The 193,660-nt window shown below is 62.8% G+C and carries 166 protein-coding genes and 9 tRNA genes; 94 read left to right on the forward strand and 81 right to left on the reverse strand.

Annotated elements, in window-relative coordinates; translation table 11 throughout:
* The first annotated feature begins 221 nt into the window (after positions 1–221).
* Genes ABD847_RS11245 through ABD847_RS11280 form a run of 8 tightly spaced genes read left to right on the forward strand, consistent with a single transcriptional unit; the run spans position 222 to position 8,121 of the window.
* Entirely contained in the window at positions 222–2,123 is a 1,902-nt protein-coding gene (locus ABD847_RS11245) for an FTR1 family iron permease (RefSeq protein WP_345013031.1), read from the forward strand.
* Between the two features lie 35 nt (positions 2,124–2,158).
* Positions 2,159–2,677, forward strand: coding sequence for an iron transporter (locus ABD847_RS11250; RefSeq protein WP_345013033.1), 519 nt, complete (start codon positions 2,159–2,161; stop codon positions 2,675–2,677).
* Between the two features lie 25 nt (positions 2,678–2,702).
* Complete coding sequence (locus tag ABD847_RS11255; RefSeq protein ID WP_345013035.1) at positions 2,703–4,082, forward strand: Fe-S-containing protein; 1,380 nt, start codon at positions 2,703–2,705, stop codon at positions 4,080–4,082.
* Positions 4,082–5,359, forward strand: a complete 1,278-nt coding sequence (locus ABD847_RS11260) for an ABC transporter permease (protein WP_345013037.1) — start codon at positions 4,082–4,084, stop codon at positions 5,357–5,359. Before ABD847_RS11255 ends, ABD847_RS11260 begins: the two co-directional genes overlap by 1 nt.
* A complete protein-coding gene (locus tag ABD847_RS11265; RefSeq protein WP_345013039.1) occupies positions 5,349–6,479 on the forward strand; it encodes an ABC transporter permease in 1,131 nt (376 codons plus the stop codon). The genes ABD847_RS11260 and ABD847_RS11265 overlap by 11 nt, the downstream gene beginning before the upstream one ends.
* A 1-nt stretch (position 6,480) precedes the next feature.
* On the forward strand, positions 6,481–7,161 hold the full coding sequence (locus tag ABD847_RS11270) for an ABC transporter ATP-binding protein (RefSeq protein ID WP_345013041.1): 681 nt from the start codon (positions 6,481–6,483) through the stop codon (positions 7,159–7,161).
* Entirely contained in the window at positions 7,142–7,651 is a 510-nt protein-coding gene (locus ABD847_RS11275; RefSeq protein WP_345013043.1) for a TlpA family protein disulfide reductase, read from the forward strand. The genes ABD847_RS11270 and ABD847_RS11275 overlap by 20 nt, the downstream gene beginning before the upstream one ends.
* Complete coding sequence (locus ABD847_RS11280; protein WP_345013045.1) at positions 7,648–8,121, forward strand: DUF3465 domain-containing protein; 474 nt, start codon at positions 7,648–7,650, stop codon at positions 8,119–8,121. The genes ABD847_RS11275 and ABD847_RS11280 overlap by 4 nt, the downstream gene beginning before the upstream one ends.
* Before the next feature lie 55 nt (positions 8,122–8,176).
* On the opposite strand, the gene ABD847_RS11285 is transcribed toward ABD847_RS11280, so the two are convergent.
* A complete protein-coding gene (locus tag ABD847_RS11285; protein WP_345013047.1) occupies positions 8,177–8,653 on the reverse strand; it encodes a MarR family winged helix-turn-helix transcriptional regulator in 477 nt (158 codons plus the stop codon).
* Positions 8,654–8,754: 101 nt separating this feature from the next.
* On the opposite strand from ABD847_RS11285, the gene ABD847_RS11290 reads away from it, so the two are divergent.
* Positions 8,755–9,615 carry a DMT family transporter gene (locus ABD847_RS11290; protein WP_345013049.1) on the forward strand — a complete coding sequence of 287 codons (861 nt, stop codon included), beginning with the start codon at positions 8,755–8,757 and terminating at the stop codon, positions 9,613–9,615.
* 24 nt (positions 9,616–9,639) lie between these two features.
* Here ABD847_RS11290 and ABD847_RS11295 read toward each other — a convergent pair whose 3' ends face one another.
* Positions 9,640–10,599 carry a potassium channel family protein gene (locus tag ABD847_RS11295; RefSeq protein WP_345013051.1) on the reverse strand — a complete coding sequence of 320 codons (960 nt, stop codon included), beginning with the start codon at positions 10,597–10,599 and terminating at the stop codon, positions 9,640–9,642.
* A 212-nt stretch (positions 10,600–10,811) separates the two neighbouring features.
* Here ABD847_RS11295 and ABD847_RS11300 point away from each other — a divergent pair.
* From ABD847_RS11300 to ABD847_RS11340, 9 genes are all read left to right on the forward strand, one after another.
* A tRNA-Met gene (locus tag ABD847_RS11300) sits at positions 10,812–10,888 on the forward strand.
* Between the two features lie 5 nt (positions 10,889–10,893).
* Positions 10,894–10,968, forward strand: a tRNA-Gln gene (locus ABD847_RS11305).
* A gap of 40 nt (positions 10,969–11,008) precedes the next feature.
* Positions 11,009–11,083 (forward strand) — tRNA-Gln (locus tag ABD847_RS11310).
* A gap of 19 nt (positions 11,084–11,102) precedes the next feature.
* Positions 11,103–11,177: transfer RNA gene (locus tag ABD847_RS11315), tRNA-Gln, on the forward strand.
* 41 nt (positions 11,178–11,218) lie between these two features.
* Positions 11,219–11,295 (forward strand) — tRNA-Met (locus ABD847_RS11320).
* A 5-nt stretch (positions 11,296–11,300) separates the two neighbouring features.
* Positions 11,301–11,375: transfer RNA gene (locus ABD847_RS11325), tRNA-Gln, on the forward strand.
* 56 nt (positions 11,376–11,431) lie between these two features.
* Positions 11,432–11,508: transfer RNA gene (locus ABD847_RS11330), tRNA-Met, on the forward strand.
* Positions 11,509–11,514: 6 nt separating this feature from the next.
* Positions 11,515–11,598: transfer RNA gene (locus ABD847_RS11335), tRNA-Leu, on the forward strand.
* 143 nt (positions 11,599–11,741) lie between these two features.
* Positions 11,742–12,398 carry a lytic transglycosylase domain-containing protein gene (locus ABD847_RS11340; RefSeq protein WP_345013053.1) on the forward strand — a complete coding sequence of 219 codons (657 nt, stop codon included), beginning with the start codon at positions 11,742–11,744 and terminating at the stop codon, positions 12,396–12,398.
* A gap of 15 nt (positions 12,399–12,413) precedes the next feature.
* Here the strand turns inward: ABD847_RS11340 and ABD847_RS11345 are convergent, their stop codons facing one another.
* The gene (locus tag ABD847_RS11345) at positions 12,414–13,583 is read right to left on the reverse strand and encodes an FAD-dependent monooxygenase (protein WP_345013055.1); all 1,170 of its coding nucleotides are present in this window, start codon (positions 13,581–13,583) and stop codon (positions 12,414–12,416) included.
* A 213-nt stretch (positions 13,584–13,796) separates the two neighbouring features.
* Here ABD847_RS11345 and miaB point away from each other — a divergent pair, with 213 nt between their 5' ends.
* The 5 genes from miaB to lnt are packed head-to-tail and all read left to right on the forward strand — an operon-like array spanning position 13,797 to position 19,231.
* On the forward strand, positions 13,797–15,227 hold the full coding sequence (miaB, locus tag ABD847_RS11350) for a tRNA (N6-isopentenyl adenosine(37)-C2)-methylthiotransferase MiaB (protein WP_345013057.1): 1,431 nt from the start codon (positions 13,797–13,799) through the stop codon (positions 15,225–15,227).
* A gap of 50 nt (positions 15,228–15,277) precedes the next feature.
* Entirely contained in the window at positions 15,278–16,327 is a 1,050-nt protein-coding gene (locus tag ABD847_RS11355; RefSeq protein ID WP_345013059.1) for a PhoH family protein, read from the forward strand.
* Positions 16,324–16,788, forward strand: a complete 465-nt coding sequence (gene ybeY, locus ABD847_RS11360) for an rRNA maturation RNase YbeY (RefSeq protein WP_345013061.1) — start codon at positions 16,324–16,326, stop codon at positions 16,786–16,788. Before ABD847_RS11355 ends, ybeY begins: the two co-directional genes overlap by 4 nt.
* A 15-nt stretch (positions 16,789–16,803) precedes the next feature.
* Positions 16,804–17,688, forward strand: coding sequence for a CNNM family magnesium/cobalt transport protein CorC (gene corC, locus ABD847_RS11365; RefSeq protein ID WP_345013063.1), 885 nt, complete (start codon positions 16,804–16,806; stop codon positions 17,686–17,688).
* A complete protein-coding gene (gene lnt / locus ABD847_RS11370; protein WP_345013065.1) occupies positions 17,681–19,231 on the forward strand; it encodes an apolipoprotein N-acyltransferase in 1,551 nt (516 codons plus the stop codon). Before corC ends, lnt begins: the two co-directional genes overlap by 8 nt.
* Before the next feature lie 43 nt (positions 19,232–19,274).
* Here the strand turns inward: lnt and ABD847_RS11375 are convergent, their stop codons facing one another.
* Positions 19,275–19,757, reverse strand: a complete 483-nt coding sequence (locus tag ABD847_RS11375) for a zinc ribbon-containing protein (protein ID WP_345013067.1) — start codon at positions 19,755–19,757, stop codon at positions 19,275–19,277.
* Positions 19,758–19,907: 150 nt separating this feature from the next.
* Here ABD847_RS11375 and leuS point away from each other — a divergent pair, with 150 nt between their 5' ends.
* The 15 genes from leuS (at position 19,908) to ABD847_RS11450 (ending at position 36,319) form a co-directional block, all read left to right on the forward strand.
* Positions 19,908–22,487 (forward strand): leucine--tRNA ligase, encoded by a 2,580-nt coding sequence (leuS, locus tag ABD847_RS11380; RefSeq protein WP_345013350.1) that lies wholly within the window; start codon positions 19,908–19,910, stop codon positions 22,485–22,487.
* Positions 22,487–22,972, forward strand: a complete 486-nt coding sequence (locus ABD847_RS11385) for an LPS-assembly lipoprotein LptE (protein WP_345013069.1) — start codon at positions 22,487–22,489, stop codon at positions 22,970–22,972. The genes leuS and ABD847_RS11385 overlap by 1 nt, the downstream gene beginning before the upstream one ends.
* Positions 22,972–24,015: a DNA polymerase III subunit delta gene (gene holA, locus ABD847_RS11390; protein WP_345013071.1), complete on the forward strand. Its 1,044-nt coding sequence runs from the start codon at positions 22,972–22,974 to the stop codon at positions 24,013–24,015. The genes ABD847_RS11385 and holA overlap by 1 nt, the downstream gene beginning before the upstream one ends.
* An 86-nt stretch (positions 24,016–24,101) precedes the next feature.
* Complete coding sequence (gene rsfS, locus ABD847_RS11395; RefSeq protein WP_345013073.1) at positions 24,102–24,440, forward strand: ribosome silencing factor; 339 nt, start codon at positions 24,102–24,104, stop codon at positions 24,438–24,440.
* A gap of 2 nt (positions 24,441–24,442) precedes the next feature.
* Positions 24,443–24,913, forward strand: coding sequence for a 23S rRNA (pseudouridine(1915)-N(3))-methyltransferase RlmH (gene rlmH, locus ABD847_RS11400; protein WP_345013352.1), 471 nt, complete (start codon positions 24,443–24,445; stop codon positions 24,911–24,913).
* Positions 24,914–24,916: 3 nt separating this feature from the next.
* Entirely contained in the window at positions 24,917–26,809 is a 1,893-nt protein-coding gene (gene mrdA, locus ABD847_RS11405) for a penicillin-binding protein 2 (protein WP_345013075.1), read from the forward strand.
* Positions 26,806–27,909 (forward strand): rod shape-determining protein RodA, encoded by a 1,104-nt coding sequence (rodA, locus tag ABD847_RS11410; RefSeq protein WP_345013077.1) that lies wholly within the window; start codon positions 26,806–26,808, stop codon positions 27,907–27,909. Before mrdA ends, rodA begins: the two co-directional genes overlap by 4 nt.
* Positions 27,910–27,942: 33 nt before the next feature.
* The gene (gene mltB / locus ABD847_RS11415; RefSeq protein WP_345013079.1) at positions 27,943–28,926 is read left to right on the forward strand and encodes a lytic murein transglycosylase B; all 984 of its coding nucleotides are present in this window, start codon (positions 27,943–27,945) and stop codon (positions 28,924–28,926) included.
* Entirely contained in the window at positions 28,916–29,686 is a 771-nt protein-coding gene (locus tag ABD847_RS11420) for a septal ring lytic transglycosylase RlpA family protein (protein WP_345013081.1), read from the forward strand. Before mltB ends, ABD847_RS11420 begins: the two co-directional genes overlap by 11 nt.
* Positions 29,687–29,792: 106 nt before the next feature.
* Positions 29,793–31,022 (forward strand): serine hydrolase, encoded by a 1,230-nt coding sequence (locus ABD847_RS11425; protein ID WP_345013083.1) that lies wholly within the window; start codon positions 29,793–29,795, stop codon positions 31,020–31,022.
* 59 nt (positions 31,023–31,081) lie between these two features.
* A complete protein-coding gene (ybeD, locus tag ABD847_RS11430; protein ID WP_345013354.1) occupies positions 31,082–31,345 on the forward strand; it encodes a DUF493 family protein YbeD in 264 nt (87 codons plus the stop codon).
* 72 nt (positions 31,346–31,417) lie between these two features.
* Entirely contained in the window at positions 31,418–32,065 is a 648-nt protein-coding gene (gene lipB, locus ABD847_RS11435) for a lipoyl(octanoyl) transferase LipB (RefSeq protein ID WP_345013086.1), read from the forward strand.
* Complete coding sequence (gene lipA / locus ABD847_RS11440) at positions 32,062–33,027, forward strand: lipoyl synthase (RefSeq protein ID WP_345013088.1); 966 nt, start codon at positions 32,062–32,064, stop codon at positions 33,025–33,027. The genes lipB and lipA overlap by 4 nt, the downstream gene beginning before the upstream one ends.
* Before the next feature lie 150 nt (positions 33,028–33,177).
* The gene (locus ABD847_RS11445; protein ID WP_345013090.1) at positions 33,178–35,502 is read left to right on the forward strand and encodes a putative bifunctional diguanylate cyclase/phosphodiesterase; all 2,325 of its coding nucleotides are present in this window, start codon (positions 33,178–33,180) and stop codon (positions 35,500–35,502) included.
* Positions 35,503–35,572: 70 nt separating this feature from the next.
* Positions 35,573–36,319 (forward strand): SanA/YdcF family protein, encoded by a 747-nt coding sequence (locus tag ABD847_RS11450; RefSeq protein WP_425568458.1) that lies wholly within the window; start codon positions 35,573–35,575, stop codon positions 36,317–36,319.
* On the opposite strand, the gene ABD847_RS11455 is transcribed toward ABD847_RS11450, so the two are convergent.
* Together ABD847_RS11455 and ABD847_RS11460 are read right to left on the reverse strand one after the other, a co-directional pair.
* The gene (locus tag ABD847_RS11455; protein WP_345013092.1) at positions 36,304–37,440 is read right to left on the reverse strand and encodes a hypothetical protein; all 1,137 of its coding nucleotides are present in this window, start codon (positions 37,438–37,440) and stop codon (positions 36,304–36,306) included. The two genes, ABD847_RS11450 and ABD847_RS11455, sit on opposite strands and share 16 nt — an antisense overlap.
* Before the next feature lie 49 nt (positions 37,441–37,489).
* The gene (locus tag ABD847_RS11460; RefSeq protein ID WP_345013094.1) at positions 37,490–41,329 is read right to left on the reverse strand and encodes a response regulator; all 3,840 of its coding nucleotides are present in this window, start codon (positions 41,327–41,329) and stop codon (positions 37,490–37,492) included.
* 238 nt (positions 41,330–41,567) lie between these two features.
* Between ABD847_RS11460 and norR the strand changes: the two genes are divergently transcribed.
* The gene (gene norR / locus ABD847_RS11465; protein ID WP_345013096.1) at positions 41,568–43,112 is read left to right on the forward strand and encodes a nitric oxide reductase transcriptional regulator NorR; all 1,545 of its coding nucleotides are present in this window, start codon (positions 41,568–41,570) and stop codon (positions 43,110–43,112) included.
* Positions 43,113–43,199: 87 nt separating this feature from the next.
* Here norR and ABD847_RS11470 read toward each other — a convergent pair whose 3' ends face one another.
* Positions 43,200–44,165, reverse strand: coding sequence for a GGDEF domain-containing protein (locus tag ABD847_RS11470; protein WP_345013098.1), 966 nt, complete (start codon positions 44,163–44,165; stop codon positions 43,200–43,202).
* 226 nt (positions 44,166–44,391) lie between these two features.
* On the opposite strand from ABD847_RS11470, the gene ABD847_RS11475 reads away from it, so the two are divergent.
* The 7 genes from ABD847_RS11475 (at position 44,392) to ABD847_RS11505 (ending at position 52,552) form a co-directional block, all read left to right on the forward strand.
* Positions 44,392–45,153: a substrate-binding periplasmic protein gene (locus tag ABD847_RS11475; RefSeq protein ID WP_345013100.1), complete on the forward strand. Its 762-nt coding sequence runs from the start codon at positions 44,392–44,394 to the stop codon at positions 45,151–45,153.
* Between the two features lie 173 nt (positions 45,154–45,326).
* The gene (gene hcp / locus ABD847_RS11480) at positions 45,327–46,988 is read left to right on the forward strand and encodes a hydroxylamine reductase (RefSeq protein ID WP_345013102.1); all 1,662 of its coding nucleotides are present in this window, start codon (positions 45,327–45,329) and stop codon (positions 46,986–46,988) included.
* Between the two features lie 74 nt (positions 46,989–47,062).
* On the forward strand, positions 47,063–48,127 hold the full coding sequence (locus tag ABD847_RS11485; protein WP_345013103.1) for a flavin reductase family protein: 1,065 nt from the start codon (positions 47,063–47,065) through the stop codon (positions 48,125–48,127).
* A gap of 68 nt (positions 48,128–48,195) precedes the next feature.
* Positions 48,196–50,766 carry a nitrite reductase large subunit NirB gene (nirB, locus tag ABD847_RS11490; protein ID WP_345013104.1) on the forward strand — a complete coding sequence of 857 codons (2,571 nt, stop codon included), beginning with the start codon at positions 48,196–48,198 and terminating at the stop codon, positions 50,764–50,766.
* Entirely contained in the window at positions 50,766–51,104 is a 339-nt protein-coding gene (nirD, locus tag ABD847_RS11495) for a nitrite reductase small subunit NirD (RefSeq protein WP_345013106.1), read from the forward strand. Before nirB ends, nirD begins: the two co-directional genes overlap by 1 nt.
* 63 nt (positions 51,105–51,167) lie before the next feature.
* A complete protein-coding gene (gene nirC, locus ABD847_RS11500; RefSeq protein ID WP_345013108.1) occupies positions 51,168–51,995 on the forward strand; it encodes a nitrite transporter NirC in 828 nt (275 codons plus the stop codon).
* Between the two features lie 182 nt (positions 51,996–52,177).
* Positions 52,178–52,552 carry a hypothetical protein gene (locus ABD847_RS11505; RefSeq protein WP_345013110.1) on the forward strand — a complete coding sequence of 125 codons (375 nt, stop codon included), beginning with the start codon at positions 52,178–52,180 and terminating at the stop codon, positions 52,550–52,552.
* A gap of 12 nt (positions 52,553–52,564) precedes the next feature.
* Here the strand turns inward: ABD847_RS11505 and ABD847_RS11510 are convergent, their stop codons facing one another.
* Positions 52,565–52,927, reverse strand: a complete 363-nt coding sequence (locus ABD847_RS11510) for a DnaJ family domain-containing protein (RefSeq protein WP_345013112.1) — start codon at positions 52,925–52,927, stop codon at positions 52,565–52,567.
* Between the two features lie 119 nt (positions 52,928–53,046).
* On the opposite strand from ABD847_RS11510, the gene arfB reads away from it, so the two are divergent.
* Positions 53,047–53,457 (forward strand): alternative ribosome rescue aminoacyl-tRNA hydrolase ArfB, encoded by a 411-nt coding sequence (gene arfB / locus ABD847_RS11515; RefSeq protein WP_345013114.1) that lies wholly within the window; start codon positions 53,047–53,049, stop codon positions 53,455–53,457.
* Between the two features lie 171 nt (positions 53,458–53,628).
* Positions 53,629–55,569: a putative bifunctional diguanylate cyclase/phosphodiesterase gene (locus ABD847_RS11520; protein WP_345013116.1), complete on the forward strand. Its 1,941-nt coding sequence runs from the start codon at positions 53,629–53,631 to the stop codon at positions 55,567–55,569.
* A gap of 25 nt (positions 55,570–55,594) precedes the next feature.
* Here the strand turns inward: ABD847_RS11520 and ABD847_RS11525 are convergent, their stop codons facing one another.
* Positions 55,595–57,595 carry a methyl-accepting chemotaxis protein gene (locus ABD847_RS11525; RefSeq protein WP_345013118.1) on the reverse strand — a complete coding sequence of 667 codons (2,001 nt, stop codon included), beginning with the start codon at positions 57,593–57,595 and terminating at the stop codon, positions 55,595–55,597.
* Positions 57,596–57,968: 373 nt separating this feature from the next.
* On the opposite strand from ABD847_RS11525, the gene ABD847_RS11530 reads away from it, so the two are divergent.
* From ABD847_RS11530 to ABD847_RS11545, 4 genes are all read left to right on the forward strand, one after another.
* Positions 57,969–59,243 carry an NRAMP family divalent metal transporter gene (locus ABD847_RS11530; RefSeq protein WP_345013120.1) on the forward strand — a complete coding sequence of 425 codons (1,275 nt, stop codon included), beginning with the start codon at positions 57,969–57,971 and terminating at the stop codon, positions 59,241–59,243.
* A 136-nt stretch (positions 59,244–59,379) separates the two neighbouring features.
* Positions 59,380–60,288, forward strand: coding sequence for a hypothetical protein (locus ABD847_RS11535; protein ID WP_345013122.1), 909 nt, complete (start codon positions 59,380–59,382; stop codon positions 60,286–60,288).
* Positions 60,289–60,438: 150 nt separating this feature from the next.
* Positions 60,439–61,803 (forward strand): nucleobase:cation symporter-2 family protein, encoded by a 1,365-nt coding sequence (locus tag ABD847_RS11540; protein ID WP_345013124.1) that lies wholly within the window; start codon positions 60,439–60,441, stop codon positions 61,801–61,803.
* Between the two features lie 232 nt (positions 61,804–62,035).
* The gene (locus ABD847_RS11545; RefSeq protein ID WP_345013126.1) at positions 62,036–63,559 is read left to right on the forward strand and encodes a methyl-accepting chemotaxis protein; all 1,524 of its coding nucleotides are present in this window, start codon (positions 62,036–62,038) and stop codon (positions 63,557–63,559) included.
* Positions 63,560–63,566: 7 nt separating this feature from the next.
* Here the strand turns inward: ABD847_RS11545 and ABD847_RS11550 are convergent, their stop codons facing one another.
* Complete coding sequence (locus tag ABD847_RS11550) at positions 63,567–65,636, reverse strand: glycogen debranching protein (protein ID WP_345013128.1); 2,070 nt, start codon at positions 65,634–65,636, stop codon at positions 63,567–63,569.
* 230 nt (positions 65,637–65,866) lie between these two features.
* Between ABD847_RS11550 and cysG the strand changes: the two genes are divergently transcribed.
* Positions 65,867–67,225 carry a siroheme synthase CysG gene (gene cysG, locus ABD847_RS11555; protein ID WP_345013130.1) on the forward strand — a complete coding sequence of 453 codons (1,359 nt, stop codon included), beginning with the start codon at positions 65,867–65,869 and terminating at the stop codon, positions 67,223–67,225.
* Positions 67,226–67,243: 18 nt separating this feature from the next.
* Here the strand turns inward: cysG and ABD847_RS11560 are convergent, their stop codons facing one another.
* Positions 67,244–67,711, reverse strand: a complete 468-nt coding sequence (locus ABD847_RS11560) for a hypothetical protein (RefSeq protein ID WP_345013132.1) — start codon at positions 67,709–67,711, stop codon at positions 67,244–67,246.
* Positions 67,712–67,881: 170 nt separating this feature from the next.
* Between ABD847_RS11560 and paeA the strand changes: the two genes are divergently transcribed.
* A complete protein-coding gene (gene paeA / locus ABD847_RS11565; protein WP_345013134.1) occupies positions 67,882–69,192 on the forward strand; it encodes a polyamine export protein PaeA in 1,311 nt (436 codons plus the stop codon).
* Here paeA and ABD847_RS11570 read toward each other — a convergent pair.
* Positions 69,179–70,414 carry an HD domain-containing phosphohydrolase gene (locus ABD847_RS11570; RefSeq protein WP_345013136.1) on the reverse strand — a complete coding sequence of 412 codons (1,236 nt, stop codon included), beginning with the start codon at positions 70,412–70,414 and terminating at the stop codon, positions 69,179–69,181. The two genes, paeA and ABD847_RS11570, sit on opposite strands and share 14 nt — an antisense overlap.
* A gap of 235 nt (positions 70,415–70,649) precedes the next feature.
* Between ABD847_RS11570 and ABD847_RS11575 the strand changes: the two genes are divergently transcribed.
* Positions 70,650–71,054 (forward strand): hypothetical protein, encoded by a 405-nt coding sequence (locus ABD847_RS11575; RefSeq protein WP_345013138.1) that lies wholly within the window; start codon positions 70,650–70,652, stop codon positions 71,052–71,054.
* Positions 71,055–71,057: 3 nt separating this feature from the next.
* Complete coding sequence (locus tag ABD847_RS11580) at positions 71,058–71,900, forward strand: DUF2145 domain-containing protein (protein WP_345013140.1); 843 nt, start codon at positions 71,058–71,060, stop codon at positions 71,898–71,900.
* A 54-nt stretch (positions 71,901–71,954) separates the two neighbouring features.
* On the opposite strand, the gene ABD847_RS11585 is transcribed toward ABD847_RS11580, so the two are convergent.
* Both ABD847_RS11585 and ABD847_RS11590 read right to left on the reverse strand, forming a co-directional pair.
* Positions 71,955–72,440, reverse strand: a complete 486-nt coding sequence (locus tag ABD847_RS11585) for a GNAT family N-acetyltransferase (RefSeq protein ID WP_345013141.1) — start codon at positions 72,438–72,440, stop codon at positions 71,955–71,957.
* Positions 72,441–72,500: 60 nt separating this feature from the next.
* Positions 72,501–73,352 carry a YiiX/YebB-like N1pC/P60 family cysteine hydrolase gene (locus ABD847_RS11590; RefSeq protein ID WP_345013142.1) on the reverse strand — a complete coding sequence of 284 codons (852 nt, stop codon included), beginning with the start codon at positions 73,350–73,352 and terminating at the stop codon, positions 72,501–72,503.
* Positions 73,353–73,527: 175 nt separating this feature from the next.
* On the opposite strand from ABD847_RS11590, the gene ABD847_RS11595 reads away from it, so the two are divergent.
* Both ABD847_RS11595 and ABD847_RS11600 read left to right on the forward strand, forming a co-directional pair.
* Positions 73,528–75,252: an ABC transporter ATP-binding protein/permease gene (locus ABD847_RS11595; RefSeq protein WP_345013144.1), complete on the forward strand. Its 1,725-nt coding sequence runs from the start codon at positions 73,528–73,530 to the stop codon at positions 75,250–75,252.
* Between the two features lie 232 nt (positions 75,253–75,484).
* A complete protein-coding gene (locus ABD847_RS11600) occupies positions 75,485–78,676 on the forward strand; it encodes an alpha-amylase family glycosyl hydrolase (RefSeq protein WP_345013146.1) in 3,192 nt (1,063 codons plus the stop codon).
* 56 nt (positions 78,677–78,732) lie between these two features.
* On the opposite strand, the gene ABD847_RS11605 is transcribed toward ABD847_RS11600, so the two are convergent.
* From ABD847_RS11605 to ABD847_RS11640, 8 genes are all read right to left on the reverse strand, one after another.
* Positions 78,733–79,620, reverse strand: coding sequence for a type 2 periplasmic-binding domain-containing protein (locus tag ABD847_RS11605; protein WP_345013148.1), 888 nt, complete (start codon positions 79,618–79,620; stop codon positions 78,733–78,735).
* 71 nt (positions 79,621–79,691) lie between these two features.
* On the reverse strand, positions 79,692–80,120 hold the full coding sequence (locus tag ABD847_RS11610) for a hypothetical protein (protein ID WP_345013150.1): 429 nt from the start codon (positions 80,118–80,120) through the stop codon (positions 79,692–79,694).
* A 50-nt stretch (positions 80,121–80,170) separates the two neighbouring features.
* The gene (locus ABD847_RS11615; protein ID WP_345013152.1) at positions 80,171–81,430 is read right to left on the reverse strand and encodes a glutamate-5-semialdehyde dehydrogenase; all 1,260 of its coding nucleotides are present in this window, start codon (positions 81,428–81,430) and stop codon (positions 80,171–80,173) included.
* Between the two features lie 10 nt (positions 81,431–81,440).
* Positions 81,441–82,544 carry a glutamate 5-kinase gene (proB, locus tag ABD847_RS11620; RefSeq protein ID WP_345013154.1) on the reverse strand — a complete coding sequence of 368 codons (1,104 nt, stop codon included), beginning with the start codon at positions 82,542–82,544 and terminating at the stop codon, positions 81,441–81,443.
* 105 nt (positions 82,545–82,649) lie between these two features.
* Positions 82,650–83,060, reverse strand: a complete 411-nt coding sequence (crl, locus tag ABD847_RS11625; RefSeq protein ID WP_345013156.1) for a sigma factor-binding protein Crl — start codon at positions 83,058–83,060, stop codon at positions 82,650–82,652.
* 48 nt (positions 83,061–83,108) lie between these two features.
* Complete coding sequence (gene frsA, locus ABD847_RS11630) at positions 83,109–84,377, reverse strand: esterase FrsA (protein ID WP_345013158.1); 1,269 nt, start codon at positions 84,375–84,377, stop codon at positions 83,109–83,111.
* 87 nt (positions 84,378–84,464) lie between these two features.
* Positions 84,465–84,935 (reverse strand): xanthine phosphoribosyltransferase, encoded by a 471-nt coding sequence (gpt, locus tag ABD847_RS11635; RefSeq protein WP_345013160.1) that lies wholly within the window; start codon positions 84,933–84,935, stop codon positions 84,465–84,467.
* A 389-nt stretch (positions 84,936–85,324) separates the two neighbouring features.
* A complete protein-coding gene (locus tag ABD847_RS11640; RefSeq protein ID WP_345013162.1) occupies positions 85,325–86,623 on the reverse strand; it encodes an NCS2 family permease in 1,299 nt (432 codons plus the stop codon).
* Positions 86,624–87,227: 604 nt separating this feature from the next.
* On the opposite strand from ABD847_RS11640, the gene ABD847_RS11645 reads away from it, so the two are divergent.
* Positions 87,228–88,685 (forward strand): aminoacyl-histidine dipeptidase, encoded by a 1,458-nt coding sequence (locus tag ABD847_RS11645; RefSeq protein WP_345013164.1) that lies wholly within the window; start codon positions 87,228–87,230, stop codon positions 88,683–88,685.
* Between the two features lie 15 nt (positions 88,686–88,700).
* Here the strand turns inward: ABD847_RS11645 and dinB are convergent, their stop codons facing one another.
* The 20 genes from dinB to ABD847_RS11745 form a co-directional block, all read right to left on the reverse strand.
* Positions 88,701–89,753: a DNA polymerase IV gene (dinB, locus tag ABD847_RS11650; protein WP_345013166.1), complete on the reverse strand. Its 1,053-nt coding sequence runs from the start codon at positions 89,751–89,753 to the stop codon at positions 88,701–88,703.
* Between the two features lie 59 nt (positions 89,754–89,812).
* Entirely contained in the window at positions 89,813–90,901 is a 1,089-nt protein-coding gene (locus ABD847_RS11655) for a protein-glutamate methylesterase/protein-glutamine glutaminase (RefSeq protein WP_345013168.1), read from the reverse strand.
* Complete coding sequence (locus ABD847_RS11660) at positions 90,898–91,386, reverse strand: chemotaxis protein CheD (RefSeq protein ID WP_345013170.1); 489 nt, start codon at positions 91,384–91,386, stop codon at positions 90,898–90,900. Before ABD847_RS11660 ends, ABD847_RS11655 begins: the two co-directional genes overlap by 4 nt.
* Positions 91,383–92,189, reverse strand: a complete 807-nt coding sequence (locus ABD847_RS11665; RefSeq protein WP_345013172.1) for a CheR family methyltransferase — start codon at positions 92,187–92,189, stop codon at positions 91,383–91,385. The genes ABD847_RS11660 and ABD847_RS11665 overlap by 4 nt, the downstream gene beginning before the upstream one ends.
* A gap of 3 nt (positions 92,190–92,192) precedes the next feature.
* Positions 92,193–92,723, reverse strand: coding sequence for a chemotaxis protein CheW (locus ABD847_RS11670; RefSeq protein ID WP_345013174.1), 531 nt, complete (start codon positions 92,721–92,723; stop codon positions 92,193–92,195).
* 8 nt (positions 92,724–92,731) lie between these two features.
* A complete protein-coding gene (locus tag ABD847_RS11675) occupies positions 92,732–94,369 on the reverse strand; it encodes a methyl-accepting chemotaxis protein (RefSeq protein WP_345013176.1) in 1,638 nt (545 codons plus the stop codon).
* A 21-nt stretch (positions 94,370–94,390) separates the two neighbouring features.
* Positions 94,391–96,553 (reverse strand): chemotaxis protein CheA, encoded by a 2,163-nt coding sequence (locus ABD847_RS11680; protein ID WP_345013178.1) that lies wholly within the window; start codon positions 96,551–96,553, stop codon positions 94,391–94,393.
* 10 nt (positions 96,554–96,563) lie between these two features.
* Entirely contained in the window at positions 96,564–96,869 is a 306-nt protein-coding gene (locus ABD847_RS11685) for an STAS domain-containing protein (protein ID WP_345013180.1), read from the reverse strand.
* An 8-nt stretch (positions 96,870–96,877) separates the two neighbouring features.
* Complete coding sequence (locus ABD847_RS11690) at positions 96,878–97,243, reverse strand: response regulator (protein ID WP_345013182.1); 366 nt, start codon at positions 97,241–97,243, stop codon at positions 96,878–96,880.
* A gap of 12 nt (positions 97,244–97,255) precedes the next feature.
* Positions 97,256–98,365, reverse strand: coding sequence for a methyl-accepting chemotaxis protein (locus ABD847_RS11695; RefSeq protein WP_345013184.1), 1,110 nt, complete (start codon positions 98,363–98,365; stop codon positions 97,256–97,258).
* A gap of 224 nt (positions 98,366–98,589) precedes the next feature.
* Positions 98,590–98,802, reverse strand: a complete 213-nt coding sequence (gene nqrM, locus ABD847_RS11700; RefSeq protein WP_345013186.1) for a (Na+)-NQR maturation NqrM — start codon at positions 98,800–98,802, stop codon at positions 98,590–98,592.
* A gap of 2 nt (positions 98,803–98,804) precedes the next feature.
* A complete protein-coding gene (locus ABD847_RS11705) occupies positions 98,805–99,842 on the reverse strand; it encodes an FAD:protein FMN transferase (RefSeq protein ID WP_345013188.1) in 1,038 nt (345 codons plus the stop codon).
* 4 nt (positions 99,843–99,846) lie between these two features.
* A complete protein-coding gene (gene nqrF, locus ABD847_RS11710; RefSeq protein ID WP_345013190.1) occupies positions 99,847–101,073 on the reverse strand; it encodes an NADH:ubiquinone reductase (Na(+)-transporting) subunit F in 1,227 nt (408 codons plus the stop codon).
* A 23-nt stretch (positions 101,074–101,096) separates the two neighbouring features.
* On the reverse strand, positions 101,097–101,693 hold the full coding sequence (nqrE, locus tag ABD847_RS11715; protein ID WP_345013191.1) for an NADH:ubiquinone reductase (Na(+)-transporting) subunit E: 597 nt from the start codon (positions 101,691–101,693) through the stop codon (positions 101,097–101,099).
* Positions 101,694–101,696: 3 nt separating this feature from the next.
* A complete protein-coding gene (locus ABD847_RS11720) occupies positions 101,697–102,329 on the reverse strand; it encodes an NADH:ubiquinone reductase (Na(+)-transporting) subunit D (protein ID WP_345013193.1) in 633 nt (210 codons plus the stop codon).
* Entirely contained in the window at positions 102,322–103,098 is a 777-nt protein-coding gene (locus tag ABD847_RS11725) for a Na(+)-translocating NADH-quinone reductase subunit C (protein WP_345013195.1), read from the reverse strand. Before ABD847_RS11725 ends, ABD847_RS11720 begins: the two co-directional genes overlap by 8 nt.
* Positions 103,085–104,329 (reverse strand): NADH:ubiquinone reductase (Na(+)-transporting) subunit B, encoded by a 1,245-nt coding sequence (locus tag ABD847_RS11730; RefSeq protein ID WP_345013197.1) that lies wholly within the window; start codon positions 104,327–104,329, stop codon positions 103,085–103,087. The genes ABD847_RS11725 and ABD847_RS11730 overlap by 14 nt, the downstream gene beginning before the upstream one ends.
* A 2-nt stretch (positions 104,330–104,331) precedes the next feature.
* Positions 104,332–105,675, reverse strand: a complete 1,344-nt coding sequence (locus ABD847_RS11735; RefSeq protein WP_345013199.1) for a Na(+)-translocating NADH-quinone reductase subunit A — start codon at positions 105,673–105,675, stop codon at positions 104,332–104,334.
* A 437-nt stretch (positions 105,676–106,112) separates the two neighbouring features.
* Entirely contained in the window at positions 106,113–106,427 is a 315-nt protein-coding gene (locus ABD847_RS11740) for a BolA family protein (RefSeq protein WP_345013201.1), read from the reverse strand.
* Positions 106,428–106,437: 10 nt separating this feature from the next.
* Positions 106,438–107,028, reverse strand: coding sequence for an alpha-ketoglutarate-dependent dioxygenase AlkB family protein (locus ABD847_RS11745; protein WP_345013203.1), 591 nt, complete (start codon positions 107,026–107,028; stop codon positions 106,438–106,440).
* A gap of 67 nt (positions 107,029–107,095) precedes the next feature.
* Here ABD847_RS11745 and ABD847_RS11750 point away from each other — a divergent pair, with 67 nt between their 5' ends.
* The 3 genes from ABD847_RS11750 to ABD847_RS11760 are packed head-to-tail and all read left to right on the forward strand — an operon-like array spanning position 107,096 to position 109,351.
* Positions 107,096–108,223 (forward strand): methyltransferase, encoded by a 1,128-nt coding sequence (locus tag ABD847_RS11750; protein WP_425568459.1) that lies wholly within the window; start codon positions 107,096–107,098, stop codon positions 108,221–108,223.
* Positions 108,224–108,233: 10 nt separating this feature from the next.
* A complete protein-coding gene (locus tag ABD847_RS11755) occupies positions 108,234–108,797 on the forward strand; it encodes a YajG family lipoprotein (RefSeq protein ID WP_345013205.1) in 564 nt (187 codons plus the stop codon).
* Between the two features lie 2 nt (positions 108,798–108,799).
* The gene (locus ABD847_RS11760) at positions 108,800–109,351 is read left to right on the forward strand and encodes a peptidylprolyl isomerase (RefSeq protein WP_345013207.1); all 552 of its coding nucleotides are present in this window, start codon (positions 108,800–108,802) and stop codon (positions 109,349–109,351) included.
* Positions 109,352–109,399: 48 nt separating this feature from the next.
* Here ABD847_RS11760 and ABD847_RS11765 read toward each other — a convergent pair whose 3' ends face one another.
* On the reverse strand, positions 109,400–110,683 hold the full coding sequence (locus ABD847_RS11765; RefSeq protein ID WP_345013209.1) for an AmpG family muropeptide MFS transporter: 1,284 nt from the start codon (positions 110,681–110,683) through the stop codon (positions 109,400–109,402).
* A 276-nt stretch (positions 110,684–110,959) separates the two neighbouring features.
* Between ABD847_RS11765 and ABD847_RS11770 the strand changes: the two genes are divergently transcribed.
* Positions 110,960–111,766, forward strand: coding sequence for a nucleoside-specific channel-forming Tsx family protein (locus tag ABD847_RS11770; protein WP_345013211.1), 807 nt, complete (start codon positions 110,960–110,962; stop codon positions 111,764–111,766).
* A 63-nt stretch (positions 111,767–111,829) separates the two neighbouring features.
* Here ABD847_RS11770 and ABD847_RS11775 read toward each other — a convergent pair whose 3' ends face one another.
* A complete protein-coding gene (locus ABD847_RS11775) occupies positions 111,830–112,312 on the reverse strand; it encodes a YajQ family cyclic di-GMP-binding protein (protein WP_345013213.1) in 483 nt (160 codons plus the stop codon).
* Between the two features lie 159 nt (positions 112,313–112,471).
* Here ABD847_RS11775 and ABD847_RS11780 point away from each other — a divergent pair, with 159 nt between their 5' ends.
* Both ABD847_RS11780 and ABD847_RS11785 read left to right on the forward strand, forming a co-directional pair.
* On the forward strand, positions 112,472–113,383 hold the full coding sequence (locus ABD847_RS11780) for a ketopantoate reductase family protein (protein ID WP_345013215.1): 912 nt from the start codon (positions 112,472–112,474) through the stop codon (positions 113,381–113,383).
* On the forward strand, positions 113,376–113,945 hold the full coding sequence (locus ABD847_RS11785; RefSeq protein ID WP_345013217.1) for a DJ-1 family glyoxalase III: 570 nt from the start codon (positions 113,376–113,378) through the stop codon (positions 113,943–113,945). The genes ABD847_RS11780 and ABD847_RS11785 overlap by 8 nt, the downstream gene beginning before the upstream one ends.
* A gap of 81 nt (positions 113,946–114,026) precedes the next feature.
* On the opposite strand, the gene ABD847_RS11790 is transcribed toward ABD847_RS11785, so the two are convergent.
* From ABD847_RS11790 to thiI, 4 genes are all read right to left on the reverse strand, one after another.
* The gene (locus tag ABD847_RS11790; protein WP_345013219.1) at positions 114,027–114,551 is read right to left on the reverse strand and encodes an MltR family transcriptional regulator; all 525 of its coding nucleotides are present in this window, start codon (positions 114,549–114,551) and stop codon (positions 114,027–114,029) included.
* 59 nt (positions 114,552–114,610) lie between these two features.
* Entirely contained in the window at positions 114,611–115,774 is a 1,164-nt protein-coding gene (locus ABD847_RS11795; protein WP_345013221.1) for a mannitol-1-phosphate 5-dehydrogenase, read from the reverse strand.
* Between the two features lie 57 nt (positions 115,775–115,831).
* Positions 115,832–117,766 (reverse strand): PTS mannitol transporter subunit IICBA, encoded by a 1,935-nt coding sequence (locus ABD847_RS11800; RefSeq protein ID WP_345013223.1) that lies wholly within the window; start codon positions 117,764–117,766, stop codon positions 115,832–115,834.
* Positions 117,767–118,266: 500 nt separating this feature from the next.
* Positions 118,267–119,724 (reverse strand): tRNA uracil 4-sulfurtransferase ThiI, encoded by a 1,458-nt coding sequence (gene thiI / locus ABD847_RS11805; protein WP_345013228.1) that lies wholly within the window; start codon positions 119,722–119,724, stop codon positions 118,267–118,269.
* 226 nt (positions 119,725–119,950) lie between these two features.
* On the opposite strand from thiI, the gene ABD847_RS11810 reads away from it, so the two are divergent.
* Both ABD847_RS11810 and ABD847_RS11815 read left to right on the forward strand, forming a co-directional pair.
* Positions 119,951–121,477, forward strand: coding sequence for a helix-turn-helix transcriptional regulator (locus ABD847_RS11810; protein WP_345013230.1), 1,527 nt, complete (start codon positions 119,951–119,953; stop codon positions 121,475–121,477).
* A 215-nt stretch (positions 121,478–121,692) separates the two neighbouring features.
* Complete coding sequence (locus ABD847_RS11815) at positions 121,693–124,254, forward strand: alpha-amylase family glycosyl hydrolase (protein WP_345013232.1); 2,562 nt, start codon at positions 121,693–121,695, stop codon at positions 124,252–124,254.
* A 285-nt stretch (positions 124,255–124,539) separates the two neighbouring features.
* Here ABD847_RS11815 and ABD847_RS11820 read toward each other — a convergent pair whose 3' ends face one another.
* On the reverse strand, positions 124,540–125,472 hold the full coding sequence (locus tag ABD847_RS11820; RefSeq protein ID WP_345013234.1) for a flagellar motor protein MotB: 933 nt from the start codon (positions 125,470–125,472) through the stop codon (positions 124,540–124,542).
* 9 nt (positions 125,473–125,481) lie between these two features.
* Positions 125,482–126,240: a flagellar motor protein PomA gene (gene pomA, locus ABD847_RS11825; RefSeq protein WP_345013236.1), complete on the reverse strand. Its 759-nt coding sequence runs from the start codon at positions 126,238–126,240 to the stop codon at positions 125,482–125,484.
* Between the two features lie 247 nt (positions 126,241–126,487).
* On the opposite strand from pomA, the gene ABD847_RS11830 reads away from it, so the two are divergent.
* Genes ABD847_RS11830 through dxs form a run of 3 tightly spaced genes read left to right on the forward strand, consistent with a single transcriptional unit; the run spans position 126,488 to position 129,513 of the window.
* A complete protein-coding gene (locus ABD847_RS11830; protein WP_345013238.1) occupies positions 126,488–126,727 on the forward strand; it encodes an exodeoxyribonuclease VII small subunit in 240 nt (79 codons plus the stop codon).
* Positions 126,728–127,618: a (2E,6E)-farnesyl diphosphate synthase gene (ispA, locus tag ABD847_RS11835; RefSeq protein WP_345013240.1), complete on the forward strand. Its 891-nt coding sequence runs from the start codon at positions 126,728–126,730 to the stop codon at positions 127,616–127,618.
* Positions 127,619–127,635: 17 nt separating this feature from the next.
* A complete protein-coding gene (gene dxs, locus ABD847_RS11840) occupies positions 127,636–129,513 on the forward strand; it encodes a 1-deoxy-D-xylulose-5-phosphate synthase (protein ID WP_345013242.1) in 1,878 nt (625 codons plus the stop codon).
* Positions 129,514–129,584: 71 nt separating this feature from the next.
* On the opposite strand, the gene ABD847_RS11845 is transcribed toward dxs, so the two are convergent.
* Positions 129,585–129,833 carry a hypothetical protein gene (locus tag ABD847_RS11845; protein WP_345013244.1) on the reverse strand — a complete coding sequence of 83 codons (249 nt, stop codon included), beginning with the start codon at positions 129,831–129,833 and terminating at the stop codon, positions 129,585–129,587.
* A 537-nt stretch (positions 129,834–130,370) separates the two neighbouring features.
* Between ABD847_RS11845 and ABD847_RS11850 the strand changes: the two genes are divergently transcribed.
* Positions 130,371–131,915: a histidine kinase N-terminal 7TM domain-containing diguanylate cyclase gene (locus ABD847_RS11850; RefSeq protein WP_345013246.1), complete on the forward strand. Its 1,545-nt coding sequence runs from the start codon at positions 130,371–130,373 to the stop codon at positions 131,913–131,915.
* On the opposite strand, the gene ABD847_RS11855 is transcribed toward ABD847_RS11850, so the two are convergent.
* From ABD847_RS11855 to glyA, 13 genes are all read right to left on the reverse strand, one after another.
* Complete coding sequence (locus ABD847_RS11855) at positions 131,912–132,847, reverse strand: ABC transporter permease (RefSeq protein ID WP_345013248.1); 936 nt, start codon at positions 132,845–132,847, stop codon at positions 131,912–131,914. The two genes, ABD847_RS11850 and ABD847_RS11855, sit on opposite strands and share 4 nt — an antisense overlap.
* Positions 132,848–132,849: 2 nt before the next feature.
* Positions 132,850–133,827 (reverse strand): ABC transporter permease, encoded by a 978-nt coding sequence (locus tag ABD847_RS11860; protein ID WP_345013250.1) that lies wholly within the window; start codon positions 133,825–133,827, stop codon positions 132,850–132,852.
* A gap of 124 nt (positions 133,828–133,951) precedes the next feature.
* Positions 133,952–135,505 (reverse strand): ABC transporter substrate-binding protein, encoded by a 1,554-nt coding sequence (locus ABD847_RS11865; RefSeq protein WP_345013252.1) that lies wholly within the window; start codon positions 135,503–135,505, stop codon positions 133,952–133,954.
* Between the two features lie 41 nt (positions 135,506–135,546).
* Positions 135,547–137,268, reverse strand: a complete 1,722-nt coding sequence (locus tag ABD847_RS11870) for a dipeptide ABC transporter ATP-binding protein (protein WP_345013254.1) — start codon at positions 137,266–137,268, stop codon at positions 135,547–135,549.
* Positions 137,269–137,693: 425 nt separating this feature from the next.
* A complete protein-coding gene (locus ABD847_RS11875; RefSeq protein WP_345013255.1) occupies positions 137,694–138,176 on the reverse strand; it encodes a phosphatidylglycerophosphatase A family protein in 483 nt (160 codons plus the stop codon).
* Entirely contained in the window at positions 138,173–139,138 is a 966-nt protein-coding gene (thiL, locus tag ABD847_RS11880; protein ID WP_345013256.1) for a thiamine-phosphate kinase, read from the reverse strand. Before thiL ends, ABD847_RS11875 begins: the two co-directional genes overlap by 4 nt.
* 73 nt (positions 139,139–139,211) lie before the next feature.
* Positions 139,212–139,625: a transcription antitermination factor NusB gene (nusB, locus tag ABD847_RS11885; RefSeq protein ID WP_345013258.1), complete on the reverse strand. Its 414-nt coding sequence runs from the start codon at positions 139,623–139,625 to the stop codon at positions 139,212–139,214.
* Between the two features lie 15 nt (positions 139,626–139,640).
* The gene (gene ribH / locus ABD847_RS11890; RefSeq protein ID WP_345013260.1) at positions 139,641–140,111 is read right to left on the reverse strand and encodes a 6,7-dimethyl-8-ribityllumazine synthase; all 471 of its coding nucleotides are present in this window, start codon (positions 140,109–140,111) and stop codon (positions 139,641–139,643) included.
* A gap of 89 nt (positions 140,112–140,200) precedes the next feature.
* A complete protein-coding gene (gene ribBA / locus ABD847_RS11895; RefSeq protein WP_345013262.1) occupies positions 140,201–141,313 on the reverse strand; it encodes a bifunctional 3,4-dihydroxy-2-butanone-4-phosphate synthase/GTP cyclohydrolase II in 1,113 nt (370 codons plus the stop codon).
* A gap of 44 nt (positions 141,314–141,357) precedes the next feature.
* On the reverse strand, positions 141,358–142,017 hold the full coding sequence (locus ABD847_RS11900; protein WP_345013264.1) for a riboflavin synthase: 660 nt from the start codon (positions 142,015–142,017) through the stop codon (positions 141,358–141,360).
* 9 nt (positions 142,018–142,026) lie between these two features.
* Positions 142,027–143,139, reverse strand: a complete 1,113-nt coding sequence (gene ribD, locus ABD847_RS11905; RefSeq protein ID WP_345013266.1) for a bifunctional diaminohydroxyphosphoribosylaminopyrimidine deaminase/5-amino-6-(5-phosphoribosylamino)uracil reductase RibD — start codon at positions 143,137–143,139, stop codon at positions 142,027–142,029.
* Between the two features lies 1 nt (position 143,140).
* The gene (gene nrdR, locus ABD847_RS11910; protein ID WP_345013268.1) at positions 143,141–143,590 is read right to left on the reverse strand and encodes a transcriptional regulator NrdR; all 450 of its coding nucleotides are present in this window, start codon (positions 143,588–143,590) and stop codon (positions 143,141–143,143) included.
* Between the two features lie 128 nt (positions 143,591–143,718).
* Positions 143,719–144,972: a serine hydroxymethyltransferase gene (glyA, locus tag ABD847_RS11915; protein ID WP_345013270.1), complete on the reverse strand. Its 1,254-nt coding sequence runs from the start codon at positions 144,970–144,972 to the stop codon at positions 143,719–143,721.
* 305 nt (positions 144,973–145,277) lie between these two features.
* On the opposite strand from glyA, the gene aroQ reads away from it, so the two are divergent.
* The 5 genes from aroQ to prmA all read left to right on the forward strand — a co-directional run bounded on the left by aroQ (position 145,278) and on the right by prmA (position 150,000).
* The gene (gene aroQ / locus ABD847_RS11920) at positions 145,278–145,736 is read left to right on the forward strand and encodes a type II 3-dehydroquinate dehydratase (RefSeq protein WP_345013272.1); all 459 of its coding nucleotides are present in this window, start codon (positions 145,278–145,280) and stop codon (positions 145,734–145,736) included.
* A 26-nt stretch (positions 145,737–145,762) separates the two neighbouring features.
* Entirely contained in the window at positions 145,763–146,218 is a 456-nt protein-coding gene (accB, locus tag ABD847_RS11925; protein WP_345013274.1) for an acetyl-CoA carboxylase biotin carboxyl carrier protein, read from the forward strand.
* Between the two features lie 10 nt (positions 146,219–146,228).
* Positions 146,229–147,569: an acetyl-CoA carboxylase biotin carboxylase subunit gene (gene accC / locus ABD847_RS11930; RefSeq protein ID WP_345013276.1), complete on the forward strand. Its 1,341-nt coding sequence runs from the start codon at positions 146,229–146,231 to the stop codon at positions 147,567–147,569.
* A gap of 124 nt (positions 147,570–147,693) precedes the next feature.
* Entirely contained in the window at positions 147,694–149,055 is a 1,362-nt protein-coding gene (locus tag ABD847_RS11935) for a hypothetical protein (RefSeq protein ID WP_345013278.1), read from the forward strand.
* Positions 149,056–149,124: 69 nt separating this feature from the next.
* Positions 149,125–150,000, forward strand: a complete 876-nt coding sequence (prmA, locus tag ABD847_RS11940; protein WP_345013280.1) for a 50S ribosomal protein L11 methyltransferase — start codon at positions 149,125–149,127, stop codon at positions 149,998–150,000.
* Positions 150,001–150,058: 58 nt separating this feature from the next.
* On the opposite strand, the gene ABD847_RS11945 is transcribed toward prmA, so the two are convergent.
* From ABD847_RS11945 to rstA, 4 genes are all read right to left on the reverse strand, one after another.
* Positions 150,059–150,706 (reverse strand): bifunctional 4-hydroxy-2-oxoglutarate aldolase/2-dehydro-3-deoxy-phosphogluconate aldolase, encoded by a 648-nt coding sequence (locus ABD847_RS11945; protein ID WP_345013282.1) that lies wholly within the window; start codon positions 150,704–150,706, stop codon positions 150,059–150,061.
* A 137-nt stretch (positions 150,707–150,843) separates the two neighbouring features.
* Positions 150,844–151,323, reverse strand: a complete 480-nt coding sequence (locus ABD847_RS11950; protein ID WP_345013284.1) for a hypothetical protein — start codon at positions 151,321–151,323, stop codon at positions 150,844–150,846.
* A 49-nt stretch (positions 151,324–151,372) separates the two neighbouring features.
* Entirely contained in the window at positions 151,373–152,698 is a 1,326-nt protein-coding gene (rstB, locus tag ABD847_RS11955; RefSeq protein ID WP_345013286.1) for a two-component system sensor histidine kinase RstB, read from the reverse strand.
* A 3-nt stretch (positions 152,699–152,701) separates the two neighbouring features.
* Positions 152,702–153,409 (reverse strand): two-component system response regulator RstA, encoded by a 708-nt coding sequence (gene rstA / locus ABD847_RS11960; protein ID WP_345013288.1) that lies wholly within the window; start codon positions 153,407–153,409, stop codon positions 152,702–152,704.
* Positions 153,410–153,708: 299 nt separating this feature from the next.
* Here rstA and dusB point away from each other — a divergent pair, with 299 nt between their 5' ends.
* From dusB to ABD847_RS11985, 5 genes are all read left to right on the forward strand, one after another.
* On the forward strand, positions 153,709–154,674 hold the full coding sequence (gene dusB / locus ABD847_RS11965) for a tRNA dihydrouridine synthase DusB (RefSeq protein ID WP_345013290.1): 966 nt from the start codon (positions 153,709–153,711) through the stop codon (positions 154,672–154,674).
* A gap of 16 nt (positions 154,675–154,690) precedes the next feature.
* Positions 154,691–154,990: a DNA-binding transcriptional regulator Fis gene (gene fis / locus ABD847_RS11970; RefSeq protein WP_345013292.1), complete on the forward strand. Its 300-nt coding sequence runs from the start codon at positions 154,691–154,693 to the stop codon at positions 154,988–154,990.
* Positions 154,991–155,206: 216 nt separating this feature from the next.
* On the forward strand, positions 155,207–158,083 hold the full coding sequence (locus ABD847_RS11975) for an HD domain-containing phosphohydrolase (protein ID WP_345013294.1): 2,877 nt from the start codon (positions 155,207–155,209) through the stop codon (positions 158,081–158,083).
* A 66-nt stretch (positions 158,084–158,149) separates the two neighbouring features.
* Positions 158,150–162,532 carry a response regulator gene (locus ABD847_RS11980; protein ID WP_345013295.1) on the forward strand — a complete coding sequence of 1,461 codons (4,383 nt, stop codon included), beginning with the start codon at positions 158,150–158,152 and terminating at the stop codon, positions 162,530–162,532.
* A gap of 2 nt (positions 162,533–162,534) precedes the next feature.
* Positions 162,535–163,656, forward strand: coding sequence for a response regulator (locus ABD847_RS11985; RefSeq protein ID WP_345013297.1), 1,122 nt, complete (start codon positions 162,535–162,537; stop codon positions 163,654–163,656).
* Here ABD847_RS11985 and ABD847_RS11990 read toward each other — a convergent pair.
* Together ABD847_RS11990 and ABD847_RS11995 are read right to left on the reverse strand one after the other, a co-directional pair.
* Complete coding sequence (locus tag ABD847_RS11990) at positions 163,653–164,675, reverse strand: GGDEF domain-containing protein (protein ID WP_345013299.1); 1,023 nt, start codon at positions 164,673–164,675, stop codon at positions 163,653–163,655. The two genes, ABD847_RS11985 and ABD847_RS11990, sit on opposite strands and share 4 nt — an antisense overlap.
* A 58-nt stretch (positions 164,676–164,733) precedes the next feature.
* Positions 164,734–165,207 carry a DoxX family protein gene (locus ABD847_RS11995; RefSeq protein ID WP_345013301.1) on the reverse strand — a complete coding sequence of 158 codons (474 nt, stop codon included), beginning with the start codon at positions 165,205–165,207 and terminating at the stop codon, positions 164,734–164,736.
* Positions 165,208–165,551: 344 nt separating this feature from the next.
* On the opposite strand from ABD847_RS11995, the gene ABD847_RS12000 reads away from it, so the two are divergent.
* On the forward strand, positions 165,552–167,948 hold the full coding sequence (locus ABD847_RS12000; RefSeq protein ID WP_345013304.1) for a putative bifunctional diguanylate cyclase/phosphodiesterase: 2,397 nt from the start codon (positions 165,552–165,554) through the stop codon (positions 167,946–167,948).
* Here ABD847_RS12000 and ABD847_RS12005 read toward each other — a convergent pair.
* From ABD847_RS12005 to prfC, 3 genes are all read right to left on the reverse strand, one after another.
* Positions 167,945–168,181, reverse strand: a complete 237-nt coding sequence (locus ABD847_RS12005; protein WP_345013306.1) for an HP1242/YdcH family protein — start codon at positions 168,179–168,181, stop codon at positions 167,945–167,947. The two genes, ABD847_RS12000 and ABD847_RS12005, sit on opposite strands and share 4 nt — an antisense overlap.
* A 53-nt stretch (positions 168,182–168,234) precedes the next feature.
* Positions 168,235–169,287 carry a tRNA dihydrouridine(20/20a) synthase DusA gene (gene dusA, locus ABD847_RS12010; RefSeq protein ID WP_345013308.1) on the reverse strand — a complete coding sequence of 351 codons (1,053 nt, stop codon included), beginning with the start codon at positions 169,285–169,287 and terminating at the stop codon, positions 168,235–168,237.
* A gap of 822 nt (positions 169,288–170,109) precedes the next feature.
* Positions 170,110–171,693, reverse strand: coding sequence for a peptide chain release factor 3 (prfC, locus tag ABD847_RS12015; RefSeq protein WP_345013310.1), 1,584 nt, complete (start codon positions 171,691–171,693; stop codon positions 170,110–170,112).
* Between the two features lie 167 nt (positions 171,694–171,860).
* Here prfC and ABD847_RS12020 point away from each other — a divergent pair, with 167 nt between their 5' ends.
* From ABD847_RS12020 to ABD847_RS12040, 5 genes are all read left to right on the forward strand, one after another.
* Positions 171,861–172,655: an SDR family NAD(P)-dependent oxidoreductase gene (locus ABD847_RS12020; RefSeq protein ID WP_345013312.1), complete on the forward strand. Its 795-nt coding sequence runs from the start codon at positions 171,861–171,863 to the stop codon at positions 172,653–172,655.
* Positions 172,656–172,758: 103 nt separating this feature from the next.
* The gene (locus ABD847_RS12025; protein ID WP_345013314.1) at positions 172,759–174,174 is read left to right on the forward strand and encodes a TolC family protein; all 1,416 of its coding nucleotides are present in this window, start codon (positions 172,759–172,761) and stop codon (positions 174,172–174,174) included.
* Positions 174,171–175,154 carry an HlyD family secretion protein gene (locus tag ABD847_RS12030; RefSeq protein WP_345013316.1) on the forward strand — a complete coding sequence of 328 codons (984 nt, stop codon included), beginning with the start codon at positions 174,171–174,173 and terminating at the stop codon, positions 175,152–175,154. The genes ABD847_RS12025 and ABD847_RS12030 overlap by 4 nt, the downstream gene beginning before the upstream one ends.
* A complete protein-coding gene (locus ABD847_RS12035) occupies positions 175,144–176,253 on the forward strand; it encodes an ABC transporter permease (RefSeq protein WP_345013318.1) in 1,110 nt (369 codons plus the stop codon). Before ABD847_RS12030 ends, ABD847_RS12035 begins: the two co-directional genes overlap by 11 nt.
* Positions 176,246–177,397 (forward strand): ABC transporter permease, encoded by a 1,152-nt coding sequence (locus tag ABD847_RS12040; protein WP_345013320.1) that lies wholly within the window; start codon positions 176,246–176,248, stop codon positions 177,395–177,397. Before ABD847_RS12035 ends, ABD847_RS12040 begins: the two co-directional genes overlap by 8 nt.
* 49 nt (positions 177,398–177,446) lie before the next feature.
* Here the strand turns inward: ABD847_RS12040 and ABD847_RS12045 are convergent, their stop codons facing one another.
* The 4 genes from ABD847_RS12045 to ABD847_RS12060 all read right to left on the reverse strand — a co-directional run bounded on the left by ABD847_RS12045 (position 177,447) and on the right by ABD847_RS12060 (position 184,812).
* Complete coding sequence (locus ABD847_RS12045; RefSeq protein WP_345013322.1) at positions 177,447–179,309, reverse strand: methyl-accepting chemotaxis protein; 1,863 nt, start codon at positions 179,307–179,309, stop codon at positions 177,447–177,449.
* A gap of 172 nt (positions 179,310–179,481) precedes the next feature.
* Positions 179,482–180,972, reverse strand: a complete 1,491-nt coding sequence (pntB, locus tag ABD847_RS12050; RefSeq protein ID WP_345013324.1) for a Re/Si-specific NAD(P)(+) transhydrogenase subunit beta — start codon at positions 180,970–180,972, stop codon at positions 179,482–179,484.
* 12 nt (positions 180,973–180,984) lie between these two features.
* On the reverse strand, positions 180,985–182,514 hold the full coding sequence (pntA, locus tag ABD847_RS12055) for a Re/Si-specific NAD(P)(+) transhydrogenase subunit alpha (RefSeq protein ID WP_345013326.1): 1,530 nt from the start codon (positions 182,512–182,514) through the stop codon (positions 180,985–180,987).
* Between the two features lie 507 nt (positions 182,515–183,021).
* Positions 183,022–184,812, reverse strand: coding sequence for an AMP-dependent synthetase/ligase (locus ABD847_RS12060; protein WP_345013328.1), 1,791 nt, complete (start codon positions 184,810–184,812; stop codon positions 183,022–183,024).
* Between the two features lie 240 nt (positions 184,813–185,052).
* Between ABD847_RS12060 and ABD847_RS12065 the strand changes: the two genes are divergently transcribed.
* Positions 185,053–185,595, forward strand: a complete 543-nt coding sequence (locus ABD847_RS12065) for a thioredoxin family protein (RefSeq protein ID WP_345013330.1) — start codon at positions 185,053–185,055, stop codon at positions 185,593–185,595.
* Here the strand turns inward: ABD847_RS12065 and ABD847_RS12070 are convergent.
* Genes ABD847_RS12070 through ABD847_RS12080 form a run of 3 tightly spaced genes read right to left on the reverse strand, consistent with a single transcriptional unit; the run spans position 185,571 to position 187,226 of the window.
* The gene (locus ABD847_RS12070; RefSeq protein ID WP_345013332.1) at positions 185,571–186,434 is read right to left on the reverse strand and encodes a peptidoglycan DD-metalloendopeptidase family protein; all 864 of its coding nucleotides are present in this window, start codon (positions 186,432–186,434) and stop codon (positions 185,571–185,573) included. The two genes, ABD847_RS12065 and ABD847_RS12070, sit on opposite strands and share 25 nt — an antisense overlap.
* On the reverse strand, positions 186,431–186,883 hold the full coding sequence (rimI, locus tag ABD847_RS12075) for a ribosomal protein S18-alanine N-acetyltransferase (RefSeq protein ID WP_345013334.1): 453 nt from the start codon (positions 186,881–186,883) through the stop codon (positions 186,431–186,433). Before rimI ends, ABD847_RS12070 begins: the two co-directional genes overlap by 4 nt.
* Entirely contained in the window at positions 186,876–187,226 is a 351-nt protein-coding gene (locus ABD847_RS12080) for a hypothetical protein (protein WP_345013336.1), read from the reverse strand. The genes rimI and ABD847_RS12080 overlap by 8 nt, the downstream gene beginning before the upstream one ends.
* A 201-nt stretch (positions 187,227–187,427) precedes the next feature.
* Here ABD847_RS12080 and ABD847_RS12085 point away from each other — a divergent pair, with 201 nt between their 5' ends.
* Positions 187,428–189,047: an ATPase RavA domain-containing protein gene (locus tag ABD847_RS12085; protein ID WP_345013338.1), complete on the forward strand. Its 1,620-nt coding sequence runs from the start codon at positions 187,428–187,430 to the stop codon at positions 189,045–189,047.
* On the forward strand, positions 189,040–190,482 hold the full coding sequence (viaA, locus tag ABD847_RS12090; RefSeq protein ID WP_345013340.1) for an ATPase RavA stimulator ViaA: 1,443 nt from the start codon (positions 189,040–189,042) through the stop codon (positions 190,480–190,482). The genes ABD847_RS12085 and viaA overlap by 8 nt, the downstream gene beginning before the upstream one ends.
* A 77-nt stretch (positions 190,483–190,559) precedes the next feature.
* Here viaA and ABD847_RS12095 read toward each other — a convergent pair.
* Positions 190,560–190,636 (reverse strand) — tRNA-Trp (locus ABD847_RS12095).
* A gap of 350 nt (positions 190,637–190,986) precedes the next feature.
* On the opposite strand from ABD847_RS12095, the gene pyrB reads away from it, so the two are divergent.
* The 4 genes from pyrB to ABD847_RS12115 all read left to right on the forward strand — a co-directional run bounded on the left by pyrB (position 190,987) and on the right by ABD847_RS12115 (position 193,527).
* Complete coding sequence (gene pyrB, locus ABD847_RS12100) at positions 190,987–191,910, forward strand: aspartate carbamoyltransferase (protein ID WP_345013342.1); 924 nt, start codon at positions 190,987–190,989, stop codon at positions 191,908–191,910.
* Between the two features lie 10 nt (positions 191,911–191,920).
* Entirely contained in the window at positions 191,921–192,385 is a 465-nt protein-coding gene (gene pyrI / locus ABD847_RS12105; RefSeq protein ID WP_345013344.1) for an aspartate carbamoyltransferase regulatory subunit, read from the forward strand.
* A 115-nt stretch (positions 192,386–192,500) separates the two neighbouring features.
* Positions 192,501–193,139 (forward strand): nucleotide-binding protein, encoded by a 639-nt coding sequence (locus tag ABD847_RS12110; protein WP_345013346.1) that lies wholly within the window; start codon positions 192,501–192,503, stop codon positions 193,137–193,139.
* Between the two features lie 13 nt (positions 193,140–193,152).
* Positions 193,153–193,527, forward strand: a complete 375-nt coding sequence (locus ABD847_RS12115) for a CopG family transcriptional regulator (RefSeq protein WP_345013348.1) — start codon at positions 193,153–193,155, stop codon at positions 193,525–193,527.
* Positions 193,528–193,660 lie beyond the last annotated feature (133 nt).

Raw genomic sequence — 193,660 nt, forward strand, 5'->3', positions numbered from 1 at the left:
ATGCCGCACCATTCCCTGGCTGCGGACATGGGCTTATGCAACTGGAGCGGCATTAGGATCAGCTATTTAGGCCGTCCCCCACCAAGTTCGAAAAACAACCAGACGCGAACACCTCATCAGCCGAAGCCAGATAGCGTTTTTTCCGATATCAGATCTTGTGACAGCCATCATGCAGGGTTAACATTGATTTATTGATAACCATTTGCATTAGTATTCTGATTATGAGCCGTCGTCCTCTGCTTCTGTTGTTGTCCCTGCTGGCGTTGTGGCTGGCCTTGCCGCTGCGGGCGGCGGACACCCACTATCAGGCCTGGGTACAGGATATCAAGCAACGGCTGGACCAGGCGCTGGCCAGCTACGCCCAAGGGGATAGCCAGACGGCCCGCAAGACGGTGCAGCTGGCTTACTTCGAGGTGTTCGAGAACCTGGAAGGCCCCATCCGCATCAATCTCTCCGCCCAGCGCAGCTACGAGATGGAATCCCAGTTCACCGCCCTGCGCCAGCTGATGGGCAGCGATACGCCGCTGCCCCAGGTGCAGCAACAGGTTGCCGCCTTCAAGCAGGAGCTGACCGATGTGCTGCCGCAGCTGGAAGGGGGCCATACCCTGACGGCGCAGCAGTCCCACGACGGCTACGATGCCAAGGTCGCCCCCTACTGGCAGCAGCAGTTCCAGATCACCGATGACACCCTGGCCCAGGCGCTGCAGCTCTATCAACAAGGGGACTTTGCCCTGGCCAGTGCCACTGTGCAGCAGGCCCAGTACCGCGGTTTCAAGAACAGCGAGCTGGAGACCCAGCTGCGCCTGAGTGTCTCGGCCAAGGCCGCCGCCGACATCAACGCCCAGTTCAGCCGCCTCATCAGCCTGGCCGGTCAACCGGATCAGCTCAATGAGCTGGCCTATCAGGTGACGACCCTGCTGCAGGATCTGGGGGATCAGCTGCCCAACCTGCCGCTGCCGGCAGATCAGCAAGCGCCAGCCGAACAACAGGCCAGTGCCGCTGCGCCCCAGCAGGACTGGGCCCAGGTGCGCCAGCAGATTGACCAGGCCGTGACCGCCGCCTTGGTGCAATACCAAGACGGCCAACCTGACGAAGCCATGCTGGCGGTGCAGGACGCCTATTTCGATCTGTTCGAGGCCAGCGGCATGGAGAATCGCCTGGGGGCCGCAGACAGCGCCTTCAAGGCCCAGGTGGAAGGCCATTTCACCCGCTTGGTCAGCCAGATGAAGGCAGGTCAGCCTCAGTCCGCCCTGCAGCAAACCCATGCGACCTTGCTGGCGGATCTGCAACTGGGGGTGGATCGCCTGCAACAGGGCAGCAGCAGTCACTGGGGCCTGTTCATCACCAGCCTGCTGATCCTGCTGCGAGAAGGGCTGGAGGCACTGCTCATCGTCGCCGCCATCATCGCCTACCTCATCAAGAACGATCAGGCCGATAAGCTGCCGGTGATCCGCCAGTCGGTCTGGATGGCACTGCTGGCCAGCCTGGTGACCGCCGCCCTGTTCCAGTGGCTGTTTGCCGGATCCGGCGCCAGCCGGGAGCTGCTGGAAGGCATCACCATGCTGATCGCTGTCGTCATGCTGTTTGGCATGAGCTACTGGCTGCTCTCCAAGGTGGAGGCCGCCCACTGGAAGGCCTACCTGCAGGGGCGCATCAACCACTCCCTGAACAAGGGCTCCCTGTGGGGGCTCTGGCTCACCAGCTTCCTCGCCGTCTACCGGGAAGGCGCCGAGACCGTGCTCTTCTATTACGCCCTGCTGGCGGAGGCCAAGGAGCCCGTGGCGGTGTCAGCCGTGCTGGTGGGCATGCTGGTGGGCGCCCTGGCCCTGGCGATTATCTACCTGCTGATGCGCTACAGCGTGGTACGTCTGCCCTTGAAGCCCTTCTTCATCTTCACCGGCAGCTTCATGTACCTGATGGCGTTCGTGTTCGCCGGGAAAGGGGTGCTGGAGCTCATCGAAGGCAAGCTGTTCCAGCCCAGCCTGTTGCCCGGGGTGCCGGAGCTGAGCTGGCTGGGCATCTATCCCTACGCCGAGACCCTGCTGCCCCAGGCCATCCTGCTGCTGGCCGCTCTGTTCGCCCTCTGGCGCCTCAAGCAGACCAGGGCCCTGGTGGCCGCCTGATTTTTGACTTACTCACTGACATAAGGAAATTGCCCATGAAAAACCGCGCCCTCCTCGCCCTGCTGTGCACCGGCATCCTGACCGCCCCGGCGGCCATGGCCTTCGAAGAACATCCGGCCGGTGAGCCGGTCACCCTGAACAGCATGGAGCTGGCCGCCGTCTACCTGCAGCCCATCGACATGGAACCCCGCGGCATGGGGCTGCCTGCCGCCCAGGCCGACATTCACCTGGAAGCCGATATCCATGCGGTGGAAGGTAACCCCAACGGCTTCGGCGCCGGTGAGTGGATCCCCTATCTGACCATCAGCTACACCCTGACCAACAAGGACACCGGCAAGACCCAGACCGGCACCTTCATGCCCATGGTGGCCGGTGATGGCCCCCACTATGGCGCCAACATCAAGATGATGGGGGTGGGTAACTATCAGGTGACCTACCGCATCGAGCCGCCGTCAAAGGCCGGTCTGCACCGCCATACCGACGCCGAGACCGGTGTCGGCCGCTGGTGGAAGCCGTTTGAAGTCAGCTACGACTTCAAGTACGCCGGCCTGTAAGACCGAGATAGGCTGACCAGCACCCATGAGCTACTTCTTCTTTGCTGTCTTGTTGGTCGGCCTGTACCCGGCCCTCTGGTTGGCCCTGACGCCAGCCCCACGTCTGCCGGCCCGCCTTGGGCCGGCCTGGTTGCTGGGCCTGCTGGCCGGGGCTCTGCTGGGTAGCCAGTTTCCGGCCGGACAATGGCCGCTGCTGGCCCTGCACCTGACGGGGCTCATGCTGCCCCTGCTCTATCTGTTGCTGCAGTGGCGCGCCCCCGGGCGCGGCCTGCTGCCCTTTGCCCTGCTGCTGGCCGCCCTGGCCGGCCTGTGGTTTGTGCGGGATCCCCGCATCCAGAATTTCACCGCCACCGCCGTGGTCAACTCCAGTTTGCTGCTGAACCTGGGCGCCCTGCTGGGCGGCCTGCTCATCACAGGCCTGCTGGCCTGGTGTGCCCGCGCCCTGGTGACGGCCCTGCCGGGCCTGCGCTGGCCGCTGCTGGGACTGCTGCTGGCCGGCTACCTGCTGCCCCTCTCCGGTGCCTTGCTGCTTAGCCTCATCAAGCTGCAGATCCTGCCCATGCAGGGCAGCCTGCTGAGCTACATCGCCAAGAGCATGGATCTGAGCGAACGACTGCCCTACTGGGCCTTGTTGCTGCTGGCCGCCCTGGCCCTGGCCGCCCTGCGCCTGTGGTGGTGGCCCCGTCGTCAGGCCCTCGGCCTCAGTGCCCCGGGCAACGACAGACGCAAGGCCCTGGCCGCCAGCCGTCAGGCCCGCCGCTGGTGTGTCGGCCTGCTGGCCCTGCTGCCCCTGGCTCTGCTGCCCGCCCTCTACTGGCACCTGGTGGCCTCCCAGCCGCCGGGTCTCTCCGCCGCCCAGCCGGTAGCGCTGAATGCCCAGGATGAGGTCCGCATCCCGGTGAGCCAGGTGCGCGATGGCAACCTGCACCGCTTCGCCTGGGTCAACGACGAAGGCAAGGTGATCCGTTTCTTCGTCATCAACCGTTATCCGGATCAACTCAAGCTGGGGGTGGTGTTCGACGCCTGCCTGTTGTGCGGCGATCAGGGCTATGTGCAGGAAGGCAACCAGGTGATCTGTGTCGCCTGCGGCGTGCATATCTTCATTCCCTCCATCGGCAAGGCCGGTGGCTGTAACCCCGTGCCCATCGAGGGCTGGCGCCTGGAGGGAGAAGGCGCCGCCGAGGCCCTGGTGCTGCCGGCCAGCGCACTGCAGCCGGGCGCCACCCTGTTCAGTGCCGTGGTGGCCCGCCAGGTGACGGATCCCGTCAGCGGCGAGACCCTCTCCAACCTGGACGCGCCCCACCGCACCACTGTGGGGGATCACACCTACTTCTTCACCCAGCAGGCGCACCTGGATGCCTTCGAGGCAGATCCGGCCGCCTACCTCAAGCAGGAGGCACCCTGATGCTCGGTCGTCTGATCCTGCAATCCTGGCGCCGGCAACACAGACGGCGCCTGCTGGCGGTCATCACCATCTTTCTGGCGGCCACCCTGGTCTCGGCCCTGCTGGCGGTGTCATTGGATATCGGCGACAAGATGGCCCGGGAGCTCAAGAGCTACGGCGCCAACATACTGATCGAGCCGGCCAGCCGCAGCCTGCTGCCCCAGCTGCTGGGGGAGTCGGTTACCGTCAGCCTGGCCAACCAGGACGCCCTGGATGAACGGGAGCTGCCCAACATCAAGGACATCTTCTGGCGCAACAACATCATGGGCTTCGCCCCCGAGCTGGACGGCGAGCTGATCTGGCAAGGCCAGCGGCTGCCGGTGCTGGGCACCTTCTTCGACCAGCCCATCGCCGTGCCGGACGAGCCGGACTACCACACGGGTCAGCGCAGCATCAGCCCCTATTGGCAGGTGCAGGGCGCCTGGCCGCAGGATGCCCAGCCCCAGCTGCTGGCGGGCCAGGCCCTGGCCAGCCGGCTGCACTGGCAGGTCGGCGAACAGCTGACCCTGGCCGGCCCCGCCGGCAGTCACGCCTTCACCCTGGTGGGCCTGCTGCACAGCGGCGGCAAGGAGGATGAACAGCTGCTGCTGCCCCTGGCCTTCGCCCAGCAGCTGCTGGGCCGCCCCCAACAGGTGGATCGGGTGCGAGTCTCCGCCCTGACGGTGCCGGAGAACAGCCTGTCCCGCAAGGCACGGGAGGACATGGACGCCCTGAGTGCCGAAGAGTATGACCTCTGGTACTGCACCGCCTACGTCTCCTCCATCGCCCATCAGCTGGAAGACGCCCTGTCCGGCAGCGCCGTGCGGCCCATCTGGCAGGTGGCCGCCTCCGAAGGCGTGGTGATCCAGAAGATCCAGCTGCTGCTGGCGGTGGTGACCCTGGTGGCCCTGCTGGCCGCCGCCATGGGCATCGCCTCCCTGATGACCAGCAACCTGCTGGAGCGGGCCAAGGAGATCGGCCTGATGAAGGCCCTGGGCGCCGAGCTGTGGCAGATCGGCCTGCTGTTTTATGCCGAGGCGGCCCTGTGCGGCCTGTTGGGCGGCCTGCTGGGCTGTCTGGCGGGCAGCGGCTGCGCCTGGCTCATAGGCCAGAGCCTGTTCGGCACCCCCCTCGCCTTCAACCTCATCGTCGTGCCCGTGGTGGTGCTGCTCTCCATGGTCATCGCCCTGCTGGGCACCTGGTTCCCGGCGCGGCAGATCGCCCGCCTCTATCCGGTGGAGGTGCTGCATGGCCGCTAGCCATCCCCTGTTCTGGCGCCTGGTCAGCCGCGCCCTCTGGACCCGGCGCTCCCGCATGTTGGTGATGTTCCTGGCCCTCTGGGTGGGGGCCGTGATCATCTGTGCCCTGGGGGCCATCTACCTGGATATCGACGCCAAGATGAGTCGGGAGCTGCGTACCTTCGGCGCCAACCTCTACGTGGGTCCCCAGGCCGGTCGGGTACTGGATGAACCCAGCTGGCAGGCCCTGGATCAGGCACTGCCCCCCGCCAGCCGGCTGGCGGCCGGCGGCTTTGTCTACGGCATGGCCCGGCTGCAGCAGGAGTCCGTGATGCTGATGGGCGCCAACCTGGAGTCCATGGCGGATCTGGCCCCCTACTGGCAGATCCAGGGGGAACGGCTGGCGGTGAGTTTCGACGAGCGCCACGCCATGCTGGGCAAGAAGCTGGCCCAGCGGCTGGAGCTCAAGCCCGGGGATACCGTCACCCTGGTGAAGGGCAGCCAGCGCCAGGATCTGGTGATCAAGGGCATCGTCGAGTCCGGCGACAGCACCGACTACTACCTGATCGTCAACCTGGCCTTGGCCCAGCGCTGGCTGGACAGCCCCCATCGCCTGAGCCACGGCCTGCTGAGCCTGGATAACCAGCAAGGCCAAGTGGAATCCATCGCCGCCCGGTTGCAACAACAGTTCCCGGCACTGGAGGTGCGGCCCATCCGCAAGGTGTCCGCCAACGAGGGGGCCGTGCTGTTCAAGATCCAGGGGCTGATGGGCCTCATCTGCGTGGTGATACTGCTGCTCTCCACCCTGTGCGTGAACACCACCCTGATGGCCCTCATCGGCGAACGGGCCCGGGAGTTCGCCCTGCAAAAGGCCCTGGGAGCCAGCCGTCAGGCGATACTGCGCCAGATCCTGGCCGAGACCCTGCTGGTGGCCGCGGTGGCGGCCCTGGCCGGCCTGCTGGGCGGCGCCCTGCTGGCGCAGCTGCTGGGCCAGACGGTGTTTTCATCCAGCATTGGCCTGCGCTGGCCCGTGCTGCCCCTGACCCTGGGCATCAGCCTGCTGGTGGCCGCCCTGGCCACCGTCATGCCGGTGCGGCGCGCCCTGGCCCTGGAACCCGCCCGGGTCCTCAAAGGAGAATAACGTGAGCCTGGTAATCGAAACCCGCCAACTGAGCAAACACTTCGGCAAGGTGACGGCTCTGGACGGCATCAATCTGCAGATCCGGCAGGGGGAGTTTGTCGCCATCATGGGGGCCTCCGGCTCCGGCAAGTCCACCCTGATGAACCTGCTCACCTGCATGGACACCCTGAGCGACGGCCAGTTGCTGCTGGGGGGCGTGGACGCCAGCTCCTTCGACGAGGATCAGCGCCGCCGCTTTCGCGCCGACCGCATGGGCCTGGTGTTCCAGCAGTTTCACCTCATCCCCTACCTGAGCGCCTTGGAGAACGTCATGCTGGCCCAGCACTACCACAGCGTGGTGGACGAGGCCGCGGCACGGGCCGTGCTGGCCCAGGTGGGGCTGGAGCACCGCATGGATCACCTGCCGCGGCAGCTCTCCGGCGGCGAGCAGCAGCGGGTGTGCATCGCCCGTGCCCTGGTGAACGCCCCCGAGATACTGTTTGCCGACGAACCCACCGGCAACCTGGACGAGCAGAACGAGCAGCTGGTGCTGGGGCTGTTGCAGCAATTGCACCGTGCCGGCCACACCATCGTCATGGTGACCCACAATCCCGAGCTGGGGGCCATGGCCGATCGGGTCATCCGGTTGCAGCACGGTCATCTGGTACAGGAGGAGGTGGCCTATGCGCCCGTGGTGGCTTAAATTAGCCGGTCTCTGCCTGCTGCTGCTCCTCAGCGCCTGTGGCGAGGCCCCCAGGCTGCAAGAGGGCGAAACCGCCCCGCCGCTGGGCGCCCTGACCCTGGACGATCAGCCGGTGGATCTGGCCCAATGGCGCGGCAAGTATGTCTATCTGGTGTTCTGGTCCGACAGCTGTGGCGGCTGCCTGCAGGAGCTGCCCGGTCTGGATGCCCTCTATCGCCAACACGGCGATCGCCTGGTGGTGGTGGGGGTGAACACGGATGCCGATGTGGCACGCATTCGCCAACTGCAGGCGCAGCTGGAGCTGCACTTCCCGCTGGTGCGGGATCAGCTGGGCATCAGCAGCGAACGCTATGAGCTGCAGGGTACCCCCTCGGCCTACCTGCTGGACCCGGAAGGACGTCTGCTGCGTCGTCAGGTGGGCGCCCAGGGCCATCACAGCCTGGCGACCCTGTTGCAACCCTATCTCAGCTTACCGGAGGGAACCGGATGAAAATCAAGAAGCGCCACCTGGCGGGCCTCGTCGGCCTGACGCTGCTGGGCCTGCTGGCCCTGGGAACCAACTGGCTGAACCAGGCCCCAGCCCAGACCCATGATGTGCTGGTGGATGCCATGACCTCTGCCACCCACCCCAGCAAGCTGAGCGAGCTGGAGCGGGCCATGCGGGACAAGGGGCAGGATCTGCCGTTTGTGGTGGTGGGCTGGATCACCGAGCTGGCCCCCGACAGCCAGGAAGAGGGCGACCCGGTACAACACTTCCGGGTCAAGCTGCTCAACCACCAGCACCTGACCATTGCCCACCGCATCCAGGCCGGCAAGCCGACACCCAAGCTGGCCAAGGGCCAGGAGCTGCTGATCCGCGGGCGCTATTTCTGGACGCCCGAGGGCGGTGAACTGAGCCAGACCCACACGGGGGGCGGGGCCGACGGCTGGCTGCGCCAGGGGCACACCAACTATTTCTAGGGCAGACGGTCACCCCAGCCAGGCGAGGCCCCAAAAGCCTCCGACCGGCCATGCGTTACTCGTGGGCCTGGAGCCAGCGGCGCAGCAAACCGGCCAACTGCTGTTGTTCCTCCGGGCTCAGAGGAGCCAGCAGCTGCTGCTCGTTGGCCACATGGCGCGTCACCGCCTCGTCGGCCAGCCGCCGTCCCTCCACCGTGAGGGAGACCACCAGGCTGCGCCTGTCCTGGCTGGAGGGCGAACGCTGCACCCAGCCCTGGGCCTCCAGCTTGTCCAGCCGGGCCGTCATGGCCCCTGAGCTCAACATGGCCGACTGATATAGCTCGGTGGGGGTCAGGGGGCGGCCGGCGCGGCGCAGGGTGGCCAGCACATCAAAATCGGTGCGGGACAAGCCCAGCGCCTTGAACGGCTGCTCGATGGCCCGCTCGGCCAGGGCCGCCATGCGGGACAGGCGCCCCCAGACGGCCATGGGGCTGCAATCCAGATCCGGTCGCTCTCGGGCCCATTGGGCCAGGATCTGATCCACATGATCCATGTCAGTCTCTCCCTAAAATTATCTTGATGAAAAGATACTTGATCTGAAATGACTTCCACAACAATATATCTTCACATAAAGATACTTCAACCGGAGATAACATGCCGTTCCTGCTGGCCGCTCTGGCCCCCATGCTGTGGGGCAGCACCTACGCCGTGGTCCATCTCAGCCTGACGGACCTGCCGCCGCTCTGGGTGGCCGTCTGGCGCGCCCTGCCGGCCGGCCTGCTGTTGTTGCTGCTGGCCCGACGCCGTCCCCCCTTGCCCTGGGGCCGGCTCATCGGCTTGTCCTTTTGCAACATCACCGCCTTCTTCTGCCTGCTCTTTCTGGCGGCCTATCGGCTGCCCGGTGCCGTGGCCGGCACCCTGGGAGCCACCCTGCCCCTGACCCTGATGGCCCTCAACTGGCTGCGCTACGGCCAGAGACCCAGCGGCTACTGGCTGGCGCTGGCCCTGCTGGGGCTGGCAGGGGTCATGCTGCTGGTGCAACCCGGTACCGGGCTCGACCCCATCGGCGTCGCCTGTGCCCTGAGCGCCACCCTGCTGGTGGCGCAGTCCACCCTCTGGATGCAGCGTTGGGCGGTGCAGGATCTGCTGGGGCTGACCGCCTGGCAACTGACCCTGGGCGGCCTGATGCTGCTGCCGGTGGCCTGGCTGGGGGCCGGCCCCAGCCCGTTGCCGTCCGGCCCGGCCTGGCCGGGACTGGCCTGGCTCATCCTGGCCAACACGGCGCTGGCCTACTGGATCTGGGTCTGGGCCATCGACAAGCTGGGCGCTCAGCGACTGGGCATGCTTTCCCTTACCAATCCCCTGGTGGCCGTCGGCCTGGGGACCCTCTGGGTGGGGGAACGGCTGGGGCCGGGGCAATGGCTGGGCATAGGCCTGATACTGGCGAGCCTGCTGCTGATGAAGCGTCCCCAGCGCACGCCCCGGCGGGATCCAGGCCAGGCCCAGGACGCCTAACCCCGTCACCCGCCAATCAGCACCTCAGCCATGGTCATGCGGGGGGAGCGACTCCCCGCAGTGGGGACAATAGGCCCAGGGGGTGCCCGGCTGCTGCGCCGTCTCTGGCTCGGCATCCGGCTCGCGGGTGGCCGCCGGGGCCGTCAGGCTTGCCAGCAGCTCCTCCGGCGGCACATGAAGATGACGACTGAGCACCAGCAGGCTGCGGCGTACCCGCCAGGGCAGTTGGCCCTGTTGCAGGGCCCGTGCCGCCCGGTTGCGGCGAGCCTCCCGCTCGTGGGCCAGCTCCTCACTGAAGGCCGCGGCCAATAGACCGGCCGGCAGGGCAACTGTCCCCACCCCCAGCAGCATGATGGCCCCCGCCAGCACCCGTCCGCCCAGGGTCACCGGGTACATGTCGCCATAGCCCACGGTCGTCATGGTCACCAGGGCCCACCACATGGCATCCGGCAGGCTGGCAAACATCTCGGGCTGTGCCTCCTGCTCCAACGAGAGAATGCCGATGCCCGCCATCAGAATGAGCACCAGCACTGTGGCTATCATCAGCAGCAGGGTGAGGGCCTCCTTGCGCAGCACCCGCAGGAAGATGTCCAGGGTGCGCATGCGCAGCAGCACCTTGAACAGCACCAGGATGCGCACCAGACGCAAGAAGTGCAGGTTCAGCGGCAACAACAAGGAGATGAAGCCCGGCAAAAAGGAGAGCAGATCCAGCAGCCCCAGGGGGCTCAGGGCGTAGCGCCAGCGCAGCCGGCCCGGTGACGCCGAGGCGTCCCGCTCCACACAGCTCCACAGGCGCAGGGCGTAATCCAGGGCAAACAGGCCGAAGATGGCCAGGGTCAACTCCCCCATGCCGCGGCCACGCCAGAAGCTGCCACCGATGCACAACAGCACCAGCAACCCCATCACGCCGTTATATAAAGGAAAGAAGCGGCTGGGCTCCGCTCCGCCGAACAGGACTCGGTAACAGGACTGACGCCGTGTCATGGCGGCCTCCAGGGTTAAATGGGTTATCGGATGATTGAAATATGCGCTTTTTCAGCAGCTTGGGCCTAAGTTTCATACCATAGCGCAAATCCCCGGCCAAATCTTCGGCAGGCGGCATGAGCGCCGGGAAAAAGGGGTTGACGCCCGGGGGGCAGATCCGCATAATTCGCCCGCACAGTTGGACGGGCTACCGTCCTGCGGTAAACAGTGTCGGCTATGTAGCTCAGTTGGTTAGAGCATCGCACTCATAATGCGGGGGTCACAGGTTCGAATCCCGTCATAGCCACCATCTTCTGGGGTATCGCCAAGCGGTAAGGCAGCGGGTTTTGATCCCGCCATTCCTAGGTTCGAATCCTAGTACCCCAGCCATTCACTGTTTATCCTCAAAGCTGTGGTCGAAAGACACGGATGGGGTATCGCCAAGCGGTAAGGCAGCGGGTTTTGATCCCGCCATTCCTAGGTTCGAATCCTAGTACCCCAGCCATCTTTTGACACCCTGCGGATGGGGTATCGCCAAGCGGTAAGGCAGCGGGTTTTGATCCCGCCATTCCTAGGTTCGAATCCTAGTACCCCAGCCATCTGCTCCTGTGGGAGTGGTTGGTTCGCAAACCCTTTTGTTGGCTATGTAGCTCAGTTGGTTAGAGCATCGCACTCATAATGCGGGGGTCACAGGTTCGAATCCCGTCATAGCCACCATCTTCTGGGGTATCGCCAAGCGGTAAGGCAGCGGGTTTTGATCCCGCCATTCCTAGGTTCGAATCCTAGTACCCCAGCCATATTGCTCTTGGGGCCTGGCCCCAACAGGCCGTCGCAAGGCGGTTTTTTTGTTTTTGGCTATGTAGCTCAGTTGGTTAGAGCATCGCACTCATAATGCGGGGGTCACAGGTTCGAATCCCGTCATAGCCACCACTTCTCGCGGGAGTGGCGAAATTGGTAGACGCACCAGATTTAGGTTCTGGCGCCCTAGGCGTGAGAGTTCAAGTCTCTCCTCCCGCACCATCTCTTCTCGTAACAGCCCTTGCCTTCAAGTCCTGGCCGTCCCGGCCGATACGCTATCAGGATCACAGAGTCGCCTACCCGGTTTTTCTCCGCCGGGCCTATGTTTTACCCTAGCGGCTCCCGTTTTTATGGAGAACTTGACGGTGCGTTTTCTTCCCCTGCTGCTGCTCCCCCTAAGCCTGGGCCTGAGCCTGACCACTGCCCTGTGGGCGGCCCAGCCTGAGCCGGGCACCCGGCAGCAGATCCAGGTGTACAAATCGGTGCAGGACGACGGCGTGGTGCTCTACTCCGACACCATGCCCATGGACAGCAGCTTTGAGACCCTGGTGTTTGATGTCTGCTACGCCTGCGATGTGAACTCCAAGGTAGACTGGCAGCACACCGGCCTGTTTGTCAGCGAGTTTCACGAGACCATACAAGCGGCGGCCAAGACCTATCGGGTGGAGCCGGCGCTCATTCGCGCCCTGATCCACGCCGAGTCCGCCTTCAATCCCTGGGCCGTCTCCCGCAAGGGGGCCAAGGGGCTGACCCAACTGATGCCGGGTACCGCCCGAGAGCTGGGGGTGACGGACCCCCTGAACGTGCAGCAGAACATCTTCGGCGGCACCGAGTACCTCTCCCGCCTGCTGGAGCAGTTCAACGGCGACATCACCCTGGCCACCGCCGCCTACAATGCCGGCCCCACGGCGGTCACCCGCCACAAGGGCGTGCCGCCCTATGCCGAGACCCGCACCTATGTGCAACGGGTCCAACTGCTGTATCAACGCTACAAGCAGGTGCTCACCGCCCTGCAGGGCTGAACCGCAAAAGACGGCTCAGAGCCCCAGGGCGTAACGCAGGGCTCGTCGCTTGGCCGGCCCGCCATGCTGGGCCGCCAGCAGTCCCAGATTGCGTAACAGCTTGAGGGGCGCCAGCTCGTTGGAAAAGCCCAGATAGAAGAGATCCATGGCCGATTGCATCAGGGTCACATCCCGCCGCCGGGCGGCCTGATAGCGCGCCAGCAGCGTGTCCTCCCCGTCCGGCCCCAGCTGCTGCACCAGCTGACACAGGCAGGCCACATCCTTGAATCCCAGGTTCACTCCCTGCCCCGCCAGCGGGTGTATGGTGTGGGCCGCATCCCCCAACAGCAGCACCCGGCCCGCCCCATACTGCAGCGCGTGCCGTCGGCTCAAGGGGAACTGCCCCCAGCGCTGCAGGGTGAAGGCCGGTAACCGGTCCGGGAAATGGGCGCGGATCTGCGCCGCCAGCCCATCGACCGACAAGGCCGCCAGCTCGGCGATGCGCTCCGGCGTGTCGTACCAGACCAAGGAGGCGTGATCCTCCGGCAGGGGCAGCAGGGCGCGGGGGCCCGCCGGCGTGAATTGCTGCCAGGTGACCGGTTCCACCGCCTCATGCAGCTTGACGGTGGCCAGCAGACAGGCCTGGCGATAGTCAAATTGGCTGATGCCAATCTGGGCCAGCCGGCGTACCTGGGAGTGGGCGCCGTCGGCCCCCAGCAGCCAGCGGGCCTGTAGCTGCTGACCATCCGCCAGGCTCAGGGTCACGCCCTCTTCGCTCTGCGCCAGCGCCGCCAGCTGTGCCGGGCAGAAGCGGGTCACCGACGGCATCTGGTCCAGGCTCTGCCATAGCCCCAGCTGCACCAGGCGATTCTCCACGAAGTAGCCAAGCTCGCTGAGCCCCAGCTCGGCGGCATCAAACCGCACCCCCAGGCCAGGCCACTCCCAGGTCTCCAGACCCGTGTAGGGCAAGGCTCGCATGGCCAGGATCCGCCCCCAGGCCCCGGCCTGCTCCAGCAGGCGCACCGAGGCGACGCTCAGGGCCGAGACTCGCACGTCCAGCGGCTGCGCCGGCGCAAACGCCATGGGTTCGGCCTGTTCCAGCAGGGCTACCCTGTGCCCGTCCGAGGCCAGCAAGGCGGCGGCACAGGCCCCCACCATGCCACCGCCGACGATGGCAAAATCAAACTGGGGTGCGGACTGGCCCATGGCGGCTCCTTGCGTGGGATGAGTTGACAGTAAAACAGGCAGGCCATTCTAGCCCAAAGCCGTCACCACCCCCAGTCCGGGCCGTTAATCCCACACAAAATGCGGGCTGGTTGTTAACTGGTCAGCCCCCCGCAGAGGGAGTAGAATACCCGGTCCTATACGCCGGCCCTGGCCGGGCCGACCTTGACACCGTCCGCGAGCAACAAGAGTAAGATGAGCAAAAAAGTCCACATCAAGACCTGGGGCTGTCAGATGAACGAGTACGACTCGTCCAAGATGGCCGATCTGTTAGGCAGCGCCCATGGCTATACCGCCACCGAGGAAGCCGAAGAGGCTGACGTGCTGGTGCTCAACACCTGTTCCATCCGCGAAAAGGCCCAGGAGAAGCTGTTCCATCAGCTCGGACGCTGGAAAGAGTTGAAGAAGGCCAAGCCCCATCTGGTGATCGCCGTGGGGGGCTGTGTCGCCTCCCAGGAAGGGGACGCCATCCGTACCCGCGCCCCCATCGTCGATGTGGTGTTTGGTCCCCAGACCCTGCACCGCCTGCCGGAGATGATCAAGAAGGTGCATGAGGGCAATGGCGCCCAGGTGGACGTCTCCTTCCCCGAGATCGAGAAGTTCGACCGCCTGCCCGAGCCGCGGGCCGAAGGCCCCACCGCCTTCGTTTCCATCATGGAAGGCTGTTCCAAGTACTGCAGCTACTGCGTGGTGCCCTACACCCGCGGCGAAGAGGTGAGCCGGCCGCTGGATGACGTGCTGTTCGAGATAGCGCAACTGGCCGAGCAGGGGGTCCGGGAGGTCAACCTGCTGGGACAGAATGTCAACGCCTATCGCGGCGCCACCCATGACGGCAACATCTGCAGCTTCGCCCAGCTGCTGCGTCTGGTGGCGGCCATCGACGGCATCGACCGCATCCGCTACACCACCAGCCATCCCATCGAATTCACCGATGACATCATAGAGGTGTACAAGGACACCCCCGAGCTGGTCAGCTTCCTGCACCTGCCGGTGCAAAGTGGCTCGGATCGCATCCTCACCATGATGAAGCGGCCCCATACCGCCCTGGAATACAAGTCCAAGATCCGCAAGCTGCGGGCCGCCCGGCCGGACATCACCATCAGTTCGGACTTCATCGTCGGCTTCCCCAACGAGACCGACGAGGACTTCGACAAGACCATGAGGCTCATCGAAGAGATCCAGTTCGATGTCAGCTTCAGCTTCATCTTCAGCCCGCGCCCCGGTACCCCGGCGGCCGACATGCCGGACGATGTGCCCATGGAGGTGAAGAAGGAGCGTCTGTACCGCTTGCAGCAGCTCAACAACACCCATGCCCAGCAGATCAGCCGGCAGATGCACGGCACAGAGCAGCGCATCCTGGTGGAGGGCCCCTCCAAGCAGGATCCCATGCAGCTGCGTGGCCGCACCGAGAACAACCGGGTGGTGAACTTTGACGGTACGCCGGATCTCATCGGCCAGTTTGTGGACGTGACCATCACAGAGGTGCTGCCCCACTCCCTGCGCGGCACCCTGCTGCGCACCGAGGCCCAGATGAACTTGCGCCAGAGCGTGCGCCCGGCCCAGATCCTGGCCCGCCGCCCCGATGGCGTAGCCGATGATCTGGGTGTGGCCACCTTCCGTCCCTGATGCCCGTGGGCGACCCGGCCGGGTCGCCCCTCAAGCCCGCGAGGTATGCTTTGACCCGACACATCACCACCCTCGACCTGCACCTGGAGCCGGCGGACAGCCAGCGTCTGGCCTGCCTGTGCGGCCCGTTCGACGATAACCTCAAGCAGATAGAGCGCCGCCTGGGCGTGGAGCTCAACTACCGCAATAACCACTTCCAGGTGGTGGGCCGTGAGGCCCAGGCCGAGGCGGTGCGGGATCTGCTCAAAAGCCTGTACGTGGAGACGGCCCCGGTGCGTGGCGGCAAGGCCGAGGATCTGACCCCCGAGCAGGTGCACCTGGCCATCCAGGGCTGCCATGCCCTGGAACAGGATGAAGAGGCCGCGCCCCAGGCCGGCAGCATCCCCTACGGCAAGGAAGTGAACATCAAGACCAAGCGCGGCATGGTCAAGCCCAGATCCCCCAATCAGGCCCAGTACATCGCCAACATAGTCACCCACGACATCACCTTCGGCATAGGCCCGGCCGGCACCGGCAAAACCTATCTGGCAGTGGCCGCGGCGGTGGACGCCCTGGAGCGCCAGGAGATCCGCCGCATCCTGCTGACCCGTCCGGCGGTGGAGGCCGGCGAGAAGCTGGGCTTTCTGCCCGGCGATCTCTCCCAGAAGGTAGACCCTTACCTGCGCCCCCTGTACGACGCCCTGTTCGAGATGCTAGGCTTCGAGCGGGTGGAGAAGCTAATTGAGCGCCAGGTGATCGAAATCGCCCCCCTGGCCTACATGCGTGGTCGCACCCTGAACGACGCCTTCATCATCCTGGATGAAGGCCAGAACACGACCGTGGAGCAGATGAAGATGTTCCTCACCCGCATCGGCTTCAACTCCAAGGCGGTGGTCACCGGCGACATCACCCAGATGGATCTGCCGCGCAACGTCCGCTCTGGCCTGCGCCACGCCATCGAGGTGCTCTCCGGCGTCGAGGGGCTCTCCTTCAACTTCTTCCAGGCCGGTGACGTGGTGCGTCACCCCGTGGTGGCCCGCATCGTCCAGGCCTACGAGGCCCATGACGAGGCGCACCGCCGCGAACAGGCCCAACAACCCAAACCGGAGACACCGGCATGAGCGTGATCCTGGACTTGCAACTGGCCTGCGCCGATGAGGCCGGCCTGCCGAGCGAAGCCGACTTCCAGCGCTGGCTGGACGCCGCCGTCCTACCCTTTCAGGCCGAGGCCGAGGTGACCATCCGCCTGGTGGACGAGGCAGAGAGCCATGAGCTCAACCTCACCTACCGCGGCAAGGACAAGCCCACCAATGTGCTCTCCTTCCCCTTCGAGTGCCCGCCCGGCGTCGAGCTGCCCCTGCTGGGGGATCTCATCATCTGCCGCCAGGTGGTGGAGCGGGAGGCCCAGGAGCAGGGCAAGGCCCTGGCGGCCCACTGGGCTCATATGGTTGTGCATGGCAGCTTGCATTTGCTAGGGTATGACCATATTGAAGAGGCAGAAGCCGACGAGATGGAGGCCCTGGAGAAAGAATTCATGGCCGACCTCGGTTTCCCCGATCCCTACCAAGACGACGAGTGTTAAGGACACCCAAGCCGCATGAGCGACGAACAACCCTATCCTAGTACCGGCTCGTCCAGGAAGACCTGGCTGGAGCGATTGAGTCATCTGTTCCAGGGCGAGCCAAAAGATCTTGATGAATTAGTGGGCGTCATCCAGGACGCTGAAGAGCGGGATGTCATCGACGGTGACACCAAGGAGATGATAGAAGGGGTGCTGGAAGTGGCCGAGCTGCGGGTGCGGGACATCATGATCCCCCGCTCCCAGATGGTCACCATACGCCGGGATCAGCCGGTGAGCAGCTTCCTGCCCATCATCATCGAATCCGCCCACTCCCGCTTCCCGGTGATCAACGAAGACAAGGATCACGTGGAAGGCATACTGCTGGCCAAGGACTTGCTGCAGTTCGGCTTTGCTCACACCGACGAGGAATTCAGCTTCGAGCGTATCCTGCGTCCGGCGGTGGTGGTGCCCGAGAGCAAGCGGGTGGATCGCCTGCTCAAGGAGTTCCAGCAGCAGCGCTACCACATGGCCATAGTAGTGGACGAGTTCGGCGGCGTGTCCGGTCTCGTCACCATAGAGGACATCCTGGAGCTGATTGTCGGCGAGATCGAGGATGAGTACGACGAGCAGCAGGAGCAGCTGGAGCAGATCCGCCGCATCAGCAAGAGCGTCTACGCCGTCCATGCCCTGACCCCCATCGAAGACTTCAACGACCACTTCGGCGCCGAGTTCAGCGACGAAGAGGTGGATACGGTCGGCGGTCTGGTGATGCATGCCTTCGGCCACCTGCCCAAGAAGGGCGAGTCCATCCCGATCCAGGGCTATCACTTCAAGGTGGTCCATGCCGACCGCCGCCGCCTGCTGCAGCTGCAGGTGAAGATCCCCCACCCCCTTGATGAGAACGAGAACGGCGATGTTTGACCGCCTGGGCCCGCGCTGGGCCAGCTTCCGTAGTTCCGTGTGGCGCGCCCGTCTGGGCGCGTTCCTTTGTGGCGCCCTGGCGGTGCCCGCCTTCGCCCCCTTCGGGATCTGGCCCCTGGCCCTGCTCTCCCTGCTGAGCCTGCTGGCCCTGCTGCAGGGGCAACGCCCCCGCCGCGCCCTGTGGTTGGGCCTGGCCTGGGGGCTGGGCCTCAACCTGCCGGGGCTGTGGTGGATCCATGTCAGCATGACCCAGTTCGGCGGCATCAACCTGCCCATGGCGGTGGTGCTGGTGGGTCTGTTGTGCCTCTATCTGTCGCTGTTTCCGGCCCTGGCCTGCGGCCTGCTGGCCCGCTTCTGGCCCACCTCGGACTGGCGCCGCTACCTGGTGGGCCTGCCATTGCTGTGGCTGCTGGCGGACTGGGGGCTGGGGCACCTGCTCACCGGCTTCCCCTGGCTGTGGCTGGGTTACAGCCAGATCGACAGCCCCTTGGCCGGGTTTGCCCCCCTGCTGGGGGTCCAGGGGGTCACCTTGGCCGGGATGCTGAGCGTTGCCGGGATGCTGCTGGCCGCCCGGCAACGCCGCTGGCCCTGGCTGCTGCTGCCCCTGGGACTGTTTGGCCTCGGCGCCCTGCTCAAACCCATAGCCTGGACCCAGGAGGGCAAGCCCCTCAAGTTCGCCCTGATGCAGGGCAACATTCCCCAGGCCATGAAGTGGGATCCGGCCATGGTGCGCCCCACCCTGCTGCGCTACATGGACATGAGTCGCCTGAACCAGGATGCCGATGTCATCATCTGGCCCGAGTCCGCCGTGCCGGCCCTGGAGAACGAGGTGCCCGAGTTTTTGGTGAACGTGGACAAGGCGATGCGCTTCAACAACACCGGCTTCATCACCGGCATCCAGGTGATGGAACCGGACACGGAGCGCTTCTACAACGCCCTGCTGGGGCTGGGGCAGATGGATCAGGACGAGCTGGAGGAGTACCACTTCGGCCACGCCAACCGCTACTACAAGCACCACCTGCTGCCCATCGGCGAGTTCGTGCCCTTCGGCGATCTGCTGCGGCCCCTGGCGCCCTTCTTCAACCTGCCCATGTCGTCGTTTTCCCGCGGTGAGGCGGTGCAGCCCAACCTGCTGGTGCAGGGTCACCACTTCGCCCCGGCCATCTGCTACGAGATCGCCTTCTCCGACGAGCTGCGCCGCAACGTCAACGCCGACACCCACTACATAGTGACCGTCTCCAACGACACCTGGTTCGGCACCAGCATAGGTCCCTGGCAGCACATGAGTATCGCCCGCATGCGGGCCCTGGAGCTGGGCAAGCCGGTGCTGCGCGCCACCAACAGCGGGGTGACCGTGGTGATCAACGCCAAGGGTCAGGTGATGAAGACACTGCCGCAATTTGAGGAAGGGGTGCTGCGGGCCTCGGTGGCACCGGCCCAAGGGCAAACGCCCTACAACCGCCTGGGCTCGGCGCCCCTGCTGTTGCTGTTGGCCCTGGGCTGGCTGCTGGGCCGCTGGCGGCGGCCGCAGGACCAGGCCTGATCCGGAGCGGGCGCCTGACGGGCGCCCGTTTCATTGCCGCGGGTCAGGGCGCCAGCGGCTCACGGCGAAATTCCGTGCCCTCGCACTGGAGGCAGCTGGCCAGCCGCTCCGGGTGCAGCACCAGGCGGCGATAACCGCAGCCCTCGCACACCAGGACGCCCAGCCCCACCCTATCCCCCGCCCGGTAGTGGCCCTGGTGCTGGATGTCTTGCAACATCTCCACCCACTGCAGCTGACTGCGATCCGACAGATCCAGCAGCCAGCCCCAGATGGACTCTTTGAGTGACTGATAGAAGGCGCTGTCGGCATAGCCGCCCGGCGTCTGCTCGAACTGCCGCAGATCCTCCCGCACATACTCGGCCACCAGGGCCCACTCGTCCTGGGTCAGCTCGCCGGCGGCTTCCAGATACGCCTGGGTCTGTTCGATCAGCTCATCCAGCCGCTGGGACTGGACGGTTTCGGTGTCGTGGATCTCCTGCTTGAGGCGCAGGATGAAGGTCTCGTAGGCGTGCTGCAGTTTGGACATAGGGCCTCCGGGTCATGGATGGCCGCACCGGGCAAAGGTTGCCCCGGCACCGCCGGTATTGTTGCTCCCTGCCATTACAAGTATTCTATGGCGATTTTCCAGCGGGATTGCCAATCCAATTCACACATATCGGATAGCCAGATGTCAGCCATGCAAGAACAGTATCAACCCCAGATCCTCGAGCAGGACGTTCAGCGTCACTGGGAACAGCGCCAGACCTTCAAAGCCGTAGAGAAAGTGGACAAGGAGAAGTTCTACTGCCTCTCCATGTTCCCCTACCCGTCTGGTCGCCTGCACATGGGGCACGTTCGTAACTACACCATCGGCGACGTCATCTCCCGCTATCAGCGTCTGAACGGCAAGAACGTGCTGCAGCCCATCGGCTGGGACGCCTTCGGCCTGCCGGCGGAAAACGCCGCCATCAAGAACAACACGGCGCCGGCCAAGTGGACCTACGAGAACATCGAATACATGAAGGGCCAGCTGAAGATGCTGGGCCTGGGCTACGACTGGGATCGCGAGCTGGCCACCTGCACCCCGGATTACTACCGCTGGGAGCAGTGGTTCTTCACCGAGCTGTACAAGAAGGGGCTGGTCTACAAGAAGACCTCCTCCGTCAACTGGTGTCCCAATGACCAGACGGTGCTGGCCAACGAGCAGGTGCAGGACGGCTGCTGCTGGCGCTGCGATACCCCGGTGGAGCAAAAAGAGATCCCCCAGTGGTTCATCAAGATCACCGCCTACGCCGAAGAGCTGCTCACCGATCTGGACAAGCTGGATGGCTGGCCCGAGATGGTCAAGACCATGCAGCGCAACTGGATCGGCCGCTCCGAAGGCCTGACCATGACCTTCGCGGTGGACGGCAGCGACCAGCACTTTGACATCTACACCACCCGCCCGGACACCCTGATGGGCGTCACCTACGTGGCGGTGGCCGCCGGTCACCCCCTGGCCCGTCAGGCCGCCGAAGGCAACCCGGCCCTGGCCGACTTCCTGGACGAGTGCAAGAACACCAAGGTGGCCGAAGCCGAGCTGGCCACCATGGAGAAGAAGGGCATGGCCACCGGCCTGTACGCCCTGCACCCCATAGATGGCCGTCGCGTGCCCATCATGGTGGCCAACTTCGTGCTGATGGATTACGGCACCGGCGCCGTGATGGCGGTACCGGCCCACGATCAGCGGGACTTTGAATTCGCCCAGAAATACGGTCTGGAGATCCGCCCGGTGATCCTGGCTGCCGACGGCAACGAGCCGGATGTGAGCGCCGCCGCCCACACCGACAAGGGCCTGCTGTTCAACTCCGGCGACTTTGACGGCCTGGACTTCCAGGGCGCCTTCGACGCCATCTGCGCCCGCCTGGAAGCTGCCGGCAAGGGCAAGCGCACCGTCAACTACCGCCTGCGCGACTGGGGTGTCTCCCGTCAGCGCTACTGGGGTGCCCCCATCCCCATGCTCACCACCGAAGACGGTACCGTGGTGCCGGCCCCGGCCGAGCAGTTGCCGGTGATACTGCCCGAAGACGTGGTGATGGACGGCGTACAGAGCCCCATCAAGGCCGATCCGGCGTGGGCCAAGACTCAGATCGACGGTCAGCCGGCCCTGCGGGAAACCGACACCTTCGACACCTTCATGGAGTCCTCCTGGTACTTCGCCCGCTACTGCTGCCCGGACTATCAGGAAGGCATGCTGGATCCGGTGCGCGCCAACCACTGGCTGCCGGTGGATCAGTACATCGGCGGTATCGAACACGCCTGTATGCACCTGCTGTACGCCCGCTTCTTCCACAAGCTGCTGCGTGACGCCGGCATGGTGAACAGCGACGAGCCCTTCACCCGCCTGCTGTGCCAGGGCATGGTGCTGGCCGACGCCTTCTACTACACCGACAACGGCGCCCGCGTCTGGGTCAGCCCGGTGGACGTCAAGGTAGAACGGGATGCCAAGGGCGCCATCATCAAGGCGGTGGACAACGAGGGCCATGAGCTGGTGCACGCCGGCATGACCAAGATGTCCAAGTCCAAGAACAACGGCATTGACCCCCAGCTGATGGTGGAGCGCTATGGCGCCGATACGGTGCGACTGTTCATGATGTTCGCCTCCCCCGCCGACATGACCCTGGAATGGCAGGAGTCCGGCGTGGAAGGGGCCCAGCGCTTCCTGCGCCGGCTGTGGAAGGCAGTGGCCGACCACGTGGCCCGAGGCCCGGTGGCGCCGCTGGATGTCGCCAGCCTGTCCAACGAACAGAAGGCCCTGCGTCGCGAGCTGCACAAGACCATTGCCAAGGTGTCTGACGACATCGGTCGCCGCCAGACCTTCAACACCGCCATCGCCGCCATCATGGAGCTGATGAACCGCCTGGCCAAGGCACCGCAGGAGTCCGACTCCGACCGCGCCCTGACCCAGGAGGTGCTGAGCCAGGTGGTACTGATGCTCTACCCCATCACCCCCCACACCGCCTTTGCCCTGTGGCAGGCCCTGGGTGGCGAAGGTGACGTGGACGAGGCCCAATGGCCCACCGCCGATGCCGCCGCCATGGTGGAAGACGAGAAGCTCATCGTGGTGCAGGTGAACGGCAAGGTGCGAGGCAAGATCACCGTGGCCGCCGACGCCAGCGAAGAAGCGGTCAAGACACTGGCCTTCGCCGACGCCAGCGTGGCCAAGTTCACCGACGGCAAGGAAGTGCGCAAGGCCATCTATGTGCCGGGCAAGCTGCTGAACCTGGTGGTGGCCTGATGCGTGGCCTGGGGCTCGTCCTCACTTGCCTGCTGGGCCTGCTGCTGGGCGGCTGCGGCTATCACCTGCGGGGCGGCAGCCAGCTGCTGCCCCCGGAGCTCTCCCGCCTCCAGCTCATCGGCGATGAGCGCAGCGACCTCTACCGCGCCGTGGCCCTGCGCCTGCGCCGGGCCAACGTCCAGCTGGTGACCGCCGACGAGTCGGCGGCCGTGCTGACCCTGGGTGACATCAGTGTGCGCAACGAGGCGGCCTCGGTAGACAGCCGCAGTCAGGTGGTGGAATACCTGATGCTGTTCAACACCCACTGCACCCTGACGGTGCCCAATCACGAGCCGCAACAGTTCAACGCCAGCTTCAACCGCAGCTTCCTGAACAAGGCCAACCAGGCCCTGGCTTCCAGCCGGGAACAGGAGCAGCTCAAGGATGAAATGCTGGAGCAGACCGCGGATCAGATCCTCATCCAGCTCAGCCGCCTCAAGTTCTGATGCGCCTGTACCCGGAACAAGTCGCCGATCACCTGAAGAAGGGGCTCGCCCCCTGTTATCTGGTGTTCGGCGATGACCCCCTGATCAAACTCGAGACCCTGGATCGGCTGCGCCACACCGCCGCCGAACAGGGCTTCACCGAACGCCACTGCTTTGCCACCGACGACGGCCTGGACTGGTCCCTGCTGCTGGAGACCTGCCAGGCGCTGAGCCTGTTTGCCAGCCGCCAGATCATCGAGCTGGAGCTGGGCGCCAAGCCGCCCAAGGAGTGGGCCGAGCGTATCCGCGAGCTGCAGGAGCGCCTGCACCCGGATCTGCTGCTGTTGCTACACGGCCCCCGGCTGTCCGCCGCCCAGAGCAAGAGCAAGTGGTTTGAGGCCTTAAGCCGGCTCGGCGTCTATGTGCCGGTGGCGACGCCGGAGGCCAAGCAGTTCCCCCGCTGGATGCAGCAACGGGCTCAGCAAAGCGGCCTGCAGCTGCAACCCGAAGCCCTGCAGCTGATGTGCCACGCCTTCGAGGGCAACCTGCTGGCCGCCGCCCAGGAGCTGGAGAAGCTCGCCCTGCTGGGCCTGCCCCAGCCCATCAGCCTGGCGGTGCTGCAGGAGAACATCACCCAGCACAATCATTTCACCCCGTTTCAGCTCATCGATGCCCTGCTGGCCGGCAAGGTCAACCGGGGCAGCCGCATCCTGCAGCAGTTGCGCGAAGAAGGGGTAGAAGCGGGCCTGCTGGCCTGGACCCTGGCCCGGGAAATCGAGCAACTGCTGGGGTTGCAGCTGGCCGCCCGTCAGGGCCAGTCCCTGGCCCAGCTGTTTGCCCAGGCCCGCATCTGGCAGAGCCGTCAGGCCCTCTACCAGCAGGCCCTGCAGCGGCTGCCACTGCCCAAGCTGCGCCAGCTGCTACACGGTGCCAGTGAGCTCAATCGCCTGCTGGGGCGCTTCGAGCAGGAGTCGGCCTGGCTCTTGTTGCAGGCCCTCTGTCTGGGCTTCAAGGACGCCAATGCATTGCCCCCTTGCCTGCTGAGTGCACCTGAGGCACCCTAGCAAGCCCCCGGGGCCGGCGTGCTATACTGCCGGGCGTTTTTTATTCAATCTCACTACTTATTCCAGTTACCAAAGGAGGCCGCCTCTTGCAGGGTCAAGCACTTCAAGCATTCATCATCGACAAGATTGACGATCTCAAGGGCCGCGACATCATCACCCTGGATGTGCGTGGCAAGTCCAGCATGACCGATTGCATGATCATCTGCAGCGGCAACTCCAGCCGGCATGTCATCTCCATCGCCGAGCACGTGGAGGAGGAGGTCCGCCACACCGGCCTGCTGCCTCTGGGCATCGAGGGTCGGGATACCGGTGAATGGGTGCTGCTGGATCTGGGTGAGGTGGTGGTCCACGTGATGCAGGACGAGACCCGCAACCTATATCAGCTGGAGAAGCTGTGGAGCGGCAGCCTGGGCGCCGCGGCCTGAGCATGAAGATCCAGCTGATTGCGGTGGGCACCAAGATGCCTGACTGGGTGGAGACCGCCTTCACCGAATACCAGCGGCGCTTTCCCAAGGACCTGCCGTTGGAGCTCATCGAGATCCCGGCCGGCAAACGGGGCAAGAACGCCGACATTCCCCGCATCCTGCAAAAGGAGGGGGAGCTGACCCTGGCCGCCCTGGCCAAGGGGGCAAGGGTGGTCACCCTGGATATCCCCGGCAAAACCTGGACCACGCCCCAGTTGGCCCAGCAGCTGGAGAGCTGGAAGCAGGATGGTCGGGATGTGGCCCTGCTCATCGGTGGCCCCGAAGGGCTGGCCCCCGAGTGCAAGGCCGCCGCCGAGCAAAGCTGGTCCCTATCGCCCCTGACCCTGCCCCATCCCCTAGTGCGGGTGGTGGTGGCCGAGAGCCTCTACCGGGCCTGGAGCATCACCGCCAACCACCCCTACCATAGGGAATAAGTCATGCTCAAGCAGCGCATCTCCATCAAGGACAACGGCGCCGAGGCCGCCCTCTTCTATCGCCGCGCCCTGGTGGCCGGCATCGGCATGGCCCTGCTCTCCTGTCTGCTGCTGGCCAACCTCTACTGGCTGCAGGTAGTCAATCACGACACCTACCAGACCCGCTCCAACGATAACCGCATCAAGGTGGTGCCGGTGGCGCCACCCCGCGGCCTGATCTTCGACCGCAACGGCGTGCTGCTGGCGGAAAACCGCCCCGTGTTCAGCCTGGAAATCGTGCCGGATCAGACCCAGGATCTGCACGGCATGGTCAAACAGCTGATCCAGCTGCTGGACCTGGATCCCAGCACCGAAGAGCAGTTCTACCGGGAAGTGAAACGCACCCGGCGCTTCAATCCCGTGCCCCTGGTGGAGCAGCTGACCGACGAGCAGGTGGCGCGCTTCTCGGTGAACCAGCACCGCTTCCCCGGCGCGGACATTGAAGCCTATCTCAAGCGCTTCTATCCCTACGGCGAGACCCTGACCCATGCCCTGGGCTACGTGGCCCGCATCAACGTCAAGGATCTGCAACGGCTGGATGAGGCCGGCAAGCTGGCCAACTATGCCGCCACCCGGGACATCGGCAAGCTGGGGGTGGAAAAGTATTACGAGGATCAACTGCATGGGCAGGCCGGCTACCAGGAGGTGGAGGTCAACAACCGGGGCCGGGTGATCCGCACCCTCAAGTACCAGCCGCCGGTGGCCGGCCAGGACATCTATCTGAACGTGGATATCCGCCTGCAGCAGAAGGCCCAGCAGCTGCTGGCTGGCCGGCGCGGCGGTATCGTGCTGATGGATCCCCGGGACGGCAGCGTGCTGGCCCTGGAGTCCTCCCCCAGCTACGACCCCAACCTGTTCGTGCGCGGCATCAGCAGCCGGGACTACTCGGCCCTGCTCAACGATCCGGCCCGCCCGCTCATCAACCGCACCAGTCAGGGGGGCTATGCCCCGGCCTCCACCGTCAAACCCCTGCTCTCCATCATGGGGCTCAACGAAGGGCTCATCACCCCCCAGACCCGCTTCTTCGGCGGCCCCACCTTCCAGATCCCCGGGGTGGCGCGCAAGTGGCGGGACTGGAAACGCTGGGGCCACGGTTGGATGGACATGCACAGGGCCATCGAGGTGTCGGCGGATACCTTCTTCTACGATCTGGCCTTCCGCGCCGGAATCGACACCCTGCACGACTACATGAGCCGCTTCGGTTTCGGCAACTATTCCGGCCTCGACATCTATGAAGAGTCCACCGGTATCATGCCCTCCCGCCAATGGAAGCAGAGCCGCTGGCGCCAGCCCTGGTATCAGGGCGACACCATCTCGGTGGGCATAGGCCAGGGCTACTGGACCGCCACCCCCATCCAGCTGGCCCGCGCCCACAGCATACTCACCCAGCATGGCCGCAACATAGTGCCCCACCTGCTGCGCTCGGTGGGTGCCCCGGATGGGGAACAGACTCCCTACCGGGTGACCCAGGAGCCTGCCCTGACGGTGAAGAACGATGGTTTCTGGCAGGAGGCCATGGAGGGCATGTACCTGGTGCTGAACGGGCCTGAGGGCACGGCGCGCCGCGCCTTCGCCGGCACCCCCTACAAGGCCGCCGGCAAGTCCGGTACCGCCCAGGTGGTGAACATGAAGGAAAACGAGAAGTACGACGCCAGCCGCCTCAAGGAGGAGCACAGAGACAACGCTCTGTTCGTAGCCTTCGCTCCCTACGAGGAGCCCACCGCCGTGGTGGCCATGATCCTGGAGAACGCCGGCGGCGGCAGTGCCAACGCCGCCCCGGTGGCCCGCGCCCTGTTGGATGCCTACCTGCTGGGCAAGTATGACGATGAGCCCGCTCCGGAGGAGAAGAAACCATGATGAGTCACGGCCGCCCCACCAGCCTCTGGCAACGGCTGCATATCGATCTGCCGCTGCTGCTGGGTCTGCTCTCCTTGCTGGGGGTCAGTCTGGTGGTGCTCTACTCCGCCTCCGGCATGCATCCCGAGATGCTGGTGCGTCAGATCATCCGCACCAGCCTGGCCTTTGCGGTCATGATAGGTCTGGCCCAACTGCCGCCCAGCTTCTATTCCCGCTGGGCACCGCCGGTGTTTGCGCTGGGGGTGGTGCTGCTCATCTGCGTGCTGGCCTTCGGTCATATCGGCAAGGGGGCCCAGCGCTGGCTGGATCTGGGGGTGATCAAGTTCCAGCCCTCGGAGATCCTCAAATTGGTGATGCCCATGACCATCGCCGCCTACCTCTCCAGCCATCCGCTGCCGCCGCGCTTCAAGCACCTGGTGATCGCCCTGGTGATGGTGCTGGTGCCCACCCTGCTCATCGCCAAGCAGCCGGATCTGGGCACCGCCATCCTGGTGGCCGTGTCCGGCATCTTCGCCATCTTCCTGGGGGGCATCAGCTGGGCCCTGATTTTGGCGGCCGGCGCCCTGGTGGCCGCCTTCTTGCCGGTGCTCTGGTTCTTCCTGATGCATGACTACCAGCGTCAGCGGGTGCTGACCTTCCTCAACCCGGAATCCGATCCCTTGGGCAGCGGCTATCACATCATACAGTCCAAGATCGCCATCGGTTCCGGTGGTCTGTTCGGCAAGGGCTGGCTCAACGGCACCCAGTCGCAGCTGGAGTTTCTGCCGGAGCGGCACACCGACTTCATCTTCGCCGTGTTCAGCGAGGAGTTCGGCCTCATCGGCTTCTGCCTGCTGCTGGCCCTCTACCTGTACGTCATCGCCCGCTGCATGATCATCAGCGTCAACGCCCAGGGCAGCTTCGAACGGTTGCTGGGCGGCGCCCTGACCCTGACCTTCTTCGTCTATGTGTTCGTCAACATCGGCATGGTGAGCGGCCTGCTGCCGGTGGTGGGGGTGCCGCTCCCATTAGTGAGTTATGGCGGGACCTCCATGGTGACACTGGCGGCCGGTTTTGGCATCCTGATGTCCATTCAAACCCACAGACGGCTGCTGGCCTGATTTGCCGCAGTCTACAGACGAGTATTTCGAACCATGGGACTGTTTCGCCCCCTTAGCCTGCTGAGTCTCGGCCTCGCACTGAGCCTCAGCGTCACCGCGGCCCCCATCCGGCCGGAGGATTTTTCCCGGCTGCAGGCCCTGAGCCAGGAGCTCAAGATACCGGTCAGCCAGCTGCAGCTGGGCCTGGTGAAGGCCCAGTTTCGCCAGCCGGTGCTGGATGCCATCCAGCGTCCCTGGGAGGCCAAGCCCTGGTCCCAATATCGCCCCATCTTCCTGACCCCGGAGCGCATCAGCGCCGGCGCCGTCTTCTGGCAGCAGCATGCGGAGCTGCTGGCCCGCGCCGAGGCCCAGCTGCAGGTGCCGGCCCAGGTGATCGTGGCCATCCTGGGGGTGGAGACCTATTTCGGCACCCGCATGGGGGATCATCCTGTGCTGGATGCCCTCTACACCCTGGGCTTCCACTATCCGCCCCGCGGCGCCTTCTTCAGCAAGGAGTTTGCCCAGTACGTGCGGCTGGCGGCCGAACAGGGCTGGGAGATGAGCGAGCCCAAGGGCTCCTACGCCGGCGCAATGGGCATGGGCCAATTCATCCCGTCCAGCTATCTGCACTACGCCATCGACTTTGATGGCGACGGTCACCGGGATCTGTTCCACAACCCGGCCGATGCCATCGGCAGCGTGGCCAACTATTTCCATGAGCACAACTGGCAACTGGGCACCCCCGTGGCCCACCCGGTCAAGGTGGCGGATGAGAGCCGGGTGCAGGCGCTACTGAGCGACAAGCTGGAGATTACAACCGATTGGCAGCAGCTGCAGGCCGCCGGTGTCACCAGTGACGCGCCGCTGGCTGCCGAGACGCCGGTGAAGCTCATTCGCCTGGAGGGGGCCGAGGGCACCGAATACTGGGCGGTGGAGCATAACTTCTATGTCATCACCCGCTATAACCGCAGCCCGCTGTACGCCATGGCGGTATACCAGCTGAGTCAGGCCATTGCCCAGGAGTATCATGCCCGCTAAGCGCCTGTTCCTGCTGGGGCTGTCCCTTCTGAGCCTGCTGCTCGCCGCCTGTAGCCAGAAGCCGACGCCGACCGCCAGACCGGCCCAGTCGAGCCAGCCCAGCTATCAGGGGGTGGACGGCATGGTGCCACGCTTCGAGCCCTACAGCCGCATCGGCAACAAGGACTACGAGGTGCTGGGCCGCCACTACAAGGTCTGGAACGGCATCGACAGCTACACCGAGGAGGGCATCGCCTCCTGGTACGGGCCGGGCTTTCATGGCCTCAATACCTCCAACGGCGAGCGTTACGATCAGGCCAGCCTCTCCGCCGCCCACAAGAACCTGCCCCTGCCCTCCTATGTCAAGGTTACCAACCTAGATAACGGCAAGTCATTGATAGTGCGGGTCAACGATCGCGGCCCCTTCCACGACAACCGCATCCTGGATCTCTCCTTTGGCGCCGCCACCAAGCTGGGGGTGGTGGCACCGGGTACCGCTCGGGTACGCCTGGATCTTATCAAGGTGCCGGCACCGGCCAATGCCGCCGAAATCCTGGCCCGCCACGAGGCCCGCACCATCCAACTGATGGCCACCGCCTCATCGGACAAGGCCAACGCCACCGCCGCCCAGCTGCAGCGCCAGTACGGCATGCCGTTCAAGGTGGTCAGCGCCGAGCCCGTCTACCGCTTACAGCTGGGCCCGCTGGAGCGAGCCCAGGCGGAGAAGATGCTCAGCACACTGCGGCAGGATGGTTACCGGCAGGCCTTCTTTATTAACTAGCCATAACTTGATCCCGCTCACAGGGGCTGCCAGGGGGGCCCCTGTTTGTTATAGTATCGGCCCGTCGCCCCGACCCGGGCTCTCATTCACCACACAGATAAGGATGATGAAGTTGAAACTGGCGAAAACCCTTCTGCTGAGCGTCGCCGTGGCCGTTAGCGGCGCCGTGCTGGCCGAATCTACCACCGCGCCGACCCCGGATCCGAGTCCGCTGCCGGATCCGACACCTTCCATCCCGGTGGCCATTCCGGCACCGCCCCAACTGGCCGCCAAGGCCTACCTGCTGATGGACTACCACACAGGCCAGGTGCTGTTTGGCGCTAACGAACACGAGCGACTGCCGCCGGCCAGCCTGACCAAGATGATGACCTCCTACATCATCGGCCAGGAGCTGAAGGCCGGTAACATCAAGCCCACTGACATGGTGACCATCAGCCAGAACGCCTGGTCGAAGAACTATTCCGACTCCTCCAAGATGTTCATCGAGGTGGGCAAGCAGGTCAGCGTGGATAACCTCAACAAGGGCATCATCATCCAGTCCGGCAATGACGCCTGTATCGCCATGGCCGAGCACATTGCCGGTTCCGAAGACTCCTTCGCCAGCCTGATGAACCAGTGGGCCGCCAAGCTGGGCATGAAGGAGAGCCACTTCGTCAACGCCCATGGCCTGTATGACGACAACCACTACTCCAGCGCCTACGACATGGCCCTGCTGGGCCGGGCCCTGATCCGGGATCTGCCGGACGAGTACGCCATCTACTCCCAGAAGGAGTTCACCTTCAACGGCATCCGTCAGCACAACCGCAACAAGCTGCTGTGGGACAAGAGCCTGCCGGTGGACGGCATCAAGACCGGCCACGTCAGCGAGGTAGGCTACAACCTGGTGGCCTCCGCCCCCGGCCCGGATAACATGCGTCTGATCTCCGTGGTGCTGGGTGCCAACTCCGAACGGGAACGGGCCGAAGACAGCAAGAAGCTGCTGACCTATGGCTTCCGCTTCTATCAGAACCTCACCCCCTACAAGGCGGGTGCCGAGCTGACCAGCCAGCGGATCTGGATGGGTGACAAGAGCGAGATCAAGCTGGGTACCGCCCAGGAGATCAGCGTGATCGTCCCCCGTGGTCAGGCCAGCAAGATGAAGGCGGAGTTCCAGTTGAATGGCCAGCTCAACGCCCCCATCAAGCAGGGCGACGTGGTGGGCACCATCTACCTCAAGAGCGACGACAAGGAGCTGGCCAGCTATCCGCTGGTGGCCCTGGAAAGCGTGGAGGAAGGCAGCCTGTTCAGCCGGCTGTGGGATTACCTGCTGCTGCTCTTCCAGCGTCTGTTCAGTTAACATCCAGGCGCTCCCGGCTCAGGCCGGGAGCGCTGCGTACACCGAGAAACACTATGTCCCTGAATACCAAATTTGACGAGCTGCTCGAGTTCCCCTGCCAGTTTCCCTTCAAGGTGCTGGGGATCGCCGATCCCGCCCTGGTGGAGCAGGTGATCGCCGTGCTGCAGCAACATGCCCCCGGCGACTACAGCCCCACCATCAAGCCCAGTGCCAAGGGCAACTATCATTCGGTCAGCGTCACCGTCACCGCCACCAGCAAAATCCAGCTGGAAACCCTCTACACCGAATTGGGCAAGCTGGAGCTGGTACGCTACGTACTGTGATCCCCTTCACGCTGGCAAAAACAACGCCGGTGGCTATAATGGCCGCTCAGCGTTAACACAGAGGCAACATTCTTGCAGCAGGATCTCATCGTGCGTTTCCTGGGCCGGCGTCCCTATCTGGACACCTGGCAGGCGATGCAGCGTTTCACCAATGAGCGCGACAGCGATACCCCTGACGAGATCTGGCTGCTGGAACATGACCCCGTCTACACTCAGGGCCAGGCCGGCAAGGCCGAACACCTGCTGCAGCGCACCCAGATCCCCGTGGTCCAGAGCGACCGCGGTGGCCAGATCACCTATCACGGCCCGGGGCAACTCATCGCCTACCTGCTGCTGGATGTCCGCCGCCAGGAGTACGGTGTACGCCATCTGGTGACCTGCATGGAGCAGGCGGTGATAGCGCTGCTGGCCGAAGACGGCATCCAGGCCGCCGCCAAACCCGACGCCCCCGGCGTCTACGTGAACGGCGCCAAGATCGCCTCCCTGGGGCTGCGTATCCGGCGCGGCTGCTCGTTCCATGGTCTGGCGCTCAACGTCAACATGGACCTGCGCCCCTTCCTGGACATCAACCCCTGTGGCTACGCCGGCCTGGCCATGACCCAATGCGCCGATCTGGGCGGGCCACAGAGTGTGAGCGAAGCCGCCCCACGGCTGCTCAAGGCCCTGAGCCAACAGCTGGCCCGGCCCCGTTGGACTGAACTGCACGAGGAAACCCCATGAGCAAACCCACCCGCATGGAGCCCGGCGTCAAGCTGCGCGATGCCGACAAGATGGCCCTGATCCCGGTCAAGTTCATGCCCGATGCCGACGAGCCCGTGCTGCCGAAGCCGGACTGGATGCGCATCCGCCTGCCCGCCAGCAGCGACAAGATCCAGAACGTCAAGAACATCATGCGCAAGAACAAGCTGCACTCGGTCTGCGAGGAAGCCTCTTGCCCCAACCTGGCGGAGTGCTTCAACCACGGCACCGCCACCTTCATGATTTTGGGCGCCATCTGCACCCGTCGCTGCCCCTTCTGCGACGTGGCCCACGGCCGCCCATTGGCACCGGATGCCGAAGAGCCGGAGAAGCTGGCCAAGACCATCGCCGAGATGGCCTTGAAGTACGTGGTGATCACCTCGGTGGACCGGGACGATCTGCGGGACGGCGGTGCCCAGCACTTTGCCGACTGCATCAGCGCCATCCGCCGCGAGTCCCCCAACACCCGCATCGAGACCCTGACCCCGGATTTTCGCGGTCGCATGGACACGGCGCTGGAGATCCTCAAGGATAATCCGCCGGATGTGTTCAACCACAACCTGGAAACCGCCCCGCGGCTGTACCGCATCGCCAGGCCCGGCGCCGACTACCAGTGGTCGCTGGACCTGCTCAAGCGCATGGGCGAGCTGCATCCCGACATGCCGACCAAGTCCGGCCTGATGATGGGCCTGGGGGAGACCAACGAGGAGATAGTCCAGGTGCTCAAGGATCTGCGGGCCCACGGTGTCACCATGCTGACCCTGGGGCAGTATCTGCAGCCGAGCCGCCACCACCTGCCGGTGAAGCGCTACGTGCCGCCCCACGAGTTCGACGAACTCAAGCAGATCGCCCTGGATCTGGGCTTCACCCACGCCGCCTGCGGCCCCTTCGTCCGCTCCTCCTACCATGCGGATATGCAGGCCCAGGGCAAGGAAGTGAAGTAAGCGCTGTCCCGCCGTGATACCCAAAGCGCAAGGCATTCCACCTTGCGCTTTTTGTTTGTCTTTCCATCCCCTTTGGCAGCCCGGCGTCCGCCTGCCTATGCTCAAATTACTCCTTGGAACGGGCCTGGCCCGAATGGCACGGAGCAGCCCATGAGCCTGGCCCCCGACAGTCTGAGAAGCAGAAGTCTGCTCTACCTGCTACTGCTGGTGGCGATGGCGGCGGCGTTGAGCTACTGGAGCAGCAGCCATCTGCTGCAGCAAAGTGCCCAGCAATACGAGCGCCACAACATTGAGTCCGATCTGGAACGGGCGGCACTGCTGCTGGAGACCGAACAGCGCAACCTGTTGAGCCATGTGGTGGACTACGCAGTGTGGGACGACACCTGGGACTATATGGCCTCAGCCGCTCCCGGTTATCTGGAAGCCAACTATCAGCCGGACTACCTGGCTAATCTGTCGGTGGACTATGTGCTGTTTATCGATGCCAAGCAGCAGCTGATGCAGAGTCTTGACTATCAAGGCGAGGAAGAACAACTCCATCCGCTGCAGGCAAACAGTGCGCTCTGGCAACAGACGCAGGCGCTGTTAACCCGCTACTTTGAACTTAGCCCCCGGCAAGGCGGCCTGCTCACCGGCTGGGAGGGAGCACACCCAATACTGTTTGCCATCCACCCCATTCTCGACAGTCAGAGCCAACAAGCCCCCCGAGGCTGGCTGGTGATGGGGCAGCGCCTGACACCGGGACGCCAGGACAACCTGCGACAACTGCTCAAGCTACCCATCCAGTTCACACCGGCCAATCAGCCGGTCCAGATCCCAGACGATTGGCTGTTCAGCCACCAGGTGCTGCCCGATCGCTACAACCCTGAACAGATTGACCTGCGGCTGGAGCAACCCCCTCAACTGTCGGATCAGCTGAGCCTCTGGCAACAACTGCTGATCGGCAACTCCATCCTCTTGTCCCTGGTGGCTTGCGGCATGTCTGCCGTGCTGTTTGATCGGCTGGTGATGCGCCGCCTGAGTCAATTCTCTCATCTGGCCCGCCGACGGACCGACGAGCAGAGGGCCTCGCTGCCTCGCTGGCCGGTCCAGGGCAACGATGAGTTGGACCACCTGGCCATCTCGTTGAATAACATGGTCAGCCAGATCCACCACGCCCATCGGGATCTCTACGATGAGGCTCGGCACGACCCGCTGACGGGCCTGGGCAACCGCAAATACTTTACCGAGGTGCTGCAACGCTATGCCGGCTTGATGCAACGCCATCCTGAGCTGCAGGTAGCCCTGATGATGCTGGATCTGGATGGTTTCAAACTGATCAACGACAGCCTGGGCCATCACCAGGGGGATGCCCTGCTCATCACGGTCGCCCAGCGACTGCGCGCTGTGGCCCGCACCTCGGATGTGCTGGTGCGTCTGGGCGGTGACGAATTTGCCTTCTTGTGTCTGCTGCCCGAGGGTGGGGGGCGTGCCGAGCAACTGGCTGAGCGGCTGCTGCAACAGATCGCCTTGCCCATCAACCTGGGCGCCGCCCCTCTGCGCATCAGCGGCTCCATCGGCATCGCCTACCAGCAAACAGAGCTGCGCGCCGAGGAGCTGATCCGCAATGCGGATCTGGCCATGTATCAGGCCAAGCGTCAGCGCAAGGGCAGCAGCCATACCTTCGATCCCTGCCTGCATCAGGCCATCAGCCATCGGCTGCGCATCGAACAGGCCCTGCGTCAGGCCATTAAAGATGAGGAGTTGGAGGTCTGGTACCAACCGATTGTGGATGCCCAAACCGGCCAGCCGCTGATGGTGGAGGCCTTGGCCCGCTGGCCCAGGGCTGAGGGCTATTGCCCGCCGACAGAATTTATTCCGATTGCCGAGGAGGCGGGCCTGATTGGCGAGCTGGGCATGTGGATCGCCGGGCAAGCCATCGCCAGTCTGCCGGCCCTGCGGCGTCAGTTGCCGAACCTGACCCTCAACATCAACCTGTCGGTGCTGCAATTACTGCAGGAGGATCTGGTGGAGGTACTGAGCCAGCAGGCAGATGACGCCGCCCTCCCCCGTGAAGCCATTCACATGGAGCTGACCGAGAGCCTGTTTGCCAACGATCATGACAAGGTCAAGCGACAGCTTGAGCGTCTGGTGGCAGCGGGCTTTGCCATCCACCTGGATGACTTTGGCACCGGCTACTCCTCCTTGGCGCGGCTACAGGAGATGCCGGTGACGACCCTGAAGATGGATCGCTGCTTCCTGGCACGCCTGGAGCAGGGCGATGAACGCATAGTGCGCGCCATCCTATCCCTGGGGCAGACCCTGCAGATGGCGGTGATCATCGAAGGGGTGGAAACCCAGGCTCAGCGTCAACGGCTGCTGGAGCTGGGAGGCACACTGATGCAAGGCTACCTCTTCTCGCCCCCCTTGCCCCTGCCCCGCCTGCAGGCCTGGTTGGCCGGCAAAATCATGGAGACAAGCGAGTCCAAGCTGTGATTTCAACCCTTGGCCCATGGCACCGGCATGCTACACTGGCACTCCGTCTGTCGCCCAAGTGTTCACGCCCTTGTTCAAGAGTCCATCCCGTCTGCTGTCCTGTCTGCTCAGCCGGCCGTTGCGCTGGAGCCTGGGGCTACTGCTGCTCCTTCTGGGGGGCTTGCTGGCCTTTTCTTACTACCAGGTGGGGCTCAGCCACCGCTATACCTATGACGATGTCAGCCAGATCCCCTACAACAGGGTGGCCCTGATCCTGGGCACCGCCCGCTACCTAGCCCCAGGCAAACCCAATCCCTATTTCGAAAACCGGATCCACGCCGCCGGCGAACTCTACCGGCAGGGCAAGGCCACCTATTTTCTGGTCTCCGGCGATAACGCCACCCTGCGCTACAACGAACCGCGCGAGATGCGCCGGGCCCTGCTCAAGGAGGGGATCCCGGCCCGCTTCATCTATAGCGACTATGCCGGCTTCCGTACCCTGGACTCGGTTGTCCGGGCGGCTGAGGTGTTCGGCCAGCAGCGCTTCACCGTGGTCTCCCAACCATTTCACAACGAAAGAGCCATCTACCTGGCTCGCCAGCATGGTCTGGAGGTGATCGGCTACAACGCCAAGGACGTGGCCACCATGCTGGATCTCCGCACCCGCCTGCGGGAGGTGCTGGCCCGCTTTAAGTGCCTGCTGGATGTCTATGTGCTGGAGAAGGAACCCAAGTTTCTGGGAGAAGCCATTGTCATCGGCGAGCCGGTCAGTGCCGGCTCGCCGACGCAAGCGCAGTATGACGAGGAAGAGGAACCCCTGGATCAGCCCGGTGCCTGACAGCGCTCCGCCGCCTCACTGGGGTTGAGCTGGCGTATGCTCTGATAAAACTGCTCACAGACCGCCGCGGAGCCCACCGGCCAGCGCTGTTGACACTGCTGTAATTGGGTTGCCGGGTCCGAGCCGGGTTTGGCCCCCATCCCCGCCTGCCAGCAAGATGCCACCAGATCCTGGCCCATGACCTGGATGCCGATCTTGTCCGCCTTGGTACTATCACCGCCATATTCATCGGGATCGGCGGCATACCAGATCTGGCTGGGGTGATTGGCCCCCAGCACGGCGACCTGGCGCCCGCCCACATCCAGCGCCCCCAGATCCAGGGTGGCGAAGGCCTTGCCCTTGGCCGCCCCCGCATATTGGAATTGCTGCCCGTAGCTTTGCACCAACCACTGACGCACCGGCTGACCAAAGGCCACCATGGGGTAACTCTGCCCATCCTGCGGCATCTGACTCCACTGCTGTATCATGCCTTTGACATAGGGGGTGAAGGCGACATAGGTGGGCGCCAGCTTGCTGCCGACGTTGGCCGGGGCCGCCACCGGCGCCAGATCTATGATGGTCTGGTAGGCGGGCGTCTGCTCGGCCGGCACCCCATTCAAGGTCAACAGGGCCGCCCAGCGATCCGTGGTCTTGGACTTGAGGTAATCCTGGGCCTGCATCAGGGAGTCATCGGGTGGGAAATGCAGCAACTGCACCGAATGGTGATTCTCCAGCGCCATGCCATGGGGCAGGAAGAAGCGCCAGTTGTAGGCCCAGACATGGGCCTCATTCAGCTGCTGAGCCGCCGTCAGCGCGGACTGGCCCATCCCCAGGAACGCCATGACACGGGTACCATAATCCGCCGGTACTGCGTCGGGGAACTGCACCTTCACCTGGCCGTCCTCCAGACGCACCTTCACCTGGCCCGCATAGCCATCGCGCTGCAGGCTCTGGTTAAGATAATGGGCCACCGTCTGCTCCAGGCTCATGGGTTGGTAGCAGATCTCGGTACAGTTGTTGGGATAGGAGTAAAGCTGGCTGACACCGGGGATGGAACCCAGTACCAGATCGCTGGAAGAAGACCAGATACAACCGGATGACACCAGCCCCAGCAGACACAGAATGCCTTTCACCTTGTTCATCTAATGCACACTCCCTGTGTAAATAAGAAATGGGGACAGTTGAGTCCCACTACAGCACAAGTTGTCGCTCGTGCCAAGCCACTTGATCCCGTCCAGCCTGCTTGGCCTGATACAACATGCGATCCGCCTCCTCCAGCAAGCTGGCATAGCCGTGGCTGGCATCCGGAATCTGTGTCGCGCCACCAATGCTGACGGTCACGGCCATCGTCAGTCCGGTGGGGGAACTCTCCTGTTGCTGGGCCACCAGCTGCCGCAGCTGCTCCGCCAACTGCTGGGCACCTGACGCCTCGGTCTGCGGCATCACCAGCACAAATTCCTCGCCACCATAGCGCGCCACCAGATCCCCTGGGCGATTGAGCAGGCGGCTCATCTGCTGCGCCACCCGCCGCAACACATCATCACCACGGGCATGGCCAAAACTGTCATTGATCCGCTTGAAGTGATCGATATCCACCACCGCCACCGACAGCGGTACCTGCTGTCTGGCACAGCGCAACCACTCCTCCTCCAGCACCGTCTCGCAGCGCCGCCGGTTGGGCAATTGCGTCAGGCTGTCCACATGGGCCAGCTGCTCCAGCAAGGCCCGCTGCTGGGCCATGCGCAGGGCGTTCCGCACCCGGGCACAGGCGATGTTGGGATGGAAGGGCTTGATGATGTAATCACAGGCGCCCAGGGCCAGCCCCTGCTCCTCATCCTCAATGGCGTCCAGCCCAGAGATGATGATCACCGGAATGGCCCGGGTCAGCGGATTCTCCTTGAGCTGCTTGAGCACCTCGGCCCCGCTCATGTCCGGCATCATCATGTCCAGCAGGATAAGATCCGGCTGCTGAGTCTGCGCCAGCGCCATGGCCCGAGCGCCGTCACTGGCCATCAGCAGTTCGCCTTCGCCGGAGAGCAGATCCGCCAGCACCTCCCGATGTACCGCCTCGTCATCCACGATGAGCAGGCGAACCCCCTCACGGGGGACGCAGGTCGCCTCCGGTGGCGTATCGGCAGACAAGGGGCAATGGCTGCGCAGCACCCCCATGACCTTCTCCAGATGACGGGAGAGCAGCTCCAGTTGCACCCCCACCTCCCCCTCGAGCAGATGACCCGCCCGCAGCTGCCCCTCCAGCTCGGCACTGCGACTTTGCACCCCTTCGGCCCCCAGGTAGCCCGCCAGGGATTTGAGGTTATGCAGCCTTTGTTGCAGCGCCTCGCGCTTTTGCTGCCGCGCCAGGAAGCGCAACTGTTCCGCCAGACCGGCCTCTTCCTGGATGAAACGCTCCACCACCCGTCGATACAAGGGCCGCCGCTGACCGACGCGGCGCAGGCCCAGCTTGGGATCCACGCCAACACTGCGCAAGGCCTCCAGGGCGGCGGGCTCCTCGAACCAGGCCAACGCCAGCGTCTCGTCCGAAACCGTGGTCTCGGCCCCCGTCGCCGCAGGTTGGGACTGGGGCAACCAGCGCTGCAACAGGCGGTTGAGCTGTTCCGGTTCGAACGGCTTGGCCAGATGATCGTTCATGCCGGCCTCCAGACAGACCAGGCGATCTTCGGCCATGGCATGGGCCGTCATGGCGATGATGGGCCCAGCAAAGCCCCGCTGGCGCAATAGCCGGGTGGCGGTCAGGCCATCCATGCCCGGCATCTGCACATCCATCAACACCAGATCCACCGGCTGCTGCGCCAACAGGGCCAGGGCCTCCTCGCCACCAGCGGCCGACAATAAGGTGGCACCGTCGGCTCCCAGCAACTCCTCGACTATCTGGCGATTGATGGCATTGTCATCCACCACCAGGATGCGTTGACCTTGCAGCCCCTGCCAGGGGCTAGGAGCGGGTGCATCTTCCCGCATGGCCCGAATGTCACACAAGGCCTCCTGCAGCACATCCAGCAGCACCGACAGGTTCACCGGCTTGAGCAGAAAGTGACGGATCGCTAGGTTATCGGCTTCCTTGAGCAGACTCTCCCTGCCGGAGATGGAGACCAGCATCACCACCGGCAGCCAGGAGCCCTGGGGACAGGCGCGGATCTGGCGCAGCAGGACATGGCCCGGTACGGCATTGACCTGCTCCGCCAGCAGCACGAGATCAAACCCTGGCCGCTCGCCATCCGTCAGCCGGGCGATCACGCCCTCCGACTCGGCCAGGTGCTCCACCACCAGTCCCAGGCGCTGCAGCATGGCCTGCATCAGACGCGGTCCCAGAACCCCGTCCTGCACCAGCAGCACCCGCCGGCCACGCAGCTGGGGTAACAGCGGCGGGGCCGGCTCGCTGGCCTCATCGGTGCGAAACGGCAGCTCGAAATAGAAACAGCTGCCTTGCCCAGGCTGGCTGGAGACGCCGATACGGCCCCCCATCTTCTCCACCAGGTATTTGCAGATGGACAGCCCCAGGCCGGTGCCGCCATGGCGGCGATCCATGCTCTCGTTGAGCTGACTGAAGGGACGGAACAGCCGGGGCAACTCCGCCTGGCTGATGCCGATGCCCTTATCCCGCACCTCGAAACGCAGGGTGACCGAATCGGGCTGACGCAGCAGGGCATGAATGCTCAGCACCACCTCGCCGGCATCACTGAACTTGATGGCGTTGTTCAGCAGGTTGATCATCACCTGCCCCAGACGAAAACCGTCGCCATACAGGGTGGTGGGCAAGCCAGGCTCCACATCAAACAGAAGCTCCAGCTGCTTCTCGTCCGCCCGGGCAGCCATGATGGCACTGACCCGCTGCAGCACCTCCTGCAGCTCAAACGGCTCACAGTCCAGCGACATCTCGCCCGCCTCGATCTTGGAAAAGTCCAGCAGATCGTTGACCACCCCCAGCAACAACTCACCGGAGAGCCGCACCTTATCCAGGTAATCCCGCTGGCTGCGGGTGAGTATGGTGCGCAGCGCCAGGCGGGTCAGCCCTATGATGGCGTTGAGCGGCGTGCGGATCTCGTGGCTCATGCGCGCCAGAAACTGGGACTTGGCAGCATTGGCCTGCCGCGCCTCCTCCGCCGCCAACTCCAGGTGGGCGGTCCAGTAGCCGAAAAACTGGTAGGCGATGACGCTCAGCCCCAGCAGCAGCAGACCCAGGGCACAGTAGACCACCAGCACGGATTCGGACATCTGCTGCAAGGCATAAGACCAGACGGGATCGATGGGCGGGGTGGTGGGGATGATGGCGCTGCGACTTAAGGCATAGGAGAAGTAGAGAAAGAGGTAGACACCGCCGGCCATGGTGGCCAGGCTCACCACCACCTGTCGGCGGTCCGGCATCGGCCGGGCCGGACAGGGATAAAACGTAGTGCGCCAGCGCATCACCAGCCCGGATCCCAGCCAGAGCAGGGGGGCCACCAACAGCAGGTTCTGCAGCAAGGCCCCCAGCCACCAGCCCTGCCAGATGGCGAAAAATTGCGCCGAGGGCAGATGGTTGGCATAGACCCAGATAAAGGCGCCGATGGAGCTGAACACTGCAGCCAGGAAGGCCGCCAGGATAAACAGCAGCACAGACTGGACACTGCGTAGGTGATAGGGCACCTGACTGGCGCGAAACACCATCAGCTGCACCATGAAGCCGATGACGTCCGAACAGGCAAACGCCAACGCCCACCAGACCGGCATGCCGGCAAACAGCGCCAGCACCAGGGTGGCCAGATAGGTGGGAATCGCCGCCCACCAAAAGCCAAACCAAAACAGCCAGAGGGTATTGATGATGAGCGGTGGATAGAGGGTCAGGTACAGCTCGGCGCCCCCCAGACGCAGGGGTAGACCCGACCAGTTTTGCGCCACGCAGGCCACCCCCAGGCCCACGCTGGCCAGCAGGCTGGCTAACCAGAGGCCTAACAACAGCGCCGGATGACGCCCCTTCAACACCTCCGCCAACGGCAGGGGATGGTAGGTTTTCAGCGGTATGGTGGAGGGCATAGCTACTGTCCCTAACTTTACAGGCATCCAGCCGGTTTTTGTTTTTATGATGTTTTCTTTTCGATAATGCCGTGAATAGCAGGCTTCTACCACACACAGATGACAACAGCTTGGCAAGCCTTGATCCCATTCGCAAAATCGTAAGACAAGGCTTTCAGCTACCACCGGTCGGCCAAGGCAAAAGATGCCTTCGCCAGTCATTTTTTGTAGCATGGCGTTTTGTCTGCCATGACCGCCTATGACACCTGCCCCCCTCCGCGATCACGCCTGGCTTAAAATCGCCGTCGGCCTGTCCACCTCCATGCCCGGCGAGCTGCAGTTTCGCCGGCTGGTACAGGCCATCTGCGAGGTGCTGCCCTGTGATGCCGTCTCCTTGCTGCAGCTACGGGACGGTATCCTGGTTCCCGTGGCCCTGCAGGGCCTGGCCCCCGAGCTCATCGGCCACCAGTTTCGCCCCAGCGAACATCCCCGCCTGGCCGCCATCCTGGCCAGCCGGGAGCCGGTCCGCTTTCCCGACGACACGGATCTGCCGGATCCCTTCGACGGCTGGCTGGCCATCGATCCGGAGCGCCGGGCCGACGTGCATGCCTGCATGGGCTGCAGCCTGTATGTGGATCACCAGCTGGTGGGCGCCTTGACCCTGGATGCCCTGACGCCGGGGGTGTTTGACACTGTGGATGACATGACGGTGGCCGCCTTTGCCGCCCTGGCTGCCGCCACCTTGCGCAACGTGGCCCTGCTCCACAGCCTGGAGCAGGCCAAGGCACAACAGCAGGCGCTTGCCCAGGAGCTCGTGCAAGAAGCTCGCCAACGGGAAGGGGAACTGGTGGGACAGAGTCCGGTGCTGCAGCGTCTGCGCCAGGAGATCCGCCTGGTGGCCAGCACGGATCTGGCGGTGCTCATCACTGGGGAAACCGGCACCGGCAAGGAGCTGGTGGCCCGCACCCTGCATGCCCAGTCCCGGCGCGCCGATCAGGCCCTGGTGCACCTCAACTGTGCCGCCCTGCCCGAGTCCATCGCCGAGAGCGAACTGTTCGGTCATTGCAAGGGGGCCTTCACCGGCGCGGTGAGCGAGCGGGCCGGCAAATTTGAACTGGCCGATGGCGGCACCCTGTTCCTGGACGAAATCGGCGAGCTGCCCCTGGCGCTGCAGGCCAAGCTACTGCGCGCCCTGCAACAGGGGGAGATACAAAGAGTGGGGTCCGACAAGCTCAAACGGGTGAACGTGCGGCTCATCGCCGCCACCAACCGGGATCTGGCCCAGGAGGTGGACGCCGGCCGCTTTCGCGCCGACCTCTATCACAGGCTCAAGGTCTACCCCATCGCCGTGCCGCCCCTGCGCGCCCACCTAGAAGACCTGGATCACCTGTGCGGCTATTTTCTGCAACAGGCCCGCAGCCGTCTGGGGGTGGCGCCGGTGGGCCTGCATCCGGAGGCGCTGGCGGCCCTGCATCAATATGACTGGCCCGGCAATGTGCGGGAATTGGAACACCTGCTGCTGCGCGCCAGCCTCAAGGCGGCCCAGCAAGAGCCGACGCGCCCCCTGATCCGGTTACCGCATCTGGGGCTGTCTGCCGGCACCCTTGCCCCTCAGCCGATGCCTGACGCCCAGCGGGTCAACAACCTGCCGGGATTGCGGGACGCGGTGGAACAGTATCAGCGGCAGCTGATTGAACAGGCGCTGGCCCGCCATGAGGGTAACTGGAGTGCCGCCGCCCGGGCATTGCAGCTGGACAGGGCCAACCTCAACCGGCTGGCCAAGCGGCTGGGGCTGGCCAGTTAGTGCCGGATAACCGGCCGCTTATCCCGGCCAAAAAGACCAAGTGCCTGCACCTGGCAGGCGCTTGATGGCCCCCCTGGCCTCACCCTCTTACAAGCAATCCAGCCAGAAGCCGCGCTTGCCCTGTTGTTTGGCCTGATACATGGCCCTATCCGCCGACGCCAGCGCCTGTTCGAATCCCGGCGCCTGCTGCCAGCAGCAACCGCCGATGCTCAGCCCCACGGGGCGGCAATCCCCCAGCTCCGTCGGATACTGAGGCCGCTCCGCCAGCAGGCGAGAGAGCAGCGCCTCCGCCTGAGGTGGCGTGAGGCCAGGCACGTAGGCGACAAATTCATCCCCGCCGTAGCGGCCGTACAGGGAGCCCGTTGGCAGGCGGCAGCAAAGCCACTGCCCCACCTGACTGAGCACCGCATCCCCGCAGGGGTGGCCGAAGCGATCGTTGATGGCCTTGAAGTCATCCAGATCGATAAACAGCAGGGCGCCGCGGCCCCCCAAGGCCAGGCGCTGACGGGTGAGACGGGTAAAGGTATGGCGGTTGTACAGACCGGTGAGCTGATCCAGCTGCGCCTGCTCTTCCAGCTGGGCCTGCTGGGCCATCTGCTCCGTGATGTCGATATGGGATCCCATGATGCGATAGGGCCGCCCCTGGGCATCCCACTCCACCACCCGGCCTCTATCCCACAGCCAGGTGATCTCACCGTGAGGGCCCAGGGTGCGATACTTGGCTTCATAGCTCGGATAGAGACCATCGAGGTGACCGAAGTAGCGCGCCAGGGCGGGCGCCTTGTCATCCGGATGCAGCTTGGCCTGCCAGAGATCAAAATGCGGCGCCATCTGGCCCTGCTCGAAGTTCTGCAGGTTGAAGACCGTCAGCTCGCCGCTTTGTACCAGCCCCTGCCACAGGCAGATGCCGGTGCCATCCAGGGCGGCGTTGAGCTTCTCCAGCAGGTGGCGGTTTTCCTGGCGCAGGTTGGCCAGCTCGGCGCGCACCCGGGCCAGCTGTTGCTCGAGCTGCGCCTCCCGGCTCTTGACCTCAGGGCCGCTCCATGTCGGCATGCCATTCATCCGCGCCACCTTTCCTTTTGTTTTTGTTTTCTTGCTTTCGTTTTTACTGACCCCGCGCCGTTACGGGTTCGCTATTTTTACAAAATTGGCGTTTTTTTCAACTATTCCGTCACATTTTGAAAACCCTTGCAGACCAAGGGGCCTCACGACCAGCGGCTCAGCCCCGACGGCGGTGCCAAGGCTATACTCAAGACTCTCGTTCGCCGGAGCAAACCTGATGGTCCTTCCCTCCCGCCTCGGCCGCATCGGCTGGTTACTGCTGATGTCGGCGCCCCTTCCGGCGCAAGAATGTTGGCTGACCATCGCCTACAATGACGAACCCATTCCCCCCTATATCAAACGGGATGTGCCCAGCGCCGGCCCGCAGGGGGAGAGCTTTGCCCTGGTGGATCTGGCGGCCCACCGGCTGGGTTGCCAGATCCACTGGCAGCGTCTGCCCACCCTGCGGGTGCTGCACGATGTGACCCTCGGGGAGGTGGATGCCGCCCTCTTCTACTCCTGGACGCCGGAACGCGGCCAGACGCTGCGCTATCCCCAGCGGGACGGCAAACTGGATCCGGCCCGCCGACTGGCCCGCCTCAACTATGTGCTCTACCGCAAGCAGGGAGCCGCCGTCAGCTGGAACGGTGAACAACTGCAACCCCGTCACTGCCGGGTGGGCTACAACGCCGGTTGGTCCATCGGCTCATATCTGGCGGAGCGGCAACTCAACCTGCACCCGGGGGATGGCCCCGAGCAACTGCTGCGGCTGGTACAAAAGGGGCGACTGTGTGCCTATACCACCCTGGAAGAAGCCGGTGACGCCGCCATCGCCAGCTGGCCGGGGCAGTTCGAGAAGCTGACTCCCCCCCTGCTGACCAAGGATTACTACCTGCCCTTCAATCCGGCCTATTACCGGCGCCATGCCGAACGGGTGGAGGCCCTCTGGCAACAGATAGCCGAGCTCAGAGAACCGGCCTCAGCCACCGAGTCAAATTGACTAAGGGAGTCAGTTCGACTCGGTCAACGTCTGAGTCACTCTGACTCACCTCGCAACCAGATAAAGTCTAATTTATTGAATAATAACAACATAAATAGTTGGCACACCCCTTGTAATAGCCCGTGCGTCATCGGGTACCGACCCGTCATCCGGTCTTATCGCAAGGAGTCGCCATGTTTTGCGTGCAATGTGAACACACCATACGTACCCCGGTCGCCACCGGCTGCAGCTATGCCATGGGCATGTGCGGCAAGACGGGCGAGGTCTCCGATCTGCAAGACGTACTCATCTACCTGCTGCAAGGGGTGAGTGCCTACGCAGTGGCCGCCCGCCGCTTTGGCCTGGTCGACCGCGCCATCGACGCCTGGAGCTGCCAGGCCTTCTTCGCCACCCTGACCAACGTCAACTTCGATGCCGAGCGCATCCTGGCCTTCATCGGCGAGGCCCAGCAGGCCCGCGCCAAGCTCAAAGAGGGTTACGAAGCCGCCTGCCTGGCCCAGGGCCAGCAACCCGAAGCCATGACGGGCCCCGCCGCCGTGGAGCTCACCGGTGAGAAGGCCGCCCTGTTGAGCTGGGCCCCCACCGCCGCCGTCAACCGGGGCAAGGAGCAGGTGAGCGAGGATATCCTGGGGCTGCGCATGCTCTGCCTGTACGGCCTCAAGGGCGCCGCCGCCTACATGGAACACGCCCGGGTGCTGGGCGAGCAGGACGATGCCATCGGCGCCGAGTATCACGAGATCATGGCCTGGCTGGGGCAGGATCCGGCGGATATGAACGAGCTCATCGCCTGTGCCATGCGCATCGGGCAGATGAACTTCAAGGTGATGGCGCTGCTGGACAAGGGCGAGACCGACACCTTCGGCCACCCCAGCCCGGTACAGGTCAACATCAAGCCGGTGAAGGGCCAGGCCATCCTGGTCTCCGGCCACGATCTGCACGATCTGCAGAAGATCCTGGAGCAGACCGTCGGCACCGGCATCCGGGTCTACACCCATGGCGAGATGCTGCCGGCCCACGCCTACCCCGAACTCAACAAGTACCCCCATCTGGTGGGGCACTATGGCACCGCCTGGCAGAACCAGCAGAAGGAGTTTGCCGCCTTCCCCGGCGCCATCGTCATGACCTCCAACTGCATCATCAATCCCGATGTCGGCCAGTACAGGGATCGCATCTTCACCCGCAGCATCGTCGGCTGGCCCGGAGTCTGCCACATCGAGGGGGACGATTTTGCCACCGTGATCGCCAAGGCCCAGTCCCTGGCCGGCTTCCCCCATGACGAGATCCCCGCCTACACCAGCACCGGCTTTGCCCGCAACGCCCTGATGGCGGCGGCGCCGGCGGTGATCGACCAGGTGAAGGCCGGCCATATCCGCCACTTCTTCCTCATCGGCGGTTGCGACGGCGACAAGTCCGAACGCAGCTACTACACCGACATGGCCCGGGCCGTGCCGGAGGACTGCCTGATCCTGACCCTGGCCTGCGGCAAGTTCCGTTTCCACAGCTTCGACTACGGCGACATCAACGGCATCCCCCGCTATCTGGATGTGGGCCAGTGCAACGACGCCTACTCCGCCATCCAGCTGGCCATCGCCCTGGCTGACGCCTTCGGCTGCGGGGTCAACGATCTGCCCCTCTCCCTGGTGCTCTCCTGGTTCGAGCAAAAGGCCATCGTCATCCTGCTGACCCTGCTCTCCTTGGGCATCAAGGGCATCCGGGTCGGCCCCACAGTACCGGGCTTCCTGACCCCGAATCTGCTGGCCTTCTTGCAGGAGAATTTCGATCTCAAGCTCATCGGCAGCGTGGAGCAGGATCTGGCCGACATGCTGGCGGCCTGATGGCCCAGCCGGCGTTGATGTAGCTGGGGGCGACCTCGCCCCCAAACCCACCAGCCAACGATGTAGCAAAGAGCATGAGCATGAATCCCCTGGAACACCCCCACTGGCACGCCGGCAGCCGGCAGCTGACCTGTGTGGCCAAGCAGGCCGAAACCTGGCAAGGCGATACCCTCACCGCCGCCACCCTGGTGCTGCAGGATCTGGCCAGTCCCTGCCGGTTTGCCTTCCTGCCCGGGCAATACCTGCTGATCGGCACCGAGCTGGCCGGCAAACCGGTGCAGCGGGCCTACTCCATCAGCTCCAGCCCGGCCCAGACCGACCGGCTGGCCATCACGGTGAAGCGGGTGGCGGGGGGGCGCCTCTCCAACTACCTGCTGGATGCGCTGCAACCGGGCATGACCCTCAGCGCCCAGCCGCCCCAGGGCCACTTCCACCTGCCCGCCACCCTGCCGGATCAGGTGGTACTGCTCTCCGGTGGCAGCGGCATCAGCCCCATGCTCTCCATGACCCGGGCTCTGCTGGCCAGCGACTATGCCGGCACAGTCCATTTCATTCACAGCGCCAAGCGTCGGGAAGAGGTCATCGCCCTGGCCTGGCTGCTGGACACGGCGGCCCGCCACCGGCAACTGCGCCTGAGCCTGCAGCTGAGCGAACCCGCCAGCGAACTGCCGGGCCTGCCGGGTCGCCTCAGCGCCGAGACCCTGGCGGCCCTGTTGCCGGATCTGCAGGGTGTCGAGTTCTTCCTGTGCGGCTCGGATCGCTATCTGGCCGGTGTGCGTGCCCTGCTGGCGCATCCCCGCTACGCCGGCCTGCCGGTCCATCAGGAGGCCTTCGATCTGGGCGCCCAGCCGCAAGACCCGACGCCCCAGGCTCAGGGGCACAGGATAACCGTGCCCGCCTTCGACAAGGTGGTGGCGTTGCAGGGCGACGAGCCCCTGCTGGCGGCACTGGAGCGCGAGGGCCTGCCCATCATAGGGGCCTGTCGCACCGGGGTGTGCGGCAGCTGCAAGTGCCGGGTACTCGCCGGCGAGGTACACAGCCAGAGCAGCCTGCCCTTGAGCCCGGAAGAACAGGCCCAGGGCTATGTGCTGGCCTGTGCCAGCCGGGCCGCCAGCGATCTGACCCTGGCACTGAACTGATTGCGTGCGGTCCCGCAGTCGGGGCCGCCAAACACACTAAGCATGGCCTGCGGGCCTAGGGAGTCTGAATGCAAGCAAGCACGCATAACGCCGGCCAGCCACCGCGCATCCTGGTGGTGGGCAACGGCATGGTGGGCCACCGCTTCATCGAGGAGCTGTGCGAGCGCAGCGCGCCGGGGGCCTACCAGGTGACCGTGCTGGGGGCCGAACCCAGAGCCGCCTACGACCGGGTGCACCTCTCCTCCTACTTTTCCCATCACACCAGCGAAGAGCTCTCCCTGGTGAAGCCCGGCTTCTATGACAAGCACGGCATCACCCTGCACCTGGGCGAGGCGGTCAAGCAAGTCGATCGCGCCGCCAAGCAGATCCATACCAATCAAGGCCGGGTGCTGGACTATGACACCCTGATCCTGGCCACCGGCTCCTACCCCTGGGTGCCGCCCATCCAGGGCGCCCAGCATCACGAGTGCTTCGTCTACCGCACCATCGAAGATCTCAAGGCCATCCGCAGCGCCGCCAAGCAGGCCAAGTCCGGGGTGGTGATCGGTGGCGGTCTGCTGGGCCTCGAAGCCGCCGGGGCCCTCAAGGCCCTGGGCCTGCAGACCCACGTGGTGGAGTTCGCCCCCGTGCTGATGGCCGAACAGCTGGACAGTCAGGGCGGCCAGATGCTGCGCCGCAAGATTGAGTCCATGGGCGTGACCGTCCACACCGGCAAGAACACCCAGGAGATCCAGATGCACGGTGGCCAGCAGGCGGCCCACCGCCTCTGCTTTGCCGACGGCAGCCAGCTGGAGGTGGATCTGGTGGTCTTCTCCACCGGCATCCGGCCCCAGGATACGCTGGCCCGTTACGGTGGACTGCCGGTGGCCGAACGCGGCGGCATCCTCATCGACGATCACTGCCAGACCGCGGATCCGGCCATCTACGCCATCGGCGAGTGCGCCGCCTGGCAGGGTCGTTTCTTCGGCCTGGTGGCTCCCGGCTACAAGATGGCCCAGGTGGTGGTGGATCGCCTGCTAGGCGGCGATGCCCGCTTCGAGGGCGCCGACATGAGCGCCAAGCTCAAGCTGCTGGGGGTCTCGGTGGGTTCCATCGGCGACGCCCATGGCCGCACCCCGGGCAGCCACAGCTATGTGTTCCAGGACGACCAGGCCGGGGTCTACAAGAAAATCGTGGTAAGCGCAGACGGCAGCCGCCTGCTGGGCGCCGTGCTGGTGGGGGATGCCGAGGATTACGGCAACCTGTTGCAGATGGCCCTCAACGATCTGCCGCTGCCCGCGCACCCCGACAGCCTGATCCTGCCCGCCTACGCCGGCGCCAAGCCCACGCTGGGGGTGGATGCCCTGCCGGAAAGCGCCCAGATCTGCTCCTGCTTCGATGTCACCAAGGGGCGCATCGCCCAGGCGGTGGCGGACGGTCACCATACGCTGGCGGCCCTCAAGGCCGAGACCCGCGCCGGGACCGGCTGTGGCGGCTGTGTGCCCCTCATCACCCAGGTGCTTAACGCCGAGCTGGCCAAGCAGGGCATCGAGGTGAAGAACCACCTGTGCGGCCACTTCCCCTACTCCCGCCAGGAGCTGTACCACCTGATCCGGGTCGGCGGCATCAAAACCTTCGAGGAGGCCATCGCCAAGCATGGCCAAGGCTACGGCTGCGAGGTGTGCAAGCCGACGGTCGGCTCCATTCTGGCCTCCTGCTGGAACGACTATGTGCTGGGCGAGGATCTCACCGGCCTGCAGGACACCAACGATATCTTCCTGGGCAACATGCAAAAGGACGGCACCTACTCGGTGATCCCGCGGATGGCCGGTGGCGAAGTGACCCCGGAGGGGCTGATGGCCGTGGCCGAGGTGGCCCGGGACTACCGCCTGTACACCAAGATCACCGGCGCCCAGCGCATCGGCCTGTTCGGTGCCCAGAAGGACGATCTGCCGGCCATCTGGGCCCGCCTGATCGACGCCGGTTTTGAAACCGGCCAGGCCTATGCCAAGGCCCTGCGCATGGTGAAGACCTGTGTCGGCAGCACCTGGTGCCGCTTCGGCGTGCAGGACAGCGTGGGCCTGGGGGTGGAGCTGGAGCACCGCTACAAGGGGCTGCGCACCCCCCACAAGATGAAGTTCGGCGTCTCGGGCTGTACCCGGGAATGCGCCGAAGCCCAGGGCAAGGACGTGGGGATCATCGCCACCGACAAGGGCTGGAACCTGTATGTCTGCGGCAACGGCGGCATGAAGCCGCGCCACGCGGATCTGCTGGCCGCCGATCTGGACAAGGCCAGCCTGCTGCAATACCTGGACCGCTTCATGATGTTTTACGTGCGCACCGCCGACAAGCTGCAGCGCACCGCCAGCTGGCTGGAGAGCCTGGAGGGCGGTCTGGATTACCTCAAGCAGGTGATCATCGACGACAGTCTGGGCCTGGCGGCCGAGCTGGAGGCCGACATGGCGCGACTGCGGGACGCCTATGCCTGTGAATGGCAGCAGACGGTGGCGGATGTCAGCCAGCACGCCCGCTTCGCCCACTTCATCAACAATTCGGCCCGGGATCCCCTGGTGCAGTTTGTCGCCGAGCGCGCCCAGCACAGACCGGCCTCGCCGGCCGAGCGGGTCCCCACCTACAACATCAGCCTGGAGGAAGCATGATGAGCCAAGCCCAAGAGTGGATTTCCATTTGCGCCCTGACGGCGCTGCGTCCCGGTACCGGCGCCTGCGCCCTGGTGCAGGGTAAACAGCTGGCCCTGTTCCGCCCGAGCAAGGAGGCCACCCTCTACGCCCTGGACAACATAGATCCCTTCGCCCAGGCCAGCGTGCTCTCCCGCGGCCTCATCGCCGAGCATGACGGCGCGCTCTGGGTGGCCAGTCCGCTGAAGAAACAGCATTTTCGTCTGAGCGACGGCCACTGCCTGGAGAACCCGGACTTCTCCATCACCAGTTACCCGGTGCGGGTCAACGGCGATCGGGTCGAGGTGGCCCTGGCCTGAGCCGCCCCCACAGCGACAACCCGGTTGTTAACCTTTTTTTGAATAGACCATCAAGGAGCAAGCATGTTTACGGAAACCATTGGCAAGTGTGCCGCCACCGCCGAGCGCATCCAGCGCACCGCCAGCCAGAGCCCGTTGTCCTTCTGGATCGGCTGCCTGATGGCCGGGGCCTACGTGGGGCTCGGCATCATCCTCATCTTCACCCTGGGCAACCTGGTGGATCCGGCCATCCGTCCCCTGGTGATGGGCGCCACCTTCGGCATCGCCCTGACCCTGGTGATCATCGCCGGGGCCGAGCTGTTCACCGGCCACACCATGTTCCTCACCTTCGGCGTCAAGCGCGGCAAGCTCTCCAGCGCCCAGGCCGGCAGCATACTGCTGCAATCCTGGGTCGGTAACCTGCTGGGTTCCGTGCTGGTTGCCTGGCTGTTCTTCCAGGCCGGTGGCGGCACCTTGCTGCCGGTGGATACCAGCCTGCTGCACAAGGTGGCCCTGGCCAAGACCCAGATGCCCATCGGCGTGCTGATCGCCAAGGGCATGTTGTGTAACTGGCTGGTCTGCCTGGCCATCTGGATGTGCCAGCGGGTTGAAGGCAGCGCCAAGTTCATCGCCATCTGGTGGTGTCTGCTGGCCTTTATCGCCTCCGGCTACGAGCACTCCATCGCCAACATGACCCTCTTCGCCCTCGCCTGGTTTGGTGCCCACACCGCCGACTACAGCCTGTCCGGCATCGGCTACAACCTGCTGTGGGTCACCCTGGGCAACACCCTCTCCGGCGTGGTGTTCATGGGGCTGGGCTACTGGTACGGCACCCCGGCCACCCAGCGTGGTGAGCCCAAGGTGGTGGCCGCCAGCAGCCAGGCCAAGGTCGCGGCAGACGCGTCTGCCTAAGACGGCCTGCGCAGTAAAGACAACAGGGCGGAGATTCCGCCCTGTTGCATTGGTGCCGTGTTAGCGGCGCTGCACCCAGCCCCGGCCCCCCAGTCAGCCCAACCTCGCAAAAAGAAGAGCCGGATGCAGCCTGATTGAGTAACATCGCTGCACTCCCCCAGGCCAGGATGCAAAGGCGCACCATGAGAGAACAAGACAAGCTCCCCACCCTGATCTTCCGCTTGATGGTGGGGGCGGTAGGTCTCTGGATAGCCTTGCACACTTGGCAATTGGCCTATGATGCCCCCTATCGCTACTGTCTGTTTTTAAGCCTGTTTCTGGGCTATGCCCTGGGCGGGGATCGCCTGGCCTGGCAGTTGTGGGGGGCCCTTCGACGGCGGATACCGGATGAAGAAGAGCCTTCTGTCCCCCAGGATCCCCCGGCAAATCCGCGACTAACCACCGAAGCGGCAAAAACTCGTGGCTATCGATATCTCTCTAACCGATTCGTCCTCGGCGTGTTGCTCGTCGGCCTGTTGTTCCTCTACCTCAAGATCCGTCAGATCCAGGGCGGCTAATTCGGCGCTGACTCAACGCTTCATCTGAGCCGACTGCAGATAGCGATGGATGAAGCGGGTATCCAGACCCTTGATGCGCAGCTTCAACTCCAGCTGGCGTAGCCTGCGCAGCAGCTCGGTGGCTGCCTCGTCATCCGGCCCGTGACAGCGCGCCAGCAGATCACACAAGGCCAGGGCCTCCTGCCGCTGTTGCAACTCAGGCGGCAGATAGCCGGCGTTTTTCAGCAGCCGATAGCCCAGCCGCAGGGCCTCGGGCACCCCGCTGTCGTCCTCCAGCTGCAGGGGCTGCCCCCGGCCCGGCAGGGCATCCAGCTGACCTTGCGCCAAGGCGGCCTGGATCTGCCGCTCGGCCAGCTGATCGATCAACAGACTCATCGTCCTTGCCTCCTAAGCAGATGCATCACCCATACGGCTCGAGCTTACCCCTGCCGGCTACCGGCGCCAAGCGCCGGTGGGCACTGTACCCGGCCCCCGGCAGCTGCTACCCTGCGACCATGCTGTATATCTCCCACAACGTCCAGCTGCCTGACAGCGAGATCGAACTGACCGCCATCCGCGCCCAGGGCGCCGGCGGGCAGAACGTCAACAAGGTGGCCAGCGCCATCCACCTGCGCTTCGATATCCGCGCCTCCTCACTGCCGGATTTTTACAAGGAGCGGCTGCTGGCCCTGTCGGATCAGCGCATCAGCAGCGACGGCATCATCATCATCAAGGCCCAGACCCACCGCCAGCAGGAACAGAACCGCCTGGAGGCACTCGACCGGTTGCAGGCCCTGATCCAGAGCGTGGCCAAGGTGCAAAAAGCCCGCCGGGCGACCAAACCCACTCGAGCCTCACAACAGCGCCGCCTGGAAGGCAAGTCCCGGCGCAGCGACACCAAGGCCCTGCGGGGCCGGATCAAATAACCGTCGAGCGATTTTTCGGGCGGGCGCCAAGCGAGTAACAATCGCTCATTTACAGCCCGAGGCAATTGTGACAGCGTAGGTACGAGCACCCTTTGCGTGTAGGGCCAGCGCCCTTGCCGCCTAGGTGCAAGCACCCTATGTCCCCCTTGTCATTGCCAGAGGGAGTCTTCCATGGATCAGGCGCACTCACCCCTGTACCAGCGGGATGTGGCCCAGCTGCTGTATGGCAACAGCTATCCCGGGCTGTTTATTTCCACCCTGGCCGCCTGGGTGCTGGCGTTTGGCTTTGCCCCTCAGCCGCTGGCGTTGAGCAAGACAGGCTGGTGGTACCTGATGCTCAGCCTGCTGGGGCTGCGCCTGCTGCTCAGCCATTACTGGCGACGGCGTCTGCAGTTGGAACCCAGCTGCGCCCCCTGTGCCATCCGCCATTTTGCCATCGGTCTGCTGCTCACCGCCCTGATGTGGTGTTTCTTCTGTCTCTACTACTATCCGGGGGCGAGCCAGCCGCAGCTGGCCAGCAGCATCATAGTGGTGGCGGCCCTGACGGGCGGCGGCGCCAATGCCCTGGCCGGCCACAAGGGATTGGCCCTGACCTATACCTTCATCCTCTTGTGCCCCTACTCTGTGCTGTTGATGCGCTCCCCGCTGCCCCATGAGCATCTGCTGGGCAGCATAGGCCTGTTCTTCTGCGGCATCTTGATGTACACCGCCAAGAAGTCTGCCGACTTTACCGCCAATGCCATCGCCCTCAAGCATCAGCACGAGCGGCTGCTGAGCGAGCTGGAGGAGAAGGTGGCCATCCGCACCCGGGAGATCTACCTCTTGTCCAACCGGGATCCCCTGACCGGCCTGCTCAACCGCGGCGCCTTTTTGGAGAGCCTGCGGGCCCTGCTGCAGTGGCACAACGTGCGCCAGGCGCCCCTGGCGGTGCTGTTTGTGGATCTGGATGGCTTCAAGAAGATCAACGACACCCTGGGGCATGACTACGGCGATCTGGCGCTGCAGGAGGTGGCCAAGCGGCTGCGACAGCTGACCGATGGCGTCCAGCTGGGCCGCTGGGGGGGTGACGAGTTTATCCTGGCCGTCCCCTACCCCTCGCTGCCGGTACTGGAGCAGTTTGTCGCCGGCTTGATTGCCCGGCTGAACGAGCCCATCGCCGCCCAGGGCCACAGCCTCAAGCTGGGCGCCACTGTGGGCACGGCCCTGTTTCCCGAACACGGCGTCACCGCCCAGGGGCTGATCCAGCTGGCCGACATGGCCATGTACGAGCAAAAGCGTCAGGCGCCGGGCCGGCTGGGGCTGTTCAACGATGTGCTGGCCGAGCAGATCCGGCGGGAACACAAGCTGCGCAGTCGGTTGGACGAGGCCATCACCCGGCAGGAGCTGCTGCTGAGCTACCAACCCCTGGTGGCGACCCGCAGCGAACAGGTGGTGGCCGTGGAGGCCCTGCTGCGCTGGCAACTGGACGGCGAAGAGATCACCCCGGATGTGTTTATCCCGCTGGCGGAGCAGAGCGGTCAGATCCGCCGGCTGGGGCTCTGGGTGCTGGGCCGGGCCTGCACCTTTGCCCAGCGTCACCTGGCTGCCGAGATCGCCTTGTGCGTCAATGTCTCTGTGGTACAGCTCGAAGATGCCGCCTTTGTCGAGCTGCTGACCCAGGTGTTGGCCGACAGCGCGCTGGCGCCCCATCGCCTGCATCTGGAGATCACCGAATCCCTGCTGGCCTCGGATCCTGAGCGGCTACCACTGATCCTGCGCCAACTGCATCAGCTGGGGGTCAAGGTGTGCATCGATGACTTCGGCACCGGTTACTCCTCCTTGTCCATGATGCAGCACCTGGCGGTGGATCTGGTGAAGATCGACCGCTCCTTCGTCGGCAACATGGATAACAGCGGCCAGGTGATCATCAAGGCGGTGATGCAGATGGCCGACAGCTTCGGCTATCAGGTGGTGGCCGAAGGGGTGGAGAGCCATGCCCAGGCCCGGGTTCTCAAGGCCCTGGGGGTGCATTACCTGCAGGGCTTCTACTACGCGCAGCCTCTTGGGGAACACGGCCTGCTGGAGTTTCTGGCCCGTCCACAGGACGAGCCCGTCATCACGCCGCTGGGTTGAGCCGGCTTAGTTGAGCCGGCTTAGCTTAGCTGAGCCGGGTCAGCCGACCGGCCACCTCGGCCAGGATATCGCTCATGCGCTTGAGCTGGGCCGAGTTGTCGGCGTTGCCGTCGGTCAGCTGATTGAGGTTGCTCAGCTGCAGACTCATCTCCTGGGTCACTCTGTCCTGCTCCTCCGCCGCCACGGCGATCTGGGTCACCCGCTCGGTGATCTGACCGAAATCCGCCACCACGGCCTGCAGGTGCTGATGGGTCTGCTGGGCGCCCGTCACCGCCTTGTCGGTCTCGGCTTGCCCCTGGCTCATGGCACTGACCGACTGGCGGGAGGTGGCCTGCAGCCGGGCGATCACCTGTTCTATCTCCACCGCAGACTGCTGGCTCTTGGCGGCCAGACTGCGCACCTCGTCGGCCACCACCGCAAAGCCCCGACCAGACTCCCCAGCCCGGGCCGCCTCGATGGCGGCGTTTAGCGCCAGCAGGTTGGTCTGATCGGCGATGCTGCGGATCATCTCCAGCATGCCGCTCACCTGACCGCTGTCCTGCTCCAGTTGAATGATGGCCTGCTGCGCCTGGCCTATCACCTCCGCCAGCCGCTGCATGGTGACGATGACCTGGCTCATCTCCTGGCCGCTGCGTCTCACCTCGTCGTGGATCTGACCCACCGTGGTCTGGGTATCGTGGGCATGGCGCGCCACCTCCTGGGCGGTGGCGCCCATCTCGTGGGCGCCGGTAGCCAACATGGTGTTTTCGTCCCGCAGCTCCTGGGCCTTCTGCATGAAGCTGGTGCTGAAGCTGTTCAGCTCGCCGGCTTCCACCTGCAAGGCGCTGGCCGCCTCCTGCACCCGCTGCAACAGCTGCTTGAGCTTGTCGGCATAATCGTTCACCGCCTGACGCAGCGCCCCCACCTCATCGGCATGCAGGACGGAGAGCCGCTCGTTGAGATCGGCACTGCCGCTGGCCAAGGCCCGGATCTGGCTGGTGGTGCGAGCCAGGCTATAGAGGATGCCGCGGAAGAACAGCAGCCCCAGCAGCAACATCACCGCCAGGGTGGCCCCGACGCTCAGCTGCAGGAACAGTCCCATCTGCCGCGCCACCGCGGTCATGTGGGCCTTGGGCACCACCAGCCCCAGGGTCCAGCCGGTTTGCGGCAGCCGGCTCAGGCTGACAAACACGGGTTCATGCAGCACGCCATCGTCGGCCAGATCCAGGGTAGCCCCCTGCTGCAGAGCGCCTATCTGCTGGGTCAGCGGCGCCAGCCAGGGCTGCTGGGCCGTCAGTGTCTCCAGTCGCACCATGCTGCCGTCGGCCGCCGGCTTGGCCAGATCGCCGGGGAAGCTGATGATCTGCCCGGTCTGATCGATGGCAAAGGCGTAGCCACCCTGGCTCTGTCCGTAGCGTTGCAACAGGGCCGTGATGCCGTCGAGCATCATGTCCACCGTGCTGACGCCCATGAAGCGGCCTTGGGCCAGCATGGGCACGGTACAGGTGATCATGGGGGTCTTGGAATAGGGATCCGTGTAGGCCTCCGACCAGCTGCAGCGGCCGGCTTGGCCCTGACGCCCCACCTGATACCAGCTCTCGTCGTGATAGCCACTGCCCTTGGGATCGTTGTAATCATCCAGGTACTTGAGCTGGCCGCTATCGCGGCCCCAGAAGAAGCTGCGTCTGGCCACCCCGGGGGTGAAGGTCTCCGGCTCCGGCCAGATACCGCCGCCGGCGATGGTGGCATCGCCGTGGTTGTCGATCACAGGTGGAAACAGGCTCTTGAACAGGGCCTCATCCTTGGGCAGCAGCTGACTCTGGGTGGCCAGGCTGGCGGTGAGCTGCTGGATCTGCTCCAGCTTGGCTCCCAGCAGGCCCAGCATGTCGGCTTGGCTGGCCTGTATCATGGCCTGACGCTCCTGGATCAGCGCCGGTTTGACCTTCTGCTCCACCACCAGGTAGATGCTGGTTAGCGCCAATAAAAAAGCCAGCGCGGCGCCGGCGTAAATCTTACGGGCGATGGTCCAACCCTGTCTGTTTTGCATAACCGCTCCCAACTGCATATCTCGGGTAAACACCACTGTTAGGGGAAGCAAAGCAACAAGCACGCCAGGCCAGCGCCCCACCCAGTCGGCTGTCGCATCGCCAACCAATCGCTGCGCCACGACGGGGCAACCGCTACACCAGCCGCCAATTCAGGCTGCGGCGCTGGCTGGATGCACCAGATTGAGGCACCAGATTGACACAGATTGCGTCATGCCTCGCCTGGGTCTGGCCAAGCCGCGCAAAGGGAGTATGCTGACAAACCCGCCTCGGCGCAGCGACTGCGCCGGCGGCACTGACTTCCAGGCACCAAGGAGCCGGCGTCTTGCCCGGCATGGCCTGGGACACCTGACCAACCACATGAGGGAACATAGTTTGGAAAGCACACTCAGCAAGGCGGCCCCCAGCAACTGGGATAATCTGATGCAACTGCTGCGCACCCTGGGTCCCGGCATTCTGATGGCCTCCGCCGCCATCGGTGGCAGTCACCTGGTGGCCTCCACCCAGGCCGGTGCCCAGTACGGCTGGTCCCTGGCCGGCCTCATACTGCTCATCAATCTGTTCAAGTACCCCTTCTTCCGCGCCGGGGTCAGCTACACCATGGCCACCGGCCACACCCTGCAGCACGGCTATTACCAGATGGGCCGGGGTTACCTGGCCCTGGCCTTCGCCCTGAACATCTTCTCCGCTGTGGTGAACACCGCCGCCCTGACCCTGTTCTCCGCCAGCCTGCTGGGCTATTTCCTGCCGGTACAGCTGGACATGACGGTGCTGTGCGGCATCGTCCTGGCCCTGAGCCTGCTCATCGTGCTGGCCGGCCACTTCGCCATGCTCAACAAGGTCTCCAAGTTCATCGTCTCCACCCTGGCCGTCGCCACCGTGCTGGCGACCTGCATCGCCTGGCAACAGGGCCCGGTAGCCCCCGCCGATTTCGTCTCCCCCTCCCCCTGGCAACTGGCGGCAGTGGGCTTTTTGGTGGTGACCATGGGCTGGATGCCAGCCCCCATCGAGATCTCCTGCATCACTTCCTTGTGGCTGGCCCAGCAACGACGTGAACAGGTGGTGACACCAAGAAGTGCCCTGTTCGACTTCAACCTGGGCTATCTGGTGACCGCCGTGCTGGCGCTGATGTTCCTGGCCCTGGGCGTGCTAGTGCTGCATGGTAGCGGCCAGGCGGTGCAGCAAAGCGGTATCGGCTTTTCCCAGCAACTGGTGAACATGTACGCCGGCACCATAGGGGAATGGTCCCGCTACCTCATCGCCATGATCGCCTTCTTCTGCATCTTCGGCTCCACCATCACGGTGATCGACGGTTACAGTCGTGCCCTGGCCGAGGCCCAAGCCCTGCTGCGCAAGCAGGCCGACTTCTCCAACCGCAGTCTGACCCTGTGGATCCTGTTCGTTACCGCGGTCAGCCTGGGCCTGTTGCTGTTTTTCAAGAGCGCCCTGCTGCCCATGCTGGGCTTTGCCATGACCCTCTCCTTCATGACCACCCCGGCCTTCGCCTTGCTCAACTACCTGCTGGTACAGCGCTCCGCCATGCCGGCCGAGCTCAAGCCCAGCAAGGCCTTGCAGGCCCTGACCCACCTTGGCCTGGTCTACCTGTTCGGCTTCCTCGGCTTCTTCATCTGGTGGAAGTGGTTCATGTAACCCAGGTACCGGCACATCACGGCCCTGCGGGGCCGTTTTTTTATCGGCGCCGCGAGCGGCCCCTCTTTGCCTCAGGCCGACCTGTGCCACAATGGTTACCTAAGAGAGCCATATCCCGTCACCCAAGGAGAGTGGAGTGAAAGGCTGTTGTCTGCGTCTTTTACTGCTGTGGTGCCTGGTACCGGCCTGCCAGGCTGTCACCCTGTTTACCTATCGCCCCGGTGAAACCCCCCAGGATGTCCGCACCGTTTACACCACGGCTCTGCTTGAGCTGGCGCTGGAGAAGACCCGCCCCCAGTATGGCGACTTTCGCCTGGCGTCCGCCCCGGCCATGAACACGGCCCGCGCCCTGGCGGAGCTGAAAAAAGGCAGCCATCCCAACTTCATGCTGAAGATGAGCTACAACCCAGAGCTGGAAACGGCGGGAATGCTGCGGGGCAAACTGGATGTGGATCTGGACATCATCGGCTATCGGGCCTGCTTCACCCGCACCGGCTTGCTGCCCAGCCTGACCCAGGTGCAGAACCTGACGCAACTGAAGCAGTTTAGCCACGGTCAAGGCAGCGGCTGGGTGGATACCCAGATCCTGGAGGCCAACGGCTTTAACGTGGTGTCGGTGGGCCAATATGAGAGCCTGTTTCGCATGGTGGCCACCGGCCGCTTCGATCTCTTCTGCCGCGGCATCAACGAGTTGGAGGGCGAATGGCGCGCCCATCGCCAGCTGCCCGGCCTGGCGGTGGAACCCAGCCTGTTGCTCTACTACCCCTTGCCGCGCTTCTTCTACGCCAACCCGCGGGACGCCGATGGCCTCAAGCGGGTGGAGGAAGGGGTGCGGATAGCCCTGGCGGACGGCAGCCTGCAGCGCCTGTGGCTCAGCCACTATGGCCCCAGTGTGACCTTTGCCAAGCCGGCCCAGCGCCGGCTATTCCGCTTGACCAACCCCATGCTGCCGCCGGGTCTGTTGCCCGCCGAACAGCCGCGCTTCGATCCCATACTGGGGGATTTCATCACGCCACCGCCGTTGCCTCCGACCGGCCGGCAATGAGCCGCGCCCTCTTTGTGGATCCGGACTGGACTTGATCTGCCACAGAAAAACGTTTCAATTTTGCATTTTTCAGCCAAAAGCTGACTGATTAGTCTGGATCTTGCACAAAGAGCCCCTAGAATACCGCCACTCTTATCACCGAGGTCCGCCATGGATAGCCAAGCTCACGCCCACGATCTGGTCTACAAGCTCAACGACCGCCCCCCCTTGCCGCAAACCTTCTTCGCCGCCCTGCAGCACATGCTGGCCATGTTCGTCGGCATCATCACGCCGCCGCTCATCATCACCAGCACCCTGGGCCTCAGTGCCGACGATACCCGCTACATCGTCTCCATGTCCCTGCTCATGTCCGGCATCGCTTCCTTCATCCAGACCCGCCGCTTCGGCCCGGTAGGATCCGGCCTGCTGTCGGTGCAGGGCACCAGCTTCAACTTCCTGGGCCCCATCATCGCCTCCGGCCTGGCCTTGAAGCAGGCCGCCATGCCGGAGTCCCAGATGCTGGGCACCTTGTTCGGCACCCTGTTGATCTCCGCCGTCAGCATGGTGGTGGTGAGCCGTTGCCTGCACCTAGTCAAACGGGTCATCACCCCGCTCGTCACCGGCATAGTGGTACTGCTCATCGGTCTGACCCTGATCAAGGTGGGGCTCATCAGCATGGGTGGCGGTTTCGGCGCCATGCAGGATGGCAGCTTCGGCAGCGGTGAGAACCTGCTGCTTTCCGGGGTGGTGTTGCTCAGCATAGTGCTGCTGCAGCGCAGCAAGAATCCTTGGCTGCGCCTCTCCGCCATCGTGCTGGCCATGCTGGTGGGCTATGTGGTGGCCTTCTTCATGGGCCGCCTCAACGCGGTACAGCCCGCCGAGCACTTCTTCGCGCTGCCCCGCCTGCTGCCCTTCGGCCTGGGTTTTGACTGGCAGCTGTGCATCCCCATCACCATCATCTTCGTGGTCACCGCCCTGGAAGCCATCGGCGATATGACCGCCACTTCGGACGTCTCCGGTGAGCCGGTGGACGGCCCTGTCTATCTGGCCCGCATCAAGGGGGGCGTACTGTCCGACGGTCTCAACTCCATGCTGGCGGCCCTGGTGGGCACCTTCCCCATGTCGGTGTTCGCCCAGAACAACGGCGTCATCCAACTCACCGGGGTGGCCAGCCGCTATGTCGGCCTGTTTATCGCCGGCATGCTGGTGCTGTTGGGCCTGCTGCCGGGGGTGGCGGTGTTTATCCAGCAGATCCCCGAGCCCGTGCTGGGTGGCGCTACCGTGGTGATGTTCGGCACCATAGCCGCCGCCGGGGTGCGCATCATAGCCCGGGAACCCTTGGATCGCCGGGCCCTGATGATACTGGCGGTCTCCCTGGCCATGGGCCTGGGGGTCGCCCAGGTGCCCGAGGTGCTGCAACACCTGCCGGAGTTGCTCAAGAGCGTGCTCTCCTTCGGCGTGGCGACGGGCGGCATCACCGCCATACTGCTGAACCTGCTGTTGCCCAAGCCAGCCCCTCAGGTTAAGACCGTCTGATCCCCCGCTGGCCGCGTGCGGCCAGACGCTCTTGCCGCGCCCAGGTCTTGCCTGGGCGCATGCATTTTGACTGACAACATTGGCCAACACTCTGCGTCTCTCGCCGGCAGCCAGGTCATCCGCCGCCTAGGCTCTCAACGCAAGCAACCAGAGGTCCAACCGGCGCATCAGTCTGAGTGGTGTTAACATTACTTTCACATGCCACATTCCGCCCATGACCAGGAGACACGCCATGCGCCTGACTCAAGCTGTCCAGGCCCTTAACCTGCAACGCCAGCGCCGCACCCATGCGCTGATGCAAGGGGTGATACTGCTATGCGCCCTCTACTCCTTGCTGCTAGCCAGCCTGTATGGCCATTGGGCCAGTGCGCTGCTGGTGGGCGGCGGCCTGCTGGCCGCCACCGGCCTGCTACGCCAGCTGCAACCCAGTGGCACCTGGGGGCCCGTCTGTTACAGCGTCATCGGTATGCTGTTTGTCGCCCTGCAGATCCACCTGTCCGAAGGCATGCTCGAGATGCATTTCGGGGTCTTTGTGATGTTGGCTTTTGTAGCCAGTTATCAGGCCTGGCAGCCCCTGGTGGCAGCAGCCGGGTTGATCGCCGTGCACCATCTGCTGTTTTGTTACCTGCAGCATCTGGGGGTGGGTGTCTGGTTGTTCCAGGATATGAGCAACCACTGGCTGCGGGTCTTCATCCACGCCGGTTATGTGGTGGCAGAGACGGCCTTTTTGCTCTATCTGGTACAGGGAGCTCGCCAGGCTAGTCAGGATGGGGATGAGCTGACCGCCCTGACAGAGCTGATGACGGAACAGGAGGGGCAGATCGATCTGAGCCAGGCTCCCCGTCACGCCTCGCCGGTGCTGCGCCGCTTCGGTCAATTGGTGGCAGCCTTGCGCCACATGCTGGGTCAGATGCAGGCCATGTCGCAGGATCTGAGCCGCACGGCCGGCGAGCTGGAGCAGGGCGGTGCCCGCCTGACCCTGGAGAGTCAGCAGACCCTGGCCCAGTTGCGCACCCTGGCTCAGGCGGTACAGACCCTGTCCGATGCCACCGCCCAGATCGCCGCCGATGCCGGCATGGCGGATGACGCCGTGGCTCAGGCGTTAGATGAAGAGCAACAAGCCCGCCAGGCGGTACAACGCAACAGCGAGGCCAACGGTGAGCTGGCCAGTCGGCTCAGTGAGGCAGGCCAAACCCTGGATACCTTGAATCAGGCCTGTAACGACATCGATCGGGTGGTGAACGTCATCACAGAGGTGGCGGAGCAGACCAACCTGCTGGCCTTGAACGCCGCCATTGAGGCCGCCCGGGCCGGTGAACAGGGTCGAGGATTTGCGGTGGTGGCGGACGAGGTGCGCGCCCTGGCGGCCCGCACCCGCAGTTCTACCGGCGAGATCACCGGTCTGATCAGGACTCTTCAGCAGGATGCGCTCAGTACCGTGGGGATGATGCGAGCCTGTGAGACGAGCAGCCAGCAGAGCCTAGCGGCCGGCCAGGAGGTGGCCCATTCCCTGGGAGCCCTGCAACACGCCTTGCAACAGCTGGCCCGCCTCAACCGCTCCATCGCCCAAGCCACCGGGGAGCAGGAGCGGTTAGCCGAGGAGATGAACCAGGATGCAGGCCAGATACTGCACACCAACCAGTCCATGGCCGACTTCTTCACCAGCCTGAATCGGCTGGCGGCAGAGTTGAACCGGGATCAGCAGGGGTTAAGCCAGCAGCTGGCCAGCTTCCGTCTCGAAGACCGGCGCCCCTAGGGCGCCACTACTCGGTGGGGCTCACCAGTACCAGTACCGAACGAGCCTTCACCGGATAACGGCGCCCCACCGGCACCAAGGGACGGCCATGAGAGTTGATATCATCGGGGGCCGGCAAGCCGGTATCCAGCATGCGATACCACTGGCCTTCCGGGTTGTGAGGCGGATCCGGCAGCTCTATCTCCAGATCCTCCCAATAGGCGTTGAAGAAGGCGTAGTAATCCACCTGATGGCCGCTGCCGTAGGCGGTGAGCCCCAGGCTGCGGGAGTCCTTACCCCAGTCCGGCGCATAGGGCTGAATGCCGTGCCAGCGGATCCGTACCTGCTCCAGGGCCAGAGAGAGGCTGATGAGCTCGGGCATGGAGTCGGCCCGCAGGGCCCGGTAGCTCAGCAGCTCACGGGTGAAGCGCAGCATCTCCTGGCCTTCGGCGTTGGGCTGCCAGTTCATCCAGCTTAAGGGGTTGTCCTGGCAGTAGGCGTTATTGTTGCCCTGCTGGGTGCGCAGCACCTCGTCCCCCATCAACAGCATGGGAGTGCCCACTGCCAGCAGGTTGATGGTCATCAGGTTCTTGGCCTGACGCAGGCGCAGGGCGCGGATGGCGGGATCGTCCGTCTCCCCCTCTACCCCATGATTCCAGCTGAGGTTATCGTTCACCCCGTCGCGGTTTTCTTCACCGTTGTCCAGATTGTGTTTGTGGTTGTAGCTCACCAGATCCCACAGGGTGAAACCGTCGTGGCAGGTGATGAAATTCAGGCTCTTGTGGGGGTCGGCATAGGGCGCATGGTAGATGTCCGGGCTGCCGCACAGCCGGGTCGCCAGACGGGAGACCATGTTCTCGTCCCCCTTGACGAAGGCCCGAACGTCATCCCGGAAGTGGCCGTTCCACTCCCGCCAACGGGCACCGGCCATGCGGCCCACCTGGTTGAGGCCGCTGGCATCCCAGGCCTCGGCAAAGATCTTGGTATCCGCCAGGTTGTAGTCGCTGTCGATGGCCAGCAGAGTGGGCGGATCGTTGAGGGGGTGACCATTCTTGTCCCGAGAGAGAATGGCGGCCAGGTCGAAGCGGAAACCGTCCACGTGCATCTCCTCCTTCCAGAAGCGCAGGCTGTCGGTGATCATCCGCTTGGTCATGGGGTGGGAGGCATTCAAGGTATTGCCACAGCCGGAGTAATTGGTGTTGTGCTCCCGGCTCTCGTCCAGGATATAAAAGGCGGAGTTGTCCAATCCTCGATAGCAGAGGGTGGGGCCCTGATCATCCCCTTCGGCGGTATGGTTGTAGACCACGTCGAGTATCACCTCAATGCCGGCCTTATGCAGGGCCTTCACCATGTCGCGAAACTCATCCAACACACCGGTGACCCGCTTGTCACAGGCAAATTCACCGTGAGGGGCGAAGAAGCCGATGGGACTGTAGCCCCAGTAGTTGCTCTTACCGGGGCGGGCATCTTGCGGGTCAAACTGGAAGATCGGCATCAACTCCACCGCCGTCACCCCCAGCGACACCAGATGCGGGATCTTGTCGATCACCCCGGCATAGGTGCCACGCTTGGGTGCCGGCAGACCAGAACTGGGATCCTTGGTGAAGCCACCGATATGCATCTCGTACACCACGGAGGCAGAGAGGGAATGGCGGGGTCGCTCAACCCCCTCCCAGTCATAATCGGCCATGTCGATCACGGCGCTCTTGGGGCAACCCTGTAGGTTAGAACCCGGTACGGCCGCGCGCCGTCTATCGTAGTTGGACGGCAGCAGGATGCGCTTGGCGTAGGGATCCAGCAGCACCTTATCGGCCTCCCAGCGGTTACCGGGCATGGCCAGCAGCAGGCTGGGGATCCGCCAACCGTACAATTGGCCAGCCTTGAGCCCGGCCACATGCACATGCCAGTAGTAGCCGGAGCGATGTAAGGGTGCGGTCAGCCGAATGACCTCGGGCTGCTCATCCTGTTCGTGGGCGAACAGCAACAGCTCCATCTCCTTGGCATAACGCCCCCAGATGGCAAAATTGACGCCGCCCAGTTCTACCTGGGCCCCCAACTGCTGGCAGTGCCCCGCCGAAATCCGTTTGCTGACACTCATCCTGATCCCCTTCGTCTGATCCTGGCGTTCTTATCCGTTATGCTGGGTCCGACTCAATACCTGACGGACTGTTGCACAGCATACCCTGTGCAAGGCCCGAGTCAAAAACACCAGGGCACAGTGGCGCCAGGAAAGGCTTTTCAGATGTGTTGATGGCACTGAGACTTGCATCCCACTCGCCCCGATTGCAAGCTAGCGAACCTTGAGCAGGCAGCAGTCAGGAACGCAACATGGACTATTTCCCCCTTTTTTGTCAGATGAAAGGCCGCCGTGTGCTGGTGGTAGGCGGCGGCGAGGTGGCCGAGCGCAAGCTGAGACTGCTGCTGCAGGCCGGCGCCCAGATCCAGCTGGTGGGGCGGGAACTGGCTCCCGAGGTGGCAGACTGGGTGAACGCCGGTCGACTGACCTGGCAAGCCAAGGAGTTTGACGAGCGCCAACTGGCCGATTGCTGGCTGGCCATTGCCGCCACCGATGACCAGCTGCTCAACGAACGCATCCTGGCCGCCTGTAACGCCCGGCAGATCTGGTGCAATGCGGTGGATGATCCCGACAACGCCAGCGCCATACTGCCGGCCATCATAGACAGATCCCCCCTGCTGGTGGCGGTCTCCTCCGCCGGACAGGCCCCGGTGCTGGCCCGCCTGCTGCGGGAGCAGCTCGAAGCCAACCTGCCGCAAAAACTCGGCGATCTGGCCCGCCTGGCCGGTCGCCTGCGCTCCCGGGTCAAGCTGCGCTTTGCCACCCTCAAGGCCCGGCGCCGCTTCTGGGAGCGATTCATGGTGCATCCACCACTGCTGGCCGCCTTCGAGCAAGGCGGTGATGTGGAGGCCATCGCCGATGCCCTGCTGGTCGAGGATGATAGCCCGGCGATGGCTGGCAGCGTCACCCTGGTGGGAGCCGGCCCCGGGGATCCGGGCCTGCTGACCCTGAAGGCTCTGCAGGTGATCCAGTCCGCCGAGGCGGTGGTGTACGACAAGCTGGTGTCCGACGAGGTGATGAACCTGGTGCGGCGGGATGCCGATCGCCACTTCGTCGGCAAGCAGCGCGGCTTTCACAGCCTGCCCCAGGAGGAGATCAACGCCCTGCTGATCCGTCTGGCCCGTCAGGGCCTGCGGGTGGTGCGCCTCAAGGGCGGCGACCCCTTCATCTTCGGTCGCGGCGGCGAAGAGGTGGAGGCCCTGCAACAGGCGGGGATTCCGGTCAGCGTGGTGCCAGGCGTCACCGCCGCCATCGGCTGCGCGGCTGCGACCCGATTGCCGCTGACCCACAGAGGCGTGGCCCAGAGCGTGCGCTTCATCACCGCCACCCATAAGCCCGGGGATCCCGAGCCAGACTGGTCACACTTTCGCCCCGGTCCCGAGACATTGGTGTTCTACATGGGCCTGAGCCTGCGGGAGCGCATCAGCCGCCTGCTGTTGGCCCAGGGCTTTGCCCCCGAGCTGCCGGTGGCCCTCATCAGCTGTGGCACCACGCCGCAGCAGCAGGTGCGCCACACCACATTGGCCCAGCTACCCCGGGTGGGGGACGACCTGCCCTCGCCCACCCTGGTGATCGTCGGCGAGTCCAGCGGCCTGCCCATGGTGGACTGATAGCTAAGGCCGGCCAGGCTACACCTGGCTGGCTACCCCCAGGGTGGCATCGCCGCCCTGCGTCAGCCCGCTGGCCAGGGCACTGACCAGACGCCCCAGATTCAACGGGGGCATACCCGCTTCGCCCTGAGCCTCACGCAACTGCTGCACCTGCGCCCGCAGCCCCTGCAGGCCAGGAGACTGTTCATCGTGGGCCAGACGATTGGCCAGTCGGTTCAGCCTGGCCTGTAGCGGCAAGCCAGCGCCCTCCTCTCCCGCCGCCTGCAATAGACTGCCCAGCAGGCCATCCAATTGGCCTGAGGTGGCGGCACCTTGAGGCACCCCGGCCTCCTTGAGGCGCCAGGCCAGTTGTTGCCGTAAGGGCACAGTCACGGGTGCCGGGTTGGCCGCCTCGGCGGTCGCCTTGTCACTACTGCCCAGCATCTCGTTTGCGCTGCGGATGGCCCCTATCACGCTGAACGCGGTACTAATCAGGTTCCAGATCATGGTGTTACTCCTCGTTTGCCGAACCATGACACCAAGTGCATCACACCAAATGGCGCAGCACACTTGACCAGCGAACAAAAAACACGCAATCTCCGTGCCCGCCTCGACGGCGACAAGTGACGCCGCATTCGCTAAGCTAGCGTCAGAATCTTGTCGTATCCGAGACCACCATGACTGACACCCATTTTTATCTGTTGCTGCTCATCGTCCTGAGCGCCTTCTTCTCCGTGTCGGAAATTGCCCTGGCCGCCGCGCGCCGCCTGCGGCTGCAGCAATGGGCGGACGAAGGCAATCTGGCCGCCAGCCAGGTGCTGGCCCTGCAGGCACAGCCGGGCCACTTCTTCACCGTGGTGCAGATTGGGCTCAACGGCGTGGCCATACTGGCGGGGATCTTGGGGGAGCCGGCCTTCACTGCCACCTTCTCCAAGCTGTTGGCGCCTTGGGTGCCGGCGGCTAACCTGCCCCAGGTGAGCTTCGTGCTCTCCTTCCTGACGGTCACCTCCCTCTTCATCCTGTTGGCGGATCTCATCCCCAAGCGGCTGGCCATGATGCTGCCGGAGGAGATCGCCATCCGGGTGGTGCGCCCCATGCGGCTGTGTCTGCTGTTGTTCAAACCCCTGGTCTGGTTGTTTGACGGTCTGGCCAACAGCCTGCTGCGTCTGCTGCGCCTGCCCACCGAGCGCCAGGATCAGATCACCCCGGATGACGTCTTTGCCATGGTCAGCGCCGGCGCCCAGGCGGGGGTGGTGCGCCAGCAGGAGCACCACCTGATCGAGAACGTGTTCGAGCTCGACACCCGCACCGTGCCATCGGCCATGACGGCCCGGGACAGCATCGTCTACTTCGAACGCCAGGATGACGAGCAGACCATACAGCAGAAGATCGCCTCCCATCCCCATGCCAAGTTCCTAGTGTGCGATGGCAGTATCGATGCCCTGATGGGCTATGTGGACACCAAGGACATATTGCTGCGGATGATCAACCGCCAACCCCTGGTGCTGGAGGCGGAGATCGTCAAGAACCCGCTGATCATTCCGGATACCCTGACCCTCTCCGAGGCGCTGGAGAGCTTCCGCGGCTCCCGTCAGGACTTCGCAGTGGTGCTGAATGAATATGCGCTGGTGGTGGGAATCATCACCCTCAATGATGTGATGAGCACCCTGATGGGGGATCTGGTGCATCAGTTCATGGAAGATCAGATAGTGCAGCGGGACGAGCAGAGCTGGCTCGTCGAAGGCGGCACCCCCATCGAGGATGTGATGCGCGCCCTGGATATCGAGAGTTTCCCGGAGTGGGAAAACTACGAGACCATTGCCGGCTTCATGATGTACATGCTGCGCAAGATCCCCAAGCGCACCGATGCGGTCAGCTTTGCCGGCTACAAGTTTGAGGTGGTGGACATAGACAACTACAAGATCGACCAGCTGCTGGTGACCCGCCTGGTGGCCAGCCGCCCCGACGACACCACTACAGCACCCTAGCCGTCCCGTTGGCCGGCTGCTGACGGGCAATCTTCACCGCCAGCGGCAAATCCTGAGCCAGACAGGCGACCACCCGACGATCCAGCTTGCCCTGTTTGACCCTTTGCTGCAGTTGATCCAATGCGTCGCCTGCGGCCATGGCGGCCCGATAGGGCCTGTCCTGTACCAGTGCCTGAAAGATGTCCGCCACGGCGATGATGCGTGCCGCCAGGGGAATGGCGGCCCCCTTGAGCCGATAGGGGTAGCCCATGCCATCCAGCGTTTCGTGGTGCATGGCGGCCAGCGTGGCAATCTCGGCAAAGCCCCCAACGCGTTTGAGTACCTGGGCCGAATCGAAGCTGTGCTGGCGCATATAGCGCCACTCGAGCTCACTCAAGGGGCCTGGCTTGGCCAGTATGTCATCCTCCACCCGCAGCTTGCCCAGGTCGTGCAGCAGACCCGCCAGCTCCAGTATCTCCAGCTCCCGCCCCGACAGTGCCAGCCGTTCCCCCAGCCAGAGACTCAAGGCCGCCACGCCGCGGGAATGACTGGCCGTGTAGGGGCTCTTGGCATCCACCACGTCGGCAAACATCAGGCCCAGACTCTTCAAGCTGTCGAAGCTGACCAACTGATGCCGCCCCTCCTGCAGCCAGGGTTGGAATCTGTCCTCCAGCACCCAGGGTTCAAGCTGGAACCAGAAGGCATCCGAGGTCGCCACCTGCTCAAACAGCTCCAGCAGATCAGGACAGAACAGGCTGCCGCTATGCTGGGTCAGCCGGCGCAAGATCCCCTCCTGCCCCTCCTGATAAAAATGTTTGGCCCGCAGCACATCGGCACGATCCACGAGATAAATCAGATTCGCCGCCAACGCCTGCTCCTGAGGGAGCCCCGCCTGCAACAGCTGGGGCCAATGGGTGTGGTGCCAGCGCACCAAGGGTTCCAGATGGGCAAACAGGGGAACCCGGCTCAGCAGTTCGGCACCCCGGTCGGCATGTTCCTGAGAGCCCTCCCAATCCAGCTCCGCCACCAGACGGTAGTGCTGCTGGGTGGAGGAGACACCACAATCGTGCAGCAAGCCGCCAAGCATCAACGCCTGGCAACGGGACTCGGACCAGCCCCCATGCCGGGCGCAGGCCGAGGCCATCAGGGCCACGCGCTGGCCATGCTGCACATCGTCAATGCCCACCAAATCCAGCGCCGAGGCCAAGGCATAGGCCACTTCTTCCAGAACAATCTCGTGCATGACCCACCTCCCGCCCCTGCCTTCTTCAAGTGTAGGTAGCCGGCCATCAAGCCCCTTGCCATCTCCCCTGATAGATATGACAGAAAGCGTTATCCCCGGCGGGCAGATGGAGCCTGGCTGTGATACACGCCGCACTCCTGTCATCTGGCACTGGTGTTTACAGTCCAGCTTGCTAGTTTGACCTGAGCCCCGTTGAGGCAGACTAATATTTATCCTTTTTCATCAAGGAATTGCTATGAGTTCTACCCTGCATTACCTGCTGCTCGGCCTGACCCTGGCTGGCGTGCCCCTGCTGGCGGAAGCCGATTCCGCCTCTCAAGGGTCAGCCCTGTCCGTGGAAGGCAGTACCATCATGGTGGAAGGATCCGCCACCGTGTTCGAAGGCGCCAAGGAGCTGGTGGTGGAAGGCGTGGAAGCCAGTGCCGAAGGCACTGTCATCCTGGTTAAGAACAGCGTCACCGGGGCCAAGGCCTCCGTGCTGGCCGTGGGCGAGGTGGCCGGCGCCAGCGCCCTGGTGGCGGGGTCCACCGTTGAGGTGGCGACCGAGGGCAGCGGCTGGGCTCTGACCCAGGCGGGCAAGCTTATCGCCTTCGTCCCCAACAAGGTCGGCGAAGCCCTACTGCATCACGACAAGCACTGACCCATGTGCAAACAGGCCATCCTGGCCCTGCTGCTGAGCCTCTGGCTGGGAACCGGCTGGGCCGGGCAGGGCTGTAATCAAACCCCCACTCAGGCAATTGACCTGGCTCAGGCCAGCCGGAGTGCCCTGCGGCTGTATGAACGGCTACAGGCCAGCCCCTGGCAGGTGGTGTTACTGGCACGGGTGGGCTCGGATCTCTCCAAGTACGGTCTGCACTACAGTCATGTGGGGATCGCCCTGCGGGACAGCCCCAAGGGCCCCTGGAGCGTGTTTCACCTGCTCAACGAGTGCGGTACCGACCACTCCAGCCTGTATGACGAAGGGCTGACCAACTTCTATCTGGATGATCTGCGCAGCAACGACACCCTGATCCTGATCCCGGACAGCAACCTGCAACAGGCCATCATAGCGCAGGCCGCCACCCCCCAGCCGGCCAAGTTGCACGAGCCCCACTACAACATGATCGCCCGTCCCGGTTCGCTGCAGTTCCAGAACAGCAACCAATGGGTGCTGGAGTGGCTGGCCAGCCTGGATGGTGACGCACCGGCCATGAGCCGGGAAGCCGCCCGCGCACGCCCTCTCTACCAGGCCTTCACCCCCGATGTGATCGAAATAGACCGACTGACCCGCATGGGTGCCGGCCTGTTCAAGGCCAATGTGGACTTCCACGACCACCCCTTCGGCGATCGGGTCGCCGGGCGCTATCAGGTGGTGTCGGTGCGCAGCGTAGCCCGCACCCTGCTAAGTAGTGGGCATCTGACCGGACTGCTGGAGTACCGCAACGGCCGTTGGCAACCGCTAAAACAGCAGGCCAGCGAGCAGCAAGCGGCCATCGCCGGCTTGTAACCGCATAAAAAAACGCGCCAGTTGGCGCGTTTTTTTATGGCTGACACTGGTCACTCAAGCCAGCTTCTTCTGCCAGAACAAGGCCTGGCCCATGGCCGGATCCAGTTCATAACCCGCATAACCCGCCCGCCGATAGGCCCCCTGGGCACGCGCATTACCGGAGAGCACCTCCAGGGTCAACTTGCAGCAGCCGAGCCGCTGGGCCTGAGCCTCCACCTCTGCCAGCATGGTCTGGATCAGACCCTGACCACGAAATGCCGGCAACACCACCACATCGTGCAGGTTAAGCAGCGGCCGCGCCTGGAAGCTGGAGAAGCCCTCCATGCAGTTAATGAGTCCAGCCGGCACCCCGTCCACATAGGCCAACAGGCTGTGGGCGTAAGACAGTTTGGCCAGACGGGACGGCAGGTGGGTCTTCACCTCCTCGCTCAGGGGCTCGCCGCCGCCGGCTTCCTCCCGGGCATAGGCGTCCAGCAAGGCTACCAACTGGGCGGCCTGCTCCGGCTGGTTGAAATCGACCCAGACAAGCTCGATTGACATAGCATCTCCTTAAGGCAATGAACCTAGACCCTACCCCAAGGTCAGGGCACAGGACAAGCCTCAGGTGGATCGACGAACAAACCAGCGGCGCAGCCAATGCCGTCGGCGAGCGGTGGGCTGGCTGGGCTGGGGAGCCGGTGGCGGCAACAGGGCCACCGGCTCTTCATGCCATTGAATGAGGTGAGGATCAAAGCCCCGCTCCAGCACGGGTTTGACCACCTGGAAGTAGGGCGAGAGATCGAAGTCCCGCGGCGCATACAGGCTGTGATGGCGGATGCGGAAATACTGCCGATAACAGCGAGGACAATCGGGCTCTTCCGAGCGGGTCAGCAACCGCTCCGGCAGTATGGGGTAGTGGATATGGGCAAACGCTTGGGCAATCAGGGAGGAGCAGATGGCGCGGGTGGGGTCGCCGCTACCGATAAAGAGCAGCTGACGGCGCCAGCGGCTGGGCACCGGCGGCGTAGGCACCAGGTAACGCAGCAGGTCGATGATGTTTTTCAGATCGTATTTGCCGCCCAGCTGGGAGATGGCGTAGCCGATAAGTCGGTTGATCTCCGCCTCCGAGATACCCACCGGCCGGCAGATACGGGTATGGTCGTCGGCATACAGGCTCAAGGGGACGGCCCGCACCCCCTCCAGCACATCCGCCTCAATTAACACCAGGGGTTCATCGCCGAAATTGGGCGCCCCCAGCGAGTCGCCGATGTAGAGGGCGGCGTGGGACCAGGTGGACTGGGTCAGGTACTTGATGGCAGTACCAAACCGGCTGGTGCCCTCCACCAGCAATATGTCACCCTTGCGCAGGGTGGCCGCCAGCACCTCGGGGGGCAGGGTCGCCATGGAACCTTCCCCCGGATTGGGTTTGGCCAGATATCGGGCTAACCGTTCACCGATCCACTCAAGCAACATGCTGTCCTCCCGGTGCGCTTGGGAGTGCGGTCACAGACGCCGGGGCATCCTTCTCCTAGTGTAGCCAGCCAAGACGAGGCCGGCAGGTATCACAGCTAAAGGATTGATCTGTCGAGCGGCTCTGCCACAATGAGCCGGAGCCATGGCATCCGAATTCCCATCTGTTGGAGGTGAAATGATCGAGTCTCCGCCCGTGCGTCATCTGGGGCATAACTTCTGGCGGCTGCTCAAGCCATTCTGGTGCTCAGCCGAGGCCTGGAAAGGTTGGGGCCTACTGGCGCTGGTGCTGGTATTGACGGGCACCCTCATCTATATCCAAAAACTGCTCAACACCTGGAACAACGCCTTCTATAACGCCTTGCAGGATCTGGACTTTGCCGCCTTTAAGCACCAGCTGCTGATCTTCTGCGGTCTGGCGGCGGCCTACATTCTAGTGGCGGTGTACAACTTCTACTTCCGCCAGATGCTGGAGATTGTCTGGCGCCGTTGGATGACCAAGGCGTTGATGCAGGAGTGGCTCGCCAAGGGCAACTTCTACCGGTTGCAGCTCACCGACCGGCGCACCGATAACCCGGATCAGCGGATCGCCGAGGACGTGTCGGAGTTTGTTTCCTCCACCCTCAAGCTGTTCCTGGATACCCTGGCGGATATTGCCCGCACCATCACCTTCCTCGGCATCCTCTGGGCCCTCTCGACGCCGCTGCGCATGGAGCTGGCCGGCGTGGATCTCAATCTGCCGCAGGGTTACATGGTGTGGTTCGCCCTGGTGTATGCCGTGCTGGGCACGGCGCTGACCTTCCTGATCGGTCGCCCCCTGGTGCGACTCAACTTCAACCAGCAGCGCTTCGAGGCGGATTTTCGTTTCTCCCTGGTGCGGCTGCGGGAGAACGCCGAGTCGGTGGCCCTGTATCGCGGCCACGACGAGGAAGGCAAGCTGCTGACCGGCCGCTTCGGCGCCGTGGTGGACAACTTCTTCCGCCTGATGAAGCGCCAGAAGCTACTGGGCTTCTTCACCAGTGGCTACGGCCAGATCGCCATCATCTTCCCCTTCGTGGTCTCGGCCCCCAGCTACTTTGCCAAGCAGATCCAGCTGGGCGGCATGATGCAGATCGCCTCCGCCTTCGGGACAGTGCAGGGCTCACTCTCCACCCTGATCGATAACTTCACCGTGCTGGCCCGCTGGAAATCGGTGGTGGATCGTCTGGCCACCTTCCAGATGGGGCTGGATCATGTGGACACCCTGCCCCGGGTGCAGGCCACCGAGGAAGGGGATAGCCTGAGCCTGCACGATGTCGCCGTGCACCATCCGGCCGGAGGCATCCTCTACCCCCCCAGCAGCTGGCAGCTGGCTCCCGGCCAGGCACTGCTGATCCAGGGCCCCTCCGGCTGCGGCAAGTCCACCCTGTTGCGGGCCATCGCCGGGATCTGGCCCTATGCCAAGGGGCAGGTGAGCTTCCCTGCCGAGGGCGGCACCCTGTTCCTGGCTCAGCGTCCCTATCTACCGCTGGGCACCCTGCGCCAGGCCATCTGCTATCCGGCCGCCCCCCTGGACAATGACGTCATACTGCCGGTGCTGGAGGAGGTGGGGCTGTCCCACCTGATCCCTCGGCTGGACGAAGAGGAACGCAACTGGGGACAGATCCTGAGCGTGGGCGAACAGCAGCGGGTCGCCTTTGCCCGAGTCTTGCTGCTCAAGCCCGCCCTGCTGTTCATGGATGAAGCCAGCTCAGCCCTCGACGAAGCCTGTGAGGCCAGACTGTATGGCCTGCTGCGCAGCCGTCTGCCTCACATGGTGCTGGTGAGTGTCGGGCACCGCAGCACCCTCACCCCCTTCCACAGTCACCGGCTGGCCTGGCAGTCGGAAGGTGACTGGCAGTTGGCGCCCCTGCCGCCCCACTGACGATAAGGCCAGGGCTTCCCTGGCCTTTCTTCATTGCCGGGCTGAAAGCGCTGCCAATCACGCTTGGCTCCCCCTCCTTGTGAAAGGATCACATTTCCTGGCTTACCTTTACTTTTTGCGCATTTTTTCGCCTAAAGTGGGCTCGCCTGTCAGCCATGACAGGCACAGATAACAAGCGTCGGCGGCCGAGGGCCGACCGCCGTGATACCGAAACAACATATAGGAACCAACAATGAAAAAATGGATACTGACCGCGAGTCTGGTGGGCTTAGCCTTACCCGTCTCGGCCGACTGGTATTTCCGTGGCACCCCCAATAGCTGGGCTGCCACGGCACTCACTCTGCAGTCCGGCACCACCTACACCAGTTGCCAAAGCTTCACCAGTGGTGACAGCACTGGCGGCCCTCGCTTCAAGATTGACCGCACTGGCAACTGGAGCGAGAGCTACCCCACCGCCGACTACACCGTCAGCGCCAACACCAGCTACCTCATCAGCTTCGACAGCAGCACTAAGGCCATCAGTGCCAGTGCCGTCAGCAGCTGTGACGAAGAGGCAGGTTATCTGCATAACCTGAGTCAGCTGTACATCCGCGGCACCTTCAACAGCTGGGCCACCACCGCCATGACGCTGGTGGAAGACCATGTCTGGCAAGCCGACATCTACCTGGATGGTCAGGCCAGCCAACGTCTCAAGTTTGACGTAAACGGCGACTGGGCCACCAACTATGGGGATACCGGCGCCGATGGCGTGCTGGACAAGAGCGGCTCCGATATTTACGTGACCGGTACCGGCAACTACCGGGTCACGGTCAACGATACCAGCTTCAGCTACAGCATCACCGCGCTGGGCGGTAGTAATCAGGCCCCCCAGGCGGTGATCAGCCCCAGTGGCACCGTCAAGCTGACCACAGGCGATAGTGTCACCTTGAGCGCGAGCGGCTCTACCGATGCCGACGGTTACATCGCCAGCTACAGCTGGAGCACGGGTGCCACCGGTGAAAGCCTCACCCTGCAACCCGCCGCCGGCACCCAGACCATCACCCTGACGGTGACGGACGATCAGGGCGCCACCAGCACCAGTGCCGTCACCCTGGTGGTGAGCGATGCCACCACCGACATCTGGTACTTCCGCGGCACCCCCAATAACTGGGCCAGTACCGCCATGAGCAGTGATGATGGCGTGGTATTCTGTACCCGTCAGACCTTCGGCAGCAGCAACCCTCGCTTCAAGATCGACCACTATGGTGACTGGACCCAGAGCTATCCCAGCACCGATTACCTTGTCAGCGCCGACACCACCTATGACATCTGCTTCGACGCCTCCGACAAGAGCCTGGATGTGACCGAAGTGGCCGGTGTTGACAGCAAAGCCCCCACTGTCACCGCCAGCCCGGCAGCGGGCAGCTACGAAAGCAGCCAGACCATCACCTTGTCCGTCTCCGACAATCAGGACACCAACCCCACAGTGTACGTCACCACGGACGGCTCCACCCCCACCACCGCCTCCACCCTGTACAGTGGCCAGAGCTTCACCGCCACCGATGTGGGTTCAGGGACGGATCTGGTGATCAAGACCCTGGCCGTAGACGCCACCGGCAACAGCCAGGTACAGACCTTCAGCTATCAGATCGGCGAGCTGCCTGTCAGCGGTGACTTCCGCTCAGAAAGCATCTACTTCCTGATGACCACCCGCTTCTATGACGGCGACACCAGCAACAACTACTACAACCGGGATCGCGTCAAGGCAGGCGATCCGCACTGGCGGGGCGACTTCAAGGGCCTGATCGAGCAGCTGGATTACATCAAGGATCTGGGCTTCACCGCCATCTGGGTGACCCCGCCGGTGGAGAACCGTTCCGGACTCGACTACCACGGTTACCATGCCTATGACTTCTACAAGGTGGATCCCCGCCTGGAATCTGAAGGTGGTACCTACCAGGACTTCATCAACGCCGCTCATGCCAAGGGGCTCAAGGTCATTCAGGACGTGGTGGTCAACCACTCCAGTCAATATGGCCTGCGGGGCAAGGTGTGGATCAACCACCTGCCCATCAAGTACTACGTCCCGACCGGCTCCAGCCAGGGTCTTGTCGACAACGGTCCCTACCAGGGCAACCTGGGCGACTACGTCAGCCAATACCGCTGTGACGATGACAACCCGGTGGCACCGGACTGGTATCGCGCCAAGTGCGACTCTGATCCCGAGGGCCTAGTCTCCTTCACCGATCCCAAGAGTGGCGCCACAGTGCCCGCAGCAGGCTACGATGCCAACCGCTTCTTTGGCATTGACGCCACGGCGCTGGACAGCCAGTGGTACCACTTGGATGGCTTCATGTCCGGCGGTGACTGGGAAAGCCCCACCTCACTGCAGAACAAGCACATGGCCGGCGACTGTATCGACCTGGCCACCGGCAACCAGAACGTGAAGGACTACATCAACGGCGCCATTCACATGTATCTGGACATGGGTGTCGACGCCATCCGTCTGGATACCATCAAGCATGTGGAGCGGGATGAGCTGTTGACCTATGTTCACGATTGGCAGAGCTACAAGCCGGGCCTGTTCGTGTTCGGTGAGAACCTGGTCAAAGGCACTGGCTGGGGCTCCGAGCTGGCCAACGACAACGCCTCGGCGGTGATCCGTCCCTGGTGGTATACCCGTACCACCGCCAATCCGGCTGACCCCACCGCCGGTGGTGATTCAGGCCTGTCGGTGCTGGACTTCTCCTTGTTCTCCACCTTCCGCGACAACATCCGCAACGGCAACTTCGGCGGTATCGGCGGCATCTTCAGCATGGACTGGGTCTATGGTGATGCCACCAAGCTGGTGACCTTCTTCCAGAACCACGATGTGGGCCCGGATAACGACTTCAAATACCGTTACGGCGGTGCAGAAGCCAATGCGGCCATGGTCTACAACCTGTTGTGGACCGCCCGGGGCATACCGACCCTCTACTACGGTGAGGAAGTGATGTTCCAGGCCGGCCTGCCGCAAGATGTCACCGGCAGCACGGATACCCTGGATCAGACCGGTCGGGCCTACTATGGGGATGTCTTGGATAATACCAGCACGCCCAGCAAGCCCCTCTACCAGCACATCAAGCGTCTGAACCAGATCCGCAAGGCCATCCCGGCCCTGCAGAAGGCAGCCATGAGTCAAGTGAACGAATGGGGCGCCGGCATCAGCTATGTGCGGGATCTCTCCAGCGAAGGGAGCTATGCGGTGGTGGGCCTGGCGGCCAGCAGCCAGCAGAGCGTCACCGTCTCCGGCGTACAAAACGGCACCTACCTGGATGCCGTCACCGGCAGCAGCCTGACGGTCACAGGTGGCAGCATGACCTTCAGCGTACCGGCCTATTCCGCCCGTATCTGGGTACTGAACGGCCCGGGCAAGATCGGCAGCGACGGCACCTACCTCAAGTAAGCTTACCGCTGCTCGCTAAACCAAACGCCGCATGGTTATGCGGCGTTTTTTTATGCTCAAGGGGCGGCCCGCGCGGCCCCCCCATCATGCCAGAGAGTCGGATCCGACAAGGGCGTCAAGGGTGGCAACAGCGGGTTTTGCAGCACTACCTTGACCCGCTGCTCCAGCTTGGCCCGCGCCAGCGCCTCCTGGTGAGCCGGGTAGCCATACAACAGACGGTCGAAAGAGCCATCGGTCAGCGCGGCCCGTAAGCCACGCTCCAGGCGCTCCGCCAGGGCGTGATTCTCTTGATTGACGAAGAAATAGATGGCCGTGGGATAGATGAGCACAAAGCGGCTGTCCACCACGCTGTTCTGCAGATGCTGACTGTCAATCTCCCCCCACGCTTCGAGGATACCCCGGGGAAAACAGTCAATCATGCCGCGATCCAGCATGGTGAAGATGCGCAGGTAGTTAGCTACCCCCCGCACTTGGAAGCCGTTAAACGCCAAGATGTCCAGATCCGGCCAGTCGTGCCCCTGATAGCAGGTGACCTCCTTGAGGTTCTCCTCATCCATGCCCTCAAAGATGGCACTGTCCTCCCGGTTGATGAGGATCACCCGATAACCCAGCAAGCCTTTCATCAGGGGGATACGGACGGGTAAATAGGCATGCTCGCGCTCCCTTGACGTCATGGACCACATGACATCCAGCTGCTTATTGCCCAACAGGCGAAACGCCCGACTCTGCTGGGCCACGTTGGCCAGGGGCTGCAAGCGGTAGGGCCCCTCTTCGGCCACCGTATGATCCAGGGCCAGCTGCAGCAGGGCGAGAAAATAGGGATGCCGGGCATCGCTCTTGAATTCCGGTGGCGGATAGGTGAGTACCAGCTCGCCGGCTTGCAGGGGCGTCATCCATAGCGATGTCAGACCAAGGAGCCACAACATCAGAATTCGTCGTCCCATGCGCCACCTCCTGACCATCCGCCTGCTCTTGAGTCTAGTCAGCAATGGTCAAAGCGACAGCGGGATCTGACTTACAGCAGTAGGCGACGCCCTTCGATGCAACGGCGACAGGTGGCCTGTCCGCTGACGCTGCCCATCATCTCCGGCGGCATCCGCCGGCCGCAGCAGCTACATTCGCGAAAGCTTTGCACCCGGCGATGTATGGTCTGTTCGATGAGTGCCAGCAAGGCGTCAAAGGAACCATCAGCCAAGGCAATGCAGCCCTGCAGTTGGGGTTTTTGTCGCGGCACATTGGGCAGAGGCCACTCCACCTGAGGCAAGAAGACTTCCACCCTGTCGTCCTCAAAGGTGATGATGACCTTCAAGGGATCCCCCACAAACAGGGTGCGCACGCCATGCAGGGGACCGGGCAGCTGTCGTAACAGCCGCTGCCGCCACTGCTCCAGTTGTTCAGGCAGGGGCCCCACCGGCCCCAGCGCCCCCTTGAGACGGGATGGCATGCAAGCTCCTTGTTTCAATAACCCTCAGCAGCGTGAGGGTCTAGCCTTCCCTAGGGTCGGCACAGATAATCGGCCTGCCCCACCCACTTGTAGCTGGTCAGCTCGGTCAGCCCCATGGGGCCCCGGGCATGCAGCTTCTGGGTGGAGACGGCCACTTCGGCTCCCAGGCCAAACTGAGCGCCATCGGTAAACCGGGTGGAGGCGTTGACATACACGGCCGCCGAACCAGCCCCGTTGATGAAGCGCTCGGCATTTACCAGGCTGTTGGTCAGGATGGCATCGGAGTGACAGGCATTGTGCGCCCGCAGGTGCGCCAGGGCCGCCTCCACATCCGCCACCAGCCGCACCCCCAGAGTCAGGCTCAGCCACTCGGTATCGAAATCCTCCGGCCCCGCCTCCCGCAGACCATCCGCACCGGCGGCCGCCAGCGGGCCATAGGCCTTGGCGGCGGCCACCAGACTGACGCCCCGGGCATTCATCCGGGCTGCCAGCGCCGGCAGGAACCGCTCGGCCACCGCCTCGTGGACCAGCAGGGTATCCAGAGCGTTACAGGCGGAGGGGCGCTGCACCTTGGCATTGTCGATGACATCCAGGGCCCGCACCAGATCGGCACTCTCATCCACAAACAGGTGGCTGACCCCAAAACCGCCGATGATGACAGGAATGGTACTCTGCTCCTTGCACAGCTTGTGCAGGTTGGCGCCACCGCGAGGGATGATCATGTCCACATACTGATCCAGAGTCAGCAGCTGGCCCACCAGGGCCCGATCCGGGCTTTCGATATACTGCACCGCGGCCGCCGGCAGGCCAACCTTGGCCAGGGCCGCCTGGATCACCGCCACCAGTGCCATGTTGGAGTGGAAGGTCTCGCGGCCGCCACGCAAAATGCTGGCGTTGCCGGTCTTCAAACACAGGGCCGCGATGTCGATGGTGACGTTGGGCCGTGCCTCGTAGATGACGCCGATGACGCCGATGGGCACCCGGCGGCGGGACAGGCGCATGCCGTTGTCCAGCACCCGGCTCTCCAGCTCGCTGCCCACGGGATCGTCCAGGCTGATGACCTTACGCACGTCCGCCACAATACCGGCCAGCCTGGCCGGGTTAAGCAGCAGGCGATCCTGCAAGGCCTCGTTCATGCCTGTGTCCCGGGCCGCCTTGATGTCCAAGGCATTGGCCGCCAGCACCCGCTCTGCCTGGGCTTCCAGCTCGTCGGCCATGGCCGCCAGGGCCTGATTCTTCAGGGCGGTGGGGGCAACCGCCAGGGTGAAGGCCGCGTCCCGGGCCGCCTGGCCCATCGATACAAGTTCCATCATCAACTCCTTACAGCAACACCATGTCATCACGGTGGATGGCCACCGGGCCGTATCCATAGCCCAGACAAGCCTCGATTTCATCAGAGTGGCGACCGGTGATCCGTTGCAGATCCTCGGACGCATAGCGACAGATGCCGCGGGCCAGCTCACGGCCATCCCGGTTGACGATGCGTACCGCCTCGCCCCGTTCAAACTGGCCCTTGAGCGCCACTATGCCCTTGGGCAGCAGGCTGGAGCCCTTGGTGCGCACCGCCCGCTCGGCGCCTTCGTCGATGACGATCTCGCCATGGGGCGGGGGGCCGGCCAGGATCCAGCTCTTGCGACTCTCCAACGGGGTGGCAATGGCGGGGAAGCGGGTGCCGACCCGCTCGCCCTTGGCCAACCGGCCGATGACTTCCGGCAGCTGGCCGGTGGCGATCACCACCTCGATACCGGCACGGCGGGCCACGTCGGCTGCCTGCAGCTTGGTGGCCATGCCGCCGGTGCCCAGGCCGCTGACGCTATCCCCCGCCAGCTTGCGCAGGGTGTCGTCTATGGTCTGCACCTCTTCGATCAGTTGGGCATCCGGGTTGGATCTGGGATCGGCGGTAAACAGCCCCCGCTGATCGGTCAGCAGGATCAGCAGATCCGCATCCGCCAGGATGGCGGCGCGGGCCGAGAGGTTGTCGTTATCCCCCACCTTGATCTCGGCGGTGGCCACGGCGTCGTTTTCGTTGATCACCGGAATGATGCGGTGATGCAGCAGGGTATGCATGGTATCCCGGGCATTGAGGAAGCGCTCTCTGTCCTCCAGATCCGCCCGCGTCAGCAGCATCTGACCCACATGCAGGTTGTAGATGCCAAACAGACTCTGCCAGATCTGCAGCAGGTGGCTCTGCCCCACGGCGGCCAGCATCTGCTTGTGGGGCATGGTGGCGGGCAGCTTGGGATGCCCCAGTGCCTCGCGACCGGCGGCCACGGCACCCGAAGTCACCACGACGATATGGTGGCCTTGGCGATGCAGGGCGGCACACTGGCGAACCAGCTCCACCATGTGGGCGCGATCAATGCGATTGGTGCCGCCGGTGAGGATGCTGGTCCCCAACTTGACGACAATGGTCTTCTTGTCCATCGAAAATACCACGGAATACGGAGTGCCTCTTTATACCGAGGCAACTGGCAGGCTGCAATGGGATTTTGGCCGGCCGCCCCTGGGGACGACCGGGTCATGGCGGGCTCAGGCTGGTTCGGCGCTGGGTTGCTCATCCGGCTGACTGGCCGGCGCGGGGCGGCTCTCCACCAGTGCCATCTGCCACTTGGTCAGCAGCGCCTCCAGGCGACCGAGAAACTGCTGGCGACTGGCGCCCAGGGCCGCTTTATGCTTGGCCGGCGGGGTACAGGCCTCCCAGATCCCTTCCTTACTGAACAGGCCAAACTCACTCTTCATGGCAAAACCGCTGTCGCATGGGGTGAGCTCCAGCCACCAGCCCCAGAACTCCCGCAACTCGGGCTCATGCTTGAGGTTGAGGCACACTTCCAGACAATCAAAGAAATAACGCTGGCTGTCACTCTGTTCGGGACGCAGGTAAGGACCCAGTTGCATGAAGGCATCCTGGGTGTGTCTTCCATTGGGGTGCATTGCTGACATGTCTCCTCCACGGGCCACAGATGGTCAATTCCGTGGCCAGTGTACCCGTCAAAGATGGAAGTGAAGTTTCAGCCAGTCACAAGTTTCACTCAAGGCCTTCTCAAACACCTCCTTCATCGGCAGTTTGTCCATCACCACCGCCTTGCCGTAATGGCTGGAGGAGGCCAGGGTACGGATATCCGACTCGGGGCAGATGAAGTCCTGCTTATGGCCGATGCTGAGAATAGGCACCCGGGTGCGGGTCACCCCCACCAGTCCCTGGCGCTTGAGGGAGAATACCTGACACTGGGTCTGCAGATTCGCCCAGTTGGCCGCATCCTCCCCCAGCCGATTGGCCAGGCTGGCCCGCATCATGGGGGGGGAACGGTTGAACAGCGCCGGATCCATGAAGTACTGGTTGAGGCCGGGCCCGATACACACCGCCAACTTGAGGTGCGCCGGCTCCAGGTAGGCCAGGCGGGCCGCAATATTGCCCGCCAGACGAAAGCCCACCATGCCGATGCGCTGGCTATCCACCCAGGGCAGATCCTTGATGTGATGCAGCACCGCCTGGTGCAGACGGCTGGAGTCCTGCACCAGGGGCCAATGGCTGGCATAGCCGATGCCGGGCATGTCCAGCGACAACATGCCGATGCCCAAGGGCTTCAGGTACTCCTTGAAGAAGCGGTAGAAGTCCATCTGTAGGCTGTCGATGCTGCCACTGACCATGACGATGGGCACTGGCCTGTCCTCCACCGGCAGGTGCAGGTAACCCAGGATCTCCTTGCCGCGAAACGGCACCTTGATGAGTTTGAGCGGCACCTTGAGCAGACGCCCCGCCTCCCGATAGGCCTGATTGGCCAGCAACTGAGCCTGCTCGGCCAATTCATCCCCCTTGAGATGGGGATAGCTGGCGATGGAGTAGTAGCGTGTGGCCTTGAGATAGGCCTCGCGGGCCGCGCGACGCTCGCCGACCCGCTCGAGCTCCTTGCCCAGCTTCTGGTACTGGCCGGCGGTCTGACTCCATTCGTATATCCAGTTGCCCGGCAGATAACCCTGCACCGTATCCAGCAGCTGATCATGGGTGCGCTTGGCATCCGAGTTGGCGATGCGCGCCAATATCTCCTCTATCTCGATGGGCTCGGCGCCCTGCCAAATCCAGAAGGCTCGCCGCAGCAGCCGGTACCAGGCGCTGGAACAGAGGCCCTCGATGAGCACCTGCTCCCCCGGACTGACACACAGCGGTTCGGCCGAGTTGGAAATCATGGAGGTTTCCTGGATCTTGCGCTGATGGCTGAACAGCTTCTCGCTGAGGTTAAGGATTTCAGGCTCGGACATGGCTAACGGCGGAATGCTAAGGAAGGGATTTCTTATGATGGGCAGATTGCGGCAAAAAGAAAAGGCTCCTCGAGGGAGCCTTTGTCATCATTCGGCGCCTTCGTCACACAGTGGCGCCACGAAGGAGAGGGCCATGTCCCAGGGTTGTTCGATCCAGGTGTCCTGCGGAATGGACACCTCGAAATCATCCACCAGGGCCTCGCCCTTGGGCTTGGCGAAGATGGTGATGAACTTGCCCTTGGGATAAAGCTCGCGGATCACCTTGGCGGTGTTGCCGCTGTCCACCAGATCGTCGACGATGAGGAAACCTTCCCCGTCACCCTCTACCTTCTTGAGCACATGCAGATCGCGCTGGTTGTCGTGGTCATAGCTGGAGATGCAGATGGTATCGACAAAGCGAATCCCCAACTCCCGGGCCATCAGGGCAGCAGGCACCAGGCCACCGCGACTAACGGCGATGATCCCCTTCCACTGCTCGGCCGGCATTTGACGACGAGCCAGACGACGGGCCTCGCGTTGCAGGTTGTCCCAGGATACGTAGAATTTTTTGTTGCCCATGATGAACTCAACCATTTTCAAATTAATCATATGCTTGCCGTGCCATTACCTGCCACGGACAAACCGTCTTACCACAGGTTCCCCCCGCTGAACTTATAGCAAAAGCCGGACCAGTCAGTAGTCGCTGGTCGCAAAGTTCTCGGGGGCGGGAGAAGAGAACATAGTGCAGGCCAAACCGCGAAGGACACGAGGAGGCATACGCTAAAGGCCGGCGATTTTACCGTCATTACCGGCAAAAGGCGATGCGATTGTCGGCAAATTCGCCAAATCATCTGTCATACCCACCAATAGATCGCAGGTTGGCAGTGAACAAACGGGGCGGCATCCCGGATACCGCCCCGTCAGGCCGCCTTGCGGCGGGCAAAGGTCCACCCTAGGTGGCCCCTGGATCAATGCACGCTAAAGAACACTATGTGCGCCAGGAACAGCGCCGCCAGCACCCAGACGCTGACACTCACCTCTTTGGCGCGACCGCTCAGCAGCTTGATGGCGGCATAGCTGACAAAGCCCAATTCGATGCCGTGGGCGATGGAGAAGGAGAGCGGCATCATCAGGGCCACCACGGCCACGGGGGCCGCTTCGGTCAGATCGCCCCACTTCACCTTGGCCAGGGAGGACATCATCAGGATGGCCACGTAGAACAGGGCTCCTGCGGTAGCGTAGGCCGGGACCATGCCCGCCAGCGGCGCGAAGAACAGCGCCAGCAGGAACAACACCCCAACGGTAATGGCGGTCATACCGGTACGGCCACCGGCAGCCACGCCGGAGGCGCTCTCGATGTAACTGGTAGTAGAAGAAGTCCCCAGGGCCGCACCGGCCACGGTGGACAGCGCATCAGACACCAGCGCCTTGCCCAGACGGGGCAGACGGCCTTGGCTATCCAGCATGCCGGCCTTGTCGGCCACGGCGATCAGGGTGCCAGAGGTATCAAACAGGATGACGAACAAGAAGGCGAAGATGACAGAGATCATGCCGACATTCATGGCGCCCATGATATCCATCTTCAGCAGGGTCGGGGCTATGCTGGGCGGAGCGGAAACCAGGCCATGATACTGCACATCGCCCAGCGCCAGACCGATCAGAGTCACCGCCAGGATGGCGTACAGCACGGCACCCTTGATGTTGCGGTGGGCCATGGCAATGATCAGGATGAAACCCAGCACGGCCAGGGCCGGCTGCAGCGCCGTCATATCACCCAGACCCACCAGGGTAGCCGGATTGTCTACCACGATGCCGGCATTCTTCAGGGCGATCAGGCCCAGGAACAGACCGATACCGGCCCCGATCCCCAGACGCAAGGCCTCAGGAATGGAGTTGACGATCCACTCCCGCACCTTGAACAGGCTCAATGCCAGGAAGGCGACCCCGGACAGGAACACGGCCCCCAGGGCCACTTCCCAGCTGTAGCCCAAGCCCTTCACCACGGTGAAGGTGAAGAAGGCATTGAGACCCATCCCTGGGGCCTGAGCCACCGGATAGTTGGCATACAACCCCATGATGAAGCAACCGAAGGCCGCCGCCAGACAGGTGGCCACAAACACGGCGCCCTGATCCATGCCGGTCATGGACAGTATGCTGGGGTTAACAAAGATGATGTAGGCCATGGTCAGGAAGGTGGTGATCCCTGCCAGTATCTCGGTGCGAACAGTGGTGTTGTGTTCGCTGAGCTTGAACAGTTTTTCTAACATGGGTTCTCGGTTCCTTGGAGAGTTAATTTTCCCTTCTCCGCTCGACCCTCCTGCTCTAATCCCGAGGGACAAGACGGATGCCGCTGCCCGAATGCCAGCCAAAGGCCGTTGATCCGGTGAGTTAGCCAGAAAACAAAACAAGCCCCCAAAAAGTGGCGGCCGATTCGGAGAGGAGCGCTAAAATTTCGCGCAATTATAGAGAGGCACCTTGGCATTTACTAGCCTGAACGGCAGGTAGAAAACGTTATCATGCGGTAAAAAAACGATCGCTTTGCCACTTTCCCATTCATTGGGCAAATTTGACTCCTTTGTCAGAAATGGGGCCCATCGGCGGGGCGACATGGCCGCAAAAATCCAGGTGTCAAACGAGATTAGACTCCGTTAAGCCCCTCCCTGTTCGAGCATCAGCACAGCCATCTTAATTTATGAGTTGAAACTGCAGTTATCACTGCAAATAGGATTTCATGCTTTTTTTCATGACTGAAATATCCAAATAACGCAGCGGATTCTGGCGTTGGTGTTCAAGGGCTGACACCCAGAATCCTTCTCGCTATGATGCAGCCAGATCACCACTTTGCCGACTGTGCCAGCCTAAGGAGCCAGCGTGACCAGCCTTACCCAACTTCAACCCAATGGCCTGTGGCGTTTTTTCGCCCAGTTCTGCGCCATTCCTCACCCTTCCAAGCACGAAGCGGCCCTCAGCCAGTGGATCCAGACCTGGGCCCGCGAGCAGGGTTTGCCGGTGGTGGTGGATCAGGTTGGCAACCTTATCATCAAGAAGCCGGCCACCCCGGGCATGGAAGATCGCAAGGGCGTGATACTGCAGGCCCACATCGACATGGTGCCCCAGGCCAACGCCGATACACAGCACGACTTCACCAAGGACCCCATTGATGCATATGTGGACGGCGAATGGGTTCGTGCCAGAGGGACGACCCTAGGGGCGGATAACGGCATCGGCGCCGCCGCCTGCCTGGCGGTGCTGGCGGATCGCCATATCAAGCATGGGCCCATTGAGGTGCTGCTGACGATAGATGAAGAGGCCGGCATGACGGGCGCCAAGGGACTGCAGCCCGGTCTGTTGGAAGGCGAGATATTGCTGAACACAGACTCCGAACAGGACGGCGAGGTCTACATGGGCTGTGCCGGCGGGGTCGATGCCTTGTTGCGCTTTGCCTACGCCGCCGAGCCGGTGCCCGCGGAACATCAGGCCTGGGAGATCAAGCTCAGCGGTTTGCGAGGCGGCCACTCCGGCGTCAACATCCACCAGGGGCGCGGCAATGCCAACAAGCTGCTGGCTCGTCTGTTGGAGAGCCTGAGTCACGAACTGCCGTTGCGTCTGGCCGAACTCAGTGGCGGCACCTTACGCAATGCCATTCCGCGGGAAGCACGTGCCCTGCTGCTGTTGCCCAGCCAACACGCGGATGCCCTGGCAGCGGCCCTGACCCGGTTAAGTGCGCCGCTCAAGACGGAACTGGCCGCCATCGACAGCAAGCTGGGATTCAGCCTGACTCAAGCTCCCCTGCCAAGCCGTTGCCTAAACCAGGCGGCTCAGCAACGACTGCTGGATGCCTTGCTGGCCTGCCCCAACGGCGTCATCCGTATGAGCGATGCGATTGCCGGTGTGGTGGAAACCTCCACCAACTTGGGCGTCATCAGCACCCAGGACGATGCCATTCAGGTGCAGTGCCTGATCCGCTCGCTGAACGAGACCGGTCGCCAGCACGTGGAGCAGATGACCCAGGCGGTGGCCAATCTGGCGGGTGCCGAGTGCCAGTTCAGCGGTCATTACCCCGGCTGGACGCCGGATCCCGCCTCGCCCATCATGCGGCTGCTGCGCGAGACCCATAAGGAGTTGTTCACCTCCGACCCCAAGATCATGGTGATCCACGCCGGCCTTGAATGCGGTCTGTTCCAGCCGGCCTACCCCCACTGGGATATGGTCTCCTTCGGCCCCACCATTCAGGGTGCCCACTCGCCGGACGAGCGGGTGCATATTCCGGCGGTACACCGTTTCTGGCAGCTGCTCATCCGTCTACTGGAACAGATCCCCAGCCGCTGACGCCCAGGCCTATGGCTAGAAGGGCAGGTCGAGCTGACGCTCGGCTTGCCCCTCCGGCAGCCCCACACTCACACCAACCAACCTGACGCCCCGTCCTGCGCCACGCAACCAGGCCTCTTCCAGTAAACGGACAAACAGCGCCGGTTCCCATCCTTGTACGCTGCGTTCCACCGTGGTCTGCTGGAAATCGGCAAACTTAAGCTTCACCCCCTGTCGGCAAATACGCTCCGGGCAGCAATGTCGTTGCAACCGGCCGTGCAATTCCTGCAACAGTTCCGTTAAACAGGCCTGGGCGGCCGCCTCCTCCATCAGATCCGATGGGTAGGTATGCTCCACCCCCACCGACTTGCGCACGCGATCGATTTCCACCGGCCGGTCATCCACCCCTTGAGCCCGCTGCCAGAGCATCTGACCAGTACGGCCAAACTGTTGCAGCAAGCGTGACTTGGGCCAGGCCAGCACATCTTTGCCCTGATACAGGCCCACCGCCGCCAAGCGTTCGGCACTCTTTTGACCTATGCCGGGGATCTTGACCAGAGGCAGTTGCGCGGCAAAGGCCGAGGCCTCCGCCGGCGAGATCACAAACAGGCCATCGGGCTTGTTCTGCTCGGAGGCAATCTTGGCGAGAAACTTATTGGGCGCCACGCCGGCCGATGCCGTGAGGTGCAGTTCCTGGGCTATATCGCGCCGTATCGCCTCGGCGATGCGAGTGGCACTGCCACCACACAGCGGCGACGCGCTGACATCCAGATAGGCTTCATCCAACGAAAGGGGCTCGACGAGGTGGCTATAGCGGGCAAAGATATCTTGTAATTGGCGGGAGACCTGCTTGTAGAGCGCCATACGACCGGGCAACACCCGCAGGCCAGGACAGAGGCGAAGTGCATGGGCCGTGGCCATGGCGGAACGCACCCCAAAGCGGCGCGCCACATAGTTGCAGGTCGCAATCACGCCCCGCCGGTCAGCCGCGCCACCGATGGCCAGCGGCACCGTCCGCAAACTGGGATCCTCCCGCATCTCCACCGCGGCGAAAAAACAATCCATGTCGATATGGATAATCTTGCGCATGACAAATACTGTATGTGAATACAGTATCCATGCTAGCGCAAAATGGACGGCATCACCAGCTAACCAACGCGGCTTCGCCCAGTTCGAGAAAAAGCGAGGATCTGCTCCGGCATGGCATCCAACGGGTGGACTTCCTCCACCGCCTGCAGGCGGATAGCCTCCTTGGGCATGCCAAACACCACGCAACTGGCTTCATCCTGAGCCAATGTTTTACTGCCCGCCTCACGCATGGCCAGCAACCCTCGCGCACCATCATCCCCCATCCCGGTCATGATGATCCCCAGGGCATTGGGACCCGCCGCCTTGGCGACCGAGCGAAATAGCACATCCACTGAGGGCTTGTGCCGGTTGACGGGGGGCGCATCCTGGATTTCCAGACAGTAGTGGGCGCCGGTTCGACATACTTGGGTCTGCAAGCCGCCGGGGGCAATCAGCGCCAGCCCCTCCATGACCCTGTCACCGTGTCGCGCCTCCCGCACCATGATCTGACAATGGGCGTTCAAACGCTCGGCAAACGCCGCAGTAAACTTCTCCGGCATATGCTGCACAATCACCAGCGCAGGGGCATCGGCAGGCAGCCGGGTCAGGATCTGCTCCAGCGCCAGGGTGCCTCCGGTTGAGGTTCCTATTGCCACCAGTCGATCCGTGGTGTGCAGCAAGGCGGGAGCCTGAGTGGCACGCCCAGTGACCGATGGACCCGGTACCGCCGTCGGGCAGGTGACCAGGGAGGAGCGCTTCGCCGCGACCCGCGCACAGCGGGCCTCACGTATGGCGCTCACCAATTGACTGGCGATGCTTTCGAGATGTTGACGAACCCCCAACTTGGCCTTGGCAAAGACGGCCACCGCCCCGGCGGACAAGGCTTCCATGGTCAAGCCGGCCCCCTGTTCGGTCAATGAGGAGCAAATCACCACAGGCGTGGGGTGGGAGGACATTAACTGCCGCAAGAAGGTCAAGCCGTCCATGCGTGGCATCTCCATGTCCAACACAATCACATCGGGCCACGCCTGTTGCATCTTGGGCAAGGCGGCCACAGGATCCACAGCGGCACCGGCCAACACCATGTCTGGCTGCTGACCAATCACCTCCGCCATAAACTGGCGCACCAGGGCAGAATCATCCACCACAAACACCCGGGTTTTGTTCATCGCCAGCTCTCCTGGGTCAGACGGGGCTCAGTCACGCCCAGCAGTTGTACCTCGTAATGACCGCGGGTACCATCCACTGCCAGCTTGCGATACTGATCGCCACCACAATCTTGTTGCAACAGCGGCAAGCCCAGGTTCGCCAACGCCTCGCGCATCCATTGGATATTGCGATAACCGACGCTGCGGCTAAAACCACCACTGTCATAGAGCCGTGAGCTGCCACCAAATAGCGACAGGTGAAACTCATCTGGAAAGACGCCGACCTTGCGCAGATCATTGAGCCAGCGCGCCAGCATCACATCACCATAGCGGGTATCGTTAGACCCCTCCGCAGGCGCACAAGGCAGCACCACATGGCTGACCAGTGTCAGTTGCCGCTCCGGATGCCAGGCCACCAAGGCAATGCAAGATCCTAAGAGCGTCACGACCCGCTGCTGCGGCAGGCCGAAAAAATAACCACCCGGTACCAAAAAAAGCGCGGTCATGCCTGCCTCCGGTAGACAGAGGGACCACACGGCACCAGCGGCAAGTCTAGCCCCTGCAATGTTTCCGAATGCCCAACAAACAACAGCCCCTTGGTGCTGAGATGCGGCAATATCCCCTGCACTATTTTCTGCTTACCCTGCGCATCAAAATAGATGAGCATGTTACGCAGAAAAATCACCTCAAACTGGCCCCAATCCCGCGGCAACGACTCATTGAGATTGAGACAGCGAAAGGTCGCTCGTCGGCGTAAGGCCGGGCAGATCTGCAGGTAGCCCTCCATCTCTCCCACCCCCTTGAGGCAATAGCGTTTCTTCCAGGGCACCGGGATCCCTTCGGCCCGACTCAAGGGATAAACGGCAGACTCGGCGGTCTGCAGGGCATGACGACACAAATCTGACCCGAAAAGTTGCCAACTGGACTGTGGCAAAACGTCGCTGAGCAACATGGCCAGAGAATAGACCTCTTCACCCGAGGAACAGGCTGCACTCCAGAAACGCGACGGCACTGTGCCCTGCTGCAACAGCCACTGGCGCAGAAACTGGAAGTGTCCCTCCTCCCGGAAGAAATAGGTTTCATTGGTGGTCAACAGATCCACTGCCAGGCGCCGCTCCTCTTCACTGGCCGGCGCCAGCAGTATGCCGACATAGTCCGCGAAGCTGGCACAGGCTAAGGTGCGCACCCGTTTCATCAGGCGCCCGGCCACCAGCTGACGCTTGTGATCGGCCATGGTGATACCGGAGACCCGGCGCATCAGCTCCCGGATCTGCCGGAACTCCGTCTCCTCCAGTACCGGAAACTCCATGATCTAGCCCCCAAGCGTCAGCTCAGCCGGCAGGGTCTCCGGGGTCAGCCGTTCCAGATCCAGCAGCTTGTCCACTCGCAACAAGATGAGAAATCCGTCTTCACGCCGGGCCATCCCCTCAATGAAGTCGCTGCGGATTGCGGTACCAAAGCTCGGTGGCGGCTCCACCTGGGCCGGATCTATGTCCAGCACCTCGTCCACCGCATCCACCACCAGCCCCACCAACGCCAGTTCTCCCTCATTGGGCAGCTCCAGGATGATGATGCAGGTGCGCCGGCTAATCTGTGTCAAGGCCCCCCCAAATCGGGCGGCCAAATCCACTACTGGGACCACATTACCTCTGAGGTTGATCACCCCACGCACGTAATCGGGCATCATGGGCACCTCAGTGAGATGCCCATATTCGATAATCTCACGCACTCGGCTGATAGGCAGGGCCAGTGCCACCCTCATGCAGCGAAACGACAGATGCTGTCCGGCCGGACCCCCAACCCCATTTAACAACAGCGTGGTTTGCTCGGTTAACTCAGCCATGCTGCCTCCTAGAACTGTACAAAACGACCATCACCAGCATCGGCATTCATGGCGATACCAGCGGGAGATGAGGCCTTGACACCCGTCGTCTGCCGCACCTTGCGCGGGACGCCGGCGTCGCCTTCACCCACCTTGAAGAAGCCAATCAGCTCCAACAACTGACCCGCCTGGGCGTTCATCTCCTCTGCGGTTGCCGCCAACTCTTCGGAAGAGGATGCACTTTGCTGGGTAATCTGATTCAGCTGATCCATGGCCACATTGATCTGGGCCACGCCGGTACTTTGCTCTTGCGAGGCGGCGGTAATTTCCTGCACCAGATCCGAGGTGCGCTGAATATCCGGTACCAGTTGCTCAAACAGGCGACCGGCCTGCTCCGCCAAGGAGACGCTGTTGCTGGCGACTTCGCCAATCTCCTGCGCCGCCACCTGGCTGCGTTCAGCCAGCTTACGCACTTCAGCCGCGACCACCGCAAACCCCTTGCCATGATCACCGGCTCGGGCAGCCTCTATGGCTGCATTGAGCGCCAGCAGATTGGTCTGATAGGCGATGTCATCTATGATGCTGATCTTATCGGCGATCTGCTTCATGGCATCGACTGTGCTCTTGACCGCCTCCCCGCCACGCAAGGCATCGGTGGCAGCCTTCGTGGAGATGCCGTTGGTCACCTTGGCACTTTCGGTATTCTGTGCGATAGAGGCCGACATCTGTTCCATGGAGGCCGAGGTTTCTTCCACGCTGGCTGCCTGCTCACTGGCTCCCTGGCTCAACGCTTGGGAGGTAGCACTCACCTGCTCGGCCGCACTGGAGAGGGCATCAGCCGCCCCACGAACCTCGCGCATGGTCAGCCCCAGTTTTTGCACCATCTCCTTGAGGGAGTACAACAAAGAACTCTGATTGCGCTCATCCAGCTCTATGGTGAGCCCCAGCTCGCCATCCGCCACCTTGCGCGTGATGGCCACGGCGTAATCCGGCTCACCACCCAGCTGACGGACGATCCGGTTGGCGATGAACAAGCCCATTCCCAGCCCCAGCAAGACCCCCAGCAGTATGGCACCCAGCATTAACCAGGTACTTCTGTCGTACAAAGCCTGCGCCTGGGATGCCCGCAGGGCAGCTTGCTGAACCTTCTGATTGGCAATCTGTTCCACCTGCTTCATCACAGCCGAGACCACGGGGGCATAAGGACCATCCAAGTACGTAATGGATGGCAGTGAATCCTTGAGCGGTTCGGCATAGCTCATGGCCATCACCTTCTCCAGCCCTTCCTTGTAAGGGGCCCAGAGTTTGTCAAACTCGGTGAACAGGGCTTGTCCTTCTTCGGAGGTGAAATACTGCCTGGCCTTGGCCAGATCCTGTTCCAGGGCAGCCGCTGACTGACGCACATCCTGAGCCCGCTTATCCCGATCAACCTCACTATCGGCCAGCATCATGGCTCTAAGCGAGCGGCCGATGGCCATAAATTCGCTGGTGGCCTGCCCTGCCAACTCCAGCCCCAGCAGATCTTTTTCGTAGATGACATTAGTCATCCCATTGATCTGCCTCATATTTACATAACCGACCGCCCCCACCACAGCCGCCACCACCGACATCAGTACAAAGGCCATGATCAATCGGGTCTTTAATTTCATCTGGTTGAAGAAATTCATCTTGTTCTCCCGTGTCTCTTCTTATGAATCCAAGTGACGCTGTGTGTTGACCTGCCCCAAGCCATGCATGCGCTGCAGCATGCCCGGTATGTCCAGAATCAGCGCCACCTGGCCTGAGCCCAGAATGCTTGAACCACTGATATCCTTGAGCTGCGAAAACAGGGATCCCAATGGCTTGATGACGATCTGTTGCTCACCCAGCAGTTGGTCGACGATCAGACCCAATTGTTGCTTGCCGTGCCGCACCACGACGATATTTTCTCGCTTGCTCTGTAACCCATCGATGGCGAAATGTTGACGCAAATGCACCAGGGGCAATGGCCGGCCACGCAGCTCACGATAGTCATAGCAGGCCTTGTTCTGGCTGCCGTCGGCCTCGAGGCATTCGGTGACCATCTCCAGAGGGATGACCAGTGGCGTATCCCCAACGCTCACCAGGAAACCATCTATGATGGCCAGGGTGAGCGGCAACCGGATCCGGACGCAACACCCCTCACCCAATTGAGAGTCCAGTTCTATGCTGCCTCGCAATGCCTCCACATTGCGTCTCACCACATCCATGCCCACCCCCCGGCCAGACAGATTGCTCACCTGTTCGGCGGTGGAAAAGCCAGCCTCGAAAATCAGCTGGTATACATCGCTATCGCTCAATGAGGTCTCGGCGCTGATCAGGCCTTTTTGGATGGCTTTTTGCCGGATTTTTGCCGGATCCAAACCTCGACCGTCGTCTCGCACTTCAATCACTATGCTGCCGGACTCGTGGTAGGCGTTCAGTCCTATGATGCCCTGGCTGGGTTTGCCGGCCTGACGCCGCTCTTCCGGTGACTCAATGCCATGATCCACCGCATTGCGTACCAAATGGGTCAGCGGCTCACTGATACGTTCCACCACAGATTTATCCAGCTCGGTCTCGGCCCCCTCTATCTTCAAGCTCAGCTGTTTCCCCAGATCCTGGCTGGCATCTCTCACCAGACGTTGGAAACGCACAAAGGTTTCCCCTATCTCCACCATCCGCAGACGCAAGGCCGACTCGCGAATCTGCTCCACATGCCGATTGATGGCAGACACGGCCGATAACAGCTCGCTGTCCGCCTTGCGCTTGGCCAGCATCTCGCCACCGGCGGCGGAAATCACCAGCTCGCCCACCAGATTGATGAGCTCATCCATTTTGTGGGCCGACACCTTGATATAGGCACTTTCCGCCTGACGCTTGTCACGGATCTGACCCTGTTTAGTCAGCGCCTGCTCAACCGCCGAAGGCGGTACCATCTTCTGCTGCACCAAGAGCTCACCCAGCCTCATATCCGGTTGCTGCTGCGCCTGCAAAGCCAGCCCCTCGGCCAGCTCCTTGGTCGTCAATAGGCCACACTGGATCAGGATCTCCCCCAGCAAGGCGTTCTCTTCAGGCAGATCCAGGATCAGATTGAGATAGTCCTGTACCCGACTATCCGGCGGTAAAATGCGGATCTGTGACAGCTCGGCAATAAATTCAAATACGGCTTCAATTTCGGTCTTGCTGGCAGGACTCACCAACTCCAGCTCCATGCCCAGATAGCAACGTTCGGCATCAAACTCCTGCCAGTTCGGCAAGTTGGCATGTATCAGGTGCAAATGGCTGATCTGACCTAGCTTGCCCAGGTAGCGCAGAAAGGAGGCCGGTTCAAAGCCAAACTGAAACAACTCGGGGGAAAACCTCAGGGAGATATGCCAGCTGGCCGGAGTCTCATCGTGTGGCTCCCGCTCAACCTGAGCGGTGGACTCACAGGCAACGGGAAAGGTTGGCGGATCGTCCATCAATGACTGCAGCCGAGCGTATTGTGCCGGATTGTCGGCCAGCAGATCCGCCGGTGCCTCACCGGCCGCCAGACGGGCCACCTCGGCTCGCAGCACATCCAGCCCGGCCAACAAGGCAGATATTTGCTCCTGCTCCAGTTGGCTACCCTCGTCACGCACTCGCATGATCAGGCTCTCTTGCTGGTGGGTGAACGCAACAAACGCATCCAGCGCAAACAGCCCGGCCGACCCTTTCAATGTGTGGATAGCGCGAAACAAACCATTGAGGATCTCTGGATCCGTCGCCCCCTGATCCAGTTCGAGCAACGCCGCCTCCGCCTGTTGGATCAGATCGCGCGCTTCCTCAAGAAAGTCGGCCAACAAGGTGGCCCATTGTTCCTGACTGAACATCCCTGCCCCCTTAATGATGTGACAGCACTATGTCGTCGCCGAAATAGGGCACCAGCTGATAAAGATCAAACAGCTCAATCACCGCAGTGGAGTGATTGATCAGTACCAGGGCATCGCCGAGCCATTGCCGTAGCGCCATCAGCAACTGCACACCGGCCGTATCCACCTCCTCCACAGCGGCAAGATCCACCGTCAGCGTCCTCAAGGGAGGCTGTTGCAGGTTTATCAAAGCCTGTAACTGTCCTACCTCGTAGATGGTAAGGGCCCCCATCAGCTGCAGTGTGCTCTGCTCTGGATTAAACGCGATATCCAGCATACGCCCTCCTACATCACCAATTTTTGCACCGCAGCCAGCAGTTGAACCGGCTGAAACGGCTTGACGATCCAGGCTCGCGCACCCGCGGCCTGCCCCTCCTGCTTCTTGGCTTCCTGGCTCTCCGTGGTCAGCATGACCACCGGGGTGAATTTGTGCTCTGGCTTGCTCTTGAGGGTTCGCAGAAAGGTGATACCGTCCATGATCGGCATGTTCACGTCACTGATGATGAGATTGACCCGCTGACCACTGAGCTTGTTAAGGGCATCCTGGCCATCACAGGCATCGATGACGCCATAGCCCTCTGAAACCAGGGTCGCCTTCACCAGTTGTCGAATGGAGAGAGAATCATCGACGATCAGAATGGTCTTGCTCATTGTTTTTCTCCCTTAGAAGAAGGTCACATCGGTACTGACACTGCTGCCGACCTGAGCCCGCCCCTGGTGCTCTTCATCCGTGGTAAAGCGCTGGCGAAACCGCTGTTCCCAGGCCTGACTACCAGGCTCGCTGGTTTCCCAACTGGCCAGATCCTGTTGTAGTTGGCCGATGTCCGACTCCACATGTTCCAGGATCTGACACACCCTATCTTGGAACTGCAGCTTCACCATGATCTGGCTAATTGCCTCTTCGCTGGCCAAAGAGAGTCCACGCAAACGCAACCCGGCATCATGCAATTGGTCCACTTCATGACCGAGACGCGCCGTCACCTCGCTGGCGGTGCTGTCCAGAAGACGCAAGTTTTGCTCATCCGTCCGGGCCAGATTGTCACTGGCGGTGATGGTGGCTTCGATGGCCCTGGTCAGCCCTTCCACCTTGAGATCTATCTCGCGGCCAGTTTCGCCCGAGGCGCCAGACAAGTGCCTTACCTCATCCGCCACCACGGCAAACCCTCGGCCGGCTTCACCGGCGCGAGCCGCCTCAATGGCGGCATTTAAGGCCAGCAGGTTGGTCTGGCTGGCTAGTTTTTGAACCGCGGCCGCCATGGCCTTCAATTCGTGAAGTTGGGCCCCCAACGCCGATACTGTCTCCTGCAGCTGCTGCTTATAAATCCGAGCGTCATGGAACGAGGCAATGACCTCCGCCAACTGTGCACGGGTCTGTAGCAGTGCCTGGGTAATGGAGTGAGCATCATCCTGCTCACTGAACAAGGCGGCACTGGTTCGGTTTTCTTCGCGCAGACGCCCCATCAATAGCTCAAACGGGGTCAGCAATTCTTCTATGTTGCGCTGAACCAGCTCCCCCACCACCTTAAGTTGCTGCTCCCAGGCGGCAAACAGTGGCAGTAGTTGACGACGTGCCACGACCCAGGGCTGTTCTTCTGATACATCCAGCACGTCATCCTCTAGAGCCTCTTCCGGCTCAGTTTGACGCGGCAAGCGATATATCTGATACAGCTGAAGTATTAGGGCTCCGACTACCAGTGTCTGGCCCATCCACAGTGGAGCCCACCACAACAGTGGACAAGCCAACGCCAGCAAGGACAGCACTAGATAGGTCATGACGCAGAACCTCCAGATAAAAAGAAGAGCTTTGGGCGTACTAGAGGAAGCTTAGGAGAGCCATACCGGCCCGATAGCGTAACCAAGGGGAAGTGTGACCCGGGTCACCCAACTTGAAGTAATGCATAAAATCGATATATTTCATGCAATTAGCCCTGTCACATTTGACAGTTGCAATAAAAAAGAGGCATCGGATGATGCCTCTTTTTCAATTTTTCATGAGGTTACAGAATGCGGTTTTCGTCTCGCAGCGCCTGTTGAGCCATTTTTTTCTTACGCTTTTCACAGGGTTCAGGACAATCACACACCTTCTCTATGCCCACTCCGGCGAGGCCACCACAAGAACCGCTAATGGTGCGCCGCTTGACGATATAGCCAATGGCCATGACAGCGAACATCAGCAAGAAACCCAATAACGTGATCAGAAAATAGCCCATCGTCAGCGCTCCAGGTAGGAAGCAAAGGCCTCAGAATAGTCCTCTTTGAAACCATCTGCCGTCTTGGTGATCATGAAGATGGCCAGATGATGCTGCTTGGCAAAAGCCAAGCCTTTCTCGGTTCCCATCACCATCAAGCCCGTCGCCAAGCCATCGGCCGTCATGCACTCAGGGGCCACTACGGTGACAGAGACCAGCTTGTGATTGATGGGCTTGCCACTGACCGGATCTATGGTGTGGGAGAGACGCTGACCGTCCAGTTCGTAGTAATTACGGTAATCCCCGGAGGTGGCGATGCCCATGTCACCTACCTTGATCACCTCCTGTACCGAGCCCAAGTCTGCGGTCGGCTTCTCAATAGCCACCCGCCAATCCTGTCCCTGACCGTTATGTCCCTTGACCCTCAGCTCGCCGCCGATTTCCACCAGGTAGTTACGACTGCCCAAAGATTCGATGTATTGGGCCACCTCATCCACACCATACCCTTTGGCGATAGATGACAGATCCAAGTAGAGACCCGGGATGTCTTTGCGCAGGGTGTCGGCATCGGCATTGATCTCCACATGCAGGTTTCCCAGCCCGGTACGCTTGCGCACCTCCGCCAGCTGCGCCTCATCTGGTATCTTGGTGGGTCTATGATCCGGACCAAACCCCCACAGGTTCACCAAAGGTCCCACTGTGATATCCAGGGCACCGCCACTGAGACGACCTATGTGCAGCGCCTCGGTAACCACTTTGGCCACCTCTGGCTCGACGGCAAAGGGTGTCAACTCTTGCGACTGATTGAAGCGAGACAGAGTCGATTCAGGACGATAGGTAGACATCAGATCGTTGACCCGCTCCAGCCGCTTATCCACCTCGGCCTGAAAGGTCTTGGCATCTGGCACCACGCCATCGGCCACCTTGATGGAGTAGTAAGTCCCCATGGTGTTGCCGGTAATGTGCAACTCCTGGGTCACGGCATCAGACTGACCGTTGCAGCCCGTCAATAAAAAAGCCAGCCCACAGAGGGCCAGCATTTTAGTTACAACTGATTTCATGGCATCAACCACCGAAGTCATCCAACAGGATATTTTCGTCCTCAACCCCGAGATCCTTGAGCATCTTGATCACGGCCGCGTTCATCACCGGCGGGCCACACATGTAGAACTCACAGTCTTCCGGTGCGGCATGATCGCGCAAGTAGTGCTCGTAGAGCACATTGTGAATGAAGCCGGTATGGCCGGTCCAGTTATCCTCGGGCAGCGGATCGCTCAGTGCCACATGCCAGGTAAAGTTGGGACACTCGGCCGCCAAACGATCGAAGTCCTCCACATAGAACATCTCGCGCTTGGAGCGCGCCCCGTACCAGAAGCTGATCTTGCGCTGGCTGGCCAGCCGCTTGAGCTGGTCGAAGATGTGGGAACGCATGGGCGCCATACCGGCACCCCCACCGATAAACACCATTTCAGATTCGGTCTGCTTGGCGAAGAACTCACCGAACGGCCCCGAGATGGTGACCTTGTCGCCGGGTTTCAGCGACCAGATATAAGAGGACATCTGGCCCGGCGGTACCGTCATGTTGTTCAACGGTGGCGTGGCAATCCGCACGTTCAACATGATGAGGCCCTTCTCATCGGGATAGTTGGCCATGGAGTAGGCGCGAATGATGTGCTCATTGACCTTGGATTCCAGATCGAACAGCTTGAAGCGCTCCCAGTCACCGCGATACTGCTGAGGCACATCGTAATCGGCATACCGCACATGATGCGGCTCCGCCTCTATCTGAATGTAACCACCGGCCCGGAAGGGCACCGCCTCGCCTTCGGGGATCGCCAGCTTGAGCTCCTTGATGAAGGTGGCCACGTTATCGTTGGAGATAACGGTACATTCCCACTTCTTGACGCCGAAGATCTCTTCCGGCAGCTCAATCTGCATATCCTGGCGCACCGTGACCTGGCAGGCCAGCCGCTCCCCCTCCCGAGCCTCGCGCTTGGTCAGATGGTTAAGCTCGGTGGGCAGCACCTCGCCACCACCGGACAGCACCTTGCAGCGGCATTGGCCACAGGAGCCACCGCCACCGCAGGCAGAGGAGACAAAGATGCCGTTTGACGCTAAAGCACCCAGCAGTTTGCCGCCTGCCGGCGTGTGGATCGCCTTGTCGTCCTCGCCGTTGATGCCGATGGTGACATCGCCAGCCGCCACCAGCTTGGACTTGGCCATCAGGATCAGCGCCACCAGCACCAGCACGATGACGGTGAACATCACCACCCCAAGAATCATCTCTTGCATTGTGAAATCCTCTTACCGCATCGTTACAGGGAGATACCCGAGAAGGACATGAAGCCCAAGGCCATGAGCCCAGCGGTGATAAAGGTGATCCCCAATCCCCGCAGGCCTGCCGGCACGTCTGAATACTTCATCTTCTCCCGGATCCCCGCCAGCAGCACTATGGCCAGACACCAGCTAAATCCCGATCCAAAGCCATAGACTACGGACTCGGCGAAGTCGTACTCCCGCTGCACCATGAAAGAGACGCCACCAAAGATGGCGCAGTTCACCGTGATAAGGGGCAAGAAAATACCCAGGGCGTTGTAGAGGGCCGGCACGTACTTGTCGAGGAACATCTCCAGGATCTGTACCAGCGCGGCGATCACACCGATATAGGTAATAAAGCCCAGGAAGGAGAGATCCATGCCTTGCAACAGGGCATTCTCCTTAAGCACATGGACATAGATCAAGTTGTTGGCCGGCACCGCAATCACCTGGACCACGGTCACCGCTATCCCCAGCCCCATGGCCGTCTTGACCTTCTTGGAAACCGCCAGGAAGGTACACATACCCAGGAAGAAGGCGAGGGCCAGGTTTTCGATAAAGATGGATTTAACCAGCAGGCTCAGATAATGCTCCATGGCTTACTCCTTGGGCTCTTGCTGTTCAGGCTTCAAGGTACGCAGCACCCAGATAAACAAGCCGATGAGGAAAAAAGCACTGGGAGGCATCAGCAGCATGCCGTTGGGGATGTACCAACCACCATTGTTAACTGTGGTCATCAACGGAATCCCGAACCAGCTGCCAGACCCGAAAATCTCTCGCACCGTCCCCAGCAGCAGCAGGATGAAACCATACCCTAGGCCATTGCCGATACCGTCTAGGAAGGAGATAAACGGCGGACTCTTCATGGCGAAGGCCTCGGCCCGCCCCATCACGATACAGTTGGTGATGATGAGGCCGACAAACACGGACAACTGCTTGGACAACTCGTAGGAGAAGGCCCGCAGCAACTGATCCACCACTATCACCAGGGAAGCGATGATGGCCATCTGGGCGATGATCCGCACACTATTGGGGATGTGATTGCGGATCATGGAGATAAACAGGTTGGAGAAGGCGGTTACCGCTGTCACCGCCAGGGCCATCACAAAGGCCGTCTCCATCTTGCTGGTCACCGCAAGAGCGGAACAGATACCCAGCACCTGCAGGGCAATGGGATTGTTGCCCAATACCGGGCCGAACAACACCTTCTTAACGGTCAGTTTCTCAGCCATGACTCAATACTCCTTTACGCAGTTCGCTGAGGAAGGGGCCATAGCCCTTCGGGCCCATCCAGAAGGAGATGGTGTGTTGTACCCCCTTGCTGGTGAGAGTGGCGCCTGACAGGCCATCCACCTTGAAGTGTTCGCTCGCCTCGGCATGCCCCTTGATGACGGTCAGCGCCATCTGGCCATCCTCGTCATACAACTCTTTGCCCTTCCACAACGCCTGCCAGCGCGGATTTTCCACTTCACCACCGAGACCGGGCGTTTCACCATGGTCGTAATAGGTGATGCCCTGGACGGTATTACCATCTGTGGCGACCGCAATGAAGGCATACATGGTGGACCAGAGGCCCTGACCGTAGATGGGCAGGATCACGCTCTGCACCTGACCCTGTTCATCCCGGGACAGATACACGGGGGCCAACTTGGCTCGTCGACGGATACCGGCCACATCCTCTTCAGGCGTAAGCGCTATGCTGGTGGCCGGATCCTTGGCAGCACGACGCAGGTCGTAACTATCCGCATCCTCGGCCTCCACGAAGCGCCCTGTGTCCAAATCCACCAACCGGGCCTCGATATGTTGCTGATAGGTCTTGGCTACGCTGACGGTGGGCAGCCCTGCCACCGTCAGGATATTCACCTGACGATCCCGCGCCTTGGCCGCATCCTGCAAGGGACGCAAGCCCACCGCGGCCCCCGACACCAGGATGGAGCAGACCAGACACAGGCCACCGATGACGGTGAAGGTCTTGCCGATTGAGTCGTTATTTTGCGCCACGGGCAATCCTCCGCTTGATGTTGGCCTGCGCCACGAAGTAATCGAACAGGGGAGCGAACAGGTTGGCAAACAAGATGGCCAACATCATCCCCTCGGGGAAGGCCGGGTTAACCACCCGGATCAGCACCACCATGACGCCGATCAAGGCTCCATACCACCAACGCCCGGCATTGGTAAAGGAAGCGGACACAGGATCCGTGGCCATGAAGGCCATACCGAAGGCAAAGCCTCCCAGCACCAGATGCCAATACCAGGGCATGGCAAACATGGCGTTGGTGTCCGAGCCAATCAGATTGAACAGGGTAGACATCGCCACCATCCCCAGCATGACGCCGGCGATGATGCGCCAGGAGGCGATGCCCATGTAGACGATCATGGCCATCCCCAGCAATATCATCAGGGTTGAGCCCTCACCGATGGAGCCTGGCAGGTTCCCCAGGAAGGCATCCATCCAGCTGATGGCTTGCCCACTGGCGCCATTGATCAAGGCATGCTGACCACCGGCGGCCCACTGGCTCAGTGCCGTGGCGCCTGAGTAACCATCCACCGCCGTCCACACCGCATCACCTGAGATCTGTGCCGGATAGGCAAAGAACAGGAAGGCCCGTCCCGCCAACGCCGGGTTCATGAAGTTCTTGCCGGTACCGCCGAACACCTCCTTGGCCACCACGACGCCGAAGGTGATGCCCATGGCAGCCTGCCACAGGGGCAAGGTCGGCGGTACTATCATGGCAAACAGTATGGAGGTGACGAAGAAGCCTTCATTTACCTCATGCTTTCGCACGATGCAGAACAACACCTCCCAGAATCCACCCACCGCAAAGACGGTGATATAGATGGGGAGGAAGTAGAGGGCCCCCAACAGCATCTTGCTGTAGATCCCCGCATCGGCACTGAAAGTGCCGCCCAGCGCCTGGGTCAAGGCATAGCGCCAGTTGCCGTCAATGATGGCGACAAGCTGTTGGGCATCGTACTGATGGGCCAAAGCCAGCATGGCCTGGTTACCCACGTTGTACATGCCCCAGAACATTGCCGGAAAGACCGACAGCCACACCATGATCATGATGCGCTTGAGATCCACACTGTCCCGCACGTGCGGACTGGTGCGGGTCACAGTGCCCGGGGTATACATCAAGGTGGCAAAGGCTTCATAAAGCGGGAACCACTTGGCGAACTTACCTCCCGAGGTAAAGTTCGGCTCGATTTTTTCTAACCAGTGTTTGAGGCTCATCCTTACCCTTCCTGTTCAATCTTGGTCAGACAACGGCGCAACAAGGGGCCATATTCGGTTTTGCCCGGACAAACAAACGAACAGAGCGCCAGATCTTCTTCATCCAGCTCCAGACAACCCAACTGCTGGGCGCTGTCGGAATCGCCCACCACCAAGTCCCGCAACAACAGGGTTGGCAGTATGTCCAATGGCATCACCTTCTCATAATTGCCGATGGGCACCATGGCCCTATCACTTCCGTTGCTGGAGGTGTTGAAGGCAAAACGCTTGCCCTTGAACAGATGGCCCAGGAAGGAACGGGTAATGGAGAACTTGTCGCCGCCCGGCATGGCCCAGCCAAGCAACTCTTTGTCGCGCCCTTCACCCAGCACGGAGATCTGTAGGTGATAACGCCCCAGATAATCCAGATCTCCCTGACAAGGGGTTCCCGTCAGCACAGAACCTGACAGCACCCTGTGCTCATCGGCCCGCAACTGACCATCCAGCACCTCACTCACCTTGGCCCCCAGCACGGTGCGGATCAGACGCGGCTTAAGCACGTTGGGGCCGGCCAACGCCACCACCCGTTCGGCGTAGAGTTCGCCCTTGACGAACAGATGACCGATGGCGATGACATCCTGATAATTGATGGTCCAGACACTCTTGTGGGCGCTGACCGGCTCCAGGAAGTGAATATGGGTACCCGCCAAGCCCGCCGGGTGCGGCCCCACAAACACCGCCTCTTCCACGCGGTCCAGCTTGGCAAGGGGCAGGCTCTCCTCCCCCTTGCAGATGTACACCTTGCCGGCCGTCAAGCGACTCAGCACCGCCAAGCCGTCCAGAAACGCCGCCGGCTGCTGGTTGATCACCACGGCGGGATTGGCGCTCAGAGGTTGGGTATCAATGGCGGTGACAAAGATGGCGGCCGGCTCGGCCTGCACTGCGGGGATCTTGCTAAAAGGGCGGGTACGCAGGGCGGTCCACAGACCGGAAACCTGCAACTGCTCCCGCACCATGTCACCGTCCAGACCTGCGAGTCTGTCACTGGCATGACGGGGAAACGTCAGGGCGGGAACCGACTCATCCACCTTGATCACCACGGAGCGCAGCACGCGGCGCTCACCGCGGTTGATGGCCGCCACCACGCCGGAAGCCGGAGCCGTGAAGCGCACACCGGGATTCTTCTTGTCTTCGAACAGCAACTGGCCCTTGTTGACCACATCACCGACCTTCACCGCCATGGTGGGCCGCATTCCCAGGTACTCTTCCCCCAGAAGCGCCACCTCGGAAACGGCCGGGCCATCGTAGATTACTTGCTCAGGAGCTCCCGTGATGGGGAGATCGAGTCCTTTCTTTATCGTAATCATAGTCATCAGCACTAGTAGTTAAGGTGATCAGACGTGGTGCTTACGGGAAGCACCCCTATAGGACATTTCGGCGAACTTGTGGGAAGCTAGACTAAAAAAGCACCGCAAATCATCGACATGCCGCAATACACGCATTGTTCAATCCTACCATCATTCCACGAACGCCTCCCAAGCCGGAGCTGGGTTTTGCCCTCGCCATCACAAAAAAACTAAGCCTATTTCCATACCAAGAAGATTGCCATCTGGCTGCAAGCCTCTCAGTGGCGGCATCAAGGCTCGCCATCGCGTAAAACCCCTCGCGGGCAACAATTAATTAATCTAATGCGAAATGGCAACACATGATCAAATCCACCATAATGAATCCATGTTAATCAATGAGTTAGTTAGCGAATCAATATTGATTAAACGCAGAAATCATAACAATCCGATAAATATTTTTACTTAATATCAACCTTGCCGACACAGGTTGGGGTCTTGGGGGCTCCTTGCCGGGCTTGCCACTCCTCCGGGGTATAGGTGTGTAGCGCCAGGGCGTGCACTGGCCCGGCCAACAAATCAGCCAGGATGCGGTTGACCGCTTGATGCCTGGCCACCAGACGCAAGCCGACAAACTGTTGACTGACCACCACCAGCTTGAAATGACTCTCGGCCCCAGGTGCGGTTCTGTGCAGATGGCTTTCGTTCTCCACCGTCAGCAACTGGGGAGAAAATTCGGCTTCGATGCGTTGCTCAATGAGATGCTGCACTGTCATTCAGGCACTCCTAGACGGGGGAAGAATAAAGATAACGAAAGGTCAGATTGATGCGCTCAACACAGGGACGACGGGTCTTGGGTAGCGCATGCAACCAGTGATGCTGCAAGGCCCCGGCCATCACCAACAGGCTGCCCGACGGCAGTTCCTGGCTCAGTCGTTCACCACCATCCCGGTGCTTGAGCGCAAAGCGCCGCACCTGTCCCAGGCTCAAGGAGGCGATGACCGGCTCCCGCCCCAGCTCAGGCTCGTCATCGGCGTGCCAGCCCATACTGTCCTGACCATGGCGATAGCGGTTCAACAACAAGCCGTTAAAGCGCTGGCCGGCACGCTGCTCGCACGCCCGCCACAGAGGCATCAACCAGTCGGGCGGCGCACAGGCCGGCAGCGTCAATCCGGAATAACGATAGGCCAGGGCGCCAAACCAGGCCACCAGCCGCGGCTGCTCGACCCAGCGGCCAAACAGCCGGATGGTCTCCTGTCGCCAGGGGATCTGCGCCGTCAGCTGCTGCTGCCAGGCCATGGCCGTCTCCGGCGGCAGAAAGTCCGGATACCAATACAACACGCCATCCCGCAGAGGATTCACCCCATATGCCAGCATAACGCTCCCACTGGTGTATTCCCGGCCGGCAGGTAGAATAGCGCTATTTTAAGTGATTGGAAGAGTTATGAGCCTGATGGAGCTAGCCGGCCAACCTTGGCGGCTGGAGCGTTATCCTCCCGGTGGAGATCCTAGCCTACAAGCCTGGGAAGCGGCGGACGAATACCTGATGCAGGCCCTGGCGGAAGCCCCCCTGCCGGCCGGCCCCCTGCTTATCTTCAACGATGGGTTTGGTGCCCTGAGCTGCTGGCTCCACGCCCATTCCCCCATCAGCATCAGCGACTCCTATTTGGCCCAGCAGGCCTGTCAGCAGAACTGGCACAGCAACGGGCTGGATGAGGCGCAGCTGCACCAGCAGGACAGCCTGGCGCCCCTGCCGGACGAGCCGGGCTGCGTGCTGTTCAAGATCCCCAAGACATTGGCACTGCTGGAATACCAGTTGGCCGCCCTGCGCCGGGTCGTCACACCCGCAACCCGGATACTGGCGGCCGCCAAGGCGCGGGACATTCATAGTTCGACCCTGGCGCTGTTCGAGCGTTATCTGGGCCCCACCCGCACCAGTCTGGCCTGGAAGAAGGCCCGGCTGATCCGCTGTGAATTGGATCCGGCGCTTGCCCCTCAGGCGGCACCCTATCCCACCGTCTGGCCCCTGGAAGAGACGAACTATCAGATCCTCAATCACGCCAATGTCTTCTCCCGCGGCAGCCTGGATATCGGCGCCCGCTTCTTCCTGGCGCACCTGCCGGGTAACCGACTGGGTACCATTGCCGATCTGGGCTGTGGCAACGGTGTGCTGGGGCTCATGGCCCTGGCTCGTAACCCCGAAGCCAAGCTGTTATTCGTGGATGAATCCCATATGGCGCTATCCTCGGCACGGCAAAACGTCGAAGCCAACCGGCCGCAGGATCTGGCTCGCTGTGAGTTTCGCCTGGGAAATTGCCTGGCCGGCGTCGACAGCAGTAGCCTGGCCACCGTTTTGTGCAATCCGCCGTTTCACCAGCAACAAGCCATCACGGATCACATCGCCGAGCAGATGATCCGGGATGCCCACCGCTGCCTGGCCAAAGGCGGCGAGCTCTGGTTGATCGGCAACCGGCATCTGGGGTATCACCACAGGCTGAAAAAACACTTTGGCCGGGTAGAAACCGTGGCCAGCCACCCGAAGTTTGTTCTGTTACGTGCCATCAAACCATAAAGGAGTTGTTATGCGTGCATCTGCATTATTGGTGCTGTCCCTGCTGTTGGGCGGCTGTGCCGCCAGTTGGCCGGAACAGGCAAGCCTTAATCCCCAGGTCGGCCAACAGCCCGCCGGGCTGTACCAAGGCCAGAGCCTGAGCCTGCAGGCCCAGGACAAACGCCTGGCCAGCCAGGTGATCACCATCAAGTTCGACGGCGAACCCGTGGTCAAGGTGCCCAACCAGGTGGCCCCCGCCGAGCTGTTGCGGCAGAAACTGGAACAGGGATTTGCCCAGCAGGGCCTGAGTCAAGGCGGCATGGACAGCCCGGAGATGACCCTCATCATCAACGCCCTGGAAGCCCAGGTCACCAAGCCTGGACTGCTCTACAAGACCCGTACCCAGCTGCAGATCAAGCTGGAATTGCGGCACAATGGCCTATATTTGGGCAAGTCTTTCGGCAAAAACAGCACCGAGGACAGCGCCAGTCGCCCGGATGTCCCTGGCATCGAGAAGACGCTCAACCAACAGCTGAGCACCCTGCTTGACCAGGTGCTGGTTGACCAGGAAATCCGTAGCTTCATCAAGGGGTAACCATGAAGAACAGCCTGATACTCGCCCTGCTATTGTGCCTGCCGACCCTGACCTGGGCCGGCACCAAGGTGGCCTTCGATACCACTGAGGGCCGCATCCTGGTGGAGCTGGAAGATGAGCTGGCCCCTGCCACCGTCAGCAATTTTCTGCAGTATGTGTCCGACGGCAGCTATAACGGCAGTCTGTTCCATCGGGTGATCAAGGGCTTCGTGGTGCAAGGAGGCGGTTACCGCGAAGATGGCAGCACCCTGCCCAATCTGGCCCCCATCACTAACGAATCAAAAAACGGCCTGTCCAATCTGCGGGGTACCCTGGCCATGGCCCGCACCGCGGCACCACACAGCGCCACCCGCCAGTTCTTCTTCAACCTGGTGGATAACACCCGGCTGGATGGCGGTGCTCAGTGGGGCTATGCGGTATTCGGCAAGGTGATCGAGGGTCTACCGGTACTGGATGCCATCGCGGCACACCCCACGGGCTTCGACAGCAAGCTGGGTGCCAATGATGTACCGCAGGATCCCGTGGTGCTCAAATCGGTCACCGTATTGCCCTAAGGCAGAGTGCAGCAGATAACACAGGCGCCAGAAGGCGCCTGTATCATTTTAGGAGGGTGAGTCCTCGCTGCCGGGCGCGGCCTGCCAGGGCGCCACCTTGAACAGCAGCAGCATGCCGGGCACCGCCAACAGGGTGCAGAGCAAGAAGAAAGGCACCCAGCCCAGGGACTCCGCCAGATAGCCGGTGCTGGCATTGAAGAAGGTTCGCGGCACCGCCGCCAGGCTGGTGAACAGGGCAAACTGAGTGGCGGTATAGCGTGGATCCGTGGTGCGGGCGATAAAGGCGGTGAAGGCCGCCGTCCCCAGCCCCACGCCCAACGCCTCGGCACCGATCACCAGCCCCAGTGACCAGGGGCTCGGCGGCACGGTCGCCAGCCAGGCAAACCCCAGTATGGTCAACAGCTGCACCACACCAAATAACCACAGCGCCCGATTGATCCCCAGCCTCACCATCCACAGTCCGCCCAGCAAGGCGCCGATGACGCAGGGCCAGAGCCCGGCATTCTTGGCCACCAGGCCAATCATGGTCTTGCTGTAGCCCAAGTCGAGGTAGAAAGGCGTCGCCAGGGCGGTGGCCATGCTGTCCCCCAGCTTGTAGAGAAAAATGAAGCCGAGAATATACAGGGCATTGCGCCAGCCTTGACGGGTGATGAACTCGTGGAAGGGCTCCACCACCGCCTGGCGCAGCGTCTGCGGTACCCGGGCCAGCTGAGGCTCGGTTACCAACAGGGTCAGCGCTATCCCCGGCAGCATAAACAGGGCGGTCAGCATGAAGACCAGAGGCCAGGGCAGGTGATCCGCCAGTATCAGGGAGAGGGCCCCGGGCACCAGGCCGGCGATGCGATAGGCATTCACATGCACCGCCGTGCCCAGCCCCAGTTCATCGTCGGCGAGTATCTCCCGGCGATAAGCATCCAGCACTATGTCCTGACTGGCGCTAAACAGCGCCACGGCGCCGGCCAGCAAGGCGATGAGCTGCAACGAGGGCCCATCGCTGGGCACCAGGCTGCCCAGCAGGGCGATGCCCCCCATGAGCAACAGTTGGCTGAGCAACATCCAGCCGCGGCGGCGTCCCATGCCCAGCACGGACCAGCGATCCATCAGGGGCGACCAGAGAAACTTCCAAGTGTAGGGAAACTGGATGATGGAGAAGAGGCCGATGAGCGCCAGATCCACGCCCTCGCTTTTGAGCCAGGCCGGCACCAGGTTGATCAGCAGGTAAAGCGGCAGGCCGGAGCTGAAACCGGTAAACACACAGATCAGCATGCGGCGGTTGCACAGGGGTTGCAGCGGGCCCAGCCAGGGCGGGCACCCGGTTGAGGAAGTCGACATAGACACCAGGATCTCACGGCTCAAAAGTCGCTACCTTATCCCAAAGCCCCTGATGGCACCATGGGCCGGCCAACAGCCGCCAGCAATCGTTTGAGTGAAAAGTTGTCTAACGAATCCACATTTGAGGATCAATGACGAAAAAAGCAGCACGCAAACGAATTTCTGTCACATTTTTGCTTCTCTGAGACCGGGATCACGCATAAAATTCTCTCGCCCTGAACAGCCTCTGAACAGGGTGCTACGGAATCTATCACAACGAATATAAAGAGAGACATCATGGCCAATTTCACCAAATCTGCGTGGGCTGCCGCAGTCTTGACTGCTGCCTGCTCCACCACCAGCTATGCCGCTGACTACAGCGACGGTCTGCACAAGAACGACTACAAATGGATGCAGTTCAACCTGATGCATACCATCGATCAACTGCCCTACTCCAAGTCCGAAGGTGGCTATAACGACACCTACATGGAGATGGAATTTGGCGGTCGCTCCGGCATGTGGCAACTGTACGGCTACGTGGATGTGTTCGATGTGCTGAACGATCGTCACGACGACAAGCATCACGGCGACAACCTGTACATGAAGTTTGCCCCCCGTCTGTCCCTGGACGCCCTGACCGGCAAGGATCTCTCCTTCGGTCCGGTGAAGGAAGTGTACATCGCCAACCTGAACAGCATCGGTGGTCCGGACGGCCTGTTCGAGACCTTCATCGGTCTGGGCTCCGATGTGGAGGTGCCCTGGTTGGGTACCGTGGGGGCCAACCTGTACGCTCGTCACGTTCAAGAAGGTGCCACCACTGGCTGGAATGGCTATCAGTTCTCCATGAACTGGTTCAAGCCGGTCTACAACTTCAGCAACGGCAGCTTTATCGCCTATCAGGGTTACCTGGATTACATGTTTGATGCCAAGGACAGCTCCACCGATGGCACCGGCTTCTTCCACGGTATCTACTGGCACTCCGACCGTTATGCCGTCGGCTATGGTCTGAAGTACTTCAATGACGTCTATGGTCTGCAAAACGGCATCTATGGCCTGAAGACCACCGGCTTCGGTCACTACTTCGACGTGACCTACAAGTTCTAAGCATCTGATGATGCAATAAAAAACCGGAGCACTGGCTCCGGTTTTTTTTTCGCGAAGGCGATATTAGTCGCGGAAGTTGGTGAACTGGAACGGCTGGCCCAGCTCGGCACCGCGGATCAGGGCGATGACTTCCTGCAGATCATCGCGCTTCTTGCCAGTCACCCGCACCTCATCGCCCTGAATGGCGGCCTGTACCTTGGCCTTGGAGTCCTTGATCAGCTTCACCAGCTTCTTGGCCATCTCTTTGTCGATGCCCTGACGAATGCTCACCGTCTGAAAATAGCGCCGACCGGAATGCTCAGGCTCACCGGCATCCAGGCAGGAGGCATCCAGATTGCGCTTGATCAGCTTGTCCCGCAGTATGTCCATCATCTGCTTGAGCTGAAAATCCGCATCGGCGGCCAGCTTGATCTCCTCCTTGGTCAACTCGAAGGAGGCCTCCACACCGCGGAAGTCGAAGCGGGTCTGCAGCTCACGGTTGGCATTGTCCACCGCGTTCTGCACTTCGTTCATGGCAACTTCGGAAACGATATCAAAAGAGGGCATTTTCCTTATCCTGTCGGTTTTATAGGTTGGCGGCTAATCTAGCATAAAAGCGGTCACAGTCCGAAGTCCGGCACGGCGCACCGTGATGGCATCCCGGCAGCAGATCCATTATGGTCTGAGGGAAAACCGGGCCGTCCCAGGGGAGAAGAAGAGGTCACCATGGAAAGCTTACGCAATTGGACCATATTGGGGTGTGGTGCCATCGGCGGCATGATGGCGGGTCTGCTATCCCGGGCCGGGCACCAGGTCAGCCTGCTGCGCACCGACAAGGAGCAGGTGACCCTGCCCATCATACTGCGCTTTGAGGATCTGGACGGCCAGATCCACCAGGTGGAGCCGGACTTCCTGCTGCCCAAGGATGCCGACAACATCAGCCTGCTGCTGGTGACCACCAAGGCCTATCAGGTGGCGCCGGCCATGACGCCCCTGATCGACCGCCTGCCCACCCACACCCCCATACTGCTGCTGCACAACGGCATGGGCACCGAAGACTGGGTGAAGGACCACTTTCCCGACAACCCGCTGCTCATCGGCATCACCAGCAACGGCGCCTTGCTGGTGGAGCCCGAACACATACGCCATACCGGCCCGGGGGAGACCTGGATAGGCGCGGCCAACCCGGCGGCGCAAGCCTGCCGCCCCCTGGTGGAATTGCTGGCCCAGGCGCTGCCCCATGCCGCCTGGAGCGAACAGATCCACCGCCAGCAATGGACCAAGCTGGTGATCAATGCGGTGATCAATCCCCTCACCGCCCTCAACAACATTCCCAACGGCGAGCTGATTGCCTTCCAGGCCGACATCCAGACCCTGTGCCGGGAACTGCTGCCGCTGCTGGCCCAGCAGGGCTTCAGCGCGCCAGAAAAATACTGGGTGGACAAGGTGCTGCAGGTGGCCAGCCTCACCGCCAGCAACTACTCCTCCATGCATCAGGATCTGGCCCGCGGTCGCCCCAGCGAAATCGACGCCATGACCGGCTTCTTGCTGGCCGAGGCCCGGCGCCTCGGCCTCAGCCTGCCGGCCCACCAAGCCCTCTACGACAAGATCAAAGCCAAGGAGAACAGCCATGAGTAAACAGGCCCTGGTGGTGCTCGCCCCCGGATGTGAAGAGCTCGAAGCCGTCACCAGTATCGACGTGCTGGTGCGGGGGGGCGTCAAGGTGACGGTGGCCTCGGTCTGCCCGGATGGCCAGCTGCAGATCCGCGCCTCCCGCGGCGTCCAGCTGCTGGCCGACTGTCCGCTGCGGGATGTGGCGGATCAGCCCTTCGATCTGATCCTGTTGCCCGGCGGCCTGCCTGGGGCCGAGCACCTGCGGGACACCCCCTTGCTCATCGATCTGCTCAAGGCCCAGGCTCGGCGCGGCGCCTGGCGGGCCGCCATCTGTGCCGCCCCCGCCCTGGTGCTGGCGCACCATGATCTTATCGGTAGCGCTCACGTCACCGGCTATCCCGGCACCGAAGGCGCGCTGGGCGCCGCCTATCGGGATCAGGCCGTGGTGGTGGATGAGGCCAATAAGCTCATCACCAGCAAGGGCCCAGGCACCGCCGTGCTGTTTGGCCTGGCCGCCGTCGCCGCCCTGCAAGGCGACGCCGTGGCGGATCAGGTGGCCGCCGGCCTGCTGGTGAGTCGTCACTGACCGACTGAGTCAACAAGATCCACCTCATAAAAAAAGGAGCAGACATCCGCGGATGGCTGCTCCTGGTCTTTGTGGCCAAAGCTAAATGGGACTTTCCTTGGCCAGCTCCAATACCAAAGCGGATACACACAACAACAGGCTGGATCGCACCATCTGATCCTGGCGCTCCAACTGCATGGCGGCTAGCAGGGGATCGGCGGCCACCGGCGCCGTCAGCAAGGGCAAGCCCTCCAGCTGCAGGCCGTGCAGCGCCTGCAAGCGATCCAACAGCGCCGGGTCGGAAAACCGGTAGTCCTGACGACTCTCGCACAACCAGTCCCTCAGCCGGATAAACAGCTCCAGATCCTGATAGGTGTTGAGGGAGATCATCCCCAGTCCCAGCAACAACTTGAGCCTGACCGGCAACTCGGACAGAGGGCCCTGGCGGTTGAGCAGCGGTTCGATGGCGTACTTGACCGCATAGTCATCCTGACGGAAGGCAGAGCGGATCAGATGCTCCACGCCGTCGGTGATGATGCTCACCGTCTCCATGAAGAAGCCCCGCGGGCTGCTCAATGCCCCCAGTCGCTCCAGAACCTCATCTTCTCTCGTTACGTCAGTCATCATTGTTATAGGTTGTTGATCCATCAGTGACAGACAGCGCCGCCTGGGCGCTGCCCAGCCCGTTAGGACAGCGCCTGGCCGCTCAGGGCCTGATAACGCTGCACTATCCTGGCCGCTTCGGCACTGTCGGCGGCCAGGCCGGTGGCCCGGCACAAGGCGTCCAGCACGCCGAACTCGGCAATCCAGCCCTGCAGCTCCAGCGCCTGGGGATCGGCGGCATTACGGTAACACAGGGCGGCGGCAATCCCCTCCAGCAAGGCGTCGTTGGGCAGGCCGTATTCCAGGGTGCCCAGCAGGGGCTTCACCAGTCTGTCCGCCGGCCCCAGCTTGCGCAGCGGCTGACGGCCGACCCGCTCTATCTCATCCACCAGGTAGGGGTTGGCGAAGCGCCCGAGGATCTTCTCGATGTAGGCGCCGTGCAGCTGACGGTCAAAACCGTAGCGCCGCACAAGCACCTCGCCGCTTTGCTCCATGGCCCGTTTCACCGTCTGGCGGATCTGCGGATCGGCAATCGCCTCCCGAATGGTCTGGTAGCCCGCCAGGTTCCCCAGGTAGGCGGTGACGATATGCCCGGTGTTGAGAGTGAACAGCTTGCGCTCCACGAAGGCGATCAGGTTGTCGGTCAGCTCCATGCCTGCCACCTGGGGGATGGGGCCGCGGAACTGATCCTTGTCCACTATCCATTCGCTGAAGCTTTCCACCGTCACCTCCAGGGGATCGGCGTCGTTGGCGGCGGCCGGCGGCACGATGCGATCCACCGCCGAGTCCACGAAGCCGACACACTGCTCCAGTCGCCCGTGGTATTGCTCCGGCAGGCAGGCCAGCACCGCCGCCTTCAGGTGGGCGGTGCCCCGCACCATGTTCTCACAGGCGATGATGTTGAGCGGCGCCAGGTTCGGTTCGTCAAACCGCAGCTGCAATCCGCGGGCCAGGGTGCTGGCGATCTTCTCCAGTACCTGGGGCCCCACGGCGGTGGTGATGAGATCCGCATGGCGGATCTGGTCGATCACCGCCTCGCTGTTGGCATCCACCGCCACGATGCGATTGATCACGTCGATCTGATGCTGGGCCCCCACCACGTGCACCCGATACTGCTGGGCATGGTTGAGCTGATCCACCAGTTGATGGTTGGCGTCGGCGAAGGCCAGCTCGGCGCCGGACTCGGCCAGCAGCTTGCCGATGAAACCCCGGCCAATGTTACCGGCACCAAAATGCAATGCTTTCATGTCTTACTACTCCATACATCCAAAGAGAGACCCGGCGGCCTGGCCGCCGGGCAGGCATCAGGCCGCGCGGTGACCGCTCAGCAGATCCAGCACATAGTGCGGATCGGCGGTGGTGGTCAGCCGTTCGATGATCTCGGGATCATCGAGGGCGTTGGTGAGGTTGCTGATCACCTGAATGTGTTCGTCATTGCGCGCGGCAATGCCGATCACCAGCTTGGCGACGGCGTCCTCGTCCTGGCCGAAGCGCACCCCCTCGGGGTATTGGCAGATCACCACCCCGGTACGCTTGACCTTCTCTTTGGCATCTATGGTGCCGTGGGGCACGGCGATGGACTCACCCAGATAGGTGGAGACCAGTTTTTCCCGCGCCAGCATGGCATCCACATACTCGGGCTCCACGAACCCGCCCTCCACCAGCAGCTGGCCGGCGGTGCGGATGGCGCTCTCCTTGTCCGGGGCCGACAGGCCCAGACGGATATTATCGGTCGTCAGGCTGAACAGAGGCGTCGCCTGCGGCACATAGCTATCATCGTTGGCGGCCACCAACGCCGGCGCCGGATGGTACTGCGCGTCGTTGGCCGCCTGCAGTTGCTGCACCAGATCCTGGTACAGGCCATTGTCCAGGAAGTTGCTCAGGGACAGATGCCGGGCATGGGGCGCATGACGACGGGCCCGCTCCGTCAGATCCTGGTGGGTGATCACTAGATCGGCGGACTCATCCAGATTGTTGATGGCCAGATTGGTCACCTGGATCGGCAGGCCAGCCGCCTGCACCTTCTTGCGCAGCAGGCTGGCGCCCATGGCGCTGGAGCCCATGCCAGCATCGCAGGCCACCACGATCCGCTTGACCGCGGACAGGCTCAGGTTGCCGTTTGCCGCGGCGGGAGCCTGGTGTTGCTGCCCCTTGCTGGCCGACTTCATGGACTTCATCTTGCGGGTGGCTTCATCCAGGCCATCCTCATGGTGCTCCACCGGCTTATGGGCCCGCACGAAGAAGGAGGCCACCACGAAGGAGACACAGGTCGCCGCCAGGATGGACAACAGCACCCCCACCAGGGAGGACTTGGGTGTCATCAACAGCACGGCGAAGATGGAGCCGGGAGAAGCCGGAGAAACCAGGCCGGCATCGAACAGGGTCAGCGTGAAGACCCCGGTCATGCCGCCGGCGATCACCGCCAGGATCAGGCGCGGATTCATCAGCACATAGGGGAAGTAAATCTCATGGATCCCCCCCAGGAAGTGGATGATGGAGGCGCCGGCGGCGGACTGCTTGGCATTGCCACGGCCGAACATCATGTAGGCCAAGAGCACGCCAAAGCCCGGCCCCGGGTTGGCCTCAATCAGGAAGAACAAGGACTTGCCATGCTCGGTGGCCTGCTGAATGCCCAGCGGCGAGAAGATGCCGTGGTTGATGGCGTTGTTGAGGAACAGTATCTTGGCCGGCTCGACGAAGATGGAGGTCAGCGGCAGCAGGTGGTTGTCCACCAGGATGCCGACCCCGCCCGCCAGCAGGGTGGAGAGCACCTTGACGAAGGGGCCAATCAGGTAGAACGCCACTATGGCCAGCAACATGCCCAGGATGCCGGCGGAGAAGTTATTCACCAGCATCTCGAAGCCGGACTTGACCTTGCCATCGATGGCTCGGTCGAAGCGCTTGATGACCCAGCCACCCAGCGGGCCGACGATCATGGCGCCCATGAACATGGGAATATCGGTGCCGACGATCACCCCCATGGTGGTCACGGCGCCGACGATGCCACCCCGTTCGCCGCCCACCAGCTTACCGCCGGTGAAACCGATCAGCAGGGGCAACAGATAGGTGATCATGGGCCCCACCATCTTGGCCAGCGTCTCGTTGGGCAGCCAGCCGGTGGGAATAAACAGTGCGGTCAGAAAGCCCCAGGCGATAAACGCGCCTATGTTGGGCATGACCATGTTAGACAGGAAGCGGCCAAAATTCTGTATCTTGACCTTGGTATCAGGTGATAGCATATCGACACCCCGTTTGACGCATCAGTTGAATGGTTGAGTGGCGAGGGCCTGGTTTTGCCGAACCGGTCACCTCGTTGGTTACTGCACAGTCAATCTACCACTCTCCCTGAAAACGCTGCCGAGAACGGGTTTTTTTTGCGATTTCCATCACCTTTCCCCCGCATTACCCTCACCACAAGAGTGAGTCGCATCACAATTTATTGTGAATATTCCGTTATCAAATCACATCAATGACCAGTTTTTGTGACAAAGGTCACGCCGATACCCCACACCACCCCACCCTCCACCTGTGATGCAAATCACACTGGCAACAAATGTACTCGCATGAAGCTGGACATGAATGACACCGCAACGATGCAAATGAAATCCTCGGCTTTCGTACCGGCCAAGACTCGCCGCGCCGCGGGTCGATCGGCCAGGCGGCGTGAGCCAGCTCAGCCGGCAATCGCGGGCATAAAAAAGGGGCGCAGCGCGCCCCGTTCCACCTAGCTCTATGGTCATTAGTTCTGGCGATATACCTTAACATTCTGAAAGCCCTGCTCCTTGAGGTAGAGGGCCTGCAGCTTGCTCATCACCCCTTTCTCGCAATACAGCAGATAGGTGCAGCTCTGATCCAGATCGCCGAACTGAGTGGCCAGCTTGTAGAAGGGCAGGTGCCGCACCTCGTGGCCGTCCACGGCAAAGGGCCGCTCCTCCTGCTCGTCCGGCGAGCGGATATCCAGGATGACGTCGGCGCTGGACAGGGCCTGTACCGTCTCCACCTCCTGCACCTCGGCCTGGGTCTCCTCGCCGATCTGACGGATGTCCAGGTAGACGGCGTCCTTCACCACCTGCTCCAGCACGCCGAAGTCAAACTTGGCCTCTTCTTCCAGTACCCGCTCCATCCGCGCCTTGACGGTGGGCTTCTTGGAGATGACGCCGCAGTATTCCGGCATGGTCTCGGCGAACTCCAGGGTGCCGATCTGACGGGCGGTGTCGATGATGTCCTGCTTGTCGGAGACGATGAGCGGCCGCAGGATCAGGGTGTCGGTGACGCTGTCGATGACGCTGAGGTTGGTCAGGGTCTGGGAGGAGACCTGACCCACACTCTCGCCGGTCACCAGGGCCTCGATGCCCAGATCGGCGGCCACCGCCGAGGCGGCGCGCATCATCATCCGCTTCAAGATCACCCCCATGTGGGAGTCTTCCACCTTCTCCAGTATCTCCCCCACCACCGGCTCGAACGGCACGGAGACGAAGCGTACCCGGTGGGAGGCACCGAACTTGTTCCACAGGTAATAGGCCACCTGCTTCACCCCCACCTCGTGGGCACGGCCCCCCAGGTTGAAGAAGCAGTAATAGACCCGGCAACCGCGCTTGATGAACTGATAGGAAGAGACGCCGGAGTCAAAGCCGCCGGAGATGAGGCTCAGCACCTTCTCCTGGGTGGAGAGTGGATAGCCGCCGAGCCCCGGATGGATGGCACTCACCAGGTAGAGGCGCTCGTTCTCCACCTCCAGGTTGATCAGCATCTGCGGGCTCTTCAGCTTGACCCCGCCGGTGGCGAAGTTCTGGTTGAGGCCACCGCCCACATAGCGCTCGATCTCGATGGAGGTGAACTCATGCTGGCCCTTGCGCTTGACCCGCACACAGAAACTCTTGCCGGCCAGCTGCGGGCCGTACACGGGCGCCGTGGCCTCATAGATGTCATGCAGGGTGGCGAAACGGTGCTCCTGCACCTCCAGGATCTGCTGGATGCCCGGCGTGCACTTGAGGCACTCCACCACGGCGGCACGCAGCTTGTCATCGCCATCGTCACAGGAGACCACCAGCTTGTCCCAGTCGTTGCGCACCCGCGCCTCCACCCCGATGCGGCGCAGCACGTTGCGGATATTGCCCTGCAGCACCTTGCACATGCGCTGACGGACCGACTTGCTCTTGATGGTGATTTCCGGGAACAACTTGATGATGAATTTCATGGCAACTCTTTTGGCTTTCACTGGCGTTGGGGGCGGTGGCGGAACAAACCGCCAGGGCACGGCTGACGGGGGCCCGTCAATGGGGCGGCATTATCGCACAGCGCCCCCGTGCTTGCCATGTTCGCCCCGGCATCCGTGCCGGCGCACAATGCCACGGCTGCCACCTTGAGCCAAAGAGCGCCATTGCGTAGGCTGCCGGCCTAAGTACTGATGTTAGGAGCCTGCCGTGCCTTCCCCTACCCCCTCATCTGCCGCCTCGTCACGTCAACAGGCTCACTGGTTGCGTCAGCAGCTGGCCACCCACTGGGTGCAGCAGCAGGTCACCATAGGCGATGAAATCTGGTCGCAGTCCCAGTTGGTCCTCTTGCTGGAATACGCCTTGTTGAGCGCACGGGACATCCGTGCCGGCCTCACCCTATGGTGCGAGAGTCTGCCGCTGCTGGGACTGCCCTGGTATCCCAGCCTGACCTGGACGCCCTCGCACCTGCGACTGCAATTTTCGGCCACCCAGCCCCAGGCCGATCCACAGCCCCTGTGGTACCTGCTCCAGCTGCTACACCTGCGGCTGAGTCAATGGCAGCCAGTGCGGTCATGGCGTCTGGAGTGGCCGCAGCGCCGCAGCGGCGAGCCGGGCAAGACGGTTGAGCTGGAGAGCCGCTACGCCGCCCAGCCGGCCCTGGAGCTGGATCTGTCCGATTGGCCCGCCAGCCCCTACCCGCAATGGCAGGATCTGCATGGGCCGCTGGCCACCATGCTGCACCGCCTGCACCGCCTGGGCGCCCAGCCCAGGGGGCTGCTGGAAGAGATAAAGGCCCATCTGGAGCAGGCCCTGCCGGCCAGGCCACCACTGCCGCAACTGGCGCAGCAGCTGGGAATCCCGGTGCGCTCCTTGCAACGCCAGCTGCAGCAGCACGGCACCCGCTACAGCCAGCTGCTGGACGAGGTTCGCCGCAACAAGGCCATCGCCTTGTTGTGCCACGAACAGCACAGCGCCCAGGCGGTGGGGCTGGCCCTGGGCTACCAGGATGCCCCCAGTTTTCAACGCGCCTTTCGCCACTGGTTCGGCCTGACACCGGGGGCCTTTCGCCGCCGGTATTTCGAGCTGGAACCCGATGAGCAGCATGAGCCGGAGGTGAGCCTCTACTACGCCATCAATCAGTTGCAACAACAGAGCCTGCGCCAATACAGCGGCGCCCGCATCTGGATCAGCCTGCGCAACCTGGCCTTCGACAAGGCGGTACAGGTGTTGTGCGAGGATCAAGACGGCATCTGGCGCCCCTATCCGGCCACCTTCGAACGCTTCATCGGGCCGGAGCGGGAGCTGTGGTCCACCCCCAGCCTGCCGGTGCATCACCCCTTGCGCTTTCGCATCGAATACCAGGCCGGCGGCCAGCGCTATCTGGACAACAACGGCGGCCAGGATTATGCCCTGTCCCAGCCGGTGTTACTGGGGCCGCACCCTGTGATCTGTCACCAACTGCTGGCCTGCCCCCAGGGTGACAAGCCGGAGGCCGTACTGGTGCGCCTGTTCAGCCGGGATCCCTGGCCCGCCGCCTGGGCCTGCTGGCAGCAGGACGGGCAATGGCAACGCCATCCATTGGCCAGCCAGCCTTGTGGCTCGGCCTGGCGCTGGGAGGCCCTGGTCCCCGGGCCGGATGCCAAAACCCCGCTGTTTTTCGAGTTTGGCCAGGTAGGAAAGGGTCAGATGAGACTGGACAACGGCGGCGAAGGATGGCTGCCCCTCCCCTGGTAGCCCGCCGCAGCTCACACTTTTGCCCATTGGCCTAACCGGCCAACTTGCTGGCGCAATCGGCTAATTTCATATCTTTACCAAACCTTAAGATTGTCGCCTCTGGGACAACAAACGATGGTAATAACATGGATAAAAACCGAAAGCTCCGGCTTACAACTCTGGCAACTGCACTGATCATCGCCCTTTCCGGCTGTAACGATAGCAATGACACGCAGGTGGTTGATGATAACGCTCCTCGCCTTGCCTCACCGGATTGGCGCGATCAGGTAATCTATTTCCTGATGATCGACCGCTTCAACGACGGCGATCCCAGCAACAACGATCAGGGTGCCAACGAATACGACCCCACCAGCGATGCCAAATTCAGCGGCGGCGATCTCGCCGGGGTGACCCAGAAACTGGATTACCTCCAGGGACTGGGGATAAGTGCCGTATGGACCACGCCTCCGGTGGCCAACCAATGGTGGGATCCGGCACAGAACTACGGCGGCTATCACGGCTACTGGGCCCGAGATCTGCAGAAAGTCGACGAACACTTCGGCGATCTGGCCAGCTACCGCGCCCTGGCCGATGCCCTGCACGACAAGGGCATGTACCTGATCCAGGACGTGGTGGTGAACCACCTGGGCAACTTCTTCACCTACACAGGCACCTATGATCCCGCCCAACCCTGCGCCGGTTTCGAGCTGATCCCCGGTGCCCTGGCCGCCGGCCAGAACCTGCCGGCACCGCTCAATCAGAACGACTGCAACAACGCCGACGATTTTGTCGCCGCCATCTACCACTGGACCCCGGCCATCAGCGATCACAACGTGGAGGAGCAGGAATTTACCTACCAGCTGTCGGATCTGGACGATCTCAACACCGACAACCCTGTGGTGCGGGACTACCTCAAACAGAGCTACCGCTACTGGATCGACAAGGTCGGAGTGGACGCCTTCCGGGTGGACACGGTGAAGTACGTGGATCACGACTTCTATCATGACTTCCTGCATGCCGAGGACGGCATCCTGGCCGATGCCGCCAAGCGGGGCCGCGATAGCTTCCTGACCCTGGGGGAAATCTTTGAAACCTCCAGCCCCTACCAGACCAATGGTGAAGAGAAGCTGCTGGCCTACCTGGGCACCCAGGAGAAGCCCGAGCTGACCTCACTGCTCAACTTCCCCCTGCAGGCCACCATGAACCAGGTGTTTGCCGGCGGCCAGCCCACCGCCCAACTGGGCTATCGGCTGCGCAAGATGATGGAGCTCTACCCGGATCCCTATCGCCTGGGTAACTTCATCGACAACCATGACATGGCCCGCCTGCTCTCCCAGGCCAGTCAAGACGACGTCAAGCAGGCCTTCTTCACCCTGCTGACCCTGCCGGGCATTCCGGTGATCTACCAGGGCACGGAGCAGGGTTTCACCGGTTATCGGGACGCCATGTTCAATGGCGGCTATCGGGAGGATGGCCAGCAGATGGACTCCTTCAACACCGACTCCGACATGTACCGCTTCCTCCAGGCCCTCACCCGCCTGCGTCAGGAGCACAAGGTGCTCTCCCGCGGGGATCTGCAGATCCTGGCCGAAGACAGCACAGGTGCCGGCATCTTTGCCTACAGCCGCACCCTGGATGACGACGAGGCCATGGTGATCCTGAACACCGGCGATACCCCCATGCTGCTCAACCAGATGGCCACCGGCGCCGCCGCCGGCACCCGTTTCCAGGTGCTGGACAGCCTCAATGCCGACGCCCTGGCCGACAACCTGGTCACCGATGATGACGGCCGCCTGACCCTGGCCCTGCCGGCCAAGTCCGCCCTGCTGCTCAAGGCCAACGGCAGTGACACCCCGCAAGCCGGCGATGCCAGCCTGAGCCTGACCACGGCATTGGCCGATGCAGTGCTCACCGCCGATCTGCCCCTGGCGGGTACCGGTACCCCGGCTCACAGCCTGCAACTGGTGGTGGACGGCAACCTGGGCACCGCTCAGACGGTCACAGTGGACGATAACGGCCAGTGGCAAGGCAGCCTGAGCGTGCGCCACTTTGCCATCGGCCAGGTGGCTCACCGCTTCGCCTTGTATGACAGCCAAAGCGGTGCCAGCCTGGCGGACATCGCCTTCTCGAGCGATCTCAGCTACCCCGCCACCCCCAACGTGGAGGTGGATGACAGCGGCGATGCCACCGAGGGTGCCGGCGGCCCCCTGGGCAGCTACAGCCTGCCCACGGATGCCAGCTTCGACAAGCAGTCCAGCCAGCTGGCCATCGAGTCGGCCCGAGTCTATCAGGCCGGCAGCAATGTGCGCCTGAGCCTGACCATGGCCAACCTCACCGACACCTGGGCGCCGACCAATGGCTTCGATCATGTGGGCTTTAGCATCTTCATCCACCTGCCGGGTCAGGGCGAGGGTGCCAGCCTGCTGCCCAAGATGAATGCCAGCCTGCCTGTCGGCAGCGATTGGCAACGTCAGGTGGTGGCCTTCGGCTGGCAAAACAGCCTGTATGGCAGTGACGGTGCCAGCGCCAGCGGCTTCGGTACTCCGCTGACCCCGGCTCCCACCCTCTCGGTGGACAAGGACAACCGCACCATCAGCTTCGACTTCCCCAGCCAAGCCTTGGGACGGCCCGACAGCCTGGACGGCATCCAGTTCTATGTCACCACCTGGGATCTCGATGGCCTCTCCAGCAGCTATCGTCCGCTACAACCCGAGGCGGGCAACTGGAACTTCAGCGGTGGCGCCAGCAGCGAACCCCTGATCTGGGACGAGCTGCCCCTGCTGACCCTGAGCGAATAACCTTAGCCTCAACCTAGCGACCAACCGGAGCCATTATGGCTCCGGTTTTTTTATGCCTGGCCTGAGCCCCCGGGATCGCCACGGTGAACCACAATGACAGCGCACCGGCATACGGCGAGCCACCTTGCACGCCGCTTATTCCTCACGCCTCGGCAGCCCCTGGTCAAACCCGCCGGGCGCCAGGGACTGGACGCCCCAGCCCACACGGGAGGCTGGCATCAGCCGGAAATAAAGGGACAAAAAAACCGGCGCCTAAGCGCCGGTTGGGGGGAGGGACAGGGGCCACTAGGGGGCGTTGCCCGCCTCGATGGGCTGAGAGTACTTGGGCTTGCCCTGGGCGACGGTGATCTCCACCCGACGATTTTGCCGACGATTGGCCACCGTATTGTTCGGCACCCTGGGCTGGGTATCGGCCAGCCCTTGAATGATCAGCCGGTTATGGTCAAAGTCCTGCACCATCAGCATCTGGTTGGCCACCGCCAGGGCCCGCTGCACCGACAGATCCCAGTTATTCTGGAACAACTCGTTGTGCACTATGCCGCTGTCGGTATGGCCGGAGACGGTGATCTCGCCGGGCACGTCCTTGAGCAGGGTGGCTATCTTGCGCACCACGGGCCAGAACTTGGGCTGCAGGAAGGCGGAGCCGGCGGGGAAGGAGGCATTCTCCTTGATGCGGATCACCAACTGCTGCCCCAGGGCTTCCACCTCAATCGAGCCATCGCTCACCTGTTCATTCAGCTGATCCACCATCATCTTAGCCGCCTCTTTCATCATCTGGGCCTGGCTGTCACTGTCGGAGGCCGCCTCAGCGCTGGACTCGGTCACCTGGGTCGCCTTGCTCTGGCCGCCGCTCTCCTGACCGGCTTCCTTCTGCTGACCACCGGACTTGTCCTCCTGGCCGGGCTGGAATTCCAGCTCGGTCTGGGTCAGCTCCGAGGTCTGCTGCATCATGGTGTCGATGGGGGTGGGCTCGGGGCGGCCGGGGCGGAACTCCAGCGCGATGACGGAGGTGCCCTTGGGAATGTCTTTCACCTCCAGCACATTCTGCACGCCGAAGGCATTGAGCATGGAGCCTGCCACCTGCTTGTACTTGAGCACGTCCATCTCCGAAAAGGAGAGCAACAACACGAAGAAGCACATCAGCAGGGTCATCAAATCGGCAAAGGTGCCCATGTAGGCCGGCAGGCCGGGGGGAGGGCAGTTGCACTTGTTGGCCATGGCCGCTCCTTACTCGGCGCCGGTCTGGCGCTTGGACTCGGCCAGGTAGTTTTTCAACATGGCTTCGATGACCCGCGGGTTCTGACCGTCCTGGATCCCCAGGATGGCATCCAGGATCAGGGCACGGTTGAGGGCCTCCTCACCACTGCGCAGCTCCAGCTTGTCCGCCACCGGAATGAGGAACATGTTGGCCATGATGGCGCCGTAGAGGGTGGTCAACAAGGCCACCGCCATGGCCGGCCCGATGGACTTGGGGTCATCCATGTTGGAGAGCATGGCCACCAGCCCCACCAGGGTACCTATCATCCCCATGGCCGGGCCCAAATCCGCCAGGGCACGAAACACCTTGATGGCGCTGGTGTGCCGCGCCTCGGTCAGGTCGATGTCCTTCTCCAGCACGGAGCGCACCACCTCGGCATCGTGGCCATCCACCAGCATGTCGATGCCCTTCTTCATGAAGGTGTTGGGGATCTCCGCCGCCTCTAACGCCAGAAAGCCGCCTTTGCGCGCCGCATCCGCCAGCTCCACCGCCTTGATGATGAGATCTTCAGGCTTCTCCGTCTTGAACATGAAGGCCTTCATCACCACCTTGAGGGCACCAAAAAACTGGCCCAGGTTGAATTTCATCATGGCGATGAAGATGGCACCCACCACTGTGATCAAGATGGAGGGCACGTCCACGAACATGGTCAGGGAGCCACCCAGTATCATGGCCCAGATCACCACCCCGAAGCCTACCACCACACCGATCAGCGTTGCTAAATCCACATTGCACTCCTACTGCTTGCCATCTGCCCATCCTTGTCAGAACGGTTGGCCGCCATCATCGTCTGGCCGGATTCTCCCCGATCGGCTCAGCACAGGCAACCGAGGATGGCCTTCTTACATATCGGCTCATTTGACAATACTTTAGCCTGCCGCCGAAGTTTATCGCCGGTTGGCGATCCTCCTCCCCCATTTCGGGCAGAGAGTGTTAAGATGACGCCACTTTTTTACACCCCCGTCGGAGTCAAGCATGGCCGCCCGTAAAGCCCCTGTCGCCAGTTTCGACCAAACCATGCAGGATCTGGAGCAGATAGTGCAGCAGTTGGAACAAGGCGACCTGCCCCTGGAAGAAGCCATCAAGCAGTTTGAACACGGCATCGCCTTGGTGCACAGTGGCCAACAGGCCCTGGCCCAGGCGGAACAGAAGGTGCAGATACTGCTGGATGGTCAGACACTAGCCCCCTTCAGCCCGGAAGCAGGAGAAGAATAAGTGGCCCTGGATGCCTTCTCTCAACATTATCGGCAACGGGTGGATGGCCAGCTGCAGGCGCAGCTTAATGCCCTGCCCGAACTGGCACCGCGCCTCAAGGCCGCCATGTCCCACGGCCTGCTGCTGGGCGGCAAGCGTGTGCGTCCCTTTCTGGTGTACGCCGTGGGCCACATGCTGGGCATTGCCGATGAGGTGTTGGACGCACCGGCCGCCGCCATCGAGTGCATCCATGCCTACTCCCTGATCCACGACGATCTGCCGGCCATGGACGATGACGATCTGCGCCGTGGCCACCCGACGGTGCACAAGGCCTTTGACGAGGCCAGTGCCGTGCTGGCCGGCGATGCCTTGCAAACCCTGGCCTTCAGCCTGCTGACCGACGGCCCCATGCCGGGCATCAGCGCCGGGCAACGACTGGCCATGGTCTCGGCCCTGGCCAAGGCCTCTGGCTATCTGGGGATGTGCGGCGGACAGGCACTGGATCTGGCGGCCGAGGGCCAACAGGTACCCTTGGCCCAGCTGGAGCAGATCCACCGCCACAAGACGGGGGCACTGATCGAATGCGCCGTCACCCTGGGTGCCCTGTGTCAGGCACAGATCACCCCGGCCACCCTGGCGGCGCTGCAGCGCTACGCCAGCGCCATCGGCCTGGCATTCCAGGTGCAGGATGACATACTGGATATCGTCGGCGATACCCAAACCCTGGGTAAACCGCAGGGCTCCGATCTGGCGCTGGAAAAGAGCACCTACCCCAGTCTGCTGGGGCTCGAAGCCGCCCAGGCCCTGGCCGCCCAACTGCACGATCAGGCGATTGCCGCATTGGCCGAGCTACCCTATGACACCCATATTCTGCACGCGTTCGCCGACTACATAGTCGAGCGGAACCACTGATGATAATGACAAGATCCATGAGCCTCGATATCACCGATTACCCGACGCTGGGCCTGGCCAACACGCCGGACGAGCTGCGTCTGCTGCCGGCCGACCGCCTGGAGGCCCTCAGCGAAGAGCTGCGCCGCTACCTGCTGGCGTCGGTGAGCAAAAGCAGCGGCCACCTGGCCTCCGGTCTGGGGGTGGTGGAGCTGACCATAGCCCTGCACTACGTCTACGACACCCCCTTCGACCGCCTGATCTGGGATGTGGGCCACCAGGCCTACCCCCACAAGATACTGACCGGTCGCCGCGACCGGCTGCACACCATACGCCAGAAGGATGGGCTACATCCCTTCCCCTGGCGGGAGGAGAGTGAGTTTGATCCCCTGAGCGTAGGGCACTCCAGCACCTCCATCGGTGCCGCCCTGGGCATGGCCATCGCCGCCCGCCGCGAAGGCCAGGGCCGCAAGGTGGTGGCGGTGATCGGCGACGGGGCCCTCACCGCCGGCATGGCCTTCGAGGCCCTCAACCATGCCGGGGATCTGCACGAGGATCTGCTGGTGGTGCTCAACGACAACGAGATGTCCATCTCGGAAAACGTCGGGGCGCTGAACAACCACCTGGCCCGCTGGCTGTCGGGCTCCCTGTACAGCAGCCTGCGCGAAGGCGGCAAGAAGGTGCTGTCCGGCCTGCCGCCGGTCAAGGAGCTGGCGCGCCGCGCCGAGGAGCACCTCAAGGGCATGGTGATCCCGGGCACCCTGTTCGAGGAGTTCGGCTTCAACTACATAGGGCCGGTGGACGGCCACGATCTGCCCACCCTCATCGAGACCCTCAAGAACATGCGTCAGCTCAAGGGACCCCAGCTGCTGCATGTGATGACCAAGAAGGGCAAGGGCTACGAACCGGCGGAAAAAGACCCCATCGGCTACCATGGTGTGCCCAAGTTCAATCCGGAAGAGGATTGCCTGCCGGCCACCCAGGGCGGCCATCCCGGCTTCTCCACCATCTTCGGCCAGTGGTTGTGTGACATGGCGGCAGCCGACTCGCGCCTCATCGGCATCACGCCGGCCATGCGGGAAGGCTCCGGCATGGTGGAATTCTCCCAGCGTTTCTCGGATCGCTACTTCGATGTGGCCATCGCCGAGCAGCATGCGGTGACCCTGGCTGCCGGCTTGGCCATCCAGGGGCAGAAACCCGTGGTGGCCATCTACTCGAGCTTCATGCAACGGGCCTATGACCAGATCATCCACGATGTGGCCCTGCAAAAGCTGCCGGTGCTGTTCGCCATCGACCGGGCGGGCATCGTCGGCGCCGACGGTCCCACCCACCAGGGGGCGTTTGACTTGAGCTTCCTGCGGGCCATTCCCAACCTGGTGATCATGACCCCCTCGGATGAGGACGAGTGCCGCCAGATGCTCTACACCGGCTACCAGCACACCGGGCCGGCGGCGGTGCGTTATCCCCGCGGTCATGCCGGCGGCACAGTGCCCCAGCAGACCATGACGGCCCTGCCCATCGGCCGAGCCCGGTTGCGGCGTCAGGGCAACAGCGGCCTGGCCATCCTGGCCTTCGGCACCCTGCTGCAACAGGCCAAACCGGTGGCCGAGCAGCTGGATGCCACCCTGGTGGACATGCGCTTCGTCAAGCCACTGGATACCGCGCTGCTCTCCGAGTTGCTCGGCACCCATGACCAGTGGGTGACGCTGGAAGAGAATGCCCTGATGGGTGGAGCCGGTTCGGCGATCAACGACTGGCTGATGCAGCAGGCAGCCCGCCCGGCGGTGCTCAACCTGGGGCTGCCGGATCGCTTCATCGAGCAGGGAACCCAGCAGGAAATCCTGCAGTTGCTGGAACTGGACAGTGCGGGGATCCTCGCTCAGATCAGCCGCTGGCAAGCCCGCCAGGCAGGCTAGTCAGCCAGAAGAAGAAGGCGCCAATAGGCGCCTTTTTTAGCTCTCCAACACAGGGGGCCAGGCCCCCTGCCTCATCTTTGCCTGGGCCATCTGTGCCGCTGACGGGTGCGACACACCAGGCGCAGAGCTTCACGCTGCTTGAGCTCCAGGGCGCGCCCCAGGCCATCCTCGTCCAGCCCCACATCCCGCAACAGGTGGGGGGTGGCGTAACGCATGGCATCGCGGGCGGCACGGCGCTCGGCTTGCAGACGGGATTGCTCCAGGGCCAGATCGGCCTTGACGCACAACAGGGCAAGATTCATCAAGATAGAACGACGCATGATTTAGTCTCCAACAGTTTGGGAGACCGCGGGCGGGGCGAAGGGAAACGGAGATCCCACTGGCCGCGCTGTACCGCGGCCTGGGATAAAAAGGATCAGGCAGCGGATCGTTGGGCGGTATCCGGGTTGGCGGAGGATGCATGACGACTGACGGACATCAGATGCCGATTCTGTTTCATGCTTGCCTCCTTACCGGGTGGTAACCGCGTCGATCCTGACTGCCCGAGCAGTATGCCCAATCGCCCACAGCATGACAATGGGGTCATTCGTCACCTAACTGGCATCATTAAGGCATTTTTAGCCACAAATTTAGATGGTTATTTTAACAAGTGCGCTAATCACAGCGCGAATATCCAAAATGCGCAGCCTATCGCAGATGCGGACGCAGGATCCGCCAAATCGGCAGGCCATTCACGACGCGTAAAAATTTCTATTGCTCGGGGAAACCCATAAAAAAGCCGTGGCGACTGACGACACTCCGCTTACAAATCCTTAAGATGAGCTGGACTATGCCAGCTTGTGGAGCCCAGCCATACCATGATGCCATCCCATGACTTCAGCCTGCTCAGCTGGCTGCTGTTCTTCTCCGCCGGGCTGATGCTGGGGCTGGCGCTGTTTTCCAGCCGACAGCGCCACTACCCGGTCGCCCACTGGTTTACCTGGCTGGCCCTGGCCATGTCCCTCTATAGTCTGGGTTATGGCATGGAGCTGGCGACCGGCGATCTGGTGCAGCTCAAATTCTGGCTCAACGTTGAATTCCTCGGCGCCACCTTCCTACCGGCCCTGCTGTTGCTGCTGAGCTATGCCTATCAGTACCATCGTCATCCCCCCATGACCTACCGGCTGCTGCTGTTAGGCACCAGTGCCGTCAACTTGGCCATCCAGCTGGGCAACGACTATCACCATCTCAATCTGGTGGACATTCAGTTCAGCGTCACCGATGGCCTGACCCTGAGCCAGCTAACCTTCGGCCCCTGGTACTACCTTCATCTGCTCTATGCCAACCTGGCCTCTCTGGTAACCCTGCTGGTCTTTTACCGGAACTGGCGCCGCTCCGCGCGGTTTCACAGTCGTCAGGCCCTGGCGCTGCTCTGCGGCGCCGCCATCCCCTGGCTGGGCTACCTCATCAGCCTGGCCCCCCTGACCAACCAGCTACAGCTGGACTGGTGCGTCATGAGCTTTGGATTCAGTGGCATCTGCTTCAGCTATGGCCTGTTTCGCTACCGCTTCACCCATCTGCCGCCCATTGGTCGCGAACAGGTGTTTGACGAGATCAGCGAGGCGGTGGTGGTGCTGGACAGTCATGGGCGATTGCTTGACTTCAACCAGCAGGCGGTCAACCTGTACCCCGCCCTCAGCCGCACCCTCATCGGCACCGCCAGCGAACCCCTGCTCAAGGAGCTGTTGCCCCTGCTGCAACAAGACAGCCAGGCTAGAGCCAGTCTGACGAAACAGGGCCGGCAATACGAGGTGCGTTGCCATCGCATCCGCCAGGAGGGGCCCCATACGGTGGGCTATGCCCTGCTGATGCACGATGTCACAGACCGTCATCAGCTGCTGTTACAGCTGCGGCACCAGGCAGAAGTGGATGAGCTGACCGGGGTGAACAACCGCCGCAAGATCCTCAGTCTGCTGGAGGAGGCCATCGCCCAGCTCTGGCAAGAGGGCCACCGTCAGCCCCTGAGCCTGATCCTGTTCGACCTGGACTTCTTCAAGCGGCTCAACGACAGCCAGGGCCATCAATTAGGCGATCAGATGCTCAAGCGGCTGGCCAGTCTGGTACAGGAGACGCTGATGCCCGGTGAGGCATTGGGCCGCTATGGCGGGGATGAGTTTCTGTTGCTGTTGCCTGGCAAGACCCCCTCGGAGGCCCTTGCGCTGGCCCAGCGACTCAACCAGCTCATCCAGCAGCAGCTGACCCTGAGCCTCAGCCTGGGGGTGGCGGGCTATCAGTTGCAGGACTCGGCCCACAGCTTGATCCAGCGGGCGGATCTGGCCTTGTATCAGGCCAAGGCAAAAGGCAGAGGCCAGGCCTGCCAACTGGCAGACACTGGCCTCCTTGCGGACGAGGGGCTGGCTTAGCCCTTGTAGACCTTGGGGTTGAACAGATCGCGCAGCCAGTCGCCCAGCAGATTGATCACCAGCACCAGCAGCACCAGGGCCACGCCGGGGAAGGCGGTGATCCACCAGGCACCGGAGAAGATGTAGTTGAAGCCGATGCTGATGAGGGAGCCCAGGGAGGGCTTGTCCACCGGCATGCCCAGCCCCAGGAAAGAGAGCGCCGCCTCGGACATGATGGCGTTGGCCACCTGCACCGTGGAGATCACCAGAATGGGTGACAGGCAGTTGGGCAGAATGTGGCGGAACATGATCCGCGGGGTGCGCAGCCCCATGACCCGCGCCGCCTCCACATACTCCTTCTTCTTCTCTGCCAGCACGGAGGCACGAATGGTCCGGGCGTACTGCGGCCACTCCGACACCCCTATGATGATCACCAGCATGAAGATGGCGTACCGGGAGTAGAACTCACCGCCCAGCGCCGCCTGGAAGATGGCCGAGACTATGATGGCCACCATCATGGTGGAGAAGGAAAGCTGCACATCGGCAAAGCGCATCAGCAGGTTATCCACCCGCCCACCCAGGTAGCCGGCCAGCAGGCCGATGACGATGCCCAGCACCAGCTGCAGCGCCACCGCAAACAGGCCTATGGTCAGGGAAACCCGTGAGCCATAGATGATGGTGCTGAAGATGTCCCGCCCCTGGTTGTCGGTACCCAGCCAGAAACGCTCATCCCCCCCGTCCAGCCAGCTGGGGGGCAACTCGGCATCCATGATGTCGTAGCCGGTGGCGTCATAGGGGTTGTGGGGCGCAATCCAGGGGGCCAGCAGGGCCAGCACCACATAAAAGACGAAGACGGCGAAACAGGCCATGGCCACCTTGTCTTTGAGGAAGTAGTACACCAAATCGGATTGGCGGAAACGAGCCCAGCGGCTCAGGGCAGCAGGTTGCGTCATGCTCAGGCTCCTTTGGCGGTCAGGTTGACGGTGGGGTTGATGAGACCATACAGCAGGTCCACCAGGGTGTTGGTCACCACGAAGATCAGGCCGACGAAGATGACGTAGGCGGTGATCAGCGGGGTATCCACCCGGTTGATGGCTTCCAGAAACAGGAAGCCGGTCCCCGGCCACTGGAACACGGTTTCGGTGAGAATGGTGTAGGCCACCATGGTGCCCACCTGAACACCGCCGACGGTGATCACCGGCAGCATGGTGTTTTTCAGGGCGTGACGATACAGCACCTGGTTCTTGTACAGCCCCTTGGCCCAGGCAAACTTGACGTATTCGGCGCTGAGCACTTCCAGCATCTCGGAACGCACCAGGCGGATAAACAGCGGCAACATGATGGAGGAAAGTGCCACGGACGGCAGCAACAGGTGCTTGAGACCATCCAGGGTAAACAGGCCGGACTCCCAGCCCAGTAAGTTCAGGGTCTCACCCCGTCCGTAGGAGGGCAACCAGCCCAGCTGTACCGAGAAGACATACATCAAGAGGATGGCGGTGAGGAACACGGGTACCGAGATGCCTATGATGCTGAAGCCCATGATGCATTTGGTCAGCCAGCTGCGGGGATGAATGGCGGAATAGACCCCCAGCGGGATGGACACTAGGACGATGATCAGGGTGGCGCCGAACACCAGCTCCAGGGTGGCCGGCAGCTTGGCCAGGATCACCTCCAGCGCCGGCTTCTTGAAGATGAAAGAACGTCCCCAGTCACCCTGAACGGCATTGCCCAAGAAGCGCTTGTATTTGACGAGGAAGGGATCGTTGAGTCCCAGTTGGTCACGCAGCGCCTCCCGCTGAGCCTCGGACACCCCCTGTCCCACCATCTCCCGCAGCGGATCCCCCAGGTTATCCTGAATGGAGAACGCCACCAGACTGATGACAAACATGACAATGACGGCCTGATAGAGCCGTTTGACTAGAAATGTAAACATGAACGGATAGTCCTTGCTATCGCGGGGCCACCGGTTTGGCGGCCCCTTAACAATCGAACGTTCCGCCTTCACGAGGAAGCGCGGAACGTCCGGGTCTCACATCAGGCGATGGTTCGCCTGAGACTTACTCGCTGACCTTGAGGTCACCGTAGTGGGGCAGATCCAGCGGGTTAATGATCTCTTCTACACCCACGTTCTTCTTGGCACCCCAGGAGAGGTTCTGCCAGTGCAGGGGCACGAAGGCGGCATCGTCAGCCAGCAGCTGTTCGATCTGCTGCAGCATGGCGGTGCGCTTGGCCACATCCACTTCCACGTTGGAGGCTTCTACCAGCTTGTCCACTTCCGGGTTGGAGTAGTTGCCGCAGTTGTACTGACCCTTGCCGGTGTCGGCGTTGGGGGTCATGACCAGGTATTCGAAGTAGTTGCCGGAGTCCTGGGTATCGGACTGCCAACCGATCAGCTGCATGTCGCTGGCGCACTTCTCAAATTCCGGCCAGTACTGGGCCTTGGGCATGGTCTTGAGTTCAACCTTGATGTTGATCTTGGCCAGCATGGCCGCCACCGCCTGAGCCACCTTGGCATCGTTGATGTAGCGGTTGTTGGTGGAGATCATGGTGACCTTGAAGCCCTTCTCGTAGCCGGCTTCCTTCATCAGCGCCTTGGCCTTGTCCAGGTCATAGGTCGGCGCCAGGCTGTCCACGTGGCCCAGGTAACCCGTCGGGCTCATCTGGCCAGCCGGAGTGGCGAAGCCCTTCATGATCTTGTCCACGATACCCACCTGGTTCACGGCATAGTTCACCGCCTGGCGAACCCGCTTGTCCTTGAAGGCCGGTTGGGTGTTCTGGTTCATTTCGAACATGACGATACGGTCGCTGGTGGCGGTCACCAGCTTGGTGTTGGCACCCTTGCTCACGCGAGCCTGATCGTTAGGCGCCACCGGAGCAATCATGTCCACGTCGCCGGACAACAGGGCGGCCACCCGGGTGGCGTCTTCCTTGATGGGCACCAGCTTGAAGTTATCCACGTTGCCGGTCTGCTTGTCCCAGTAATCGGCAAAACGGGTCATCTCCAGCTTCACACCCTGTTCACGGGTGACCACCTTGAAGGGGCCGGTACCGGAAACGTGGGTAGCGGCATAGGTGCCGGCGGCCTTGACGATCTCGGCCTTGTCCTTACCGTCTTCGGTGGTGCCGGTGTAGAACTTGGAATCCATCGGGAAGATGTAGGCGGCATTTTGCAGCACCAGCGGATAGGGCGCCTTGGCCACCAGATCCACGGTGAAGTCATCCACCTTCTTCATGCCTTCGTAGGCGGTGAACAGGCCCTTGAAGTCCTCGGACTTGAGGATACGCTCGTAGGTCCAGATCACGTCATCGGCGGTGAAGGGGTTGCCGGAATGGAACTTCACGCCCTTGCGCAGGTGGAAACGGGTCACGGTGGGGCTCAGTTGCTCCCATGACTCCGCCAGACGGCCTTCCACCTTCATGTTCTTGTCGAAGCGAACCAGCGGGTCGAACGACATGTGGGCAAACTGCAGGATACCGCCAGAGAGCTGCTCGTAAACGTCCAGCGACTCGGGGTCGGCATCCAGAGCCACGGTCAGATTAACGGCCATGGCGTTGGCACACAGGCCGGCGGCCAGCAGTGCATAGGCGATCTTGTTCAGTCCTTTTTTCATCCTATCTACTCCGTTTTACGTTTGTTGTTAGAAGCCTGGGCTCAACCGGCGATCTGCAATCCTTCGCGGCTCATGCCCTTGAATTCCGGCATCAGCGAAATCAGCTTGCGGCTGTATTCGTGCTGCGGGTCGGTAAACAGCTGCTCGGTGGGGGCCACCTCCAGCAGGGTACCGTGCTGCATCACGCCGATCCGGTCACACATCTGGCGGATCACCGGCAGATCGTGACTGATGAACAGCATGGTCAGCTTCAGCTCATCCTGCAGATCCTTGAGCAGGTTGAGGATCTGCGCCTGCACCGACACATCCAGGGCGGAGGTGGGTTCGTCGCAGATCAAAAAGCGCGGTCGGGTGGCCAGGGCGCGGGCGATGGAGATCCGCTGGCGCTGGCCGCCGGAGAATTCGTGGGGATACTTGAAGCCCGCCTGGCTGCCCAACCCCACATGCTCCAGCAGATCACCGACGATCTGGCGGATCTGCTGCTCACTGTCCGCCAGCTGATGGAAGCGAATGGGCTCGGCGATGATGTCCGCCACCTTCATCCGCGGATTCATGGAGGAGTAAGGGTTCTGGAACACCATCTGCATCTGGCGACGCAGCGGACGACGCTCCTTCTCGCTCTTGAGGGCGGTCATGTCGATCCCCTCAAACACCACCCGCCCCTCGTTGGGCGGATAGAGGCCGGCGATGACCCGGGCTATGGTGGACTTACCGGAACCCGACTCCCCCACCAGGCCGAAGGTTTCCCCTTCGTGGATCTCGAAGCTGACGTGGTTGTTGGCCTGCACATACTTGCGCCGGGCGGCAAACAGGGAGTCCTTGGTGGTGAAGCGCAGGCTGACATCCTCGACCCGCAGCAGGGCGCCTTCATACTGGCGCTCGCTCATGGCTTGGCCCAGCCAGTGATTCTTCAGATCCAGGCCGTGGCTCTCACCCGCCTCTTCTATGTAGGAGACCAGCGGAAAGCGCACCAGCTTGACGTCGGAGCGCGGCACGGCGGCGATGAGGCTCTGGGTATAGGGGTGGTTGGGCTTGCCCAGCACCTGTTCCGTGCTGCCGATCTCCACCAGGTCGCCACGGTACATGACCGCCACCCGATCGGTGACGTTGGACACCACGCCCATGTCATGGGTCACCAGCATGCAACCCACCTGACGGTCTTTGCACAGGCCGCGGATGAGCTCCAGGATCTGATCCTGAATGGAGACGTCCAGCGCCGTGGTAGGTTCATCGGCGATGATGAGATCGGGGTCGCCGGACAGGGCGATGGCGATGACCACCCGCTGGCGCATGCCGCCGGAGAACTGGTGCGGGTACTGCTTGATGCGCAGCTCCGGCTGGGGGATCCCCACCGCCGCCATCAGGGACAAGGCCTTCTCGAACGCCTGCTCGGCCGTGGCATCTGTGTTGGCCAGAATGGTTTCCACCAACTGCTGCTCCACGGTGAACAGCGGGTTCAGGGAGGTCATGGGATCCTGAAAGATGAAGCCGATGCGGGAGCCCCGCACGGCACGCATCTGCTCCCGGGTCAGACCGGAGATCTTCTCGCCATTGAGAAAGACATCGCCACGGGCGATGCGGCCCGGCGGGCTAAGCAGGTCGATGATGGCGTTGCCGATGGTGGACTTGCCGGCACCGGACTCCCCGACGACCCCGAGGATCTCCCCCTTTTCGATGGTGAAAGAGAGATCCTTTACCGCGGCCATCACGCCTCGACGGGAGGGGTATTCGATCCGCAGGTTCCTGACTTCAAGCAACGACATTGATTAACCTCTGCAGGGCGGTCGCCCTGTGTTTTTCTTTTACCCGAACCAACTGCTCGCAGAGCAATTGACGCTTTTTTCGCCCGTTCGTAGAGACAAACGGGCTAACGTTATTACGTTTAAAATGCGGTGTAAATCGGCATAACCCAGCCCATCATGCGGTCATTTGACCCGAAGGCAACAAGCAACAGCATGACATACGACATTAGCCAAACTTGTCTGGGATATTATATTAACTAATGACCAGATCAGCAGAACATGCGTTCGTTAGCTCACCAATTAGGCAGAGGTTTATCGTTTATTTACATTTGAGACCACAAGGGGGGCAAACTGAATCCCATTCTGCCATCTTTGCAATCTGACACATCTTCCACTGCTAAAATCGACCTGCTTAGCATGACTCTCTCGAGTCAGGAGCCAAAACTCTAATGCAAGCCCCAGGCCAATCCTTGCATGACCAACCAGGCCATGGCCCCGGCCAGCAGATCATCCACCATGATGCCCAGCCCCCCCTTCACCCGCCGATCCAACCAGCCGATGGGCCAGGGTTTGAGGATGTCGAACAGACGAAAGAGCAAGAAACCGGCCAGCAGCCAGAACCAACCCGCCGGTGCCGCTATCATGGTGATGCCATAGCCCATGAACTCGTCCCAGACGATGCCACCATGATCTTCCTGGCCGATGGCATCGGTGGCGGATTGGCAAATCCAGACCCCGGCCACCGACCCTATCAAGAGTAGGCCAAGATAGGCCCACAGGGGCCAATCGCTCACCAGGTAGTAACAAGGCACGGCTGCCAGGGTGCCAAAGGTGCCGGGCGCCACCGGCGACAGCCCGGAGCCGAAGCCGGTAGCCAGCCAGTGCAGCGGATTGCGCCAGTTCAGGCGCTTGAGTTCAGGTTTGATCATGGTGCCTCCTTGAAGTGATCCCAGCCTTGCCAGTGAGGTGCCACCGGCTGCCCACTGTGCTGCCAGCGCAGCTCGCCGGCTCGCTCCGTGATACGCCCTATGAGGGTGACAGGGCAAGCCAGCCGGGCCGCCAGGGCCTGTATCGCCGCCGCCTGCTGGGGCGGCGCGCTAAAGCACAGCTCATAGTCATCGCCGCCGGCCAAGGCCAGGGCCCAGGCCTCCTCCGGCGGCAAGGCCCCCAGGGGCGCCGGCAGCGGGATTTGCTCCAGCGCCACCTCGGCCCCCACCCCGGAGGCGGCCAGCAGATGGCGCAGATCCGAGGCCAGGCCGTCGGACAAGTCCAGCGCCGCGCTGGCCAAGCCCCGCAGCCCCTCCCCCAGGGCCAGCCGCGGCTGCGGCCACTCCAGAGCCCGGCGCAGCGGCGCCAGTATCTCGGCGGACAACGATCGTTTGCCCAACAGATGTTGCAGGGCCAGCGCCGCCCCCCCCAGGGCACCGCTGACATAGAGATCATCGCCCGGGCTCGCCCCGGATCGTCGCAGGGCACCCTCTTGGGGCACAGTGCCCTGAATGGTGACAGTGATGGACAGGGGTCCTCGGGTCATGTCGCCCCCTATCAGCTCCACCTGATGCTCATCGGCCAAGGCCAGAAAGCCCTCGGCAAAGGCCGCCACCCAGGCCTCGTCCACCACCGGCAATGTCAGGGCCAGGGAGGCCCAGCGGGCGGTGGCCCCCATGGCGGCCAGATCCGACAGATTCACCGCCAGGGCCTTGTGTCCCAGAGCCCGGGGATCCACCTCGGCAAAGAAATGCACCCCGCTCACCAGGGTGTCGGTACTCACCGCCAGCAGCTCGCCGGCCGGCACCGCCAGCAGGGCACAGTCATCCCCCGAGCCCAACACCACATCGTCACGCCGCGGCGGTCGCTGGAAGTAGCGGCGGATCAGCTCAAATTCACCCATCATTGACTCCTTGTGGCCCCCATAAGCAAAAAGCCAGCGAAATGCTGGCTTTGCAGGCTTGGAGACGGTGATCTCACGCCTTGTTCTGGGCCCGAACCACCTTGTCCAGCACACCGTTGACAAACTTGTGGCTGTCTTCGGCGGCGAAGGACTTGGCCAGTTCGATGGCTTCGTTGATCACCACCTTGTAGGGCACATCCTGGCGGAATTGCAGCTCAAAGGTCGCCAGACGCAGTATGGCCTTGTCCACCAGATCCAGATCCTCGAGCTTGCGGGACAGATGCGGTGCAAAGGTGGCATCCAGGGTGGAGGCATTGTTGGCCACTCCCAGCAGCAACTCGTTGAAGTAGGCCACGTCCGTGCCCTTCATGTCGTTGTCCAGCTTGAACTGCTCGACAATATCCCCCACGTTGTCCTGGGTGACCTGCCACTGGTAGATGGCCTGGGTGGCGAAGAAGCGGGCGCGACGGCGCTCTGCAGGTTTCAATGTCGTTCTCCTAACTTACACGTCCAGTTGCTTGAGGACGTTGATCATTTCCAGCGCGCTCAGTGCAGCCTCTGCACCCTTGTTACCCGCCTTGGTACCAGCACGCTCGATGGCTTGTTCAATGTTTTCTGTGGTCAGCACGCCGAAGGCGACCGGCACCTCGTGCTCCAGCATCACCTGGGCCATGCCCTTGCTGCTTTCGTTGGCCACCAGATCGAAGTGGTAGGTGCCACCGCGGATGACACAACCCAGGGCGATGACGGCATCGAACTGACCGCTCTTGGCCAGCTTCTTCACCGCCAGAGGGATTTCCACGGCACCCGGCACCCGCACCAGGGTGAGGTTGTCGTCATTCACCTGACCCTGACGCTTGAGCACATCCAGGGCACCGGACAACAGGTTTTCATTGATGAAGCTGTTGAAACGGGCCACCACGATGGCGATGCGCGCGTCGGGCGCGGCCATGTTTCCTTCGATTACCTTCATGGCTCTTCCTCAGTCTGCCGGGATAAAAGTGCGCGTAGTCTAGCACAACCGGGCGTTGACAACAGCCTGCCGCCCGGTTACTGCCCCGCTTAGTTGTCGCTGATGTATTCCACCACTTCCAGGCCGAAACCGGACAAGGCGTGGTAGCGCTTGGGCGAGCTCATCAGCCGCATCTTGCCCACCCCCAGGGCCTTGAGGATCTGGGAGCCGACCCCCACCCGCCGGGAGGTGCCCTTGGGCTTGGCCGCCACCGGCTGCTCGCCGCAATCCTCGGCGGCAAACTGGGACAGGCGCGCCAGCAGATCGGCCTGGCTCTGCTCCTGCCCCAGGATCACCAGCACCCCGCCTTCGGCGGCGATGCGGGCCATGGCATCATGGATGGGCCAGCTGCGGGCAGCATGGCGGTCGGTGAGCAGCACATCCGAGAAGAAGTCATGCAGGTGCACCCGCACCAGGGTGGCCTGCTCCGCCAGTATGGGCCCTTTGCACAAGGCATAGTGCACCTGGTTGTCGATGGTGTCCTTGAAGGTCACCAGCTCGAACTCACCGTGCTCGGTGGGCAGCTGGCAGCGGCTGAGCTCCACCACAGTCGTCTCGTTCTGGATGCGGTACTCGATGAGATCGGCGATGGTGCCGAGCTTGATGCCGTGCTGGGCGGCGAAGGCCTCCAGATCCGGCCGCCTGGCCATGGTGCCATCTTCGTTAAGGATCTCCACGATCACCGCCGCCGGCTCCAGCCCGGCCAACCGGGCTAGATCGCAACCCGCCTCGGTATGGCCGGCGCGGTTCAGCACGCCACCGGGTTGCGCCATCAGGGGAAAGATGTGCCCCGGTTGCACCAGATCGCCGGCCTGGGCCTCGGGGGCCACCGCCGCTTGCACGGTACGGGCCCGATCCGCCGCCGAGATGCCGGTGGTGACGCCGGTGGCCGCCTCTATGCTGACGGTAAAGTTGGTGGAGAACTGAGCGCCGTTGTTGCCCACCATCAGCGGCAGGTTGAGGCGCCGGCAGCGCTCCTGGGTTAGGGTCAGGCAGATGAGGCCACGACCGAAGCGGGCCATGAAGTTGATGTCTTCGGGGCGCACCATGGAGGCGGCCATGATGAGATCCCCTTCATTTTCCCTGTCCTCGTCATCCATCAGGATGACCATCTTGCCCTGCCGCAGGTCGTCAATAATCTCTTGGGTACTGTTCAATGCCATCTTGTGCTTCCTGAAAGTTGCCTGCCATTGCCTTGGTAGAAGGCTTAACGCAAAAATCCGTGTTGAGCCAGGGTCTCCAGCGTGATGCCGGCGGAGGCCGGCTGCGCCGCCTTGTCCCCCAGCATCAGCCGCTCCAGATACCGGGCGATGAGATCCACCTCAAGGTTCACCCGGCTGCCCGGCCGCCAGTCACCCACGGTGGTCTCTGCCGTGGTGTGGGGCACTATGGTGAGCTTGAAGCGGGCCCCCTCGACGGCGTTGACCGTCAGGCTGATGCCATCCACCGTGATGGAACCTTTCTCGGCGATATAGCGAGCCAGCTCTTCCGGCGCCTGGATCCAGTACTCCATGGCTCGGCCCAGGGGATGGACTGAGACGAGCTCGCCGACGCCATCCACGTGACCGGAAACCAGGTGGCCCCCCAGGCGGGTGGTGGGAGTCAGGGCCCGCTCGAGATTGAGCGCCTGGCCGACCTTGTAGTGGGCAAAGCCGGTGCGCTTGATGGTCTCACCCGAGACATCCGCCACATAGCCGTCCCCCGGCAGGGCCACCACCGTCAGGCAGACGCCGTTGGTGGCGATGGAGTCGCCCAGCTTGACGTCCGACAAGTCCAGCTTGCCGCTGCGCACCCGCACCGACACATCCTGCCCCTTGGGCTCCATGGCGATGAGGGTCCCCACCGCCTCGACGATTCCTGTAAACATCTTCTTCTCCTAGACCTGCGGCCGCAGCCGCAGCCGTATGTCCTGTCCCAGCTGGCGCAGCTCCAGCAACTCAAGCCGTGGCGCCTGGCTCATCTGGGTATAGACCGGCAGGCTCAGCAAGCCCTGAGCGGCCTCTCCCATCAGAAGCGGCGCCTGGTAGAGCAGCAGCTCGTCCACCAGCGACTGGCTGAGCAGGGCGCCGGCCAGCTGGCGGCCCGCCTCCACCCACAGCTCATTGATGCCCCGGGCGCCCAGCGCGTCCAGCAGTGCCGGCAGACTCAACTTGCCGCTGGCCGGCTCCCGGGGCAGCGGCACCTGGCTCACCGCTGCCGGCCACTTGCCTTCTACCTGCTCGCGCGCCAGCCAGATCGGCCCGGGCAGGCTGAACAGTCGGGCGTCCGCCGTCACGCGCTGTTGGCCGTCGACGATGACCCGGATGGGCTGGCGCAAGTCGGCCTCGGCGTACTGGGCGCGCACCGACTCGGGCAGCTCAGCCCAGCGCACGTTGAGCGCCGGATCATCGGTGAGCACAGTATCGGCGCCGGTGAGGATGGCACAGGCCTGGGCCCGGCCCAGCTGCACATCGGCCCGCGCCTGGGGGCCGGTGATCCACTGGCTCTGGCCATTGGCCAGGGCGGTTCGGCCATCGAGACTGGCCGCCAGCTTGACGGTCACCCGCGGGCGCCCGCTGCGCATGCGCTGCACAAAGCCGGCATTGAGCGCCAGGGCATCGGCCTCCATCAGGCCGGAGGCCACCTGGATGCCGGCCGCCGCCAGCCGGCGCAGGCCGCGCCCGGCCACCAGCGGATTGGGATCCTCCATGGCCGCCACCACCCGGGTTACGCCGGCGGCGATCAGGGCATCGGCGCAGGGCGGCGTGCGGCCATGGTGGGAGCAGGGCTCCAGGGTCACGTAGGCGGTGGCGCCCCGGGCCAAGTCACCGGCCATGCGCAGGGCATGCACCTCGGCATGGGGCTCACCGGCCTTGCGGTGATAGCCCTCCCCCACCAGCTGGCCGTCCTTGACGATGACACAACCCACCCTGGGATTGGGCGTGGTGGTAAAGCGCCCCAGGCGGGCCAGCGCCAGGGCCTGGGCCATCCAGTGCCAATCGGCCTGCATGCTACTTCTCCAGTCGGGCGATCTCTTCGCCGAATTCACGAATGTCCTCAAAGCTGCGGTAGACGGAGGCGAAACGAATGTAGGCCACCTTGTCCAGGGACTTGAGCTCCTCCATCACCAGGTTGCCGATGAGCTTGCTGTCCAGCTCCCGCTCGCCGGTGGCCCGCAGTTTGGACTTGATGCGGTTGATGCTCTCCTCCACCGCCTCCAGGCTCACCGGCCGCTTCTCCAGCGCCCGCTGGATGCCGCCGCGCAGCTTGTCTTCGTTGAAGGGTTCGCGGCAGCCGTTACTCTTGATCACCCGGGGCAACAGCAGCTCGGCGGTCTCGAAGGTGGTGAAGCGCTCATGGCACAACAGGCACTCCCGCCGGCGCCGCACCTGATGGCCCTCGGCCACCAGCCGCGAGTCGATCACCTTGGTATCGATGGCACTACAGAAGGGACAATGCATGGCAGCTCCTGAAGGTTGCTAGAAAATGGCCCAGTGTAACAGAGGCTTGCCAGCCTGTCGCAAGCCCGGCAGGGCCACAAAAAACAATGCCGACCCTGGGGTCGGCATTGTCGTCTCAGCCTGGCTGCTTAGGCATAAACCGGCAGACGTTTGCAGATGGCCAGCACCTTCTCGCGCACCGTGGCCAGTACGGTCTCGTCGGTGTGGCTGTCCAGCACGTCACAGATCCAGCCGGCCAGCTCGGCGGCATCGGCTTCGGTGAAGCCGCGGCGGGTGATGGCCGGGGAACCGATGCGAATACCTGAGGTGACGAAGGGTGAGCGGGGATCGTTCGGCACTGAGTTCTTGTTGACCGTGATGTTGGCGCGGCCCAGGGCGGCGTCGGCATCCTTACCGGTCAGTTCCTTGTCGGTCAGATCGATCAGGAACAGGTGGTTGTCGGTGCCGCCGGAGACGATCTTGTAACCGCGGGACTTGACCACTTCCACCATGGCCTTGGCGTTCTTCACCACCTGTTGCTGGTAGCTCTTGAACTCGGGCTCCATGGCTTCCTTGAAGGCCACCGCCTTGCCGGCGATGACGTGCATCAGCGGGCCGCCCTGACCACCGGGGAACACGGCGGAGTTGAGCTTCTTGTACAGCTCTTCGTCGTTTTCGGCGGAGAGGATCAGGCCACCACGGGGACCGGCCAGGGTCTTGTGGGTGGTGGAGGTCACCACGTGGGCATGGGGAACCGGGTTCGGGTAGACACCGGCGGCCACCAGGCCGGCCACGTGGGCCATGTCGACAAACAGGTAAGCACCCACCTTGTCGGCGATTTCACGCAGCTTGGCCCAGTCGACGATGCCGGAATAGGCGGAGAAGCCGCCGATGATCATCTTGGGCTTGTGCTCAACCGCCAGGCGCTCCAGCTCGACGTAATCGATCTTGCCGGTCTCATCGATGCCGTAGGGCACGATGTCATACAGCTTGCCGGAGAAGTTCACCGGTGAGCCGTGGGTCAGGTGACCGCCGTGGGCCAGGTTCATGCCCAGTACCTTGTCGCCGGGCTGCAGCAGGGCCATGTAGACGGCGCTGTTGGCCTGAGAGCCGGAGTGCGGTTGAACGTTTGCGTAGGTGGCACCAAAAAGTTCCTTGGCCCGTTCGATGGCCAGGGTTTCCACCACGTCCACATACTCGCAACCGCCGTAGTAACGCTTGCCGGGATAGCCTTCGGCGTACTTGTTGGTCAGCTGGGAGCCTTGCGCCTGCATCACCCGCGGGCTGGTGTAGTTTTCAGAGGCGATCAGCTCGATGTGCTCTTCCTGGCGCACCGTTTCAGCCGTGATGGCAGACCAAAGTTCCGCGTCATAATCGGCGATGTTCATGTCACGCTTCAGCATCCGTTTCTCCTGACTAGGCGTGTTGATAGTGGGGTAGGCGTCACATTCTAACCCGGCCTCAGGCGACATGACAGTGTGGGCTGCTATTTTAGCTGCATTCTTGAGCAGGCCCTGTGTCAAAATGGGTAAAAAGGCACTGCCATGGGGCATTTTGCGGTGATTAGACCAGTAAAGTGCTGCTAAATTTCATGAAACCAATATAATTGCCCCACTTGGCCTCGACCCGGGCCGGCCCAGGTGCCACGTAGCGGTCTCTGTTGGCATAACGCCAAGATGACAACACGTTTGCCGAGGATTGCCACAACATGTCTACAAAACATCGGATACTGCTCCTCAATGGTCCGAACCTGAACCTGCTGGGCAAGCGGGAGCCTGGCATCTATGGCGCCGATACCCTGGCCGACATAGTCCAGCATCTGACGGAGCAGGCCCAGGGGCTGGGGGTTGAACTGACCCACCGGCAGAGCAATGCCGAAAGTGAGCTGGTCGAGACCATACATGCCGCCATGGGCGAGGTGGACTTCATCCTCATCAACCCGGCGGCCTTTACCCACACCAGCGTGGCCATCCGCGATGCCCTGCTGGGGGTGGCGATACCCTTTATCGAAATCCATCTGTCCAACGTCCATGCCCGCGAACCCTTCCGTCACCACTCCTATCTGTCGGACGTGGCCAAGGGAGTGATCTGCGGTCTGGGGGCCGATGGTTACGAATTTGCGCTAACAGCGGCCGTGCGCCATCTGCGCCGGTCAACCAACAACTGACCAAGAAGTTGAATCAGAGAATGCAAATGGATATCCGTAAAATCAAAAAGCTGATCGAGCTGGTTGAAGAGTCTGGCATCGCCGAACTGGAAATCTCCGAAGGCGAAGAGTCCGTGCGCATCAGCCGTGTCGCCCCCGGCCAGGCCGCCCCCGTGGTGAGCTATGCCATGCCGCAAGCCGCCGCCCCTGTGGCCGCCCCGGCCGCCGCCGCAGCGCCCGCCGCCGCCGCCCCGGCTGCCGAGCCCAGCGGTCACCTGCTGCGCTCCCCCATGGTCGGCACCTTCTACCGCGCCGCCAGCCCGGACGCCCCCTTCTTCGTGGAAGTGGGCCAACAGGTCAAGGCGGGCGATGCCCTGTGCATCATCGAAGCCATGAAGATGATGAACCAGATCCAGGCCGACAAGGCGGGTGTGGTGAAGAGCATCCTGGTGGAAAACGGTGAAACCGTCGAGTTTGACCAACCCCTGTTCGTGATCGAATAAGAGGCAGAGCATGCTGGATAAAGTCGTCATCGCCAACCGCGGTGAAATTGCCCTGCGCATCCTGCGGGCCTGCAAGGAGCTGGGCATCAAGACGGTGGCGGTGCACTCCACCGCCGACCGGGATCTCAAGCACGTCAAGCTGGCCGATGAGACCATCTGCATCGGCAAGCCGGCCGCGAAAGACTCCTACTTGAACATTCCCTCCCTGATCGCCGCCGCCGAAGTGACCGGCGCCGTGGCCATCCACCCCGGCTACGGCTTTCTCTCCGAGAACGCCGACTTCGCCGAGCAGGTGGAGAAGTCCGGCTTCATCTTCGTCGGTCCCAAGGCGGACACCATCCGTCTGATGGGGGACAAGGTCTCCGCCATCGAGGCGATGAAGAAGGCCGGTGTGCCCTGTGTGCCCGGTTCTGGCGGTCCCATCGGCGATGATGCCAAGCAGAACGCCGCCATCGCCAAGCGCATCGGCTACCCGGTGATCATCAAGGCCGCCGGTGGCGGTGGTGGTCGCGGCATGCGGGTGGTGCGCTCCGACGCCGAACTGCAAGGCGCCATCGCCCTGACCAAGTCCGAGGCTGGCCAGTTCTTCGGCAACGACATGGTCTACATGGAGAAGTACCTGGAGAACCCGCGCCACATCGAGATCCAGGTGCTGGCCGACGGCCAGGGTAACGCCATCTACCTGGGTGAGCGGGACTGCTCCATGCAGCGCCGTCACCAGAAGGTGGTGGAAGAGGCCCCGGCCCCCGGCATCACCGAAGACATGCGCCGCTTCATCGGCGAGCGCTGCACCCGCGCCTGTATCGAGATCGGCTACCGTGGCGCCGGCACCTTCGAGTTCCTGTATGAGAACGGCGAGTTCTACTTCATCGAGATGAACACTCGTATCCAGGTGGAGCACCCTGTCACCGAGATGATCAGCGGTGTGGACCTCATCAAGGAACAGCTGAAGATCGCCGCCGGCCAGCCGCTGTCCATCAAGCAGGCCGACATCCGCTTGAAGGGCCACGCCATCGAGTGCCGGATCAACGCCGAGGATCCCCAGACCTTCCTGCCCTCCCCGGGCAAGATCGACTGGTTCCACGCCCCGGGCGGCCTGGGCGTGCGCTGGGACTCCCACATCTACAGCGGCTACACGGTTCCGCCACACTACGACTCCATGATCGGCAAGCTGATCTGCTACGGCGAGAACCGCGACATCGCCATCGCCCGTATGCGGCAGGCCCTGGATGAAATCGTGGTGGAAGGCATCAAGACCAACATAGAGCTCCATAAGGAGATCATGCGGGACGAGAACTTCCAAAACGGTGGCACCAACATCCACTACCTGCACAAGAAGCTGGGGCTCTGATCCCGCCCCGCCGCCACGAGGCCACACCCAGGTGTGGCCTCTTGTTTTATGAGGACTTTCTGCTGGTCAGGCGGCAAAGCTGGGGTCTATAATGTGCGCCAGTTCACATTTTCTGGAGCCTTGGGTGTCCGCGACCCGGCCTTGTTCCGCCCTGATGTTTGCCCTCCTGCTGCCGGTGGCCCTGTTGCCACTGGCGGATCTGCTGCGTCAATTGGGTCAGGGCGACCAGCTGTGGCAACTGCTGCTGGCCGGAGCCGGAGAGGCCATTCAAGAGGCGCTGCCCATACTGCTAGCCATCGCCCTGGCCCGGGGGCTGGAGCGCGAGCGCCTCACCAGCCAACCCCTCAACGCCCTGTTGGGCTACCTGGTGATGAGCCAGACGGTGGCGGGACTGCTGAACCCGCCGGAGGATCTGGCCATCCCCTGCGCCCTGCTCAGCGCCTGGGTCAGTGCCCGCGCCCACCCCAGGCTGGCTAAGGTTCGCCTGCCGGCCCGCCTGCGCATCTACACCACGGATGCCCTAATCCTGGTGCAAAACGCCCTGCTCTGCCTGTTGCTGGCCCTGCCGCTGGCGGGTCTGTGGCACTGGCTGGCCCCCGAGCTGTGGGCACTGGCCCGCGATGGAATACGCTGGCCCCAGGGAGACTGGCTGCTGGGCAGCCTGCTGCCCATCATGACCCTGCTGGGGCTGGCGCCGAAGCTGCTGGCCAACCTGGTCCAGAGCGGGCCGTCCGAGGCGGTGCAGGCGGCCATCGCCGCCAGCACCCTGGTGGGGCTGCCGGTGCTGGGCATCCAACTGCTGCGGGCCGCCCGTCGTCAGCAGCTCCCCCGTCACCAGGGACTCTGGCTGCTGCTGTTGCTGGCTTGCCTCGCCAGCGGCCACAGCCAACCCATGCTGCTGGCCCTGCTGGTGTTCTACCGGCCGTTATTCTGGTTGCACCTGCTGCTGAGCGGCCTGGTGATGACCCTCAGCCTGAGTCTGGCCGCCCGCTGGCAGACCGAGCTGCCCGGGGGCCTGCTGGCCCTGGTGTGGCAGCCCCACGCCCTGCTGACCAACGCCGCCGGCTGGCTGCTGGCCCTGCTGACCCTGATCCTGAGCCTGCTGCTGAGTCGCCTGTGCCTGCGCTGGTTCCCGCTCATTCCTCTCAAGGAGCCGGAGCAGGAGCCCAGCGCCCCGGTGAGTGCCGACATCAGCCTGCTGGCCATCGACTACCTCAAGGCCATCGGCGGCCTGGGCAACATCGTCAGCGTGGCGGCCCAGCAGCACTACCTGCAGCTGGAGGTGGAACAGCCCCAGTCGGTGGATCGCCATGCCCTGCTGGCCCTGGGGGTGCTGACGCAGTTCGACGAGCAGCCTCAGCGCCTGCAGCTGCTGGCCGGCCCCCTGGCCGGTTCGCTGGCCGAGAAGATCCAGCAACTGGCCAGCCGCCAGTCGGTGGATCTGCAGCCACGCCGCTTCGCCCTGCGGCCCTACCAGATCCACTAGCGCCGGGACAAGCCAAGGCGGCAATGCTACAATCCGCCGGTCTCAAGCCCATCAACACAGCGACTCGCCATGCCCTGGATACAGATCAAACTCAACGCCACCGCCAAAACCGCCAACAAGCTCAGCAACATGCTGATGGGTCATGGCGCCCAGGCCGTCACCTACATGGATGCCCAGGACAACCCCGTCTACGAGCCCCTGCCCGGTGAAACCAAGCTGTGGGGTGAGACCCAGGTCATCGGCCTGTTTGATGCCGAGGTGAACCCGGATCCCATAGTTGCCTTCTTCAAGGAGCATCTGGGCGAGGATCTCGTCTACAAGGTGGAGCAGCTGGAAGACAAGGACTGGGTGCGGGAGTGGATGGAGCATTTCCATCCCATGCAGTTCGGTGAGCGGCTGTGGATCTGCCCCAGCTGGCGCGAGGTGCCGGATCCGCAGGCGGTCAACGTCATGCTGGACCCGGGCCTGGCCTTCGGTACCGGCACCCACCCCACCACGGCCCTGTGCCTGCAGTGGCTGGATGCCCAGGATCTCACCGGCAAGACCATAGTCGACTTCGGCTGCGGCTCCGGCATCCTGGCCATCGCCGCCCTGAAGCTGGGCGCCGCCCGGGTGATCGGCATCGACATCGATCCCCAGGCCATCCAGGCCAGCCGGGATAACGCCCAGCGCAACGGGGTGGCGGACCAGCTGGAGCTGTTCCTGCCCGCCGACCAGCCCACCGAGTTGCAGGCCGATATTCTGGTGGCCAACATCCTGGCCGGCCCGCTGCGGGAGCTGGCGCCCTTGATGAACGATCTGGTGCGCCCCGGTGGCCTCTTGGCCCTCTCCGGGGTACTGGAGAGCCAGGCGCCGGAGCTGGAAACCCTCTACGGCCAATGGTTCGACATGGACCCCACCGCCGTGCGCGAGGAGTGGTGCCGCCTCTCCGGCCGCAAGCGGTAAGCCGCCACTCGCTCCCAGCAACAAGGCGCCTAGATGGCGCCTTTTGTCTGTCTGCCGGTCAGGCGCGCAGGGCGGTCACCCGCGCCACCGCCTCGGTGGTCAAGGCCGTGACGGCCGCCCAGTCCCCGGCTGCTACCTCGTCTGCCGGCAGCATCCAGGAGCCGCCGACGGTAGCGACACAGGGCAGTGCCAGATACTCCGCCAGATTCGCCGGGCCTATGCCGCCCGTCGGGCAGAAACGCACCTGGGCCAGGGGGGCGCTGATGGCCTTCAAGGCCGCCGCCCCGCCATTGGCCTCGGCGGGAAAGAACTTCAGATGGTCGTAGCCCAGATCCAGCGCCTGCATCACCTCGGAGGGCGTAGCCACGCCAGGGATTAGTGGCGCCGGCCCGGTCAGGGCGTGTTGCAGCAGCGCCGACGTCAGGCCCGGCGAGATGACAAACTGGGCCCCGGCCGCCACGGCGGCATCGTACTGGCGGGGATTGAGCACGGTACCGGCCCCGACATAGGCCTCTGGCAGCGCCGCGCGGATGGCCGCAATGGCAGACAGGGCCGCCGGTGTGCGCAGGGTCACCTCAAACACCGACAGCCCGCCCGCCAGCAAGGCCCGAGCAATGGGCACGGCCTGTTCGGGACGGTCGATCACCATCACGGGCAAGAGGGCTGAGGCGGCAAACAGGCGGGCCGGAGATAGATTCCAGGTCATGGTGACTCCTTGGTCATCAGTAAGGGGTCAGCATACCGGGCCGCCATGCGGGTGCAAGCGACAAAAAAGCCAGGGGCAGGCCCCTGGCAGACAAACCCGCCCTGCTGAGACGGGGAAAGGGTCACAGTGAGCCAAGCTTAATTGGTCGTTTGGCTGACCTTCTTCAGCACCACCGGCTGGCTGGCGGCGGCACTCTTGCCGGTGCTGACGGCACTAGTCTTGGCTGTCGTGGCTTTGGCCTTCGTAGCTTTGGCTTGAGTGGCTTTGGCTTGAGTGGCTTTGGCTTGGGTCGCCTTGGCGGTGCTGCTGGCCTTGACCTTCTTCACCTTGGGCGCGCTGTGCTCGGCGGCACTGGCCTTGACGCTCTTGCTGGTCTGGCTATGCACGGCCTTGGTGGCGGTGGTCTTGCTGCTCTTGGCGGAGGTCACCGCCTTCTTGCTCTGGGTCTGGGCGGTCTTGACGCTCTGGCTGGCGCTGGTCGACGCCTTCTTCGGCACTATCAGGGTAGTGGCATTGGCGCTGGCCGCCGTGGTGCTGGCTTGCTCTGCCGCCACACAGGCCAGAGAAGGCAGGGTGAAAGCCAGGGTCAGCAGGCAGGACAACAGGGACTTGTTCATGGAAATCTCCTTGGATGGAAGAGGGAGCCCTTGCTCCACGTCCGGCACTTTATCCCTGCGCCGACGTCCCGTCCGTCAAGGTTGCGTGACCGTTTGTATCCAAATGTACCGGCAGCTGCAGGCAGAAGTGGGCCCCCTGTGCCGAGGGCAGCAGGCAGGCGCGACCACCATGGGCCTGGGCTATGCTGCGGACGATGGCCAGCCCCAGTCCGGCGCCGCCGGTGCGGCGATTGCGGCTCTCATCCAGCCGCAAGAACGGCTCGAATACCCGCTCTACCGCCTCGGCGGGCACCCCGGGCCCATCGTCCGCCACCGACAGCCAGATCTGCTCGTCCTGGCACTGCAACCGAACCTGCACCTGCTGGCGGGCATGGCGCAGGGCATTGGCCACCAGGTTGTCCATGGCCCGCTCGAGCAAGGCCAGATCCCCGCGCCAGGGCAACACCGCCAGGTCGCACACCAGGCTCAGCCGGCACTGTGGCCCCAGGGCCTGCCATTCGGTCAGATGGCCGCGGGCCCAGGCCACCAGCTCCCAGTCACCCGGCGTCAGACGAAAACCGGGCTGGGTGAGGCGCCCATAGGTCAGCATGTCGTCGATCAGATGCTCCAGGGTGGCCAGATCCCGGCCGATGGCGCGCTCCTCACTGTCGCTTAACGGCGAGGCCAACATGGCCAGGCGATAACGCAGCCGCCCCAGGGGGGTGCGCAGCTCGTGGGCCATGGCATCGGTGAGCAACTTGCGGCCGGCAATGCTGGCCTGCAGCCGCTCGGCCATCTGATCGAAGGTCTGGCCCAGCTCCGCCAGGCTCGAGCCCGTTGGCAAACTCACCCGAGCCTGCAGATCCCCGGCCCCCAAGCGCTGGGCGGTCGCCACCAGCTGCTGCAAGCCGCGCCAGTGGGGACGCAACCACCAGAGGATGGGCAGCCCCAGGGACAGTCCCAGCCCCAGCAGCAGCCCCACGTCCACCCAGCGCAGCTGATGCAGGAACGACAGATAGGGCACTGGGCCGACCACCAGCACCCGATCGCTCTGACCGATGCGCTGAATAAAGGTGTCATCCGCCTCCATCAGCACTATGTTGCCGGCAGCCAGGAAGGCCAGGTCCTCGGCCTCCAGCGGCTGCGCCGACAAGGGTGCCGTATGCAATGCCATCCCCAGGTGCTTGGCATACTGGGTCATGTGTGCCGACCACTGATCGGCCGGCATCTCGGCCAGCTCTTGGGAGAGCCGATCCAGCGAATCCTGCACCAGGTATTCCAGATAGCGATTGCCCACCCGCTCGGCGGTGCCCTCGTACAGGCTGCCGATGAGCAGCACCGCCACCACGAAGCTGGCCATCAGCAGCAGGTAGAACTGAATAAAGAGGCGCCGCATCAGCTAGTCCCAGGCCTCGGCCACCAGCAGGTAGCCCTTCTGACGCACCGTCTTGATCCGGGTCGGCGTCTCGGCACTGTCCCCCAGCTTACGGCGCAGTCGGGAGATGGCGACATCCATGCTGCGATCCAGCCCATCGTAGTCCCGCCCCCGCAGAGCGCGAAACAGCTGCTCCCGCCCCAGGATTTCGCCGGCATGGCTGGCCAGCTGCCACAGCAGATCAAACTCGGCGGTCGACAGACTCACCTCCCGACCGGACAGGCGCACGCTGCGGCTGGGCAGATCGATGACAAGCTGCCCCAGGCTCAGCCGGTTGGCTGGCAGGGCACTGGGGAGCGGTTCCCGCATCAGGCCACGCTGGCGCAGCTGCACCCGCAGGCGGGCCAGCAGCACGGGGGGCGGCGTGGTTTTGAGGATGTAATCATCCGCCCCCAGCTCCAGCCCCAGCACCTGATTCATGTCGCTGTCCAGGGAGGTGAGCATGACGATGGGGCCGGCAAATTGCGGACGCAAGGCCCGGCAGACCGACAGCCCATCCATCCCCGGCAGCATGATGTCCAGCAGCACCAGATCCGGCGCCTCCGCCGCCACCCGGGCCAGGGCCTGATCGCCCCGCGGCTCCAGTAGCACCGTCATGTCATGGCGGGCCAGCCAGTCGCCGATGAGCTGCCCCATCTCGGCGTCATCTTCCACAAACAAAATCCGGTACATGCCACCTCCTCGTCATGTGCTGGCTCAGCATACGCCGCTGTCCGCCAAAGAAAATGGCCGGCCAAGAAAAACCTGCCCCGCCGCCGCCCCGGCATTCCGCCGGGAAAAAGCCTCAATCCGGGCCATGATAATTGCGAAGAAAACAGGGTTATCCACTTGAATTGGAAAGGTAAATTGATTTGCAAGCGCAGCGGGCAAATCATGCCGAGAAAAAATCCCGCCATGCTCAATTTCTGACCTTTTCAGCCTGTCAAAAAATGCGTAATATACGCCGCCCTGAGCCGATGGTTGTTTTATCGATGCAGATTGGTCCCTACAAACTGGATGCCCCCCTGATCCTCGCCCCCATGGCCGGTGTCACGGATCGTCCCTTCCGCCAGCTTTGCTTGCAGATGGGCGCCGGACTGGCGGTGTCGGAGATGATGTTGGCCAACCCGGATACCTGGGACACGGAAAAATCGCGTAAGCGGCGCTACGAGCAGAGCGAGGCCGGCATTCGTTCGGTGCAGATCCTCGGCTGCGAGCCCGCCCTGATGGCCGAGGCCGCCCGCCACAATGTGGCAGCGGGGGCCCAGATCATCGACATCAACATGGGTTGTCCGGCTAAGAAGGTGAACAAGAAGCTGGCGGGCTCCGCCCTGCTTCGCGATCCCGACCTGGTGGCCCGGATCCTGGAGGCGGTGGTGCAGGCGGTGCCTGTGCCCGTGACCCTGAAGATCCGGACCGGCTGGGATCCAGACAACCGCAATGGGGTTGCCATCGCCAGACTGGCCGAAGCGGTCGGCATTCAGGCCTTGACGGTGCATGGCCGCACCCGGGCCTGCCTGTTTCGTGGCGAGGCCGAGTACGACACCATCAAGGCCATCAAAGAGGCTGTCACCATCCCTGTGGTGGCCAACGGCGACATAGATTCGCCGCACAAGGCGCGCGCCGTACTGGATTACACGGGCGCCGATGCGGTGATGGTCGGCCGGGCCGCGCAGGGACAGCCGTGGTTATTCCGCCAGATCCGCCACTATCTGGAACGGGGCGAGACGGCGCCGGCCCCCTCGCAGGAGGAGGTTAGTGCCCTCGTGCTGGGACATGTTGCGGCCCTACACCAGTTCTATGGTGAATATCAGGGGGTCCGCTTTGCCCGCAAGCACGTGGCCTGGTACCTGGACAAGATGGGGACGGATCAGGATTTTCGCAGAGGTTTCAATGTGCTGGAGACGGCCGCAGGCCAACTGGACGCATTGAAGCAATTTTTTGACATAACAGCATAAAAAGAGCAGACAGAATATGTTTGAACAAACCCTGAGTTCCGACGCACTGGTTACCACCACCACTCATGCTCACACCAACGAACCCACCCAACGTCCGCTGCGCGAGTCCGTCCAGCAGGCGCTGCGCAACTACCTGGCCCAGCTCAACGGCCAGGAAGTCACCGAGCTGTACGAGATGGTGCTGAGCGAAGTGGAAGCCCCCATGCTGGACATCATCATGCAGTACACCCGTGGTAACCAGACCCGCGCCGCCATCATGATGGGCATCAACCGCGGCACCCTGCGCAAGAAGCTCAAGAAGTACGGCATGAACTAATGCTTCGACCTGAAGCCTAAAAAGACGCTGCCTAAGGCAGCGTCTTTTTTTCCAAGTTCGGCTCTGTTGATGACTCGCCAAGCGTTTGATGCTGCAAGCATTTCATCTTCACCTCGTTTTCGGCTGGCAAGAGCTGTATTCCGTTTGACGCTTATTCCCCGGCAGTTCATGCTCAAGATGGTCAGCTTATGACCGAGATGCGGCCAGGGGATTGCCATGCCAAGACGCCTACTGCTTTATCCGCTCTACCTCCATATCGGCGCCCTGTTTCTGGGCTTGTTTGTCCTGTTTGGCTGCGTGCTGCTGACGCTAGGCTATCAGACCACCCTGGCCCAGAGTCGACAGCAGGCGCAGCAGCAGTTTGCCTTGCAGCGTCAACTGCTGAGCCAGACGCTGGAGCGCCACTACCAGCCCATCCAGCTCTCCCTGGGGTTGATGCAGCAGTCCAACCTCACCACGGCGCGCACCCTCAGCCAGCGGCTGGCCAGCCTGCCGCAACTGCAACAGCTGCTGGTCAGTAACCCCAGCGTCTGTGCCGTCTACATGGGCTATCAGAATGGTGACTTCTTTCTGCTGCGCAGTCTGACGCCCCAGGCCCGCCAGGCCCTCAAGGAGCCGCCCCCCGAGGAGGCCACCCTCTTGGTGCAGAGTCTGGATCAGCCCACATCGGCCCATCCGGAGGCGGTCTTCCTGTTTTACGATGACCAGTTGCGCCTGCTGGAGCGCCGCTACCAGCCGGAGTATCGTTTCGACGCCCGGCAACGCCCCTGGTATCAGGCGGCCAACCAGCAGTCGGGTATCGCCATCTCGGCGCCCTATTTCTTCTTTACCACCCAGGAGGTGGGCACCACCCTGAGCCTGAGTGCCGACGAAGGGGTGCTGGGGGCGGATCTGAGCATGAGTCAGCTGTCCGAGTTGATGGCGCGCATGGCCCTGCCGCCCACCGGGCAGATGGCGCTGTTTGACCAGGCCGGCAACCTGATGGCCGGCTCACGCCCCCTGCCCGAGGCAGCGCGCCACCGGTTGCTGAGCCTGTCCGAATACGAGGGCAGCATCTTCCCCCATCTGTCCCTGAGCGATGCCCTGACCGGTAACAGTGAACAACGCCTGGATCTGGTGGATGAGCAAGGTCATGGCTGGACCGGCGTCCTCAGCCGACTGGCCGTTAAGACGGCACAAAGTGGCACCCTTTACCTGGCCATGCTGCAAACCGAGGAGAGCCTGTACGGCCCGGCGCTGTCCCAGGCTCGCCACAACCTGCTGATCTCCGCCCTGGTGATGCTGCTGATGCTGCCCAGCGTCTGGTGGCTGGCCCGCCGCACCGCGCGCCCGCTGATCGACTTGACCCGGGAGGCCGACGCCATTCGTCGCTTCGACTTCAACGATCGCCCATTGAAAACCAGTCGGATCAAGGAGATAGCCGATCTGACCCGCGCCATGGTGCGGATGAAGCACACCATAGGCAACTTTCGCTCCATCGGTCAGGCGCTGCATGGCGAACATCACTTCCCCCTGCTGCTGACCCGCATCCTGCAGGAGAGCAGCAATCTGGTGAAGGCGCAGGGGGTGCTGCTCTACCTGGCCCAACCGGTGGGACAAACCACAGGGCGCGGCCTGTGGCAGGGCCAGGAGTTGGCCCAGCTCCCGCCCCTGCCAGCCGAGTTACCGCCGGAAGGGCTGGTGGCACAGGATGAGGCCAGCTGGCAACAGCAGTTTGCCGAGCTGGGCCCCTATCCCGGCGCCCTGTGGCTGGTCACCGAGGCCCTGACCAACCGGCGCAATGAACCCATCGCCACCCTCTTGCTGCTGCTACCCCAGGCTTCGGAGCAAGAGCAGCAAGCCAAACTGGGACTGATCCGCGCCTTGTGCGGCTCCATCGCCGCCGCCCTGGACACCCAGCGCCTGCTGGAGGAGCAAAAGCAGCTGCTGGAGTCCCTGATCCAGCTCATCGCCAATGCCATCGACGCCAAGAGCCCCTATACCGGCGGCCACTGTCAGCGGGTGCCCGTGCTGACCAAGTGGCTGGCCCAGGCCGCCTGCGATCAGCAAGAGGGGCCCTTCGCCCGTTTCAACCTCAATGCCGACGAGCAGGAGGCGCTGCACATCGCCTGCTGGCTGCACGACTGCGGCAAGGTCACCACCCCGGAATTTGTGGTGGACAAGGCCACCAAGCTGGAGACCTTGTATGACCGCATTCATGAGGTGCGCATGCGCTTTGAGGTATTGAAGCGCGAGGCCCATATCCGCCAGCTGGAGGCGGCCCTGCCCGCCGACCGGGCCGAGGCCATCCGCCAGGCCATGGCGCCTGTCTGGCAGCAGCTCGATGAGGAATACGCCTTCGTCGCTCAGTGCAATCAGGGGGGGGAATTCATGGCCCCCGAGAAGCTGGAAAAATTGTCGGCCATCGCCCAGCGCCGCTGGTGGCGCACCCTGGACGATCGCCTGGGGCTCTCTCATGAGGAGCTGTCCCGCAAGCAGGCCACTCCGGCGGCCGAGCTGCCCTGTCAGGAGCCGCTGCTCAGCGATAGGCCTGAGCACTGCATCGCCCGGCCGCCCACCGAGCAGCTGGCCGAGGACAACCCCTGGGGCTTCAAGGTCAAGGTGCCCCAATACCTCTATAACCGGGGCGAGCTGTATAACCTGGGGATCGCCCGCGGCACCCTCTCGGAAGAGGAGCGTTACAAGATCAACGAGCACATGATCCAGACCATCAAGATGCTCACCACCCTGCCCTTCCCGCGGCATTTGCAGGCAGTGCCCGAGATAGCCGGCGGCCATCATGAGAAGCTGGATGGCACCGGCTATCCCAAGCGGCTGAATGAGGATGAGCTGAGTCTGCCGGCCCGCATGATGGCCATCGCCGATGTGTTCGAGGCGCTGACCGCCAGCGACCGGCCCTATAAGGAAGGCAAGAGCCTGAACCAGGCGCTGGGGATCATGGCACGCATGGTGCAGGATCGTCATCTGGACGGTCCCCTGTTCCGCCTGTTCGTCGAGTCCGGCCTGCCCCAGCGTTACGCCCGGCAGTACCTGACCGCCGCCCAGCAGGACGAACCGGTCACCGCGAGCCTGCTGGCAGACATACCAACCTAGCCGGCCAGCGCGATTGACCGCTTGGCTCAACACAAAGTTCCCCCCACCCAGGGGGTCGAGGTAAAGATGGAAAGAGCCCATCGTTCTTTTTTACAGATGATGCTGAGCCGCGCGTTCGGCATCGTCTTGTGCGCCCTGTTGTTGTTTGGGCTGGGGATCCACTTCCTGCTGATCCGCCCCACCATAGAGCGGGTCGCCAACGCTCAGATGCAGCAAGCCTCGGTGGAGATGGAGGCGAACATGGTGGAGCTGGGGCACAGCACCCGCACCACACTGCAAACCGTTGAGGGAGTACTCAGGCGCAACCTGCTGGTTCCGGATGCCACCACACTGCAGCAGATGCTTGATGGGAATACCCAGCAGGTTGCCATGCTGGACAACCTCTTCCTGCCCTTCATCGACAACAACGCCAACGTGGCCGCCATCGCCCTGGCGCGGGAAGATGGCAACGGCATCATGTTGATGCGAGACGAACAGGGCCTGCCGCTTAACCACCTCAGCCGCCACACACCGGCAGGCCGGCAGATTGCCCTACTGCACTGGGATCGCCAGTTGCAGCAGGCATCGTGGGAGACGGCCGACAAGGACTTCGATACCAAGAGCCGCCCCTGGTTTCGCGGCGCCCTGGCGCAAACCGACCCCGACCAGGTCTATTGGACCGCCCCCTACGTCTTCTATCCCTCCGGAAAACCGGGGGTCACCGTCAGCCAGCAATTTGTCGGCCTGGATGGTCAGCGTTATGTACTGGCGCTGGATGTCACCCTGCAGAACATCTCACGCTACACCAGCCAGTTGGAAGTCAGCCCCCACGGCTTTGCCGTGCTGTTTGACGAACAGCTGCGTAGTCTGGGATTGCCGGATCACGTACTGACGGACAACCAGGCGGCCAAGCAACCGGCGCCCAAGTTGATGGACTCGGTGCTGCACTCACGGCACCCGGTCCTGGTGAACAGCACCCAGGCCTGGATGAAACAGGGGCAGCATGACCGGCAGCTGGCCAGCAGCCGGCTGCCCGATGGGACCGTCTGGTTCCATCAGTTTCGGCGCCTGAGCCTGGGAGATGGCCACATCTGGTTGGGCATCTATGCACCACGCACCGATTTCCTGTTTTTGGGCAGCCGGGAGTGGCTCATGCTGCTGGGCATACTGCTGGCCTGCCTGGGCCTGGCCGCCTGCATCGTCATCCCGTCCGCCCGCCGCATCGCTCGCCAACTCCGCGCCCTGGTGATGGAGAGTCACCGCATCGGCAACATGGACTTGCAGACCCCGGTCTCGGTGCACAGCGAGATCCATGAGCTGCAGGCCCTGGTGTCGGCCCAGGAACTGATGCGCCGTAACCTGCTGGATGCCACCCAGTCGCTGGAGCAATTGAACGATACCCTGGAGGAAAAGATACTCGAGCGAACCCGCGAGCTGGAGGCGATCACCTCGACGGCCGAATACGCCCGCAAGCTCATCACCGACATCACGGAATCCGTCCCCTGCGCCGTGTTCCGCTACGAGATGGCGCCGGCGGAGGAGGGACACTTTACCTTCATCAGTGCCCGCTCCAAGCAGGTGTGGGGACTGGACAACCAGGAGCTGATGGCCAATCCAGATATCCGATGGACCCGGGTTCACCCGGAGGATGTGCCCCAGGCCAAGCAGCAGATGCAGGAGCAGACGAACGCCGCCGATAACCGCAACCTGCTCTATCGCATTCTCGACGACCAGCAGAAAGTTCGCTGGATCGAGACTCGCGCCGAGATCACGGAACCACAAGAGGGTCATTTCATCTGGAACGGTTACTGGCGAGACGTGACCGCCGAACAGGAGGCCAAGCTGGCCCTGGCCGATCAGCTGGCCTTCCAGCGGGTGTTGATGGATACCATCCCCTACCCCCTGTTCTACAAGGATGCCCAGGGCCACTATGCCGGCTTCAACAAGGCCTATGGCGAGGCCTTCGGTGTGGATACCCAGGCACTGATCGGTAAGACGGTGCTGGAGCTGCCGTTTCTGCCGGAAGTCGAACGCCAGCAATACCATGAGGAGAATCTGCGCCTCATCCAGGAAAACAGCTCGATACAACGGGAAACGACCGTCCCGTTTGCCGACGGCCTGCAGCATCAGACCCTCTATTGGGCCTCCGCCTTCCACAAGACCAATGGTCAGCCCGGTGGGGTGATCGGCACCTTCGTCGACATCACGGATCAGAAACAGGCCGAGGCCAAGCTAGCGGAGGCCAAGGAGCTCGCCGAAGAGGCCACCCGGATCAAGTCGGACTTTCTGGCCAACATGAGTCACGAGATCCGCACACCGCTCAACGCCATCCTGGGGCTGGCCCACCTGCTGCAAAAGACCCCCCTCGCCCCCCGGCAAAGCAGCTTCGTCGACAAGATCCACCGCTCGGGCCGGCATCTGCTGGGCATCATCAACGACATACTGGACTTCTCCAAGATTGAGGCCGGCAAGCTGACCCTCAATCCGCAACCCTTCGCCCTGGCCAGCCTGCTGGAGGGGATCATCGATCTCACCGCCGAGAAAGCCTATCAGAAGGGGCTGGAATTCATCATAGACGTGGCCCCCGATGTGCCCTTCGAATTGACCGGGGACGAGCTGCGTCTGGGGCAGATCCTGATCAACTACATGAGTAACGCGGTCAAGTTCACCGAACAGGGGGACATACGGCTGGAGATCAAGCTGGTCACACAAGATGACCAGGGGCTGTTGCTCTACTTCGGTGTGCATGACACCGGTATCGGCCTGACCGACCAGCAAAAGGCCCGCCTGTTCCAAAGCTTCCAGCAGGCCGATGCCTCCACCACCCGCAAGTATGGCGGTACCGGCCTGGGCCTGGCCATCTCCCGTAAGCTGGCCGAGCTGATGCACGGCGAGGTCGGGGTGGAGAGCCGCTACGGCCAGGGCAGCACCTTCTGGTTCACCGCCCGGTTGCAACCGGTCAGCCAGACCGATGCCGAGGCCCTGCTGCCCAGTCAGGATCTGCGGGGCACCCCCGTATTGGTGGTGGAGGACAACCCCAAGGCGGCCAGTGCCGTGACCCAGATGCTCACCGCGCTGCGCTTTGAAGTCAGTCACGCCCAAGACGGTGCCACTGCGCTTAGCCTGCTGCAGCAGCGGCAAGCCAGTGCTCCCATCGCCCTGCTGTTTCTCAAGAGCGAGCTGCCGGGACTCTCCGGCGAACAGACCCTGGCCCAGTTAGCCGACCTGGCGTTGCCCGCGCCACCGCACGTGGTGCTGGTTCACGGCAGCGAGCAGGCCGTTTCGACGGATAGCCAGATGGGCGATCGGACCATCACCCACCTGTCCAAACCCCTCACCCCCTCCATGCTGTTCGACACCGCCATCCGGCTGTTGGCCGATGGGCCGCAGGAGGCCGAGACGCCACCGCGCTTACGCCACCGAGGTCTGAGCCAGCTCGAGGCCGAACTGCCCAGCATCGCCGGTGCTCGCCTGCTGCTGGTGGAGGACAATGACATCAATCAGGAGGTGGCCAGCGAACTGTTGGCCAACGCCGGTTTCGTGGTGGATATCGCCGGTGATGGCCAGGCCGCACTGCAACAGCTGGCACAACAGCCCTACGATCTGGTGCTGATGGACATGCAGATGCCGGTGATGGATGGCCTGGAAGCCACCCGACGCATCAGACAAACCCCGCAATGGGCCAAGCTGCCAGTGGTGGCCATGACGGCCAACGCCATGGAACAGGACAGGGAGCTGTGCCTGGCCGCCGGCATGGATGACTTTGTCAGCAAACCCATAGAGCCGGATCAGTTGTGGCAGGCCCTGCTGCGCTGGATCCCGCCCCACCAGGCCGCCGAACCCCGTCGTGCGCCCCCCCCCAAGGAGACCGCAACCCCAGCGATAGCCCTGCCCCAGTTGGAGGGGCTGGATACGCGCCTGGGCTTGAGCCGGGTCATGGGTAATCAGCCGCTGTATCTGAGGCTGCTGGCGAAGTTTGCCAGCAGCCAGCAAGACTGCGTGGCCCGCATCCAGCAGGCGCTGGCAAACCAGGACCTGCCGCTGGCCGAACGGCTGGCCCACTCTCTCAAGGGGGTCTGCGGTAACCTGGGGGCCAGCGACTTGCAGGCGCAGGCCGCCGAGCTGGAACAGGCCATCCGGGAGCAGACTGCACCGGCAGTGCTATCTGATCACCTCGCTCAACTGGAGCCGCCGCTGCAAGAACTCTGTCAACAGCTGACCCAGTGGCTTGGTCAGCAGGCAGAGCCACCGGTCGCCAGCCCGGTGAGCAGCGATATCCGCCCGATACTTCAGCGACTGGCCGATTTGCTGGCCGATGATGATTCGGAGGCCCTGACGATACTGGAAGAGCATCAGGCCAGCCTGCAACAGCAGGCTCCACGGCGGCTGGCCCAACTGGATGAGGCTATTCGCCAGTTTGAATTTGAACAAGCGCTGGCCCTGGTCAAGGCCTGGCAAGAGGAGTGCTAAGCATGGAGACCCCGTCGAGACTGGACAAGCCCACCATACTGGTGGTGGATGACACGCCGGAAAACCTGACCATGATGAGCTTTCTGCTCAAGGATCTGTACAAGGTCAAGGTGGCCAACAACGGCGACAAGGCGCTGCGCATCGCCCAGAGCCAGCCTCAGCCTGACCTTATTTTGCTGGATATCATGATGCCAGACCTGGATGGCTACGAGGTCTGCCGTCGTCTGCAGCAAGATAGCGCCACCCGGCGGATCCCCATCATTTTTCTCACCGCCAAGGCCAGTGTCGAGGACGAGGAGCTGGGCCTCAAACTGGGCGCGGTGGACTACATCACCAAGCCCATCAGTCCCCCTGTGGTCCTGGCCAGGGTAAAGACCCATTTAAGCCTCAAGGCCAGCGCCGACTTCTTGCGCAGCAAGAGCGACTACCTGGAGCAGGAGGTGGCCAAGCGCACCCAGGAGGTGATGGCCATTCAGGATGTGACCATACTGGCCATGGCCTCCCTGGCGGAAACCCGGGACAACGAGACCGGCAACCATATCCGCCGCACCCAATACTATGTGAAGGCCTTGGCGCAGGCCCTGTGCCAGCACCCCAAATTTGCCAGGGAGCTGGATGAACAGAAGATCGCCATGCTGTTCAAATCCGCGCCCTTGCACGATATCGGTAAGGTCGGCATACCGGACAGCATACTGCTGAAGCCCGGCCGCTTTGAGCCGGAAGAGTTCGAGGTGATGAAGCGGCATCCCACCCTGGGTCTGCAGGCCATAGAGCATGCCGAGCATGCCCTGGGCACCTCGGTGGCCTTCCTCCAGGTCGCCAAGGAGATTGCCTATGGGCATCACGAGAAGTGGGACGGCTCCGGCTATCCACAAGGGTTGGCCGGAGAGGCGATCCCCCTCTCCGCCCGGCTGATGGCCCTGGCCGACGTGTATGACGCCCTCATCAGCAATCGGGTCTATAAGCGAGGCATGCCCCACGACAAGGCCGCGGCCATCATCGCCGAGGGGCGTGGCAGCCACTTTGATCCGGATATTGTCGATGCCTTCTTCCAGATCGAGGCAGAGTTTATCGACATCGCCCGTCAGTTTTACGATAAGGTACAGGAGGCGCCGGCTGACTAGCTGGCCCGGGTCTGCTGCAACAACACCTCGGCACACAGGCCGTCATCCGGGTAACAGGCCGCCGCCAGTTGCAGGCGAGGCGTCCAGCTGGCAGCCCCGTCGAGCAACGACACGGGCGCCGTCAAACCGCCCTGCAGTTGGGCCAGGTAATCGGCCAACACCGGCTGGCCGGTGGACGGATGCACCACCAACACGAAACGGGCATCCGCCAGCCGCACCACCAGCTCCGCCCCCGCATCAGCCAACCGACGCGCCAGGGTCTGCAACAGTTGGTCACCGGCATTCCAGCCCAGCTGTTGATTCACCGCCTCAAGCTGCTCCAGCTTGAGCTGTACCAACCACAACTGTCTCTCCTGACGCTGAGCCGCCGTCAGCAGCGACGGCAGCTGCTCCTGCAGCGCGCGCCGGTTGGCCAGCCCGGTCAACCCATCCTCGTGACTGAGGCGATAGGCCTGCTGGCGCTGTTGCTCTCCCAGTTGGCGACAGCGGTCGGCCAACCAGCCGCGCTGGCTCACCAAGCGATCAAACAGTTGCCCGACCGCCTCAATAAGCACCCCCTGGCTACGGACCGGCACGCTTTCCGGCACCTGATCCAGCGACGCGGCCAGGGCCATGTCTTCGGTCAGTATGTGCAGCGCCAACCACTTCACCAAAAAGCCCAACAGGGCATCGGCCCCTTGGCCCACATCCTGCCGAACCTGCTCGCTCAAGCCATCGATGGCCTGGGCAAACTCGCCATGCCGTCGTAGGTGGCTGGCCTTGTGCTCCTCGGACAGCGGGCTGGCCTCCAGCAGTTGCTCCTCGCAGGAGAAGTGGTAGAGCGCATATTGGCGCAGTGACCAACAGCAGTTCATCAGGGCCTGCTCATCGGCCCCCTCGACCCGGTAGCGTCCCAGCTGATTGATCAGATCCACCAGCATCCGATGCTGGGTATCCATCAGTGGCAGGCCGGTCTCGTACAGGGGTCCCCACACAAACACATCCTGGTAGGCCAAAGGCGCCTCTTGCTGCAAACTCATGAAACCTCACTGTCAGGCAACGACACGGTCAGCTAGTTGTAGCACGCCACTGCCCCCCTCACCGTGAGCCCGCTGGCAGCTTGGGGGCGCGCCGCCGCGCCAACCAGTGATCCAGCCCCCAGGCGGCAGGGACACGAACCAGCAACAGACTGAGCAACAGCCCCCATTGCAGGTGATCCTGCAGCGCCGCCGGACTCGTCTTGAGCACGTGGTAATAGGCGATCACCGCCACCAGGTTGAGGATCCACAGGCCACCGGCCGCCAAACGGGTCCCCAGCCCCAGCACCAACAACACCGGTAGTAGCAACTCGCTAGCGGTTGCCAGCCAGGCGGCCCACTCCGGCGGCAACCAGGGTACCCGGTATTCGTAACGAAACAGGTAGAGGGTGCTCTCCCAATCCTGCCACTTGACCCAGCCGGAGAAAAAAAACACCTTGGCCAAATAGAGCCTGACCAGCCACTCCACCGGGCCAGCCAACCACGCCAGCGCCGACAGCAGCCACTGACGCCCCTGTTCCATTGATTGAGACATAGCACATCTCCTGAGCCACACAGGCACCCTGCCTGCGGTAGCCATTGGTCGCGCCGGCGCCGCAAACCTGACAGCAAAGTTCAAGCAGATAACACGGATAAATGCGATCCGGCTCCCGCGCACTGGGCGTTAAATCCAAAAAACGGATCTGTCCAGCTTCGAATCTGACAGGGGGGGGGCAATGGGACAGGTCTATAGTGAAACCAAGGTGCCGTACCCTATGTAGCCAACCAACTCCACCCCAGGTGGACAGGATCGCCACCATGACAACCATGCCGCCACTGCTCTGCCTACCCTATCGTCCACTTGTCGAGTCCCCTTGGGACTTCTGCTAGGACACCGCCATGGCCACATTGAAGCACAAACTCCTGTGGCGGTTGTTGCCTGGCCTGTTATTGCCCTTGCTGGCCTTGGGCTACCTGACCTGGCAACTGACCGACGCCCTGACCCTGTCGCAGAGCCAACAACAACAGAGCCTGCTGGCCGCCACCGTGCGACAGCAACTGTTCAGCGAGTTGGAACACAACCAACGACTGCTGCAACAACTGGCCGACAGCGAGGAACTTCAAGACCTGTTATCCGCGCCAGAAGGCACATTTCGGCGCTCACAACTGCAGACAGAGGTGAAACGTCGCTTCACCAACCTGCTGCTGCACGATGAGCATCTGCGCGGGTTGGCGCTGTTTGATCAGCAGAACCGTCCCTGGCTGTATCTGACGCAGAGCACTCGGCCGGGCCAGTCCGATCCGAACCATCTCCGTATGCTCAACCGGATGCACAGCCTAACGCCACCCGACTCGCTCCAGGGCCTCTTCTATGATGAGCAGGATGGCCGCTATGTCATCAAGCAGGCCTGGCCACTCAATGGTGGCGCCCCCGGCGAGCCTAGCCCCGGCACCCTGATCCTCACCTTCGACCTGCAAGGGCTGATGCTGCGACCGGAGAACCTGCCCTCCGGCGCCGGCTATGCCCTGCTGTTGGGGCCGGATGATCATCGCGTCGCCGGGGAACTGCCCCCCGGCTGGACGGCGCAGCAAATCCGCCAACAAACACCATTGGGCTATCAGCGGCAGATCACGGCCATCGGCATGGGGCTGCAGCTGTTGAGCCTGACCCCCTATCCAGAGCTGGCCCCCCAGACCCAGAAGCTGCGCCTGTTCACCCTGCTCTGGCTGGGCATCAGCGTACTGGCCCTGGCAGTGCTGCTCTCCTGGACCCTCAAGCGTCAGGTATTGCAGCCCATTGAGACCTTGCGACGATTAATGCAGCAGGTGATGGCCCAGCAGACCCACCACATTCCCCAGATCAAGGCCCGTGACGAGCTGGGCGAGCTCCACAACCACTTCGCCAGCATGCTCGCCCGGCTGGAAACCTCCCAGCTGGAGTTGGAGCAGTCCGCCTTTTTGGATCCCCTGACCGGCATGGGCAATCGCGCCGCGCTGGCGCGCCACCTGCATGGCCTCACCAGTCAGGGCAAGGGGTTTGTGCTCACCCAATTCAAGCTGCTGCAGTTAAGTGCCATCAACCGGACCTTCGGTAACCGGGTCGGTGACGAAGCCTTACAGCTGTTCGGTCAGCTGCTGACCGAGACACTGCGTCACCACGCCGGAGAGGAGGTCGCCCGACACGCCATGGCCAGGGTCGGGTCGGACGAGTTTGCCTTTACCCTCACCGAACAACAGGCCCCGCAGCCCGCCATGCTGGCCACCAGCCTGTGCGAGCAGCTGGCGGAACGCCTAAAACTGCCGGTCAATCTGGGCAGCTACGAGCTCTATCTGCGGTTTAGTGCCGGCATCGTCAGCTACCCCTTGGTGGCGGACAATGTGGAGGAGTTGATGCAGGCCGCCAGCCAGGCCCGCCACGATGCGCAGCGCCGGCATGGCAGCCACTGGCTGCAACTGGATGGCGCCACCGCCGCGCGCTTGCGGGAAGATAAGTGGCTGGAGGCCGAACTGGGCTTTGCCATCGCCATGCGCCAGCTCTATGTGGTGTTCCAGCCCCAGTATGATCTGCAGGCACAGCGCATCTGCGGTGCCGAGTTGCTGTTGCGCTGGCAGCACCCCGAATTGGGCCTGGTGCCGCCAGATCGCTTCATCGCCATCGCCGAACACTCGGGGCAAATCCTGGACATAGATCTCTGGGTGCTGGAACAGGCCTGTCTGTTTCTGGCCCGCCTGGCGCAGGCCGGATTTAAGGAGTTCCGCCTGGCCATCAACGCCTCCGCCACCGAACTGTCCAACCCCCACTATCCGCGTCAGGTGGACTTGATGCTCAAGCGCCATCATCTGCCGCCGGAGCGCATCGGCATCGAGATCACCGAGACCGCCCTGGTTGAGCTGGATGATGTGGCCCGCAGCATGGTGCGCACCCTCAAACAGATAGGCGTAGAGATAGCCCTGGATGACTTTGGCACCGGCTACGCCTCCCTGAGCCATCTCACGGCCCTGCCCCTGGATACCCTCAAGATTGATCGCAGCTATACGGTGCAGCTGGAGAGCAATCCCAAGCTGGTGGACTCCATCTTGCAGCTGGCCGAAGCCTTCAATCTGTCGGTGGTGGCCGAAGGGGTGGAGACGCCGCAGCAGCTGCGACTCTTGCAGGAGAAGGGCTGCGACATGGCCCAGGGCTATCTGCTAGCCCGGCCCATGCGTGAAGAGCAGCTGCTGGTGCTGCTGGAGCAGGAAAACAAGGTGGTGCCCATCGGCAGTACCGGGCAACACTCGCCCGGCCACCGCCATTAGTATTCCAGCAGACGCTGGTAGATAGAGTCCTTGAGTAGCAGGCGCTGCTTCTTGAGGGAGTCGAAATACCCATCCCCCACCGGGATGGCGCGGGAAGCCAACCCCTGGATGCGGTGATCCAGACTGTGGTATTCGCGAATGACCTGGGCAAACTCCGGATCGCTGGACTTCAGATCCTCCAGTTTATCGGCAAACTCAGGGAACTCGTGTTGCAGACTATGGTGCAGGCTCATATCGACCCATCCTGGTCAGAAAACCATCACCACTAGACTATAACCCGGGGACGCTAGTCTGCCTGCTCGGCTGGATCACATTCCGTCACCTGCGCCATGGCCGCCAGCAACACTTCGACCCCAGCCCCACGGCGGCAGGCATGCTCACTCAGATAACGCCGCCAGGCCCGGGCCCCCGGGATGCCCTGGTACAGTCCCAGCATGTGGCGGGTGACATGGGCCAGCTGATTGCCCTTGGCCAACTCGGCTTCTATGTAGGGCACCATGGCCTCCACCACCTGATGCCGGCTGAGGATGGGGGCCGTATCGCCAAACAGGGTGTTGTCTACCTGCGCCAACAGGTAGGGATTCTGATACGCCTCCCGCCCCAGCATGACCCCATCCAGATGTTGCAGATGCACCTGTGCCTCGGCCAGGCTGTTGATGCCGCCGTTGATGGCCAGGGTCAGCTGTGGGAAGTCCTGCTTCAGACGATAGACCCGCGGATAATCCAGCGGCGGTATCTCACGGTTCTCCTTGGGGCTCAAGCCATTGAGCCAGGCCTTGCGAGCATGGACGATAAAGGTATCGCAGCCGGCAGCGGCGACGGTTTGAATAAACTGGCAGAGAAACTCATAGGAGTCCTGCTCATCGATGCCGATGCGGGTCTTGACCGTCACCGGGATCGCGACCGCCTCGCGCATCGCCGCCACACAGCGCGCCACCAGCTCCGCCTCGCCCATCAGGCAAGCACCGAAGCGACCGTTCTGCACCCGATCCGACGGACAGCCGACGTTGAGGTTCACCTCGTCGTAGCCACGCGCCTCGGCCAGCCTGGCACAGGCGGCCAGGGCCTGGGGATCGCTGCCGCCCAGCTGCAGGGAGAGCGGATGCTCGGCCACATCAAACCCCAGGTAGTCACCCTTGCCGTTCAGTATGGCGCCTGTGGTCACCATCTCGGTATAGAGCAAGGCGTGCCGGGTCATCAGCCGATGGAAGTAACGGCAATGGCGATCCGTCCAATCCAGCATGGGGGCCACCGAGAATGTCTGGCGGTGGACAGGCTTGCCAGAGATGGCCTCAGTGCCTGATTTAACGGGGTTTTCACTGATTTTTTTCTGAGTCATTTGCGGGTGTTTCCAGACATTTGTTGATTGCACCTGCCCCATGTCTACCACTCCATTTCATGGGACAGGCGAACTCCACGAGGTATCTATGGCCGGCTACACGAAAGAAAAACGTAAGACCAGCAAAGGCGAGTCACGCTATCGCTGTACCGTCAGGGAACATAAAGGCGAAGAGGTAGTATACCGGTAATCCTGTACCTTTGGCAGGCAGTCCGACTGCCAAGAGTTGGGGCATGCAGATGGTAGCAATGATCGAGCGAGATGGCCTGCCTGGCAAGACACAGGAGAACCACCAGCGGCAGGGGGGCAACAAAGTCCATGCCCGTCAGGGCGCAACGGACAAACCGAGATCCACCCGCCAACGTCAAACAAGCCAACCAAAGCCACCCCACACTACCCCTCCCCTTGCCAGGGGAGGGAATCCCGGCAGCCCGTGTAATACCCATGGGAATTCAACCCCAAGGCCCAATCAAACCACCGGGCGCCCTTGGCCGGGCCGAGTGGCGGGCGGTGTGCAGGGGATGGCCCGCAGGGAGGTGGGCTGAGCCAGCGCCGGTCCAGGGATGGGCCGTCACTGGCGGCCCCGGAGCAACGACCAGAGCGAGGGGCTGTCCCGACCATGGGCAAAAGGCCCAGGATTGCAAAGGGGCGGGCTAGCGCCCCTTTGCCCGCCCCCGCCCAGCGGCGTTAGGCAGAACGCCAGTGCCCCAAAGGGCGGAACCTCCCCCACCAAACCAAAACCACCAAAAACAAAGGGCCGTCTCTCGACGGCCCTCATTCATCCCGACAGGCTGCGCCCAACCGGCACAGCACAAGCGAAGCTTAGTGTTCGCGCGTCTTCCGGAACACCACATCCGGATACCGCTCCATGGTCAGATTCAGGTTCACCATGGTGGGGGCGATATAGGTCAGGTTGTCGCCGCCATCCAGCGCCAGGTTGAGGGCGCACTTGCGCTGGAACTCATCCAACTTCTTGCCATCCTGGCACTCCACCCAGCGGGCGGTACTGACGTTGATGGGCTCGTAGATGGCCTCGACGTTGTATTCGGTCTTCAGGCGCGACACCACCACATCAAACTGCAGCACCCCCACGGCGCCGACGATGAGATCGTTGTTCTCGATGGGGCGGAACACCTGCACCGCGCCCTCCTCGGAGAGCTGCACCAGGCCCTTGAGCAGCTGCTTCTGCTTGAGCGGGTCTTTCAGGCGAATGCGGCGGAACAGTTCCGGGGCGAAGTTGGGGATGCCGGTGAACTTGATGTCCTCACCCTGGGTGAAGGTGTCACCGATTTGTATGGTGCCGTGGTTGTGCAGACCTATGATGTCCCCCGGGTAGGCCTCTTCGGCCTGCTCCCGGTCACCGGCCATGAAGGTCACGGCGTCGGAGATCACCACATCCTTGCCGATGCGCACGTGGCGCAGCTTCATGCCTTTTTCATATTTACCCGAAACCACCCGCATAAAGGCGATGCGGTCGCGGTGCTTGGGATCCATGTTCGCCTGGATCTTGAACACGAAGCCGGAGAACTTCTCCTCGCTGGCCGCCACGGCCCGGGCGTCGGTCTGCCGCGGCATGGGGGCCGGCGCCCACTCGGTGAGGCCGTCCAGCATGTGGTCGACGCCGAAGTTACCCAGGGCGGTGCCGAAGAACACCGGGGTCAGGGCGCCATCGAGGAACTCCTGGCGGTCGAAGGGGTGGGAGGCACCTTGCACCAGCTCCAGTTCGCCCTTGAGCTGCTCCAGCAGATCCTCGCCCACCGCGTCCACCAGCGCCGGGTTGTCCAGCCCCTGGATCACCCGCTTCTCCTGGATGGTGTGGCCCTTACCGGTCTGGTAGAGGATCACCTCGTCGTCATACAGGTGGTAGACGCCCTTGAACAGCTTGCCGCAGCCGATGGGCCAGGTGATGGGGGCGCACTTGATCTTGAGCTCGTTCTCCACCTCGTCCAGCAGCTCCATGGGATCGCGGATGTCGCGGTCCAGCTTGTTCATGAAGGTGAGGATGGGGGTGTCCCGCAGCCGGGTGACTTCCATCAGCTTGCGAGTGCGGTCTTCGACCCCCTTGGCGGCGTCGATGACCATCAGGCAGCAGTCCACCGCCGTCAGGGTGCGGTAGGTGTCTTCGGAGAAGTCTTCGTGGCCCGGGGTGTCCAGCAGGTTGACGAGGCACTCGTTGTAGGGGAACTGCATCACAGAGGTGGTGACCGAGATGCCCCGCTCCTTTTCCATCGCCATCCAGTCGGACTTGGCGTGCTGACCCGAGCCGCGGCCCTTGACGGTACCGGCGCGCTGGATGGCGTTGCCGAACAGCAGCACCTTTTCGGTGATGGTGGTCTTACCCGCGTCCGGGTGGGAGATGATGGCGAAGGTGCGGCGCTTGCCCACCTCGGTAAGGAACTGTGACATGAAAAGGTCCCGTGATGACGCAAAACTCGAGAAAGTGGCCGCGGATTATAAACCAAGGGCAGTTTTTGCCCAAACAAATGCGAACCTGCGCCTGCCAAGCGGCTGGGGACTGGGGTAGAATGAGCCCCCTTCATTCTACTGGTCTGACCAAATTGCGAGGCTCCGGCATGTCCCCCTCCGACTCCCGCGCCCCCCTGGCCCTGATCACCGGCGCCTCCGGTGGCATCGGCGAAGCCCTGGCTTGGTGCCACGCCCGGGCCGGCGGCGATCTGCTGCTGGTGGCCCGCTCGGCGGACAAGCTGGCCCGGTTGCAACAGGCCCTGCAACAGACCTGCGGGGTGCGGGTCTGGATACTGCCACTGGACTTGAGCCAGCCGACGGCGGCCGCGCAACTGGCGGACCATTGCCGGCAACAGTCCCTGACGGTGGACTACCTCATCAACAACGCCGGGGTGGGCGGCCACGGCCTGTTCCACGAGCAGGATCCGGCCCGCCAGGAGGCGATGCTGCAGCTGAACCTGATGACCCTCACCCGGCTGACCCGGCTGCTGCTGCCGGCCATGGTGGCCCGCGGCCACGGGCGCATTCTCAATGTTGCCTCCACCGCCGCCTTCCTGCCGGGCCCCTGGCAGGCGGTCTACTTCGCCAGCAAGGCCTACGTCTGCTCGCTGAGCCAGGCCCTGGCGGCGGAGCTGGCGCCCTGCGGCATCACGGTCACCGCCCTGTGTCCCGGTGCGGTGGCCACCGGCTTCGTGGCCGCGGGGGATCTGCAGGGGGTGGACTTTTGGCGTGGCGCCCCGGGCGCCGAGTCGGTGGCCCGCTGTGGCTATGCCGCTATGCTGGCGGGCAAGCTGGTGGCCTTCAACGACTGGCGGCTGCGTCTGCTGATCGACGGCCTGCTGCCCTGGCTGCCCCGACGCTGGGTGCTGACCATCGCCTATCGGCTGATGCAAAAACAGTGATCTGGCCCGCCGCTGCCGTGCTGGGAGGGCCGAGCCGTGAATAGTACAATTGCTCTCATTTTTCCCGGTCTCGATGAGATCGGCCGATCAGGATGGATTCGAGATGGCGTTACACATCCGGGGGCGGCGTGCCCTCCTGCTGCTGCTGTGCGGCCCAGCCCTAGCACTGGCCCAGCCGCTGGATTTTGACCGTGCCTGGCAGCAGGTGCTGAGCCAGAACCCCGGCCTCAAGGCCGAGCAGGGCGGCATCACCAAGGCCGAACAGCTGGCGGATGCCGCCCGGGCCCTCTACCTGCCGGACATCAGCGTCAGTGGCCAGGCCACCCACATGGCCAAGCCCATCGAGCTGGACCTGGCGGATCTCAACCCCATGGCGCAGCTGTCGCAGGACGCCACCCTGGGCCCGCTGCTGGGCCAGCTGCTGGCCGGCATCGGCGGCAGCAGCGCCCTGGTGACCCCCTTCACCAAGCAGGATCTGGTGACCAGCTCCATTCAGGCCATGTGGCCCCTGTACGCCGGCGGCCGCATCGATGCCGCCCAGACCATACGCGCCGCCCAGGTGGACGAGGCCCGCCAGCAGTATGCCTTGAAGCAGATGGCGGCGTTCGAGACCCTGGCCCAGCGCTACTTCGGCGTCCAGCTAGCCCAGCAGCTGCTGGCCACCCGTCAGGCCCAGCAGGATCTGCTGGCCCATCACCTGACCCAGGCCAATCAGCTGGCCAAGCAGGGGCAGATCGCCGAGGTGGAGCGCCTGTCCGCCGAGTCTGCCCTGGCCAACGCCCAGATCCAGACCGATCAGGCCCGCCGCCAGACGGAGATCGCCCAGCTGGCATTGGCCAGCCTGCTGGGGGAGACGGGGCAGCCCCAGCCCAGCCTGCCGCTGTTTATCAACCGGCAATTGCCGCAGCAGGTTCAGCTGCTGGGCGACACCCTGGCCCATCACCCCGGCCTGCAACTGCTGGATGCCAAGGCCCGCCAGGCCGAGGGGCTGGCGACGGTGGAGTCGGGCAAGCGGCTGCCGGAGGTATTCCTGTACGGCAACTACCAGCTGTATGAACAGGACACGCTGGCGGCCAAGATAGCGCCGGACTGGCTGGTGGGCGTGGGGGTCAAGGTGCCCCTGGTGAGCCGCGAGGGCCACAGCGACACCCTGGCCGCCGCCGCCACCACCCGGCTGCAGGTGCGGGATATGCTGGCCCAGCTGAGGCAGGATCTGAGCCTGCTGGTGCAGCAGAGCTGGCGGGAGGCCGATCAGGCGCGCCAGGAGTATGAGTCCAGCGCCCACACCCTCGAGCTGGCCCAGGCCAACCTCAAGCTGCGCCAGAGCGCCTTTACCCAGGGGCTGGGCACCTCGCTGGATGTGCAGGAGGCCCAGACCCGATTGCTGGGGGTGCAGACCCAGCGCCAGGCCGCCGCCTACCGTTATGACATCGCCCTTGCCCGCCTGCTGGCGCTGGCCGGCCGGGCCGCCGAATTCAGCCAATACCCGCAACACGCCGACGTGGAGTTTCAATCATGAGTGCCCTGTCCCGCCGCCTGCCCCTGCTTGCCCTGCTGCCCATCGCCGCCCTGGCGGGGGCCACCTGGTGGGCCACCCGCCCCGCCCCCGTGCGCCTGCAGGGACAGATAGAGGCGCAAAGCTACAGCGTGGCCTCCAAGATCCCCGGCCGCATCGACCGCGTGTTGGTCAAGAAGGGCGACCCGCTCCAGCAGGGGGATCTGGTATTCCGCCTGACGAGTCCCGAGCTGGATGCCAAGATGCAGCAGGCCCAGGCCGGTGAGGCCGCCGCCAGCGCCCTGGCCCGCAATGTGGAGCTGGGCGCCCGGGAGCAGCAGGTGCTGGCCGCCAAGGATCAGTGGCGCCGGGCCCAGGCCGCCGCGGATCTGCACCAGACCACCTACCAGCGACTGGATGCCCTGTTTAAGGAAGGGGTGCTGGCGGAGCAGAAGCGCGACGAGGCCCTGACCCAGTGGCGCACCAGCCAGCTGGCCGCCGATGCCGCCCAGCAGCAATACCTGCTGGCCCAGGAAGGAGCGCGGGAGGAGCAGAAACAGGCGGCCCGGGAGCAGGCCAAGCGGGCGGCGGGGGCCGTGGCCGAGGTGGCCGCCTACCAGGCGGAGACCGAGGTGCGCAGCCCCGCCAGCGGTGAGGTGAGCCAGGTGCTGTTGCAACCGGGGGAGCTGGCGCCCCAGGGCTTCCCCGTGGTCACCCTGCTGGACATGCACGACGCCTGGCTGCGGCTGCAGGTGCGCGAAGACAGGCTCAAGCACTTCCCCATGGGGCGGGAGTTCGAGGTCCGGCTGCCGGCCATCGACGACCAGCCCCACCGCTTCAGGGTCAGCCACATCGCCGTGATGGGGGAGTACGCCACCTGGCGGGCCACCGACAGCGGCAGCGGGTTTGACATGCGCAGCTTCGAGGTGGAGGCCAGGCCCCTGGAGGCCGACCTGCCCCTGCGGGTGGGCATGAGCGGCCTGGTGAGCCTGGATGCCGACTAATCGTTGGACCGCTCCCTGGCGGCTCATAGGCCAGGACCGCTGGCAGCTGGCCCTGCTGCTGTGGCTGCCCCTGCTGCTGGGCCTCTGGCTCTGGTCGCTGTTTGGCAACGGACTGCCGCGGGATCTGCCCATCGGGGTGCTGGATCAGGACGGCAGCCACCTCTCCCGCCGGGTCAGCCAGCTGCTGGACGACAGCGCCGGGCTCCAGGTCACCCGGCAGTTCAGCCAGTGGCCAGAAGCCGCCGACGCCCTGCGCAGCGGCCGCCTCTACGGCCTGGTGATCCTGCCCTACGAATTTGAAAAGGATGTGCGGCTGGGCAAGCAGCCGGTGGTGGAGGCGCGCTACAACGGCCAGCTGCTGCTGGTGGGCCGGCTGGTGAACGGCAGCCTGCAGCAGGCCCTGGGCACCGCCAACGCCAGCCTCGCCGGCCTGACCGCCCTGGCCCACGGCGTGCCGAGCCCGGGTGCCCTGGGCCAGGCGGCGCCCATTCGCGTGCAGATCACGCCGCTGTTTAACCTCAGCACCAACTACGCCCAGTTCCTGCTCAGCGCCATCTGGCCGGCCATCTGGCAGATCCTCTGCGTGCTGCCCCTCCTGGTGGGGCTGGCCCGCCACCAGCAGCAGACACCTGACTGGCTGGGCCGCCTCGGCCTGCCGCTGCTGCTGCCCTACTGGCTCATCGGCTGGGGCTGGGGCGCCCTCATGCTGCTGGCCTTCCAGCTGGCCGGCTGGCCTCTGGCCGGCAGCCTGGCCATGCTGCTGCTGGGCCAGGGACTGATGGTGGGGGCGAGTCTGGCCATCGGCTGCCTGCTCTACCTGCTGACCCGCGACGGCACCCGGGCCATGAGCCTGGCGGCGGCCTTCAGTGCCCCCGCGCTGGCCTTTATCGGCATCACCTTTCCGGCGGAGCAGATGAACGGCTTCGCCAGTGTCTGGCGCAGCCTGCTACCGGTCTCCCACTACGTGGATCTGCAGGTGCAGCAGGGCCACTACGCCATGACGGGGCTGGCGGCCTGGCTGCCCATCCGCAACCTGCTGCTGTTCGGCCTGCTCTGGCTGCCGGTGGTCTGGATTATCCGGAGGGCACGTCGTGGCTGAGTTAGTGGATCTGCTGCGCCAGGAGGCCCGGCGGCTGTTTACCGACAGGGCCATACTGCTGACCCTGTTTGGCGGCCTGCTGTACTACTTCCTTCTCTACCCCTCCCCCTATGCCAACCAGGTGGCCCGGGAGCTGCCGGTGATCCTGGTGGATCAGGACGACAGCCTGCTGTCCCGCCAGCTGGCCTTTATGGCGGAGGCCACGCCGACGCTCAAGTTTGTCGGTACCGCCAGCACCCTGGAGGCGGCCCAGCAGCGGCTGCGGCACAACGAGGCCCGGGGCATACTGGTGATACCGCCGCACTTCATGCGCGATGTGCGCCTGGGGCGCAGCGTCACCCTGGCCCTGGCGGCGGATGCCACCTACTTCCTCAGCTACAGCGGCATTGCCGAGGGCCTCAGCACGGCGGCCGCCACCTTGGGAGTCGGCATCCAGGTGCAGCGGCGACTGGCCAGTGGCGAGGCCCTGCCCCAGGCGCTCAACGACAGCCGGCCGTTTGCGGTAAACAGCGTGCCCCTGTTCAACCCCACCCTGGGTTACCAGCCCTATGTGCTGCCGGCGGTGTTCCTGCTGATCCTGCATCAGACCCTGCTCATCGGCGCCGGTCTGCAGGCCTGCGGCCAGCGGCTGGCCAGCCAGGCCGGCGAGAGCGGCTACTGGCAGAGCGCCTCGCCCCTCACCCTGCTGGCGGCCCGCACCAGCCTGTTCACCCTGCTGTATCTGCTGTTTGCCCTGGCCTACCTGGTAGTGGGGCTGGCCTGGTACGGGCTGCCGCGGCTGGCCGCCCTGGGCCAGCTGCTGCTGCTCTGGCTGCCGCTGTTTATGACCATCAGCTGTGTCGGCAGCCTGCTGGGCAGCCTGCTGCCGCGCCGGGAGCTGGTCACCGCCCTGGTGGTGCTCAGCTCCCTGCCCATCGTCTTCGTCACCGGTTTCATCTGGCCCAATGAGGGACTGCCGGCCTGGCAGGCCGCCCTGGCCCAGTGGATCCCCGCCACCCCGGGGATCCAGGCCTTTCTCAAGCTGCAGGTGGAAGGCGCCGATCTGTCCCAGATCCGGCCCGAGCTGGGCCAGCTCTATGGCCAGCTGGCCCTCTATGGCCTGCTGGCCTGGTGGGCGCTCCGGCGCCGCCAGCGGGTGGAGTGAGCGAAACAAAAACAGGGAGGCGCTCGCCTCCCTGTTTCTTTTCGACCGCCTACAGACGGAAGCGGGACACTTGGCCGTTCAGCGCCTCGGCCTGCTGCAGCTGGGCCTGGGACAGGGCCTGACCCTCGTCGGACTGACCAATCAGCTCATCGGCCAGCGCCTTGATCGCATGGATGTTGCGGGTCACCTCGTCGGTGACCTTATGCTGCTCCTCGGCGGCGGTGGCGATCTGGGTGGCCATGTCGGTGATCACCGCGATGGCCCGGGTGATCCCGGCCAGGGCGGCACTGGCCGCATCGGCATCCTGCACGCTGAGGCCCGCCTGCTCGCGGCTGCGCTGCATCATGGCCACGGCGTTACGGGTGCTCTGCTGCAAGGTGGTGATGGTGCCCTGAATTTCGGTGGTGGCGCTTTGGGTGCGCCTAGACAGCACCCGCACCTCGTCCGCCACCACCGCAAAGCCCCGGCCATGCTCGCCGGCCCGGGCCGCCTCGATGGCGGCGTTGAGCGCCAGCAGGTTGGTCTGCTCGGCGATGCCGGTGATGGTGGTCAGCACTCCCGAGATGGCTTGGGCGTGCAGATCCAGCTCATCGATGACGCCGGTGGCCTGGGCCACCTCGTCCGCCAGCTCCGTGATGGAGTGCCGGGTCTTGTCCACCAGGGCGCCGCCCTCCACCACGCTCTGGCTGCAACCCTGGGCCTCGCTGGCGGTCAGCTCGGCATGCTGGGCAATCTCCGCGGTGGCGGAGGTCATCTCGGTGACGGCGGTGGCCACCATGGCGATCTCCTGCTCCTGACGGTTGACCTCCTGCCGGCTGCGCTGGGCCTGGCCCAGCCCCTGGCGAGCGCTGGCCTCCAGGCGGCCGGCCTCGTCGCGGATCTGGCGAATGAGGCCATGCAGGCTATCGATAAACTGGTTGAAGCTGCCGGCCAGCTCCCCCACCTCATCCTGATTGGTGATGAGGATGCGCTGGGTCAGATCCCCGTCGCCGCTGGCAATATGGGCCAGGGCGCTGGAGACCCGGCGCAGAGGCGCGATCAGGGCGCCGATCAGCGCGCCTATGGCCAGCAGGCTCACCAGCAGCACCACGGCCGTGATGATGACCTGCTGCAGCAACTGCTGGTTCAGCGGCGCCAGCAAGGTGGCCTTGTCCACCAGGCTGAGCAGCTGCCAGGAGGTCTTGGGTATGGGTTTGCGCCACAGCAGCTTGTCGCGGCCTGCCAGCGTCACGGCCTGGGGTTCGGACGACGAGGCCTGCAGGTTCACGCCATCCAGCAATCGCGCCAGGGGTTGCAGCACCAATTCTTGATCTCGGTAGGCCACTATCTTGCCCTGGCCATCCACCACCAGGCTGACACCGTCCGCCGGCAGGCTCATCTCCGCCAGTATCTGCTGCAGCCGCGCCGTGGTGATGTCGCCTCCCAGCACACCGCCGGCGGTCTGCTCCACCAAGGAGAGCACCACGGCAGGCGGGCTGTAGGTGTCGTCCAGATAGGGAGCGGTCAGCTGGACGCCGCTCTGGCCCAGGGCGGTCTGATACCACGCCTCGGCCCTGGGGTCATAGTCGCTGTAGTCGGTCGGCTCTTGCTGCTCATCATCCAGCATGTCGCCCTGCGCATCGCCAAAGTAGAGGCTCTCGAAATCACCGGCCAGGCGCACCAGATAGAGGCTGGCGGTATCCCGCGCCTTGCCCTGGGTCGCCAGGGCATGGACGGCGGCCCGCTTGGCGCTCAGCCAGTCGCCGATGCTGGCGGCACTGCGTTCGGCCAAGCGGTCAATATGGGCATAGTTGCCGTCGATCACCTGCGCGTGCAGGGCGCGGTAGGCCAGGGCAGAGAGCAGCAGGGTGACGCACAACAGCGCCAGACCAACGCTCAGCAGCAATTTGCGTTTGAGATTGAGTGAAAACATAAGGCTCCCCAAGTCCTTAGGGTTGCACCCCGGGATAGCCGGGGTAAACGTCCAGGTGGATAACAAGGCTAACATGCAGAAAAACTACATTAGACTGGCTGCACAGAATACGCGGTGCGCGGGCAAAAAAACAGGGAGGCCATGGGCCTCCCTGCTTCGTGTGACGCCGAACTTACAGCGCCTTGAGAATCTTCTCCACCGTGGCCTTGGCATCGCCGAAGCACATGTGGGAGTTTTCCTTGAAGAACAGCGGGTTCTGCACCCCGGCGTAGCCGGTGTTCATGGAACGCTTGAACACCACCACGTTCTGCGCCTTCCACACCTCCAGCACCGGCATGCCGGCGATGGGGCTGCCCGGATCTTCCATGGCGGCCGGGTTGACGGTGTCGTTGGCGCCGATCACCAGTACGGTATCGGTATCGCTGAAGTCCTCGTTGATCTCGTCCATCTCCAGCACGATATCGTAAGGCACCTTGGCTTCCGCCAGCAGCACGTTCATGTGGCCAGGCAGACGCCCTGCCACCGGGTGGATGCCGAAACGCACCTTGATGCCCTTGGCGCGCAGCTGCTGGGTGATCTCGGCCACCGGATACTGGGCCTGGGCCACCGCCATGCCGTAGCCGGGGGTGATGATGACGGAGGAGGACGCCTTGAGCAGTTCGGCCACGTCTTCCGGGCTCATCTCACGGTACTCGCCCACTTCCTCGCTGCTGCTGGAGCTGACACCGTCGGTGCCGAAACCACCGGCGATCACCGAGATGAAGGAGCGGTTCATGGCCTTACACATGATGTAGGACAGGATGGCACCGGAGGAACCCACCAGGGCACCGGTGACGATCAGCAGGTCGTTGGAGAGCATGAAGCCCGCCGCCGCCGCCGCCCAACCTGAGTAGGAGTTCAGCATGGAGACCACCACCGGCATGTCGGCGCCACCGATGGATGCCACCAGGTGCCAGCCGAAGGCCAGGGCGATGACGGTCATCAGCAGCAGGGCCAGGGTAGAGCCGCCCACCTTGACGAAGTAGATCATCAGCAGCACGGAGAGCACCACGGCCACCAGGTTCAGCTTGTGCTTGTGGGGCAGGGACAACGGCTTGGAGCTGATGAGGCCACGCAGCTTGCCGAACGCGACTATGGAGCCGGTGAAGGTCACGGCACCGATGAACACGCCCAGGAAGATCTCCACCAGGTGGATGTTGAGCATGGCGCCGGTCAGGTGACCGTTATGGGCGGTTTCCTGGCCCAGGGCATCCACGGCGGCCTTGACGGTGGCCATGATCTCGTCGGCACTGCCGGACAGCGACAGCACCAGCTGGGTCGGAGTTTCCGCCGGCAGCAGCTCGATGAAGCTGTTGAAGCCCACCAGCACGGCCGCCAGACCGACGAAGCTGTGCAGCACGGCCACCAGCTCCGGCATCTCGGTCATCTCGACCTTGAGGGCCAGACGGGCACCGATGGCCGCCCCCACCGCCATGGCGATGAGTATGTAGATGACGCCGCCCACGCTGGGGCTGGCAATGGTCGCCACCAGGGCGATGGCCATGCCGGCGATGCCGAACCAGTTACCGTACTTGGCGGTTTCCTGCTTGGACAGTCCCGCCAGCGTGAGAATGAACAGGACGGCAGCGATGATGTAGGCAGCCGTGACCAATCCATGAGACATGTTGTTTCTCCCTTAATCCTTACGGAACATCTTGAGCATGCGGTGGGTCACGGTGAAGCCCCCGGCGATGTTGATGGTGGCGATCAGCACGGCGAAAAACGCCAGCGACTTGATGAGCCAGGAATCACTGCCGATCTGCAGCAGGGCCCCCACCACTATGATGCCGGACACCGCATTGGTGACGGACATCAAGGGGGTGTGCAGGGCGTGGGTGACGTTCCACACCACGTAGTAACCCACCACGCAGGCCAGCACGAACACGGTGAAGTGGGAGAGGAACTCAGGCGGTGCCACATGACCCACCCAGGCGAAGGCGGCCAGCCCCAGGGCGCCCAGCACATACTTAAGCTTGGAGGGTTCCTTGGGTTCGGCCTTCACCGGCGCGGCAGCGGGGGCGGCCTTGGGTGCGGCGGAGACGCTGATGGCCGGCGGCGGGAAGGTCACCTCGCCCTGGCTCACCACGCTCATGTTGCGCAGTATGACATCGTCAAAATCGATGTTGATGTTGCCGTCCTTCTCCTTGCACAGCAGCTTGGACAGGTTCACCAGGTTGGTGCCGTACAGCTGGGAGGATTGGGCCGGCAGACGACCGGGCAGATCGGTGTAACCGATGATCTTCACGCCACCCTCGGTGACATGCAGCTGACCCGGTACCGTGTATTCGCAGTTGCCGCCGGCCTGAGCGGCCATGTCGACGATCACGGAACCCGGCTTCATGCTGTCCACCATCTCGCGAGTGATCAGCTTGGGGGCCGGCTTGCCGGGGATCAGGGCGGTGGTGATGATGATGTCCACCTCCTTGGCCTGGGCGGCAAACAGTTCCATCTCGGCCTTGATGAACTCTTCAGACATCACCTTGGCATAACCGTCGGAGGAGGAACCATCCTCGCCACCGAAGTCCAGCTTGAGGAACTCGCCCCCCATGGACTCGATCTGCTCGGCCACTTCCAGACGGGTGTCGAAGGCGCGGACAATGGCGCCCAGGGAGCCGGCGGCCCCGATGGCGGCCAGGCCGGCCACACCGGCACCGATCACCAGCACCTTGGCAGGCGGTACCTTACCGGCGGCGGTGATCTGACCGGTGAAGAAACGGCCAAACTCGTGGGCCGCCTCGATGACGGCACGGTAACCGCCGATGTTGGCCATGGAGGAGAGGGCGTCCAGCGCCTGGGCGCGGGAGATACGCGGCACCATGTCCATGGCCAGCACGTTGACCTTGCGCTCGGCCAGCTTGGCCACCAGCTCAGGGTTCTGCGCCGGCCAGATGAAGCTCACCAGGGTAGTGCCTTCCTGCAGAAGAGCGATCTCTTCATCCGTCGGGGCATTGACCTTGTAGATAAGCGGGGATTGCCACAGGGCCTGGGTGTCCACCACCTGGGCACCAACGGCCTCGAAGGCGGCATCGGCAAAGCTGGACAGCGCACCAGCCCCGGATTCCACCACCACATCGAAGCCGAGTTTCTTCAGTTGCTCCACGGTGGCCGGGGTGGCTGCCACCCGGGTCTCACCGACGAGACGCTCTCTCGGTATTCCAATCTGCATGTCTATTCCCTGATGTTGAAAATGGTCGCTGACGGCGAGCCAGCCCATCCCGGCAAGGATGCGCTCGACTCAGGTTTATCCATCAACGATTGACCAATCAAAAAACGGCCGCGTAGCCGTACCGGGTCAGCCCTGGCTGACAGGTAAGAGTTGGACCCTGATTAGTAACAGATTTTGCGGCTCATTAACACTCGATTCGGGCCAGACCAGTGAAGATCCCCCGCAAGCTAGTGCAAATCCCGTCAGCCCCCTACTCTAGCCAGCCGCGCCAACAACACAACTGTTTCCCTGCCCGCCACTTAGAATCATTCGGGCATTTAAATAACTTTTAGATCTTGATAGCGCCGGTTTAACGCGATTTAGCTATGGCCATTCCCGTCGGCACTGAGCCTCAGTGTGACCCAGGCGGCCAGCCGGGCGCTAGTCCAATCCTGGCAAGCCTTTGCCTGTTTCTGGCAAATTGGCGCCCGACAAACAAAAGGCCCGGACGGGGTCCGGGCCTGCGGCTCACTTGGCGTACATGGCCTCGATCTCGTGGCGGAACGCCTGCTCGATCACCTTGCGCCTGAGCTTGAGGGTCGGCGTCAGCTCCCCCTTCTCCATGGCGAAGGGCCGCGGCAACAGGGTGAAGACCTTCACCTGTTCGAACTTGGCCAGCCCCTGCTGCAGCTCGTTGATGCGCTGCTCGAAGAATTCTTTCACCTTGAGGTTGGACAGCAGCTCCGCCTTGTTCTGGTAGGAGAGACCTATGCTGCGGGCATACTCCTCCAGGGACTGGAAGCAGGGCACGATCAGCGCCGACACATAATGGCGGGCATCGGCGATGATGGCGATCTGCTCGATGAAGCGATCCTTGCCCAGGGTGCCTTCCACCAGCTGGGGGGCCACATACTTGCCGGTGGAGGTCTTCATCAGCTCCTTGAGCCGCTCGGTGAACACAAGGTTGCCCCCCACGTCCAGATAACCGGCATCGCCGGTGCGCAGGTAGCCATCCTCGGTAAACACCTCGGCGGTGGCCGCCGGCTTGTTGAAGTAACCCCGCATCATGGTGGGTCCCTTCACCTGGATTTCGTTATCCGGCCCCAGGCGCACCTGCAGGCCCGGCATGGGCCGCCCCGTGCTGCCCAGGGGCAGACAGTCATCCTCCCAGCAGGAGACTGTGGCCAGGGTCTCGGTCATGCCGTAGCCGTACTTGATGGGGAATCCCGCCCCCAGGAAGAAGCGGTTCACCTCGTCCGCCAAGCGGGCGCCGCCGATGGGCAGCATGCGGATGCGGCCGCCAAAGCGGGCGCGGATGGGACGGAAGATCAGTCGATCCGCCAGGCCGTAGCTGGCACGCAACCACAGCGGCAGCCGCTCCCGGGCCTGCCGGCGGGCCACCACCTTGTCGCCCAGGCGGCAGCCCCAGGCAAACAGGGCGCGCCGCCAGGCCGGCGCCGCCGCCACCTTGGCCTGGATCTGGGCATAGGCCTTCTCGTAGATCCGCGGCACGGCGCACATCAGTGTCGGCTTGACCTCGTTCAACACCTGCATCACCTGACGGGGATCGCTCATGTAGACGTTGAGCACGCCGCAATAGAGGATGTAGAAGCTCCAGCCCCGCTCGTAGATGTGGCTTAAGGGCAACATGCACAGGGAAACGTCCTGGGGCGTCAGCTTGACCCGGCGGTGATGCTGCTCCATGGCGGCGGCCAGGTTGGCAAAGTCCAGCATGACCCCCTTGGGCTCGCCTGTGGTGCCGGAGGTGTAGACCAGGGTGAAGAGATCGGACAGCTGCATCCGGGTCTCCCGCGCCTGCCGGATCTGCACCAGGGACGCCTCATCCCCCAGAGTCAGCAATTGGGGCAGGGTCAGGATGCGGGCATCGGCACAGGGTTGTGGCAGGCTGTCCCCCAGCCAGATGAGATGCTGCAATGCGCCCTGGGCTAACAGTTCACAGGCATTGGCAAACTGCTCCTGATCGCCGACAAACAGGATGCGGATGCCGGCGTCGTTGAGCACATAGTTGCTCTGAGCCAGGGTGTTGGTGGCATACAGGGGGACTGTCACCCCACGGGCGGCCAGGATCCCCAGGTCGGCCAGGGTCCAGGACACCAGATTGGGGGAGAGGATGCCGACGCGATCCCCCTCCCCGTGCCCCAGGGCAATCAAGCCCTGGGCAATGCAGTCCATCTGTTGGCCCAGCTGACGCCAGCTGACATCCTGCCATTGGCCCTGGTGCTGCCCGCGCAAGGCAGGCTGGTCGTTCATTCCCTCGATACGCTTCCGGATGACATCTAAATAATGAAGCTCATGCATCGATCTGTTCCTTCCGCCATCGCGGAGTCTCTCTCTCCGCTCAGGCGGACTTAATTGAATACAATTTGGCCAGCGAGAGCCAAGAATGGCCGCAGTCTACCCAGAGGGGTTTGGGCTTACAAGTGTTAGCTTAGTGCGCCAAGACACAATTTGATGGCAAAAAGAGGGGGGCGAAAGGGTGGACATGGCCGTGCAGTCGAGCACAATAGCCAAGCGACCCCCACCGGAGGACGAAACACCTTGATCAAGAAAATCACCCTCGGTCTGCTGCTGGGTCTGGGGGCCAGTGCCCTGCTGCTGACCATGTATTTTGTGCTGATCGATCGCTGGCCCTGGCAACACCCCTTGCCCTGGCATTACAACCTGGAGGGCTACCAGCAGGCGGCCAGCCTATCCCGCCAGAGCGGCAAGCCGATCCTGTTGCTGATCGAGCGGCGCCGCTGCCGGCGCTGTGAAATGCTGGAGCAAAATCTGCTCAAGGATCCGCATCTGGAGAGCGTGGTGGGAGATCTGATCCTGGTGCGGCTGGACATCAGCGCCAACAGCGCCACCGCCCAGCTGACGGCCCGTTACGGTCGGGATCTGAAACTGCCGGTGATGTTCCTGGAGACGGAACCTGGCGAGAAGGCCTACCCGCTGCACCTGAACCCCGAGCTGTCCCACATCTGGGTGCCAGGCCAGCCGGGCACCCAGGGCAACAAGATGCCCCTGTCGGTGGCCAGCCTGGATCTGGCCATAGAACGCACCCTACAGCAGATTCAGCCGCCCACCCAGACCCCCTGAGCCGGCATCTGACCATTCAGGGTGAAGGGGATGGCCACCAGCCGCCGGCCATCGTTGTGCTGCACGGCAAAGTGCAGGTGCGGCCCAGTGCTGTAACCCGTGTTGCCCGAGTTGGCCAGCCAGCTGCCCGCCGAGACCGACTGACCTAACCCCACACGCACCGAGTGGGGTTGCAGGTGGGCATAGAGGGTCAGGGTGCCGTCCGGATGTAACAGCCGCAGGTAGTTGGTGCGTGCCCGTCCAGAAAGATCCTGGGTATGGCCCACATAGCCATCGACAAAATCCACCACCACCCCCGCCTTGGCCGCCAGTACAGGGGTGCCTTCCGGCATGGCCAGATCGATGGCGTAGCGATTGCCCGGCAACTGATGGCTGTAGCCACCGTCAAACCCCTGGGAGACCCGAAAACGACCGGCAAACGGCGGCCGCAGCTGAGCTCGAGAGACGGTGCTCGGCGCGCCCAGCACAAACTGATGGCCGATGCCCAGTCGCCCTGGGCCGCGATAGGCCACCTTGGCCACAAACCGCTCGCTGCGTCCCGCCACCAGGATGGGACAGCGAAGATCCTGACTGCTGGTCACCCCCTGCTGTCGGTCCAGCTGCAGGGTAACGGTCACCGGGGCCGTCAGTTCATTGATCACATAGAGATTGCCACTGGCGGTATATCTGAGCTTGACCTTGTCCGGGTCGGGATCGAACTCGTCCAGCTCCTGGGGGGAAAACGGCGAGGCCCGGGCGGCATCATCGGTGTAATTGATGACCCCCTGCTCGTCTACGTACTTGAACACGGCGGCCTGCAGCGGCCAGACCAGCAGCGCCAGCCAGACCCAGGATCTCACGCCCCAGGATCCAGGGTGCGACCCATCAGCAGGGCATCCTCCCGCCCGGTGTTGGTGGGATAGTAATTCCTGCGGCAGCCGACCTCGTGATAACCGGCAGACAGGTAGAGCCCTTGTGCCGTACGATTGCTGCGCCGCACCTCCAGCCACCAGTGCCGACAGCCCAGCGCAGTACTGCGCGCCAGATAGTCCCCCAGCAGGGCCCGACCCCATCCCCGGCCACGGCAATCGGGCCGCAGGCAGAGATTCATCAGGGTGCTTTCATCCAGCAGCCAGTCCGCCAGGTAGTACCCCACCAGCTGCCCCTGATGCCAGGCGCCGCCACCGAGATAACGCTCGCCAAAGCAGGAGGCCAGCAGGGACGCGCTCCAGGGGTGGTCATAGGCCGCTTGCTCGATGAGCAGCATGGCCGGCAGATCTGCCGGCGATAAGGGACGCAACTCAAGCATGCCGCTGACACCAGGCTTGCCACAACCGCCGCTTGGCGGCGCCATCCGCCGGCAGCGGGCAGTGCAGGGCACAGTCGACATCCGGTGCCGCCGCGGTGCTCAGGCTCCACGCGGGGTCGGCGCCAGCTTGCCAAGGGGACCAGGCGTTCGGTGCCAGCCCAAAGGCGCGGCACAGATCCGCCACCCAGACCGGCACCGGCCCCTTGATCCAGAGGCAGCCATCCGCCGAGGCGGGTTCAGGCGCAGCCTTGGGTTCCGGCCCCATGGCCAGCCGCGCCGGATGACGCAGCTGCCAGTCGGTCAGCCCCATCTCGATGAGTCGTTGTCGCCTGTGTGAGTCCATCATCCGCCCCTTGAAAAAACCGGGGCATAAATAGCAAACCCGGCCAGCAAAAGCCACCGCAAGGCCCGGAAAAACCGCGAGTTATCCAGGATTTCAAACGACGCTGGTGATAAAAAAACCTTGCCTTTGTGATGGTAATCACAACAATAGGAGCTTTCGTGAATCAGTTCACAATTTCGTCATCTCTCCTTCGAGGCAGGCATGAGTGTAAACCCCTTACCGGATCGCATTGGCAGACTGCTGGACGCCCTGGCCCAGGGCCTGTATGAACGTAAGGATGTAGTACGCCTGTGCCTGCTGGCCGCCCTGGCCGGCGAGAGCGTCTTCATGCTGGGCCCCCCCGGCATCGCCAAGAGCCTGATCGCCCGCCGCCTGATCCACGCCTTTGACCAGAGCCGTGCCTTCGAATACCTGATGACCCGCTTCTCCACCCCGGACGAGGTGTTCGGCCCGCTGTCCATCCAGGCCCTCAAAGACGAGGGCAAGTATGAGCGCCTGACCCAGGGCTATCTGCCCGAGGCCGAGGTGGTGTTTCTGGACGAGATCTGGAAGGCCGGCCCCGCCATCCTCAATACCCTGCTCACCGTCATCAATGAGCGTCGCTACCGTAACGGTGTGCGAGAGGTGGCGGTGCCCATGCGCCTGCTGGTGGCGGCCTCCAACGAGCTGCCCCAGGCCGACAGTGGTCTGGAGGCCCTCTACGACCGGCTGCTGTTCCGGGTCTGGCTGGATCGCATTCAGGAGAAGCAGAACTTCCGCGCCATGCTCACCAGCCGCCAGGACCCCCAGGCCGATCCGGTGGACGCCAAGCTCAAGATCAGCCAGGACGAGTACCAGCAGTGGCAACAAGCCCTGACGCAAGTCGCCTTGCCCGACAGCGTGTTCGAACAGCTGTACCGCTTCCGAGAGCAGCTGGCCCAACTGGTGGGGGATGGTCAGACCGAAGGGGTCTACGTCTCGGATCGTCGCTGGAAGAAGGCGGTCCGCCTGCTGCAGGCCAGTGCCTTCTTCAATGGCCGCAGCCAGATCGGCGGCCTGGATCTGCTGCTGCTCAAGGACTGCCTGTGGCATGACCTCTCCAGCAAGGAGCAGGTCAACAAGCTGATGCTGGAGTTCGCCCGCCGTCAGGCCTTCGGTCAGGACAAGATACAGTTCTCCCTGCAGCGGCTGCATAACGATCTGGAACGGTTGCAACGGGACTGGGTGCGTGAACTGGCCTGCAAACTCACCCCGGCCCGCCGCTGGCGGCCCGGCAAGGAGCAGAGCTGGCGGCTGGATGCCAAGCAGCTGGGCCTCAAGGAGTTGCCCCTGACCCTGCGCCTGCTATTCCTGCAACCCTGCTGCCTGGACAACGCACAGCCGGATCGCCCCACCCTGTGGGCCGAGGTGGACAGCCAGCAGTGGCAGCAGTGGCAACGCAAGGGGGGCCCCATCCGCGCTCGCTTCAACGAGCGTGAACAGCGCAGCAGCCTGCTGCTGGATGTGGACAGCGAAGGCCGCCTCATCGCCCGGGACGAACGCCATCAAGCCATACTGGTGGCCCTGCCCAAGGCCGAAGGCGTACCCGGCTGGTTGCGCCAACGTCAGACCGAACAGCTCGACGAGCTGCTGCAGGCCCTGGGCCAACAGCAACAGGCCTTGCTCAATCAGCGCCGCAGCTTTGCCGCCCAGTGTCCGCATCTGTTTTTGGAGCAGAGCTGGTTGCGTCAGGTGGAAGAGAGTCTGCTGGCCCTGGTGGAGCAGGCCGAAACACTGCAACAGCAGTTGCAACAGCAGCGCCAGGAGCTGCTGAGCCTGACCCAGGAGGTGGCACATGCTTGATGTGCAAAGCGTGGCCATGCTGCTGAGCCTCAACGAAGGTGAATTGATCAAGGAGATGCTCAGCGGTGTCATGGCCGCCCCCCAGATGGTCGGCCTGCTCAAGGGCAACAGCCGCCTGAAGGCCCACCTGCAAAACCACCTGGATAACTGGAGCCGTGGCCTGCAGGATCTGCTGCAGGGCGAGCCCCTGCCGCCGGAACTGGCGCGGGAGTTCGAGCTGTATATGGAGGCGCGGCGGGCCAACCCGGAGGCCTTCGATGGCCTGCTGCCACGCCTGCTGAACAAGCTCGACGGCGTCAGCGGCTTTTTGGATCATGCCCCGGCCCTGCTGGCACGGCTGCAGGAGTCCAGTCCGGCCAATCGCCAGGATCTGTTCTTGGAGCGCTGGCGCTCCCACCTGGTGCTGCGGGTGATGCAACTGGCCATGACCCTTGCAGACCGGGAGCGCGAACGCCTGCTGGACGAGCTGGAAAACCGCATGAAGGTCAGCGAGGAGGTGGCGGACGAGCTGCAACTGCAGCAACCCGGCCGCCTCTGGGATCTCAGCCGGGCACGCCTGAGCCGGGGTGACAGCCGCCTGCTGCGCCACTATGCCCGCCTGCTGCAAAACAACCCGGATCTGAAGAAGATCGCCGATGAACTGGGCCGCAGTGCCCGGGAAGACAGTCAGCACCAGGAGAAATACGCCCTGGTGGACACCCAGATCATGGCCCTGGAGCAGCAGGAGCAGATGCCCGACGATCTGGTGGGCATCTATCAGGACAACCAGCTGACCCGCCTGGTCCCCAGTGAGGCGCTGCTGCTCAGCACCCCCGAGCTGGAAACCCTGTTCTACCAGCACCTGATAGAGCGCCGTCTGCTGAACTATCAGTACAGCGGCCAAGCCAGCCAACCCCAACCGGCGCGAGTGATCCGTCGCAGTCAGGGTGAACATCAGGAGCCCAAGGGGCCCTTCATCGTCTGCATCGACACCTCCGGCTCCATGAGCGGTTACCCGGAGCAATCCGCCAAGGCCCTGTGCATGGGCTTGCTGCGCATCGCCCTGCAGGAGGAGCGGGAGTGCATCATCATGCTCTTCTCCACCGAGGTGCTCAGCTATCACCTGACCGGCCCCGCCGGCTTGCAGGAGGCGGTCAACTTCCTGGGGCGCAGCTTCAAGGGTGGTACGGATCTGGCACCCTGCATGGACAAGGTGCTCAAGGAGATGGCCCATAGCCGTTATAGCAACGCCGATGCCATCGTCATCTCCGACTTTATCGCTCAGCGCCTGCCCGATGAGACCCGTGCCCTGGTGGCCCAGCAGAAGCAGCAAGGCAACCGCTTCAACGGCGTCTGTCTATCCCGGCACGGCAAGCCAGCCCTGATGAAAATCTTCGATCAGGTATGGCGATTCGACACCAGCCTGGGCGGTCGCCTGCTGCGCCGCCTGCACTAAGCCCCCAACAACACGCTCATCACGGAAAACACCCATGCAAAAAGGCCGATAACCTAGGTTATCGGCCTTTTCTAATCTGGCAGGGGCGGAGGGACTCGAACCCCCAACCATCGGTTTTGGAGACCGCTGTTCTACCAATTCGAACTACGCCCCTGCAGCAAACGAGGCGAATTATACAAACTGGTCTTCAAAGGTAAAGGTCTTTTTCGGCCGCTTTGGTTCGATCGCGCAACAAATAGCCGCAAAGTGTTAGACATCTCATTTTACGACCCAAGACGTCAATGTGCAGGCAAACGTTAACATGCCTGGCGCCTTGCTCTATAATCCGCAGCCATCAGCCATCAGATGGAGAAGCCCGATGTCCCAACTTGCGCATCGCCCTCAGGCACTGCGCCCTTGCGCCATCCGCCCGCTTCTGCGCTTGCTGACCGATCCTTTCGGACAAGGCCCCTATTGCAGGGGCTTTTTGTTGCTCACTTCACCCATGCATAGGGACACCTGACCATGGCCAACCCCCTCTACAAGAAACATATCATCTCCATCTCCGACCTGAGTCGGGATGAGCTGGAGCTGGTGGTGGAAACTGCCAGCCGCCTCAAGACCGAGCCTCGGCATGATCTGTTGCAGCACAAGCTGGTGGCCAGCTGCTTCTTCGAGGCATCGACCCGTACCCGCCTCTCCTTCGAAACAGCGGCCCAACGGTTGGGTGGCAGCGTGATCGGTTTTGCCGATGCCGGCAACACCTCCCTGGCCAAGAAGGGGGAGACCCTGGCCGACTCGGTGCGCGTCATCACCTCCTATACCGATGCCTTCGTCATTCGCCATCCACAGGAAGGCGCTGCCCGCCTGGCCGCCGAGTTCTCCTCCGTGCCCGTGATCAACGCAGGCGATGGCTCTAACCAGCACCCCACTCAGACGTTGCTGGATTTGTTCACCATCTTCGAAACCCAGGGGCGCTTGGACAATCTGCATCTGGCCTTTGTGGGCGACCTGAAATACGGCCGTACCGTGCACTCCCTGGCCCAGGCCCTCAGCCTATTCGGTGCCCGCTTCTACTTTGTGGCCCCCGATGCGCTGGCCATGCCGGACTACATCTGTGAAGAGCTGGATGAAAAGGGCATAGCGTACAGCGTGCATGACAGTCTGGAAGAGATCATGCCTCAGCTGGACATCCTCTATATGACTCGGGTGCAAAAAGAGCGCTTTGAGGAGTCGGAATACCGGCATATCGCCGCCAAATTCGTCCTGACCTGCGAGCAACTGACCACGGCCAAGCCAAATCTCAAGATACTGCACCCCCTGCCGCGTATTGATGAGATTGAGACCGCTGTGGATGCCACAGACCACGCCTATTACTTCCAGCAGGCCGAGAATGGCGTCTACGCCCGTCAGGCCCTGCTGGCCCTGGTATTGAACGAAACCGTATAAGGAGCTCACCATGTCCGAGAAGAAACAGCTGCAGGTGGAAGCCATTCGCAACGGTTCCGTCATCGACCATATTCCGGCCGGCCAGGGGATCAAGATCCTCAAGTTGTTCCACCTGTTGGAGACCCGGGAGCGGATCACCGTCGGTCTTAACCTGCCTTCTGCCGCCTTAGGGGCCAAGGATCTGATCAAGATAGAGAACAGCCGTCTCACCGATGATCAGGCCAACCAGCTGGCGCTGTTTGCCCCCAACGCCACCGTCAACATCATCGAGAATTTCAAGGTGGTTCGTAAGCTCCAGCTACAACTACCAGAGTCTGTAGAGGGTGTATTTGATTGCCCCAACTCCAATTGCATCAGCCATAAGGAACCGGTGCGCAGCAGCTTCCGGATCCGCGCAATGCGGGATGAGGTGCGCATGAAATGCAAATACTGCGAAAAATCCTTCACCAAAGAGATAGTTAGCGCACATTTCTAATCAAAGGGAGGCACTGGCCTCCCTTTTTGCCTCCATCCGCCGCTCCCTCGACTATTTATTTCTATACTGAAAACACGAAACGACCCGTCCAGCATGGAATCACAAGGGGTGGTGCATGATATTGCTCGTTGGTGGAGAAAAAGGCGGCAGCGGCAAGAGCTGCCTGGCGCAGAACCTGGCGGTGTACTTCAAGATCCAGTATCAGGGGGAGGTCTTGCTGGTAGACTGTGACCCGCAACGAACCAGCTCTGACTGGATACAGGAGCGCAAAGACACCAGTCTACCCCAACTAAACTGCGTGCAACTCTATGGGAATATTCGCGAAGATTTGCTGAGTCTGAAGAACCGCTACGACTTTGTGGTAGTGGATTGCGGTGGCCAAGATAACCGTGCGCTGCGCTCCACCATGGCGGTGGCCAGCCATGCACTGATCCCGTTACGCCCCAAGCGGCGCGATCTCAAGACCCTGCCGCACATGGAAGACATCATCAGCACCTGCAAGATGGTCAACCCCACCCTAAAAGCTGCCGTTGTCATGACGCAATGCCCTGCCTTGCCGAATCAGGCCAAACGGATACTCGATGCCAAAGAGGTCTGTGAGTCATTCTGCGTTCCCGTCCTCCAGTCCATCATCTATAGCCGAAACGTGTATGATGACAGCGAAGAGCGAGGGCTCTCTGTGGTTGAAATAGAGCCTGATGGTAAAGCGGCCGCAGAAATAAAAGCCATCGCCAAAGAGTTTATGGACCTATAAGGTAGTACTGCATATGGGGCTTTCGGATCTCAAGAAGAAACGTGACAAGACACCCATTGAACCGCTAACGGTTGACGAGTTCATTGATGATGCCGAGCTATATGCCCTTGGTCAGCCAAGGCTGGTCAGCCCGGAAAGGCGGCAACACCATCCCATCTTGCCGGAGCAGCCCATAGACAGTGAGGTTGGCAGGCCTGTCTATAAGAAAGCGACTTACTCTATGTCACTGGACTCGATTGATCAGCTTGCTGATATCGCGATCCGCGATGGCATGAAAAAATCTCAGCTCCTTCGGCTGTTTACCCATTATTTTTATCATCTTCCGCCGGAAGAAAGAGATCTTATCTACGATCGATTACAGCGCCTGTTCGGCGAGCACCTCAAATAGTCCAATGTCGCAAAACAGAACAAACAAAAAGGCCTCTTGAATTCAAGAGGCCTTTTCACTTCGTATTGGGTGCCTGGCGGTGTCCTACTCTCACATGGCGAATGCCACACTACCATCGGCGCTACAGCGTTTC

The organism is Pseudaeromonas paramecii, assembly GCF_039540575.1.
Taxonomy (GTDB): domain Bacteria; phylum Pseudomonadota; class Gammaproteobacteria; order Enterobacterales; family Aeromonadaceae; genus Pseudaeromonas; species Pseudaeromonas paramecii.

Coding starts and splice junctions, on each gene's coding strand:
- arfB (WP_345013114.1), top strand. CDS start 53,047: ATGCTGTATATCTCCCACAACGTCCAGCTGCCTGACAGCGAGATCGAA.
- ABD847_RS11850 (WP_345013246.1), top strand. CDS start 130,371: ATGATGCCATCCCATGACTTCAGCCTGCTCAGCTGGCTGCTGTTCTTC.
- ABD847_RS12020 (WP_345013312.1), top strand. CDS start 171,861: ATGTCCCCCTCCGACTCCCGCGCCCCCCTGGCCCTGATCACCGGCGCC.
- ABD847_RS11510 (WP_345013112.1), bottom strand. CDS start 52,927: ATGAGTCTGTTGATCGATCAGCTGGCCGAGCGGCAGATCCAGGCCGCC.
- leuS (WP_345013350.1), top strand. CDS start 19,908: ATGCAAGAACAGTATCAACCCCAGATCCTCGAGCAGGACGTTCAGCGT.
- ABD847_RS11275 (WP_345013043.1), top strand. CDS start 7,142: ATGCGCCCGTGGTGGCTTAAATTAGCCGGTCTCTGCCTGCTGCTGCTC.
- ABD847_RS11470 (WP_345013098.1), bottom strand. CDS start 44,165: ATGCCGACATGGAGCGGCCCTGAGGTCAAGAGCCGGGAGGCGCAGCTC.
- corC (WP_345013063.1), top strand. CDS start 16,804: ATGAGCGACGAACAACCCTATCCTAGTACCGGCTCGTCCAGGAAGACC.
- nqrM (WP_345013186.1), bottom strand. CDS start 98,802: ATGGGCTATTTTCTGATCACGTTATTGGGTTTCTTGCTGATGTTCGCT.
- ABD847_RS11540 (WP_345013124.1), top strand. CDS start 60,439: ATGGATAGCCAAGCTCACGCCCACGATCTGGTCTACAAGCTCAACGAC.
- ABD847_RS11285 (WP_345013047.1), bottom strand. CDS start 8,653: ATGGATCATGTGGATCAGATCCTGGCCCAATGGGCCCGAGAGCGACCG.
- ribH (WP_345013260.1), bottom strand. CDS start 140,111: ATGAAGGTAATCGAAGGAAACATGGCCGCGCCCGACGCGCGCATCGCC.
- ABD847_RS11290 (WP_345013049.1), top strand. CDS start 8,755: ATGCCGTTCCTGCTGGCCGCTCTGGCCCCCATGCTGTGGGGCAGCACC.
- ABD847_RS11670 (WP_345013174.1), bottom strand. CDS start 92,723: ATGGCTGAGTTAACCGAGCAAACCACGCTGTTGTTAAATGGGGTTGGG.
- ABD847_RS11680 (WP_345013178.1), bottom strand. CDS start 96,553: ATGTTCAGTCAGGAACAATGGGCCACCTTGTTGGCCGACTTTCTTGAG.
- ABD847_RS11740 (WP_345013201.1), bottom strand. CDS start 106,427: ATGACAGTGCAGCATCTCATTGAGCAACGCATCGAAGCCGAATTTTCT.
- rstA (WP_345013288.1), bottom strand. CDS start 153,409: ATGTACCGGATTTTGTTTGTGGAAGATGACGCCGAGATGGGGCAGCTC.
- ABD847_RS11730 (WP_345013197.1), bottom strand. CDS start 104,329: ATGAGCCTCAAACACTGGTTAGAAAAAATCGAGCCGAACTTTACCTCG.
- ABD847_RS11475 (WP_345013100.1), top strand. CDS start 44,392: ATGGTCCTTCCCTCCCGCCTCGGCCGCATCGGCTGGTTACTGCTGATG.
- nirB (WP_345013104.1), top strand. CDS start 48,196: ATGCAAGCAAGCACGCATAACGCCGGCCAGCCACCGCGCATCCTGGTG.
- ABD847_RS11765 (WP_345013209.1), bottom strand. CDS start 110,683: ATGTCGACTTCCTCAACCGGGTGCCCGCCCTGGCTGGGCCCGCTGCAA.
- ABD847_RS11575 (WP_345013138.1), top strand. CDS start 70,650: ATGAGTTCTACCCTGCATTACCTGCTGCTCGGCCTGACCCTGGCTGGC.
- dusB (WP_345013290.1), top strand. CDS start 153,709: ATGCAGATTGGTCCCTACAAACTGGATGCCCCCCTGATCCTCGCCCCC.
- ABD847_RS11845 (WP_345013244.1), bottom strand. CDS start 129,833: ATGCGTCGTTCTATCTTGATGAATCTTGCCCTGTTGTGCGTCAAGGCC.
- ABD847_RS11255 (WP_345013035.1), top strand. CDS start 2,703: ATGAGCTACTTCTTCTTTGCTGTCTTGTTGGTCGGCCTGTACCCGGCC.
- crl (WP_345013156.1), bottom strand. CDS start 83,060: ATGTCAGCAATGCACCCCAATGGAAGACACACCCAGGATGCCTTCATG.
- ABD847_RS11260 (WP_345013037.1), top strand. CDS start 4,082: ATGCTCGGTCGTCTGATCCTGCAATCCTGGCGCCGGCAACACAGACGG.
- glyA (WP_345013270.1), bottom strand. CDS start 144,972: ATGCTGAAGCGTGACATGAACATCGCCGATTATGACGCGGAACTTTGG.
- dusA (WP_345013308.1), bottom strand. CDS start 169,287: ATGACTCAGAAAAAAATCAGTGAAAACCCCGTTAAATCAGGCACTGAG.
- ABD847_RS11655 (WP_345013168.1), bottom strand. CDS start 90,901: ATGAACAAAACCCGGGTGTTTGTGGTGGATGATTCTGCCCTGGTGCGC.
- nqrF (WP_345013190.1), bottom strand. CDS start 101,073: ATGCAAGAGATGATTCTTGGGGTGGTGATGTTCACCGTCATCGTGCTG.
- ABD847_RS11525 (WP_345013118.1), bottom strand. CDS start 57,595: ATGCAAAACAGACAGGGTTGGACCATCGCCCGTAAGATTTACGCCGGC.
- ABD847_RS12085 (WP_345013338.1), top strand. CDS start 187,428: ATGAGTGTAAACCCCTTACCGGATCGCATTGGCAGACTGCTGGACGCC.
- ABD847_RS12000 (WP_345013304.1), top strand. CDS start 165,552: ATGGCCACATTGAAGCACAAACTCCTGTGGCGGTTGTTGCCTGGCCTG.
- ABD847_RS11745 (WP_345013203.1), bottom strand. CDS start 107,028: ATGCTGGCATATGGGGTGAATCCTCTGCGGGATGGCGTGTTGTATTGG.
- ABD847_RS11660 (WP_345013170.1), bottom strand. CDS start 91,386: ATGACCGCGCTTTTTTTGGTACCGGGTGGTTATTTTTTCGGCCTGCCG.
- ABD847_RS11375 (WP_345013067.1), bottom strand. CDS start 19,757: ATGTCCAAACTGCAGCACGCCTACGAGACCTTCATCCTGCGCCTCAAG.
- ABD847_RS11735 (WP_345013199.1), bottom strand. CDS start 105,675: ATGATTACGATAAAGAAAGGACTCGATCTCCCCATCACGGGAGCTCCT.
- ABD847_RS11705 (WP_345013188.1), bottom strand. CDS start 99,842: ATGAAATCAGTTGTAACTAAAATGCTGGCCCTCTGTGGGCTGGCTTTT.
- holA (WP_345013071.1), top strand. CDS start 22,972: ATGCGCCTGTACCCGGAACAAGTCGCCGATCACCTGAAGAAGGGGCTC.
- ABD847_RS11580 (WP_345013140.1), top strand. CDS start 71,058: ATGTGCAAACAGGCCATCCTGGCCCTGCTGCTGAGCCTCTGGCTGGGA.
- gpt (WP_345013160.1), bottom strand. CDS start 84,935: ATGGGCAACAAAAAATTCTACGTATCCTGGGACAACCTGCAACGCGAG.
- ABD847_RS11855 (WP_345013248.1), bottom strand. CDS start 132,847: ATGACGCAACCTGCTGCCCTGAGCCGCTGGGCTCGTTTCCGCCAATCC.
- ABD847_RS12025 (WP_345013314.1), top strand. CDS start 172,759: ATGGCGTTACACATCCGGGGGCGGCGTGCCCTCCTGCTGCTGCTGTGC.
- ABD847_RS11505 (WP_345013110.1), top strand. CDS start 52,178: ATGAGAGAACAAGACAAGCTCCCCACCCTGATCTTCCGCTTGATGGTG.
- accB (WP_345013274.1), top strand. CDS start 145,763: ATGGATATCCGTAAAATCAAAAAGCTGATCGAGCTGGTTGAAGAGTCT.
- rstB (WP_345013286.1), bottom strand. CDS start 152,698: ATGCGGCGCCTCTTTATTCAGTTCTACCTGCTGCTGATGGCCAGCTTC.
- thiI (WP_345013228.1), bottom strand. CDS start 119,724: ATGAAATTCATCATCAAGTTGTTCCCGGAAATCACCATCAAGAGCAAG.
- ABD847_RS11750 (WP_425568459.1), top strand. CDS start 107,096: ATGAGCCTGATGGAGCTAGCCGGCCAACCTTGGCGGCTGGAGCGTTAT.
- ABD847_RS11760 (WP_345013207.1), top strand. CDS start 108,800: ATGAAGAACAGCCTGATACTCGCCCTGCTATTGTGCCTGCCGACCCTG.
- thiL (WP_345013256.1), bottom strand. CDS start 139,138: ATGGGTGAATTTGAGCTGATCCGCCGCTACTTCCAGCGACCGCCGCGG.
- mrdA (WP_345013075.1), top strand. CDS start 24,917: ATGCTCAAGCAGCGCATCTCCATCAAGGACAACGGCGCCGAGGCCGCC.
- ABD847_RS11455 (WP_345013092.1), bottom strand. CDS start 37,440: ATGAACAAGGTGAAAGGCATTCTGTGTCTGCTGGGGCTGGTGTCATCC.
- ABD847_RS11460 (WP_345013094.1), bottom strand. CDS start 41,329: ATGCCCTCCACCATACCGCTGAAAACCTACCATCCCCTGCCGTTGGCG.
- ABD847_RS12060 (WP_345013328.1), bottom strand. CDS start 184,812: ATGCATGAGCTTCATTATTTAGATGTCATCCGGAAGCGTATCGAGGGA.
- ABD847_RS12045 (WP_345013322.1), bottom strand. CDS start 179,309: ATGTTTTCACTCAATCTCAAACGCAAATTGCTGCTGAGCGTTGGTCTG.
- ABD847_RS11585 (WP_345013141.1), bottom strand. CDS start 72,440: ATGTCAATCGAGCTTGTCTGGGTCGATTTCAACCAGCCGGAGCAGGCC.
- ABD847_RS11690 (WP_345013182.1), bottom strand. CDS start 97,243: ATGAGCAAGACCATTCTGATCGTCGATGATTCTCTCTCCATTCGACAA.
- accC (WP_345013276.1), top strand. CDS start 146,229: ATGCTGGATAAAGTCGTCATCGCCAACCGCGGTGAAATTGCCCTGCGC.
- ABD847_RS11870 (WP_345013254.1), bottom strand. CDS start 137,268: ATGTCGTTGCTTGAAGTCAGGAACCTGCGGATCGAATACCCCTCCCGT.
- dxs (WP_345013242.1), top strand. CDS start 127,636: ATGAGCCTCGATATCACCGATTACCCGACGCTGGGCCTGGCCAACACG.
- ABD847_RS11560 (WP_345013132.1), bottom strand. CDS start 67,711: ATGATCTGGAACCTGATTAGTACCGCGTTCAGCGTGATAGGGGCCATC.
- ABD847_RS11830 (WP_345013238.1), top strand. CDS start 126,488: ATGGCCGCCCGTAAAGCCCCTGTCGCCAGTTTCGACCAAACCATGCAG.
- ABD847_RS11780 (WP_345013215.1), top strand. CDS start 112,472: ATGGAAAGCTTACGCAATTGGACCATATTGGGGTGTGGTGCCATCGGC.
- ABD847_RS11945 (WP_345013282.1), bottom strand. CDS start 150,706: ATGACCTGGAATCTATCTCCGGCCCGCCTGTTTGCCGCCTCAGCCCTC.
- ABD847_RS11675 (WP_345013176.1), bottom strand. CDS start 94,369: ATGAATTTCTTCAACCAGATGAAATTAAAGACCCGATTGATCATGGCC.
- aroQ (WP_345013272.1), top strand. CDS start 145,278: ATGTCTACAAAACATCGGATACTGCTCCTCAATGGTCCGAACCTGAAC.
- ABD847_RS11770 (WP_345013211.1), top strand. CDS start 110,960: ATGGCCAATTTCACCAAATCTGCGTGGGCTGCCGCAGTCTTGACTGCT.
- ribD (WP_345013266.1), bottom strand. CDS start 143,139: ATGCAGGCCGATTGGCACTGGATGGCCCAGGCCCTGGCGCTGGCCCGC.
- viaA (WP_345013340.1), top strand. CDS start 189,040: ATGCTTGATGTGCAAAGCGTGGCCATGCTGCTGAGCCTCAACGAAGGT.
- rimI (WP_345013334.1), bottom strand. CDS start 186,883: ATGCTTGAGTTGCGTCCCTTATCGCCGGCAGATCTGCCGGCCATGCTG.
- ABD847_RS12035 (WP_345013318.1), top strand. CDS start 175,144: ATGCCGACTAATCGTTGGACCGCTCCCTGGCGGCTCATAGGCCAGGAC.
- miaB (WP_345013057.1), top strand. CDS start 13,797: ATGAGCAAAAAAGTCCACATCAAGACCTGGGGCTGTCAGATGAACGAG.
- ABD847_RS11545 (WP_345013126.1), top strand. CDS start 62,036: ATGCGCCTGACTCAAGCTGTCCAGGCCCTTAACCTGCAACGCCAGCGC.
- ABD847_RS11980 (WP_345013295.1), top strand. CDS start 158,150: ATGGAAAGAGCCCATCGTTCTTTTTTACAGATGATGCTGAGCCGCGCG.
- ABD847_RS11590 (WP_345013142.1), bottom strand. CDS start 73,352: ATGTTGCTTGAGTGGATCGGTGAACGGTTAGCCCGATATCTGGCCAAA.
- ABD847_RS12030 (WP_345013316.1), top strand. CDS start 174,171: ATGAGTGCCCTGTCCCGCCGCCTGCCCCTGCTTGCCCTGCTGCCCATC.
- ABD847_RS11695 (WP_345013184.1), bottom strand. CDS start 98,365: ATGACCTATCTAGTGCTGTCCTTGCTGGCGTTGGCTTGTCCACTGTTG.
- ABD847_RS11610 (WP_345013150.1), bottom strand. CDS start 80,120: ATGCCATCCCGTCTCAAGGGGGCGCTGGGGCCGGTGGGGCCCCTGCCT.
- ABD847_RS11990 (WP_345013299.1), bottom strand. CDS start 164,675: ATGAGTTTGCAGCAAGAGGCGCCTTTGGCCTACCAGGATGTGTTTGTG.
- ABD847_RS12005 (WP_345013306.1), bottom strand. CDS start 168,181: ATGAGCCTGCACCATAGTCTGCAACACGAGTTCCCTGAGTTTGCCGAT.
- rlmH (WP_345013352.1), top strand. CDS start 24,443: ATGAAGATCCAGCTGATTGCGGTGGGCACCAAGATGCCTGACTGGGTG.
- proB (WP_345013154.1), bottom strand. CDS start 82,544: ATGGACAAGAAGACCATTGTCGTCAAGTTGGGGACCAGCATCCTCACC.
- ABD847_RS11985 (WP_345013297.1), top strand. CDS start 162,535: ATGGAGACCCCGTCGAGACTGGACAAGCCCACCATACTGGTGGTGGAT.
- lipA (WP_345013088.1), top strand. CDS start 32,062: ATGAGCAAACCCACCCGCATGGAGCCCGGCGTCAAGCTGCGCGATGCC.
- nqrE (WP_345013191.1), bottom strand. CDS start 101,693: ATGGAGCATTATCTGAGCCTGCTGGTTAAATCCATCTTTATCGAAAAC.
- dinB (WP_345013166.1), bottom strand. CDS start 89,753: ATGCGCAAGATTATCCATATCGACATGGATTGTTTTTTCGCCGCGGTG.
- ABD847_RS11785 (WP_345013217.1), top strand. CDS start 113,376: ATGAGTAAACAGGCCCTGGTGGTGCTCGCCCCCGGATGTGAAGAGCTC.
- ABD847_RS11570 (WP_345013136.1), bottom strand. CDS start 70,414: ATGCACGAGATTGTTCTGGAAGAAGTGGCCTATGCCTTGGCCTCGGCG.
- ABD847_RS11245 (WP_345013031.1), top strand. CDS start 222: ATGAGCCGTCGTCCTCTGCTTCTGTTGTTGTCCCTGCTGGCGTTGTGG.
- ABD847_RS11820 (WP_345013234.1), bottom strand. CDS start 125,472: ATGGCCAACAAGTGCAACTGCCCTCCCCCCGGCCTGCCGGCCTACATG.
- mltB (WP_345013079.1), top strand. CDS start 27,943: ATGGGACTGTTTCGCCCCCTTAGCCTGCTGAGTCTCGGCCTCGCACTG.
- nirC (WP_345013108.1), top strand. CDS start 51,168: ATGTTTACGGAAACCATTGGCAAGTGTGCCGCCACCGCCGAGCGCATC.
- ABD847_RS11755 (WP_345013205.1), top strand. CDS start 108,234: ATGCGTGCATCTGCATTATTGGTGCTGTCCCTGCTGTTGGGCGGCTGT.
- pyrI (WP_345013344.1), top strand. CDS start 191,921: ATGTCCGAGAAGAAACAGCTGCAGGTGGAAGCCATTCGCAACGGTTCC.
- nirD (WP_345013106.1), top strand. CDS start 50,766: ATGAGCCAAGCCCAAGAGTGGATTTCCATTTGCGCCCTGACGGCGCTG.
- fis (WP_345013292.1), top strand. CDS start 154,691: ATGTTTGAACAAACCCTGAGTTCCGACGCACTGGTTACCACCACCACT.
- ABD847_RS11425 (WP_345013083.1), top strand. CDS start 29,793: ATGAAGTTGAAACTGGCGAAAACCCTTCTGCTGAGCGTCGCCGTGGCC.
- ABD847_RS11520 (WP_345013116.1), top strand. CDS start 53,629: ATGGATCAGGCGCACTCACCCCTGTACCAGCGGGATGTGGCCCAGCTG.
- ABD847_RS11250 (WP_345013033.1), top strand. CDS start 2,159: ATGAAAAACCGCGCCCTCCTCGCCCTGCTGTGCACCGGCATCCTGACC.
- norR (WP_345013096.1), top strand. CDS start 41,568: ATGACACCTGCCCCCCTCCGCGATCACGCCTGGCTTAAAATCGCCGTC.
- ABD847_RS11640 (WP_345013162.1), bottom strand. CDS start 86,623: ATGTTAGAAAAACTGTTCAAGCTCAGCGAACACAACACCACTGTTCGC.
- ABD847_RS11615 (WP_345013152.1), bottom strand. CDS start 81,430: ATGGAACTTGTATCGATGGGCCAGGCGGCCCGGGACGCGGCCTTCACC.
- ABD847_RS11875 (WP_345013255.1), bottom strand. CDS start 138,176: ATGATCAAACCTGAACTCAAGCGCCTGAACTGGCGCAATCCGCTGCAC.
- ABD847_RS11900 (WP_345013264.1), bottom strand. CDS start 142,017: ATGTTTACAGGAATCGTCGAGGCGGTGGGGACCCTCATCGCCATGGAG.
- cysG (WP_345013130.1), top strand. CDS start 65,867: ATGGACTATTTCCCCCTTTTTTGTCAGATGAAAGGCCGCCGTGTGCTG.
- rodA (WP_345013077.1), top strand. CDS start 26,806: ATGATGAGTCACGGCCGCCCCACCAGCCTCTGGCAACGGCTGCATATC.
- ABD847_RS12080 (WP_345013336.1), bottom strand. CDS start 187,226: ATGGACTCACACAGGCGACAACGACTCATCGAGATGGGGCTGACCGAC.
- ABD847_RS11295 (WP_345013051.1), bottom strand. CDS start 10,599: ATGACACGGCGTCAGTCCTGTTACCGAGTCCTGTTCGGCGGAGCGGAG.
- ABD847_RS11595 (WP_345013144.1), top strand. CDS start 73,528: ATGATCGAGTCTCCGCCCGTGCGTCATCTGGGGCATAACTTCTGGCGG.
- frsA (WP_345013158.1), bottom strand. CDS start 84,377: ATGTCCGAGCCTGAAATCCTTAACCTCAGCGAGAAGCTGTTCAGCCAT.
- ABD847_RS11385 (WP_345013069.1), top strand. CDS start 22,487: ATGCGTGGCCTGGGGCTCGTCCTCACTTGCCTGCTGGGCCTGCTGCTG.
- hcp (WP_345013102.1), top strand. CDS start 45,327: ATGTTTTGCGTGCAATGTGAACACACCATACGTACCCCGGTCGCCACC.
- ABD847_RS12110 (WP_345013346.1), top strand. CDS start 192,501: ATGATATTGCTCGTTGGTGGAGAAAAAGGCGGCAGCGGCAAGAGCTGC.
- ABD847_RS11790 (WP_345013219.1), bottom strand. CDS start 114,551: ATGATGACTGACGTAACGAGAGAAGATGAGGTTCTGGAGCGACTGGGG.
- ybeY (WP_345013061.1), top strand. CDS start 16,324: ATGAGCGTGATCCTGGACTTGCAACTGGCCTGCGCCGATGAGGCCGGC.
- ABD847_RS11265 (WP_345013039.1), top strand. CDS start 5,349: ATGGCCGCTAGCCATCCCCTGTTCTGGCGCCTGGTCAGCCGCGCCCTC.
- ABD847_RS11800 (WP_345013223.1), bottom strand. CDS start 117,766: ATGCTATCACCTGATACCAAGGTCAAGATACAGAATTTTGGCCGCTTC.
- ABD847_RS12115 (WP_345013348.1), top strand. CDS start 193,153: ATGGGGCTTTCGGATCTCAAGAAGAAACGTGACAAGACACCCATTGAA.
- ABD847_RS11485 (WP_345013103.1), top strand. CDS start 47,063: ATGAGCATGAATCCCCTGGAACACCCCCACTGGCACGCCGGCAGCCGG.
- paeA (WP_345013134.1), top strand. CDS start 67,882: ATGACTGACACCCATTTTTATCTGTTGCTGCTCATCGTCCTGAGCGCC.
- ABD847_RS11795 (WP_345013221.1), bottom strand. CDS start 115,774: ATGAAAGCATTGCATTTTGGTGCCGGTAACATTGGCCGGGGTTTCATC.
- pntB (WP_345013324.1), bottom strand. CDS start 180,972: ATGTCTCATGGATTGGTCACGGCTGCCTACATCATCGCTGCCGTCCTG.
- ABD847_RS11995 (WP_345013301.1), bottom strand. CDS start 165,207: ATGTCTCAATCAATGGAACAGGGGCGTCAGTGGCTGCTGTCGGCGCTG.
- lnt (WP_345013065.1), top strand. CDS start 17,681: ATGTTTGACCGCCTGGGCCCGCGCTGGGCCAGCTTCCGTAGTTCCGTG.
- nrdR (WP_345013268.1), bottom strand. CDS start 143,590: ATGCATTGTCCCTTCTGTAGTGCCATCGATACCAAGGTGATCGACTCG.
- ABD847_RS11345 (WP_345013055.1), bottom strand. CDS start 13,583: ATGGGCCAGTCCGCACCCCAGTTTGATTTTGCCATCGTCGGCGGTGGC.
- ABD847_RS11280 (WP_345013045.1), top strand. CDS start 7,648: ATGAAAATCAAGAAGCGCCACCTGGCGGGCCTCGTCGGCCTGACGCTG.
- prmA (WP_345013280.1), top strand. CDS start 149,125: ATGCCCTGGATACAGATCAAACTCAACGCCACCGCCAAAACCGCCAAC.
- ribBA (WP_345013262.1), bottom strand. CDS start 141,313: ATGGCATTGAACAGTACCCAAGAGATTATTGACGACCTGCGGCAGGGC.
- ABD847_RS11775 (WP_345013213.1), bottom strand. CDS start 112,312: ATGCCCTCTTTTGATATCGTTTCCGAAGTTGCCATGAACGAAGTGCAG.
- ABD847_RS11665 (WP_345013172.1), bottom strand. CDS start 92,189: ATGGAGTTTCCGGTACTGGAGGAGACGGAGTTCCGGCAGATCCGGGAG.
- prfC (WP_345013310.1), bottom strand. CDS start 171,693: ATGTCACAGTTCCTTACCGAGGTGGGCAAGCGCCGCACCTTCGCCATC.
- ABD847_RS11865 (WP_345013252.1), bottom strand. CDS start 135,505: ATGAAAAAAGGACTGAACAAGATCGCCTATGCACTGCTGGCCGCCGGC.
- pyrB (WP_345013342.1), top strand. CDS start 190,987: ATGGCCAACCCCCTCTACAAGAAACATATCATCTCCATCTCCGACCTG.
- ABD847_RS11860 (WP_345013250.1), bottom strand. CDS start 133,827: ATGTTTACATTTCTAGTCAAACGGCTCTATCAGGCCGTCATTGTCATG.
- ABD847_RS11975 (WP_345013294.1), top strand. CDS start 155,207: ATGCCAAGACGCCTACTGCTTTATCCGCTCTACCTCCATATCGGCGCC.
- ABD847_RS11605 (WP_345013148.1), bottom strand. CDS start 79,620: ATGGGACGACGAATTCTGATGTTGTGGCTCCTTGGTCTGACATCGCTA.
- ABD847_RS11950 (WP_345013284.1), bottom strand. CDS start 151,323: ATGAACAAGTCCCTGTTGTCCTGCCTGCTGACCCTGGCTTTCACCCTG.
- ABD847_RS11685 (WP_345013180.1), bottom strand. CDS start 96,869: ATGCTGGATATCGCGTTTAATCCAGAGCAGAGCACACTGCAGCTGATG.
- ABD847_RS11445 (WP_345013090.1), top strand. CDS start 33,178: ATGAGCCTGGCCCCCGACAGTCTGAGAAGCAGAAGTCTGCTCTACCTG.
- ABD847_RS11420 (WP_345013081.1), top strand. CDS start 28,916: ATGCCCGCTAAGCGCCTGTTCCTGCTGGGGCTGTCCCTTCTGAGCCTG.
- ABD847_RS11550 (WP_345013128.1), bottom strand. CDS start 65,636: ATGAGTGTCAGCAAACGGATTTCGGCGGGGCACTGCCAGCAGTTGGGG.
- ABD847_RS11600 (WP_345013146.1), top strand. CDS start 75,485: ATGAAAAAATGGATACTGACCGCGAGTCTGGTGGGCTTAGCCTTACCC.
- pntA (WP_345013326.1), bottom strand. CDS start 182,514: ATGCAGATTGGAATACCGAGAGAGCGTCTCGTCGGTGAGACCCGGGTG.
- ABD847_RS11720 (WP_345013193.1), bottom strand. CDS start 102,329: ATGGCTGAGAAACTGACCGTTAAGAAGGTGTTGTTCGGCCCGGTATTG.